The sequence below is a fragment of the Plebeiibacterium marinum genome (assembly GCF_026013615.1).
Taxonomy (GTDB): Bacteria; Bacteroidota; Bacteroidia; order Bacteroidales; family Marinilabiliaceae; genus Saccharicrinis; species Saccharicrinis marinus_A.
Window position 1 is genome coordinate 1 of the sequence record NZ_JAPDPI010000002.1, and the last position, 230,686, is coordinate 230,686.

General features: G+C 37.4%; 208 protein-coding genes (1 of these 208 cut by a window edge). 88 read left to right on the forward strand and 120 right to left on the reverse strand.

Annotation, left to right across the window (positions count from 1 at the left end; all coding sequences use genetic code 11):
* Positions 1 to 391 precede the first annotated feature (391 nt).
* The 4 genes from OM074_RS01230 (at position 392) to OM074_RS01245 (ending at position 3,733) form a co-directional block, all read left to right on the forward strand.
* Entirely contained in the window at positions 392 to 1,120 is a 729-nt protein-coding gene (locus OM074_RS01230; protein WP_301197448.1) for a polyprenol monophosphomannose synthase, read from the forward strand.
* A gap of 67 nt (positions 1,121 to 1,187) precedes the next feature.
* Positions 1,188 to 2,537, forward strand: a complete 1,350-nt coding sequence (locus OM074_RS01235; RefSeq protein ID WP_301197449.1) for a dihydroorotase — start codon at positions 1,188 to 1,190, stop codon at positions 2,535 to 2,537.
* Between the two features lie 82 nt (positions 2,538 to 2,619).
* Positions 2,620 to 3,114 (forward strand): hypothetical protein, encoded by a 495-nt coding sequence (locus tag OM074_RS01240; protein WP_301197450.1) that lies wholly within the window; start codon positions 2,620 to 2,622, stop codon positions 3,112 to 3,114.
* A 121-nt stretch (positions 3,115 to 3,235) separates the two neighbouring features.
* Positions 3,236 to 3,733 carry a PepSY domain-containing protein gene (locus tag OM074_RS01245; RefSeq protein ID WP_301197451.1) on the forward strand — a complete coding sequence of 166 codons (498 nt, stop codon included), beginning with the start codon at positions 3,236 to 3,238 and terminating at the stop codon, positions 3,731 to 3,733.
* Between the two features lie 8 nt (positions 3,734 to 3,741).
* On the opposite strand, the gene OM074_RS01250 is transcribed toward OM074_RS01245, so the two are convergent.
* Positions 3,742 to 5,019: an aspartate kinase gene (locus tag OM074_RS01250; protein WP_301197452.1), complete on the reverse strand. Its 1,278-nt coding sequence runs from the start codon at positions 5,017 to 5,019 to the stop codon at positions 3,742 to 3,744.
* A gap of 528 nt (positions 5,020 to 5,547) precedes the next feature.
* On the opposite strand from OM074_RS01250, the gene fbp reads away from it, so the two are divergent.
* The 3 genes from fbp (at position 5,548) to mfd (ending at position 11,640) form a co-directional block, all read left to right on the forward strand.
* Positions 5,548 to 6,561 carry a class 1 fructose-bisphosphatase gene (fbp, locus tag OM074_RS01255; protein ID WP_301197453.1) on the forward strand — a complete coding sequence of 338 codons (1,014 nt, stop codon included), beginning with the start codon at positions 5,548 to 5,550 and terminating at the stop codon, positions 6,559 to 6,561.
* Positions 6,562 to 6,780: 219 nt separating this feature from the next.
* Positions 6,781 to 8,154 (forward strand): sensor histidine kinase, encoded by a 1,374-nt coding sequence (locus OM074_RS01260; RefSeq protein ID WP_301197454.1) that lies wholly within the window; start codon positions 6,781 to 6,783, stop codon positions 8,152 to 8,154.
* Between the two features lie 123 nt (positions 8,155 to 8,277).
* On the forward strand, positions 8,278 to 11,640 hold the full coding sequence (gene mfd / locus OM074_RS01265) for a transcription-repair coupling factor (protein ID WP_301197455.1): 3,363 nt from the start codon (positions 8,278 to 8,280) through the stop codon (positions 11,638 to 11,640).
* 14 nt (positions 11,641 to 11,654) lie between these two features.
* Here mfd and OM074_RS01270 read toward each other — a convergent pair whose 3' ends face one another.
* Positions 11,655 to 12,731: a response regulator gene (locus tag OM074_RS01270; RefSeq protein ID WP_301197456.1), complete on the reverse strand. Its 1,077-nt coding sequence runs from the start codon at positions 12,729 to 12,731 to the stop codon at positions 11,655 to 11,657.
* Positions 12,732 to 12,860: 129 nt separating this feature from the next.
* On the opposite strand from OM074_RS01270, the gene OM074_RS01275 reads away from it, so the two are divergent.
* The 5 genes from OM074_RS01275 (at position 12,861) to OM074_RS01295 (ending at position 19,308) form a co-directional block, all read left to right on the forward strand.
* The gene (locus OM074_RS01275) at positions 12,861 to 13,595 is read left to right on the forward strand and encodes a type III pantothenate kinase (RefSeq protein WP_301197457.1); all 735 of its coding nucleotides are present in this window, start codon (positions 12,861 to 12,863) and stop codon (positions 13,593 to 13,595) included.
* Positions 13,596 to 13,820: 225 nt separating this feature from the next.
* Complete coding sequence (locus tag OM074_RS01280; RefSeq protein WP_301197458.1) at positions 13,821 to 15,191, forward strand: tetratricopeptide repeat protein; 1,371 nt, start codon at positions 13,821 to 13,823, stop codon at positions 15,189 to 15,191.
* Between the two features lie 3 nt (positions 15,192 to 15,194).
* Positions 15,195 to 15,782: an LPS export ABC transporter periplasmic protein LptC gene (lptC, locus tag OM074_RS01285; RefSeq protein ID WP_301197459.1), complete on the forward strand. Its 588-nt coding sequence runs from the start codon at positions 15,195 to 15,197 to the stop codon at positions 15,780 to 15,782.
* Positions 15,783 to 15,841: 59 nt separating this feature from the next.
* Positions 15,842 to 17,107, forward strand: coding sequence for a hemolysin family protein (locus OM074_RS01290; RefSeq protein ID WP_301197460.1), 1,266 nt, complete (start codon positions 15,842 to 15,844; stop codon positions 17,105 to 17,107).
* Positions 17,108 to 17,217: 110 nt separating this feature from the next.
* Positions 17,218 to 19,308 carry a peptidylprolyl isomerase gene (locus OM074_RS01295; protein ID WP_301197461.1) on the forward strand — a complete coding sequence of 697 codons (2,091 nt, stop codon included), beginning with the start codon at positions 17,218 to 17,220 and terminating at the stop codon, positions 19,306 to 19,308.
* 164 nt (positions 19,309 to 19,472) lie between these two features.
* On the opposite strand, the gene OM074_RS01300 is transcribed toward OM074_RS01295, so the two are convergent.
* The 14 genes from OM074_RS01300 to OM074_RS01365 form a co-directional block, all read right to left on the reverse strand.
* Positions 19,473 to 19,925, reverse strand: a complete 453-nt coding sequence (locus OM074_RS01300; protein ID WP_301197462.1) for a GatB/YqeY domain-containing protein — start codon at positions 19,923 to 19,925, stop codon at positions 19,473 to 19,475.
* 25 nt (positions 19,926 to 19,950) lie between these two features.
* Positions 19,951 to 21,447 carry a cell division protein FtsZ gene (ftsZ, locus tag OM074_RS01305; protein ID WP_301197463.1) on the reverse strand — a complete coding sequence of 499 codons (1,497 nt, stop codon included), beginning with the start codon at positions 21,445 to 21,447 and terminating at the stop codon, positions 19,951 to 19,953.
* 43 nt (positions 21,448 to 21,490) lie between these two features.
* Positions 21,491 to 22,831 carry a cell division protein FtsA gene (gene ftsA, locus OM074_RS01310; RefSeq protein WP_301197464.1) on the reverse strand — a complete coding sequence of 447 codons (1,341 nt, stop codon included), beginning with the start codon at positions 22,829 to 22,831 and terminating at the stop codon, positions 21,491 to 21,493.
* Between the two features lie 4 nt (positions 22,832 to 22,835).
* On the reverse strand, positions 22,836 to 23,570 hold the full coding sequence (locus OM074_RS01315) for a cell division protein FtsQ/DivIB (protein ID WP_301197465.1): 735 nt from the start codon (positions 23,568 to 23,570) through the stop codon (positions 22,836 to 22,838).
* 141 nt (positions 23,571 to 23,711) lie between these two features.
* The gene (gene murC, locus OM074_RS01320) at positions 23,712 to 25,100 is read right to left on the reverse strand and encodes a UDP-N-acetylmuramate--L-alanine ligase (RefSeq protein WP_301197466.1); all 1,389 of its coding nucleotides are present in this window, start codon (positions 25,098 to 25,100) and stop codon (positions 23,712 to 23,714) included.
* On the reverse strand, positions 25,101 to 26,180 hold the full coding sequence (gene murG / locus OM074_RS01325) for an undecaprenyldiphospho-muramoylpentapeptide beta-N-acetylglucosaminyltransferase (RefSeq protein ID WP_301197467.1): 1,080 nt from the start codon (positions 26,178 to 26,180) through the stop codon (positions 25,101 to 25,103). It lies immediately after the preceding gene.
* A 72-nt stretch (positions 26,181 to 26,252) separates the two neighbouring features.
* Complete coding sequence (locus tag OM074_RS01330; RefSeq protein ID WP_301197468.1) at positions 26,253 to 27,434, reverse strand: FtsW/RodA/SpoVE family cell cycle protein; 1,182 nt, start codon at positions 27,432 to 27,434, stop codon at positions 26,253 to 26,255.
* A gap of 1 nt (position 27,435) precedes the next feature.
* Positions 27,436 to 28,776: a UDP-N-acetylmuramoyl-L-alanine--D-glutamate ligase gene (murD, locus tag OM074_RS01335; RefSeq protein ID WP_301197469.1), complete on the reverse strand. Its 1,341-nt coding sequence runs from the start codon at positions 28,774 to 28,776 to the stop codon at positions 27,436 to 27,438.
* Between the two features lie 16 nt (positions 28,777 to 28,792).
* A complete protein-coding gene (gene mraY / locus OM074_RS01340) occupies positions 28,793 to 30,025 on the reverse strand; it encodes a phospho-N-acetylmuramoyl-pentapeptide-transferase (protein ID WP_301197470.1) in 1,233 nt (410 codons plus the stop codon).
* Between the two features lie 19 nt (positions 30,026 to 30,044).
* Positions 30,045 to 31,502 carry a UDP-N-acetylmuramoyl-L-alanyl-D-glutamate--2,6-diaminopimelate ligase gene (locus OM074_RS01345; protein ID WP_301197471.1) on the reverse strand — a complete coding sequence of 486 codons (1,458 nt, stop codon included), beginning with the start codon at positions 31,500 to 31,502 and terminating at the stop codon, positions 30,045 to 30,047.
* Positions 31,503 to 31,504: 2 nt separating this feature from the next.
* Positions 31,505 to 33,616: a penicillin-binding protein gene (locus OM074_RS01350; protein WP_301197472.1), complete on the reverse strand. Its 2,112-nt coding sequence runs from the start codon at positions 33,614 to 33,616 to the stop codon at positions 31,505 to 31,507.
* A 25-nt stretch (positions 33,617 to 33,641) separates the two neighbouring features.
* Positions 33,642 to 34,013, reverse strand: coding sequence for an FtsL-like putative cell division protein (locus OM074_RS01355; RefSeq protein ID WP_301197473.1), 372 nt, complete (start codon positions 34,011 to 34,013; stop codon positions 33,642 to 33,644).
* A gap of 2 nt (positions 34,014 to 34,015) precedes the next feature.
* The gene (rsmH, locus tag OM074_RS01360) at positions 34,016 to 34,921 is read right to left on the reverse strand and encodes a 16S rRNA (cytosine(1402)-N(4))-methyltransferase RsmH (RefSeq protein ID WP_301197474.1); all 906 of its coding nucleotides are present in this window, start codon (positions 34,919 to 34,921) and stop codon (positions 34,016 to 34,018) included.
* A complete protein-coding gene (locus tag OM074_RS01365; protein ID WP_301197475.1) occupies positions 34,921 to 35,394 on the reverse strand; it encodes a division/cell wall cluster transcriptional repressor MraZ in 474 nt (157 codons plus the stop codon). Before OM074_RS01365 ends, rsmH begins: the two co-directional genes overlap by 1 nt.
* A gap of 367 nt (positions 35,395 to 35,761) precedes the next feature.
* Between OM074_RS01365 and glsA the strand changes: the two genes are divergently transcribed.
* The 9 genes from glsA (at position 35,762) to OM074_RS01410 (ending at position 47,279) form a co-directional block, all read left to right on the forward strand.
* On the forward strand, positions 35,762 to 36,589 hold the full coding sequence (glsA, locus tag OM074_RS01370) for a lyso-glycine lipid O-acyltransferase GlsA (RefSeq protein WP_301197476.1): 828 nt from the start codon (positions 35,762 to 35,764) through the stop codon (positions 36,587 to 36,589).
* A gap of 35 nt (positions 36,590 to 36,624) precedes the next feature.
* Entirely contained in the window at positions 36,625 to 37,581 is a 957-nt protein-coding gene (gene glsB / locus OM074_RS01375; RefSeq protein ID WP_301197477.1) for a glycine N(alpha)-acyltransferase GlsB, read from the forward strand.
* Positions 37,582 to 37,800: 219 nt separating this feature from the next.
* Entirely contained in the window at positions 37,801 to 40,449 is a 2,649-nt protein-coding gene (locus OM074_RS01380; RefSeq protein WP_301197478.1) for a hypothetical protein, read from the forward strand.
* Between the two features lie 208 nt (positions 40,450 to 40,657).
* Positions 40,658 to 43,081: a DUF5916 domain-containing protein gene (locus tag OM074_RS01385; protein ID WP_301197479.1), complete on the forward strand. Its 2,424-nt coding sequence runs from the start codon at positions 40,658 to 40,660 to the stop codon at positions 43,079 to 43,081.
* 85 nt (positions 43,082 to 43,166) lie between these two features.
* Positions 43,167 to 43,562: a bacteriohemerythrin gene (locus tag OM074_RS01390; protein ID WP_301197480.1), complete on the forward strand. Its 396-nt coding sequence runs from the start codon at positions 43,167 to 43,169 to the stop codon at positions 43,560 to 43,562.
* A gap of 102 nt (positions 43,563 to 43,664) precedes the next feature.
* On the forward strand, positions 43,665 to 43,868 hold the full coding sequence (locus OM074_RS01395) for a hypothetical protein (protein ID WP_301197481.1): 204 nt from the start codon (positions 43,665 to 43,667) through the stop codon (positions 43,866 to 43,868).
* Between the two features lie 5 nt (positions 43,869 to 43,873).
* Entirely contained in the window at positions 43,874 to 44,443 is a 570-nt protein-coding gene (locus OM074_RS01400) for a hypothetical protein (protein WP_301197482.1), read from the forward strand.
* Positions 44,444 to 44,635: 192 nt separating this feature from the next.
* Positions 44,636 to 46,126 (forward strand): dihydrolipoyl dehydrogenase family protein, encoded by a 1,491-nt coding sequence (locus OM074_RS01405; RefSeq protein WP_301197483.1) that lies wholly within the window; start codon positions 44,636 to 44,638, stop codon positions 46,124 to 46,126.
* Positions 46,127 to 46,139: 13 nt separating this feature from the next.
* Positions 46,140 to 47,279, forward strand: a complete 1,140-nt coding sequence (locus OM074_RS01410) for a serine hydrolase domain-containing protein (RefSeq protein WP_301197484.1) — start codon at positions 46,140 to 46,142, stop codon at positions 47,277 to 47,279.
* A 55-nt stretch (positions 47,280 to 47,334) separates the two neighbouring features.
* On the opposite strand, the gene OM074_RS01415 is transcribed toward OM074_RS01410, so the two are convergent.
* The 4 genes from OM074_RS01415 to OM074_RS01430 all read right to left on the reverse strand — a co-directional run bounded on the left by OM074_RS01415 (position 47,335) and on the right by OM074_RS01430 (position 51,483).
* A complete protein-coding gene (locus tag OM074_RS01415; protein ID WP_301197485.1) occupies positions 47,335 to 49,236 on the reverse strand; it encodes an amidophosphoribosyltransferase in 1,902 nt (633 codons plus the stop codon).
* A 130-nt stretch (positions 49,237 to 49,366) separates the two neighbouring features.
* Positions 49,367 to 49,822: an SPOR domain-containing protein gene (locus OM074_RS01420; protein WP_301197486.1), complete on the reverse strand. Its 456-nt coding sequence runs from the start codon at positions 49,820 to 49,822 to the stop codon at positions 49,367 to 49,369.
* Between the two features lie 9 nt (positions 49,823 to 49,831).
* Positions 49,832 to 50,692: a universal stress protein gene (locus OM074_RS01425; protein ID WP_301197487.1), complete on the reverse strand. Its 861-nt coding sequence runs from the start codon at positions 50,690 to 50,692 to the stop codon at positions 49,832 to 49,834.
* Positions 50,693 to 51,138: 446 nt separating this feature from the next.
* Positions 51,139 to 51,483: an STAS domain-containing protein gene (locus OM074_RS01430; RefSeq protein WP_301197488.1), complete on the reverse strand. Its 345-nt coding sequence runs from the start codon at positions 51,481 to 51,483 to the stop codon at positions 51,139 to 51,141.
* 276 nt (positions 51,484 to 51,759) lie between these two features.
* Here OM074_RS01430 and OM074_RS01435 point away from each other — a divergent pair, with 276 nt between their 5' ends.
* A complete protein-coding gene (locus OM074_RS01435) occupies positions 51,760 to 52,911 on the forward strand; it encodes a 1-acyl-sn-glycerol-3-phosphate acyltransferase (RefSeq protein ID WP_301197489.1) in 1,152 nt (383 codons plus the stop codon).
* A 75-nt stretch (positions 52,912 to 52,986) separates the two neighbouring features.
* Here the strand turns inward: OM074_RS01435 and aspS are convergent, their stop codons facing one another.
* Positions 52,987 to 54,744: an aspartate--tRNA ligase gene (gene aspS, locus OM074_RS01440; RefSeq protein WP_301197490.1), complete on the reverse strand. Its 1,758-nt coding sequence runs from the start codon at positions 54,742 to 54,744 to the stop codon at positions 52,987 to 52,989.
* A gap of 150 nt (positions 54,745 to 54,894) precedes the next feature.
* Here aspS and OM074_RS01445 point away from each other — a divergent pair, with 150 nt between their 5' ends.
* From OM074_RS01445 to OM074_RS01460, 4 genes are all read left to right on the forward strand, one after another.
* Positions 54,895 to 55,341: a nucleoside deaminase gene (locus OM074_RS01445; RefSeq protein WP_301197491.1), complete on the forward strand. Its 447-nt coding sequence runs from the start codon at positions 54,895 to 54,897 to the stop codon at positions 55,339 to 55,341.
* Positions 55,342 to 55,378: 37 nt separating this feature from the next.
* Positions 55,379 to 56,077: a DNA alkylation repair protein gene (locus tag OM074_RS01450; RefSeq protein ID WP_301197492.1), complete on the forward strand. Its 699-nt coding sequence runs from the start codon at positions 55,379 to 55,381 to the stop codon at positions 56,075 to 56,077.
* Between the two features lie 367 nt (positions 56,078 to 56,444).
* On the forward strand, positions 56,445 to 57,776 hold the full coding sequence (locus tag OM074_RS01455) for a DEAD/DEAH box helicase (protein WP_301197493.1): 1,332 nt from the start codon (positions 56,445 to 56,447) through the stop codon (positions 57,774 to 57,776).
* A 99-nt stretch (positions 57,777 to 57,875) separates the two neighbouring features.
* Positions 57,876 to 60,578 (forward strand): MGH1-like glycoside hydrolase domain-containing protein, encoded by a 2,703-nt coding sequence (locus tag OM074_RS01460; protein WP_301197494.1) that lies wholly within the window; start codon positions 57,876 to 57,878, stop codon positions 60,576 to 60,578.
* 43 nt (positions 60,579 to 60,621) lie between these two features.
* Here OM074_RS01460 and hrpB read toward each other — a convergent pair whose 3' ends face one another.
* Positions 60,622 to 63,090, reverse strand: coding sequence for an ATP-dependent helicase HrpB (gene hrpB, locus OM074_RS01465; RefSeq protein ID WP_301197495.1), 2,469 nt, complete (start codon positions 63,088 to 63,090; stop codon positions 60,622 to 60,624).
* A gap of 378 nt (positions 63,091 to 63,468) precedes the next feature.
* Here hrpB and kdsA point away from each other — a divergent pair, with 378 nt between their 5' ends.
* The 12 genes from kdsA (at position 63,469) to OM074_RS01525 (ending at position 78,537) form a co-directional block, all read left to right on the forward strand.
* Complete coding sequence (kdsA, locus tag OM074_RS01470; protein ID WP_301197496.1) at positions 63,469 to 64,296, forward strand: 3-deoxy-8-phosphooctulonate synthase; 828 nt, start codon at positions 63,469 to 63,471, stop codon at positions 64,294 to 64,296.
* 26 nt (positions 64,297 to 64,322) lie between these two features.
* Positions 64,323 to 65,345 (forward strand): transaldolase family protein, encoded by a 1,023-nt coding sequence (locus tag OM074_RS01475; RefSeq protein ID WP_301197497.1) that lies wholly within the window; start codon positions 64,323 to 64,325, stop codon positions 65,343 to 65,345.
* Positions 65,346 to 65,480: 135 nt separating this feature from the next.
* Complete coding sequence (locus OM074_RS01480; RefSeq protein WP_301197498.1) at positions 65,481 to 66,662, forward strand: DegT/DnrJ/EryC1/StrS family aminotransferase; 1,182 nt, start codon at positions 65,481 to 65,483, stop codon at positions 66,660 to 66,662.
* Between the two features lie 144 nt (positions 66,663 to 66,806).
* Complete coding sequence (locus OM074_RS01485; RefSeq protein ID WP_301197499.1) at positions 66,807 to 67,895, forward strand: iron-containing alcohol dehydrogenase family protein; 1,089 nt, start codon at positions 66,807 to 66,809, stop codon at positions 67,893 to 67,895.
* Between the two features lie 76 nt (positions 67,896 to 67,971).
* Positions 67,972 to 68,727 carry a 3-deoxy-manno-octulosonate cytidylyltransferase gene (gene kdsB, locus OM074_RS01490; RefSeq protein ID WP_301197500.1) on the forward strand — a complete coding sequence of 252 codons (756 nt, stop codon included), beginning with the start codon at positions 67,972 to 67,974 and terminating at the stop codon, positions 68,725 to 68,727.
* Between the two features lie 81 nt (positions 68,728 to 68,808).
* Complete coding sequence (locus OM074_RS01495) at positions 68,809 to 69,513, forward strand: hypothetical protein (RefSeq protein ID WP_301197501.1); 705 nt, start codon at positions 68,809 to 68,811, stop codon at positions 69,511 to 69,513.
* Positions 69,514 to 69,799: 286 nt separating this feature from the next.
* A complete protein-coding gene (locus OM074_RS01500) occupies positions 69,800 to 70,396 on the forward strand; it encodes a LicD family protein (protein WP_301197502.1) in 597 nt (198 codons plus the stop codon).
* A gap of 197 nt (positions 70,397 to 70,593) precedes the next feature.
* Positions 70,594 to 70,959, forward strand: coding sequence for a DUF6686 family protein (locus OM074_RS01505; RefSeq protein WP_301197503.1), 366 nt, complete (start codon positions 70,594 to 70,596; stop codon positions 70,957 to 70,959).
* A gap of 183 nt (positions 70,960 to 71,142) precedes the next feature.
* Positions 71,143 to 73,371, forward strand: a complete 2,229-nt coding sequence (gene pflB / locus OM074_RS01510; RefSeq protein WP_301197504.1) for a formate C-acetyltransferase — start codon at positions 71,143 to 71,145, stop codon at positions 73,369 to 73,371.
* A 187-nt stretch (positions 73,372 to 73,558) separates the two neighbouring features.
* On the forward strand, positions 73,559 to 74,299 hold the full coding sequence (pflA, locus tag OM074_RS01515; protein WP_301197505.1) for a pyruvate formate-lyase-activating protein: 741 nt from the start codon (positions 73,559 to 73,561) through the stop codon (positions 74,297 to 74,299).
* A 206-nt stretch (positions 74,300 to 74,505) separates the two neighbouring features.
* Positions 74,506 to 75,300 (forward strand): formate/nitrite transporter family protein, encoded by a 795-nt coding sequence (locus OM074_RS01520; RefSeq protein ID WP_301197506.1) that lies wholly within the window; start codon positions 74,506 to 74,508, stop codon positions 75,298 to 75,300.
* 303 nt (positions 75,301 to 75,603) lie between these two features.
* Positions 75,604 to 78,537 carry an FAD-binding and (Fe-S)-binding domain-containing protein gene (locus tag OM074_RS01525; protein ID WP_301197507.1) on the forward strand — a complete coding sequence of 978 codons (2,934 nt, stop codon included), beginning with the start codon at positions 75,604 to 75,606 and terminating at the stop codon, positions 78,535 to 78,537.
* On the opposite strand, the gene OM074_RS01530 is transcribed toward OM074_RS01525, so the two are convergent.
* The 4 genes from OM074_RS01530 to OM074_RS01545 all read right to left on the reverse strand — a co-directional run bounded on the left by OM074_RS01530 (position 78,534) and on the right by OM074_RS01545 (position 87,121).
* Positions 78,534 to 81,905, reverse strand: coding sequence for a ligand-binding sensor domain-containing protein (locus OM074_RS01530; RefSeq protein ID WP_301197508.1), 3,372 nt, complete (start codon positions 81,903 to 81,905; stop codon positions 78,534 to 78,536). The genes OM074_RS01525 and OM074_RS01530 overlap by 4 nt on opposite strands.
* A gap of 158 nt (positions 81,906 to 82,063) precedes the next feature.
* A complete protein-coding gene (locus OM074_RS01535) occupies positions 82,064 to 83,371 on the reverse strand; it encodes a citrate (Si)-synthase (RefSeq protein ID WP_301197509.1) in 1,308 nt (435 codons plus the stop codon).
* Positions 83,372 to 83,566: 195 nt separating this feature from the next.
* Positions 83,567 to 86,356, reverse strand: a complete 2,790-nt coding sequence (locus OM074_RS01540; protein ID WP_301197510.1) for a TonB-dependent receptor — start codon at positions 86,354 to 86,356, stop codon at positions 83,567 to 83,569.
* Positions 86,357 to 86,362: 6 nt separating this feature from the next.
* Positions 86,363 to 87,121, reverse strand: a complete 759-nt coding sequence (locus OM074_RS01545; protein WP_301197511.1) for a hypothetical protein — start codon at positions 87,119 to 87,121, stop codon at positions 86,363 to 86,365.
* 138 nt (positions 87,122 to 87,259) lie between these two features.
* Here OM074_RS01545 and OM074_RS01550 point away from each other — a divergent pair, with 138 nt between their 5' ends.
* Positions 87,260 to 88,462, forward strand: a complete 1,203-nt coding sequence (locus OM074_RS01550; RefSeq protein WP_301197512.1) for a DUF4249 domain-containing protein — start codon at positions 87,260 to 87,262, stop codon at positions 88,460 to 88,462.
* 17 nt (positions 88,463 to 88,479) lie between these two features.
* Positions 88,480 to 90,729, forward strand: a complete 2,250-nt coding sequence (locus OM074_RS01555) for a hypothetical protein (protein WP_301197513.1) — start codon at positions 88,480 to 88,482, stop codon at positions 90,727 to 90,729.
* Between the two features lie 97 nt (positions 90,730 to 90,826).
* Here the strand turns inward: OM074_RS01555 and eno are convergent, their stop codons facing one another.
* From eno to rpsL, 34 genes are all read right to left on the reverse strand, one after another.
* A complete protein-coding gene (gene eno, locus OM074_RS01560; RefSeq protein ID WP_301197514.1) occupies positions 90,827 to 92,128 on the reverse strand; it encodes a phosphopyruvate hydratase in 1,302 nt (433 codons plus the stop codon).
* A 108-nt stretch (positions 92,129 to 92,236) separates the two neighbouring features.
* Entirely contained in the window at positions 92,237 to 92,752 is a 516-nt protein-coding gene (gene rplQ, locus OM074_RS01565) for a 50S ribosomal protein L17 (protein WP_435873437.1), read from the reverse strand.
* Positions 92,753 to 92,758: 6 nt separating this feature from the next.
* The gene (locus OM074_RS01570) at positions 92,759 to 93,751 is read right to left on the reverse strand and encodes a DNA-directed RNA polymerase subunit alpha (RefSeq protein WP_301197515.1); all 993 of its coding nucleotides are present in this window, start codon (positions 93,749 to 93,751) and stop codon (positions 92,759 to 92,761) included.
* Positions 93,752 to 93,760: 9 nt separating this feature from the next.
* Positions 93,761 to 94,366, reverse strand: coding sequence for a 30S ribosomal protein S4 (rpsD, locus tag OM074_RS01575; RefSeq protein WP_301197516.1), 606 nt, complete (start codon positions 94,364 to 94,366; stop codon positions 93,761 to 93,763).
* Between the two features lie 140 nt (positions 94,367 to 94,506).
* Positions 94,507 to 94,896, reverse strand: a complete 390-nt coding sequence (rpsK, locus tag OM074_RS01580; RefSeq protein WP_301189742.1) for a 30S ribosomal protein S11 — start codon at positions 94,894 to 94,896, stop codon at positions 94,507 to 94,509.
* A 10-nt stretch (positions 94,897 to 94,906) separates the two neighbouring features.
* Positions 94,907 to 95,284 carry a 30S ribosomal protein S13 gene (rpsM, locus tag OM074_RS01585; RefSeq protein WP_301197517.1) on the reverse strand — a complete coding sequence of 126 codons (378 nt, stop codon included), beginning with the start codon at positions 95,282 to 95,284 and terminating at the stop codon, positions 94,907 to 94,909.
* 12 nt (positions 95,285 to 95,296) lie between these two features.
* A complete protein-coding gene (gene ykgO / locus OM074_RS01590) occupies positions 95,297 to 95,413 on the reverse strand; it encodes a type B 50S ribosomal protein L36 (protein WP_071792536.1) in 117 nt (38 codons plus the stop codon).
* Positions 95,414 to 95,425: 12 nt separating this feature from the next.
* On the reverse strand, positions 95,426 to 95,647 hold the full coding sequence (gene infA / locus OM074_RS01595; RefSeq protein ID WP_138528501.1) for a translation initiation factor IF-1: 222 nt from the start codon (positions 95,645 to 95,647) through the stop codon (positions 95,426 to 95,428).
* A gap of 14 nt (positions 95,648 to 95,661) precedes the next feature.
* Positions 95,662 to 96,447: a type I methionyl aminopeptidase gene (gene map / locus OM074_RS01600; protein WP_301197518.1), complete on the reverse strand. Its 786-nt coding sequence runs from the start codon at positions 96,445 to 96,447 to the stop codon at positions 95,662 to 95,664.
* A 17-nt stretch (positions 96,448 to 96,464) separates the two neighbouring features.
* Positions 96,465 to 97,793, reverse strand: coding sequence for a preprotein translocase subunit SecY (gene secY / locus OM074_RS01605; RefSeq protein WP_301197519.1), 1,329 nt, complete (start codon positions 97,791 to 97,793; stop codon positions 96,465 to 96,467).
* A gap of 4 nt (positions 97,794 to 97,797) precedes the next feature.
* The gene (gene rplO, locus OM074_RS01610) at positions 97,798 to 98,244 is read right to left on the reverse strand and encodes a 50S ribosomal protein L15 (protein WP_301197520.1); all 447 of its coding nucleotides are present in this window, start codon (positions 98,242 to 98,244) and stop codon (positions 97,798 to 97,800) included.
* Between the two features lie 27 nt (positions 98,245 to 98,271).
* Positions 98,272 to 98,448 carry a 50S ribosomal protein L30 gene (rpmD, locus tag OM074_RS01615; protein WP_301197521.1) on the reverse strand — a complete coding sequence of 59 codons (177 nt, stop codon included), beginning with the start codon at positions 98,446 to 98,448 and terminating at the stop codon, positions 98,272 to 98,274.
* A gap of 11 nt (positions 98,449 to 98,459) precedes the next feature.
* Complete coding sequence (gene rpsE / locus OM074_RS01620) at positions 98,460 to 98,978, reverse strand: 30S ribosomal protein S5 (protein ID WP_301197522.1); 519 nt, start codon at positions 98,976 to 98,978, stop codon at positions 98,460 to 98,462.
* A gap of 5 nt (positions 98,979 to 98,983) precedes the next feature.
* Entirely contained in the window at positions 98,984 to 99,340 is a 357-nt protein-coding gene (gene rplR / locus OM074_RS01625; RefSeq protein WP_301197523.1) for a 50S ribosomal protein L18, read from the reverse strand.
* A 20-nt stretch (positions 99,341 to 99,360) separates the two neighbouring features.
* Positions 99,361 to 99,912 carry a 50S ribosomal protein L6 gene (gene rplF, locus OM074_RS01630; RefSeq protein WP_301197524.1) on the reverse strand — a complete coding sequence of 184 codons (552 nt, stop codon included), beginning with the start codon at positions 99,910 to 99,912 and terminating at the stop codon, positions 99,361 to 99,363.
* Between the two features lie 16 nt (positions 99,913 to 99,928).
* Positions 99,929 to 100,324, reverse strand: coding sequence for a 30S ribosomal protein S8 (rpsH, locus tag OM074_RS01635; RefSeq protein ID WP_301197525.1), 396 nt, complete (start codon positions 100,322 to 100,324; stop codon positions 99,929 to 99,931).
* Positions 100,325 to 100,384: 60 nt separating this feature from the next.
* A complete protein-coding gene (gene rpsN, locus OM074_RS01640; protein WP_301197526.1) occupies positions 100,385 to 100,654 on the reverse strand; it encodes a 30S ribosomal protein S14 in 270 nt (89 codons plus the stop codon).
* A 14-nt stretch (positions 100,655 to 100,668) separates the two neighbouring features.
* On the reverse strand, positions 100,669 to 101,214 hold the full coding sequence (gene rplE / locus OM074_RS01645; protein ID WP_301197527.1) for a 50S ribosomal protein L5: 546 nt from the start codon (positions 101,212 to 101,214) through the stop codon (positions 100,669 to 100,671).
* Positions 101,214 to 101,534: a 50S ribosomal protein L24 gene (gene rplX, locus OM074_RS01650; protein WP_301197528.1), complete on the reverse strand. Its 321-nt coding sequence runs from the start codon at positions 101,532 to 101,534 to the stop codon at positions 101,214 to 101,216. Before rplX ends, rplE begins: the two co-directional genes overlap by 1 nt.
* Before the next feature lie 19 nt (positions 101,535 to 101,553).
* Positions 101,554 to 101,919 (reverse strand): 50S ribosomal protein L14, encoded by a 366-nt coding sequence (gene rplN / locus OM074_RS01655; protein ID WP_301189729.1) that lies wholly within the window; start codon positions 101,917 to 101,919, stop codon positions 101,554 to 101,556.
* A 2-nt stretch (positions 101,920 to 101,921) separates the two neighbouring features.
* Positions 101,922 to 102,179: a 30S ribosomal protein S17 gene (gene rpsQ / locus OM074_RS01660; RefSeq protein WP_301197529.1), complete on the reverse strand. Its 258-nt coding sequence runs from the start codon at positions 102,177 to 102,179 to the stop codon at positions 101,922 to 101,924.
* Positions 102,180 to 102,186: 7 nt separating this feature from the next.
* A complete protein-coding gene (gene rpmC / locus OM074_RS01665; protein ID WP_301197530.1) occupies positions 102,187 to 102,384 on the reverse strand; it encodes a 50S ribosomal protein L29 in 198 nt (65 codons plus the stop codon).
* A 9-nt stretch (positions 102,385 to 102,393) separates the two neighbouring features.
* Positions 102,394 to 102,819, reverse strand: a complete 426-nt coding sequence (rplP, locus tag OM074_RS01670) for a 50S ribosomal protein L16 (RefSeq protein WP_301197531.1) — start codon at positions 102,817 to 102,819, stop codon at positions 102,394 to 102,396.
* 29 nt (positions 102,820 to 102,848) lie between these two features.
* The gene (gene rpsC, locus OM074_RS01675; RefSeq protein WP_301197532.1) at positions 102,849 to 103,550 is read right to left on the reverse strand and encodes a 30S ribosomal protein S3; all 702 of its coding nucleotides are present in this window, start codon (positions 103,548 to 103,550) and stop codon (positions 102,849 to 102,851) included.
* A 4-nt stretch (positions 103,551 to 103,554) separates the two neighbouring features.
* Positions 103,555 to 103,974: a 50S ribosomal protein L22 gene (gene rplV, locus OM074_RS01680; RefSeq protein ID WP_301197533.1), complete on the reverse strand. Its 420-nt coding sequence runs from the start codon at positions 103,972 to 103,974 to the stop codon at positions 103,555 to 103,557.
* Between the two features lie 37 nt (positions 103,975 to 104,011).
* Positions 104,012 to 104,281, reverse strand: coding sequence for a 30S ribosomal protein S19 (gene rpsS / locus OM074_RS01685; protein WP_301197534.1), 270 nt, complete (start codon positions 104,279 to 104,281; stop codon positions 104,012 to 104,014).
* A gap of 19 nt (positions 104,282 to 104,300) precedes the next feature.
* Positions 104,301 to 105,125, reverse strand: coding sequence for a 50S ribosomal protein L2 (gene rplB / locus OM074_RS01690; protein WP_301197535.1), 825 nt, complete (start codon positions 105,123 to 105,125; stop codon positions 104,301 to 104,303).
* A gap of 5 nt (positions 105,126 to 105,130) precedes the next feature.
* On the reverse strand, positions 105,131 to 105,421 hold the full coding sequence (gene rplW, locus OM074_RS01695) for a 50S ribosomal protein L23 (RefSeq protein WP_301197536.1): 291 nt from the start codon (positions 105,419 to 105,421) through the stop codon (positions 105,131 to 105,133).
* Between the two features lie 24 nt (positions 105,422 to 105,445).
* Entirely contained in the window at positions 105,446 to 106,066 is a 621-nt protein-coding gene (gene rplD / locus OM074_RS01700) for a 50S ribosomal protein L4 (RefSeq protein WP_301197537.1), read from the reverse strand.
* Positions 106,066 to 106,683 carry a 50S ribosomal protein L3 gene (gene rplC, locus OM074_RS01705; RefSeq protein WP_301197538.1) on the reverse strand — a complete coding sequence of 206 codons (618 nt, stop codon included), beginning with the start codon at positions 106,681 to 106,683 and terminating at the stop codon, positions 106,066 to 106,068. The genes rplD and rplC overlap by 1 nt, the downstream gene beginning before the upstream one ends.
* 90 nt (positions 106,684 to 106,773) lie before the next feature.
* A complete protein-coding gene (gene rpsJ / locus OM074_RS01710) occupies positions 106,774 to 107,079 on the reverse strand; it encodes a 30S ribosomal protein S10 (protein WP_301197539.1) in 306 nt (101 codons plus the stop codon).
* A gap of 12 nt (positions 107,080 to 107,091) precedes the next feature.
* A complete protein-coding gene (gene fusA, locus OM074_RS01715; RefSeq protein WP_301197540.1) occupies positions 107,092 to 109,203 on the reverse strand; it encodes an elongation factor G in 2,112 nt (703 codons plus the stop codon).
* Positions 109,204 to 109,232: 29 nt separating this feature from the next.
* The gene (rpsG, locus tag OM074_RS01720; RefSeq protein ID WP_301197541.1) at positions 109,233 to 109,709 is read right to left on the reverse strand and encodes a 30S ribosomal protein S7; all 477 of its coding nucleotides are present in this window, start codon (positions 109,707 to 109,709) and stop codon (positions 109,233 to 109,235) included.
* A 131-nt stretch (positions 109,710 to 109,840) separates the two neighbouring features.
* Positions 109,841 to 110,215 (reverse strand): 30S ribosomal protein S12, encoded by a 375-nt coding sequence (gene rpsL / locus OM074_RS01725; RefSeq protein ID WP_301197542.1) that lies wholly within the window; start codon positions 110,213 to 110,215, stop codon positions 109,841 to 109,843.
* 513 nt (positions 110,216 to 110,728) lie between these two features.
* Here rpsL and fabD point away from each other — a divergent pair.
* The 6 genes from fabD to OM074_RS01755 all read left to right on the forward strand — a co-directional run bounded on the left by fabD (position 110,729) and on the right by OM074_RS01755 (position 116,104).
* Positions 110,729 to 111,613 (forward strand): ACP S-malonyltransferase, encoded by an 885-nt coding sequence (gene fabD, locus OM074_RS01730; protein ID WP_301197543.1) that lies wholly within the window; start codon positions 110,729 to 110,731, stop codon positions 111,611 to 111,613.
* Positions 111,614 to 111,941: 328 nt separating this feature from the next.
* Entirely contained in the window at positions 111,942 to 112,685 is a 744-nt protein-coding gene (locus OM074_RS01735; protein WP_301197544.1) for a 5-oxoprolinase subunit PxpA, read from the forward strand.
* Complete coding sequence (gene pxpB / locus OM074_RS01740; RefSeq protein WP_301197545.1) at positions 112,682 to 113,350, forward strand: 5-oxoprolinase subunit PxpB; 669 nt, start codon at positions 112,682 to 112,684, stop codon at positions 113,348 to 113,350. Before OM074_RS01735 ends, pxpB begins: the two co-directional genes overlap by 4 nt.
* A complete protein-coding gene (locus tag OM074_RS01745) occupies positions 113,334 to 114,269 on the forward strand; it encodes a 5-oxoprolinase subunit C family protein (protein WP_301197546.1) in 936 nt (311 codons plus the stop codon). The genes pxpB and OM074_RS01745 overlap by 17 nt, the downstream gene beginning before the upstream one ends.
* Positions 114,270 to 114,337: 68 nt before the next feature.
* Complete coding sequence (locus tag OM074_RS01750) at positions 114,338 to 115,735, forward strand: aminopeptidase P family protein (protein WP_301197547.1); 1,398 nt, start codon at positions 114,338 to 114,340, stop codon at positions 115,733 to 115,735.
* A 150-nt stretch (positions 115,736 to 115,885) separates the two neighbouring features.
* Positions 115,886 to 116,104, forward strand: a complete 219-nt coding sequence (locus OM074_RS01755) for a hypothetical protein (RefSeq protein WP_301197548.1) — start codon at positions 115,886 to 115,888, stop codon at positions 116,102 to 116,104.
* A 231-nt stretch (positions 116,105 to 116,335) separates the two neighbouring features.
* On the opposite strand, the gene OM074_RS01760 is transcribed toward OM074_RS01755, so the two are convergent.
* The 14 genes from OM074_RS01760 to OM074_RS01820 form a co-directional block, all read right to left on the reverse strand.
* A complete protein-coding gene (locus OM074_RS01760; protein WP_301197549.1) occupies positions 116,336 to 116,662 on the reverse strand; it encodes a type II toxin-antitoxin system PemK/MazF family toxin in 327 nt (108 codons plus the stop codon).
* Positions 116,650 to 116,910 (reverse strand): AbrB/MazE/SpoVT family DNA-binding domain-containing protein, encoded by a 261-nt coding sequence (locus tag OM074_RS01765; RefSeq protein ID WP_301197550.1) that lies wholly within the window; start codon positions 116,908 to 116,910, stop codon positions 116,650 to 116,652. The genes OM074_RS01760 and OM074_RS01765 overlap by 13 nt, the downstream gene beginning before the upstream one ends.
* 276 nt (positions 116,911 to 117,186) lie before the next feature.
* On the reverse strand, positions 117,187 to 117,426 hold the full coding sequence (locus OM074_RS01770) for a hypothetical protein (protein WP_301197551.1): 240 nt from the start codon (positions 117,424 to 117,426) through the stop codon (positions 117,187 to 117,189).
* 228 nt (positions 117,427 to 117,654) lie between these two features.
* A complete protein-coding gene (locus OM074_RS01775) occupies positions 117,655 to 118,119 on the reverse strand; it encodes an RES family NAD+ phosphorylase (RefSeq protein WP_301197552.1) in 465 nt (154 codons plus the stop codon).
* The gene (locus OM074_RS01780) at positions 118,119 to 118,637 is read right to left on the reverse strand and encodes an Xre family toxin-antitoxin system antitoxin (protein ID WP_301197553.1); all 519 of its coding nucleotides are present in this window, start codon (positions 118,635 to 118,637) and stop codon (positions 118,119 to 118,121) included. The genes OM074_RS01775 and OM074_RS01780 overlap by 1 nt, the downstream gene beginning before the upstream one ends.
* A gap of 58 nt (positions 118,638 to 118,695) precedes the next feature.
* A complete protein-coding gene (locus OM074_RS01785) occupies positions 118,696 to 118,950 on the reverse strand; it encodes a Txe/YoeB family addiction module toxin (protein ID WP_301197554.1) in 255 nt (84 codons plus the stop codon).
* A 95-nt stretch (positions 118,951 to 119,045) separates the two neighbouring features.
* A complete protein-coding gene (locus OM074_RS01790) occupies positions 119,046 to 119,300 on the reverse strand; it encodes a type II toxin-antitoxin system Phd/YefM family antitoxin (RefSeq protein ID WP_301197555.1) in 255 nt (84 codons plus the stop codon).
* 212 nt (positions 119,301 to 119,512) lie between these two features.
* Positions 119,513 to 120,019 carry a hypothetical protein gene (locus OM074_RS01795; protein WP_301197556.1) on the reverse strand — a complete coding sequence of 169 codons (507 nt, stop codon included), beginning with the start codon at positions 120,017 to 120,019 and terminating at the stop codon, positions 119,513 to 119,515.
* Positions 120,020 to 120,080: 61 nt separating this feature from the next.
* Positions 120,081 to 120,383 carry a DUF1016 N-terminal domain-containing protein gene (locus OM074_RS21440; RefSeq protein ID WP_363320197.1) on the reverse strand — a complete coding sequence of 101 codons (303 nt, stop codon included), beginning with the start codon at positions 120,381 to 120,383 and terminating at the stop codon, positions 120,081 to 120,083.
* Positions 120,384 to 120,587: 204 nt separating this feature from the next.
* A complete protein-coding gene (locus OM074_RS01800; RefSeq protein ID WP_301197557.1) occupies positions 120,588 to 121,268 on the reverse strand; it encodes an Abi family protein in 681 nt (226 codons plus the stop codon).
* A gap of 338 nt (positions 121,269 to 121,606) precedes the next feature.
* Entirely contained in the window at positions 121,607 to 121,786 is a 180-nt protein-coding gene (locus OM074_RS01805; RefSeq protein ID WP_301197558.1) for a hypothetical protein, read from the reverse strand.
* A 190-nt stretch (positions 121,787 to 121,976) separates the two neighbouring features.
* Positions 121,977 to 122,555: a hypothetical protein gene (locus OM074_RS01810; RefSeq protein ID WP_301197559.1), complete on the reverse strand. Its 579-nt coding sequence runs from the start codon at positions 122,553 to 122,555 to the stop codon at positions 121,977 to 121,979.
* A 47-nt stretch (positions 122,556 to 122,602) separates the two neighbouring features.
* The gene (locus OM074_RS01815; RefSeq protein ID WP_301197560.1) at positions 122,603 to 123,457 is read right to left on the reverse strand and encodes a DUF6794 domain-containing protein; all 855 of its coding nucleotides are present in this window, start codon (positions 123,455 to 123,457) and stop codon (positions 122,603 to 122,605) included.
* Positions 123,458 to 123,741: 284 nt separating this feature from the next.
* Positions 123,742 to 124,029 (reverse strand): T9SS type A sorting domain-containing protein, encoded by a 288-nt coding sequence (locus tag OM074_RS01820; protein WP_301197561.1) that lies wholly within the window; start codon positions 124,027 to 124,029, stop codon positions 123,742 to 123,744.
* A gap of 583 nt (positions 124,030 to 124,612) precedes the next feature.
* On the opposite strand from OM074_RS01820, the gene OM074_RS01825 reads away from it, so the two are divergent.
* Complete coding sequence (locus tag OM074_RS01825; protein ID WP_301197562.1) at positions 124,613 to 125,233, forward strand: DUF6266 family protein; 621 nt, start codon at positions 124,613 to 124,615, stop codon at positions 125,231 to 125,233.
* 309 nt (positions 125,234 to 125,542) lie between these two features.
* On the opposite strand, the gene OM074_RS01830 is transcribed toward OM074_RS01825, so the two are convergent.
* The 4 genes from OM074_RS01830 to carB form a co-directional block, all read right to left on the reverse strand.
* A complete protein-coding gene (locus OM074_RS01830; RefSeq protein WP_301197563.1) occupies positions 125,543 to 127,951 on the reverse strand; it encodes a penicillin-binding protein 1A in 2,409 nt (802 codons plus the stop codon).
* A 49-nt stretch (positions 127,952 to 128,000) separates the two neighbouring features.
* The gene (locus OM074_RS01835) at positions 128,001 to 128,657 is read right to left on the reverse strand and encodes an HD domain-containing protein (RefSeq protein ID WP_301197564.1); all 657 of its coding nucleotides are present in this window, start codon (positions 128,655 to 128,657) and stop codon (positions 128,001 to 128,003) included.
* Between the two features lie 87 nt (positions 128,658 to 128,744).
* Positions 128,745 to 129,872, reverse strand: coding sequence for a C1 family peptidase (locus tag OM074_RS01840; RefSeq protein ID WP_301197565.1), 1,128 nt, complete (start codon positions 129,870 to 129,872; stop codon positions 128,745 to 128,747).
* A gap of 133 nt (positions 129,873 to 130,005) precedes the next feature.
* Positions 130,006 to 133,230: a carbamoyl-phosphate synthase (glutamine-hydrolyzing) large subunit gene (gene carB / locus OM074_RS01845; protein WP_301197566.1), complete on the reverse strand. Its 3,225-nt coding sequence runs from the start codon at positions 133,228 to 133,230 to the stop codon at positions 130,006 to 130,008.
* A 279-nt stretch (positions 133,231 to 133,509) separates the two neighbouring features.
* Here carB and argR point away from each other — a divergent pair, with 279 nt between their 5' ends.
* The 14 genes from argR (at position 133,510) to OM074_RS01915 (ending at position 147,866) form a co-directional block, all read left to right on the forward strand.
* Positions 133,510 to 133,986, forward strand: coding sequence for an arginine repressor (gene argR, locus OM074_RS01850; protein ID WP_301197567.1), 477 nt, complete (start codon positions 133,510 to 133,512; stop codon positions 133,984 to 133,986).
* A gap of 24 nt (positions 133,987 to 134,010) precedes the next feature.
* Positions 134,011 to 134,691 carry a GNAT family N-acetyltransferase gene (locus tag OM074_RS01855; RefSeq protein ID WP_301197568.1) on the forward strand — a complete coding sequence of 227 codons (681 nt, stop codon included), beginning with the start codon at positions 134,011 to 134,013 and terminating at the stop codon, positions 134,689 to 134,691.
* 41 nt (positions 134,692 to 134,732) lie between these two features.
* The gene (locus OM074_RS01860) at positions 134,733 to 135,935 is read left to right on the forward strand and encodes an argininosuccinate synthase (protein WP_301197569.1); all 1,203 of its coding nucleotides are present in this window, start codon (positions 134,733 to 134,735) and stop codon (positions 135,933 to 135,935) included.
* 19 nt (positions 135,936 to 135,954) lie between these two features.
* Positions 135,955 to 136,920: an N-acetyl-gamma-glutamyl-phosphate reductase gene (argC, locus tag OM074_RS01865; protein ID WP_301197570.1), complete on the forward strand. Its 966-nt coding sequence runs from the start codon at positions 135,955 to 135,957 to the stop codon at positions 136,918 to 136,920.
* A 183-nt stretch (positions 136,921 to 137,103) separates the two neighbouring features.
* Positions 137,104 to 138,225, forward strand: coding sequence for an aspartate aminotransferase family protein (locus OM074_RS01870; protein WP_301197571.1), 1,122 nt, complete (start codon positions 137,104 to 137,106; stop codon positions 138,223 to 138,225).
* A 48-nt stretch (positions 138,226 to 138,273) separates the two neighbouring features.
* Entirely contained in the window at positions 138,274 to 138,861 is a 588-nt protein-coding gene (locus OM074_RS01875; protein ID WP_301197572.1) for an NUMOD4 domain-containing protein, read from the forward strand.
* Between the two features lie 60 nt (positions 138,862 to 138,921).
* Positions 138,922 to 139,722, forward strand: coding sequence for a pyrroline-5-carboxylate reductase (proC, locus tag OM074_RS01880; RefSeq protein WP_301197573.1), 801 nt, complete (start codon positions 138,922 to 138,924; stop codon positions 139,720 to 139,722).
* Positions 139,723 to 139,731: 9 nt separating this feature from the next.
* Complete coding sequence (gene proB, locus OM074_RS01885; RefSeq protein WP_301197574.1) at positions 139,732 to 140,805, forward strand: glutamate 5-kinase; 1,074 nt, start codon at positions 139,732 to 139,734, stop codon at positions 140,803 to 140,805.
* Positions 140,806 to 140,827: 22 nt separating this feature from the next.
* Positions 140,828 to 142,078 (forward strand): glutamate-5-semialdehyde dehydrogenase, encoded by a 1,251-nt coding sequence (locus tag OM074_RS01890; protein WP_301197575.1) that lies wholly within the window; start codon positions 140,828 to 140,830, stop codon positions 142,076 to 142,078.
* 48 nt (positions 142,079 to 142,126) lie between these two features.
* The gene (locus OM074_RS01895; protein WP_301197576.1) at positions 142,127 to 143,080 is read left to right on the forward strand and encodes an N-acetylornithine carbamoyltransferase; all 954 of its coding nucleotides are present in this window, start codon (positions 142,127 to 142,129) and stop codon (positions 143,078 to 143,080) included.
* 86 nt (positions 143,081 to 143,166) lie between these two features.
* A complete protein-coding gene (argB, locus tag OM074_RS01900; RefSeq protein WP_301197577.1) occupies positions 143,167 to 143,946 on the forward strand; it encodes an acetylglutamate kinase in 780 nt (259 codons plus the stop codon).
* Positions 143,947 to 145,017 (forward strand): M20 family metallo-hydrolase, encoded by a 1,071-nt coding sequence (locus OM074_RS01905; RefSeq protein WP_301197578.1) that lies wholly within the window; start codon positions 143,947 to 143,949, stop codon positions 145,015 to 145,017.
* A gap of 164 nt (positions 145,018 to 145,181) precedes the next feature.
* Positions 145,182 to 146,519 (forward strand): argininosuccinate lyase, encoded by a 1,338-nt coding sequence (gene argH, locus OM074_RS01910; RefSeq protein ID WP_301197579.1) that lies wholly within the window; start codon positions 145,182 to 145,184, stop codon positions 146,517 to 146,519.
* A 6-nt stretch (positions 146,520 to 146,525) separates the two neighbouring features.
* Positions 146,526 to 147,866 carry a citrate/2-methylcitrate synthase gene (locus OM074_RS01915; protein WP_301197580.1) on the forward strand — a complete coding sequence of 447 codons (1,341 nt, stop codon included), beginning with the start codon at positions 146,526 to 146,528 and terminating at the stop codon, positions 147,864 to 147,866.
* Positions 147,867 to 147,942: 76 nt separating this feature from the next.
* Here the strand turns inward: OM074_RS01915 and OM074_RS01920 are convergent, their stop codons facing one another.
* On the reverse strand, positions 147,943 to 149,043 hold the full coding sequence (locus tag OM074_RS01920) for an acyloxyacyl hydrolase (RefSeq protein WP_301197581.1): 1,101 nt from the start codon (positions 149,041 to 149,043) through the stop codon (positions 147,943 to 147,945).
* Positions 149,044 to 149,337: 294 nt separating this feature from the next.
* Between OM074_RS01920 and carA the strand changes: the two genes are divergently transcribed.
* The 8 genes from carA to OM074_RS01960 all read left to right on the forward strand — a co-directional run bounded on the left by carA (position 149,338) and on the right by OM074_RS01960 (position 157,495).
* Positions 149,338 to 150,423, forward strand: coding sequence for a glutamine-hydrolyzing carbamoyl-phosphate synthase small subunit (carA, locus tag OM074_RS01925; RefSeq protein WP_301197582.1), 1,086 nt, complete (start codon positions 149,338 to 149,340; stop codon positions 150,421 to 150,423).
* A 158-nt stretch (positions 150,424 to 150,581) separates the two neighbouring features.
* The gene (locus OM074_RS01930; RefSeq protein ID WP_301197583.1) at positions 150,582 to 150,995 is read left to right on the forward strand and encodes a DUF6146 family protein; all 414 of its coding nucleotides are present in this window, start codon (positions 150,582 to 150,584) and stop codon (positions 150,993 to 150,995) included.
* Between the two features lie 52 nt (positions 150,996 to 151,047).
* Positions 151,048 to 151,974: an ABC transporter ATP-binding protein gene (locus tag OM074_RS01935; RefSeq protein ID WP_301197584.1), complete on the forward strand. Its 927-nt coding sequence runs from the start codon at positions 151,048 to 151,050 to the stop codon at positions 151,972 to 151,974.
* Between the two features lie 17 nt (positions 151,975 to 151,991).
* A complete protein-coding gene (locus OM074_RS01940) occupies positions 151,992 to 153,329 on the forward strand; it encodes an ABC transporter permease (protein WP_301197585.1) in 1,338 nt (445 codons plus the stop codon).
* Between the two features lie 10 nt (positions 153,330 to 153,339).
* Positions 153,340 to 154,272: a Ppx/GppA phosphatase family protein gene (locus tag OM074_RS01945; protein ID WP_301197586.1), complete on the forward strand. Its 933-nt coding sequence runs from the start codon at positions 153,340 to 153,342 to the stop codon at positions 154,270 to 154,272.
* A gap of 3 nt (positions 154,273 to 154,275) precedes the next feature.
* The gene (locus OM074_RS01950; RefSeq protein WP_301197587.1) at positions 154,276 to 155,439 is read left to right on the forward strand and encodes a sigma-54-dependent transcriptional regulator; all 1,164 of its coding nucleotides are present in this window, start codon (positions 154,276 to 154,278) and stop codon (positions 155,437 to 155,439) included.
* Positions 155,440 to 155,458: 19 nt separating this feature from the next.
* Positions 155,459 to 156,901, forward strand: coding sequence for a lyase family protein (locus OM074_RS01955; RefSeq protein ID WP_301197588.1), 1,443 nt, complete (start codon positions 155,459 to 155,461; stop codon positions 156,899 to 156,901).
* Positions 156,902 to 156,949: 48 nt separating this feature from the next.
* Positions 156,950 to 157,495, forward strand: a complete 546-nt coding sequence (locus tag OM074_RS01960; RefSeq protein WP_301197589.1) for a hypothetical protein — start codon at positions 156,950 to 156,952, stop codon at positions 157,493 to 157,495.
* Positions 157,496 to 157,500: 5 nt separating this feature from the next.
* On the opposite strand, the gene hydF is transcribed toward OM074_RS01960, so the two are convergent.
* Positions 157,501 to 158,718 (reverse strand): [FeFe] hydrogenase H-cluster maturation GTPase HydF, encoded by a 1,218-nt coding sequence (gene hydF / locus OM074_RS01965; RefSeq protein WP_301197590.1) that lies wholly within the window; start codon positions 158,716 to 158,718, stop codon positions 157,501 to 157,503.
* Positions 158,719 to 158,859: 141 nt separating this feature from the next.
* Here hydF and OM074_RS01970 point away from each other — a divergent pair, with 141 nt between their 5' ends.
* Positions 158,860 to 161,067 (forward strand): PAS domain-containing sensor histidine kinase, encoded by a 2,208-nt coding sequence (locus OM074_RS01970; RefSeq protein WP_301197591.1) that lies wholly within the window; start codon positions 158,860 to 158,862, stop codon positions 161,065 to 161,067.
* Between the two features lie 42 nt (positions 161,068 to 161,109).
* Here the strand turns inward: OM074_RS01970 and hisIE are convergent, their stop codons facing one another.
* The 15 genes from hisIE to OM074_RS02045 all read right to left on the reverse strand — a co-directional run bounded on the left by hisIE (position 161,110) and on the right by OM074_RS02045 (position 173,072).
* Positions 161,110 to 161,706: a bifunctional phosphoribosyl-AMP cyclohydrolase/phosphoribosyl-ATP diphosphatase HisIE gene (hisIE, locus tag OM074_RS01975; RefSeq protein ID WP_301197592.1), complete on the reverse strand. Its 597-nt coding sequence runs from the start codon at positions 161,704 to 161,706 to the stop codon at positions 161,110 to 161,112.
* Positions 161,707 to 161,775: 69 nt separating this feature from the next.
* Positions 161,776 to 162,534 (reverse strand): imidazole glycerol phosphate synthase subunit HisF, encoded by a 759-nt coding sequence (gene hisF, locus OM074_RS01980; protein WP_301197593.1) that lies wholly within the window; start codon positions 162,532 to 162,534, stop codon positions 161,776 to 161,778.
* Positions 162,534 to 163,259 (reverse strand): 1-(5-phosphoribosyl)-5-[(5-phosphoribosylamino)methylideneamino]imidazole-4-carboxamide isomerase, encoded by a 726-nt coding sequence (gene hisA / locus OM074_RS01985; RefSeq protein ID WP_301197594.1) that lies wholly within the window; start codon positions 163,257 to 163,259, stop codon positions 162,534 to 162,536. The genes hisF and hisA overlap by 1 nt, the downstream gene beginning before the upstream one ends.
* A gap of 1 nt (position 163,260) precedes the next feature.
* Positions 163,261 to 163,860 (reverse strand): imidazole glycerol phosphate synthase subunit HisH, encoded by a 600-nt coding sequence (gene hisH / locus OM074_RS01990; RefSeq protein ID WP_301197595.1) that lies wholly within the window; start codon positions 163,858 to 163,860, stop codon positions 163,261 to 163,263.
* A gap of 52 nt (positions 163,861 to 163,912) precedes the next feature.
* Complete coding sequence (locus tag OM074_RS01995) at positions 163,913 to 164,443, reverse strand: TlpA family protein disulfide reductase (RefSeq protein ID WP_301197596.1); 531 nt, start codon at positions 164,441 to 164,443, stop codon at positions 163,913 to 163,915.
* A 5-nt stretch (positions 164,444 to 164,448) separates the two neighbouring features.
* A complete protein-coding gene (gene purU, locus OM074_RS02000) occupies positions 164,449 to 165,315 on the reverse strand; it encodes a formyltetrahydrofolate deformylase (RefSeq protein ID WP_301197597.1) in 867 nt (288 codons plus the stop codon).
* Between the two features lie 75 nt (positions 165,316 to 165,390).
* Positions 165,391 to 166,164 carry a tryptophan synthase subunit alpha gene (gene trpA / locus OM074_RS02005; RefSeq protein ID WP_301197598.1) on the reverse strand — a complete coding sequence of 258 codons (774 nt, stop codon included), beginning with the start codon at positions 166,162 to 166,164 and terminating at the stop codon, positions 165,391 to 165,393.
* Between the two features lie 28 nt (positions 166,165 to 166,192).
* Entirely contained in the window at positions 166,193 to 166,819 is a 627-nt protein-coding gene (locus tag OM074_RS02010) for a LysE family translocator (RefSeq protein WP_301197599.1), read from the reverse strand.
* A 1-nt stretch (position 166,820) separates the two neighbouring features.
* Positions 166,821 to 168,011 carry a tryptophan synthase subunit beta gene (gene trpB, locus OM074_RS02015; RefSeq protein ID WP_301197600.1) on the reverse strand — a complete coding sequence of 397 codons (1,191 nt, stop codon included), beginning with the start codon at positions 168,009 to 168,011 and terminating at the stop codon, positions 166,821 to 166,823.
* Complete coding sequence (locus OM074_RS02020; protein WP_301197601.1) at positions 167,995 to 168,618, reverse strand: phosphoribosylanthranilate isomerase; 624 nt, start codon at positions 168,616 to 168,618, stop codon at positions 167,995 to 167,997. The genes trpB and OM074_RS02020 overlap by 17 nt, the downstream gene beginning before the upstream one ends.
* 45 nt (positions 168,619 to 168,663) lie before the next feature.
* Positions 168,664 to 169,446 carry an indole-3-glycerol phosphate synthase TrpC gene (gene trpC, locus OM074_RS02025; RefSeq protein ID WP_301197602.1) on the reverse strand — a complete coding sequence of 261 codons (783 nt, stop codon included), beginning with the start codon at positions 169,444 to 169,446 and terminating at the stop codon, positions 168,664 to 168,666.
* A gap of 59 nt (positions 169,447 to 169,505) precedes the next feature.
* Positions 169,506 to 170,501 (reverse strand): anthranilate phosphoribosyltransferase, encoded by a 996-nt coding sequence (gene trpD, locus OM074_RS02030; RefSeq protein ID WP_301197603.1) that lies wholly within the window; start codon positions 170,499 to 170,501, stop codon positions 169,506 to 169,508.
* Between the two features lie 45 nt (positions 170,502 to 170,546).
* Complete coding sequence (locus OM074_RS02035; RefSeq protein ID WP_301197604.1) at positions 170,547 to 171,125, reverse strand: anthranilate synthase component II; 579 nt, start codon at positions 171,123 to 171,125, stop codon at positions 170,547 to 170,549.
* Positions 171,126 to 171,196: 71 nt separating this feature from the next.
* The gene (locus tag OM074_RS02040) at positions 171,197 to 172,612 is read right to left on the reverse strand and encodes an anthranilate synthase component I family protein (RefSeq protein WP_301197605.1); all 1,416 of its coding nucleotides are present in this window, start codon (positions 172,610 to 172,612) and stop codon (positions 171,197 to 171,199) included.
* A 268-nt stretch (positions 172,613 to 172,880) separates the two neighbouring features.
* A complete protein-coding gene (locus tag OM074_RS02045) occupies positions 172,881 to 173,072 on the reverse strand; it encodes a hypothetical protein (protein ID WP_301197606.1) in 192 nt (63 codons plus the stop codon).
* Positions 173,073 to 173,411: 339 nt separating this feature from the next.
* Here OM074_RS02045 and OM074_RS02050 point away from each other — a divergent pair, with 339 nt between their 5' ends.
* Positions 173,412 to 174,200 carry a PhzF family phenazine biosynthesis protein gene (locus OM074_RS02050; protein WP_301197607.1) on the forward strand — a complete coding sequence of 263 codons (789 nt, stop codon included), beginning with the start codon at positions 173,412 to 173,414 and terminating at the stop codon, positions 174,198 to 174,200.
* A 136-nt stretch (positions 174,201 to 174,336) separates the two neighbouring features.
* Here the strand turns inward: OM074_RS02050 and OM074_RS02055 are convergent, their stop codons facing one another.
* From OM074_RS02055 to OM074_RS02065, 3 genes are all read right to left on the reverse strand, one after another.
* Positions 174,337 to 175,191, reverse strand: a complete 855-nt coding sequence (locus OM074_RS02055; RefSeq protein ID WP_301197608.1) for a porin family protein — start codon at positions 175,189 to 175,191, stop codon at positions 174,337 to 174,339.
* A 30-nt stretch (positions 175,192 to 175,221) separates the two neighbouring features.
* Positions 175,222 to 179,076 carry a YDG domain-containing protein gene (locus OM074_RS02060; protein ID WP_301197609.1) on the reverse strand — a complete coding sequence of 1,285 codons (3,855 nt, stop codon included), beginning with the start codon at positions 179,074 to 179,076 and terminating at the stop codon, positions 175,222 to 175,224.
* 169 nt (positions 179,077 to 179,245) lie between these two features.
* Positions 179,246 to 179,650 carry a thiol-disulfide oxidoreductase DCC family protein gene (locus tag OM074_RS02065; RefSeq protein ID WP_301197610.1) on the reverse strand — a complete coding sequence of 135 codons (405 nt, stop codon included), beginning with the start codon at positions 179,648 to 179,650 and terminating at the stop codon, positions 179,246 to 179,248.
* A 123-nt stretch (positions 179,651 to 179,773) separates the two neighbouring features.
* On the opposite strand from OM074_RS02065, the gene OM074_RS02070 reads away from it, so the two are divergent.
* Positions 179,774 to 182,749 (forward strand): PEP/pyruvate-binding domain-containing protein, encoded by a 2,976-nt coding sequence (locus OM074_RS02070; protein WP_301197611.1) that lies wholly within the window; start codon positions 179,774 to 179,776, stop codon positions 182,747 to 182,749.
* 237 nt (positions 182,750 to 182,986) lie between these two features.
* Here OM074_RS02070 and OM074_RS02075 read toward each other — a convergent pair whose 3' ends face one another.
* On the reverse strand, positions 182,987 to 183,856 hold the full coding sequence (locus OM074_RS02075; protein ID WP_301197612.1) for a DMT family transporter: 870 nt from the start codon (positions 183,854 to 183,856) through the stop codon (positions 182,987 to 182,989).
* A 103-nt stretch (positions 183,857 to 183,959) separates the two neighbouring features.
* Between OM074_RS02075 and OM074_RS02080 the strand changes: the two genes are divergently transcribed.
* Positions 183,960 to 184,778 (forward strand): prohibitin family protein, encoded by an 819-nt coding sequence (locus tag OM074_RS02080; RefSeq protein WP_301197613.1) that lies wholly within the window; start codon positions 183,960 to 183,962, stop codon positions 184,776 to 184,778.
* Between the two features lie 60 nt (positions 184,779 to 184,838).
* Here the strand turns inward: OM074_RS02080 and OM074_RS02085 are convergent, their stop codons facing one another.
* Positions 184,839 to 185,855 carry a DUF4097 family beta strand repeat-containing protein gene (locus OM074_RS02085; protein ID WP_301197614.1) on the reverse strand — a complete coding sequence of 339 codons (1,017 nt, stop codon included), beginning with the start codon at positions 185,853 to 185,855 and terminating at the stop codon, positions 184,839 to 184,841.
* Between the two features lie 192 nt (positions 185,856 to 186,047).
* On the opposite strand from OM074_RS02085, the gene OM074_RS02090 reads away from it, so the two are divergent.
* From OM074_RS02090 to OM074_RS02110, 5 genes are all read left to right on the forward strand, one after another.
* Complete coding sequence (locus OM074_RS02090; protein WP_301197615.1) at positions 186,048 to 186,989, forward strand: glycosyltransferase family 4 protein; 942 nt, start codon at positions 186,048 to 186,050, stop codon at positions 186,987 to 186,989.
* 160 nt (positions 186,990 to 187,149) lie between these two features.
* Positions 187,150 to 188,439 (forward strand): nucleotide sugar dehydrogenase, encoded by a 1,290-nt coding sequence (locus OM074_RS02095; protein ID WP_301197616.1) that lies wholly within the window; start codon positions 187,150 to 187,152, stop codon positions 188,437 to 188,439.
* 271 nt (positions 188,440 to 188,710) lie between these two features.
* Positions 188,711 to 189,883, forward strand: a complete 1,173-nt coding sequence (locus OM074_RS02100) for a hypothetical protein (RefSeq protein WP_301197617.1) — start codon at positions 188,711 to 188,713, stop codon at positions 189,881 to 189,883.
* Positions 189,884 to 189,972: 89 nt separating this feature from the next.
* A complete protein-coding gene (locus tag OM074_RS02105) occupies positions 189,973 to 190,509 on the forward strand; it encodes an FMN-binding protein (RefSeq protein WP_301197618.1) in 537 nt (178 codons plus the stop codon).
* Between the two features lie 177 nt (positions 190,510 to 190,686).
* A complete protein-coding gene (locus OM074_RS02110; protein WP_301197619.1) occupies positions 190,687 to 190,884 on the forward strand; it encodes a hypothetical protein in 198 nt (65 codons plus the stop codon).
* A gap of 143 nt (positions 190,885 to 191,027) precedes the next feature.
* Here OM074_RS02110 and OM074_RS02115 read toward each other — a convergent pair whose 3' ends face one another.
* The 9 genes from OM074_RS02115 to OM074_RS02155 all read right to left on the reverse strand — a co-directional run bounded on the left by OM074_RS02115 (position 191,028) and on the right by OM074_RS02155 (position 203,950).
* The gene (locus OM074_RS02115) at positions 191,028 to 191,723 is read right to left on the reverse strand and encodes a zinc metallopeptidase (protein ID WP_301197620.1); all 696 of its coding nucleotides are present in this window, start codon (positions 191,721 to 191,723) and stop codon (positions 191,028 to 191,030) included.
* Between the two features lie 142 nt (positions 191,724 to 191,865).
* Positions 191,866 to 195,648 (reverse strand): sensor histidine kinase, encoded by a 3,783-nt coding sequence (locus OM074_RS02120; RefSeq protein WP_301197621.1) that lies wholly within the window; start codon positions 195,646 to 195,648, stop codon positions 191,866 to 191,868.
* Positions 195,649 to 195,685: 37 nt separating this feature from the next.
* On the reverse strand, positions 195,686 to 197,194 hold the full coding sequence (locus OM074_RS02125) for an MBOAT family O-acyltransferase (RefSeq protein WP_301197622.1): 1,509 nt from the start codon (positions 197,192 to 197,194) through the stop codon (positions 195,686 to 195,688).
* A gap of 9 nt (positions 197,195 to 197,203) precedes the next feature.
* Complete coding sequence (locus tag OM074_RS02130) at positions 197,204 to 198,667, reverse strand: SGNH/GDSL hydrolase family protein (RefSeq protein ID WP_301197623.1); 1,464 nt, start codon at positions 198,665 to 198,667, stop codon at positions 197,204 to 197,206.
* A 31-nt stretch (positions 198,668 to 198,698) separates the two neighbouring features.
* Positions 198,699 to 200,255, reverse strand: a complete 1,557-nt coding sequence (locus OM074_RS02135) for a lytic transglycosylase domain-containing protein (protein ID WP_301197624.1) — start codon at positions 200,253 to 200,255, stop codon at positions 198,699 to 198,701.
* 17 nt (positions 200,256 to 200,272) lie between these two features.
* Entirely contained in the window at positions 200,273 to 200,935 is a 663-nt protein-coding gene (locus tag OM074_RS02140) for a DUF5683 domain-containing protein (protein ID WP_301197625.1), read from the reverse strand.
* A gap of 42 nt (positions 200,936 to 200,977) precedes the next feature.
* On the reverse strand, positions 200,978 to 201,856 hold the full coding sequence (locus OM074_RS02145; RefSeq protein WP_301197626.1) for a ParB/RepB/Spo0J family partition protein: 879 nt from the start codon (positions 201,854 to 201,856) through the stop codon (positions 200,978 to 200,980).
* An 83-nt stretch (positions 201,857 to 201,939) separates the two neighbouring features.
* Positions 201,940 to 202,743 (reverse strand): ParA family protein, encoded by an 804-nt coding sequence (locus OM074_RS02150; protein ID WP_301197627.1) that lies wholly within the window; start codon positions 202,741 to 202,743, stop codon positions 201,940 to 201,942.
* A gap of 205 nt (positions 202,744 to 202,948) precedes the next feature.
* A complete protein-coding gene (locus OM074_RS02155) occupies positions 202,949 to 203,950 on the reverse strand; it encodes a bifunctional heptose 7-phosphate kinase/heptose 1-phosphate adenyltransferase (protein ID WP_301197628.1) in 1,002 nt (333 codons plus the stop codon).
* A 214-nt stretch (positions 203,951 to 204,164) separates the two neighbouring features.
* Here OM074_RS02155 and metH point away from each other — a divergent pair, with 214 nt between their 5' ends.
* Genes metH through metF form a run of 4 tightly spaced genes read left to right on the forward strand, consistent with a single transcriptional unit; the run spans position 204,165 to position 210,656 of the window.
* Positions 204,165 to 207,902, forward strand: coding sequence for a methionine synthase (gene metH, locus OM074_RS02160; protein ID WP_301197629.1), 3,738 nt, complete (start codon positions 204,165 to 204,167; stop codon positions 207,900 to 207,902).
* 49 nt (positions 207,903 to 207,951) lie between these two features.
* Positions 207,952 to 209,190: an AAA family ATPase gene (locus tag OM074_RS02165; RefSeq protein ID WP_301197630.1), complete on the forward strand. Its 1,239-nt coding sequence runs from the start codon at positions 207,952 to 207,954 to the stop codon at positions 209,188 to 209,190.
* 4 nt (positions 209,191 to 209,194) lie between these two features.
* Entirely contained in the window at positions 209,195 to 209,680 is a 486-nt protein-coding gene (locus tag OM074_RS02170) for a hypothetical protein (RefSeq protein ID WP_301197631.1), read from the forward strand.
* 22 nt (positions 209,681 to 209,702) lie between these two features.
* The gene (gene metF, locus OM074_RS02175) at positions 209,703 to 210,656 is read left to right on the forward strand and encodes a methylenetetrahydrofolate reductase [NAD(P)H] (protein ID WP_301197632.1); all 954 of its coding nucleotides are present in this window, start codon (positions 209,703 to 209,705) and stop codon (positions 210,654 to 210,656) included.
* A gap of 129 nt (positions 210,657 to 210,785) precedes the next feature.
* Here the strand turns inward: metF and OM074_RS02180 are convergent, their stop codons facing one another.
* From OM074_RS02180 to OM074_RS02190, 3 genes are all read right to left on the reverse strand, one after another.
* Positions 210,786 to 211,376: a hypothetical protein gene (locus OM074_RS02180; protein ID WP_301197633.1), complete on the reverse strand. Its 591-nt coding sequence runs from the start codon at positions 211,374 to 211,376 to the stop codon at positions 210,786 to 210,788.
* Between the two features lie 9 nt (positions 211,377 to 211,385).
* Positions 211,386 to 212,156: a hypothetical protein gene (locus OM074_RS02185; RefSeq protein ID WP_301197634.1), complete on the reverse strand. Its 771-nt coding sequence runs from the start codon at positions 212,154 to 212,156 to the stop codon at positions 211,386 to 211,388.
* A gap of 114 nt (positions 212,157 to 212,270) precedes the next feature.
* Positions 212,271 to 214,658 carry an ABC transporter permease gene (locus OM074_RS02190; RefSeq protein ID WP_301197635.1) on the reverse strand — a complete coding sequence of 796 codons (2,388 nt, stop codon included), beginning with the start codon at positions 214,656 to 214,658 and terminating at the stop codon, positions 212,271 to 212,273.
* 930 nt (positions 214,659 to 215,588) lie between these two features.
* Between OM074_RS02190 and OM074_RS02195 the strand changes: the two genes are divergently transcribed.
* Entirely contained in the window at positions 215,589 to 216,311 is a 723-nt protein-coding gene (locus tag OM074_RS02195; RefSeq protein WP_301197636.1) for a DUF6261 family protein, read from the forward strand.
* 854 nt (positions 216,312 to 217,165) lie between these two features.
* Here OM074_RS02195 and OM074_RS02200 read toward each other — a convergent pair.
* The 5 genes from OM074_RS02200 to OM074_RS02220 all read right to left on the reverse strand — a co-directional run bounded on the left by OM074_RS02200 (position 217,166) and on the right by OM074_RS02220 (position 221,913).
* Positions 217,166 to 217,567: a GxxExxY protein gene (locus OM074_RS02200; protein WP_301197637.1), complete on the reverse strand. Its 402-nt coding sequence runs from the start codon at positions 217,565 to 217,567 to the stop codon at positions 217,166 to 217,168.
* Between the two features lie 235 nt (positions 217,568 to 217,802).
* Positions 217,803 to 218,504 (reverse strand): ABC transporter ATP-binding protein, encoded by a 702-nt coding sequence (locus tag OM074_RS02205; RefSeq protein ID WP_301197638.1) that lies wholly within the window; start codon positions 218,502 to 218,504, stop codon positions 217,803 to 217,805.
* A 47-nt stretch (positions 218,505 to 218,551) separates the two neighbouring features.
* Positions 218,552 to 218,923 (reverse strand): four helix bundle protein, encoded by a 372-nt coding sequence (locus OM074_RS02210; RefSeq protein ID WP_301197639.1) that lies wholly within the window; start codon positions 218,921 to 218,923, stop codon positions 218,552 to 218,554.
* A gap of 66 nt (positions 218,924 to 218,989) precedes the next feature.
* Complete coding sequence (locus OM074_RS02215; RefSeq protein WP_301197640.1) at positions 218,990 to 220,240, reverse strand: efflux RND transporter periplasmic adaptor subunit; 1,251 nt, start codon at positions 220,238 to 220,240, stop codon at positions 218,990 to 218,992.
* Between the two features lie 329 nt (positions 220,241 to 220,569).
* Entirely contained in the window at positions 220,570 to 221,913 is a 1,344-nt protein-coding gene (locus OM074_RS02220) for a TolC family protein (protein WP_301197641.1), read from the reverse strand.
* Positions 221,914 to 222,062: 149 nt separating this feature from the next.
* Here OM074_RS02220 and OM074_RS02225 point away from each other — a divergent pair, with 149 nt between their 5' ends.
* The 5 genes from OM074_RS02225 (at position 222,063) to OM074_RS02245 (ending at position 227,284) form a co-directional block, all read left to right on the forward strand.
* The gene (locus OM074_RS02225) at positions 222,063 to 222,290 is read left to right on the forward strand and encodes a hypothetical protein (protein ID WP_301197642.1); all 228 of its coding nucleotides are present in this window, start codon (positions 222,063 to 222,065) and stop codon (positions 222,288 to 222,290) included.
* Complete coding sequence (locus OM074_RS02230; RefSeq protein ID WP_301197643.1) at positions 222,268 to 222,627, forward strand: four helix bundle protein; 360 nt, start codon at positions 222,268 to 222,270, stop codon at positions 222,625 to 222,627. The genes OM074_RS02225 and OM074_RS02230 overlap by 23 nt, the downstream gene beginning before the upstream one ends.
* A 144-nt stretch (positions 222,628 to 222,771) precedes the next feature.
* Positions 222,772 to 224,139 carry a sigma-54-dependent transcriptional regulator gene (locus OM074_RS02235; protein ID WP_301197644.1) on the forward strand — a complete coding sequence of 456 codons (1,368 nt, stop codon included), beginning with the start codon at positions 222,772 to 222,774 and terminating at the stop codon, positions 224,137 to 224,139.
* Positions 224,136 to 225,482 (forward strand): sensor histidine kinase, encoded by a 1,347-nt coding sequence (locus tag OM074_RS02240; protein WP_301197645.1) that lies wholly within the window; start codon positions 224,136 to 224,138, stop codon positions 225,480 to 225,482. Before OM074_RS02235 ends, OM074_RS02240 begins: the two co-directional genes overlap by 4 nt.
* A 113-nt stretch (positions 225,483 to 225,595) precedes the next feature.
* The gene (locus OM074_RS02245) at positions 225,596 to 227,284 is read left to right on the forward strand and encodes a Na/Pi cotransporter family protein (RefSeq protein ID WP_301197646.1); all 1,689 of its coding nucleotides are present in this window, start codon (positions 225,596 to 225,598) and stop codon (positions 227,282 to 227,284) included.
* Between the two features lie 190 nt (positions 227,285 to 227,474).
* On the opposite strand, the gene OM074_RS02250 is transcribed toward OM074_RS02245, so the two are convergent.
* From OM074_RS02250 to gltB, 3 genes are all read right to left on the reverse strand, one after another.
* A complete protein-coding gene (locus OM074_RS02250; RefSeq protein WP_301197647.1) occupies positions 227,475 to 228,362 on the reverse strand; it encodes a hypothetical protein in 888 nt (295 codons plus the stop codon).
* Between the two features lie 286 nt (positions 228,363 to 228,648).
* The gene (locus OM074_RS02255; RefSeq protein WP_301197648.1) at positions 228,649 to 230,073 is read right to left on the reverse strand and encodes a glutamate synthase subunit beta; all 1,425 of its coding nucleotides are present in this window, start codon (positions 230,071 to 230,073) and stop codon (positions 228,649 to 228,651) included.
* 100 nt (positions 230,074 to 230,173) lie between these two features.
* Positions 230,174 to 230,686: the 3' portion of a glutamate synthase large subunit gene (gene gltB / locus OM074_RS02260; RefSeq protein ID WP_301197649.1), read on the reverse strand. It continues 4,005 nt past the right edge of the window; the window shows 513 of its 4,518 coding nt (coding positions 4,006–4,518); the start codon falls outside the window, past its right edge; the stop codon is at positions 230,174 to 230,176.

Genomic DNA, 230,686 nt, shown 5'->3' on the forward strand with positions numbered 1-230,686 from the left:
GCTATCTTTTAAAGAACCGTTTTTCTCTAAAGCGGGTGCAAAGAAAGAGGTTTTATTTTTACCCGCCAAACTTTTTTGCAAAGTTTTTTCACACGGAATTCAAAGATATAAGATAACTGGCATCTTGTCAAGGGGTTGTGATGAGGATTTTTTTTACCGGGCAATAGCTATTAGCAATTAGTCATTAGTCAATGGACATTGGTTACTGCTCATTGCTCATTGGTGATTGATCATTGATAATTGGTGATTGGTCATTGGTTATTGCCATTACAAAGATCCTCTTCTTGTTTTTGTTTCAGGCTAAGAAATGATAGATTTTTAACTACAAAAAACCATTTGTTTTACAGTTGTTATTATATTCGTGCATTATTTATAATAAAAACATGGTATTGTGAGCAATAGATTAGTTGTAATTCCTACATATAACGAAAAAGAGAATATTGAAGCCATTATTAATGTAGTTTTTGAGTTACCCAAAAAATTTGAAATATTAATTATTGAAGACAATTCTCCTGATGGAACTGCCGACATTGTAAGGAAATTACAGGAAAAACATCCTGAAACACTTCATATGATTGAACGCAAAGGCAAACTGGGTTTAGGAACGGCATATATTACAGGTTTCAAATGGGCGGTAGAAAAGGGATATGACTATATATTTGAAATGGATGCAGACTTCTCGCACCCTCCTGAGAAGCTACTGGAACTTTATGCGGCATGTAAAAACGGAGCTGACCTTGCCATCGGATCCAGATATAAATCTGGCGTAAATGTTGTAAACTGGCCAATGGGAAGGGTTCTAATGTCGTATTTTGCTTCGGTTTATGTAAGAATGATAACCGGAATGAAGATCATGGATACTACTGCCGGTTTTAAATGTTACAAAAAAACCACATTAGAAACTATCCCATTAGATAATATTAAACTAAAGGGCTACGGCTTTCAAATTGAAATGAAATTTACCACCTGGAAATATGGATTCAACATTATTGAGGTACCAATTGTTTTTACAGACAGACAAAAAGGAACTTCGAAAATGAGCGGTGGTATTTTTAACGAAGCGGTATGGGGTGTTATCAAAATGAAAATAGCCAGTTGGTTTAAAAAATATGAAAGATAAATTTGACATTCATACCTGCTTAACTGAAATTTGATTACTAAAAGAATAATACATTAATATACCCAAAATGGCAACTACATTAATAAAGAACATAACAATAATAAATGACGGAAAAGCATTTGTTAGTAGCGTTTTGATTGAGGATGATAAAATTGCAACTATTTACAAAAGCAATGATGAGTTAGAGAATGCGGACCTTGTGATTGACGGAGAAGGAAAAATGTTGTTGCCCGGCGTGATTGACGACCAGGTACATTTTAGAGAGCCAGGTTTAACCCATAAGGCTGAAATAATGACCGAGGCCAAAGCGGCTGTAGCCGGAGGTGTTACTTCTTACATGGAAATGCCCAACACCAAACCACAGGCCACCACACATGAAATTTTGGAAGACAAGTATAAGATAGCTTCTGAAAAATCGATTGCTAATTACTCATTTTATATAGGAGCCACTAACAACAACCTGGAAGAACTATTAAAAACAGATCCCCAAAAAGTATGTGGCACCAAAGTTTTTATGGGCAGCTCTACCGGGAATATGTTGGTTGACAACGAAGAAACCCTCGCCGCCATTTTCTCAAAAGTACCTACATTAATTGCAACCCATTGTGAAGATGAAGAAACAATAAATGCAAATTTAAAAGCCTTTAGAGAAAAATACGGCGAAGATGTTCCTTTCGAGATGCACCATTTGATTCGTTCTGAAGAAGCTTGTTACAAATCATCGTCAAAAGCTGCTGAATTAGCCAGAAAACATGGTGCCAGATTGCATATTTTGCATTTGACCACAGCCAAAGAAATGGATTTATTAGACAAAGACATGCCCATTGAAGATCGAAAAATAACAGGTGAGGTTTGTGTTCATCATCTTTGGTTTAGCAATGAGGACTATAAAAAATATGGCGCCAACATCAAATGGAATCCGGCTATTAAAACAGCAAACGACAGAGAAGCCTTACGAAATGCGTTAAAAAACGACACCCTTGCAGTTGTTGCCACGGACCACGCCCCTCATACCAGGGAAGAAAAACAAGGAACATATTTCAGCGCACCATCTGGAGGCCCTTTGGTACAACACTCACTGGTTGCCATGCTGGAAATGGTTTATCAAGGTATCTTCTCATACGAACAAGTGGTTGAAAAAATGTGCCATGCTCCGGCAAAACTCTTCAGAATTGAGGAACGAGGTTATATCAGGGAAGGATACAAAGCAGACCTGGTAATTGTTGATCCTAATGCAAACTGGAAAGTCGCAGCAGAAAACATCTATTCAAAGTGCGGGTGGAGCCCTTTTGAAGGCGAAACTTTTAAACATAGCGTGAGCCATACTTTTGTTAACGGACACCTTGCATACCACAACGGGATCTTTGATAACAGCAAAATGGGAGAACGCTTAACTTTTAAAAAACAGATCCGTTAAAAGAGGTTACATGAAACAACCTCTCAATTCGAAAAAAATCCCTAGTGGTGCATACAATATATAATAATGTAATACCAATATCGTGATAAAATCAATTCTGCCTGCAATACTAATGTTTCTGCTTATTTCCGTCTCGTGCCAAGACAACAATAGTAATAACACTGACAAGGAAAACAATCCTGTTAAGAAAAATCTGGAATTGTGGGCCGATACAATTATTTATGATGTCCTTATCCAAAATCCTGACCCAACAGATGAATGGCAGGATCAAAAAATTAAGCACGTCAACCATAAAAAATTAGTTGACGACATTTTCAGCAGCATTTATACCGAAAAAAAAATAGCATATGACTATTACTCCAACCAGCCATATACTATTGATGAAATCAGGGAATTTGAAGAAGGATACCCGAGAACAGATATTGGAAAACTGCAATTTGAAGAATGTTGGAAATATGATCAGAATACAGGAAATATTGAAAAACAGGTATATTCTATTCTTGTGGCCTACACCCTATATGACTCTTCTCAAAACATCAGGGGATATAAAGCCGGTTTTTATCTAAAAAATGAGTGATGCTTATATAAGCACTGGTTTATTTACAACCAAAATAATTTCAGGTTGAAATAATAAATTTACTTTTTTCGAAGGCTATCGTTTTCCTTATCGTCAAAAAACGACAAACAAAACAATTAAAATGAAAACTATTCGAATTTTACACCGCTATGTCGGTTTTTTCCTTGTGGGAATTATGTCTATGTATGCCATAAGTGGCATTGTTTTAACTTATCGAAACACAGACATCTTTAAAGTAAAAAAACATATTGAAGCTACGTTAGATCAAAACCTATCGGGAGATGAACTAGCCCGAGCTCTTAGAATCAGACATTTTAAAATTGACAAAGAAGATTCTACTACCATACATTTCAGAGAAGGATCGTATAATAAACAAACCGGAATTGCAACATACGATCAATCTGGTTATCCCGAATTTATTTCAAAACTGGTTAAGCTTCACATGACAGCTTCGGGTGGTGCGATGTCGTGGCTAACAACCATATTCGGAATCGCTTTGTTATTTCTCGCAATCTCTTCATTCTGGATGTTTAAACCTCAAACCAAAATCTTTAAGAACGGAATTATTGTTGCTATTGCCGGCATTATCTTTACTATAATATTAGCACTCCTCTCATAGTCGCAAGACTATGAGAATTTCCATTCGCTTTCTTTAACCACAAACCGGGCTGTATTGCGGCTGAGTTGAGAATCAACAATTTCCTTTTTGCCAATAATCTCATCCATAGCATCCTGTGTATAGTTACGGATCGTTACCAACTCAACATTTTCGTTATACTTTACAATAAAGTCTTTCTTTAAGTCCTCTATCAACTTATAGGGATTCCTTTTGGTATCAATACATACAGAAAAATTCAGTGCCGAATTCTGCATCAGGTTAATCTTAATTTTATTTTTCCCAAATATTGAAAAGATATCACTGAGGTTATCTTCTACAATAAAAGAAAAATCCTTTGGTGAAATAGTAATAAACAATTGATTTTGCTTTAATATAAACACAGGCATTTTATTACCCGAATGCTCCACTGTTTGAATTTTTGTTCCAACCAGGCTGGTATCCACAAAAGACTTCACATAAAGTGGAATTTCTTTATTTTGTAATGGCTTCAATGTTTTGGGATGGATTACCTGCGCTCCGTAATAGGCTAATTCAATTGCTTCCGGATATGAAATATCTTCCAGTTTTTTTGCTTGGGGATACCATCTTGGATCAGCATTTAAAACTCCGGGCACGTCTTTCCATATGGTTAAACTTTCGGCATTAAGCACATGGGCAAATATAGACCCGGAATAATCAGACCCTTCCCTGCCTAAAGTAGTTGTTTTATTATTTATGGTAGAACCAATAAATCCCTGGGTTATATAAACAGAGGCATTTTCAAAACTGCATTCCTTTTTTATAAACTGAGTTGTCAGTCCCCAATTTACTTTTGAATCCCTGTAATCATCATCGGTTTTGACCAAAACCCTGGCATCAACCCAAGTATTTTCAAATCCGATTTGATCCGCGTAACGACTTACTATCTTGGTCGACATAATTTCGCCAAAGGATACGAGCTGATCATATTCAAAATCGTAATCCCTGGATGGCGGAACACATAAGCGATCCCATAAAGCATCCGCAATCTCATCAAATGTTTTGTAAAAGAGGTGTCCTTCTCCAAACAGATCCCCTATAATATTATGGTGATAATTAATTACAAAATCGAATTTGCTCTTCATAAGCAGTGTATCTTGCAACATGTATGCCTCAACAAGCTCTTCCATAGCATTTGTTGTTTTGCCCATGGCCGAAATTACCACAACCATTGGATTGACATTTTGCTTAATGATACTACAAACGTTACGAACTCCGGAAGCATCTTTTACTGACGCCCCACCAAATTTATATACTTGAATATTCATCTGTTTAAATTTATTTTCAACGGACAGATGGAACTCCCAAATAAATTTAATCACCCTCCTGTGTGCCAATTTAGATAATCAAATGTACATGGTCGTTCCATTTGTCTGAAATTATTTATTTTTCATGCATTATTAAAACACATCAATACAGCCAATCTCCTGGTTGAAAAAGAAATACTACTGATTTGTTTTACCTGCCAAATTTTAAAATCCATTTATCCAAAATTAACAAAATACATTATGTGTTTTGTGTGAAACGTCATATCTTTTAGTTGATTTTAATCATTCATTATTAGCAACAATAGTAATAACTAGCAGTATCCGGGGCCTGATAGTTTTTTTTCATCAGGCTCAGATCATTAATTCGTTAAGTTTTTGTAAGTGTTTAATCTTTAGAGTTTTAATGTCAATAAAGAATTTTATATAAGATATTGGAATCCAAGCTATTGACAAATAAACTAATGACCAATGACTAAAAACTAACGAACTATTGTCAGATAGAACGTTAATAAAAATTTACATAATCTTATGAATCAGTTTGAAGTTACTACGCTAAATGAGTTTATCCTTGAACAACAAGCCCAGTTTCCAAATGCAGAAGGAGATCTGTCGCACCTGTTACACCATGTTGGAACCGCAGCAAAAATTGTAAACCGCGAAGTAAACAAAGCCGGCCTGGTTGATATACTTGGAAATGCAGGCAACACAAATGTGCAAGGTGAAGAGCAAAAGAAACTCGACATTTTTGCCAACGACCACTTTATTAATGCACTACACTCATGCGGGGAGGTATGTGCTATTGCTTCAGAAGAAAATGAAAGCTTTATATTATTTGATGATGACATGGCCCGAAATGGCAAATATGTTTTTTTAATGGATCCACTGGATGGCTCTTCAAATATAGATGTGAATGTTTCTATTGGTACTATCTTTTCTATTTACAAAAGAAAATCTGCCATCGGCGAGCAAGCTACCATGGATGATTTTTTACAACCGGGAACCCAACAAGTTGCTGCAGGTTATATCCTTTATGGCTCATCAACCATGTTGGTATATACTACCGGACAAGGCAATTACGGATTTACCCTGGATCCATCCATTGGTGAATTTTGTTTATCGCACCGACAGATCCAAACGCCTGAAAACGGAAATATTTATTCCATTAACGAAGGAAATTACCTGAAATTCCCTGCCGGTGTTAAGCAATATATTAAATACTGCCAGGAAAAAGATGCATCAACAAACCGCCCTTATTCATCAAGATATATCGGATCGTTGGTAGCGGATGTACACCGCAATCTGTTAAAAGGTGGAATCTTTATATACCCGGAAACAGAAAGTGCCCCTAAAGGAAAACTGCGCCTGCTATATGAATGCAATCCCATAGCTTTTATTATTGAGCAGGCCGAAGGACAGGCAACATGCGGGCCACAAAGGATAATGGAGGTTGAACCGACTTCGCTACACCAAAGAACCCCATTTTATGCAGGTTCATCAAATATGGTAAATAAAGTGGAAGAATTTTTAAGCGTTTTTGGATAGAATGCCATAAATTGTTACTTTCGTGCGTTTTTTATGAAACTCAGGCTGTTGGTTGATGGTAAAAATCACTTTTTAAGCCTGGAGTTTTTCGTTCTTTTCTTCATACCCATACTCTAAACCGAGTACTTGACTGAACATAACACCAGCTATTGGGTTTATAGACAACACAAAAGTCAAAACATAATTCTGTGGTAATAACATCACAAAATTGTACGGTTTATGGAATGGCAAGAAGACAAATATAAGGAGGATAAGGATTACGTTTTATGGCTTTTTTACTCAAACAAGCAGTACATAAGAAGCTTATTTGTGATTCTTTTGGTAGTTTTCCCCGCATTTTCAATGCTTGATTACTACAGCAACCCTATATCATTCAACAATCTGCTTTACATCCGCATTTTTATTGGCATTCCGATATTGGCTATTCCAATTATTCTATCCTACACTGAAAAAATACAGGTATATCTACGAATAATCAATGCTACAGCCCTGTTTATAATTAACCTCAGCATATCTCTAATGTACTTTTTTATAAAACCGGAAGAGTATGCTTTCAACACCTTTTATTCGGGCTTAATGATTACTACTGCTAGTTTATCATTATCCATGAGCAGGGTAAACTTAACAAACTGGTATATTATATTGTCGACCATTGTTTTTATCCTTGTTTCCGTTTTTAAGCACGACCTTATTTATGAAAACAAGTTATTATTTATCAAATCATCTACTTTCCTTGTTGCATCTTCAGCCTTTTGGATATTTGCCAACACTGTTATCAACCGGTTTGCCAGAAAATTGTATGATGCCCAAAAAAAAATCAGCCAGGAAAAGGACCTCATTCATTTCCAAAAAGACAAATTTGAAAGGCTGAATACAACAAAGGACCAGTTTTTAAGTATTATTTCGCATGACTTAAGAAGTCCGTTTAATACATTAATTGGGTATTTCAGCATCATGCTGCAAAACAAGCAAGAACAGTTTACTGTTAAAAGAGAAGAAATCCAACGGATTTATTTTCATATCAGACGCACTTATAACCTACTCAACAATATACTCATCTGGTCAAGATCGCAATTGCGCAACAACTATTTTCAACCACAAACCTATGTAATCAAAGATATTATATTTGAGAACAAAGAACTTTATATGGAAATTGCATCAGCAAAAAATATATCTCTCACATATATTGTTGATGATTATGAATTTGTTTATTGTGACAGAGATATGATTTCCACTATAATCAGAAACCTGATTCTCAACTCTATTAAATTCTCTAACTATGGAGGTGAAATCACCATAAGGGCCCAAAAAGAAAGCAATTTCACCATTGAATTTGCAATAATTGACAACGGAATTGGCATGTCTCCCCAAGTACGAAAAAAGCTTTTAAAAGCAGAAGAACAGTATTCTACCCCTGGCACAGAAAGAGAGGAAGGATCGGGAATAGGACTGATGATATGCAAAGAGTTTTTAAATGTTCATGGAACAGACCTTAAAATTGACAGCAAGCAAGGTATTGGCAGCAAATTCTATTTTATCCTGCCTGCAAATGAAAATACTTTTAAAAGCCAGCAAAACCAAAACACAGACTAACTACATCCGTCAACAACATTGCAGAAGAAACCAACTCCAATACACTCCTTTACCAGGAGTTTCACAAACAATCCGGCTTAATTCGACAGAATCATTACATTTGCATCAAAAAATTATTGCAACGTGAGTCCTTCAAACATCATTAATCAGTATCAAAACAATCCTCTTATCAACCAGCTCAACGAGGCTATAAACCAACACAAAAACATCTTTGCGTCAGGAACCACCGGATCTTTTAAAAGTGTGGTATTGGCTTCATGCTATCCTAATGGTGCACACCTGGCCATTATGTCCGACAAAGAAGAGGCTGCCTACTATTACAATGACCTGGCACAGCTGATAGGTGAAGATCAGGTGTACTTTTTACCTTCAACATATAAACGGTCGCCAGAGTATGGCAACCTTGAACCATCAAACATTATTTTGCGCACAGAGGCATTAAACTATCTGGCCAATACAAAAAAACCGGGTATTGTAGTCACCTATCCCCTTGCTCTGTTTGAAAAAGTACCCTCCAACGAACTATTGCACGACTCAACGCTGAACATTAAAACCGGCGAGCAACTAGACATTGCTTTTGTAACAGAGGTTTTAAACGAATATAAATTTCAACGGGTAGATTTCGTTTACGAACCGGGGCAGTTTTCTGTTCGCGGAAGCATTATCGATATCTATTCCTTTGCCAACGAAGAACCATACCGTGTGGATTTTTGGGGTGATGAAGTCGATTCCATCAGAACTTTTGATCTGGAAAACCAGTTGTCAATTGCCAAACTTGATGAAATCGCCATTATACCAAAATTAAACTCCAACCAGGAAAACCATGTTTCGCTATTGGAATTTATCAAGCCCGAAACAAAAATATGGGCCTATGATATTGATTTTATCCTCTCAAAAATAAAAGAAGCTTACTCAAAAGTAATCCATCGCCAAAGTCAACGATCTGAAGATCCAACTATCCCCTCACCCGAAATATTTGTTGATGCTGTAATCTTACAAACACAAATTAACGGGCATACTACAATCGAAATGGGCAAACGCAGTGTTTACACGGATGCATTTGAAGTAAAATTTAAAACCACTCCACAACCAGTCTTCAATAAAAACTTCGATTTGCTGGAAGAAGACCTGGTGAGCAAAGATGAACAAGGGTACAACTGTGTTATTTTGGCCGACAACCCCAAGCAACACGAACGTTTAAAAGCTATTTTTGAGGACAAAGAAAGTACTGTAAAATACACAGCCCAGGACAAAACCCTGCACGAGGGCTTTATTGATCACAACATAAAGGTGTGTTACTACACCGACCATCAAATATTTGAACGCTACCATAAGTTCAGCCTGCGTACCGACAAAGCCCGCATTGCCAAACAAGCCATCTCCTTAAAAGAACTAAGCAGGCTAAACCCGGGTGATTATGTGGTTCATGTAGACCATGGGATTGGTCGTTTTGGAGGATTGGTAACCAGTGAGGTGAACGGTAAAAAGCAAGAAGCCATCCGATTGGTTTTCCGCGATAATGACGTTCTTTTGGTTAGCATCCATTCGCTCCACCGCATAAGTAAATACAAAAGCAAAGAAGGCGAACCCCCAAAAATAAACAAACTGGGCACTGCGGCATGGCAAAAGATTAAGGACAAAACAAAGAAAAAAGTCAAGGATATTGCCCGCGAGCTAATATCCCTATATGCCCAACGTAAGCAAGAGCCCGGCTTTTCCTATTCGCCCGACAGTTACTTACAAACGGAATTAGAGGCATCGTTTATATATGAAGACACACCCGATCAGGAAAAATCGACACGCATGGTAAAAGAGGCCATGGAAAAACCTACCCCTATGGACATGTTGGTTTGCGGCGACGTTGGTTTTGGGAAAACAGAGATTGCCATCAGGGCAGCCTTTAAAGCTGTTACCGACAACAAGCAAGTCGCCATACTTGTACCAACAACCATCCTGGCCATGCAACACTACAATACCTTCAGGGAGCGTTTAAAAGATTTTCCTTGCGAAATAGATTACATCAGTCGCCTGAGAAAGCCCAAAGAAATTAAAAACGCCCTGACAAAACTAAAAACAGGTGAAATCAATGTTATTATTGGAACCCACAGGTTAATTGGGAAAGACGTTGAATTTAAAGACATGGGACTGCTTATTATTGATGAAGAGCAACGTTTTGGGGTGAGTATAAAAGAAAAACTTAAAAAACTAAAGGTAAATGTAGACACGCTGACCTTAACAGCCACTCCCATCCCCCGTACATTGCAGTTCTCGTTAATGGGCGCCAGGGATCTATCCATATTAAACACACCACCGCCAAACCGCCACCCAATATTAACAGAGCTCCACACCATAAATGATGAGATAATAAAGGAAGCCATCTCATACGAAATAGACAGAAACGGCCAGGTATTTTTTATACACAACCGGGTACAAAATATATTTGAAATAGAAGCGATGGTCAACCGCATCCTCCCCCAGGTAAAGACCATTGTTGCTCACGGACAAATGGACGGGCCACAGCTTGAAAAGATTATGCTGGGCTTTATCAATGGCGATTACGATGTATTAATTGCCACCACCATTATCGAATCAGGATTAGATATTCCCAATGCCAATACCATAATTATTAACAACGCTAACCATTTTGGACTTAGCGAGCTACACCAGTTGCGAGGAAGAGTTGGTCGCTCAAACAAAAAGGCATTCTGCTATTTAATGGCACCCCCATTAACTTCGGTAACACAGGAAGCCAGAAGAAGACTTAAAATCATTGAGGAGTTTTCAGATTTGGGAAGTGGCTTTAACATAGCGATGCAGGACTTGGATATACGCGGAGCGGGTAATCTATTGGGTGGCGAACAAAGTGGGTTTATCGCCGACATAGGTTTTGAAACCTATCACCGCATCCTTAACGAAGCGATTCTGGAATTAAAAGAAACTGAATTTAAAGAACTATACCAGGAAGAAATAAACCAGGCAGCCGACAAGAACATCAAATTTGTTTCCGACTGCACCATAGAAACAGATGCCCGACTTTTATTGCCGGAAGAATATGTTGAAAACGTAGCTGAAAGGATGCAATTATACCGCAAACTGGATGGACTAAAAGATCAAATGGAGCTAACAGCATTTGAAAACGAGCTAAACGACAGGTTCGGAAACATTCCGGAAACCACCCAAGAGCTTATTAAAGTAGTTCAAATAAGATGGTTGGCCATTGACTTGGGGGTTGAAAAAATTGTATATAAGAACAACAAGCTGATCATTTACTTTGTAAGTAATCAGGAGTCCCCTTATTACCAATCACCTGTTTTTACAAAAATATTAGCCTACTTACAACACAACGCCAAGGAGGCAAAAATGAAAGAAAAGGCAGGAAAGCTAAGCCTGGTTTTTAACAAAGCCGACGGAATTTCGTTTATAAAGGATTTGTTTGATAAAATGTACAGATTTGTTTTTGACACTTCTGAAAAAGAAGCTCAATAATGCAGAACATGAGGTCAGTCAGAGATACACTCTATGAGCAGTATCTCTGAAACACTTCCATCTACAGCAATAGTAACAAAGGCTCTCAGGCAAATCTCTTTTTCATCCTGTCCCTGCACCATCACTCGAATCTTATCTGTATTTTTTGAACTGAATTCACTTATACATATTGTATCACTACCTACTGTCCTAATAAAGTCAGTTACCTCCTTTCCAATAATATTACATTCTGCTAACATGCCCTTTGTATAATCATTCGACTTAATAATTTCCCCCTTCCCATTTAATATCATACAAAACTTCTTTGCATCATCCATCATCTTTTCATACGCAATAACTTTCCCCTCATAATACATCTGGTCACTAACATCTTTAATAATAAGCTGTATCGACTTCTTGTTATTAAACTTCACAATAGATCCGGTAACTTCTGCCCAATAAAGATCTCCATGCACATCTTTCATTTTTAACAAACAGGGATCAATCCTCTTACCGGCATCCAAAGGCATGGCCATAATATTATCATATTGGTCAAAACAATCTTCATGAATAAACTCTTTAATATCAGACCCGATTACATCTTCTATATAATGAGTTTTAAAAATATCCAGACCCAAACAATTCAAATATGCAAGTTTTCCATTATTCAAGACTATTATAGGCAAAGGGGAAGCAGAAATAAACTCACGATAACTCTGTTCCCTTTCTTTTTGCTCCATATCAACCTTATGCTTATAAAAAGCCAGATCAATACTAATGCCCAGCTCCTTTTTATTAATAGGTTTTACCAGGTAACCATACGAATTAGATACAATAGCCCTTTCAATTACCTGCGATGAGGTATCACTTGAAACATAAATAACAGGAATATGAAGCTCTCTGTTAAGCATCTCTGCAGTCTGTATACCATCCAAATCCCCATCCAGATGAATATCCATCAAAACCACATCGGGCTGCAACTCCCTGCACATTTCAATCGCCTTGCTCCCACTTGCCGTTTTCCCAACCAAATCGTGCCCCAAATCCCGAAGAAACATGGTAAAAATGGCAGTAATAAACTTATCATCCTCAACAATAAATACTTTTCTCATAATAATCCGCGTGCCTTTATACAATTAAATAGTCTCTGCACTAAATAGCCATCAATTAGACTAAATATTAACTCTATAATTTTAATCGAACTCAGGATATTATATCTTTGCGATAAAAACTATATAAAAGTGAATTTAGTTATTGATCAGGGAAATACATTTATAAAAATTGGAGTTTTTGACAAGGGTAAGCTGATTTATTTTAATTCATACCAATTTTTTGACGAAAATATAACTCAGTGCATTGAAAATCCTGACAAGATTAGCAAAGTCATTATTTCTTCAGTAAAAAGCGCATATCCTTCGGCCGCCGAAATACATCAACTACTAGCCATCAAGGCCAGCACACCAATATTATTTCTGAACAACAACACGCCCGTTCCAATTAAAAACAACTATGAAACCCCAAAAACATTAGGTAAAGATAGAATTGCAGCCCTAGTTGGCGCATCTTTGTCGAACCCGGGGTTTCCAAAATTAGTTATTGATGCCGGCACAGCAATAACAATTGATTACCTTGATGAGCACAACACCTTTTTAGGAGGAAACATTTCTCCAGGTATCCAAACACGCTTTAACGCATTACATCAAAATACAGGACAATTACCTCAATTAAAATTAAATACTGAGACTTCATTTTTAGGAAGAAATACAGCAAATGCAATCCACTCTGGTGTTCAAAATGGGGTAATTTTTGAAATAGATCAGTACATAAACCACTTTAACACACTAAATATCAATACAAAAACAATTTTAACAGGAGGAGATGCATATTTTTTTGCCAAAAATTTAAAAAATCCCATCTTTGTAAATCCAAATTTAGTATTAACAGGATTAAACACCATACTAGAATACAATGCTTAAAATAAACAGTTTAGCAAACGGTTCGCTAACAACAAGTTCAAATACAAAATCCTACCACCACATAAACAAATACCAAAGTTATAAAGGAATCTTTTTCACTTATGGCATAACTTTTGGTGTACTAGCAGCTAAATACTCTGGAAGTATAAAATAATAAAAAGGGAATATTACACATCACTAAACAAAATTAATTTGATTAACAATTATTTAAAACTTATAAACACCATGCCAAGAATTTTTACAAAGATTTTTATCACGGGAATGATTACTCTTTTTGCAGTGCAAGCAAGTGCTCAAAAAGGAGTTGAGGACGGCTCAAAATATGGGCACGGAGAAGACAGCTTAAGATGTTTAAAAAACTTGTCTCTATTTGTTGAATACGTAAAACAAAAAAGTTACGCAGATGCAGTTGCCTCATGGGAAATCTGTTTCAACGAGTGCCCGTTAGCAAGCACTAAAATTTACACAGACGGTGTAAAAATAATGGACTTCCGCATTAAAGTAGAAAAAGACAAAGCAAAAAAAGAAGAACTATTTCAGCAACTGATGGGCGTTTATGACCAAAGAATAAAATACTTTGGAGACGACAAGAAATATGGAGAAGACTATATTTTAGGCCGTAAAGCAGTTAAGCTTCTTCAATACAAAAAAACCGATACTGAAGCAAGAGCTCAGGCTCAGGAATGGTTTAACAAATCAATTGCAGGACGAAAAACCAAAAGTGAAGGTGCAGTATTAGCTACATACATGACCAACACAGTTGCCATGTACAAAGCTGATCAGGTTGGTGCTGAAGAAGTAGTAAACAGCTATATCAAAGTAAACGACATCCTTGCCAAAGTTATTGAACTAACTGCAAGCAAGCCGAAAGCACAAGCAAAATACCAAGGCTTAAAAGACAACGTTGAAAAACTATTTGCCACCAGTGGTGCTGCCGACTGCGAAACAATTGAAAAAATATTTGGCCCTCAACTAGAGGAAAACAAAGCAAATAAGGAATGGCTTCAATTGGTTAACAAATTATTGGCGCGCGCAAACTGTGAAGATGCCCAGCTATCGTACGATGTTGCTGTAAGACTTTATGAAATTGAACCATCATCTTCTGCAGCATACCTTATTGCTGTAAGAAACCTTAAAACTGGCGACCTGGATCAAGCCACTCAATATTATACTGAGGCAATTTCGTTAGAAGAAGATCCGGAACCAAAAGGAAAATACAATTACCAGCTTGGATTAGTAAAACAAAGCCAGGGAAAACTATCTGAAGCAAGAACTTTGGCCCAGGAAGCCATTAAACTAAGACCAAACTGGGGAGAGCCTTATATTTTAGTTGGAAACCTTTATGCTACTTCAGCTAAAAACTTCGGAAAAGATGAATTTGAGCACAAAACAGCATATTGGGCCGCAGTAGATCAGTTTATCAAAGCAAAAAGCGTGGATGCTGAAGTTGCTGCTAAAGCAAACGAACTAATCGGAATCTATTCAAAACACTTCCCGGGAACAGAAGAAATTTTCTTCCAGGGGCATCAGGTTGGTGCTTCATATACCGTAGGTGGATGGATTGGTGTAACAACAAAAGTCAGGGCTAAACAATAACAGATGAAATCTGAATTATCTAGCAAAAAAAATATAATTAAAACTGCAAGTGGCATTTTGCTGCTTGCAGTTTTAATTTTCACCTATGCCTGTTCTTCAAACAAACCGGAAGAAATAAAAGCTATAGAGAAAATACAAGAAATACCTTCATTGGAATTGGAAGATTACGAGACATTCGTTACTGATTCCGGGAAAGTAAAATACCATATTACTACCCCGCACCTTCTACAATACGACAAAGTAGAAGATCCATACAAGGAATTCCCAAAAGGGGGACACATTATTACATATGATTCAATTAATGTTATAAAATCAGAGATCAAATGCCAGTATGCTATAAACCATGACAAAGAAAAGCTATGGGATCTCAGAAACAATGTTGAAGCCATAAATGAAGAAGGTGTCATATTTAACACAGAACAATTATTCTGGAACGAAAAAGAAAAACGTATTTATACGGATAAATTCATTAAAATCACCACTGAAGACAAAATCATAACCGGCTATGGATTAGAAGCTGATCAAAGCTTAAACAACTATGAGATTAAAAATGTAAGTGCAGTATTAGGCGTTGATGAGGAAATGCAATAACCTTTTTATTTATAAGCAAATTTATTATTTTCAACATTCTATTTTGCAATAAACACCCAATGGATAATATTACCATAATTATAACTGCGCTACTCTTTTCAGCATTTTTCTCAGGATGTGAAATGGCCTTTATATCCTCCAATAAGTTACTCATCGAGTTAAACAAAAAGAAATATCCTCGGCTCGGAAAAATACTTGACATTTTTATCAACAATGGAGGCTTATTTATTTCTACGCTTTTAGTAGGCAACAATATTGCTTTAGTAGTTTATGGTTTAGAAATGGGACAATTACTCAAACCCATACTTGAAGAGTACTTAATTTCTCCCATGGCCATATTGTTAACACAAACAGCCCTCTCTACCATACTAATTTTAGTAACAGCAGAATTTCTTCCCAAAATACTATTTCGGATTAATCCCATCCTAATATTAAACCTTACTGCTCTGCCCTTACTCCTGTTTTACACCATATTTTTCCCCATTTCAAGACTGACGGTACAGTTTTCTGAGTTTCTAATGTCGAAAGTCCTTAAAACACCAGCTCAAAACAGCAATAACGAAATGGTATTAGGCAGGATTGACCTGGACAACCTGATTACACAACATCATGAAAAACTTGAAATAGACGATGACAATGCCAAGGAGGTTAAAATGCTCAAAAACGCATTGGATTTTTCGAAAATTAAAATCAGGGAATGTATTATACCAAGAACAGAAATCACAGCTATTGAGGTTCATGAATCGCTGGATATATTAAAAAAACGCTTTATAGAAACGGGGCACTCCAAAATCCTTATTTACAAAAAATCCATAGACAACATCATTGGTTACGTTCACGTTTCTGAACTATTTAAAAAGCCAAAACAACTAAAAAACGCCATAAACCCACTCTCCATAGTACCAGAAACCATGACTGCAAACAAACTGCTTGAAGTCTTCACCAAAGAACACAGGAGTATAGCTTTGGTTGTAGATGAATTTGGTGGAACAGCAGGCATTGTAACCATGGAGGATATTTTAGAGGAAATTTTTGGTGAGATCGACGATGAGCATGACGTATCTGACTTGATTGAAAGAGTAATATCAGATGAGGAATACCAATTCTCCGGAAGGTTAGAGATTGATTACATCAATGAAAAATACAATTTGGGCATTAAACAGTCTGAAAACTACGAAACATTAGCTGGTTTTATTCTCCACCATAATGAATCCATACCTAAAAATGATGAAATTGTTATCATCGGAGAATTCAAATTCAAAATACAACTCGCATCCGACAACCGAATCGAATTGGTTAACGTAATCACTCCAAAGCCATTATAATATTTTTTTAGGGTTTTTAGGTATTCATAAGCTATCTAATTACCGTGTTACCCATTTTTTTGTATATTCGTAACCTATTTTTTGAAGAATTAAAATAAACAAATAAAAGAATGGCAACATTAGAGAGAATTAGAAACAAAGGTGGTATTCTAGTAGCTGTTGTTATTGGCCTTGCCCTGTTTGCCTTTATCATAGGTGACTTTTTAAAAAACAATGGGGGTGGGAATCAAGCAAGCAGCATTGAAGTAGGAGACATTAACGGCACCACCATTTCGTACGCAGCTTACCAGAATGAAATAAACAAATCGGAAGATTTTAGAAAACTTCAAACTGGACAAAGCAGCCTTGATGCAAATACGCAACACCAAATAATGAATCAGGTATGGGAACAAATGATTCAGGATGTATTGATGGGTGAAAAGTATGAAGAAGCAGGAATAGCCGTAAGTACTGAAGAAATATTAGAAATGGCAACCGGCAAGAATGCACACCCTGCGATTCGCCAAATGTTCTCAGATCCTCAAACCGGAGTATTTAATCAGGCAGCTGTAATCAATTTCCTTAGAAACAGAAAAAGAGACAGGAACGCCAATATATACTGGGAGTATATTGAAAATGCTATAGTTAAGGAAAAACTTAACTCAAAATACAGCAACCTTTTTTCTAAAGGCATATATACTACACAAAACATGGTTAACAGTGAAGCAAAAGCGGCTTTGAGATCAGTAGATTTTGACTTTGTTGCGGTAAACTACACTACGATTCCAGATAGCACAGTTGAAGTGTCAAACAGTGAGATCAAAGACTACTTCACCAACCATATGGAAGACTTCAAACAAGATGCAGAAAGAAGCATACAATATGTTTCTTTCACAGTTAATCCTTCTAAAGAAGACGAGCAACTTGCTGAAAAATGGATCACTGATACAAAAGATGAGTTCTCTAACACAGAACTGGACGCTGGCCAGTTTGTTACCATGAATTCAGACCTTCCATATGAAGACAAAAACATCAAAGCTGATGACTTGAGAATTTCAATCAAAGAGTTTGTTGAAAACGGAAAAGAAGGAGATGTTTTTGGCCCTTACCTTGAAGACAACGCATACAAATTAAGTCGCATTGTTAGCATCAAGCAATTACCTGACTCTGTTCGTGCCCGTCACATATTAATTCAGGAACAAAACCCAGCTACTGCAAATTCAATAGCGGATAGTTTAATGAACCTGATTAAAAAAGGAGAAGACTTTGCTGAACTTGCCCGCAAACACTCAAAAGATAATGGTTCGGCCATTAACGGAGGTGATTTAAACTGGTTTAAGGAAGGTATGATGGTTAAACCATTTAACGACGCCTGCTTCAATGCAAAAAAAGGAGATGTTGTTAAAGTAGAAACTCAGTTTGGAGTACATATCATCAACATTCAAAACGTTGGAGAAAAGGTTACAAAGTACAACGTAGCTACACTTGCAAGAGAAATAAAATACAGCTCAAAAACATACCAACAGGTTTATTCAGAAGCTAACAGATTTGCCGCAAACAACAATTCCGCTGACAAATTTAAAGAGGCAATTAAAACAGAAAATAAAACTCCACGTTATGCCACTTTAAAAGCAAACGACAGGGAAGTAAGAGGTTTAGAAAGTTCTCGCAGACTTGTTCAGTGGGCTTTTGAAGGCGAAATTAACGACATGTCACCGACAATATACGAATTTGGAAACCAATTTGTAATTGCTGTAATTACCGATGCCAAAGAAAAAGGCTATCAAGACATCAATGATGTTGCCGTTAGAATCCGTGCAATTTTAGCCAAGGACAAAAAGGCTGAGATCATCATGAAGAAGTTTATTACCAATACAGCTTCTAGCCAGAGTTTATCATCTGTGGCTCAAAAGATGGAAAGCACAGTTCAAACTGCAAACAACATCAATTTTGCTTCTTATCAAGTTCCTGGCGCAGGTTTTGAGCCAGCTCTTGTTGGATTGGCAACTTCTTCTGATATAAACAAAATATCAGCTCCTGTAAAAGGAAACAGAGGTGTATACGTAGTTAAAGTTACATCAGAGACTGTTGCTGAGGAAGCAAATACTGAAATGGCTAAAAGAACATTAGATCAAGCCACAAGCAGTAAAATCAATTACTCTTTAAGCAGATCTATTCGTGATGAAGCAGAAATTATTGACGAAAGAGCAAAATATTTCTAAAAAGAGAATACAAAAGATAATGAAAGCAGTCCGGGTTTCGGGCTGCTTTTTTTTATTCCGTTAACCGAAGTCACCTCTTCGTATGGAAATCCTCAAGTTTATATACAAAAAAAGGGAAGCCAATACGACTCCCCCTTGTTGCTAACTCTAAATACCTTTAGTTGCTAGGCACTTAATATCTTTTTTACCAAATCTGCAATTTCTTTGCCATCTGCTTTACCTCCCAATTCCTTCGATGCCATCCCCATTGCCTTACCCATTTCCTTCATAGATTGGGCTCCTGATTTTTCAACAATAGCAGCAACCATCTTTTCCAATTCTGCTCCTGTTACCTGTTCTGGCATATATTTAGCAATTACTTCAGCTTCTGCATTTTCTTTTTCTGCAAGATCTTCCCGCCCTTGCTCAACAAAAATAGCAGCAGCATCCTTACGTTGCTTTACCATTTTTTGTAGAATTTTCAAACCGGCATCCTCAGCTAATTCCTCACTTGCCCCTTTTGCTGTATTAGCTTCAATAAGCTCTTTTTTAATACCTCTCAAAGCCTCCAATGCAACTCTATCTTTGGCTTTCATTGCTGTCTTTATGTCCTGCGTAATCTGATCTATTAAACTCATTATTCAATACTATTAATACATTAATTTAATCAACGTTATCATGCAAATAAGGATTATCACGAACAATTTTTGTTCTCCCATCCTTACCCTCTGAAATAGTAAACCTGGATACTTTATAATCCCCTTCATCCTCCTGAACAGGATTTATTTTAACCCTTTTTCTTTTATAAGCAGGTATATTCTCCAGGCGCTCAATATACCTATCATCCTCCATATCTTCCGGAGTGATACTAAACCGTTCTCCTATACCTGTAGCAATTTGACTACGCTGGTATTGGTCTCCTGTATATGACTCTGGTTCTTTAACTTCCTTCTTGCGTGGTGTTGACTTATAGAACATATTTATACGCTCATCTTTGGCCTTTTCTATCTCATCAAAATCAATCACCCGGCTTTGCCCCTCATCCATTGCTTCATCGCCTATGCCCAAATCCAGCTCCAAAGGCTCCTCATCAACTGTACTAACGAAATCACTTGTAATTTCTGATTCCCCATCCAATGAAAACTTTTGGACTTTGGGCTCATTCCTTGCCGAAAACTCGGCAATATTACGCGTATTAAAACCCGTGGCAATAATGGTTACATTAACCATATCTTTTAAGTGTTCATCAGAACCCGTACCCCAAATAATCGATGCGCTGGCACCAACTGTATCCTGAACAAAGTCAGTCACTTCACCCACCTCATCCATAGTAATCTCATCAACTCCGGATGTGATATTCAGAAGAATATTTTTTGCTCCCCGGATATCGTTACTATTCAACAATGGTGATTCTAAAGCTTGCTGTATAGCCATAAGCGCCCGATTTTCTCCTGAAGCAGAAGAACTACCCATAATAGCCACACCACTATCCTTCATCACAGTTTCAACATCGGCAAAATCAACGTTTATATATCCATGCACCGTAATTATCTCAGCAATCCCTTTAGCCGCAGTAGACAATACATCATCCGCTTTGGAGAAGGCATTTGACAACTTAAGGTCTCCATACATTTCCCGTAACTTTTCATTATTGATCACCAAAAGGGAATCAACATTTTTCTCCATTTCGGCAATCCCGTCAAGGGCCTGATTTATCCTTAATTTTCCCTCAAACTTAAACGGAATGGTAACAATACCTACTGTTAGGATTCCCAAATCACGTGCAGCTTTTGCAATTATAGGCGCTGCACCGGTTCCGGTTCCTCCTCCCATACCTGCAGTAATAAAAACCATCCGGGTATTATCCTTCAGAACATTCTCAATATCTGTAAGATTCTCTATAGCTGACTGCTTTCCCTTTTCGGGCTTATTACCAGCTCCCCTCCCCTCTGTCAGTGATTCTCCCAATTGAATCTTTACAGGAACCGGACTATTTTCCAATGCCTGGGCATCAGTATTGCACACCAGGAAATTAACATCCTTGATACCCTGACTGAACATGTGATTTACCGCATTACTACCACCTCCGCCAACTCCAATTACTTTTATGATGCAGTCGTTGTTTTGAGGCAACTCAAAACTCATCAAATCCTCGTTCATATTGAATTACTTTTCTCTGTTAAAAAAAACAATGCCAAAACCTTTACATTTCAACATCTTTCTCATCAAAAATTCCTGCAAAAGTTTTCTTAAGGTTTCCAAACAGATCACCTGTCATTTCTGTTCTTTCCTTTCTCTTCTTCTCCTTTTTCACAGAAGGGGATTTCTTTGGTCTTTCAAAATCCTCCTCAAACTCATCAGGGAAAAGTTCTTGCTCAACCACTTGCTTAACAGGACTCTCCATCGCGGTAAGCAGCAAACCTATACTGGTTGCATACATTGATTTATCAGCTTCCTCAACACTATTAGAGTTGATATATTTATTTGGTAAACCTAAACGAACTTCAAGACCTGTTCTATATTTAACTAATTGAGGAAGATGCTTTAACAAGGCTCCACCACCGGTAACAACGATACCGGCACCAAGTTTATCATATAGCTTTGACGCTTCAATTTGATATATCACATAATCCACAATTTCTTCCATCCTGGCCTGAATAATGTATGCCAATGACTTAAAAGAAATCTCCTTTGACTCCCAACCTTCTATTCCAGGGATTGTAACCACCATATCTTCCCTTTCAAGATCCCCCAATGCAGAACCAAACTGCTTTTTCAAAGACTCGGCCTGTTTATATAATACAGAACAACCTTCTTTAACATCTGAAGTAACCACATTTCCACCTAATGGTATTACAGCAGTATGCTGAATAACTCCATCATAAAACACAGCCACATCTGTTGTTCCGCCACCAATATCCACCAGCACAACACCGGCTTCCTTCTCTTCTTCGGTTAAAACCGCACGTGCCGAGGCCATTGGTTCAAGAATCAGCTGATTAAGCTTTAAACCAACCCGATTAATGCATTTTTCTATGTTATTTACAGACGCAATCCTTCCTAAAACAATATGATAATTGCCTTCTAACCTTCTACCTGACATCCCAATAGGATTTTTAACACCTGCTTCGTTATCCACAACATAATCCTGAGGAAAGACATGCAAGATATTTTCACCTGCCTCCAAAGGAATTTTGTAATTGTCTTTAAAAAGGTGATCTACATCAAACTGTGTAATTTCAAGATTAGTTTCTATATAGCGATAGCCACGGTTCTGCAGGCTCTTTATATGTTGACCTGCTATACCTACATATACATCATATAGCTTTATACCGTATTTTGACTCAAGATTAAAAACGACATCTTTAATCGCATTAACGGTTTCTTCGATATTTAATACTACACCACGTTTTACACCTGTTGAAGGAACTTTTTCTATTCCAACAACATTCAATCTTCCACTGTCATCCTTTTGTCCAACAACAGCTACAATTTTGGTGGTTCCAATATCGATAGCAGCAATTAAATTGGATTGGTTGCTCATCTTATTACTTTTTTGTACAAATTATCTGATCCTTATACTTCAAATTAATTTCTCTGTAATTATTCCATTCACGAGGGTGAAGCCCATGTGTATAAAACGCATAGAGATTCCTCATTTTTACGGCATAATTTTCAAGCGAACCCAGATAAACAATCTGGTCGCCCACTCTGGGAGCCAAAGAAAACTCCCCATTATTTTCAACATATATTTGTTCAATCTGCGAATTCCAAAAAGGATCACCTTCAATGAAACGGGCAAATTCAATAATTTCATTTAAACTATCCAGTGTATTAACATGACCACTTAACACAAGAGTATGGGCAGCAAACTGATTTGATAATGGCATTTTTTCACCTTCCTCATCAATATAGTATGAGTCGTAGCCAGAAAACACTCTTAACAAAGGTTTTCTTTGTCCAATAAAAACGTTCAGATTTCCACCAACAGTACAATAAGCCTCACACTCATTGATGGCATCATGCTTTTTCAGAAACGTCTCAATTTCTTCACAGTTTATATTTTCAACTTCACCTCCCAACAAGCGAGGATATTTATTTAATAAAACACTGCGTATCTGCGTCGAAGTCACGAACTGTGCATTAACACTATCTTTAACTTCTACAAGAACATGCGAGCAGACAACTTCACTTTTCCCTTTTGAAACAAATGCAAAAACAACAGGAAAAAATGCAATCAAAAGCATCCAAAGACTAATATTTCGTATTTTCTTAAAATTCATTTTACAAGGCCTGTATAAACCCTTTTAAATATAAACTTAATAACACACACCAGATAATCACTCATCCCTTATTTATAAACATTTACCAAAAATTTATTAACGTTTTGGCAAAAATCAATTCCAATATTTGTAAAACTCACTCTACAAATTGAACTTTTCTTTATAACTCTGTGTGATTTTGTCAATTTCCTTATCAATATCTCCTGCCCCCATCATCAATAAAACCTCAGGCTTCAATTGCTCCAAATTCTCAAACAATCCTTCTTTCGACGACAGTTTTTTCACAGGCAGATCAACCAATCCCAAAATCATATCAGAATTCACCCCTTCCATAGGCAACTCCCTTGCCGGATAAATATCCAACATCACCAACTCATTGAGCAGGCTTAAGCTCTGGGCAAATTCTTTATGGAAGTCATTTGTTCTTGAAAACAAATGAGGTTGAAAAACCCCGGTGATTTTTTTTTCAGGATACAATGCCCTTACTGAATTTACAGTTGCTTTTATTTCTTCCGGATGATGGGCATAATCGTCTATCAACACAAAACCTTCTGTTTTAATCCTGTAATCAAACCGCCTCCTGATACCCTTAAACTGCGGCAATGCAGTTCGCAACTCCTCAGATGTTGCTCCACACAACAACGCTGCGGCACAGGCTCCTACAGCATTTTCAACATTTACTAAAGCAGGAATACCCAACTTTAAACCACAACACTTTTCTTCAGGAGCATATAAATCAAAAACATATAAACCTCCTTCAAGCCTTATATTGTCGGCATAAAAATCAGCTGACGCATCACTTAAAGAATAAGTAAAAACAGAAACGCCCTCTCTTTTTGGAAACTCAAGATCAATTTCTTTTTTTGTCAACAAAATTCCTCCTGCCTGAACCAAGGAAGCAAATTCCTTAAACGACTCCTTAACTGAGGCATCTGTTCCATAAATATCTAAATGGTCAGCATCTGCAGATGACACCAACGCCAAAAAAGGCGTTAACTGCAGAAACGACCGATCGAACTCATCAGCTTCTAAAACAACATAATCTGATTTTGCAGAAGTCAATAAGTTGGTTTTATAATTTTGAGAAACCCCTCCCAAAAACGCACTACAATCAACACTGGACTGTTTCAACAAATGCGAGACCATAGTTGATATGGTTGTTTTTCCATGCGTTCCGGCTACACATACACCTTTATGCTCCCGGGTTAACATTCCCAACACCTGAGAACGCTTCTTTACCTCAAATCCATTATTAATAAAAAAACACAACTCACCATGATCCCTCGGAATAGCCGGAGTATATACAACAAGTGTTTTTTCGACATTCTTATATTCTTCGCTTACACTGGCTATATTATCTTCAAAATGTATTTCAATCCCCTCTTTTTCCAATTCGCCAGTAAGAATGGTAGGCGTACGATCATATCCTGCCACACAAAAGCCATTAGCTTTAAAATAGCGGGCCAGGGCACTCATTCCAATTCCCCCAATCCCTACAAAATAAACATTCCGAATCTTCTGTAAATCCATTTATACTAACTTCAATATTTCATCAACAATTTCATTTGCAGCATCAGGCTTGGCAAACTTAACTATATTCATTTGACAAGTGCTCATCCTGTCATCATCCTGTACCAACTCCAAAACCTCGCCAATTAACCTTTCCCGCACCTCACTATCTTTAACCAAGATTGCGGCACTTTCTTTAACCAAAGCTATCGCATTTTTAGTTTGATGATCTTCAGAAACATTTGGCGAAGGAACAAAAACCACTGCTTTTTGCAACAATGCCATTTCTGAGATAGATGATGCCCCTGCCCTGGAAACAACTACATCAGCCAATGCAAAGGCAGCTTCCATCTTATCGACGAATGCCATAATTTTTACATTTTTATTTTCCGGGACTGCCTTTTTTATATCTTCATAATAAAACTTGCCTGTCTGCCATATCAACTGAATATTCTGATCCAATAGTTTTTGATAACCGGCAAGAACACCTTCATTTACAGATCTAGCCCCCAAACTACCTCCTGTAACAAAAACAACTCTCTTATCCGGATCTAAATCAAAATACTTTGCAGCATCCCTCTTTTCAATCTTCTTTAATAAATTCTGTCTGACAGGGTTTCCTGTCAGAATTATTTTATCCTTTGGAAAAAACCTTTCCATATCGGGATAAGCCACACAAATCCTGCTTACTTTTTTGGATAATATTTTATTGGTAACACCCGGATACGAATTCTGCTCCTGGATAACACAGGGGATATTTCTATTGGATGCTACTCTTAAAACAGGACCACTGGCATACCCTCCAACCCCAACAACTACATCAGGATTAAAATCTTTCACCACCTTTCTGGCCTTTAACATACTTGATGCCAGCTTAAAAAAGAAAGTAATATTCTTAAACGTCAACCTACGCTGAAACCCAGCCACAGGAAGACCCACTATTTTATATCCGGCTGCCGGCACTTTTTCCATTTCCATCTTACCTTCGGCTCCAACGAAAAGAATGTCTATATTTTTATCTCTTTGTATAAGCGCATTGGCAATAGAAACTGCCGGAAAAATATGTCCCCCGGTTCCTCCGCCACTAATTATTACTCTCATATCCCTTTTAAGTTTGAAGTTGGAAGTATAAAATCTGAAGAGCGAAACTCCTTAATCCATACTTCTATAATTTTATATTTGCTGAGCTTCTTCCTTTAACCTCTGGGCTTCCTCCATATTAAACCTGCTTACACTCAAAATTGCGCCCATAGCCACACAGGTAAACAATATTGATGTACCTCCCATACTAACCAAAGGCAAAGGCTGACCCGTTACCGGGAAAATACCTACAGCAACACCCATATTGAAAAATCCCTGAAAAACGAGCAAATAGGATAGTCCAATAGCTAAAAATGCAGGGAATGTACGCGTACTTCCCCGAACAATAACACCTGCCCTGAACAAAAATACCACATAGCACATAATAATCAACAGTGCACCCATAGCCCCCCATTCCTCAACAATTATTGCAAAAATAAAATCACTATACGGATGTGGCAAGAAATTTCTTTGTTTACTGTTTCCGGGTCCCTTCCCCAAAATACCTCCTGTGGCCACAGCCATTTGGGCCTGGCGCGATTGATAGTTTCCATCTGAATCTGCCTCAACCTCATCTCCCCCCACAAAATTTTCGATTCTGGTTTTCCACGTTTCTGCCCTATGTAAAAAAGGCAAATATGGCGAAGCCAGGAAAACAATAACCACAAAACCAACAACAGCTCCTACTGTTGTAAACAAATATCTAAATGGCACTCGCCCAATAAACATCATCAAAAAGGCAATAAATCCAATTAAAAATGCTGTAGAAAAATCCTCTGTAAAAATCAGTCCACATACAACTCCCACATAAATCAATATGGGACGAAAAGCATCCCTTGCACCGTAATCTGCATCCTGATGGCGCGCCAATGTCCTGGCTATATACATGATCAATGCCAACTTAGCAATTTCGGAGGGTTGAAAGGACAGTCCCAAACCTGGCACGGTTAACCACCGCGATGCCTGGTTCAAACTCACCCCTGTTACCAGAGTAATAAACAACAGAACTATAGACACCCACAACAACAAGGTAGAATATTTAGCAAATATCCTGTAATCCATTTGATGAATACCCCAAATAAGTGCAATACCCACACATAAAAACGCAAAATGCTTAAACATGTAATAATAAGTATTTCCACCCTGATACTTATATGCCAAAGACCCTGTTGAGCTATAAACAGCAAGCAGTGAAACCGCTGCCAACACAGCAATCACTCCCCATAAGATTGGATCTCCCTTAAAATATTTTTGAAGACTGGCCTTTATTCCCATACTACAAATTCCTTACACACTCTTTAAACAACCGCCCTCGATGCTCATAATTTTCAAACAAATCAAAACTGGCACATGCCGGAGACAAAAGCACCGTATCCCCCTTATCTCCAAGATAGTAAGCCGATTTAACAGCCTCCTGCATCGAATTTGTCTCAACAATAGTAGGCACAATCCCCTTAAAGCTTTCCAGCAATTTGGCATTATCAACCCCTACACAAACTAAAGCTTTAACCTTTTGTGCGGCCAACTCTTTCAACTCACCATAATCATTCCCTTTGTCAACTCCACCAGCAATCCACACTACTTTTGTTTTCATGCTCTCCAGTGCATACCATGTTGAGTTTACATTTGTAGCCTTTGAGTCATTAATAAATTCCATACCCCGTACAGAAAGCACCCTTTCAAGACGATGCTCTACACCCTTAAAACTCAGCAAGCTTTCCCTGATCACAGGTTTGCGGATCTGAAACAAACGCGCTACTATACCCGCAGCCATCGTATTATATCGATTATGCTGCCCCTGAATGGCCAATTGTTCTACAAATACACTCATAACATCCTCCCTTTCTTTAAATTGGATTTCGTCATTTATACAAAAGGCTCCCTCACTAACTTCCTTAAAATTTGAAAAAGGAAACTGGCGAGCCTTTATATCTCTCTTTGCCAGTTCCTTTGTTATATTTTCATCATCCAGACAATAGATGAAACAATCATCATTTTTTTGATTTTGGACAACCCTAAACTTACTCTGGATATAGTTCTCCATCTTATAATCGTACCTATCCAAATGATCAGGTGTAATATTCATCAACACTGCTATATCTGCCCTAAACTGATACATCCCATCAAGCTGAAAACTGCTTAATTCCAAAACATACCATTCTTTATCATCTCCCAAAGCAATCTGACGGGCAAGGCTTTGTCCAATATTGCCAGCAAGACCTACATTCACCCCTGCTGTTTTTAAAATATGATAGGTAAGCAAGGTTGTAGTAGTTTTTCCATTACTTCCAGTAATGCATACATATTTAGCCTTACTAAACCTGGATGCAAACTCAATCTCAGAAATAACCTCAATGCCCTTTTCCCTTAATTCTCCAATCATAAGAACTGTATCCGGAATCCCAGGACTTTTAACTACAACATCAGCGTTAAATATTTTCTCTCTGGTATGCTGCTTTGATTCATATAAAACCCCTGCATTATCCAATTCATCCTTAAATATATCCTTTAGCTCCCCCAAGTCAGACACAAAAACATCAAAACCCTGCTTTTGCGCCAACAAGGCAGCACCAACACCACTTTCTCCAGCTCCTAATATGACAACGCGCTTACTCATTTACAACCTTTTGCTCTTATCTGATTTTTAACGTAACAACAGCCAAAACAGCCAATAAAATCCCAACAATCCAGAATCGGGTAACAATTTTTGATTCGGTATATCCCTTTTTTTGGTAATGGTGATGAAGCGGTGCCATTTTAAACACTCTTCGCCCTTCTCCATATTTCTTTTTTGTATACTTAAACCAGGAAACCTGGATCATCACAGATATATTTTCCACCAGAAAGATTCCACATAGAATTGGAATCAATAATTCTGTTTTAATGATGATAGCAAAAACTGCAATAATTCCTCCAAGCGTCAAACTACCGGTATCTCCCATAAACACTTGCGCAGGAAAAGAATTGTACCATAAAAAGCCAATAGTTGCTCCAATAAAAGCCGCCATAAAAATCACCAGCTCTTCTGATTGAGGGATATACATAATATTCAAATAATCGGCCCAAACTGTATTACTGGATACATATGCCAGAATACCAAGCGTTGTTCCTATTATGGCCGAAGTTCCAGTAGCCAGACCATCGAGCCCATCTGTCATATTGGCTCCATTTGAAACTGCTGTAATAATAAAGATGACTGCCAATACAAACACCACCCATCCCCATTTAGCAGCACTTTCGCCCATAAAGGAAACGAACCATGCATAATCAAAACGGTTATTTTTCATAAATGGGATAGTAGTCTTGGTACTTTTTATATCAACTGTTGCGGGACGTACTTCTGTTGTGCCATCTTCCAACTGCACCTCTATGGTTTCTCCCGGAACCTTTTCTCTAACAACCACAGAATCATTAAAATACAAAGTTAATCCTACAATTAAACCAAGTCCTATTTGTCCTACAATTTTAAATCTCCCGGCTAAACCTTCCTTATTCTTTTTAAATACCTTGATATAATCATCCAAAAAACCAATAGTCCCTAACCAAACAGTTGACACAAGCATTAAAATGATATAAACATTATCAAGCTTTCCGAACAATAAAACAGGGATAATAATCGAAGTAATGATAATGATCCCTCCCATGGTTGGAGTTCCCTTTTTCTCATACTGTCCTTCCAGGTTTAAATCGCGCACTACTTCACCAATTTGCTTTTTCTGAAGCAGTTTAATAACCCTTTTCCCATAAATTGTACCGATCAACAAAGAAAAGATCACGGCCATCCCTGAACGGAATGATATATATTGAAACATCCCTGCTCCGGGAATATCCATTTGCTCGAGTAATTCGAAAATATAGTATAGCATTTATATAATTATTTAAATGTTATTGCATATCAAAAATTTCTTTTATCACTTCACGATCATCAAAATGATGTTTTACACCATTTATTTCCTGATAATCTTCGTGCCCTTTTCCTGCCACCAGGATAATATCTCCACGCTTCGATATAAGTATGGCTGTTTTGATCGCCTCTTTACGGTCGGTAATCGAAACAACCTTAATGCGGTTTTTAAAATCAATCCCTTCCATCATTTCTTCAATTATGGTTTGCGGATTCTCTGAACGGGGATTGTCAGATGTCAAAATAACCTTTGAACTTCCGTCAACCGACACTTTTGCCATCTCAGGTCTTTTGGTTTTATCCCGGTCGCCACCAGCACCCACAACAGTAATTAAATCCTGTCCCGGCTGACGAATTTGATTAATGGTTTCTATTACATTTTTCAAAGCATCAGGCGTATGCGCATAATCCACAATGGCCGTTACCCCATTAGAAGACCTGATAGTCTGGAACCTACCATCTACAGAATGCAATTTGCTCAACGAAAGCAAAACCTCATCCGCAGGTCGTCCCAACTTGATTGCAGCACCATAAACCGCAAGCAGGTTTTGGGCATTAAACTTTCCTATAAAAGGTGTCCATACCTCCTGATTGTTTATCAACAGCTGCATCCCCTCAAACATACTCTCAATAATCTTGGCTTTAAAATCGCCCATACTTCTTATTGAATAGGTATTGATATCAGCCTTACAATTCTGCACCATCACCATCCCATTCTTATCATCCACATTAACCAGTGCAAAAGCCTCTTTCGAAAGACTATCAAAAAACTGCTTTTTTGCTTTTATGTAGGCATCAAATGTTTTGTGGTAATCGAGGTGGTCATGCGACAAGTTGGTAAAAATACCCCCCATATATTTCAAGCCCGCAATACGTTTTTGATCAATGGCATGTGAGCTTACTTCCATAAAGCAATACTGACACCCCGCATCAACCATTTCGCGCATTATTTTATTCAACGCAACAGGATCTGGCGTGGTATGAGTAGAATCAAGCCTCCTGGCACCTATATAATTAGCCACTGTACTAAACAAACCTGCCTCAAATCCCATATTACGAAACAACTCATAAAGAAGAGTAGCTATTGTTGTTTTCCCGTTAGTACCGGTTACTCCTACCAACTCCAACTCTTGCGATGGATTGCCATAAAACCCAGAAGCAATTTCTCCAAGAGCCAACGCCGAGTCCTCAACAACAACAAAAGGTATGTTCTCATATTTTTCCTGTGGCACATTTTCACAAAGCACAGCACTACAGCCATTAGCTACAGCTTTAGCTATATAATCATGCCCATCAACATGCACACCCTTTACTGCCACAAACAATGTTGACTCAACTGCTTTTCTGGAATCAAAAGTAATCTCATTAAACAGAACCTGATTGTTACCTATCAGCTCTTTTACCTTTGTCCATTCATATATTTTATTTACACCAACCATGCCTATCCTAGCTTTATAAATATCCTTTCACCATTCTTCAACCTACTCCCAGCCCTCACGGACTGCTCCACAACCTTGCCCCTTCCGGAAACAATTACCTTTAGTCCAAGATTTTCCAAAAGCGAAACAGCATCTTTAGCCCCCATTCCTTTCACATTTGGCACCAATCCTTTGGCAAACACTTTTCTATCAAAATCCACTTTGTGCTCCTGAGCCGTTGTCGAAATCCAGTCCGACTCCACATCCTCACCTTCTATGGCAACATTCAACCTCTCAAAAACAGTTAGCAAATCATCCTTTTTACCACCCTTTGAATATGGCAGAATTCCTGAATCCGGCACTTTACCTACGCGCTCATCCATCATAGCAAAGCTTGTTGCATATACGCGGTCTGCAATATCCTTAAATACTTTCCCGGCAACTACATTACCATAAAATCCATTACTAGTAGGCCCATTAACAACAACAATACACGAATACTTAGGCCTGTCAGCCGGAAAATAACCACAAAAAGAAGCCTGATATTCAACCCCACTCCCACCTTTATAACCCTTTGAACCTTTAGCAATCTGTGCAGTTCCTGTTTTACCGGCGATCTTGTAATTATCATTCTTAATATTTTTTGCCGTACCCCTTTCAACCACACCAATCAACAATTCATGCACTTTTTCAATAGTAGACAATGAACATATAGACGGATTCAACACAACAGGATCATAAGATTCCACAAGTTCGCCATGTCTATAAATACCTTTTACAAAATGGGGCTTTACCATTTTTCCATTATTGGCAACGGCATTATAAAAATTAAGTGTTTGAAGAGGCGTTAACTTTGATTCATACCCAATAGAAATCCAAGGTAAAGAAACCCCTGACCATGTTTCTGATCCTGGATATTTGATAAAAGGATCCCCTTCACCTTTTATTTCAAGGCCAATCTTTTCATTGAGACCCATAGAATAAATCCTGTCTATATATTTTTTAGGATCAGATTTATAATTGGCTACAATCATTTTCGAAATCCCCACATTAGAAGAATATTCAAAAACCTGACGGTTTGTAATCGTGCCATAGCCTCCATGATGGCTATCCCGCATTACCCGATCATAAAACTTACAATAGCCTTTACCCGTATCTATAGAATCTTCCAGGTTCAGCAAACCATCCTCCAAAGCCACCATAACACTGGCCAACTTAAAGGTTGATCCGGGCTCTGTAGCCTCCCCAATGGCATAATTAAAATAATCCTCAACATAATTACCAGGACTTTTACGATGTAAGTTTACAATAGCTTTTATTTCTCCTGTCTGAACCTCCATTAAAATTGCACACCCATGATGGGCATTATGCTTAATCAGTTGCTGACGAAGTGAACTTTCTGCTACATCCTGGATTTCAATATCAATGGAAGTTAGGATATCATTTCCATTTTGAGGAGGCATCACCTCTTCTGGTACCCAGTGCCCTGAAATTCGGGTAAAAGTACTCACCCCATTTTTACCTTTCAGCTCATGGTCATAAGCCCTTTCCAGTCCAACCATCCCTCCTTTTTCCTTCTCCCCGTAAAGCTTTCCTATAGTACGAGAGGCTAAAACACCAAATGGAAGCTTGCGCTGATCAAGCATTTCCGGCAGGAATCCACCCTTATTTTTCCCTAATCTGAAAATAGGAAACTGTTTTACCTGTTTTAAATCCGTAAAAGATATCCTTTTATGATGTATTCGGTAATACCGCCGTCCCTTTTGGCGAGCTACAGAAAGCTCTTTTTTGTATGCCTGAGAAGACTTATCACCGAAAAACCTTGACAAACAGATACTCAGGCTATCCACATCCCGATTAAAAATCTCATCGGTAAGACCATGCGCCATCATATCCATATACAAGCGATAACTTGGAACCGAACAGGCCAGCTTGCGACCATCAGAAGCCAGTATATTTCCTCTATTTGCTTCTATTTCCCGTTCTTTACTAGTCAACACCTGCTCCATGGAACGCCACTTTTCACCCTCAACTACCTGAAGGTAAACCACCCTGACAAAAACAATAACAGCCAGCACCACCAAACTTAGGTATATTACCCCAACACGCCATGTTATGTCTCTCTTAATTGTCATCTATATATTTTGTACTCAATTAGGTTTACTTTTTAATCACAATTCTCCTGGGAGGTTCTGTCAGCTCATCCAACTCAACCCCTGCTGCATTTACCTTTTCCCGGATTACCGATTGCTTACTGATATACATCAAATCAGAAGAAGTGGTAATAGCCTCAATCCTTAACTCCTGGATTTCTTTATTTAATGTAGCCGCTTCCTTTAACAGTTTTTCAACTTTAAAATGGTTTGAGATATAAGAAAACGCCAGTACAATCAGAAACAAAAAATAAGGCAACTGCTTTACAACAACCTCCTTTGTAAAAATCCTCCCTGACACAAAGTCGCGCAGGGTAATTTTTTTAAAAGCCTCATCCCCGGAACCAACAAACTCCTTATCTCTCTTTTTTCTGGTCATGACTACAACTTTTCTGAGATCCGCAATTTTGCACTTCTTGAACGCGTATTTTCCTCTAGCTCTTTTGCTGTAGGTAAAATTGGCTTTCTGCTTATGGCTTTAAACGGAACCAGGCTTTTGCCAAAAAAATCCTGATCTGCCTGAGCTTTATCGCAATCACCACTTTTCATGAAGTTTTTTACCAACCTATCTTCAAGTGAATGATACGAAATAACCACCAAACGACCACCTGGAGCCAACACCTCTTTGGTCTGCATCAGCATCTCTTTCAAGGCCTCCATCTCACGGTTCACTTCTATTCTTAAAGCCTGAAAAACTTTAGCTAAAAACTTATTCTTTTCCCGGGAAGGCACACAAGGCTCTGCAACCTCGAGCAAGTCTGATATCATTTTAAACGGAGATGATTGCCGACGTGCCAAAATACCACGAACCAGCTTACCTGCATTTTTTATTTCGCCGTAGTTTTTAAAAATCCTGAACAGATCATCCTCTTCATATTCGTTCAATACCTCATCAGCTTTTAATGTAGCCTGCTTGTTCATGCGCATATCCAACTCCCCCTCAAAACGGAACGAGAATCCACGCTCTGGCGTATCAAAGTGATGAGATGACACACCCAAATCTGCCAGTATACCATCTACATGATCAATATCCAGATATTGTAAAAAATGCTTTAGGTAACGAAAATTATGGCGAACAAAGATCAGTCGCTCGTCATCGGGACGGTTTGCATAGGCATCCTCATCCTGATCGAACACAATCATTTTGCCCCCCTTTAGATGTTTTAAAATCTCTTTGGTATGCCCACCCCCTCCAAAAGTAAGGTCAACATAAACTCCATTTTCTTTTAGGTTTAAGCCATCAATACATTCTTGCAGCAAAACCGGTATGTGATATACATCTCCCATTATTCAGTCTCCTTTTCCCGGTTATCATAACTTCCTAATATTTTCTCAGCCATCAATGCCAACTCCCCTTCTCCAAGCTCATCACTTTCGTAAACAGATTTACTCCACAATTCAATCTTCCTGTCTACACCCACCAACACCATCTCTTTGGGCACATTAATTTTCTCCATCAACCGCTTGGGCAAAAGCATCCTTCCGTTTGAATCAAAAGTAACTTCAGCAGCCCCTCTAAAATACTGACGATAGAATTTATTCTCTGCACGGTTGTACATGTTCACGCGAGACCTGATTTCATTCATTTCCTCCTCCCATTCCGGATAGGGAGATAAAACCAAACACTCTTCAAACAGATCTTTTCTCACCACAAAACGGTTCTCTTCCATGGCGTTCATTGCCTTTTTAAAAAGAGAAGGCAACACGATCCGTCCTTTAGCATCAGCTTTACAAACAAAATCTCCTATAAATGTGGCCATTACGATTGTGGTTTATTCGGCGTAAAAATAAAACATTTTTAAACCACTATCAACCACTTTAATCCACTTTCTTACACTTTGTTGATAAGTTTTTTCAATAACAGATCACCAGATCAAAAACAAAACACACTACACCTAATGTCAAAATACACAATATCAACAACTTAACACCATTCAAGACATTCCTTTAACACTATCATTGTCAATACAATAAATACCAATAAAGAATTGATGTCTGAGGATAAAAAAAATCACAACCACATAAAAATTCACCAATCTAAACTGACAAAACTCATTTTTCTACCGTTTTCATCATGATGTTTACTTTTTTTTTTCTAAAATTGAGCTCTTATTGAGAATTGGTACGATGGAGAACAAGAATACTGCAATTACCAAAATTGATATTGACAAGGTATTTAAGGATAAAAACCCTGGATTATATAAAGTTTTACCAGGCTTTATCTTACGATATCTTAAAAAGGTAATTCACCAGGATGATCTAAATGGAATTCTAAAAAAATTCCCGGATAGCTACAATGTTGATTTTGGTAACAGGTGCAAAGAATTATTTGGAGTTACCAGCTCCTCTGAAGGATTAGACAAGATCCCCAAAGATGGCCGTTATTTATTTGTTTCGAACCACCCCCTTGGCGGTCTGGATGGAATAATATTTTTAACTGAAGTTGGAGCCATTTTTGAAAATATAAAATTTCCGGTTAACGACATCTTGTTGCAAATTGGACGGTACAATGACATTTTTGTACCCATTAACAAACACGGAGGACAGGCAAAGGAAGCTGCCAGAATGATTGAAAACGCCTTCAAATCAGAAGCTCAAATGCTATACTTCCCAGCAGGATTAGTATCCAGGAAACAAGGCAACCAAATTAAGGATCTGGAATGGAAACCAGCTTTTATTAAAAAAGCCATTCAGCACAAACGCGATGTTGTTCCTGTTCATATCAGCGGAAACAATTCAAAGTTCTTCTACAACTTATCCTATATAAGGAAAAAACTGGGCATCAAAGCTAACATTGAGATGCTTTACCTGGTTGACGAAATGTTTAAGTTTAAAAACAAGAATGTAAAACTAACTTTTGGTAATCCTATACCGTGGGAAACCTTTGCAAAAGAAGGTACCCCCAAAACATGGGCCGAAAAAATAAAGGAAACCGTCTACAGCTTACCAAAATAAGTTTAATTTTGTAGCTCAATTTATCTATATAATACATGGATTCTATTAAACCAATTATTGAACCGGTTGAAAAATCAAAACTGGAAGCAGAGTTAACTAAAGAAAGATTTGTTCGCAACACCAACAAGGGAGGCAACAAAATATATGATTTCGCAGGAAACGAAGCTCCCAACTTAATGAGAGAAGTGGGTCGCTTGCGTGAAGAATCATTTCGTCAGGCAGGTGGGGGAACAGGAAAAGAAGCCGACATTGACGACTATGACTTGGCCGAAGTCCCTTACAGACAATTGATAGTGTGGGATCCAGAAGAAAAAGAAATTTTAGGAGGATACCGCTATATCATGGGCAACACCATCCCTCGTGACGAAAACGGCAATGTAAAACTGGCAACCTCACGTCTTTTCCATTTTTCGCAAAAGTTTTTGGATGAGTTTTTCCCCCACACCATTGAACTGGGAAGATCATTCGTTCAACCTCAATACCAAAGCAGTAAGCATGGGGCCAAAAGCCTGTTTGCCCTGGACAACCTTTGGGATGGATTGGGATCCCTGATTGTTAACAATCCCGAAATGAAATACTTCTTCGGTAAAGTAACAATGTATACACATTTCAACCAGGAAGCCAGGGATCTCATCCTGAGCTTTATGAACAAATACTTCAGAGATAAAGACAAACTGGTATATCCTTTGGATGAATTCAAGGTGAAAATCGGTTTATCTGACGAAAAAGTTAAGGAGATATTCAAAGGTCCTACCTTTGTTGAAGACTATAAAATTTTGAACAGGATGGTTAGAGAACTGGGAGAATCAATCCCTCCGTTGGTAAATGCCTACATGAACCTCTCACCATCAATGCGCTCATTCGGAACTGCCGTGAACGACCGCTTTGGCGATGTTGAAGAAACCGGTATCATCATCACTATCAATGAGTTTAACAAGGCAAAAACAGAACGCCATGTAGAAACTTACAACCCTAACGACACACACGAATAAGGGATCGTTTATAATTTAAAGCAGAGAGCTTTTAGCCTGTAACATATAGTTCATAGCCAATAGCTTTTAATGCAACCTCATAAAAATATTATAATCAAAAAAAACGCTGTTTCAGAAATGGAACAGCGTTTTTTATTAAAAAAGACAGCATCACTTTTTGCTTAGTCAAAAATCTGAAATATATTTACTTATAAAAACTTACATTCAACTTATCATACTATGAAAACTAAACAATTTCTTCTGGTATTAACTACTCTTTTCATTACATTTTGCAATGTACTTGCCCAGATAGACGAAAAAGACCCATTTGAGGAGATGAACCGCAGATACGAGGCTAAAATGGACAAGATGCATCAGGATTACGAAAACAAGATGAAGCAAATGGAAGCCGAGTATGCTGCCCACATCAAAGAAATGAACGAAGCTTTTGAAAAATACCTGGGACAAAACTTCACTGAAGTGGAGCAAAAAAAAGAAGTTGAAAAACCCAAAGAGGCACCAAAACCAATAGACCAACCAGTTTATAAACCCATAAAAATATCTGACCCCAAAAAAGACCTTGCACCCATCCCGGCCCCCATTACCCCAAAAATTGCATTAAGTGAAGCTCCCGCATACTCTATTGCCCCCATAGTTCAACAACCCGAAGAATCAGACAACTTCAAACAAAACATTAGCGTTGACTTTTTTGAAACAGAAGTTTCCCTGAATATTGATTCCAGAATGAAATCGTTAAGCCTGGCCTCGGTATCTCCAGATAACTTTGCCAATTACTGGAAAGAGTTTACCAAAACCTATTATCAGGTTTATATTGAGTCGATGATGGATTTTGCAGCCCAGGCCAACCTAAACGACTGGGGCATCTATCAACTAATAAACAAAACATCAAAAACACTTTATACATCGTCCAACAACCAGGAACTTTGGAAATGGGCTATGTTGAACCAGGCTGGATACCAGGCAAAAATTGGATATAATGGAAATACCGTATGCCTGATGCTCCCGTTCATTCAGGAAGTTTATGAAAAACCATACTATTATATTAACGGATACAACTACTATTTAATCGACAATAAGTTAGGCAAAAAAAACCTCTATACTTACGAAGAAAACTTTGGCGGAGCCACAAAAGCCATCGACCTGCACCTTCCTTACGCATTGAACCTGAGCAACAGCAAAACTATTGTTAAAAAAACAACCCTTCCAAACGAAAGCTCTCCTCTTGAGCTACATATGAACAAGTCGAACATGTTGTTCCTGGCAAGCTTCCCACAAACCAATAACAAGGTATATCTGGAAGCAGCCATGTCAGGAACAGTGAAGGATGAGCTATACGATTACATCCGTCCCCGAATAAAAGACATGAGCGAAACAGAAGCCGTTTCCTATTTACTAAAGTATTTACACAACTCATTCCAATACAAAACCGACCGCGACCAGTTTGGCAAAGAAAAGATGTTTTTTCCGGATGAAATTTTCTATTATCCATACTCCGATTGCGAAGACAGAACTGTATTATTTACCAGATTAGTAGGCGATTTAATTGGTTTAGATGCCGTAGCCCTTACTTACTTCAGCCACATGGCCGCGGCTGTTTCATTTTCACAACCGGTAGAAGGATACAACTTTGTTGTTGGCGATAAAAATTACACTATTTGCGACCCTACATACATTAATGCACCCATTGGATCGGTAATGCCTGAGTACAAAGATTACACTCCAATAGCCATTAAAATAAACAACAATAGCCAGATGAATAACATTTGGCAAATGATTGCCCAAAGCATAGAAGCCAACAACAAAGGAAATATATTCATCAACAACCGAACAATTGCCGAAAATGGCAAGTACATTGTTTCCGGATGGTATGATAGTGACATTCAGATAGGCGACAAAAACTTCTCGTCGCACAATGGTACCCGCGATTTATGGTTTGCAACCTTTGATAACAAAGGGGACATGGAATGGTTTTTACCTGTAAATTGCTCTAATTTTGGATTTACACAAGCTTTCAATGTAGGCAAAAAAGGAAACGTATACGCTCTTATTAACTATGCCGGAGCAATAAGTATCAGTAACCGCAGAATTTGCCAGAGCGAACAATCTGCCCATTTAATTTTAGGAATATCCAACAGAGCACAGACCATTTTACATGAAAATATTGACTTTGAAGCTCCTGAAGGTAAGAAACTGGCTTTTTACGGCAAGTTCAGGCCTGATGGCACAAAAGTAGATTTAGTTTCCTTCCCAACCGACAAGGTTCGCTTTGATTCTAAAATCACTGTCGATTCGCAAAACGACATCGTTGTAAGAGGAATTGTTGGAGAAATTGAGGGGCTTACCAAAGATGTGCCCATTACATTAACCACAAGCACTTACAGCACCGAAGATCAACTCGAATCCTTTATCGACGATTATAAAACACAATCATTCAACAAACATATGGTTCCGTTATTTGCAGCTTTAAAAATACTATCTCAAAACGGAGGTAGCTTTAGCGGCATCAATGTTCGTAATCTCATCAATAAAAACAACCCAAGCTTCCCAAAAAACAATCCAGGCATTTACGAAAGTTTGTTACGAATGCAGTTTGTTGTAAACAAAGGTGGCGTAGTAAAAATCGAAACCTACAAAGGCAAAAAGATCTCTCTTGATGCCATGAACATTGAAAACAATGCCAACATGCAAATTGTAAATACTTCGGCAACCAGCTATAAGCTTAATTTTTTAAATGGAGTCCAGGTTGGAAAAGCTTTTATATGGTTTGATTTAAATTCAATTTCGTTAGATAAAACCGGCGATATGGTTTTTGATTACGACGATGACCATACTAAGAAAAATTTCAAGATTGAGGATATTTTAGACTAAAGCATATCTAATAAAAAATGCCGAAAAGCAATTTTACCAACTAAAATGCTTTTCGGCAAAAGCTTTTTTTGAAACGCTTGCTCAATATCCCATTTTTCTTGAACAAAATTTAATATCCTCAAACGTAGATCCGAACAATTTTAACTATTCAACTCAATTTCTGACTAAAAATGATTAATTTACGAGAAACATAACTAACAAACCTTTCATGAAAATATCCCTGTTCATTACAGCAATATTTATTACAACCTATAGTATAGCTCAAAACAAAAAAAGCATTGAAGCACTAAAAATATCCAAACCACTATCTATAGACGGCATTCTCGATGAAGACGTCTACTCAATTTCAATTCCTGCAAAAGACTTTGTGCAGCTACAACCAAACAATGGCAAGCCTGCACTTCAAAATTCGGAGGTATATATTTTTTATGACCAAACAGCGATCTATGTAGGAGCCATGTTATACGATGAACACCCGGATAGTATTTTTAATTATTTAAGCAGCAGAGACAACATTGGGTTATCCGACTACTTTGGGATATATTTTGACCCCTACAACCAAGGACAGCTCGCCTATGGTTTTTTCATCAATCCGGCAGGTGTACAAACCGATATAAAAGCTATTAAAACAGACCATGATTATGAAGACGAAAGCTGGGATGCTGTTTGGCACAGTGAAACAAAAGTCACCGATAAAGGTTGGGTAATTGAAATGAAAATACCCTATTCGAACCTACGTTTCCCCGACCGGAACATTCACACCTGGGGTTTAAACATGTTTCGTAATATCAGAAGGTACAACTCCAATAACTCCTGGAGTTTTATAAACAAGCAAATATCCGGTTTCATTCACCAACAAGGCGAATTAACCGGCATTAAAAACATAAAGCCCCCATTACGGCTATCATTCACCCCCTATGCCGCCACTTATATAGAAGCATCTGGTGACAAAACCAACCCGGAGGTGATTTACCGTGGCGGGCTAGATGTGAAATACGGGTTTAACGAAAGCTTCACACTCGATATGATGCTGATCCCGGACTTTGGCCAAATCCAATCTGACGATAAACAATTAAACCTGTCTCCATACGAATTATATTATGACGAACGACGACAATTTTTCACAGAAGGAACAGAACTTTTTAACCGGGGCGATATATTTTACTCGAGAAGAATTGGAGCAAAGCCAAAATTTGCAGACAAAGCTGAAGATAGCTTAAACGAAAATGAAATTATAGTTTACAACCCTAGTTCAACCAGATTAGCTAATGCCACTAAAATTTCGGGTAGAACCACTAATGGGTGGGGCTTCGGATTCCTAAATGCCATGTCGTTAGCGGCCGAATCTGAAATAAAAGACACTATTACCGGCATCAAAAGACACCTCGAAGTCCAGCCATTTACAAACTACAATACAATTGTCATTGACAAAACTTTAGAAAACAACTCATACATAAGTCTCATCAACAACAATATGACTATGGCAAACACCCCCTTCCGGGCCAACGTTACTGCTACAGAATTTGCACTACGCGACAAAAAGAAAAGATACTCTCTCAACGGAAAAGGAGGAATAAGCAACCGCAAGAATGAAAGTCATTTGGTAGAAAACGGAGGCTTTGCCAATATTGAAATAAAGAAAGATAAGGGAAATTTCATCTATGGCATTGAACAGGAATTTCTCTCAAAAAACTACAATCCTAACGATATGGGATATTTGAAAAGAAATAACAGGTTAAATACTGAAATTTCAACGGAATATGCAATCAGGGAACCCTTTGGGATAATCAGAGAAATTTACACCGGTTTTGATGCTGAATACAACAGAATTGTAGACCCCGGGGACAAAATCAATCATGAATTAGGACTCTGGACTTTCATCAGATTCAAAAACAACAGTGTTATCAATCCCAACATTAGTTATTCATCAAAAACCAATGATTATGACGAAACACGCGTAGAAGGAAGGTATTATTCAAAATCCTATCATATCTCCTACAACTTTTATTATCAATCAGATTTCAGGAAGAAGTTTTACTATAACTTCTTCATAGGTGGATTTAACCATCCCAACACCGACGAAAACAGCAGCTGGATAGGCTTAGGCCTGGATACCCGTCCCAACCAACACCTACGGCTTGAATACGATATTAATTTCAGGTTTGATAATAACGACAATGGCTTTGCAGACCTTTCCGATGACGAAGCAGTGATATACTTTGGAAAGAGAAATGTAGAAACCATTGAAAACGAACTTGAGATTGACTACACCTTCAACAACAAGCTAAGCCTGGCTTTTAGGGCTCGCCACTATTGGTCGGCAGTCGCCTACAAACAGTTTTTTCAACTTCAGGACGATGGATCACTAAAAAACAATGTAGATTACAATGAAAACAACGACAGCAATTATAATATTTTTAACATAGACACTACGTTAAAATGGCACTTTGCTCCCGGATCGGAACTATCTTTGGCATGGAAAAACGAAATATTCAATGAAGAATCCAACCCAATTTATGGTCTGGAGAATAATTTTAAAAACACTTTCGAATCTTCTGCTACCAACACATTCTCTATTAAAATATTATACTACATAGATTTTCAACACATTAAAAACCTATCAAAAAATTAACTATTTTTAATAGCAATAATGTTGAACATGTCCGTGTCCGTATTGTTTCTTTCCAAATAATTCAGACAAAAAAAAACAAAACATTATGGCTATTATTAAATGGAACGAATCTTACAACCTAAACATTAAAATCATCGACGAACAACACAAAAAACTCGTTGACATGATAAACGAATTTTACCTGGAAATTCAAAACAAGTCAAGCAATGAGCTTATTGGTGACCTCATTAAAAAAATGAAGGAATACATCAGTTTTCATTTTAAAACAGAAGAAGAACTTCTTGAAAGGTCGGGATATAAAAACCTTTTGGAACACAAAGTAAAACACAAGGAATTTACTGACAAAGTGGCCAATTTGGAGGAACGGTTTTTAAACGGAAGGATGGTCCTGTCTTTTGAGATTACAAACTTCCTGAAGGATTGGCTGATCACCCACATACAGAAATCAGACAAGGATTATGTTAGTTCGGTTTTAAATTAATAAACAGTACCATTTACCGGTTAAACAACTCCATAAAATTCACATTTAGGTTTTATTTATTTAAATTAGGATCACATTAAGAACAACTTAAACATCCAAAAAATGAAAAAACTAATCGTACCTGCATTGCTCCTGGGCCTATTTACTGTAGGCTGTGGAGGCAAAAAAGAACAAAAAACTGAGGACTCCGAAACTAAACAAGCAATTGAAAAAATTGAAGCAGAAGCAAAAAAGATTGAAGCAGAAGCCATCAAAATAGAAGAATCGGCAGAGAAATTAGATGATTTATTAAATGACTTAGAATAGAAACTATGAAAAACATTATAATTCGCTCCGTATTTTTTTTATTGGCATTTTCTCTAATTTCAGGAGCAGCAGTTGCCCAGCAAGAAAAAGGCAAAGGGAAAGAAAAAATTGAAAAGGCATTAAAAAAAGGAAAAGATAAAACAGAAGAGAACTTTAACAAAGCAAAAGATAAAGTAAAAAAAGAGAAGGAAGAACACCATGATGATGTAGAAAAAGCTTCTGAAAAAGCTAAAGAGGTAAAAGAAAAGGCAGGTGAAAAATTAAAAGAAGGTCATGCTTATGGAAAAAACAAAGCAGAATTGACAGGAAAAGAGTTTGGCCAGGAAAGAGCAAGACAAGCAAAAATACTAAAAGAAGAAAAGAAAGAAGAACTTAAAAACTCCATTAGCAAGGGTGAAACAAAAGCAATAGAAGCCAAAGAAAAAATCAAAAAAGCAAAAGACAAATTAGAAAAGGAAAAGAAAGACTTATCTGAAGAAGAATACAAAACGCGGAAGGAAAAAATTGAGAAGGCAGAAAAAGGTCTAAAAGATCTTGAAGAAGATCTTAAAAAAGCGAGCACTTCAAATATTTAATTCTCTTTGATATAAAAACTGCCCCCAAAAGGCAGTTTTTTTTTATTACAGATTCTTTGATATTGACCCACAATCCCCTATTTTAGATTAAACAAATACCGTTAAAACAAGCCATAATAAAAACTTTATCATAAAGGTAAATGTTAAAATATGGCGAGTCCCAAATTTCCATAATTATCAAAACACAAACAGATGAAAGATTATGATTTAATAATAATTGGCTCAGGCCCTGCCGGTTTTTCTTCAGCCATAAGAGCCCTCGATTTTGGTTTAAACATCTGTATTGTGGAAGGATCGCATATAGGGGGAGCAGGAATCATGAACGGGGCTTTAACCTCCAAAACCATGTACGAACTTAGCATGGACTACTCTGTAGCAGCCAGAACTGACAGGGGGTATAGATCGGGAAGTTTAAGCGTAGATTTTAAGGAAGTAATCAAAACAGTTATTCATGCTGCAAAAGAAAAACAATACCAGATCCTTAGCCAGATAGAAACCTTTTCAGAAGAAAAAAACGGCAAAGGGTCGCTGACACTTGAAAAAGGATGGGCTAAATTTATTGATACCCATACCATATCAATAACAAACAAAGACTCCTCTAAAAGACTAACCGCAAAAAACTTTATCATAGCCACCGGTGCCAAGCCAAGAAAAGCCCCGGGACTGGAAATTGATCACAAAAGGATAATCAATTCTGAGGACATACTTAACCTGAAAAAATTTCCGGAACGAATGCTTATTATCGGATCCGGAATTATTGGTTGTGAATTTGCCACCATCTTCAGCAACTTTAAACAAACAGAAGTCCACCTGTTAGACAGGGCAAAAAGGGTATTGCCATACGAAGATAATGATGTAAGCGAATTTGTTTCTAAAAACCTGGAAAATAATGGTGTAATCATCCATCAAACCGCAAATCTAAGAACCATAAAAAAACATCCGGAACACCTTGAGGTTATTTTGGATTACGAAGCAGGGAACAGCATGGTTATAGAAGTTGACGTTGCCCTGGTTGCCATAGGAAGGGTTGCCAACACAGATAAACTGGGACTAGAAAATGCAGGGTTAAAAACAACAGAAAGAGGCACCCTGGAAATTGCCGACCATTGCTGCATTAAAGAAACTGAACACCAACCCCATATTTATGCAGCCGGAGATGTAACAGGTCACACCCAACTCTATAGCGTGGCAGAATTTCAGGGCAGGTTAGCGGCTGAACAAATTGCCGATACGCCATGCTACCCTCTCGATTACAGCCACATGTCTACGCTCATGTTCTTCAAACCAGAATTGGCATCAGTGGGACTAAACGAAAAGCAGTTGCGTGCCCACAAAGTTCCGCATAAAGTTGCTTATTACTCAAACAAGCTAGTAAATCGCGCAATTGCCATGCGAAACACCAATGGATTTGTAAAAATAATAGTAAGTAACGATGATCAGCGCAAAATACTAGGCATGAGAGCAGGCGGCCCGCAAGCTTCGGCTTATATTGTTTCAGTTGCCCATCTGATTAACCAGGGCAACTCACTGCAGGAAGTGTTAAAAATATTCTATCCTCACCCAAGTTTAGCTGAGGGCATCCAGGAATGCCTGAGAACTTTGAGCGGAAAATCAATCTATAAACCCGAAGCATTTCCTGACCTGATTACTTTTAAAGAATGGAATCCTGAAGAACCTGAATAAAAAACATCAGAATATGCTTAAACAATTCAGAATTATATTGATAATATTGCTTTTGGGCTTTATATATTTCTCTACGCCCAATTATGTAAAAAAATCAATCATATATCTATTCCCCGGGATTGAGGATTATACAATATTTGCAAACAGGGAGGTAGAAGCAGGCAAATACAAACCCTGGTATATTGCCAAAGATTATATGCAACACACACTACAACCAAACGAAAGAGACACCCTGGAGCTCTACGAATCGGTGGCATATATTATTATTCAAAACGACTCTATTATTTACGAAGAGTATTGGGATGATTATAACGAAAATTCACTTTCAAACTCCTTTTCTGCCTCTAAGAGTATTGTGTCATTATTAATTGGTGCAGCAATTCAGGATGGGCTTATTAAAGACGTGAACGAGCCGGTCACCAATTATATACCGGAATTTAACAATACAGCCTATAATAAATTATGCATCAAGGATCTTTTAACCATGAGTTCCGGACTAAACTGGAAAGAAAGCTACAGCAACCCATTTTCAATGACAACAGAAGCCTACTATGGGGATCATATAAATGAATTAGCATTAAGTCTTAAACCAATAGAAGTCCCCGGAGTTGAGTTTAAATATTTAAGCGGAAACACTCAGTTACTGGCTATTATTGTAGAAAATGCAACAAAAAAAACACTTTCAGAATATTGCTCTGAAAAAATATGGAAACCCTTAGGAGCAAAACACACAGCCCTTTGGAGCCTGGATAAAGAAAACGGAAACGAGAAAGCATACTGTTGCCTGAACAGCAACGCCCGTGACTTTGCCCGTATTGGCAAAATAATTATGAACAAAGGGAAAATTAATGGTGTTCAAATATTTCCCGAATCCTTTATTTCAGAATCTATTACCCCAGCCCACTATCTTATTGATTCACAAACAAAACAGCCTGTTGATTTTTATGGCTACCAATGGTGGCTTATCCAATCAGGCAGAGATACCATACCATACGCACGGGGAATTTATGGGCAATATATCTTTGTATTAGAAAAAGAAAACGCCATTGTTGTTCGCCTGGGGCACAAGCGCAGTTCTCAAAAAGTAAACCATCACCCTTCTGAAACCTATACATACATCAATACAGCAAAGCGTATTTTAGCCGACAGATAACAAAAACGGCCGTTCATTTATTGAACAGCCGTTAAAATATATCTTACTTTAATCTTTAGTACGCCCTGGCATTACGCCCTTCAACAAAGTTGATAAAAGATGTATTAACCACCTTGTTACCTCCTGCTGTTGGATATCTACCTGTAAAGTACCAATCTCCGTTATCATTTGGACAAGCCTTATGAAGATTTTCAATAGTTTGATACACCACCTCTACTTCAGCATCAATATTGTGGGGTGTTAACATCTCTGCAATCTTGGCAGAAACCTCCTCTACTGTAAATGGCTTATAAATCTCCCTAACGTAGTTTACAATTTCTTCTTTAGGCAAGAATTGCTGTTCTTTACATTTTTTATAAACATCATCAATTACCGATTGCATACCCCTTTCCTTCAACAACGCTATGGCAGCCTGAAAAGCACAGAAATCCCCTAACTTGGCCATATCTATCCCATAACAGTCCGGATATCGAATTTGAGGAGCCGAAGATACAATAATAATCTTTTTAGGATGTAGCCTGTCTAAGATCCTCAGGATACTTTTCTTTAAGGTTGTCCCCCTAACAATAGAATCATCAATAACAACCAATGTATCCTCATTATTTTTAACAACGCCATAAGTAACGTCATATACATGGGCAACCAAATCATCCCTGCTTTCGTCATCGGCAATAAAGGTCCTCATCTTAACGTCCTTTATGGCCATTTTTTCAACCCTCGGTTGAGTATGTAAAATTTCTGAAAGCTGTTCCTCTTTTGCATCCGGCCCCAGTTCCAGAATCTGCTGAACTTTTCTCTGGTTCACCTCGTTCCGAACACCTTCCACCATACCATAAAAAGCAGTTTCTGCAGTATTTGGAATATAAGAGAAAACGGTTTGCTCAATATTGTAGTTTACTTTTTCTAAAAGAATTGGAGCCAGTAACCTTCCCAACTCTTTCCTTTCTTCGTAAATAACTTTATCATTTCCCCTGGAAAAATAGATTCTCTCAAAAGAACACGAACGACGTTCCTGCGGAACCCTTATCAGCTCTTCTTTAACATCACCATTTTTCTTCACTATCAATGCATGACCCGGCTTCAGTTCCTGAACATCATTAAAACCAACATTCATAGCTGTTTGGATCACTGCCCTTTCAGATGCAATAACCACCACCTCATCATCATAATAATAAGATGCCGGACGAATCCCCCATGGGTCGCGTGTAACAAACGCATCTCCATGACCAAACATACCTGCAATCACATAGCCTCCGTCCCATCGTTTGCTGGATCTTTCCAGAACTTTTCTCACATCAAGATTTTCTTCAATCTGGTGAGAGATATCCCTGTTGGCGTAACCTTCATTTTTGTATTGACGGAACAGGTACTGATTTTCTTCATCAAGGAAATGCCCTACATTTTCAAGGATAGTAACCGTATCTGTAAAATCTTTAGGGTGCTGCCCCAGATCTTCAAGATTTCTAAAAATCTCATCCACATTAGTGAGGTTGAAATTACCTGCCAAAACAAGGTTTCTTGAACGCCAGTTATTTTCCCTCATCACAGGATGCACATAATCAATACTATGCCTGCCAAAAGTTCCATAACGAAGATGCCCCAGGTACAGTTCACCACAAAAAGGCATATGCTCTTTTGCCCATTCCGGGTTTTTCACCAATTCAGGCTTAGCCCCTTCAACCTTATCCAGGCGAGCGTGAATATCATTAAACACTTGTTGAATTGGGTTTGCCTTGTTTGACCTGGATCGGGAAAGATATCTGCTCCCTGAGTGCTGATCAATTTTTAAGCTTACAACTCCTGCACCATCCTGCCCTCTATTGTGTTGCTTCTCCATTAATAAATAGAGCTTGTTCAGTCCATACATCCATGAACCATACTTCTCTTTATAATACTCTAATGGTTTGCGTAATCTTATCAACACAAAACCACATTCATGCTTAATCTGATCGCTCATAATATTTTTAAGAGACTAACTATTTTAAGAAAGCGCAAATTTATTCTATTTTTTTGGCTTACCCAACACTCATAAGGTAAAAAGGGTTAAAATAAAAAACGCCCCCTAAAACAGGAAGCGTTCATATATTCTATTTCAAATTCGACATTTGTATATTATCCACAGGAACCGGGTAGCAGCTTGGAAACTCTTTTTTAAGCTCCCTGTACAATTGCAAAGATTCACTTTTACTCCTGAAATCACCTACCTGAATCCGCCAGAAGGGTGCTTCATACATAAGGTAAATCTTTTCTTCGGGAAATAACTCCAACACTTTAGCCTTTACCTCTCCTGCTTGTTTTTTAGCATCTTTCCCCGATCCAAGAAAAAGCTGAATCCTGAAACCATCCACACCTCCGGCTCTCTTATTGCAATCAAGGTGAATTCCTACTAAATCCTGAATATCCTCTGGTTGCGAAATACTTAAAAACCCCTCTCCTTCTTTCTGTTCTGACAGGTTACTAAAAAACTCTTGCCCCGACTTGTTTTGTGCTACCGCAAAAGAACAAACAAAACCTACTATAATCACAAAAACAATCCTGATCATTTTCTCATTTTAATATTTAGCCTGCAAATATAATGATTCTTTTGTTGGGACAGCCAATACCGGACAAGCAGACTCATTAATCAATTGATTTGCAAAAGGCTTTATTAAGTTTTCAAACGGATTTGATGAATGCCATACATTAGTAGCAATAATGTCTCCATCAACCTCTTTTGTGTAATTCATTAACATCTCTGCTTTTGACCTGCCACTTAACACTGTTGATTCAACCTTTAAATCAGTTTTTTTCTGAATATATCTCACAGTTTGTTTTACGATAGCATTTATCCTTGGAAGCAAAAGGTTATACCCACTATCTTTTAAACCCACCACATATATTTTGGCATTAAATAGTTTTGCCATTGCAACTGTTGCCGGTATTTTTTGGCGACTGGACCCATTGATACCAACCGGCAATACTACTTTATCAATACCATTCCATTTTTTGTTTGGCTGGATGGTTAAAACAGGAACTGTACAACTATGAACCATCCGATAGGCATTACTTCCTATCCACTTATCCTCAAAGCCGGAAGCACCATGCGTTCCCATAACTATCAGGGCAGCATCATCATATTTGGCCTGGTTTGAAACCTCCATAATCACATTTCCTTCCCTAACCTTATAATCAAAAACACCTCCGGGTACATTATATTTATCCTTTCGCTTTTTAATAATATCTTCTAACCAATCAGCTACATTATCATTCAAAATATCGTCCGTGCTCTTATCCGAATATTTATAATATACCTTTTTTGTTTTTACATGCAGAATTCGGAGATTGGCATTTAATTTATTTGCAATCTGTATTCCGTATTCCAATGCATTTAATGAATTATCAGAAAAATCAATAGGAACTAAAATTTTGGTCATGATTAAGTCTTTTTTATTTAATGATACCCAACTTTGTGCTCATAAGATACGGATAGTTTTATAAAATTGTTGTCTTCTGCTCCCAAAAAAATTTTATGTTCATCATGTCCCAAAAATGAAAAATACCGGAAAAACAAAGTCTGACGACTTATATTTCCCGGCATCAATCAACACAACACAATCTTTAATATTTTAATTTGAAAAACACCGAGAGTTACATTTGTGGGGACAAATATTCGCAACTCCCGGCATCAATCAACACAACACTCTAAAATTTTCCGCTAAAATAGTTTTTTAAAATTATCATTGATAATAAATCAAACAATAATATCTAAAAATCCAGATACTTTATTACTATACTATACTTGTGAAGGCTTAATTTGCCGGAAGCTGCTTCTGTGGGGACATAACGCGAGCTTCCGGCTTTATCAACACAACACTATTTTTTACGCCATCAACAAATCAGATGAAAATGGCTTAGGAATATCACAAAAGAAAAACAGATGGTCAACCTTGGCAGAACGAAGCATCTTAAACACTTTTTCCTTGACATTAAATAAACTAACCTGCCCCTTATTCATTTCCGACAATCTTTGTCCGGCTATAAGAGCATCAATGGTAGCTGCACTAATTTCATTTACCTGAGCAAAATCAACCATTATATTAGAAAACGGATGGGTTAACTTTTGAATAAGTTCATTTTTGAACTCCACAGAATCTATTGACTCTTTATTTCTGGCCTCATCGAAAGACACCAATACTGTATTTTGGTAAGTTTTAATCTTAATCATAAACTTGCGTGTTTGTGTTTCGAACCACAAATACCAAAGCCCATGCCACTTTTTCACACACACTGATTTTCAACACATTAACTTCACAACACTTTAAATTATTGCTGTTTTTTGGAATTTATTCCATAATATGGATTTTGTTCATTATATGTAATTACTATAAACAATACGCTATTTTTAGCACAAAAAAACGCGCAACAACGCCTTAAAAACACCAAAGAATTTCTTATATCGAATGATTGTAATAATTTTGTAACAAATTTTTAAAAGCATAAAATGGTAACAGACCAAAAATTCGATTCCATACGTCCATACAGGGACCATGAAATGAAAGAGGTATTTGAGCAGTTGATGAAAGAAGAATCGTTTAAAAGATTACTCCTGTATTTATTTCCACAAATTCCCATAGATAGCTTTACAAACAAACTATTGTCTTTAAAAACAATAAAGGAATTTCAGATTGAAATTATCTATCCCTTTATTAAGGACATTATTAAAAAAACCACCCATGGCTTATCTTGTGAAGGACTGGACAAATTAGATCCCTCAAAAAGCTATATCTTTATCTCCAACCACAGAGACATAGTTTTAGACTCTGCCTTTTTAAACATATTGCTCCACGACCACAGCCACGACACTTGCGAAATTGCCATAGGTGACAATTTACTAATATACCCATGGATTACCAAACTGGTAAAACTAAACAAATCGTTTATTGTAAAAAGGAATTTACCAGCCAGGCAGATGCTGATGAGTTCAAAGCTTTTATCAGAATATATTCGTTACGATATAACAGAACGCAACTCAAGCATTTGGATTGCACAAAGAGAAGGACGATCAAAAGACGGTGACGACAGAACCCAGTCAAGCCTCTTAAAAATGCTTGACTTGAGTGGGAACAGGAATTTCGAGGAAAGCTTTAAAGAATTACAGATTGTTCCTATAGCCATTTCATACGAATACGACCCCTGCGATTACCTTAAAGCTCACGAAGCCTTACTAAAAAAAGAAAATCCCGATTACAAAAAAACCCAGGAGGACGACCTGAAACACATGGGCGCCGGCATTAAGGGAAGAAAAGGAAGAGTACATTTTAAAGTTGGAACTCCAATTAAAAACGAACTAAAGCCACTTGCAGCTCTTGATAAAAACGAACAAATTAGTGGACTTGCGGAGTTAATTGATGAACAAATCCATAACAACTATAAACTATGGCCAGGCAATTTTATAGCCGCAGATATCATCAATGCTAACAACAACTTCAAGAACAAATACACAAAGGAGGACGTAGTTACCTTCCACGAGTACATCGACGAACACATCTCCAGACTAGACAAAAGCGCAGATGCCGTTTTTATTAAAAACACTTTAATGGAAATGTATGCAAATCCTGTTAAAAACTTTTATAAAGAACTATCCAGGATTTAATTTATCATAGAAATTCAAATCAAAAAAGGCGATTTCCAAAATATGGAAATCGCCTTTTTTCATATCCAGTATTTCTTATTTCCTAATTTCTTTAAGAGAAATACTTAATTCATCCAATTGATCTTTAGCGATTGGCGAAGGAGAATCAATCATCACATCCCTTCCTGAATTATTTTTTGGGAACGCAATAACATCCCTAATAGAATCAATTCCTGCAAATAGCGAAACCAACCTATCAAACCCAAAGGCAACACCTCCATGAGGCGGCGCACCATATTTAAAGGCATTCATCAGGAATCCAAACTGACTCTCTGCCTCTTCTTCTGTAAAGCCTAACAACTGAAACATTTTATGCTGCAATTCATCATCATGAATTCTGATAGAACCTCCCCCTATTTCAACACCGTTTATAACAAGGTCGTATGCATTTGCCCTAACTTTCCCCGGCTCAGCATCAAGCATTTCAAAATCTTCTTTTTTGGGCGACGTAAACGGGTGATGCATGGCATGATACCTTTCTGATTCTTCATCCCATTCCAACAGCGGAAAATCAACCACCCACAAAGGAGCAAATTTATTCTTATCACGAAGCCCCAATCGCGCGCCCATCTCCAAACGAAGTTCACAAAGAGCATTTTGGGTCTTAGCCTTTGCTCCGGCTAAAATCAATAACAGATCTCCAGGTTTGGCATCAAATTTTTCTGCCCAATTCATAAGTGCAGCCTCATCAAAAAACTTATCAACTGACGATTTAAATGTACCATCCGTGTTATACTTTACATATACCAGCCCCTGGGCCCCAATTTGAGGCTTACGAACAAAATCAGTCAGTTTATCAAGCTCTTTTCTTGTATATGATGCACATCCTTCCGCACAAATTCCACCAACATACTCCGCGTCTTCAAACACCTTAAAACCACAACCTTCCATCATTTCTTTCATCTCAACAAACTTCATGTCAAAACGAATATCAGGCTTATCCGAACCGTAATACTTCATGGCCTCATCAAAAGGCATCTGAGGAAAATCATAATCAAACTCAACATCTTTAATCACCTTAAACAAATGCTTGGTCATACCTTCAAAAGTCGACAACACATCCTGCTGCTCTACAAATGCCATTTCGCAGTCAATTTGTGTAAACTCCGGCTGACGATCTGCTCTTAAATCCTCATCCCTAAAACATTTAACTATTTGAAAATAGCGATCAAAGCCTGCTACCATCAACAATTGCTTAAACACCTGCGGAGATTGTGGTAAAGCATAAAACTCTCCTTGATTCATCCTTGAAGGTACGATAAAATCACGAGCTCCTTCCGGAGTTGACTTAATTAAGACAGGCGTTTCTGTTTCAATAAAATTTTGTTGATTTAAAAAGTTACGCACTTCAAAACCCAACTTATGTCGCAACTCAAGATTTTTTCTGACAGGGTTACGGCGTAAATCCAGGTAACGATATTTCATCCTCAATTCATCACCCCCATCAGTTTCGTCTTCTATTGTAAACGGAGGCAACTCCGAAACATTTAGCAACTCAAAAGCATCAACCAGAATCTCAATATCCCCGGTTGGAATTTTTGTATTTTTATTACTTCTTTCGGCAACCTTACCGGTCACCTGAATTACATACTCCCTTCCTAACTTACGCGCCTTTTCACTCAAATCCTTTCTTGATTCAACATCCAATACCAACTGGGTAATTCCATATCGGTCTCTTAAATCAATAAAAGTCATTCCTCCAAGGTTTCGAACTTTTTGCACCCATCCACTAAGGGTCACTTCTTTATTTACATCTTCAAGCCTAAGCTCTCCACAAGTATGCGATCTGTACATTATAGTTGTTATTTTATTATCTCAAAATTATTTTTTAACCCGCTTATTATTTAATTATTTTCGAAAAATAAACTACTGGTTATTTTAACATGCGAAAATATAAAGAAATTAAATAAATCAAGTCTATTTACACTAATATAAAATCAAAAGATGACGAAAATCAATTTCTCAGACGAATATTTTATGCAACAAGCACTTAACGAGGCTAAAAACGCACTTCACAAAGATGAAATCCCGGTTGGCGCAGTGGTGGTTTGCAACAAACAAATCATTTCAAGGGCACACAATCTTACCGAAACACTGAATGACGTAACAGCTCATGCCGAAATGCTGGCAATAACAGCTGCTGCCGAATTCTTAGGTGGAAAATACCTTAACGAATGCACACTGTACGTCACCCTTGAACCCTGTACCATGTGCGCTGGCGCTTTAAGCTGGTCGCAAATTGGAAGAATCGTTTTTGGAGCTTCCGACACAAAAAGAGGTTTTTCAAGACACACACCCCCCGTTTTACATCCAAAAACAAACGTAATTAGTGGTATTTTAGAAAAAGACTGCTCTTTTTTAATAACAAACTTCTTTAAAAATAAAAGATAAACTTTTTATACTCCTCAACTTTTCTTATTTTTACCTTATGAATTTTGAGAATATTTATACTGAATTAGAAAAGTGCGGGACGGATCAAAACAGAAAAGTTTATGCACAGCATGGAGCTAAAGGTGAACTATTCGGAGCAAGCCTTGAAGACTTAAAAAACATCAAAAGTAAAATTGTTTCATCTGAAGGAGAAAAAGGCATCAACCAGCCATTGGCAAAAAAACTCTGGAATACAAGAAACATTGATGCCAGAATACTGGCATGTATGATTGCTGACCCCACAAGAATAACCCGCAACGAAGCAAACAAATGGATCGCTGAAATAAACTACTTTGTTATTGCTGATCATTTTGCGGAGCTAATTGCCAAAACCAGATATGGACAGGACATCATGTATCTATGGATTCAATCTCCTGACGAATATATAAAAAGGGTTGGCTTTGACATTTTAAGCTATTTTGCCAGAGAGGATAGTTCTAAAAGCGATTTATTCTTTAAAGCCTTTATCTCAAAAATAAAACAAGAAATACAATTCTCACCAAACAAAGCAAAAGAGGCCATGAACAATTGCCTGATTGCCATAGGTGGAAGATCAGAAAAATTAAAAGATGAAGTAATCAGAGCTGCACGGATAATAGGTCCGGTAAAAATTGATCAGGACCTAACCTCTTGCAAAACATTTATTATAGAAGAGTACCTGGAAAATATCTGGAGTAAAAAAACATCAAAGGTTTAATATATCAACTCATCTACCCCAAACAAACCAACCAATTCATCACTCACAGAACAAAACCTACTGACCTTTACCGTAACCATGCATTATTATAGTTTAAACAGTTTGATTATTAGAGATAATTTTCAAACTGTTTTTTTTTAGGATTCCGACTATTCAATAGATTGTTAGATTTTAGATAATAGACATTAGACTGATTTACAATTCGCTCAAAATCAATAAGATAATAATCCTGCATAAATTATTCAATATATTTAGAATCAGCACATTATAAAAATTTAACGAACTAATGACTATTACATTTTATAGTTTATTAGCCCTTTTGCAATTATCATCTTATCTTTGCCCCAAACATTAAAATATCACGGTTTTGAAATTTTCAGATTTAAATTTAAACACACCCCTTTTAAATGCCATTAGCGAAACGGGACTTACCGACACAACCCCTATTCAGGAAGAAGTATATCCTGTAGCCATGTCGGGAAGAGACATTGTGGGGATTGCGCAAACCGGAACAGGAAAAACAATATCATACATACTTCCTATTTTAAGAAACTTAAAATTCAGCAAACAGCGTCATCCCAGGATCCTGGTACTTGTACCAACCCGCGAACTTGTTGAACAGGTTGTGGGTGAGTTTGAAAAATTAACCGAATATATGACCGTGCGAATCGCCGGCGTTTATGGAGGAACAAACATCAACACCCAAAAACAAGCTGTTTACGATGGCCTGGATATACTGGTAGGCACTCCCGGACGACTTATAGACCTGGCTCTTACCGGAACCCTCCGATTCAAGTCCATCCAAAAGTTAGTAATCGATGAAGTTGACGAAATGTTAAACCTGGGTTTTAAACCCCAGATTGAAAGAATCGTTGACCTGTTGCCGGAAAAAAGGCAGAACCTGATGTTTTCTGCAACGCTAACTTATGATGTTGAAGAGCTAATAAACCACTTCTTTTACAACCCTGTAAAAATAGAAGTAGCCCCTGCCGGAAAACCAGTAGAAAAAATATTCCAGTCAGCCTACCAGGCACCTAATTTTTACACAAAGATCAACCTTTTGCTTTACCTGCTTGACGTAAACCATGGAATGGACAAGGCATTAATCTTTGTAAAGAGCCGACAAATAGCCGACATATTATACAACAATCTGGAAGAAATATTTGAAGAAGAAGTTGGAGTTATCCATTCCAACAAATCGCAAAATTTCAGATTCAGAATGGTAAATGAATTTACCGAGGGCAACCTGAAATTACTGATTGCAACTGACTTGATTGCCAGAGGTCTTGACATCAGCAACGTTACACACGTTATTAACTTTGACTTACCTGATGAAGCTGAAGCCTATGTACACAGGATTGGCCGTACAGGTAGAGCTGAAGCAGAAGGGAATGCGATAGCCTTTATCAACGATAAAGAACAGGAAATGTGGCATAAGATTGAAAAATTGACAGGCTCCAAAGTTACAATCGACAAACTGCCACCCGATGTGGAGATTTCAGAACTTGCTTTAGATACTGAAACACCAGAAATTGCAGGAAAGACTTTAATAAAAACACCTAAAATAGATGCAACTAAAGGCTCGGCATATCATGAAAAAAAGGAAAAAAACAAAAAAGTAAACCTTGGTGGATCGTACAGAAGAAAACTAGCCGCAAAATACAAGAAACCGAAAACAAGAGGACAAAAAAGAAAATAAACAAATTAATAAAATTTGTTAATCTCGGCCCAATATGGGTTTCTTCATGAAATATGTTGTATTTTTCGGTGGCATCAAAAACAATTGTAAGCAACAAATATGAACACTGAAAGAAAACGTCTAGAAGATTGTTCAACCCAGAATATAGAATGGAAGAAATGGGGACCATATCTTAGCGAAAGACAGTGGGGAACCGTTAGAGAGGACGATGGATCAACAAACAATCCCTGGCTATCGTTTACCCATGATCAATCCAGATCAAGAGTATACCGATACGGGGAAGACGGAATTGCCGGGATTAGCGACGACAAGCAACACTTATGCTTTGCACTGTCGCTATGGAATAAAAAAGATCCTATTTTAAAAGAGCGCCTTTTTGGGCTCTCCGGCCCCAAAGGAAACCACGGCGAAGATGTTAAGGAGTATTATTTCTACCTTGACTCTACGCCCACGCACTCATACATGAAATATTTGTATAAATATCCATTGAGTGAATTCCCTTACCTGGAACTGGTAGACACCAACGGGAGCAGAACAAAGAACGACTTTGAGTTCGAGCTCCTTGACACCAAAGCTTTCAACAACAGCAACTACCTTGATGTTTATATTGAATATGCAAAAAAAAGCACCGAAAACATCCATATAAAGATCACTGCATACAACAGATCTAAAGAAGATGCCAATGTAGTTTTTCTCCCTACCCTCTGGTACAGAAACACCTGGTGGAATTACAAAACTACAGAACCAAGCATCAAGCTTTTGGACGACAATTCAATAATTGCCCAGGATGATAACTTAGGCAGTTATGTGCTTAGCACAGAATTAACACCATTATGGCTGTTTACCAACAACGAAACCAATTATAAGCGACTTTACGACACCCCCAACCCTTCACCATTTGTAAAAGATGCTTTTAACGAATTTATTGTAAACCACGATACAGAAGCCATAAACCCGGAGCAACACGGAACAAAGGCTGGAGCCATGTTCGATATTACTATTCCCGCCGGCGACAAAATTGAACTTCGAATGGCTTTAAAGTCCACATCCACTCCAAAACACTCATTTAATACTTTTGAGGAAAGGATGGGGATCCGCAGAAAAGAAGCAGATGAGTTTTACGAAGACATCTACCCGCCAAATACATCAGAGGATGAAAAAAGGGTTATACGACAAGCCTTTGCAGGAATGCTATGGACCAAACAATATTACGAATTTGATGTTTCAGAATGGCTTAACGAATACAAAGGAGGCCCACGCCACTCCCTGCGCAATCACGACTGGGAACATTTAAAAAACAGCGACATTATAAGCATGCCAGACAAATGGGAATATCCATGGTATGCCGTTTGGGATCTGGCGTTCCACACCATACCCATAACAATGGTAGATCCGTATTTTGCTAAAGAACAGTTAACACTCTTCTTAAAAAAGAACTATCAGCATCCTAACGGACAAATCCCGGCTTACGAATGGAGCTTCAATGATGTTAACCCCCCGGTACATGCTTACGCCGTAATTACTCTATACAAAAACCTGAAACAAATGCTCAACATTGTTGACAAAGAGTTTTTGAAGGAGTGTTTTGATGGTCTCGATAGAAATTTTCAATGGTGGATCAACCACAAAGACCCAACATCCAAAAATGCGTTCCAGGGAGGATTTCTTGGGCTTGACAACATTGGTGTCTTTGACAGGAGTCAATCATTACCCACAGGCGGACACATTGAACAGTCGGATGGCAATGCATGGATGGCTCTGTACGCACAAAACATGCTTGAAATAAGTCTGGAGTTAATCATACAGGGGTATGACGAATACAAGGAAAAGGCAGTAGATTACTACAACCACTTTCTTGAAATTGCTTCGGCAATGGACAGAATAGGAGATAATGAAGACGAAATGTGGGATGAAGAAGACCAGTTTTTCTACGATGTACTTCGCTTCCCAGATGGTAGCGCCACAAGACTTAAAGTTCGGTCGTTGGTTGGGTTACTTCCCATGTGCGCCTCTACAGTTTTGGAGCCTGAGCACTTAAAACTGCTTCCTAATTTTGCAAAGCAATATCAGTTTATGATAACGCGCACCAAGCGATTATCAAAAACAATTGCCAACCCTATGGAGCCCGGAAAAAACAAAAGAAGGTTGCTCGGTATACTAAATGAAAACAAACTCAGATCCGTTTTAAAGGTAATGCTCGATGAAAATGAATTTTTAAGCGCATACGGCATCCGTTCCCTTTCTAAACATCATGAAGAAAATCCTTATGTTTTCAAATGGAACGATGAGGAATTTACAGTAAAATATATTCCCGGGGAATCTGACAGCTCCATGTTTGGGGGCAATTCCAATTGGAGAGGACCCATCTGGTTCCCGGCTAACACAGTAATCATAAGGGCTCTTTACCAGAACTACGCTTATTACGGGGATGACTTTAAAATCGAATGTCCAACAGGCTCCGGCAACATGATGACATTAATAGAGGTTGCTCAGGAAATTATCCACCGCCTGGAAAAGATATTTTTAAAAGACGAAAATGGTTACAGGCCGGTTTACGGTTGGTATGAAGAGTTCCAAAAAGACAAACATTGGGAAAATAACCTACTTTTTTATGAATATTTCCATGGAGATAACGGAGCTGGCATCGGAGCCAGTCACCAAACCGGTTGGACCGGCATGATTGCTTACCTGATGGTAATGTTCCGCACCTATAACTTCCAAAAGTTAATGGAAAAAGCACACTGGGACAAGGACACTCAACTTAACAAAACAGAAAAAGAGGACAACAACCTCAACGAATAAAATTTAACAAATAAGGGGGCATATAAAAAACGCCCCCTTCACATTACTTCCTGTTTGGTTCTGCCACCAAAGGATCATCAGGCCATTTATGCCTGGGATATCTTGCCTTTAATTCCTTTTTTACTTCAAAATAGGCATTATCCCAAAAACTCCTGAGGTCGCCAGTAATCTGAACCGGCTTAAAACCCGGCGATAACAAATGCATCAACAAACTAACTTTACCCTTATTTACAGCAGGTGTTTCCTGCCATCCAAAAATCTCTTGCAATCTCACAGACAAAACAGGAACGTCACCATTGGCATGGTACTGTATTACAATTTTTGATCCTGTCGGCACCTGTATCCTATCCGGAGCCAATTCATCTAAAACCTGCTGTTTCTCATAACTTAAATGATGCTGCAACACCTCTTTCAACTTAATTTTCTTAAGATCCTCAGGCCTTTTAACCTGCGATAGATAAGGAGCCAACCATTCTTTAGCATCACCAAGTAAAGTTGCTTTACTAACATCCGGCCATCCTTCTTCCGGATTCCATTTTCTTAAGCTTAAAACCCGGTTTTGCCACTGAGTAACCTCTTTATTCCAATCAAGCAACCATCCCCCTTCTTTTTCTATGGCCTTTAAAATAGCAGCAACCTTCTGCCCCTCATCACACTGATGCAGTGGCTTTGATTGCAGAATAATATGTCCGATACAAAGGTTTCGCTCTGCTTTAAAACCACCTTTTTTCGTATCCCATTCCACCATTTCCTTTTCCTTGACCATGGGAGCCAGATCACGAGGATTTAAAGGTGAGGCCATAAAAATCTTCCCAAGTCCTTCACGCATACTAACCTGAGCTACGGCAAGCCACTCTTCGTGAGCCAGGTCATCCTTATGTCCGGCAGCAGCAACAGCTCCATTGGCCATACGGAACTGGGCATTATTTCCAGGTTTTGCATGGGCAATCCTTTCCGGATAAGCATAAACCAATAGCAATCCGGTTTCAAATGGATCCACTGGCCCATTATCTACTTTAACTCCCAACATTTTACGATACTGATTCGCCACCTTTTCTATCCGCGACAAAACTTTATTACTCACCAACCCTTTCCTGCTTTTTCGCAGGGCTTCTATCCGGAGATTTACATCAATGCCTGACTCCCTTTCCAGTGGATCTCGCTCTTCCATCACTGCTGCTATATCCGTTGCCAGCTCTGCCAATCCTTCCTCCTGTGCCATTAACAACATATGGGCAATACGGGGATGACAAGGGAGTTTATCTATCTCTTTCCCAAGATCAGTAATTTTCCCATCCTCCAAGGCTTCCAGCTGATGCAAAAGATCTGAAGCCTGAGCCACAGAACCCGACGGTGGCGGTGTTAACCAAATAAGACTGTCCGGCTTTGAAATTCCCCAAACAGCCAAATCCAATACCAGAGAAGCCAAATCCGCTTCCTGAATCTCGGGAGTACGATGCTCCTTCAAACGAGATTGTGTAGCTTTAGTCCACATCCTGTAACAAACCCCAGGAGCCAAACGACCAGCCCTTCCGGCTCTCTGATCAGCAGCATCCCTGGTAATCTCAATAGTTTCCAATCGACTCAAAGCTGAAGACGGATCAAAACGCATTGTTCTTGAAAAGCCACAATCCACCACTACTTTTATGCCTTCTATGGTCAAACTGGTTTCGGCAATTGAGGTTGCCAGCACAACTTTCCGCTTCCCATTTTTATCAGGCATGATAGCCGCGAACTGCCTTGAGGGCGGCAACTGGCCATATAATGGATGAACAGCTATTTCATTCAGTGTTTTCCTTAAAATAGCTTCACATTTACGAATCTCCCCTTCTCCCGGCAAAAAAACCAACACATCCCCCTCTTCCTTTGCCATAACTTTTTTTACCAACCTGGCAGTCAATTCCGGAAGCATTCTCACATCACTCTCTCCTTCATACTTTATCTCTACGGGAAATTGGCGCCCCTGACTCTGAACCACTTTTGCCTTTAACAACGACGACAATTGCGGGAGGTTTAAGGTAGCCGACATAATCATTATCCGTAAATCAGGACGAAGTACTTGCTGAGACTCCCTGGACAAGGCCAGGGCTACATCTGCAAAAAGGCTTCGTTCATGGAACTCATCAAAAATAACCATCCCCACGTTTTCAATTGCATTATCCGACTGCAGCATCCGCGTAAGAATACCTTCCGTAACAACCTCTATTTTAGTTTTTTCAGAAACACAATTATCAAAACGGATACGATACCCCACCGATTCTCCTACTTTTTCGCCTAGCAAATCCGCCATACGCATGGCAATTGTTTTTGCAGCCAACCGCCTTGGCTCAAGCATGATAATCTTTCTTCCCTCCAACCATTCTTCCTTCATTAACGCCAGGGGTAATACCGTGCTTTTTCCTGCACCCGCCGGGGCATTAACTATAATAGTATTCTCTTCTCCCAATGCCCCTCTTACTTCCTCAACTATTTCAACTACGGGCAAATCAATCTTTGCAATATCTAATTTCAATCTTTCCTGTATTAATTTTAATAAAATACAAAGTTAGGGAAAAGACTCCAGTACCAGGCAACAACACTTTATTTCAAATACCCTGATCCCTTTTTCCTGCAACTTTATACATTTCAGAATTCGGTTCATTCATCTTTTTTCAGATATTAACCATATTAGTCCTTTATCTAATAAGTATTTATTAATTTAGCCGCGATTTTGTGAAGTTTTTTTACGTGTTCAACCAAAACGAATTGTCTTTAAAGGGTAGTTTTTATTGGGAAACAGAAAACATCACAATACAAAACAATTTAGGATGACAAAATACATATCAATTCGTTGTGTTTTATTCATTTATCCTAAGTAATTTCGTTGAGAACAATAAGGCAAATACAACGCATGAAGAATATCAAAGTAGGCCAAAAAGAATTTGGCAAGGACAAACTTTTTATCATCGCAGGCCCTTGTGTGGTAGAAGAGGAGTCTATAATGATGAAAACTGCTGAAAGACTCAAGCAGATAGCTGACAACCTGGATCTCCCTTTTATTTTCAAATCATCTTATGTAAAGGACAACAGAAGTTCTGTTGATTTTTACCATGGCCCGGGATTGGAAGAAGGATTAAAGATATTGGAAAAAGTAAAAAACACTTTTGATGTACCTGTAATTTCAGATGTACACCAGGCTTCTGAAGTTAAGCCGGCAGCTGAGGTATTGGACGTTATTCAGATACCTGCATATTTGTGCATGCAAACATCATTGGTTACAGAGGCAGCAAAAACAGGAAAGGCTATCAACATAAAGCACGGACAATTTTTGGCTCCGGAAAACATGATTAAACCAGTTCAAAAGGTAGAGGCTTTTGGCAACAAAAACATCATGGTTACAGAACGGGGATATACATTCGGCTACAACGACCTAATTGTGGATCCAAGAAGTTTTTACGAACTGCAGCAAACAGGTTACCCTGTAGTATTTGACATTACGCATTGCATCAGAAGGTATGGTATTCCAAGTTCCGACCCTAACGGAGGAACTCGTCAATACCTTGGCCCTATTGCCCGCGCCGGAGTAGCAGCCGGAATCGACGGCATCTTCATCGAATCGCACCCGGTTCCTTGCGAAGCGCTTTGTGATGCTGCCAGTCAATATCCGTTGGATGAATTAGAAGAGTTCTTAAAACCTCTTATCGAAATTCACAACATTGAAAAACAAACAAGAAAATAAAACTAAAATCACCAAAATATTATATCATGGAATTATATCTTGATTCTGCAGACATTAACGAAATTGAAGAAGCATTTAAGTTAGGTTTTATAGATGGATTAACCACCACCCCAACTTTTATGCACCGACACGGTATTACCGACATTGACGGAGCTATTGTAAAGCTTTCGAAAATGGTACCTGTTCTAATGATTGAAGCATTAGGCGACACTGCAGAAGAAATTGTTGCAGAAGCAAAACGCTTACTGTCCCTTGGGTTAGACAAAAAGAAAACTGTTTTTAAAATCCCGGCTTCTTTAATTGCAGCTCAGGCATGTAAAATGCTTCGCGAAGAAGGTATGATGGTAAATATCCACCTGGTATACAACATTCAACAAGCTTATATGGCTATGGCAGCTGGCGCTACTTATGTTTGCGTGTTGGTGGGCCGTATGCAGGATCAGGGATATGACGCATTAAAATTAGTTGATGACTGTGTTAAGCTGGTTAATAAATACAACTACGATACTAAAATCATGTTCTCTTCTGTGCGCCATCCGGAACACGTTAAAAATGCCATTGAATTAGGTGCTCAAAACATCACTATTCCCTGGAATATAATGAAGAACCTGAACAACAATAACTTTACAGAAATTGGCACGCAGCAATTCGTAAACCATACGCGTCAAATGACTTTAAAAGTAGGTGAAGTAATTGGAAGCAAAAACCCAACTATTGGCCTGGATGCAAAGGTTACTGATGCAACTGTTGAAATGACTAAATATGGCACAGGTGCTGTTTCTGTTATTGATGCAGACGGAAATCTTGTTGGCATATTCACCGATGGTGATTTGCGTCGCCACATGAATTCTGATGGTGAAAAAATCCTTACCATGAAAATGAGCGATCTTGACATGAAAATGCCAATTAACGTTGATATTGATGCAAAACTATACGAAGCGGTTTCTATTTTCAAAGATAAGCAAGTAGATAACATTATTGCTGTTAGCAACGGAAAGCCTGTTGGGATGCTTGATGTTCAGGATTTGGTAAAATTAGAGATTCTTTAATAGCCGACTATAAAAGAAACATATCCCTTTGGTGGATAACATACATATTATAAAGGGGTGATTTTAAAAATCACCCTTATTACGTTTAGGGCATAAGTCTTATGTCTTTTGTCTAACTTCTAAAAATCTAAAAAAATGCCGGGTACAGAATTATTTGGTAAAGAAGAAAAAGAACAAGTAATGGAAGTCCTTGAAACAGGAATTCTATTCAGATATAACCACGATGAACAAAGGAAAGGCATATGGAAAGCAAAAACCTTTGAAAAGGAATTTGCTGAATATCATAGTGCCAAGTATTGCCACATGGTAACAAGCGGTACTGCTGCAGATGCTGTTTCTTTAGCTTCGGTCGGTGTGGGTGCCGGCGATGAAGTTATCGTTCCCCCATTTACTTTTATTGCGCCAATTGAAGCAGTGGTGAATTGCGGTGCAGTTCCTGTATTTGCAGAAATTGACGAGACGCTTTGTTTATCTGCAGCATCTATTGAAGCAGCCATTACACCTAAAACCAAAGCGGTAATGTTGGTACATATGGTTGGTGCCATGGCACAAATTGATGAAATTGTTGAAGTCTGCAACAAACATAACATCATATTGATTGAAGATACAGCACAGGCCCTGGGCGGATCTTACAAAGGGAAAATGTTAGGTACTTTTGGAAAAGTAGCCTGTTATTCTTTCGACTTCTTTAAGTTAATTACTGCAGGTGAAGGTGGTGCTGTTTTAACCAATGATGAAGAAGTTTATACAACAGCCCACACATGGAGCGACCACGGACACAGCCACCTTGGCAACAACCGCGGTGCCGAAGACCACCCAATTTTGGGCACAAACTATCGTATCAGTGAACTTCATGCTGCCGTTGGTTTGGCGCAGTTCCGCAAAATTGATTATATCCTGGAACGTCTTCGTTCAAACAAAAAAGTTCTGAAGGATTACTTAAAGAAATTCCCACAAGTGGTATTTAGGAATGTTCCTGATGAATCAGGGGATTCGGCTACTGTATTGAATTTCTTTTTACCTACACAGGAAGAAGCTAAAAAAGCTTGTGCTGATTTAGCTGCCGAAGGTGTTGCTGCTGCTTACTGGTTTAACAACAACTATCACTTTATTAAAAACTGGGATCACTTAACAGAGTGTAAAGTTGCCGGTCCGGTAGGAATGCAATTCCTTGACAAGCCACAAGATTACAAAAACCTTGACTTGCCAAAATCATATGACATCATTGGCCGCTTGGTTTCTATTAATATGAATATTACAAGTACACCTGAGCAATTGGAAGCTATATGCAAAGCTTTTGATAAAGTATTAGGATAATAAAATATTAAAGGCCATAAGTTAGGCAATGCAGAATGTCAGACTTATGGCTTTTGTTTAATTAGAAATTGAGAAAAGAAGTTTGATTTATGAATGTAGTAAGTCAACTTTCAACTTTCAACTTTCAACTTTCAACTAATTACCATGCTATACGATTTTAGAAGTTTTGTTAATCCGGGCCATTATGCTTTTGGCAAAGGAACTTTCAATCACTTGGGAGAATTAATCGACCGTAGAAAAACACCAACCAACGACTGGACTGTTTTTATGATTGATCACTTTTTCCAGGATAAAGAAAATATATTGAATCGCATCCCTAAATCAGATAAAGATTTAGTGATTTTTATTGATTCAACAGAAGAACCTAAAACCACTTTAGTAAATAAATATCGTGATCAGATCCTGGCACATCAGGATACCTTACCAGCTGTAATGGTTGGTATGGGTGGCGGAACTGCCATGGACTATGCAAAATCTACTGGTTTAATGGTTACAAACCCTGGTGATTCAAAAGACTATCAAGGATTAGACCTAATAAAAAACGAAGGGATATACACCATCTGTATTCCCACCATTACAGGAACAGGTGCAGAGGTTTCAATGACTGCCGTACTAAGTGGGCCGGAAAAGAAATTAGGAATCAAATGCGATTACACTATTCCAAACGAAGTGATTTTTGATCCTGAATTATTAGCAACTGTTCCTAATGAAGATCGATTCTTTACAGGAATGGACAACTTCATTCACAATGTTGAATCAATGAATGGAAGCTGGATTAATTCAATGGGACTAGCATTTGCTGAGAAATCAAACGACATTACTGTTGAGGTATTTATGAATAAATACAGGGACCAGTTAGAAGCTGATGAAAAAATGATGGTAGCTTCTATTATGGGAGGCAACAGTACTACTTATGGTCAGGTTGGTGTTTGCCATGCTTTGTCTTATGGCTTAGCTGTTGTTTTAGGAACTCACCACGGAGTTGGCAACTGCATTGTTTTCAACCAACTTGAAAAGTACTATCCGGAAGGATACAAAACCTTTAAAGAAATGCAAGCCGCTCAGGGCGTTGAAATCCCGGCTAATATCACAGCAGGATGCACCGAAGAACAATTTGACCAAATGGTTGAAATAAGCTGGGCTCTTGAACATATGTGGGACAACGCTTTTGGCCATGACTGGAAAAACAAAATCTCAAAAGAAGAAATTAAGGATCTTTTCAAAAGAATGTAGTATAAGACATTAGACTTATAGATAAGAGATAATGGACAATCTCTTATCTTTTGTCTATTATCTAAAAGTCTAAAATATGAACATAGTAGGAATAATTCCAAGCAGATACAGTTCTACACGCCTGCCGGGAAAGCCGCTTGCCATGATTGGTGATAAACCAATGGTGCAATGGGTTTACGAAAATTGCTTAAAAGGACTGGAGCATGTTTTTGTGGCAACCGATGACCAGCGAATCATTGATGCAGTTGAAGCATTTGGTGGCAAGGCAGTAATGACAAGAGAAGACCATACCAGTGGAACGGACAGATGTGCTGAGGCTGCAGAAAAAATCAAAGAAAAATACGGATTAGACTCTGATGTTATTATAAATATTCAGGGAGACGAACCTTTTTTTAATGCCGACATTCTTAAAGAAGTAAAAAAGAGCTTTGATAATCCTGAAACACAAATTGCAACCATGATTCAGGAAGCTACAGAAGCTGACCACATTTTTAATCCTGGTGAAGCAAAAGTAGTATTAAACCATAAAAACGAAGCCATTTATTTTAGCCGTTCCCCAATTCCATATTTAAGAAATATCGAACAATCAGATTGGCTAAAACACCATACTTACTATCGCCATCTTGGAATCTATGCCTACAGGATTGATACTCTAAACAAGATTGTTGGATTGGAACCATCCTCTCTTGAAAAAGCTGAGTCGTTAGAACAGTTAAGATGGATTGAAAACGGAATTCCGGTGACTTGTGTTATTACGGACATGGATGAAACCATGTGCATCGACACTCCGGAGGATTTGGAAAGGGCAAATCAATTTATTAAAAACAGATAAATGCCCCTCCCAGCTTCCCCAAAGGGGAGGAGAATAGCAGAGGGAAGTTCTGATTTAGTAACAATGAGATAAGTAAAAAACATGAGCACATTATACGTTACTCCCCATCCGGGGGAGATAGAGGGGGCTTTTAGCACTATCGGAGGAACCTTTATAACACCGGTATCTGATTTAAAACAAAAACTATCAAAAATAAAAGCATACATTTTTGATTGGGATGGAGTATTTAACAATGGCTCAAAAGTAGGAAATGAAGGCAGCAGCTTTGCAGAACCCGATGCCATGGGACTAAACATGCTTAAGCTTGATTACTGGTTACGCAATGGAAAATTACCACATACTTTTATTGTAACCGGTGAAGAAAACAAAAGTGCCCAGTTTTTAGCAAAACGAGAACATATGAATGCAGCCTTTTATCGTTGCAAATTTAAAGTCCGCGCACTGGAACGCATCTGTAAAGAAAATAATTTGCAACCCGATGAAATTGCATTTTTCTTTGACGATATCTTAGACGTTGAATTGGCGCGTTCTGTTGGTGCCAGTTTCCAGATTAACCGAAATGCCAACCCTCTTTTCAATCAATATTTAGAAGACAACAAGAGCTGTGATTACAGAACTGGCCACCAGGGAGGAAACGGTGGTGTTCGCGAAGCCTGCGAATTAATCATTGGCTTAACCGGGAGCTTACCCCAAGCTATAGAAACCCGGATTGAGTTTACCGGTGATTACACCAGGTATCTTAACGACAGGGACCATATCGAAACAGTTTGTGAGCCGGTGGAGTAAGACATAAAGGAGGTATGCCCAAATGGTACTTTGGGCAACCCCCAACAGCATAATTATAACTTCCTACACAATAAAATACAAAGCTGCATTAATGTGAAAAAGACACACCACCCTGTCTCTTACAATTTCAAAGCTCATACCCGGTAGGTGTTATATCACAAAAAGTAAAACTTTATACAAAAACTTCCGTATAGGAATACAAAATCAAGCATTACAACCATTATAGTTTTTCATAATCTAAAGAAAAACATAATTTTGTAAGCCATTACACAAAAGGATTATTGGGATGAAGCTAACTGGGAGAAAACTTGTAAAGGCTAGAAATTTACTTTTCTATATCACTCAACTTTTAGACAAAAACAACATAGAATACCACCTGGAAGGAGGCACTCTTTTGGGCCTGGTCAGGGACGGCGACCTTCTGCCTTGGGATCATGACATTGATCTTTCGATTGACATCTCCCATGCCAATAAACTAAAGTCATTAAAAGCTGTTTTTTGGATAAAAGGTTTAAAACTCAGTGAAAGAAAATCGAAGCAGTCGTACAAAGCCATTCAAGAAGGGCAGCCAAGAATATTCAAAGTAAAACCCATTGCTTTTTCATTATGGAACCTGTTTGACAGGAAATATGACCAAAAAGCAATGATTGGGGATATTTTTGTAAAGGTAAACGATAACAAACACACTTATTGGCAAGCTAAAGAAAAAATACTAAGAGTCTGCAAGTCTCATTACAAAGGACATGAAACCATTCAATACAGGGGCTATAAATTTAAAGTCCCGGTAAATTACAAAGACTATCTAACAGCAAAATATGGAGATTGGTCGATTGCTGTTAAAGAATGGGATTGCAAAAATGACGAAAAAACCATCTGCGCATAATTCAATACAAAAACCAGATTAGTCTCAAACGCAACCTACACATATCAACTCTACACACATTCTGCAATCTGAACATTGCAATTTACCCACTTTTAGGGATTGTACTGTCAAATTGTAATTCACACCTTTGTATGCATAATTAATCTAAATTAAAACAATTAGCTCAATAGATTGTTATGATGTGTAAAGGAGAAACAATGGAAAAGGTTGATATAAAAACACTGCACGGACATCTGTTTACTTGCGAAAGCTGTAATAAATTTCACTTTGAATATAATCAGTTTGGCATTGATTTTCCATCCCTAAACAGTATCGAAAATTTCAGGGACTATCTAAGCAGGATAAATCCTGATGATTTTGAACGGGCAAACAAAGAAACCCGGTATAAAAGAAAAATCCATATTCCCTTTCCAAATACAGCTATCAAAATGCTATTAGCTGCAATTGAAATTAAAGAACTCAAGGTTCTTTTATCAACTTTTATTGAGGAATACAAAATAGCAGAGGAAGAAAACAAAGCCATCAAATACCTTTCAAAACTATCCAACAACCAACTAAACTAAACCATTTACAATTATTTAACAAAGATTTGCATTTATGTTATACAACACATTTTCTGCTTGAATCTTAGATAGATACATATGTTTTATAACATGTAACTTTCGTTAACTTCCACATTTATAACATTTAGCAATTTTTTATTTAAACAATAAGCAATACTTTTGCGCAAAATTATAAGCACGACTATGGAAATTAAAGAATTTGAAAGTGGCAATTGGAACAATGCCATTGACGTTAGAGACTTTGTCAGAAAAAACATCACCCCTTATACAGGAGATTATAGTTTTTTAACCGGAGCATCTGATAAAACAAAAAAACTTTGGGATGCTTGTCTTGAGGCATTAAAAGAGGAAAGAGCTAACAATGGCTTAAGGAGCGTAGACACAGAAATCGTCTCTACTATCAATTCTTTTGCAGCAGGTTATATAGATAAAGAAAACGAAACTATTGTCGGTTTACAAACAGATCAATTATTAAAAAGAGCGATGAAACCTTACGGTGGGTTTAAGGTGGTTCAGAAAGCACTTTCTGAACATGGCTTAAAACCATCAGATATGGTTACCGAAGCTTTTGGGAAATATACAAAAACCCACAACGATGGGGTTTTTGATGCCTATACTGAAGAAATCAGAAAATTCCGTTCCCTTGGATTTTTAACCGGTTTACCAGACAACTACGCACGCGGACGTATCATTGGAGATTACCGCCGCGTGGCATTATATGGTATCGACAAGTTGATCGAAACCAAGAAAGAAGATTTAAAAGATATTAAAGGACCTATGACCGATGCTACTATTCGCCTACGTGAGGAAGTAGCAGAGCAAATCAAGGCCTTATATCAAATGATTGACATGGGTAATGCTTATGGTTTGGACCTTGCCCGCCCTGCACAAAACGGGAAAGAGGCTGTTCAATGGACCTATATGGCTTACCTGGCAGCTGTTAAAGAGCAGGATGGGGCAGCAATGTCCTTAGGAAGTGTTTCTTCATTCCTTGATATTTTTATTGAAAGAGACTTACAGGCAGGTGTTATTACTGAAAATGAGGCTCAAGAATATATCGACCAGTTTGTAATGAAGCTTCGCATGGTACGCCACCTGCGGATGGAGGCTTACGAACAAATTTTTGCAGGAGATCCAACCTGGGTGACTGAATCAATTGGAGGTATGTTGGTTGATGGAAGAAGTAAAGTTACTAAAACTTCATTCCGATTCTTAAATACACTATACAACCTGGGACCATCCCCTGAGCCAAACATCACTATTCTTTGGAGTAATAACTTACCACAAGGATTTAAAGAATACTGTGCTAAAGTATCCATCGATACCTCATCAATTCAATATGAAAATGATGACTTGATGCGTTGCCATAGAGACAGTGATGACTATGGCATTGCTTGCTGTGTATCATTCCAGGAGTTGGGTAAGCACATCCAGTTTTTTGGAGCTCGTACAAACCTTGCAAAAACACTATTATTAGCATTAAACGCCGGCCGCTGTGAAAACACGGGAACGCAAATGGTAGATGGCATCCCTTCCATAGCAAATGACGAGTATCTTGATTACGACAAGGTAATGGAGAACTTTAAAATAGCCATGAAGGAAGTAGCCCGTGTATACAACGAATCGATGAACATCATTCACTACATGCACGATAAATACTACTACGAAAAAGGCCAGATGGCATTAATCGATACCAACCCAAGAATCAATTTGGCATATGGTATCGCAGGTTTATCTATTGTTGCCGATTCGCTTTCTGCTATCAAACATGCAAAGGTAAAACCGATCCGTAATGAGGATGGATTAACCGTTGACTTTGAAATTGAAGGAGATTTTCCAAAATACGGAAACGATGATGACCGTGTAGATTTAATTGCCCGTAGTTTAGTGAAACACTTCAGCAATGAATTAGATGGTCTTCAGGTATATAAAAATGCAAATCCAACCCTGTCTGTACTTACCATTACATCAAACGTTGTTTACGGTAAAAAAACAGGGGCTACACCAGATGGCAGGGCTAAAGGAATTCCGTTTGCGCCGGGAGCAAACCCAATGCACGGACGTGATACGCATGGAGCCATTGCTTCATTAAACTCTGTAGCAAAAATTGATTATAAAGATTCGCAGGATGGAATCTCCAACACATTCTCAATCGTACCTAAATCACTGGGATCAAACGAAGAAGAAAGGGTTGGCAACCTGGTCGCTGCACTGGATGGATATTTTATGAAAAATGCACAACACTTAAATGTGAATGTCCTTAACAGGGAAGTTCTTGAAGATGCCATGGAGCGTCCGGAGGAATACCCTCAGTTAACCATCAGGGTTTCAGGATATGCAGTTAACTTTATCAGGTTAAGCAGAGAACAGCAACAGGAAGTATTGTCGCGTTCTTTCCACGACTCAATGTAAAACTAAAGATTATTAGATTACAGACATGAGATAAGAGACTATTTACATGATCTTTATTCTAGTAATCTCAATGATATTTTATTAAACAACAAAAGTAGAACTCTCTACTTTTGTTGTTGTCTCTTATCTATAATCTATTGTCTCTTATCTATTATCTCTTATCTATTGTCTATTGTCTATTATCCCAATGTCAGAAAAACTTAAAGTTCACTCTATAGAATCATTCGGCACACACGATGGCCCGGGCATAAGGATGGTTGTATTTTTGCAAGGATGCAACTTAAAATGCCTGTATTGCCACAATCCGGATACGATTGATTTAAAAGGCGGGGGATTATATGACATTGATGAGCTGGTAAAAAGAGCTGTAAATATGAAACCCTACTTCGGAAAGTTAGGTGGAGTAACTGTATCGGGAGGAGAACCGCTGTTGCAAAATAAAGTACTGATCCCCTTCTTCAGCAAGTTAAAACAGGAGGGAATACATACAAACATTGATACAAATGGAACCGTTTTCAGCGAATCAGTAAAATTACTTCTGGATGAATTTGCAGATTTGATAATGGTAGATATCAAACACACCAACGAAGATGGTTTTTGTAAGATTACTGGTTCTTCCGGATTAGCCAACAATATGCAGATTATCAACCACAGGGAAAAATCAGGCAAACCCTTTTGGCTACGCTATGTATTAATTCCGGGACATACAGACAATCCTGATGAACTTGTAAGATTGGGCGAGACCTTTAAAAACTACAAACATCTTGAAAAAATTGAGCTCCAACCTTACCATAAGCTTGGCATTCATAAATGGGAGGCTTTGGGAGAAGAGTACATGCTAAAGGATGCTGTTGAAAATTCACCAGAGCAACTTGAGCGGGCAAAAGAAATCCTCACCCCATATTTTAAAGAAGTAAAAATAAACTAACCATGCAGCTGCCACTATTTTTATTAAGTTACGATATTTTGCCACCGCTCACCCTTTGTTTCCCTAAAGGGACCCACGCACAAAGGCCTACCTTACAAGACATTGATAAGTATGTATAAATAAACCAAATATCACTTTCTTAATATAATATCATCAGGCCAGCACCAGCAGCTAATTTTAAATCACATTTAAACAATTCGAAAAAAATGAGTCTATTCACACCTCCTGAAATCATAAAAATTGCAGGTCAGTCTGCAATGCAAAAAGATAAATATTCAACAAAAAAAATATTGACTTTAGCTTTTATGGCAGGAGCCTATATTGCATTCGGAGGCCTTCTTTCTATTCTATTGGCAGGAGGTATGCCTGAAATTACAGCTAAAAACCCAGGTATCACAAAATTTGTTTTTGGAGCAGCCTTTCCGGTTGGACTTATGATGGTTGTTATGGCAGGTGCAGAACTTTTTACTGGCAACAATGCTTATTTTATGCCAAATGTATTAAGTAAAAAACAAAAGTGGACTGCTCCATTACGAAACTGGAGCCTGGTTTATATCGGAAATTTCTTTGGAGCCGTTTTTGTGGCCTATTTTTTAACCCACTTAACTGAAGTTGTAAGTTCTGAGCCATGGACCAAAACGATATTCAGCATTGCAGAAGCAAAAACATCCAATCCTTTTTATAAAACATTTTTAAAAGGAATTGGCGCCAACTGGCTTGTTTGTTTAGCTCTTTGGATGGGAATGTCGGCACAACATACCAGCGGTAAAATATTAGGTATTTGGTGGCCGGTAATGACTTTTGTTGCATTAGGGTTTGAACACTCCATTGCCAATATGTTCTTTATTCCGCTAGCCATCTTTGAAGGAGCCAGTATTACATGGAGTTCTTTTATTGTTGATAATTTAATTCCAGCGACTCTTGGTAATATTGTAGGTGGAGCCTTTTTTGTGGGAACACTTTATTGGTATGCCTATGAAAAGCCTTCTAACCAAATTTAAGAATCTCCCTACATGTAACTGTAACATTTCTAAAAAAGAAAAATAAGAGATTAAAGATAAACACACTTTTTTCCCACTTACATCTCAGATTAAACTCAGACCAAACTCACTAATCAGTGAGTTTGGTCTGAGTTTAGTCTGAGTATAATGTGACTTTTAACTGAGTTTCAACCGTCATTTCCTATACCCCTTCTCTCAAATCTCCTGACACATCCATCGCAACCTATCATTAACCTTAAATATCCGCAACTACATGTTTAAAACTCTGCTTTTTTCCTATTTTTACAGGAAAATTAATTTTCGATGGACAATTCTGATATTAAGTCAAAGCTTAACCAACTATCTCAATTATTAAAAGGCGAAGTCTCTGACGAAAATATTTATAAAGCACAATATGCCACAGATGCATCAGCTTATAGAGAAAAACCTGCCGGTATCATTTGGCCAAGGGATCATGCCGACTTATTTCTCACTATTGAATTTGCTCATAAAAACAAGCTGCCAATTATACCCAGGGGAGCAGGAACATCCCTTGCCGGACAGGTAGTAGGAGATGGACTGGTGGTTAACACCTCCAGATACATGAACAGGATCATTGAGCTGAATACTGAAGAAAACTGGGTTATTGTTGAACCAGGAGTTGTCCTTGACGAATTAAACAAATACCTGGAACCCCATGGATTATTCTTTGGCCCGGAAACATCTACCTCAAGCCGCTGTACTATCGGTGGTATGGTGGGCAATAACTCATGCGGTTCCCACTCTTTAATCTATGGAAGTACAAGAGAACACCTGCTCGAAGTACATGGATTTTTATCCAATAGCGAAGAGGTTATTTTTAAAGACATTACCCAGCAGGAGCTAGAAAAAAAATGCAAACAGGATACCCTTGAAGGAAAAATTTATCAGGAGATATATGATATTCTTTCTGATCAGGAGAATATAAAAGAAATTCACAAAGAATATCCACATAAAGATATCACCAGGCGAAATACAGGTTATGCTTTAGACATTTTGGCTAATATGTTTCCATTTGTTGAAGGCGGCGAATCTCTTAACATAAGTAAGCTAATAGCCGGATCGGAAGGCACCTTGATGACTATCAGCAAAATTAAGCTAAACCTTGTCCCCACACCCCCAAGGCACAAGGCCTTGTTATGTGCCCATTTCAAAAGCCTCAGCGAATCATTACATGCCAATATATTATCACTAAAACATGCACCTCGGGCTGTAGAATTAATAGATGACAAAATTATTGATTTGGCAGGAAAAAGCGCAGCACAACAAAGCAACCGTTTTTTTATAACCGGCAAACCTGCTGCACTTTTGGTAATTGAATTCGCGGAAGACAACAAGGACCTCCTGTCTAAAAAAATAAATGCCCTGATCGCTGATTTTAAACAACACAACATGGGATTTGCATACCCTGTTGTTGAGGAGCAGAATATTAACAGGGTATGGGCCTTGCGAAAAGCCGGCCTGGGCGTTTTATCAAATATGAAGGGCGACAATCTTCCTGTGGCTGTTATTGAAGATACGGCCTTGCATCCCAAAGACCTACCGGCATATGCAAACGACATAAACGAGCTATTGGCCTCATACGGAAAGGATTGTGTATTTTATGCTCATGTTGGAACCGGCGAATTACACTTGCGTCCGGTATTAAACCTAAAAGACCCCCAGGATGTTATCCTTTTCCGGAAAATAGCCAAAGAAACAGCTCTGCTGGTAAAAAAATATAATGGCTCATTAAGCGGAGAACATGGTGATGGAAGATTAAGGGGGGAATTTATCCCCTTAATGATCGGGGACACCAATTACAAGCTCATATTAAGGGTTAAAAAGACTTTTGACCCGGAGAACATACTTAACCCGGATAAGATTGTCAACACCCCTCCAATGAATACATCCCTCAGATACAGAAAACAGGAGGATTCAAAGGTATTTAAAACGGTTTTCGACTGGGAAGATACTGAAGGGATAGTAAGGGCTACCGAAAAATGTTCCGGTTCGGGCGACTGCCTTAAATCGGAACTAATAGGCGGCACTATGTGTCCGAGTTATATGGCAACCCGCGACGAAAAACATTCTACCAGAGGACGGGCGAATATTCTAAGGGAATATTTTACCGGCACCCTTAAAGTAGACGATTTATACCTGGATGAAGTATATGAAGTATTAAGCTACTGTCTTTCATGCAAGGCCTGTAAATCAGAATGCCCTTCAGGAGTTGACATCCCAAAACTAAAGGCTGAATTTTTACAACACTATTACAACCAAAAGGGAACTCCTACCCGGGCAATTACAGTAGGCTACCTCCCTGTTATAAACAAGGTATTTTCTTTTGTCCCCTGGTTGTATAATGCAGTAGTCAAATTCCCTTTAAGCAAAAATATCATCCAAAGCTTTACAGGCTTTACCCACCATAGGAACATCCCTGCCATGTCGTCAAAAACATTAAAAACATGGGCTAAATGGCATAAAAAAACTCCGGCCAGGCATAAAACTATTTACCTGTTTGCCGATGAGTTTACCAATTATCTGGAAAGCGATCTGGGCATCAAAGCGATTATCTTACTTGAAAAACTTGGCTATAGGGTGGTTGTACCCCAACACACCCACAGCGGACGGACCCTTATATCGAAAGGACTGATCAAAAAAGCTAAAAAAACAGCTAATAGAAACATTGAGCTATTGGCGCCTATGGTTTCTTCACATAGTCCGTTAATTGGAATTGAGCCCTCGGCCGTTTTAACATTCAGGGACGAATACATCTCGCTGGTAAAAGACGAATTAAAAGACGAAGCCATACGTATTAAAAAAAACACGTTTACTATTGATGAATTCCTGTCCAACGAAATGAATATTGGAAGGATATCGAAAGAAGCCTTTACCAAAGAAAAAAGAGACATCAAGTTTCACGGGCACTGTTATCAAAAGGCTCTGTCATCGACCAAGCATACCCAACAAATACTATCATTCCCTGAGAATTATACAGCCACTGAAATAGAGTCTGGATGTTGTGGCATGGCGGGTTCCTTTGGATACGAAAAACTATCCTATAACCTTTCGATGAAAATAGCAGAACTAAAGCTCCTGCCGGAAATCAGGAAAACAAGTGAAGACACCTTAATTGCAGCTGCCGGAACTTCGTGCCGCCAACAGATTGCTGATGGATCCGGCAGAACAGCCCATCATCCAATCGAGATATTGTATGAAGCATTAATTAAGGATTAAACCAGTTCTACAATCGGTTTAATTCCCATAACAATAATATCATCCACCTGCTCATGGTCACCTTTCCATTCTTCAAATTTTTGATGTATAATGGCTTTTTGATCATCAGCAGGCAACTTATGGATATTTAAAAGCAGATGCCTGAACCTCCTGTATTTAAATTTTTTGCCATCATCTCCACCAAACTGATCCACATAACCGTCGGAGAAGATATAAAAAGTATCGTTGGGTTCGATCTGTATCTCATGCTTTGAATAATGAGGTTCTTCTTCCGACAGGTAACCTATAGCAAACCGGTCACCTTTATAAACAAATATTTCATTATTTCGCACCAGGTAAAGAGGATTGTATGCGCCAGCAAAAGTTAATTTCCTTTGAGCCTTATCAATAACACACAAGGCAATATCCATACTATCGTTCACAGCCTGTTTCCGTTCTGATAGATCTTTATTATCCTTTTTAAAGGTGGCAATAACTTCCTTACTCAATTTATCAAGAATCTTTGCAGGACATGATATTTCACTTGAAGTAATAATACCTTTTAGCATATCGTAGGCAATGATAGACATAAAAGCGCCAGGAACACCATGCCCCGTACAATCCACGGCTGCTACAAAGAGCTTGTCATCACTTTCGTGCAGCCAATAAAAATCGCCACTTACCAAATCTTTAGGCCGATAGTACACAAAGGAGTCGGGCAAAGCTGATTTAATCTTCTTTTCATCAGGCAAAATAGACTCCTGAATTCTCTTGGCATAATAAATACTATCGGTAAGGCTTTGGTTAATCTTTGACAACATCTCTTTTTGAGCCTCTAACTTTTTCTTGTCAACCGCTTTTTCCTGTAGTGATTTATACTCATTTTTATAATGCCGGATCCGATAATTAATGATGGATTGGATCAAAAACACTAAAGCAATAAAATAAAATGCATAAGCATAGTTGGACATCCAAATTGGAGGGATAATTTTTATCGGGATATAAATTGGATCCTGGGTCCATACAAAATCGCTGTTTGAGCCCTTGATATGAAGAACATACTCTCCTGACGGCAGATCAGAGAAATTGACCTCGTTTTCAGTTGTTATTTCACGCCAATCATCATCAAATCCTTCCAGATATACCTGAAATTTATTTTCTAATGGTTCAGTATATTCTAAAGCAGCATATTTTACTTTCAGGTTTAAACTTTTCCTGTACTTTAAAGAAATATTTTTCTCATCCCCCCTGAAACGCTGTATTAATTTCCCTTTATGATACAACTCCATTGAAGTGATCAGCACTTTAGGTTTATGACGGTTAAACACTATGGAATCCGGATTCAAATAAGCAACGCCCCCAACACCTCCGAAATAAATATTACCATTAGCATCAACAGCCGTTGCGTTCTTATTGTACACATATCCAGGTAATCCGTCCTTCAAATCAAAATTAAACACGGCTCCATTCTCATCTATCAAAGACACACCCTTATTGGTGCACAACCATATTCTTGACTGCTTGTCGCAAACAATACTATTTATCATATCATTGGCCACACCTTCCAGATGGGAATAATAACCAAAACCATCCTTTGTTTTATCATAAAAGGTTACACCGGAACGAGAACCAAACCACATCCTGTTATTATTGTCCTCTGCAATAGATAATATATGATCATTGCTCAACAATGAGGTAGAATCATTAAAGTTTTTCAAATGACCAAAGCCAATATCCGCATCCTGCTTCCTGTCTATAAAATTAATCCCTCGTTTTGTACCAATCCAAAGTACGCCTTCTGAATCCTGAAACAACGCATGTACTTCATCGTCACATATAGAGGTTTCGTCCTTACCGTCAGAAAAATAACTTTCTATTTGATATCCATCATAACGATATAAACCAAACCTTGTAGCAAGCCATATATTGCCTTTAAGGTCTTCTTCAATGGCATTGATTTCATTTTGTTGCAACAAAGATTTAAACTCCGCATTGTCTGCATACGAAAATTCTGAAATTACACCCCTCTCTTTATAATAGATATAAACACCATTTCCGGTTCCGATCCACAAGCGTTTTTTCGAATCCTGGCACATGCACAACACTTTATCTTTTTGCGACCTGTACAATGAATAATTTACAGGAAAGTTATATACATCAGAAGACTCCGGATCCACTATTTTAATCCCTTTATCGAAGGTTCCGATCCATATTTTCCCACTTTCATCAATATGGATACTTCTTACGTCACACTCCAAAAGATCCTGGAGCTCTCCTAATTTTCCTTCGAGCAATTTAAATCTCCGGGGTTTAAAATCAACTTTGATTATCCCGTCATACTTTGTACCAACCCAAAGTAATCCGGAACCATCTTCAATTATTGAAGTTACTTCTTTATTAACAAGTACATTCTCATCCGAACCCAACTCAAACACCAACTTATTCTCCACATAATCATATGTTAACAACATCAATCCCAATGAAGAACCAACAAACACTCCCCCCTGGGAATGAACAATGGCAGCATTTATCCCAACAGGCACCTTACTTCCCAAATCTATTTCACTGAAAGAATATGAACCTTGGCCTGTTTCGCGCAAAACCCCTAATCCTTTAGTTCCACCAACCATTATTGTGCCTTCCGACAATGGCAACATTGTGGTAATTTGTCCAATAGCCCTTACCCCGGGAATATCTTTCCCTTTGGTTTCAATCCTCTCATATAATCTCTCCGTTTTATTGAACTGAGAAATCCCTTCGTTGGTACCTATCCACAAATAAGAAATTGATTTATGAAGAAGTGAAGCGGTAGAGTATTCATTGTTATGGAATATATTACTATATAACCCATATTTGTTCACACTGTGTTCTTTTATATCGATATTTAGTAAATAATTGTCGGTTTTCACCCACAACGTGCTATCAATATCAAACGAAAGACCTAAAATATTATCTTCAGGCAGAGTAAGAACCTTGGTACTTTTAGTCGAATAAGAAGAAAACCTGCCTGTTTTCCGATTCCATTTATTCAGTCCGTCCCCTATGGTACCAATCCACAGGTCACCGTTCAGGTCTTCAGCTATGCATTTTATATGATTCCCTGAAATTGAAAAATCATCGCCTATTTCGTGCCTGAATACTTCAAAAGAATAGCCATCATAACAGTTTAAGCCATCTTGGGTACCCACCCATATATAACCTTTACTATCCTGTAATACAGCAGTAACTGAATTTCCGGAAAGTCCATCTTTTACAGATAACCAGGTAGTAGTGGTTTCATTATAAACATTGGAGGCCAGGAGCCTGGAAGTAAGTCCATCACACCATATCCCGGCCAACAATAGTGTCCAGAACAAATTTCTATACCAGGTTAAAAAAACAGCTCCCATATTAGTTGCTAAAAATAATAATTCAAAATTACTTTTAAAGCGTTTATATTAAAAACAACTGTATTTATATGCAAAATAACACATACAGAAGCTGCTTGCGGTTTCCGTTTGGAATACTGGCAACATATAGGGTTATCTGACTTGAACAATCATACCCCCTACTCTTCAGCTTTATCAATAAACCATCTTAAATTTTGCGACTTAGGACGTTCGATCTGCAATCCATACAGCCTGTCCCAAATCAGTTGGGTCAACACTCCCAATGCTCTTGATACGCCGAACAAAACGGTATATATTGGAAATTCTTTGATACCATAACTAGTTAACAACGACCCGGAAATGGCATCAACGTTAGGCCAGGGGTTTTTCACTTTACCTGTTGCCCCAAGCACATCCGGCACAACGTTATATATCTTATTAACAAGTTTTATATATGGCGCATCCGGTATGTATTTATTGGCAAATTCCAGCTGCACTGTAAACCTTGGATCCGTTTTTCGCAACACGGCATGACCATAGCCGGGTATAACCCTTCCATTGGCCAGGGTTTCTTCAGCATATTTTTTGATTTGTTCTTCGGTAGGATCTTCACAACCTATCTCCCGCTTCATTTTGTTGAGCCAGTGCATAACATCCTGGTTTGCCATACCATGCAAAGGCCCGGCAAGACCGTTCATGCCTGCAGAAAAACTATAATATGGGTTCGACAAGGCAGATCCGACAAGATGGGTAGCATGGGCTGAAACATTTCCTCCTTCATGGTCGGAGTGGATAAGCATATACAATCGCATCAGTCGCTTTGCTTCCTCTGAGTCATGCCCCATCATATGAGCTAAATTACCTGCCCAATCCAGCGATGGATCAGGTTCTATATGGTCTCCGTTGTAAAAAACCCTACGGTAAATATAAGCCGCTATAGCAGGGAGCCTTGAAATCAGATCCATGACACCCTCATAAGTTGGATCCCAATAATCTTTTTTATCCATCCCAACAAGGTATGCTTTACGAAATTGTGATTCCGTAGACATTGCCAAAATTGCGGTGTTAAACTGAATCATGGGGTGGGCATCTTTAGGCAAAGCTTCTATCACATCATACACATGGGCAGGAATACCCTGCGCCCTCTGAGCCCATTGCTCACTAATATACCTTACATCTTCGGGCGTTGGTAGTTCTCCTGTTAACATCAGATAAAAAATACCTTCGGGCAAAGGCTCTCCCTCGTCATGAATTTTTGGCAATAGGTTTTTCAGCTCGGGAATTGAATACCCCCTGAAGCGGATACCTTCTTCAGGATCAAGCTTTGAAGTACAGGTAAGCAGGCTCACCACCCCTTTCATCCCTGTCAGAACCTGCCCCATAGTAACATTTTGAATTACCTTTTCACCATGCTCCTTAACTAGTTTTTTTACTATTTGGGATTTAGGTTGGGCTATTTCAAGTAATTTGCTTTTTATATAATCCATAGATATTAAATTTGAAGGTCATAACAATATAACAAATTTAAAACAGGAATAAGAATGTTTTGTTCTTGCATAAAGCAAAAAAGACATCTTGCCTGATTGATATAATATAAAATAATTCAGACAAAAAATAAGTACGAGGTTAAAGGCTTTGACATTTACAAACTGTACATTGAAGCCTTTGACAATTTGACGAAACTAAAAATCATCTTTAGCATTACCTTTAAATTTAAAATTATAGGTAACGGTAAAAACAGGTTTTCCATATATCGACATTTTATACCCCTTTACTTCTTCTCCTTCGGTTCTGAAGAACACTGAATATGGATTCATCCTGCCTAAAACATTATAAATAGCAAAAGTCCAAGAACTATGATTAAGTTTTTTCTTTATAAGATTCCCATTTAAGGTAGCTGCCAAATCAACACGCATGTAATCATCCATCCTAACAGCATTTCTATCAGTATACAGTGGTCGGTATGAATCATTCATTTCATAATACGCCACTGGTGCAGTAAAGGGCCTGCCGGTGCTATAAAAAAAGTTGGCTGAAACATTAAGTCTTCGGGACATTTTATAATTTGTTACTACCTTAAAATCATGTGGCTTATCATAGTTTGCAGGAAAAAAATCTCCATCATTCACACGGTCTTCAGCAAATTCACCGTCTATTTTATGTAAAACTCTTGAATAAGTGTAGTTAATCCATCCGGTTAGTTTGCCCTTATTTTTTTCAAACATAAACTCAGCGCCATAGGCCTTTCCTATACCATTTAACACATCTGTTTCTAAATGATCATTCATAATAAGCTGAGCTCCGCCTTTATAATCTATTATATTATTTAACTGCTTGTAATACATTTCTGTTGAGAAATTATACTTTTTACCTAGTTTTTGATAAAAGCCAACGGAATACTGATCACTACGCTGCGGTTTTATATAAGTATCACTAAGTTTCCATATATCGGTAGGCGACATTGAGGCCGTATTGGAAATCATTTGAATATACTGATACATACGGCTTACTCCCAGTTTTATGGAGCTTAGACTACTCAAGGTAATATTCGATGAAAATCTGAATTCCGGTCCGGAATAGAACTGAATCAACTGACCCGAACCATAATTCAGCGTATCAATTACATTATCTATATTTCTGGATTGGCCGCTAATATATTTATACTGTGTTTTAGGTCCCCAATCCCCATATAAAGAATAACGCAACCCGGCCGATACAGAAACCCGGGGCAACAAGTTAAACTCATCGCCTATATAAACAGCCAACTCTACCGCCTTCTCCTTTTCAAGTTTTTTGGCTTGTATTAACGAGATTTCCCCTATCGGTTTTCTATCCCCTGGTGACAAATCGTACAAAGTACCACTCAACCCAAAATCAATTTTATGGTTTTGAACTGTACTGTAAGAAAAATCAGTCTTTACACCATATTGGTTTAATTTATATTGAACACTATGCAGTGAAGCTGAATCTTTTCTTGACTTTAGTGTATAATCATACTGGCTAACAAAAAGCGTGGAAGTTGAAAATAATTTAGGGTTAAATATTCTTTTCCATTTTAATGAAGATGCCAGGCTATTGAATTTATAAGCATCTTCTGAATAATAACTAAAATTATCATGACTATAATATGCAGTCCAGTACAAACTATTTTTATCATCAAGATCAAATGAAAAATTCCCCTGCACATCATAAAAACCAGCTTTACTCTTCTTTAATTTTACATCATCCAACAATCGCAAAACCCAGTTTGAATATGTAGAACGAGCACCAATAATGAAAGAACTTTTATCTTTTTTGATAGGTGAATCCACAGTCAACCTTCCTGACACCGGGCTCAATCCCCCACTAATCTTTGTTTCCTTTCTGTTTCCATCCTTTAAAACAATATCCAATACTGACGATACCCTCCCTCCGTATTTAGCAGGAACCCCACTTTTATACAGAGTAACATCTTTAACCAAATCGGCATTAAAACCAGAAAAGAAACCGAAGAAATGAGCTGTGTTCATAATCGGAGCTCCACTCAACAAAATAAGGTTCTGATCAACAGCCCCTCCCCTAACATTAAAACCGGCAGAAGCCTCGCCAACGGTTTGAACCCCTGGCAACAACAATGTACCTTTTATAATATCAGCTTCGCCAAAACCGCCTGGCAATTGTTTTAAGGATTTCAAAGTTATTTTTTCCATCCCCATCCTGAGGTTCTTCACCTTATCGTCAGCCTGGGCCTTTACAGTAACTTCATTTATTGAAGTTGGCTTACTCTTTAGTTCCACATCCAAAGCCCCATCTGATTGAAGAACAATATTGCGATACGTAGTCCTCATTCCCATGGATCTATATTCCACTTTATACTGTCCCTTTGGAACAGTTATGGAGTAAAAACCATAAGTATTGGTCACATTCCCCTCCTTCAATTCATCAATATAAACGACTGTTCCAATCAATGGCTCGCCAGTTTCCATATCCCGTACAACACCTTGCAGGGTAGCATTTTTATTGAAGGGTTTAATTGAAGGGCTCCCAATTTTAAAGGTTTGATACTCCAAATTAACCAATTTCTCTTCTTCCTGATCCCTTTCAGGTCGAACATAAGTAACTGTGTCTTTTAACGCAATTTCCTTTTGCTGTAAAAAATCAACATATTCTTCGGCATAATTGGTTTTAATTTTATAATCAGTAGTAAACACAACACTGTTATCATCAATAAAATTATAAACCAGCTTAGCTTTGCTGCAAATAACATCAAGTGCCTGTGTAAGATTTTTTTTATTGATATCCAACTGAAGCGTCTTACCTTCTACCCATTCAGCTTTATAATAAAAACGCCTGCCGGTTTGTAGCTCAAGACATTTAACAACTTCATGAAACGAAACGGAATCTGCTTTTATAGATACATCACCAACACCCTGTGCTTCAACTCCCTGAATACTCAAAACAAACAAACAAGTGTACAATACTATTCTACTCATCCTCTTTTATTGATAATATAGATTCTCTGCATATTGAACTAATTTCGCCATCTGAATCTGATTTAAACTAGAATAATAAGCTTTAAACGTCCTGAATTTCTTTTTCAACAACCTTTTTTGATCTGGGAAAAGCTTCAAAAATTGACTTTTCCTATCAACTTTATAGCAAACGCCATCTTTCTGTAATATGTATCGATGAAGAAAATTAAACTCTTGCTGTGTTTGTTCACATTTAGAATACGCCTTATGCTTCAACAAAAGCTTAAACTTCCCGCTATAAGGTATTTCGTAATAGCCATCTTGGGCAAAAGTTGGCTGCTGCTTTTTAAACCTGACATGATGGAAGCGGTATTTAACATCATCAAAGGCAATATCAAAGGAATCCACAGCAACTTTCTTGATCTGAAAATATTGAATTGACAAACCGAAATCTTTGGGGGTAGCTACCAGTTCGTCTTCAAGAACATCATACATCAAAATTAAATTACCGTAATCATATCCACTTGAATATACCGCGCCTTTCCCGGGTCTGTAATTCAAATAAGGAGCCGATTTCCCAAATAAATATTTTACTTTATATTCTCTACCGTAAACATACCCCAATCGGTTATAAAATGTTTTCTTGTACAAATCCAACACAGTTGCACTATCCAAAGCATAATACCGGTTATCTATATTTTTAACATTTTCGTCTAAACTTTGCGAAAAAACAGACGCACTAAAAGACACAAACAAGAAAAAGAGCGAAAAGAACTTAACAAACATGACACTGGGATAAATAATAGTGATAGCTAAAGGGTTAAAACTTTTAAATATTTAATGTGAATGTAATAAAATATTCGTCTCATAGTACATTTTATTAAAAACTGTTTATATTTTTATAGCAAATTCATACAAATCGCAATGAAAAATTTCATTTTACTTGCAATTCTAGCAAGTATTTTAAACTCTTGCCTTGAGCCTCTAGACTCATCAACATATGGAAATCACAGCAAGTTGCTTGTAGTTGATGGAAGTATATCTAACCAGCCGGGACCATATACTGTTAAACTCACATATTCAAAAGAGAACATACTTGACACAGTTGAATATATTAATGACGCCTCGGTATACATTATTGATGAAACATCCAATGAAATTGGCTTTACATTAACGGATGATGGCACCTACTCTTCCCCTGTCGATTTTCAGGCTCAGATAGGTAAATCATATAAATTAAAGATAATTACACATAATCCTGATAACAATTATGAATCCTCCTTCTGTACTATAAAAGAACCCTCTTGCATTGAAAACATCGGATTAAAAGCAGGAATGGCCATTGATGAAATTAACAACAAAGAAGAAAAGGCAGTAGTCATTAGTATAGATGCTTCTGTATGCTCCAACGACGAGACCTTTTTAAGATGGACAATAGATGAGGATTGGGTATTTGATTTGCCAACCCCCTTATATTACAAAATGATTGGAGAAAGTGAATTTGATTACAATACAGATGTCATCAAGAGCTGTTATCAACACGACCGAATGCAGGGCATCACACTATACTCCTTTAAAAACCAAGCTTCTAATCAAATCATCGGCAACAACATCTACGCTGTACCAATCAGTTCACGCCGCTTTTCAAGAAGATACAGAGCAACTATTAAACAACACTCCATTTCGGAAGAAGAATTTGACTACTGGCGAAAGCTGAAAGACTCAAGTGAAGACACTGGTGATTTATTTGGAAAACAGCCTATTGGTATTGAAAGCAATATTACATGTACAACTAATAAAGATGAAAAAGTGTTGGGATATTTTCAGACTTCAGGAATTACACAACAAGAAATATATGTTACCACAAACAAATTAAAGGATCTTGGTTTAGAAAGATATATCCGCAGAGATTGTATCCCTGACACAATAAGTCCAAGCGCCACAAGAACATTATACGAGCAATATTTATTTCTTGAAACTCATTCGAGTATGATTTTTTATCGCCCGCTATACGATAAAATGGGTATGGGTGTAATAGGTTTATTATACACAACTCCTCGATGTTCATCCTGCGATGCCAACCAAGCCAGTGCATTTCCTCCAGAAAACTGGATAGAAAAGGACTAACAAACTAACTATTCATTATGAAACTATATTTTTATCAAATCATACTGGTCACTCTAGTGGCGATAGCATCCATAACTCCGGTAACAGCTCAGGAAACGATACATATTACAACAGATCGCTCTCTATATATTTCAGGAGAACCCATGTGGATTTATGCCCATTGTTCGGCTTCTTCCGGCAACAAACATTCTAACATTAGCAAAGTTGGGTATATTGAAATACTGAATAAGGAAAACACCCCTGTTTTTCAATCAAAAATTCATTTAACCCCGGGGAATAATACGGTCGGAGTATATGTTCCGGACACTATTAGCACAGGCAATTATATACTAAGGGCATATACTCAATGGATGAGAAACTATCATTACGATCTATTTAAATACAAACCTATCTCTGTCATCAATCCATTTTCTGCAGATAAATTTCCAACATCAGAATCATTGTTTAAAAAAGATACTGTTTTAACATTTGCAGAAAGCGACAAGCTATTGGCTGACAAAGAAAATTTGCTGATGGTTCAGGTTTTGGATCCTTATGGCAAAGGGCGACAGGTAAAAGCATTTATAACCAACTCCAACCATGATACCATTTCAAACTTTAACACAAACAAACAAGGCTTTGCCAAAACTACCCTTAGTCCCTCATTTGGGGATTCGTACTACATAAAGTATTCTGTTGACGGCTCCTCTAATGTTCACAAACTTACATCAGCTTCAAAAGAAGGATTTGTTTTATCCTTAAAATTTACTAATAACAATACTCACCTTACTGTTATAACCAACCAGAAAAACACAACGGGATACAAATTACATTTAAGCAGTTTAAAAGGAGATTTCATTCAAAACTATATAATCAAAGATAATTTTATTGAGATATCAAACGACAAACTCCCCCAAGGATATATTTGCGCACAACTCTTAAATCATAAAGGCGAACTACTGGCTTCCAGATACTTCTTAGCACATGTACCAAATGCGATTACCCCCTCCCAGATAAAACTAGACAAATCAATATACAAACCACGGGAACAAGTAAATATGCAACTAACAGGATTTACCCATTTAAAAAACAAAACAGTTTCTGTTTGCAAAGCCTGTTTAACACAAAGTACAGACTATATAAATAATCAAAACACGTTAGGCAGCTACTCCTATAACAATCTAAAAAAATGGGTTACTGAAAACATAGAAATAAATGATATACTTTTATGCTTTTCGGCACCCAACGGCATATGGCAAACTATCCCGAAAATTAATTACATACCGGAATATAAAGGCAAGATAATAACCGGCACCCTTTTAAACAAAACAAACCACCAACCCATAGCGCACGAAAAAGTGATGCTAAATATCGTTGGTTCTAAATCTATCATCGACATTGCATCAACGGACTCATTAGGCAGATTTAAGTTTACCATCAATCAATTTGGAAACTTCGAACTCGTAATACAACCATTTCAAAGCAAAGAGGGTTTACTTGACTACAAAGTGGATATCGATTACGCATATTGTAATATTTTCCCTCACCACGCAATTCCTGAGTTCAGCCTTACAAAAAACGAAGCCCATAACGTAAATAAGGCTATTATAAACATGCAGATTAACACAGTTTATAATCAAAACAGATACGATACAAAAAAAGAGATTAATTCAGACACTATTTCATTTTATGGTAGCCCAAACTATTCTATACAATTATCAAAATTCATCGAATTAACTACTGCCGCAGAAATCATTAAGGAACTGGTACCACATACAGTAATATCAAAGAAAAAAGGAAAACCTCATATTACTATCTATGAAGAATCTTCCATGAACACATCTGTAGGGGAATCATTTACTCTTGTAGATGGTATTTACATAAATGATGTTGACAGAATACTTGAAATAGAGGGCAATGAGATAAAAAAAATAGATTTAATCAATTCAAACTACTTTGTTAAGGGTATAGAATTGGGGCGTATCCTCGCCTTTTACACTCAAAATGGCAACCTGGAGGCAGTTGATTTTGATGAACGAATTTTCCGTCAATCACACACTGGATATAGTACGCCATACATATTTCATGCGACAGATTATGACAGTACTTCAATAAGCAAATCTAGTGAGCCGGACTATAGAAACCTATTATATTGGAAAACAGATTTCACAAACAACAAACATTCCTTTTTTACCTCTGATGAAAAATCAAAATTCACAATAACAATTAACGGAATAAACCAATTCGGAGAGCTTGAGCAATATCAGAAAGAATTTGAGGTAAAATAATTTCATTACAACCCGTTTTTTGAACTCAAGTATTCATTCTTAGACTAAAAAAGGCTACCCAAACGGATAGCCTTTCTCATATATTATGAACTATAAATTAAGCTTTCTTTACTTTCTTATATCCATAAACAGCTGAAGCACCTAATTCTTCTTCAATACGAAGCAATTGGTTGTACTTAGCCATACGGTCAGAACGGCTTAATGAACCAGTTTTAATCTGACCTGAGTTAGTAGCTACAGCAATATCTGCAATTGTAGCATCTTCAGTTTCACCTGAACGGTGAGATGTTACTGAAGTATATCCAGCTCTGTGAGCCATTTCAATTGCATTTAAAGTCTCTGTTAAAGTACCAATTTGGTTAACTTTAATCAAAATAGAGTTAGCAGCTCCTAATTCGATACCTTTTTTCAAGTAATCTACGTTAGTTACGAATAAATCGTCGCCAACCAACTGACACTTATCGCCAACTTTATTATTTAGGGCAACCCATCCGTCCCAGTCGTTCTCATCCATACCATCTTCGATAGAATCGATAGGGTATTTAGCAACAAGATCAGCTAAATAAGCAGCTTGCTCTTCTGAGTTACGCTTAGCACCATTAGGCTCGAAAATACTATAATCATAAACGCCATCCTTAAAAAATTCAGATGAAGCACAGTCCATAGCGATAGAAACATCACCACCATCTTCTGCACGACCTGGCTTATATCCAGCGTTTTTAATAGCAGTAAGGATACAATCGATAGCCTCTTCTGTACCACCTAACATAGGAGCGAAACCACCTTCGTCACCTACAGCAGTAGAAAGACCTTTACCTTTAAGAACTTTAGCTAAAGCATGGAATACCTCAGCACCCATTCTTAAACCTTCCTTAAAAGTAGGAGCACCAATTGGACGAATCATAAACTCCTGGAATGCAATAGTAGCATCTGAGTGAGATCCTCCATTGATAATGTTCATCATAGGTACAGGAAGCGTACAAGCATTTGTACCACCAATGTAACGATATAATGGCATTTCAAGATACTCAGCAGCAGCTCTGGCAGTTGCTAAAGACACACCTAAAATAGCATTAGCACCTAACTTACTTTTAGTTTTAGTACCATCCATTTCAAGCATTTTAGTATCAACACCAACTTGATCAAGAACGCTGAATCCAACTAATTCAGGAGCGATAACATCGTTTACGTTAGCAACAGCCTTTTGAACACCTTTACCTAAATAACGACCTTTATCACCATCTCTTAATTCAAGAGCTTCGTGCTCACCAGTAGATGCACCAGAAGGCACAGCAGCACGTCCAACAACACCACAATCTAAAGTTACCTCTACTTCAACAGTAGGGTTTCCGCGAGAGTCAAGAATCTCACGAGCATGAACATTTGAAATTTGTCCCATAATATGACTTATTTAAAAATTGAGTTTTCTATTTGAAAAAAAAGGATAAAAGCACAGGGCAATTATCCTTTTATATTTTAAGATAGTGTACAAAACGTATTTATATCACTACTCTTTTGATTCACCTTCAGTAGGTTTTTCTGTTGTTTCTTCAGCTTCTTTAACTTCAGTGGCAACTTCAGCTGTAGCCTCAGCAGTAGCTTTTTTACGTCTGGTACGACGTGTTTTCTTCTCTGCTTTAGACTTGCTTTCTGACAACATGTTTTCATTATAGTCAACCAACTCGATATAACACATTTCTGCATTATCACCAATACGGTTTCCTAATTTTAGGATACGGGTATACCCACCTGGTCTGTCACCTACTTTACCTGCTATTTCTCTGAATAATTCAGAAACTGCATATTTATTATTTAGGTAGCTAAATACAACTCTTCTTTGTGCTGTAGAATCTTCTTTAGACTTAGTAATAAGTGGCTCAACGTACATACGCAATGCTTTGGCCTTGGCAACTGTAGTTTTAATTCTTTTATGAAGAATTAACGAAGCAGCCATATTAGATAACATTGCCTTACGGTGAGAGCTCTTTCTTCCTAAATGATTGAACTTTTTTCTATGTCTCATCGCAATTTATTCCTTGTCTAATTTATACTTAGTAATATCCATACCAAAATTCAAGTTCATCACCTGCAATAAATCATCAAGTTCTGTTAATGATTTTTTTCCAAAGTTACGGAACTTCAATAAATCATTTCTGTTAAATTGAACAAGCTCTCCTAATGTTTCCACATCAGCAGCTTTTAAACAATTCAATGCCCTAACAGAAAGATCCATGTCAACTAATTTAGTTTTCAACAGCTGACGCATATGTAATACTTCCTCATCAAACTCTTCGTTGCCAAACTTCTCATCAGAATCAAGAGTGATTCTTTCATCAGAGAACAACATAAAGTGATAAATAAGTATCTTAGCTGCCTCTTTCAAGGCATCTTTTGGATGGATAGAACCGTCTGTTTCTATTTCAATAATTAATTTCTCGTAGTCAGTCTTTTGTTCTACACGATAATTTTCAATCGCATACTTAACATTCCTGACCGGAGTATATATAGAGTCAATCGCAATAACACCGATTTCGGATTCTGCTGAACGGTTTTCTTCAGAAGGAACATACCCTCTTCCCTTATTAATGGTCAATTCCATTTTAAGGTTTACATCAGGATTCATTAAACAAATACGCTGATCAGGATTTAAAACCTCAAAACCAGTCATGAAATTATTCAATTCACCAGCTTTTAATTCTTCCTTACCCGACACGTTGATAGTGATCTTCTCACTATCTACTTCTTCTACAATTTGTTTAAATCTAATTTGCTTAAGATTAAGAATTATGTCGGTTGTATCGTTAATTACTCCAGGAATTGTTGAAAACTCATGATCAACTCCTTCAATCTTAACAGATGTAATTGCGAAACCTTCTAATGAGGATAACAAAATTCTTCTTAAGGCATTTCCAACTGTAATACCATATCCTGGCTCTAACGGACGAAATTCGAAGCGACCGAATTGGTTGTCCGCTTCAAGCATGATTACTTTATCAGGTTTTTGGAATGCTAATATTGCCATAAGAATTAATTATTTAGAATACAATTCAACAATCAATTGTTCTTTAATGTTTTCAGGAATATCTTCTCTTGCCGGTACGTTAAGGAACTTACCTGTTTTTGAATCATTATCAAACTCTAACCATGAGAAGTTATGTACTGAAGATGCTGCCAAAGAATTAGTGATTGCTTCAAGAGATTTTGATTTCTCACGAACACCAATAATCTGGTCAGCTTTTACTGTATAAGATGGGATATTTACCACCTTACCATCAACAGTAATATGCTTATGAGATACAAGCTGACGTGCTGCAGCTCTTGTAGGAGCAATACCCAAACGATAAACAACGTTATCTAAACGGCACTCCAACAAACCAAGTAATACCTCACCAGTAATACCTTTAGCACGAGATGCTTTTTTAAACAAGTTACTAAATTGCTTTTCTAATACACCATAAGTGTATTTAGCTTTTTGTTTTTCTTTTAATTGAAGACCATATTCTGATGTCTTCTTTCTACGGTTGTTACCGTGTTGTCCGGGAGGATAATTCTTTCTTTCGAAGCTTTTATCCGAACCATATATTGCCTCACCAAATTTACGGGCAATTTTTGTTTTAGGACCAATGTATCTAGCCATTCTTCTAAATTTCTGTTTTTAAATTTTTGTTTTCAAATTATGAATATGAAGGCCGCGAGATTATAGAGAGGAGGTTCTATTATAATCATTCATAATTCAAAATCCAAAAACTCAATTTATGGTTAATAACTAGTAATTAATTATACTCTTCGTCTTTTTGGAGGACGACATCCATTATGGGGCATTGGAGTTATGTCAACAATTTCTGTTACCTCAATACCAGCAGCGTGGATTGAACGAATTGCCGACTCACGACCATTTCCTGGTCCTTTCACATACACCTTTACTTTTCTTAAACCTAAGTCAAAAGCTACTTTTCCACAGTCAGTAGCTGCCATTTGAGCTGCATAAGGAGTATTCTTTTTTGAACCCCTAAAACCCATTTTACCAGCACTTGACCAAGAAATAACCTGACCATTCTTGTTAGTCAAAGAAACAATAATGTTATTGAAAGATGAGTGAATATGAGCTTCTCCTTGAGCCTCAACTTTAACGACTCTTTTCTTTTGACTCGCTGTCTTCTTTGCCATATCTCAATTATTATTTAGTTGCCTTTTTCTTGTTTGCAACAGTTTTCTTCTTCCCTTTACGTGTACGAGCATTGTTCTTAGTTTTCTGACCACGTAACGGTAAACCAATACGATGACGAATTCCCCGGTAACAACCGATATCCATCAATCGTTTAATATTTAACTGAATCTCAGAACGAAGTTCTCCTTCGATCTTATACTCTTCAGAAATAATTTCACGAACTTTAGCAGTTTGTTCGTCTGTCCATTCGCTAACTTTTAAGTTAGCATCAACCCCTGCTTTGCCAAGGATTGTTTGAGCTGCGCTGCGCCCAATTCCGTAAATATAAGTTAATGATACCTCTCCTCTTTTATTAGTAGGTATATCAACTCCAGCAATTCTAGCCATAATTATTAATTATTATCCTTGACGTTGTTTAAACTTGGGATTCTTCTTGTTAATCACGTATAAGCGCCCTTTGCGTTTTACGATTTTGCAATCAGCACTTCTCTTCTTAACAGATGCTCTAACCTTCATTTTATTATAGAATTAATTTTTGTATCTATACGAAATCCTACCCTTAGTAAGATCATAGGGAGACATCTCCACTTTAACCTTATCTCCCGGCAAAATTTTAATATAGTGCATTCTCATTTTACCTGAGATATGCGCTGTTATTACATGGCCATTTTCTAACTCTACCCTAAACATAGCATTAGAAAGGGCTTCTATTATCGTTCCGTCTTGTTCTATCGAGGCTTGTTTAGCCATAATTAATTACCTTTTTAATTTTCAGACTGCAAAGTTAATACTTCTTCTACAAATTTAAAACTAGAAAGTATATCTGCTTCGTTTTTTCTTACTGCAACAGTGTGCTCAAAGTGAGCAGATACCTTTTTATCGATAGTTCGTATAGTCCAACCATCATTTTCTTGAACAATATTTCGCTTACCCAAATTAATCATTGGCTCAATAGCGAGTACCATTCCTGGTTTTAATAATGTACCAGACCCCTTCCTACCATAATTGGGTACTTCAGGGGATTCATGAAGATGTCTTCCTACACCATGACCTACCATTTCACGAACAACAGTATAACCATTTGCTTCATTATACTTTTGTATGGCATTCCCAATATCCCCCAAGCGTTTTCCTGCAATAGCGTTTTCGATCCCTTTATATAAAGATTCTTTGGTAGATTGAAGTAACATAGCTACTTCCTTACTTATTTCACCCACACCAAACGTATAGGCTGAATCCCCATAAAATTCGTTCAAAAGCACTCCACAGTCAACCGAAACAACATCACCTTCTTTCAAAGGAATATCGTTAGGGATACCATGTACCACCTGTTCGTTAACTGAAGTACAAAGAGTATTAGGAAAACCCTGGTATCCTAAGAAACCAGGGATTCCTCCATTATCTCGTATAAATTCTTCAGCAATTTTATCTAATTTCTTTGTAGTAACTCCAGGTTTAACCGCTTTTGCAATTTCCCCAAGAGTTTTTGCTACAAGTATATTACTTGCCCGAAGCAACTCAATCTCTTCGTCTGTTTTAAGATATATCATTATACGAACGATTCTCTTTAGTAAACAGCAGGACCTCCACCAGTTCTTCCTTTAATACGACCTGACTTCATCAATCCGTCATAATGTCTCATTAAAAGGTGGCTTTCTATTTGTTGAAGTGTATCAAGTACAACTCCAACTAAAATCAATAATGAAGTACCACCATAGAACTGTGCAAACATTCTATCAACTCCAGCCATAGAGGCAAAAGCTGGTAAAATAGCTACAATAGCAAGAAAAAATGAACCCGGTAATGTAATTTTAGACATTACAGAATCAAGAAACTCCACAGTTTTTTTACCAGGTTTAATTCCCGGGATAAAACCACCGTTACGTTTCATATCTTCAGCCATTTGCGTTGGATTAATAGTAATAGCAGTATAAAAATAGGTAAATGCAATAATCAAGAATGCAAATACACCATTATACCCCCATCCGGTATAATCCGAAAACATAGCAGTAAACCAGTTATTCGCATTATCACCACCAACATATCCAGCTAATGTTAATGGCACAAACATAATTGCCTGGGCAAAAATGATTGGCATTACACCTGCAGCATTTACTTTTAAAGGTATGTATTGACGAACACCGCCATATTGTTTATTACCTACAATACGCTTAGCATACTGAACAGGAATACGACGTGTTCCTTGCACTAACAAAATTGTACCTGCAAATACAAAGAATAGAACTACGATCTCAATCAACAACATCACTAAACCACCACCTTCTTCAAAGCGTGAAACAAATTCAGCAACCACGGCAAAAGGAAGACGTGCAATGATACCAATCATGATGATTAATGAAATACCATTTCCGATCCCTTTTTCAGTAATTCTTTCCCCTAACCACATTACAAACATAGTTCCTGCAGTAAGGATAATGATAGAAGTTATCTTAAACATTAATCCAGGAGAAGAAATTGCTGCATCTGGTAAATTTGCTAAATAAGCTGGCGATTGAAACAATAAGATGATTACAGTAAGATATCTGGTAATCTGGTTGATCTTACGTCTGCCGCTTTCACCTTCCCTTTGCAACCTTTGAAAATAAGGCACTGCAATTCCAAGAAGTTGAATTACGATAGATGCAGAAATATAAGGCATAATACCTAAACCAAATATAGAGGCATTAGAAAATGCACCTCCAGAAAACATATCTAATAGTCCCATAACCCCTTGCGAAGTTTGGTCTTTTAGTTCTGCTAATTTTGTAGGATCAATCCCTGGCAATACTATAAACGAACCTAAACGATAAACTAATACCAAAAGTATCGTTTCAAATATCCGGGACTTTAATTCCTCAATCTTAAAAATGTTGCGAATTGTTTCGATCAGTTTCATTGATTTACAGTTTAACAACGGTACCTTGAGCTGCTTCAATAGCGCTCACCGCTGATTTAGAAAAGGCATGAGCTTTCACTTCAATTTTGGTAGTAATATTTCCATTACCAAGAATTTTAACCCGGTCATTCTTATTGATGAAACCAGCTTCAAGAAGTGCTTCAATATCAATTACAGTAAGGTTCTTCTTTTCGGCCAACCCTTGTAATAGGTCAAGGTTAATTGCCTTGTACTCTACACGGTTGATGTTTTTGAATCCGAATTTAGGAACACGTCTCTGTAATGGCATCTGACCACCTTCGAAACCGATTTTCTTAGAATAACCAGATCTGGACTTGGCACCCTTGTGACCACGAGTAGATGTACCCCCACGGCCAGAACCCTGTCCACGACCAATTCGTTTTTTGTTTTTGGTCGAACCTTCAGCAGGTTTTAAATTACTTAAGTCCATATCTAAGTTTCTTAAAATCGTTAAAAATTATTTTTCTATGCTAACAAGGTGTCTCACCTTTTCAACCATACCAAGAATTTGAGGGGTAGCCTCAAATTCTTTGGTTGCATTTATTTTTGTTAGACCAAGAGCCGCCAAAGTTCTTTTTTGACGTTCTGTTGAGCCAATTTTGCTCTTAACTTGTGTTACTTTTATCTTAGCCATTTTTGTTCTTCTTATCCGTTAAATACTTTGTCTAACGTAACACCTCTTTGTTTTGCAACAGTCTGTGCATCTCTTAATTCTTTAAGCGCATTGATTGTAGCTTTTACAAGGTTGTGAGGGTTCGATGAACCTTTTGATTTAGCCAAAACGTCAGTTACACCAACACTTTCAAGTACTGCACGCATCGCACCACCAGCCTTAACTCCGGTACCGTGTGAAGCTGGCTTCATAAAAACGCTTGCACCACCAAACTTGCAATATTGCTCGTGAGGGATAGTACCATTGATTACAGGTACTTTAACAAGGTTTTTCTTAGCAGCTTCAACTCCTTTAGCGATTGCGGTTGTTACTTCGTTAGCTTTACCTAATCCCCAACCTACGATGCCATTCTCGTTACCAACTACAACTATAGCAGAAAAACTAAAAGTTCTACCACCCTTTGTAACTTTAGTTACACGATTAATGGCAACCAACCTGTCTTTTAACTCAAGGTCGTTATTACTTCTTACTTTTTGATTATCTCCTGCCATAGTTACTATAATTTAAGACCTGCTTCACGTGCAGCGTCTGCTAATTGTTTAACTCTACCATGGTACAAGTATCCGTTACGGTCGAATACCACAGTTTCAATTCCAGCACCTTTTGCTTTTTCAGCGATTAATGCACCTACTTTAGCAGCTTGCTCACTTTTAGTTCCCTGTTGAGAGGTAACGTCTTTTTCAAGAGATGAGGCAGCTAGAAGCGTTTTTCCGTTAACGTCGTCAATAAGTTGAACAGAAATTTGTTTGTTGCTTCTGAAAACCGACATTCTTGGCCTCTCAGGAGTACCCGAAATCTTACCTCGGATACTTCTTTTTATTCTAACTCTTCTTTCTAATTTAGAAAAAGCCATAATTTTAAATTTTAACCAGATTAAACTTTTGCAGATTTACCAGCCTTACGTCTGATTTGCTCTCCAACAAACTTGATACCTTTACCTTTATATGGCTCAGGCTTACGAAGTGAACGGATTTTTGCACAAACCTGACCAAGCAATTGCTTGTCTGCAGATTCTAACGTAATAATCGGATTACTCTTTCTGTCGGTAACAGCTTCAACTTTAATTTCAGTTGGCAACTCCAGATGAATTGGGTGAGAGTATCCTAAAGTTAGCTCAAGAAGCTGTCCCTGGTTGGTAGCTCTGTAACCTACACCAACAAGTTCCATTTTCTTAACAAAACCTTGTGAAACTCCTTCAACCATATTATTAATTAGCGAACGATATAAACCGTGCTGAGAACGATGTTCTTTTGAATCAGATGGTCGTTTAACTTCCACCTGACCTTCAGAAACTTCAACATTCATTTCAGGATTTACTTGTTGTACAAGTTCTCCCTTTGGCCCTTTTACGGTAACAAGGTTATCTTTAACTGTTACTGTAACTCCGGCCGGTACTGAGATGGGTTGTTTTCCTATCCTTGACATACTAATTCCTCCTTTATTAACTTACGTAACATAAAACCTCACCACCTATTTGAGCATTTCTGGCTTCTTTATCGGTCATAACACCTTTAGAAGTAGAAAGGATTGCAACTCCCAATCCATTTAATACTCTAGGCATGCTTTTGTAACCAGCATACTGACGTAAACCTGGTGTACTTACTCGCTTAAGCTCTTTAATAGCCGGAACTTTAGTTTCAGCATCATACTTAAGAGCGATTTTGATAATTCCCTGCTTGTTGTCATCAACAAACTTGAAGTTTAAGATATACCCTTTTTCATAAAGAACACGAGTCATCTCTTTCTTCAGATTTGATGCAGGAATTTCAACAACTTTGTGTTTTGCCATAATGGCATTTCTGATACGTGTCAGAAAATCTGCTATTGGATCTGTCATTTTAAAAAGTTTAAATTAATCCCGCAACCGGGACAATATTTATACTTGAAACCTAATTTTCTACCAACTGGCTTTTTTAACTCCAGGAATTAATCCTGCAGAAGCCATTTCACGGAACTGAATCCTGGATAGTCCGAATTGTCTCATATATCCTTTTGGACGACCGGTAATTTTGCAACGGTTGTGCATACGTACCGGAGAAGCATTTTTTGGTAATTTCTGTAATCCTTCGTAATCACCTGCTTCTTTAAGTGCCGCTCTTTTTTCAGCATATTTGGCAACAAGCTTGGCTCTTTTTACTTCACGAGCCTTCATTGATTCCTTGGCCATATCTAACTCTTTAATTATTTTTTAAATGGTAAACCAAAAGCCTTTAACAAAGCAAAAGCTTCTTCATCGGTATCCCCAGAGGTCACAAAGGTAATATTCATACCCAAAATCTTATTAACATTGTCAATATTTATTTCAGGAAAAATAATTTGTTCCTCAATACCTAAGGTATAGTTTCCACGTCCATCAAGCTTACTGTTGATTCCTTTGAAGTCACGAATCCTTGGTAAAGACACGCGAATTAACCTTTCAAGGAATTCGTACATGTTGTCTTTTCTAAGAGTAACCCTAACTCCAATTGGCATTTTTTTACGCAATTTAAAGTTAGAAACGTCTTTTTTAGAAAGACAAGGAACAGCTTTTTGACCGGTAATAGCGGTAAGCTCATTAATTGCTACATCAACCATTTTTTTATCGGCCACTGCCTGACCGATACCCTGGTTGATTACAATTTTCTCTAATTTTGGAACCTGCATTACAGTTTTGTATTCAAATTCCTTCATCAATGCAGGAACAACTTGCTCCCTGTACATTGTTTTCAAACTAGGTGTATAGCTCATTACTTGATCTCCTCCCCTGATTTTTTAGCAAACCTTACTAATTTTCCATCATCACCAGCACGTCTACCAATACGGGTAGCCTCACCAGTGGAAGGATCTTTAAGGTTTAAGTTAGAGATGTGGATAGGAGCCTCTTGCTTAACGATTCCACCTTGTGGATTATCAGCATTTGGCTTAGCATGCTTAGATACCATGTTAATTCCTTCCACGATAGCTCTATTCTTACTTACAAGAACTTCAAGAACTTTACCTTCTTGTCCTTTATATTCTCCAGCGTTTACAACAACTGTATCGCCTTTTTTAATATGTAATTTACCCATTGCTATCTTCTTTTAAAAATTATAGCACCTCAGGAGCCAAAGATACGATTTTCATATAACCGTCGCGTAATTCTCTGGCAACTGGGCCAAAGATACGTGTACCACGCATTTCACCTGCTTGATTTAAAAGCACACATGCATTTTCATCAAAACGGATATAAGAACCGTCGGCTCTTCTGATCTCTTTTTTTGTACGAACAACTACTGCCTTTGTAACAGTACCTTTCTTCATATCTGTTGAAGGAATGGCACTCTTAACAGTTACAACGATACGGTCTCCAATGGTTGCGTATCTCTTTTTTGTACCTCCAAGTACTCTGATGCAGAGTACTTCTTTGGCACCACTATTATCGGCAACAGCCAATCTGGATTCTTGTTGTATCATGATTACTTAGCTCTTTCGATAATTTCTACTAATCGCCAACGCTTCGTTTTACTTAGCGGACGAGTTTCCATAATTTTTACTGTATCTCCAGGATTGCAGTCGTTTTTCTCGTCGTGAGCGTGAAATTTCTTAGTCTTTTTCACGAACTTACCATAAATAGGGTGCTTCTCACGAGTCTCAACAGCAACAACGATAGACTTGTCCATTTTGTTGCTGGCAACGACTCCGATACGTTCTTTTCTTAAATTTCTGTTTTCCATCACCTAACTATTTTTCGGTTAATTGCTTCTGACGCAAAATAGTTTGCAACCTTGCAACATTTCTACGTAAGCTTCTTATCTGCAATGGATTTTCCAATGGAGATATGCTATGATTGAGTTCTAAACGAATAAGTTCAGCTCGTTCGGTCTCAATTCTTTCGATGATCTCATTGATCGCCATTTCTTTAATTTCCGAAGTCTTCATCCTTACTTATTATTTAGATTCAACATAGTCTCGTCTTACAACGAATTTAGTAGTAACAGGCAACTTTTGAGCCGCTAAACGCAACGCTTCTTTTGCTGTTTCGTATGGTACTCCATCACATTCAATAATGATTCTACCTGGAGTAACTGGAGCTACAAATCCTTCAGGGCTACCTTTACCTTTACCCATACGAACCTCTGCAGGCTTCTTGGTAATAGGCTTATCAGGAAATACTCTAATCCAAATTTGTCCTTGACGCTGCATGTAACGTGTTACAGCGATACGAGCCGCCTCAATCTGACGACCAGTAAGCCATTTTGTTTGCAACGACTTTATACCGAAAGATCCGAATGCTAGTTGGGCACCACGCTGGGCGTTGCCTTTCATTCTACCTTTCTGAATTCTTCTGAATTTTACTTTCTTTGGTTGTAACATCTTTCTAACTCATTTACATTAGCTGATGACTACTTTCTTCTCTTCTTGAAATTCCCACCTTTACGACGGCCTTCGTTAGCTGCAAAGTTTGGTGAAAGATCTGGCTTACCATAAATCTCTCCTTTACAAATCCAAACTTTAATACCTAACAAACCTGTTTTGGTAAGAGCTTCAGCTTGAGCGTAATCAATATTTGCACGGAAAGTATGTAAAGGAGTTCTTCCTTCTTTGTACATTTCCGCTCTGGCCATTTCTGCACCGTTTAAACGACCTGAAATTTGAATTTTGATACCTTCAGCTCCCATTCTCATGGTAGAAGCAATCGCCATTTTCACTGCACGACGGAAAGCGATACGGCCTTCTAACTGACGCGCGATGTTGTTGGCTACGATAATAGCATCTAATTCTGGTCTCTTAACTTCAAAAATGTTGATTTGAACCTCTTTATCAGTGATTTTCTTCAACTCTTCTTTTAGTTTATCAACCTCTTGGCCACCTTTACCAATAATGATTCCCGGACGAGCTGTGTGAACAGTAATCGTTATCAGTTTTAGTGTACGTTCAATAACAATTCTCGAAATACTGGCTTTAGCTAAACGAGCATTAAGATATTCACGGATTTTAGTATCTTCTAAGATTTTATCTCCGTAATTCTTTCCGCCAAACCAATTAGAATCCCATCCTCTGATGATTCCTAATCTGTTACTTATTGGATTTACTTTTTGTCCCATTTAACTAACTTTTTATTTCTTGTTGGTTATCAACGTTGCTATCAATATAAATGGTTACATGGTTCGATCTTTTTCTGATACGGTGAGCACGTCCTTGCGGAGCTGGTCTCAACCTTTTCAAAATTCTCGCTGAATCTACATTGATTGATTTAACATACAGATTAGCATCTTCCATGCGTACCCCTTCATTCTTCTCCTTCCAGTTGGCAATAGCAGAAAGAAGTAATTTCTCTACCCTGCGTGAAGCTTCTTTTGAAGAAAACTTCAACATATCCAAGGCAGTGTTCACTTCTTTACCTCTGATCATATCAGCAACCAGGCGCATTTTACGTGGAGAAGTAGGCACATTGCGAAGTGAAGCAAAGCTTACTTGCTTCTTTGCCTCCTTATTATTTTCTGCTCTGAGTCTTTTTCTTGCACCCATTTTTTAATTCTCTTTTAAAAATTAATTTTTAGTCAGGTTACCTTTTCTTGTTACCTCCGTGACCTCTGTAGGTACGTGTTGGAGAAAACTCACCTAACTTGTGACCTACCATATTTTCGGTCACATAAACAGGAATAAATTTATTTCCGTTGTGCACTGCGATGGTATGTCCTACAAAATCCGGAGATATCATCGATGCTCTTGCCCAAGTTTTGATGACAGATTTTTTACCTGATTCGTTCTGTGCTAGCACTTTTCTTTCCAGGTTAAAATCTATAAATGGGCCTTTTTTTAATGATCTGCTCATAAGTTCTTCTGATTAAACGTTATTTTTTACGTCTTTCAATTATGTACTTACTTGAAGCTTTCTTCTTATCACGAGTTTTGAAACCTTTAGCAAGTACTCCTGTACGTGATCTTGGATGACCTCCAGACTGACGTCCTTCACCACCACCCATTGGGTGATCAACCGGGTTCATAGCTACACCACGAACTCTTGGACGACGTCCTAACCAACGCGAACGACCAGCTTTTCCTGATCTTTCCAACGCATGGTCAGAGTTACCTACCGCACCAATAGTAGCACGACAAGTTGTAAGGATCATTCTAGTTTCACCAGAAGGCAATTTAATCACTGCGTACTTACCTTCACGAGCAGCCAATTGAGCAAATGTTCCCGCACTACGGGCCATAATTCCACCCTGTCCTGGGCGCAACTCAATGTTGTGGATGATTGTTCCTAGTGGAATCTCTTTAAGAGTCAAGGTATTTCCTAAATCCGGGCTAACGCCTGAACCTGACTGTACAGTTTGACCTACTTGTAATCCATTAGGAGCGAGAATGTAACGTTTTTCACCATCAGCATAAACTAATAGTGCAATACGTGCACTACGGTTTGGGTCATATTGAATTGACTCAACTGTAGCTGCAACACCGTCTTTATTTCTCTTGAAATCGATTACCCTGTATCGTCTCTTATGTCCGCCACCAATGTAGCGCATGGTCATTTTACCTGTATTGTTACGACCACCCGATTTTTTGATAGGTTCCAGTAAGGACTTCTCTGGTGTACTTGATGTAATCGTATCAAATGCACCAATAACTTTGTGTCTCTGCCCCGGTGTTGTGGGCTTTAGCTTTCTTACTGCCATTTTAATTAAATATTGCTATAAAAATCAATCTTATCTCCTTCTGCCAAAGTAACAATTGCTTTTTTGTAAGAAGCAGTTTTACCTACCTGCACACCACTCTTTGTATAACGGGTTTTTACTTTACCTGCATAATTAGTGGTATTTACTCTTTCAACAGTTACATTGTACATTTCCTCAACCGCTTTTTTAATCTGTAGTTTATTAGCGTTTTTGTTCACTACAAATCCAAAGCTATTTAGTTTTTCACTTTGCTCGTTGAGTTTTTCAGTAACTAATGGCTTAATTAATATTTGCATTTTAAAATCTCCTTAAGCTTTAAATTAAAGATTACCTAATCCTTCAACTGAACTCTCAACTAGAACTAAAGCTCCGGCTTTCATAATACTATATGTATTCAATTCAGCTAATGTTACTACTTCCGATTTAGGAATATTCCTTGAAGCAAGATAAACATTCTTGTCAGCCTCGTTTAATACAACTAACGAACGTTTTTCATCTACTTTAAGGTTCTTACGGATTTGAGCGAACTCTTTTGTTTTTGGAGCTTCCATGTTGAAGTCTTCCACTACAATGATGCTACCAGTTTTTGCTTTATAAGCTAAAGCTGATTTACGGGCAAGCTCTTTTAACTTTTTATTCAATTTGAATCCGTAATTACGCGGACGAGGACCAAAAATACGACCACCACCTCTGAATACAGGAGACTTGATGCTACCTGCACGAGCTGTACCGGTTCCTTTTTGTTTTTTGATCTTACGTGTACTACCAGCGATTTCTGCTCTTTCCTTTGACTTGTGAGTTCCTTGACGTTGATTTGCTAGGAACTGTTTTACATCAAGATAAATAGCATGATCGTTGGGCTCAATACCGAAAACAGAATCTGCTAACTCAACAGTCTTTCCGGTTTCTTCTCCTTTTATGCTTAATACTTTTAGTTCCATTACATTTCAACAATTACATATGAACCTTTAGCTCCTGGAATAGAACCTTTAACAATTAAAAGGTTGTTTTCAGGAATCACTTTTAATACTTTAAGGCTTTCTACCATAACTCTTTCGCCTCCGGTACGACCAGCCATACGCATACCTTTGAATACACGAGCAGGATAAGATGCAGCACCAATAGAACCCGGAGCTCTGTCGCGGTTATGCTGACCGTGAGTACGACCACCAACACCACCAAACCCGTGACGCTTAACTACACCTTGAAATCCCTTACCTTTAGAAACACCTGTAACATCAACAAATGAATTTTCTTCAATGATGTCTACAGTTACTGTATCCCCTAAGTTAAATTCTTGTTCGAACCCTTTGAATTCAACCACGCTTCTTTTTGGAGTTACACCTGCCTTTTTAAAGTGGCCTAACTCTGGCTTAGTAGCGTTTTTTTCCTTCTTGTCGTCGAACGCCAGCTGAACAGCCTCATATCCGTCAGTTTCTACAGTTTTCACCTGAGTAACTACGCATGGGCCAGCCTCGATAACAGTGCATGGAATATTTTTTCCATCGGCACTGAAAACGGAAGTCATTCCGATTTTTTTTCCAATTAATCCTGGCATTGTTACAAAAATTAAATATTAAATAATCGATTCATACAGCCTGTGGTTTCGGCGCACAGGCCGCATGAACTTATTTGCTTTTGTTCTTTCTCAGACTTTGATTTCTACCTCAACTCCACTAGGTAACTCTAACTTCATCAAAGCATCGATAGTTTTAGCTGTTGAGCTATAGATATCGATTAAACGCTTGTAGTTAGATAACTGGAATTGCTCTCTCGACTTTTTGTTTACGAATGTTGAACGCAACACTGTAAATACTCTTTTGTGAGTAGGAAGTGGAATTGGACCGCTAACTACAGCACCAGTCGTTTTAACTGTCTTAACGATTTTCTCAGCTGACTTGTCAACCAAGTTGTGATCGTAAGATTTTAATTTGATTCTTATCTTTTGACTCATCTTGAGATCTTATTATAATAATTCTACTTTTCCTTCAGCTTCTTTTACTACTTCAATTGCAATGGCTTTTGAAACCTCTTCGAAGTGTGAGAACACCATTGATGAAGTTGCACGACCAGAAGAAATAGTACGTAAAACTGTTACATATCCGAACATTTCGGCAAGAGGCACCTTAGCTTTTACAACACGGGCACCGGCTTTAGACTCCATTCCTTCTACCTGACCACGACGCTTGTTAAAGTCACCAATAATATCTCCCATATATTCTTCAGGAGTAACAACTTCAACTTTCATGATAGGCTCAAGAAGAACAGGCTGTGCTTTCATCGCAGCATTTTTAAATGCCTGACGACCTGCGATCTCAAATGACAACTGATCTGAATCCACAGGGTGGAAAGATCCATCAGATAGAGTTACTTTAAGGCTATCTACAACGAAACCGGCTAAAACACCATTTGCCATTGCATCCTTAAATCCTTTTTCAACTGAAGGAATATATTCTTTAGGTACGTTACCACCTTTTACCTCGTTGATGAACTCTAAACCTTCTTTACCATCTTCTCTAGGTCCTACAGTAACGATAATATCAGCAAACTTACCACGACCACCAGACTGCTTTTTAAACACTTCACGGTGTTCAACAGATTGTTTGATAGCTTCTTTGTAAGTTACCTGAGGACGTCCCTGGTTACACTCAACCTTAAATTCACGCTTTAAACGGTCAATGATAATTTCAAGGTGAAGTTCACCCATACCACTAATTACTGTTTGGCCGCTATCCTCGTCTGTTTGTACACGGAAAGTAGGATCCTCTTCAGCTAATTTAGCCAAAGCAACCCCCATCTTGTCCATATCCTTTTGCGACTTAGGCTCTACAGCAACACCAATCACCGGATCAGGGAAATCCATAGATTCTAAAGTAATTGGGTTTTTCTCGTCACAAAGAGTATCACCAGTACGAATATCTTTAAAACCTACTCCTGCACAGATGTCACCTGCTTCGATTACATCCTGAGGAATCTGCTTGTTAGATTTCATTTGGTATAAACGTGAAATACGTTCTTTTTTACCAGTACGGGTATTTAATGCATATGAACCTGCTTCAATTTTACCTGAGTACACACGCATAAACGCCAAACGACCAACAAATGGGTCAGTAGCAATTTTAAATGCCAATGCCGCCAAAGGAGCATTTACATCATGAGGTCTTGAATCTGCATCACCAGTATCCGGATTAGTACCAGTAATTTCAGGAATATCACTTGGTGATGGTAAGAAAGCTACAACAGCATCCAATAAACGCTGAACTCCTTTGTTTTTGAAAGCTGATCCACACATCATAGGAGTAATTGTTTGATTAATTGTTGCTATACGAATAGCATTAATCATCTCCTCTTTTGTGATTGATTCAGGATCTTCAAAATAACGTTCCATCAACTCTTCGTCAGATTCAGCAACTGCTTCCACTAACTTGTCTCTCCACTCCTGAGCTTCATCTTTCAACTCATCACGGATTTCTCTTAACTCGTAACGAGAACCCATTTGAGCGTCATCAAACCAAACAACCTCTTTATTTTCGATAAGGTCGATAACTCCTTCAAAGCTTTCTTCAGCGCCGATAGGAATTTGAAGAGGAATAGGATTAGCTCCCAACATCTCTCTAACCTGGCGAACTACTTCGAAAAAGTTAGCACCTGAACGGTCCATTTTATTTACGAAACCAATACGAGGCACACCGTATTTATCAGCTTGTCTCCATACAGTTTCAGACTGTGGCTCAACACCACTAACAGCACAGAACAAGGCAACAGTACCATCCAACACCCTTAAAGAACGCTCTACCTCAACAGTAAAGTCAACGTGTCCCGGGGTATCGATGATGTTAATCTTATACGATTCGCTATTGTAGTTCCAGTTGGTTGTAACAGCTGCCGAAGTAATAGTAATACCTCTCTCCTGCTCCTGCTCCATCCAGTCCATGGTAGCAGCACCATCGTGAACCTCACCAATTTTATGAGTAATACCAGTATAAAACAGAATACGCTCTGTTGTTGTGGTTTTACCGGCATCGATATGCGCCATGATACCGATATTTCTGGTGTATTTTAAATCTGTATTTCCCATTTTATTTATTTCCTTAAAAGATTAGATGTTTAGAATCTAAAGTGAGCAAATGCTCGGTTAGCCTCTGCCATCCTGTGCATATCTTCTTTTTTCTTGAAGGCACCGCCTTCGTTGTTATAAGCCGCAACAATTTCAGCAGATAGTTTTTCTGCCATTGATCTACCACTTCTTTTGCGAGCGAAAAGAATCAAGTTCTTCATTGCGATAGAAACTTTTCTTGATGGACGAATTTCCATTGGAACCTGGAAAGTTGCACCCCCAACCCTACGACTCTTCACCTCTACAGAAGGAGTAATGTTTTCTAAACCTTTTTTCCACATTTCAAGAGCTGATTTTCCTTCTTTCTCAGCTTTGTCTCCCATGCGGTCTAATGCATCGTAAAAAATACCGTAAGCAGTTGATTTTTTACCGTCAAGCATCAGGTTGTTAATGAATTGTGTCACCAAAGTATCATTAAACTTTGGATCCGGAAGCAATATTCGCTTCTTTGGTTTACCTTTTCTCATCTCTTCTTGTTTATTAGTTTTTTATTGGCTGTCAATGTTTCTGTGTCTTCAAAAGCAACTCATTGCTTTTTACTCAACCTCTTGTTTTAACTCACCAATAAACAAAACCACTCGTTAAACACTAATTAAAATTACTTCTTAGGACGTTTTGTTCCATACTTAGAACGACGTTGAGTACGTCCCTCAACTCCTGAAGCATCTAAGGCTCCACGAACAAGGTGATAACGAACACCTGGAAGATCTTTTACCCTACCTCCACGTACTAATACAATAGAGTGCTCTTGTAAATTATGACCTTCTCCAGGAATGTAGGCATTCACCTCTTTCCCATTAGTCAAACGAACCCTGGCAACCTTTCTCATGGCCGAATTCGGCTTCTTTGGTGTAGTAGTGTACACCCTCACACAAACACCTCTTCGTTGCGGACAAGCATCTAGCGCTCTAGATTTACTTTTCTCAACTAATGATGTGCGTCCTTTACGAACTAACTGTTGAATCGTTGGCATATAACTAAATTTGTTTAAATAAAATTTCTATTTAAAATGCTTATAACATAAGCCTTTCCGTCCATAAAACACATTGATTTACAGTGCGTTTTCATAATTTTAGACAAAAAAGCGATGCAAAAGTACTAATTTTCAATGAATAAACACCTAATTCTATTCTATTTTTTTTCAAAAAAGTATGTTAAAGAAAATTAATCTAAAAACAATTGAGTGAATAAGATATGGCAATTTGAACAATTAGAATCCATACTCGTTCACAACATCAAAAAACATCCGCCCCAAACAACACCATATCGAAAAGATAAGCGACAAGTTCGATTTAAATGAATAATTCAGGTTAATGATTCATTTTTAGTATATTTGCCGCGTTTTTATTCTTAACCAATTTAATCATAGAATAATAACAAAAACAAAACGTGTATTTATGATGTTATTTTAATTCCCCTGTATTTTAAGAAATACCAGGGTTAAGTAATTAAACTTTCGTCTACATACTAATTTATATTGAATAAAATGAAAGCATTCGTATTTCCTGGGCAAGGAGCCCAATTTGTTGGTATGGGAAAAGACCTGTACGAAAATTCAGCTGAAGCTAAAGATCTTTTTGAAAAAGCAAACGAAATTTTAGGCTTCAGAATTACAGACTTAATGTTTGAAGGAACTGACGAGGACTTAAAGCAAACTAAAGTTACTCAACCTGCTATATTTTTACACTCTGTTTTATTGGCTAAAACTATGGGTGAAGATTTTAAACCTGAAATGGTAGCTGGTCATTCACTTGGTGAATTCAGTGCTTTAGTTGCTGCAGGAGCCATGACTTTTGAAGATGGTTTAAAACTGGTATCTCAACGTGCTATGGCTATGCAAAAAGCTTGTGAAGCAGAGCCATCAACCATGGCTGCCATCATTGGCCTTGAAGATGCTGTTGTAGAAGAAGTTTGCGAAAGCATTGATGAAGTAGTTGTTGCTGCAAACTACAACTGTCCGGGACAGTTAGTTATCTCTGGCTCATTTGCAGGAATTGACAAAGCTTGTGAAATCTTAACCGAAAAGGGTGCTAAAAGAGCATTGAAGCTTCCGGTAGGTGGAGCATTCCACTCTCCTTTAATGGAGCCTGCAAGAGTTGAATTAGCTGCTGCTATTGAGGCTACTGAAATTAAAAACCCAGTTTGTCCGGTATATCAAAATGTAAATGCAAAACCTTTTACTGAAGCCGCTCAAATTAAAGAAAACCTGGTTGCCCAGTTAACCGGCGCTGTAAAATGGACACAGACTGTTCAGAACATGATTGCCGACGGAGCCACTTCATTTACAGAAGTAGGTCCTGGAAAAGCACTACAGGGAATGATTAAAAAAGTAGACAGAAAAATGGAAGTTGACGGAGTGAGCAGCTTATAAAATATTTATAGTCAAATTTTAAAGGAGGGTTTAAACACCCTCCTTTTTTTTATTAAAAAATATTATCCCAACGATAGTTCCAATCTCATTCTAGTAAGAATCCCCACCCATAGGATGGAGCATTGAAATAATCCCTTGAAGGCCTCTCGCCACCCCCGGCTCGGACTCTTGCTCTGGCCTGCCCACCTTGATTTACAGCTCCAAATATCAATATTCTATAAGTTAAAGGCAGAGCCATGGCATCCTATCCACGCCATTAAGACTTGCTTTTAGTTGTTGAAATAAAAATTTGAATGCTTATTTTTGCAGCATACTTAGGAATTTTACAATGGTTTCAATTGACATAAATTGCGATTTAGGAGAAGGCGGCGGCAATGATGAAAAAATCATGCGCTATATAAGTTCTGCAAACATTGCATGCGGCTTTCATGCCGGCAATATAAATACAATTGAAAAAACAATATTACTGGCCTCCAGATACAATGTTTCCATAGGCGCCCACCCGGGATATCCTGACAAAGAAAATTTCGGAAGAAAAAAAATGTCTCTCTCTCCAAAAGAGATAACGGCTTTGGTAAAGAAGCAGGTATCTTTACTAAAATTAAAAACAGAAGAAAATCACCAAATATTACAACACGTAAAACCCCACGGGGCACTTTACAATCAGGCAGCTACCGATATTGGTATCGCCAGGGCCATTTGTAAAGCCATAATAGAAGTTGATCCCAGACTGTTTTTTATGGGAATGCCCAATTCTGCTATGCAAACAGCCTCAACAGAAGCCGGACTGAACTTTTGCGCAGAGGGCTTTGTTGACAGGGCATATACAAACCAGGGACTATTGGTTCCTAGATCAACTCCGGGGGCAGTAATTACTGACATAGAAACGTGCAAAACAAGAGCACTCCAAATTGCACAAACAAACACAACAACAAGCATTGACAATAAAAAAATTGACCTTATTGTAAACACCATTTGCATCCATGGAGATACAGGAAATGCAATAGAAATTGCCAGGTCAATTAACGAATACCTTACAACAAATAACATCAACATTAAAGCAGCACTATGAAAATACTACCCTCCGGTGATTCTGCATTTTTATTAAAATTAGGCGATGTTATTTCTCACGAAATCCACATCCGGGTTCAAGGGTTATATCACCTCATTACAAATGCAGAAATTGAGGCTATAACAGATATCGTTCCCTCCTATTGCGACATCCTTGTCCACTATAACCCATCCATAATTAATTACAAGGATCTATTAAAAGAAATCAAACTATTATACACCAGGATTTCAGACACCAAACTCCCTCCGGCACAAACCATTACCATTCCTGTTTTATATGGAGGAGCACATGGCTTTGATATGGAGACAGTACAAAAGCACACTTCTTTTTCTGAAAAGGAAATTATCAAACTACATAGCAGTGAAAAATACCTGGTATACATGCTGGGTTTTACCCCCGGCTTCTGTTACCTGGGTGGGATGAACCCAGAGCTTTCAACCCCACGAAAAAAAATCCCCTCCCAGATGATCCCTGCCGGATCGGTGGGTATTGCCGCCGGGCAAACAGGCATATACCCCATCGACAGTCCCGGAGGCTGGCAGATTATTGGCAGAACTCCTTTAAAACTATTTGATCCATCTAACGAACACCCTTTTCTTCTTAAAGCAGGCAATTACATTAAATTTGAACCCATAACCAAAAATGAATATGAGGCCTACTTTTAAAATCATTACCCCCGGACTCTTCACAACAGTGCAGGATTTAGGCAGATATGGTTTCCAGCAATATGGCATGCCCGTTTCCGGTGCCATGGATACCTTTTCGCATAAAGTAGCCAACCTATTGGTTGACAACCCTGTTGATTTTGCAACAATAGAATGCACCTTCAACGGACCCGAGATCGAAATCCTATCTGATACTTACATAGCTGTTGCCGGAGGAGAAACTTCCTTATTGATCAACAACCAGGAAGCCGATAGCTACCGCAACCACAAACTCCATAAAGGCGACATGGTAAAAGTAGGCAACATTACAACTGGCTGTCGTGTATATATGGCATTTGCAGGAGGTATTGATGTACCTGTTGTAATGAACAGCCGCTCAACCTACACCCGGGCAAAAGTTGGAGGATACCACGGAAGACCTCTCAAACCAGGCGACATACTATCTATCGGACCTCATTCAAAACCATTTCGAAAACTACAGATAAGAAAAGAATTATTACCCCAATTAACCCAAAATCAAACCATCAGGGTAATTGGAGGAACCGAAGTAAACAGCTTCCTTTTTGAAGGTGTCAAAACCATTCTCACCTCATCATATACCATAACCAACAAAAGCGACAGGATGGGCTACCGACTGGAAGGCCCTGCAATTTCCCATACCGAAGGCCCTGATATTATCTCATCAGGAATCTGCAATGGAGCCATCCAGATTCCCGGCGACGGAAAACCTATTATTATGCTGGCCGATCGCCAAACGGTGGGCGGATATACCAAAATTGCCAACGTAATTACCGCAGACTTACCATTGATAGGGCAAATGAAACCGGGAGACACAATCCAATTCGAACAGATTCATTTAGAAGAGGCCCATAAAGTTTTATTGGATCAGACGAAAACACTTCATGCTATTATCAAATAAAAAACACCACCTGACCGATCACATATTTTCACTCGATTGAATTCAATATCTTGCTGAAAAAAATTATCATGTTTAAAACTGAAGTATACATCAACCGGAGAACCAACCTAAAAAACAAACTGAATAAAGGTATTGCCCTGATCATGGGTAATGTTGAAGCCAGCATGAACTACCCCCACAACACCTATCATTTCAGGCAAGACAGTACTTTCCTTTATTTTTTTGGACTTGACTATCCTGGTCTGGCTGCTGTAATTGATTTTGAAAGTGGTGAAGAAATATTATTTGGAGATGACTTTACCGTTGATGATATTATCTGGATGGGACCACAGCCCAAGCTGGCCGACAATGCACAAAAAGCCGGCATAAACAAAACATTTCCTTTTGCCAGACTACAGGAAGTTGTAAAAAAAGCACAGGAACAAGGACGACCAGTACATTTTACACCCCCATACCGTGGAAAAAACATGATGACAATGGGGAACACCTTAGGCGTTCATCCTGGCAAAGTAAAAGAAATGGCTTCTGTTGAATTCATAAAGGCCTGTATTGAGTTAAGATCCACAAAAGAACTATGCGAGCTTGAGGAGATGGAACGCCATATGGGCACAGCATATAACATGCATACAACAGCCATGAAATTAGCCCATCCCGGAAGAACAGAACAAGAAATTACAGGAATTATCGAAGGCATCTCCATGTCGGGAGGTGGCATTGTATCATTTCCCGTGATCTGCTCTGTAAGGGGCGAAACCCTGCACAACCACTACCATGGAAACACTTTAAAACAGGGCGATTTACTTTTGGTAGACGCAGGCAGCGAATCACCACTCCATTACGCTACCGACCATACCAGAACCTCTCCTGTGGGTGGCAGGTTCACATCACAGCAAAAAGATATTTATCAAATTGTTGTGGATACCAACAACGCCGCACTAGCCGCAACAAAACCAGGCATCACCTACAAGGAGTGCCACATGATTGCTGCCAGAACCATTGCCTGCGGCCTTAAAGAATTGGGACTGATGAAGGGCGATGTTGACGAAGCAGTTGCTGAAGGTGCTCATGCCTTATTTATGCCCCATGGACTGGGCCATATGATTGGACTTGATGTGCATGACATGGAAGATTACGATCAAAAACTGGTAGGATACGATGATGAAGTACAGCCCAGCTCACAATTTGGACTCAACGCCCTGAGGATGGGAAGAAGACTACACCCCAACTTTGTAGTAACCAACGAACCGGGCATTTATTTTATCCCTGCACTGATTGACAAGTTCAGGTCGGAAAATAAATTTACCGATTTTATCAACTATGAGAAAGTGGAGAAATACAAGGGATTTGGAGGTATCAGGCTTGAAGATGATGTATTAGTTACAGAAACAGGAAGCAGGATTCTTGGAGAAAGGATTCCTATTAACCCTGAAGATGTGGAAAAAATGGTATTATCAGGTACTAAATAAACGATCTGCACCACCAAAGAGATACAAAAGAGGAGCCTGCAACACCAAACAGGTTCCTCTTTTTTTATATTTTTGCATTCAAAAAACCTAATCACGAATATTCCGTAAACAACATTACCAGGTAAGCGTTTGATATTTTAAGCCATTAGAATGCGAATAAAAAGCAAAGCAAAAAATCCATACTCAAAGCCAATGGTGAATACTATTTGTATTGACTGTAATATATCTTTGATTATGATGACTGCATGGCAACCTGGCGATGGAAAACCTCCCGGCCCACCCGGGCAAGACAAGAAAAACTCAGCACAAATACTGGATGACACCAGCGTTAGCAACTATTCTTCATTCGAGGACAATCCTTTTGAATAGACATCTCTTATTATACCAACTTGCGTTTTATGAGACTTTTATTTGGGAAAGAATTCCATATATACTTTTCAAAATAATTAATTTATATAAAAGCATACAAATGGAGGTATTTTAGTCAAATTGTCTGTTTTTGTTTGTTAAATCTGAATTTCGTTAATTAACGAAATCGTTATTTCTTTACCTGAAGTAGAGTAACTCATACTCTATTTTCCTTCGTTTAATTGAAACAAATTATTGAATCAACATTTCTTCAAGAACCGCTTTTAGTTCTTTGATTTCTTTATATGTAAGACTTCCTCCTTTTTTCAGCAACCTTGATTTATCTGTACATCTCATTTGGTCTATTGCAATAGAACCTCTTTTTTCGTCAAACATACATGATGAACGAAAAGGGTAATCCTTAATACTGCTTGTCATTGGAGCAACCAACACTGTTCCTAGCCATTTATTTAGTTCATCAGGAGAAACAACCACACACGGTCTTGTTTTCTTAATTTCGTACCCAATTGTAGGATCTAGATTAACCCAATATATATCATACTGGTTTACCATTTCCATTCCTCCTTGTCAAATTCATTGTTAAAGTCCATCATTATTTTATCATCCTCATTTTGGTGGGCTTCTATAGCTGCTTGTTCCCAACCTTCACGTATTTTCTTCAGTTGTGGCTTAAGGATTATTTTTCCTTCCTCACTAACAATATCTATTTTGCTTCCCTCTACCAGATGATTCTCATCTAGTATAGATTTAGGTAATCTTAGTGCCATGCTATTACCCCATTTACTAATACTAACTGTTGTTCTCATCGCTATTCTTTCAAGTATCTACTATGTATATACAAATATAATACATTTAAATGTATATACAATGTGTAAACAATTATTATTTAGAAATAATTTCTTTCTGTAATCTTTTATGAGCAAAATAATAGAAGAAGAAGATAGGTTCCATATGTTTGTTATAAATGAATGAAGAAAATAAGACTAAAGATGCCTAATAAATAAATTACTTGTCTTTGTTTCTAAGGCTATTCAATGTTTTTTTATCATAGGCTTGTCCTCTCGAAACGAGGTATTCAATATTCATACACCTAACCAGTTTTCAAAGTCTTCTTTTTCCTGACTAGAGACTATTTGTTTTCCTTCTGGAACTATTTTAACTAAGTGAACATACAGTTCAGATTCTTCAATATCTTCAGCTAATCTGTCAAGTGACTTTTCAATTAAATCCTTCAGGTTAGTACCTTTTTCAGCCGCCTTTATAGAAAGAACTTTGAATGTATTCTCATCGATATCTATCAACTTTCTTTTTCTAACTCCCATATCAATAGTAATTTACATACAATTTAGCTAAAGCTCTATCTTTTGCCCGTTTCCTCCTATTGTTTTGTAAATCTACAATGCAAGTAAGTCTACACTGACCTATTTAGCATGCAAGTCTCGACCTTTCTATTTTCCTGTGCGTTTTGTAAGACTTTATCCGCTTAATATATAGATGATGAGAATCTACATGTTTATGCACTATTCTATCTGCGTTTTGTGAGACTAAATTTAAGTTTTTAATCTAGGATCAAAATTAAAAGGATAAGATCTAATTACTTTTATATTATAGGCATCTGGATGATTTGGATTAATCAAATAATTAAATTCAGGTGGGATAATAGAACTTGGAACTTTAAGGACTGCTGTTTCTCTTTGTTTAACAAAAGCATCTCCAATATTAGAGGTTTCTTCTATCGGAGGCTTTGAATCCCATCCTTCCGGTAGATCTTCATTGCTTATTTCTGCTATTTGAATATCATCAGGTATTTCAATTTCTACATAAAATCTATCTATAGGTAAATCTTCGCTAAGATCCAAATGCATTGCCACTTCTAAACTTGCAAGTGCTCTTGAATCGGAAGTATATACTAATGCTGTACGTTCATTGTTCCATCTTCCTCCCGTTATTGATACTCCTATTCCATTTAAAGAATCTTCCAGGTATTTTTCTCTTTCTATTCTAAAAACTACCATTATGCCATATTTCCGTATTCCATTCTGGTTAAAGCTTTTCGTACCTCGTTAATTCCTGTTAAAGAATCAAACAAGCTTTCGGGAGTTACATTTCCTAATGATTGGTTAGGTTTCTTTAACCAACGGAGAAATTTTTCCTTCTCATTATTAAATACATCAACTCCAAAATCATAAATTTCCTGTAGTTCTAATATAGATTCACTAAATCTAGGGTCTAAAATAGCATCCTCTTTTTTCTTTTTATTATAAGTTCTTTGCGCTATACTTAAGTGGTCTAACATTTTTCCAGTAGCAACCCCTAAGTTTACAGATACATTCTCTATTGCGCCATAAGGAACTCCTTGCCTAATGATATTTATTCTTTCCTCACTAGTTTTCCATTCTATATTTCCTTGAGTAGAGGCTATCACATGAACTCTTCCACTTCTGTGGGGATCCAAAGGTTTTGATATAAGAAATTTTTTAACAGCCGCCATAATATATACATTTATACCATAAATATATGGCAAATATGCCATTTTACAAAATTATTTTCATAAAATCTTAAAGTTAAATTTTGGGTTTGCTGAGACTTTTTTAATAGTGGTAACGACATTGAAGTATAAATAAAGTATCATTCTCAACTTTATACACTAACCTATCAGAATGATTAATTCTTCTCGACAACCAACCAGTAAGATTATTCTTTAAAGCTTCTGGCTTACCGGTACCAACAAAAGGCGTTCGTTGACATTCTTTTATAAGAAGATTGACTTTTTTGAGTATTTTTTTGTCTTTTGTTTGCCAATAAAGATAATCCTCCCAAGCTTCGGGCATCCAAACTATTTTCATCTCATTATAATTTTTATTTCCAGAGGAATTCGATGGAACTCGCCTTTAATACCTTCACTGTGAGAGATTTTTTTTCATGGCTCGTTTCATAGGATTTAATCTTCAATTAATTCATGTTCCTCCCCTTTACCTTCACTGTAGGATTTAAGAGCTGAGTTGATACGGGCTGCATTATTAGGGCTAGATAATAGGTGTAATGTTTCTTGCATTCCTTCATAATCAGACATTGACATAACAACAACATCTTCTCCTTTTGAACGTTTAACAAATAAAGGTGCATGAGTTTTTAGAATTGAATCCAAATGACTCTTTAGGTTTTGTCTAAAATTTGAATAGGTTGTTATTTCCATTTCTTATTGGTTTAATTTATATAACAAATATACAAATCAAAATCATATTGTACAATTAGTTGTACAACAATATAGAGCATTATATTTTTCTATAGTTCAATTGTGCTATTTCGAGATTGTTTATAATGTAAGTATGCACACTTATGCTTCGTTAATTAAGGAATTCTTTAATTCTTTATTTTATTCAATTCGTGTTGTGCGTTTGTGCTGTTCTATAATAATTGCATTCGTCCTTCATGAAATGCTTTCTCTATTTTAATCAGTTCGTTTTTCTTTAATTCCGAATTAAATTTAGCACTTTCCACTTCAAACTTAAATGGAAGATAAAAAACAACTTCATCATCTGTTGGTGTCGCTTTAAATAGATGTAATGAACTTTTATATACTGCATCAATTACTGCCCTCCCTAACAGTCTTTCTCTTGCCATTTCAATAGTACATACAATACTTAAATTTTTCCTATTTAAACTTATTTTGGCAATCACAAGTCCACCAATTCTATTTTCATAACATTTTTTTGGGTAGTCAATGTTTTCATATATCTGATGAAATACATTCTCATTCTCATAAATCGTAATATATTTAAGATAATCAGTTTTGATTTTATAAGTCGGATTAATTTTTAAGGCTCCTGTAGAAGTATACAACGATGTACTTTGTCCTTTAACAAAGGTTACAAAGAATATCACTATTGACATTAATACAATTAATTTTCTCATAATTAGTTCTTTTATTTGCATTTTGTGATGATATCTAGCGTAGGATAGAAAAATATCATCTTTATAAATCTAAACATTCCTTACAACTTCTAATTGAAAACAAGCCCAACTTACACACAGTTTCTATTTCTTTTACTTTTGAAATAACCAGCCTATTATGTCCCCACGGAATTTGTGCCACACACTGTGGCACAAATTGATATTTTGCAGAATAAAATTTATACCATTGCCTGATTGCATAAAGATTTCTTCTAGGAAAGCCTTTCATATCAGGAAATTCATGTTTTAATTCAGATGCTGTTTTTTCAATAAAACTACTTCCCCAATTGACCTGATCTTGCCTTTCAACGATATCTTTTCCAATTTCCTAGTAAAGTTCCAGCAATTGAGAATTAATTGAAAATGCAACTTTTCTCCTTGCTACATGAATTTTAGATTTCAGTTCTTTTATCCAATCTCCATATTCTGATATATCTATTTTTTCACTCATATCACAAAGATATAATATTTTATACGTGATTCTTGACCTGTTTGGAAGTGCGTTTTGTGCGACTATTTTATTAAAAAATCATATGCGTTTAACAGCATTTATTCTTTTTTCAAGGCGGTCGTAATACCAAACATATTTAAATAAATCATAATCAATCCATCTTAAAAGAGAATAAATATTTCGTCTAACATTAATTGCATCCGATAGGTTTATGTGACCGTCATCAAAACATATTGGTTCGTTATGATAGACGCGATTTCTAAATTCTCGTATTTCCTTAAGGATATCTCTAATTGCACTTCGATCTGTAGATTCAGGACGAAAAGGAAAAACATTTAAGATGGACGCTTTTAATAAGCCAAATGGTTTAGCCTCAAAGAAACTTGTCCAAAAACCAAATTCTTGCTCTGCCATAATCGCAGATGGAGTTAGTGGACGTCTCTTTCTATTTAAACGTTTTTCAGCACTAATTACAGACTTTTTAATATAAAAATCCGTTTTTCTCAATGAAGGATGACTCATAAAACCATCTTTTTCATTAATAATCCATTTAGGATCATCAAAATGTTTTATTAACTCCCGGTTTACTGCATTTCTAAATAAAACCTCAAAATTATTCAATATAGGATAGAAAGCCTCCGACAAAAGTATATTGGCTTTATATAGCTCTAAAGCTCTTGTTTTTGAGTTATTACAGGCAAATAGATATTTTCTAATTCGAGATGTAGAGACAAACAACTCAAGCTTATCATAGTTCAAATTAATTAATTTTAGTGTTTGAATAATTTTATAAAAATATTGTTTTTTTAAAATTAAATGTGATTTTTTTGATATTTATATAGCTACTGGTTTAAAATTAAACTACCTTTGTAAGGTAAAGCGAGTAAAGCCTCTGTCATTTTATGATACGTAACTACGCAAAAGATATTTAAGCCTCCTAGGATTAGGAGGCTTTTTATATTTAATGCATATTAAAATAATTATCACCTATTCTTTCTTTGTATACTAATTCTTACGTTCAAGACAGTAAAATATATTTTCATAAAGACTCTACATAGTTCTTTTTCAAACCTTTGATACAATCTCGTTTGCATTATCTAATTACAAGAATCAGGTGTTAATCTATATTTTTCAGTATACCACAACATAAATGATTCTGTACGTATTGCTCCTTCAAAATTTCTTGACATCGCAAATTCTTTATTTATTGCTTTTTTGGGTTCAGAATCAAGCCACTCCATATAATCATCAAATGTCACTTCCCCTTTAGTACTCATATTGATTTAAGTTTTTATTCCTAGCTAATATTTGCTTTGCGTATTCTGTTACTCTTTTTTAAATCGTTATTTAACGAATTCGTTAATTCATTACTATTTGAAAAAATAGTTATTCCTGATTTCGTTCGGTCTGCATTTAGTGTAACTAAGTCTCGACCTTCACTAATTATGGTTGTGTTTTGTAGAACTGTTAGAATAATCCTGACTCTATAAAACTATGAACTTTATCGGATTCTACACCCACATATTTAATTTCACAACTTGTTTTGTTTTTGATGATTCTGCAATGTGCATTTGCAACTTTTACATTGCAAGTCTTAGCAATATATTTTGCAACTTCAGTAATAAATGAATTGCTTCGATAAATTATTTTGACTCCATAATTCCTACTTTCTTTTTCCTCGAAATAACTAGCTTTACCTTTAAGGAATCCCTGAATAAATCTTCTAGTATGGACTGAGCTCATTCTGGGAATAGTCAAATCAGTTCTGTCTTTTTGGAATCCATATGATTCTACACTATCTACAAAATGAGGATTAGCAAATCGCAGAAAGTAAACAGTTGTAGTTTTATTTACTTGTTTACCTACTTTATAAGGTATTACAAAGTGATATTTGATTTCTTCTAAAAGACCTTGGTCAATATTAAAAATACGAATTACGTTCTGGCCGTTAATTTTACTAATAGTAGCATCTGCAAAAATAAAGCCCAATAGCCAGGCTTTATCATTGTTTAAAGTATAAAAATCAAATGGTATATAAAAACTCATTACTTAATTAGTATTCAATATGTATTCTGGGTTTGATGAGACTATCTTCACCTTAGTTCTTTGTTAAACTCAATTAGAGCTTTTTCAAGCAAGTCTTCAAATGCTTTATTAACGTCAATACCAGTATAAACAGTTTTGGGTTCATAAAACTCTATTAAATTGTAGCTCCTCGTAATTTCAAATGACGATATATTCATAGATAAATAAACTGCCATTTCACTGCCCCAAGTTCTTGCAGCAATCTCTGAGTAAAAGTCTCTAATTGTGATTGTGACATCTAAGTTAGTGGACTTAGAAAATTTTTGAATCAACCACTCATCTAAATATGCTTTTAAAGGTTTCTTTACTACCAAATCACCAACTTTTTTCCCTGTTGGATATAAGGTTCCTAAACTAGTATTAAGGTGATCTTTGATAAATATCTGAGTGATTCTAAATTTAGCGTTTGGAACATTGACACCATCTCTAATCTTAAATCGCATCAGGTACTTCTTTCGTCTCGGAGCTGATTCAATTACTTGTTGAGATACTTGAGTCTCTAGTTTGTCACCATAAAAAGTTCGATAAAATGAACTGAGTACTAAATGAGTAAGAAACCTGGGGCTATGGATAGAATCTTGAGAAATTTTCTTGAATAAAGAAGGCCCTCCAAGAACTCCCCACTTTCTTCGAATATATCTACCTACTTCAAATTCATGCTGTTCAATGAACTCACTTTCATTAACGGGATTTAGCTCTTCTGATTGCTTTTGAAAATAAACACTATCTAGGTCATTAATAGCTTCTTCCATAGAGTTTGGCCCCAAGGGATCTGAGCCCCATATGATTATTACAACCTGTGAATAACAATAATTTGTTACAGTTAAGCTTAAGAATATAAAAAGTATTTTCAGAGTTTTCATGCATGAGTTTTAATCTGATCCATAACTGCTATTATGTTTCCACACAAGATATCACATATAAAGTCTATTTATCATATGACGATAAACGTCTGGCACTATAAAAGTAACTAATAGTTCTTTCAATCCTTCTAGATAATTTAGTTATCTCTCATATGCTTTTAGTGAGACTATTTTTTATCTATACAAATATTGAATTAAATTCTATTAATAATTCCAAGTAAAGCAATCGTAAATAAGTGCATAACTATATTATATTGTACATCAGTGCTTTGTAAGACTGAGCTTCACTCATTTATAACTTTAAGAGTCTTTTTTGTACCATCTATACAATTTAACTGACATAAATACATACCAGAAGGCTCTTTGCTTAAATCAATATCTACTTCATCACATAATCCATTCAATTTGATTTGTTCTACTGAATGCCCTTGAATATTACTGATAAAAATATAACCTTTTACATTAGGTGAAAGATAAGCAGTATAATGTCCATTACTCTTTTGCATTCCAATGTTAAAGGTTACATTTGAGCTATTTAAGTTTGCAGATTTTGTAGATTTAAAAACGTTCATTTAAACGGCAAATTCTGAAACTTATTAATGATCCGAGTTTCTGAGACTACATCAAAATAAAGGAGAAACATTTAGGAGGGCTTCATCAAACCCGTGCTTAAAAAGACTATATCATAAAATTAGGTGGGACAGAATCTGCTCACGTAAATAAATTTAATTAAATGTTCGTTTTATGTTTGTGTCTATATTACTCCCCACACATAACTAGTTTAACAACAACAAAGCGCCTGCCCATTGCACAAGTATTCAGGGATGAATATTACAAAGGTGATTTTCCTGCGTAGTGAATTGGAGGAAGGTGTGAATATGAAATTAAGCGATATGTTGAGGGTACTGTTCGTATATGCTTAGGGACAGGTAGGGGATGTAGTCGTGTTATGTAGGGTTTTTGTTCGCTCTTTGTTCGGACTTCGTTCGGTTTTCCTTCGGTTATTAGCGAATGAAATCCATTTTAGGTACGGTTATTGTGTATGTAAAAAGTATGGAAAACTACTAGACTTCCCGACTAAGACCCCTTTCAGTCCCGAAGCAAGGTTATACCATATTGATCTTTAAATAAATGTTTAACTTAAATTTAATTGTTATGGGTAAGGTAGAAAATGGAATTAATGGCGCTATAACAGGTACTGTAGGACCATCGGTATTTTATAAAATGTATGGAAAAAACTATGTGCGTGCTTTACCTGATGAAAAAAAAGTAAAAGTAAAAGCTACTCCTGCACGTTTAAGACAACAACAGCGCTTAAGCCTGGTTACTGCATTTTTAAAACCATTTAAAGATTTGGTTAAAATTACTTTTGCAAGTGTTACTAAAGGCAGGGCTCCTTATCACACCGCACAATCCTTAAATATGAAGAATTGCATTATTGGTGATACATACCCCGATCAGGAGATAGATTATTCAAAGACTTTGTTAAGTGCTGGAAATCTTGAATTGCCAAAGCAATGTTCAGTAAAAAGAAAAGGTACAGGATTATTATTTGAATGGGATGATTTTGATGATATTGGAACTGATACCTTAGTGGTGGCCTATTTAGATCACACACAATCCTGGAGTAAATATCACTTTACAGGAATAGCCAAATATGAAAAAAGTTTTTATTGGGAAGCTCATATCAACGAAGAACCAATTCGTGTGTGGATGGCCTTTAGAAGTCACAACCAACAGGATATGAGTAACAGTGTATATTTGGGCAAGGTATGAACCAGTTCTAAAATGATCTTACCGGCAGTATCGGTCTACCTTTTGTCCCTTCGGGCACAGAAGTGCATTGTTATATTGCCTGTGCCGCAAACGACAACAGCACCAGTGTTAGCAACTCAGTTTATGTTGGGTTGGTAAATGTACCTTAAATGATTTCATAAAAATACCTGTCTGTGAATTTGCCAGACAGGTATTTTACAATATTTTAAATTAATACATATAACTCCTCTGTACCCTTTTTTTTTGCAATGACCATTGACTAATATCTAATGACTAACAACCAATGTCTAATATCTAATAACCAATTCACTAATCCTTTTTCCTAAAAAGATCCCTCATCCTGTTAAGCAAGCCTTTGCTTTTCTCTTTACGTTCTTCTTTTTCCATCTCCCTGGCCGCCCTTCTTTCTTCGGGCGACATTTTAAGTTTTGTAGAATCTACACGCGACCTTTTACCGATACGGAATACATCAAAAATAGACTTATCAGGATCCGTTTCAGAAAAATCGGCACAATCAACCATTGATGCCAAATCCCTGTTTAAAATAGGAAAATGGGCCCTTGAATATTTGCGATACTTAGGGTTTTGCTCAACCTGCTGCATAAACAAACCAAAAATAGGCAATGCCATATGGGCACCCTGCCCCAGGGTTGTTGTACGGAAGTGAACCGCAGGACTTTCTGCACCAACCCATGCTCCAGCCAACAGCCCTGGAGTAAACCCTATAAACCAGCCATCAGCATTATCCTGGGTGGTTCCGGTTTTTCCGGCAAGCTGGCTTTTTAAACCATAAACACTCCTTAACCCACTACCTGTACCATTCTCCACAACCCCCTGAAGCATATAATTCATCAAATCGGCCACATCTTTGCTCAACACCTCATCACTTTCTACCTCATCTTCATACTCAAACAGCACATTCCCTTCTTTATCTTCAATTTTCAACAGTCCAACAGGAGCCCTTTTCTCGCCCCTATTGGCAAAGCAGGTATATACAGTCAGCATTTCCTGCAGAGAAATTTCACCAGCCCCCAGACTCATAGAAGGAACTGCCGGCAACTTAGACCGGACACCCATCTCCTCTGCCAGGTTTAAAACCTTATCTATGCCGGTTTCCACCATCACCTCAGCCGTTATGGTGTTCACCGAGTTGGAAAGCCCCCCCTTCATGGAGTAATACCCTTCATGGTTTCCATCCGAATTAGAAGGCGACCAATCCTGGTACTTTTCATACACCCTTCTTTCGTTAGAAATAAATTCACAGGGACTCATCCCATCAATCAAGGCGGCTGTATACACAATGGGTTTAAAAGTAGAACCTACCTGTCGCCTGGAAGTAACATGGTCGTACTGGAAGTATTTATGGTTTACACCACCAACCCAGGCCATAATTTTTCCAGAACCCGGCTCCATAACCATAAAGCCGGTATTAAGTATTTTAAGATAATGCCTTACCGAATCGATGGGCGATAAGTTCACTTCCTTTTCATCCGGATATGCAAAAACAGTCATTTTGGTAAGCTTTTGCATCTCCTTTAAAATCTCTTCCTCTGATTTTCCACTAGCTTTTAAAGCCTTGTATCTGGTTGATGACTTAAGTGCATTTTCATATACCGATGGTTTCGTACGCCACGGATCCTTATTGCTCCAATGGTTTTTAAACTCTCTTTGTAAAGATGCCATGTGTTTTTGGACTGCAGCATCCGCATACTTTTGCAAGGTGGGATCAATGGTGGTATAAATCTTCAGCCCATCCTTGTAAATATCGTAGTGGTCGCCATATCTGTCTTCAAGTATCTGTACCGCCTTTTTCCTTATAATTTCACGAAAATAGGGCGCTATCCCGGTATTGTGATCTATCTTTTGATACTGCAACTGTATATCCTGGCTCTGCAACTTTTGGGTTTCCTTATCCGACAGGAACCCAAATTCATTCATCCGGGTTAAAACAACATTCCTCCGGGTTTTTGAGCGCTCCGGATGTAATCTGGGATTATAGGCAGTATTTGCGGCCAACATCCCTATCAACACAGCCGCCTCGTCGGCCTTTAAATCTGACGAATGCTTACTGAAAAAACGCATTGCTGCGGCTTCAATTCCATAAACATCCTCTCCAAAAGGCACGGTATTCAGGTAAAGCGTCAATATTTCATCCTTGGTATACACCTCTTCCAACCGGGAAGCAACAAATATTTCGCGCGACTTGTTTACAATCATCGAAAAGGGACCATATTTCTTTCTTGGAAATAAGTTTTTAGCCAGCTGCTGACTAATGGTACTTCCTCCACCCTGAGATTTGTCCATGAGGATAATAGTTCTGAAAAGAACCCGCCCCAAGCTAACCACATCAAAACCTTTATGCTGAAAAAAACGTTTATCCTCGGTTGCTACAAGAGCATTACGTGCATGTTCCGAAATCACCTTATTTTCAATACTCATGCGATTTTGATGATAGTATTTCCCCATAAGGGCACCATCAGCAGCATACACCTCCGAAGCCACGGCATTCTCTATCTGGGTCAGTTCCTCATGCGCAGGCAAATGCCCAAATACCCCCAGATATACAAACAACAAAAAAATAGCACCAGCCAAAACAAGGCCTCCCAATCCTTTAATGGCAAGCATCAGGGCCTTTTTATATAAGGATGTATTTTTCTTTTTTGAGGTTGTATTTTTCTTTGACTTGGATTTGCGTGTTGATTGTTTTTTTGCAGTCATTCAGAGGTTTTTAGTTTCATATATACCGACAAAAGTAATCATTCAAATGCTAAAAACCATCATGCCCTATTTCTGAATAGAATTGCTTAAGAAAACCTTCCATAAAAAGGTGCCTTTCTTTAGCCAGTTCCTTACCCATTTCCGTTTCCATGCGATCTTTTAACAACAGGAGTTTTTCATAAAAATGATTGATGGTAGGCGAAGTACTATTTCTATATTCTTGTGTAGATTGATATGCCATGGGAGGGATTTCAGGATTAAATAACTCACGATCCTTACTTCCCCCATAATGAAATGTTCGTGCTATGCCAATCGCCCCAAGGGCATCCAGCCTGTCGGCATCACGGACTACCTTTTGCTCAGGAGTCAGCACCCGGTCTTTATCAAACTCAGACCCAAACGAAACAGCATTGATGATTTCAAAAATCTGCAAAACCTCTTTGTCTTTTAACCCTATTTCATGTAAAAAACAATGAAGCTCATGCTCTGCTTTGCTTTTATCGAACAACTTTTCGTCCGTAATATCATGCAACAGGGCTCCGGCCTCAACAAGAAAACCATTTGCTTTTTCAACTCCGTTAATATGTATGGCATTATGCAAAACCCGCAATACATGGCTTAGATCATGTCCAGCGTCAACATGTTTCAGTTTATCAGAAACATAGTCGTAAATATGCTTTAAGAGTTCTTCTTGATGACTATTCATGCTGTTGTTTTTTGTAAAAACAGGACTGTAGTAAAAGTCAAAGCTCTATTTCTCAAGCCGACGAGTTTTATTGCAAGCGCTATATATCTACTGATTATTGGCAGCTACCTTTCCAAACAGTTTCTTGTTTATATCCTTACCAAGCGCTTGTTTATGAAGCATGATGGCAACGGTATTCATCCTGACATAGGCCTCCGACATATACCAATACCCCTGATATTTTGAATTAGTTCCCCAGCTGTTTTTTGTTTTAAAATAAACCGTTCCATTTTGATCCTTTGCCATACCCACAATATGCATCAAATGGTCGTCAGTAGTCTGCCACGAATAAAATGCTTTTTGCCTGGTATCCGGAGTAACCATCATTTCGTCCTGGGGCAACAATGCAGAGTTACGATCTTTGGGAAGTATGGCCACTCCTTCGTGACGGGAGAAATATTGATCAGAAACATCACCATCCCAAACAAAACTATAACCATCTTCCAGCGCCTTTTTCATCACATCAATCAATTCATCCAAAGGCAGGTTATAATACCTGTCATGCGACCAATTATCCGGCACTTCCAGATCAAAAGCTTTATAAAAGGGGTGATGGGTATAAGAAGTCAGTTCAATATAATTATCCTTATCAATACCTAACCCTTCAGCAAACTGAACCGGAGTATATATTCTTTTATTGAATTTTGTTTCCTTTGGATCCTCACCCAGATAATTTGTTAAAACCGAATTTATATTCCTGAACCAGACATCAGACGGGCTTGCTGTTTTTTGCTCCACATAATTATCGATCATGCCTTTCAGGGTCATTTCCATTTCGGTATGGTTGTGCACCTGACCGGAATCAGCAAAGCCCGGATAGTCTTCCTCCTGAACAAAACCAAAGTCTCCAACAACATTCATCACATCATGAGCCTGTCCGCCCTGACTAAAATTCCCTAGTCCATGTAAAAACACATATTGTCTGGCTTTATTTTGATAGGCATGCTTAACCATATACATTTCCGACAAGTCAAACTCCTGTCCCCCCATTCTCATTATTTCGCTTTCGATAAACGAAACTGTACTATATGCCCAACAAGTACCTGTTCTATCCTGACTTTTAACCGGTGAAGTTTTTACATCCACCAAGGGTTCAAAAACAAACTTTTCCTGAGCATAGGAATTAAACACAAAAAAACATGCCCACACTAAAAATACAATACGCGATAACTTCATAGACTATTATTTTATGCAACGAAAATATAAATTCTTTATGATTTTTTCACAATCCGCATCCTCTTAACAAAAATAAAGCCACAGAGAAAAATATCCCTGTGGCTTTAAAGCGTTAATATCTAATATCAATACTCTACTTATACTCTTCCCAGCTCTTGATTTTAATATCCTCCTTACCCATTTTACAGAATGCCTGAATAAACGCACTTGCCAAACGGGCATTGGTAATCAAAGGTATATTAAAGTCGATTGCACTACGACGGATGGTATACCCATTCCTCAACTCACTTGTACTAAGGTTTTTTGGGATGTTAACAACCAGGTCAATTTCCTTTTCCCGAATCATTTCCAACGAATTAGGATGCTGATCCGGTTCACTTGGCCAGTAAATATGTGTTGTTTCAACTCCATTTTCAGCAAAGAACTTGTGTGTTCCGCCGGTAGCATAAATGTTGAAACCATGTTCTTTCAATAACTTTGCACTCTTTAGCAGTTCCATTTTTGAACGAAGCGGACCTGAAGAGATCAATATATTTTTCTTTGGAATTTCGTAACCCACCGAAAGCATGGAATTAAGAATAGCCTCATCAAAATTATCTCCGATACATCCTACCTCACCTGTTGACGACATATCAACGCCCAATACCGGGTCGGCTTTTGCCAAACGGGCAAATGAAAACTGAGGAGCCTTAATCCCTACACAATCCAGATCAAATAAGTTCTTATTTGGTTTCTGAACATCCATTCCCAGCATCACCTGTGTAGCTAGGTCGATCAAGTTCACTTTAAGGATTTTAGAAACAAACGGGAAACTACGTGACGCCCTTAGGTTACACTCAATAACTTTAAGCTCATTGTTTTTACCCAACAACTGCATATTGAAAGGCCCGGAAATATTTAATGCTTTTGCAATCTCCCTGGCAATTTTCTTTACACGGCGCATCGTTTCAATATAAAGCTTTTGCGGAGGGAATACTATGGTAGCATCACCTGAGTGCACCCCGGCAAACTCCACGTGCTCAGAAATTGCATAAGCAATCACCTCACCGTTCTTAGCCACAGCATCCACTTCAATCTCTTTGGCTTCTTCAATAAACTCTGAAACCACTACCGGATACTCTTTAGACACATTGGCTGCAAGTGTTAAGAAATGCTCCAATTCGTCTTTATTACTCACCACGTTCATTGCCGCACCCGAAAGCACGTAACTTGGACGAACCAATACCGGGAATCCAACCTCATCAACAAAAGTGAAAATATCTTCAATTGAAGTAAGCTCACTCCATCGTGGCTGGTCAATATTTAAGCTATCAAGCATTGATGAGAACTTCTGACGGTTCTCTGCGTTATCAATATTTTCCGGAGAAGTTCCTAAAATAGGCACCTGTTGTTTGTTCAGCTTCATGGCCAGGTTATTCGGAATCTGACCTCCCACTGAAACAATAACCCCTTTAGGTGTTTCCAGGTCAATCACATCCATCACCCTTTCAAAGGTAAGCTCATCAAAGTATAAACGATCACAAACATCATAATCTGTACTAACCGTTTCCGGGTTGTAGTTGATCATGATGGAGCGATACTTCTGCTCGCGGATGGTATTCAGTGCATTTACACTACACCAGTCGAACTCAACAGAACTACCAATCCGGTATGCCCCACTACCTAACACAATAACCGACTTACCATCATCTGTGTAATCAATATCGTGTTCGGTACCGCTGTAAGTCAGATACAGATAATTGATTTGAGCAGGAAACTCACCTGCCATGGTATCAATCTGCTTAACTACCGGTAATATATTACGTTTTTTACGTTCAGCCCTAACTTTCAACAGGTCGTCTCCAATTACCTCACTGGTGCTTTTAAATACACACCTGGCAACCTGAAAATCGGAATACCCGGCTCTTTTTGCCAATCGCAACAAATCATCAGGCAGATCCTCAAGTTTAGAATAAGTCTTCAACTCATTCTCTATGTCGCTGATATTTTTTAGTTTTTCAAGGAACCAGTGATCAATTTTACTTAATTCATGGATCTCCTCTACCGACATTCCATCTTCAAAAGCCTGGGCAATGGCATATATACGCTGATCTGTAGGTTCTGCCAATTCTGTTTTTACATCAATCCCTTTTAATGGCTGGTTGGCAACAAAACCATGCATTCCCTGACCAATCATACGAAGACCCTTTTGTATAGCCTCTTCAAAAGTACGACCTATAGACATGATTTCACCAACAGATTTCATACTACTTCCAATCTGCTTGCTAACACCGTTAAACTTGTTCAAATCCCAACGAGGAATTTTACAAACCACGTAATCCAAAGCAGGCTCAAAGAAAGTAGAAGTAACCTTAGTAACTGAGTTTTTAAGTTCATGCAACCCATAACCCAAACCTAATTTTGCAGCTACAAATGCCAATGGATAACCAGTAGCTTTAGAAGCCAGTGCACTGGAACGGGATAAACGGGCGTTTACCTCAATTACCCTGTAATCCTCCGATTTTGGGTCTAAGGCATATTGCACATTACACTCACCAACCACACCAATGTGGCGAATAATTTTAATGGCAAGCTCTCTTAACTTATGATATTCTGAATTTGATAGCGTTTGAGAAGGAGCAACTACAATACTTTCTCCTGTATGGATTCCAAGCGGATCAAAGTTTTCCATATTACAAACCGTAATACAGTTATTGTACTTATCACGCACCACCTCATACTCAACCTCTTTCCATCCTTTAAGAGACTCTTCAACCAATATCTGATTAGAATAAGAAAAAGCATTTTCTGCACGGGCAATCAACTCCTCTTTATTATAACAGAAACCACTACCCATACCTCCAAGGGTATAAGCAGCCCTTACAATAATTGGGAATCCTATTTTATCAGATGCTTTTACTGCTTCCTCAACCGAAGTAACAGCCAAACTAATTGGCGTTTTAACATCAATTTCCTTTAGTTTGTTTGCAAAAATCTCCCTGTCCTCAGTATTAATAATTGCCTGAACAGGAGTTCCTAATACCTGAAGGTTGTATTTCTCCAACACCCCACTCAGGTATAACTTAGTTCCACAATTCAATGCTGTTTGACCACCAAAAGCCAGCAAAATACCGTCAGGCTTTTCCTTTTTAATAACCTCCTCAACAAAATAAGGCGTCACAGGCAAAAAATAAATCTTATCAGCAATTTTATCTGATGTCTGTACAGTAGCAATATTAGGATTTACCAATACGGTTTCAATACCTTCTTCTTTAAGTGCTTTAAGAGCCTGAGATCCGGAATAATCAAATTCTCCTGCTTCCCCAATCTTTAGCGCACCCGATCCTAGTACCACTACTTTTTTAATGTCTTTATTCATGTTTTACTGGCTTATTATGAAATTGATGTAATGTATTCTTATACAAAAATAAATCAGAAAAAATTTTAAAACTGACTTTGCTTATTTTACTTTTTATATGCGTTCTTATCGTTTATTCAAGCATCTTACCTGGTACAAAAAGCCGCTAACGCTTGTAGCTGGTATCTTTTATGCTTTTTCACGATTCATTTCGGCTGCAAAAATACAAATATTTTGCAAATTTCTTTTGATTTTTTTAAAATAGTGAATATTTTTGCATTGTAATTGAATATTTATACAATGAAGGTCAAAGCACAAAGATTAGCTACGATTAAAAATATCATCAACTCGCAAAATGTAAGCAGTCAGGAAGAGTTGTTATCCCTTCTGGAAAAAGAAGGTTTTATGACAACCCAAGCTACTTTGTCACGCGATTTAAAGTTTTTAAAAGTTGCGAAAATACCTCATTCCGATTTAGGATATGTATATGAAATGCCCCAATCGGCAGCAAAAGCACCTGAAGAGATTCATGAAGACTTCCCTGTATCAGGAATTGAATCAATTGACTTTTCGGGTAATTTAGCAGTTATTAAAACGAGACCCGGATTTGCCAACAGTATTGCATCGGTTATTGACAGCCATGATCCTTATGAAATTTTGGGAACCATTGCCGGCGACGACACAATACTATTAATAAACAGAGAAGGAGTTTCGAAAAATCACATAGTAGAAGTTTTATCGATTTATATACCAGGTTTAAAAGAAAAAATATTGTAGTTGACATAGAGCAGTCGAAAGCAAATGATTAAAGATTTTTACATAGATATAGCCAAAGAGGAGCATTTGAAATATGTTGATGAAATACTCGACACTATTGCAGAGGCAGCAAAGATCAGAGGTACGGGGATCGCAAAGCGCAGTCCCGGTTATATCATACAGAAAATAAACGAAGGCAAAGCCATCATCGCATTAGACAATGGTAAATTTGCCGGGTTTTGTTATATCGAATCCTGGGGACACAACAAATTTGTTGCAAACTCCGGGCTTATTGTATCGGATGCATACAGGGGAAAGGGCCTGGCAAAGGCTATTAAGTCAAGAGCTTTTCAGCTTTCCAGGGTAAGGTTTCCGGATGCAAAACTTTTTGGGCTCACTACAGGGCTGGCAGTAATGAAGATCAACTCAGAGCTTGGCTACAAACCTGTTACATTTTCGGAACTCACAGACGATGAGATGTTTTGGAAGGGATGCCAGAGCTGTGTAAACTATGACATACTGGTCAGAACCAACAGGAGACATTGTCTTTGCACAGGTATGTTATACGATCCGGACAAGTCAAACAAAGACTCTGAGGAAGATAAGAGCCTGAAAGTTTATAGCAGATGGCTGAAATTCAAGCAATCTGTATTTTTAAAAGTGAAGAAAAAGGATGCAAATAAAAATTCCTTTTTAAAACGCTTACATGTTAAATTGATATCGTAAATTGATTAGGTTTTTTTAACCTGCATAATAATATTATAAAAATGGAAAAAGTTGTTTTAGCCTTTAGCGGCGGATTAGATACTTCATTTTGTGTAAAGTATTTAAAACATGAAAAAGGATTGGATATTTACTCTGCAATAGCCAACACCGGAGGTTTTTCAGACGAAGAGCTTAAAAACATTGAAGCAGGTGCTTATAACCTGGGCGTTACCAAGCACACAACCCTTGATGTTACTGATGTGTACTATCGCAACTGTATCCGCTACATGATTTACGGAAACATCCTTAAAAACAACACATATCCACTTTCTGTTAGTTCAGAAAGAATTTTTCAGGCCTATGCCATTGTAGACTATGCCAGAAAAATTGGAGCCAAATACATTGCCCATGGAAGTACCGGAGCAGGAAACGACCAGATCAGGTTCGACCTGACTTTCCAAATCATCGCTCCCGAGATAGAAATCATTACACCAATCAGGGACTTAACACTTTCGAGAGAGGCTGAAATTGATTACCTGAAAAAACATGGCGTTGAAAAAGACTGGAAAAAAATGGAGTATTCCATTAACAAAGGCCTTTGGGGAACCAGTGTTGGAGGCAAAGAAACCTTAACTTCCAACAAATCACTCCCTCAAGAAGCTTACCCTAGCCAGCCAACCAATGAAGAACCAACAGAATTAACCATTGAATTCAACAAAGGGGAAATCGCTTCTGTTAATGGCGAAACATTCGCAACCCCGGTTGATGCCATCAGGAAAATTGAAGCCATTGGAGCATCCTATGCTATTGGTCGCGACACCCATGTAGGCGATACCATTATCGGAATAAAAGGTAGAGTTGGTTTTGAAGCAGCTGCACCAATGCTGATCATCAAGGCACACCACCTACTTGAAAAACATACGCTTACCAAATGGCAGATGTATTGGAAAGAGCAATTAAGCAACTGGTATGGTATGCTACTCCATGAAGCGCAATATGTTGAGCCAGTGATGAGAGATATTGAAAAATTCCTTGACAATTCACAAGAGAATGTTACAGGAAAGGTAATTTTAAAACTATACCCATACAGATTTGAACTGGTAGGTATTGAATCAGACAAAGACTTGATGAACTCAGGCTTTGGAGACTATGGCGAAGTGAACAAAGGATGGAGCGGCGATGACGTTAAAGGGTTTACCACTATTTTGGGAAATCAGTTGAAAATATTCAATAAAGTCAACGAGGGATCTTTAGATATTAAATAAAACACTATCTGTAAAAGAAATGATTAAAGTAGGAATAGTAGGCGGAGCCGGATACACAGCCGGAGAATTATTACGAATTTTGATTTGCCATCCCGAGGTAGAAATCACATGCATCCAAAGTACCAGCAACGGAGGAAACCCCATTAGTTCTGTACACACAGATCTGATAGGCGAAACGGAACTTGTATTCTCATCTGAATTGGACACATCAGTGGTGGATGTGATCTTTTTGTGTATGGGACATGGAAAATCAAAGGAGTTTCTAACCGAGAATAACATTCCTGCCAGCATTAAAATCATCGACCTAAGTCACGATTACAGATTAAAAGCAGATGGCAATGATTTTATCTACGGGCTGCCTGAACTAAACAAAGAACAGATCAAGTCGGCAGATAAAATTGCCAACCCTGGCTGTTTCGCCACTGCTATCCAGCTGGCATTACTGCCATTGGCAGCAGCAGGCAAGCTAAACGAGGTACATGTAAATGCGATTACCGGTTCCACAGGTGCCGGACAAAAACCCACATCAACCTCGCATTTTAGCTGGAGAAACAACAACATTTCAGTATACAAGGCATTTGGACACCAACACCTTGGCGAAATCAAACAATCATTGAAGCAGCTACAGGATGGCTTCCAGGAAGCTGTAAACTTTATTCCTGTAAGAGGCAACTTTAGCAGGGGAATAATGGCTACAGCTTATACTGAAACAGATTTAACAGAAGAAGAAGCAATTAAGTTATACAAAGATTATTACAAAGATCACCCATTTACAATTGTTTCGGACAGCAACCCTCACCTAAAACAAGTGGTAAACACCAATAAGGGAGTGGTTTTTATTGAGAAACACGATGGAAAATTATTAATAATCAGCATGATCGACAACCTGATCAAAGGAGCATCCGGCCAGGCTGTGCATAACATGAACCTAATGTTCGGGCTCGAAGAAACAACCGGTCTTCGCCTTAAATCGGTAGCATTTTAAAAAGCACAACATTTCCAATATATTTTTTGAAACGCATTATACTGATTTAAGTTCTATTATAATTGATGGTTTAAATTAGATGTTAACAAAAAAGAAGACCGGCAACACTCCTGCAGAGAGGCCAAGACTCAGCAGGAGTGTTTATTTCATTTAAAACACAAAACAACAAAATTGCAAACGAACATGAATTTATTCGACGTATACCCACTTTTTGATATTGAACCAACAAAGGCAGAGGGATGCTATATATGGGACAAAGAAGGCAATAAATACCTCGACCTGTACGGAGGCCATGCAGTAATCTCAATTGGCCACTCCCATCCTCATTATATCAAACGAATTTCGGAGCAACTTAACAATATTGGGTTTTACTCAAATTCTGTTCAGAATCCATTACAAAAGGAGCTTGCAAATAAATTAGGTCAGATATCCCAGCTTGAAGATTATGACCTGTTCCTATGCAACTCCGGTGCCGAGGCTAATGAAAACGCTTTGAAACTGGCATCTTTTGAAACAGGTAAAAAAAGGGTTATATCATTTAAAAAAGGGTTTCACGGAAGAACATCGGCAGCAGTAGCCATTACCGACAACCCCAAAATAGTTGCTCCAATAAACAGCAACCACGAATCAACAATACTAGAGTTAAACGATCTTGATGCCGTAGAAAAAGAACTTAAAGAAGGTGACGTTTGTGCAGTAATTATCGAAGGCATCATGGGAATTGGTGGTATTATTGTACTGGAAAACGACTTTTTGGAAGGCCTTGAGAGTTTATGCAAAAAGTACAAAGCAAAATTAATCCTTGACGAAGTGCAATCTGGTTACGGCCGTTCAGGAAAATTCTTTGCATTCCAATACAGCAGCATCCAACCCGACATTATCACTACCGCGAAGGGCATGGGGAACGGGTTCCCTGTTGGAGCAGTTCTTATATCCAGAGAGTTTAAACCCTGGTATGGCATGTTAGGAACAACCTTTGGTGGCAATTACCTTGCCTGTGCTGCATCGTTAGCTGTTTTGGAGGTAATTGAAAATGAAAAACTCATTGAAAATTCACAGAAAACAGGCGACCATATTTTAAAAAGGCTGAATCAAGATATTAAAAAATGTGAAATTCGCGGCAAGGGATTGATGATTGGTATAGAATTTGAAGAGCCAATTGCCGATTTAAGAAAAAAGCTTCTTTTTGAAGACAAAATTTTTACAGGAGTATCAGGCGCTAATACCATTAGGATTTTACCTCCGTTATGCTTAAATCAGGAGCAATCAGATTTATTTATTGACAAATTAACTGATTCGCTATAACTTAAAGTGCCTGGTACATTTGATATAACATACAACAAAACAGGCAATATGATTAAGTCATTCTGGAACGAAGAGTGGAAAGAAATTAATTTTGAAGAAGGGGCATTACAAAAGAAATATTCCATCTCAAATTATGGCAGAGTAGTAAGCTACAAAAGCGACATTAAAGAAGGAGAACTGATTAAAGGTGGTAAGTTAAGAAATTACGCCACTTTACCAGTCCGTCCTTTTGGAAAATCAAAGACTTTCTACATCCATAAATTAGTTGCCCAATATTTTATTGAAAATAGCCGGGAGGATGCTACTTTTGTAATACACCTGGATCATAACAAGAGCAATAACTATATTGAGAACTTAAAATGGTGCACCAAAGAAGAAGTTTTTGCGCACCAAAAAGACAACCCAATAGTTATTGAAGCCAGGAAGAGGCAAAAGGAAAACAGGTCGGACGAAGGCCACAAACTTACTTCTACAGAAGTAATCAGGTTAAAAAAGAAAATATTTGACCCCAAGCGAAAATCCAGATTGAAGATTATCGCAAAACAGTTTGGAATAAGCGAAATGCAATTATACCGGATTAAATCCGGAGAAAACTGGGGACACATTAAAGTTGAAATAAACGGCGTGGAACACTAGCACACAATAACACTTTCAGGTTATTTGGTGCGATTCCAAATGCCTGAAAAAAGTTGTGCTATGAAAAACAAAAAAATTACCATCATCGGTGGAGGAAATCTAGGGCAGGCCATTGCCAAGGGAATAGTAAACTCCAACGTAATTGAGGCAACCAACTTAACTGTAACACGCAGAAGAATAGAACTTTTAAAAAACCTGGCTGATTTAGGCATTCAGACCATTTCAGACAACATTGAAGCATCTAAAAATGCCGACATCATTTTTCTTGGTGTAAAACCCTACCAGATAGAACAGATTATTACCGAAATAAAAGATTCGGTTACAGAAAATACGATTATTGTTTCATTGGCTACAGGGATCGACTCCCATACAATTGAAAATTACTTTGGAAAAAAGCTTCCGGTTTTCAGGGCAATGCCCAATACTGCAGTGGCTATAGGACAATCCATGACCTGTATTTCTGCACATAATGCAGATAAAGATCAGGAAGAGGCAGTTCTAACCTTATTTGAGCAAGTTGGGCAAGCCTTAATCATCCCTGAAGAACTGATGGCTTCGGCAACAGTATTGGCAGCATGTGGAATTGCCTTTGCCCTAAGGTTTATCAGGGCTGCTACCCAGGGCGGTATTGAAATTGGGTTTGGAGCCGACTTAGCTCTGAAAATCGCCTCTCAAACAGTAAAAGGAGCAGCTGATTTGCTCATCAATTCAGAAACACACCCCGAACACGAAATTGACAAGGTGACAACCCCACGGGGGGTTACCATTTCCGGATTGAACGAAATGGAACACCAAGGCTTCAGCTCTTCCTTAATAAAGGGCTTGCTCACTTCCTTTAATAAAATTGAAAACGGAAAATAGATCAATATCGTGTTTAAATCAATCACTATAAAAATAGGCTCAAATGTATTAACCAATACAGATGGAACCCTTCATCAGGAAAGGGTTTCTCACCTGGTTGACCAAATTGCCTCTCTACATAAAAAAAATAAAAAGATCATCCTCGTTTCATCCGGGGCAGTAGCTGCCGGAAGAACCATGGTGAAATTAAACAAAAAAACAGATACTGTTTCATCACGCCAGCTATTATCATCTGTAGGCCAGGTAAAGTTGCTAAACACCTATTCGGCTTTATTTGAGAAACATGGCATTCAGTGTGCCCAGGTTCTGGTTACAAAACAAGACTTCAGATCAAGAGAGCACTACCTGAATATGAAGAATTGCCTATCCACATTGATTGAAAATGGCATCGTCCCCATTATCAATGAAAACGATGCCGTTTCGGTAACTGCATTAATGTTTACCGACAATGACGAGCTGGCAGGCTTGCTTTCATCAATGATGAACAGTGAAGCCTTGATTATTTTGAGCAATGTGAATGGCATTTACGATGGGGACCCCAAAGACAAAGGGGCCAAAGTAATCAGGACCGTAGACAGCACAAATGCGGACTTATCCGCTTTTATCTCTACAACCAAATCAAACTTTGGCCGTGGAGGTATGCTAACCAAATGCCATATTGCACAAAAAACAGCTATTTCAGGTACTTCTGTTCATATTGCCAACGGAACAATCCCTAATATACTGGTTGATTTAAACAACAGTGCCGATACAGTTGAGCACACCCGTTTTTTACCAGGAGAAAAATATCCTGCCATAAAAAAATGGATTGCTTATTCCGAATCATTTACCAATGCTGAAGTCATCATTAACAAGGGAGCTTTCGAAGCCCTTAATTCTTCGAAAGCCACTAGTTTGTTATTGGCCGGTGTTATAAAAATCAATGGCAATTTTAAAAAGGGCGATTTAATAAAAATCATATCCGAAGATGGTAAGGATGTTGGTATCGGGAAAGCCCAATACGACAAAACAAAAGCTATTGAACACCTTAGCGATTCAAAATACCAGGCACTAATTCATTACGATTACTTATATATAAGATAATAAATACCTTAATCTTTATACAATGCAGTGTTTAGCGCAATTTCAAAAAGTTAAAGAAGCTTCCCGTGGATTAGCAAAAATCAAGCAGGCTGACATCATAAAGATGCTCAACAAACTTGCTGATGAAGCGGAAAAAAACATACCGGAACTTCTTGAGGCCAATCAAAAAGATTTAGACCGCATGGATCCCAACGATCCTAAATTTGATCGGTTAAAACTCACTAAGGAAAGGATTGAAGCCATCGCCAACGACATCAGGAATGTATCGAAACTTCCTTATCCAATTGGTGAAATACTTGAAGAAAAACAACTGGACAACGGATTGGAATTAAAAAAAGTAAGGGTGCCCCTAGGCGTTATCGGCGTAATTTATGAAGCGCGCCCTAACGTAACTTTCGATGTATTCTCACTTTGCATCCAATCGGGGAATGCGTGCGTTTTAAAAGGAGGAAGCGATGCTGAATACTCAAACAAGGCTATTACAGGAGTAATCCATAAGGTATTACAAAGCGAAGGCTTTAATCCTGATTTGCTTCAGCTATTGCCGGCCGACAGATCTGCTGCAACAGAATTAATGAATGCCATTGGTTATGTCGACATCCTGATCCCTCGGGGTTCGCAAAACCTGATTAATTCAGTTAGGGAAAATGCAAATATCCCCGTGATTGAAACCGGCGCTGGCATTGTCCATACTTATGTAGACAAATCTGCCAACATACAGAAAGCAGCAGATGTTGTGGTTAATGCAAAAACCAGGCGGGTAAGCGTTTGCAACGCACTGGACTGCATGATTATTCACGAAGAGCAATTATCTAATATAGTTGAAATTGTTAAAGGAATGATCCCATACAAGGTTGAGGTGTATGCAGATTCAAAATCTTTTGAAAAATTGCAAGGACAATATCCGGAAGAATTGTTGCATCAGGCCACAAACGAATCATTTGGCACTGAATTTTTGTCACATAAAATGTCGATAAAGACTGTTGCAAATATTGACCAGGCATTGGATCACATCTATAAATACAGCTCAAAACACAGCGAAGCCATCATTGCCGAAGATGCCGATGCCATTTCCCGTTTTTACAATGAAGTAGATGCTGCTGCCGTATACGCAAACACATCAACCGCTTTTACCGATGGTGCGCAATTCGGGCTTGGAGCAGAGATTGGGATCAGCACTCAAAAGCTACATGCAAGAGGTCCAATGGCTTTAAAGGAGCTAACCAGTTATAAATGGTTGGTTTCCGGAAACGGCCACACAAGACCAGCTTAGGCACTTTAGTATCTTTACCAATAGGTTAAACGCATAAAAAAATAAACAATGAAAAGATTTTTAAAAGTTTCAGATATAGGAGATTTAAAACAGGCTTTAAAAGATGCCTTTGAGGTTAAAAACAACCCGTACGCATTCACTGATCTTGGGAAAAACAAAACCATTATTCTGGTTTTCTTTAACTCTAGTTTAAGAACCCGTTTAAGCACTCAAAAAGCAGCCATGAACCTGGGCATGAACGTTATGGTATTGGACATCAACAAGGATGGATGGAAACTGGAAACAGAAATGGGTGTGGTAATGGATAGCGACAAGCCGGAACATATTAAAGAGGCCGTTCCTGTAATAGGCCAATACTGCGACATGATCGGGGTACGCTCATTTGCAACCTTTGAAAACAAAGAAGACGACTATTCAGAGAAAGTAATCAACCAGTTTATTGAATATTCCGGCGTTCCGGTTATCAGTCTGGAATCAGCAACAGTACACCCATTGCAATCGTTCGCCGATTTAATCACCATTGAAGAATACAAACAAAAAGAAAAACCAAAGGTGGTTTTAACCTGGGCCCCTCACCCAAGAGCCCTACCCCAGGCGGTAGCCAACTCTTTTACTGAATGGATGAAGGAAGCCGATGTTGAATTCGTCATCACCCATCCTGAGGGATATGAACTGGCAGATGAATTTACCCAGGGGGTAACAGTTGAATACGATCAGAGAAAAGCGTTTGAGGGTGCCGACTTTATATACGCTAAAAACTGGTCATCATACAAAGATTACGGACAGGTAAAATGTGAGGACAGAGACTGGACTGTTGATGAAGAAAAAATGGCACTTACCAACAACGCAAAATTTATGCACTGCCTGCCTGTACGAAGGAATATGATTGTTACCGATGGAGTTATTGAAAGCGACAATTCATTGGTAGTACAAGAAGCTGCAAACAGGGTAGTTTCTGCGCAAACAGTAATTAAAAGGATGTTAGAATCTCTTGAAAAATAACAACAAATCTATTTACACAAATAATAATCTTCAATCAGGTACTGTTGCTTAGATAACAATCAGTCTTGATGCTTGATACTTAAGATATGCAAGAAATCACCATAGTAAAAGTAGGCGGAAAAGTTGTTGAAACACCTGAATCGTTAAATGAATTATTAAACGATTTTGTAACCTTACCCGGCCTCAAAGTACTGGTTCACGGAGGTGGAAGATCGGCCACAAAAGTTGCTGCCCAACTCGGAGTAGAAACAAAAATGGTTGACGGCAGGAGAATTACAGACCTCGAAACCTTAAAGGTAGTTACTATGGTTTACGCCGGGTTGGTTAATAAAAATATTGTAGCCTCCCTGCAAGCCCGCAATGCCAATTCAGTAGGACTAACCGGAGCTGACTTAAACTTGATTAAAGCTGTAAAACGCCCGGTTAAGGAAATAGACTATGGTTATGTTGGCGATGTGGAATCAGTTCAGGTTAACGAGCTAATGGATCTGATCAACAAAGGAGTTATTCCTGTAGTGGCTCCTTTAACACACGATGGCAAAGGAAATATGCTAAATACCAATGCAGACACTATGGCTTCTGCCCTGGCTTCTGCCCTGGCAAAACATTATAAAGTAAACCTGGTTTACTGTTTTGAAAAAAAAGGAGTTCTCAGTAATCCCGATGATGACGAATCGGTAATAAAAGAACTTAGCCATAAGCTATTTAAAGAACACCAGGAAACCGGTGTTATAACAGAAGGTATGATTCCAAAACTGGACAATGGATTTAACGCATTAAATGCCGGAGTTATAAAAGTTAGCATCACAAACACACAAGGACTAAAAGGAGGATTGGATAAAGGAACATTACTAAAAAAAGATTAAATGGACAATATTCAACCTTATGCCACCGAGGCAATTGAGTTATTAAAAAAACTGATTTCAACAGAATCGTTAAGCAGACAAGAACAGGCTGCTGGGGATATAATGGAATCATTTCTCAATGAAAAAGGCTTACGCACTAACAGAAAAGGCAACAATGTATGGGTTAAAAGCAGCAACTGGGACACAAACAAACCTGTGATCCTGTTAAACTCACATATTGACACAGTAAAACCTTCTTCAAAGTGGACTTACAATCCTTTTGAACCCACCCTGCAGGGAGAGGTTCTATATGGTTTAGGAAGTAACGATGCGGGTGGACCTTTAGTTTCCCTATTAGCAACATTTTTGTTACTAACAAAAAAAGAACAACCATACAATTTGATTTATGCTGCCACCGCCGAAGAAGAAGTGTCCGGAAAGAATGGTGTTGAATCAATACTTAACGAACTGGGCACAATCAACCTGGGCATTGTTGGCGAACCCACACAAATGAATATGGCTATAGCCGAAAAAGGGCTGCTTGTATTAGATTGTGAAGCAGTTGGCAAATCAGGACATGCAGCAAGAAACGAAGGAATCAATGCCATTTACAAGGCAATTGAAGATATAGAATGGTTTAAAACCTTCCAATTTCCTGAAGTTTCAGAATTATTTGGGCCTGTTAAAATGAGTGTTACCCAAATTGAAGCCGGATCACAACACAATGTAGTTCCCGACCTATGCAAATTTGTGGTTGACGTAAGGGTCAATGAAAAATACACAAACATACAGGCTTCTGAGATCATAAAACAACACGTTAATTGTACTGTTACACCAAGAAGCACAAGGCTCAACAGCTCTAATATATCACTTGACCACCCTGTTGTTAAAAGAGGTTTGTCATTGGGGAGAACATATTATGGTTCTCCCACCACATCCGACCAGGCTTTAATGAATTTTACAACACTCAAAATTGGCCCCGGAGACTCAGCAAGATCACACACTGCCGATGAATATATCAAAATCAGCGAAATTGAAGAAGGAATTGGCATTTACTATCAGTTACTGAATAATTTAGACCTCAGTAATTGATAAGTTAAAAAATGTGACAAATGTCATATTTGAGAATAGTTAATTTGAATTTGTAAGTTTAATAAATTATATTTGCGTCGATTATAAGGTAGGTAAGTAAGGAAATTAACAATTTATAACATCTTCTCTTAATCGGGGCATTAAATCAACAGAAAATCATTACGATGAAACTTTGGGATAAAGGGATAAAAGTGAATGATAAAGTAGAAAGTTTTACGGTAGGCAAAGACCGTGAAATGGATCTATATTTAGCTCCTTTTGACGTACTTGGAACCATGGCCCACATAACCATGCTCGAAAGCGTTGGATTACTTGAGAAAGACGAATTGGAGAAACTCCTTATAGAATTACGAAATATTTATAACGAAACCTTATCAGGGAACTTTATTATTGAAGACGGGATCGAGGATGTTCACTCTCAGGTAGAGATGATGTTAACCCAGCGTCTGGGCGATATAGGCAAAAAAGTTCACAGTGGCCGATCCAGAAACGATCAGGTTTTGCTTGACTTGAAATTGTTTATCCGTTCTAAAATAGAAGAAGTAGCCAACAGCGTTGTCGAATTCTTTAACGCCTTACAATCTCAAAGCGAAAAATATAAGGATTATTTAATACCAGGATATACTCACCTTCAGGTTGCTATGCCATCTTCGTTTGGTTTATGGTTTGGAGCTTATGCTGAAAGCCTTACTGACGATATGTATATGTTAAATGCAGCCTGGAAAATATCTAATCAGAACCCACTGGGTGCTGCTGCAGGTTACGGAAGCAGCTTCCCGTTAAACCGTCAGCTTACAACTGACATACTGGGTTTTGACAACATGAACTACAATGTAGTTTATGCACAAATGGGAAGAGGCAAAACGGAAAAAAATGTAGCCATGGCACTTAGCTCCATAGCTCAGACTGTTGGAAAATTTGCCATGGACGCCTGCTTATACATGAGTCAAAACTTTGGTTTTCTGACTCTGCCCGGAGAACTAACAACCGGTTCAAGCATCATGCCTCATAAAAAGAACCCGGACGTTTTTGAGTTAATCAGGGCAAAATGCAATCAGATACAAGCGCTTCCTGAAACAATTGCAATGATTATCGGAAACCTTCCATCTGGTTATTTCCGCGACCTGCAGTTAATCAAGGAAACATTTTTACCTGCTTTTGACGATTTAATCAGTTGTTTAGACCTGGCTACTTTTGCTGTAAATAACATTACAGTTAAAGATGACATCTTAAACAATGATATATACAAGTATGCCTTTAGTGTAGAAGAAGTAAACAAACTGGTTTTACAGGGTGTTCCTTTTAGAGATGCATACAAACAAATTGGCGGTTTAATAGAAGAAGGCAAGTTTGAGCCTGAATTAAATGTTAAACACACACATGAAGGCACAATAGGCAACCTTTGTAACGAAGCAATCAATACAAAGATGAACAACCTTCTAAAAACCTTTAATTTTGAAAAGGTGGCCAATGCAATACAGTTATTAATAAAAAATAAATAAAAGAATATGGTATTATTGGAAAACTTGGCTAAACTGGCCGTACAATCCTGCGAAATCGAAAAAGAACTCTTTGACCAATATGGCGTTAAAAGAGGTCTTAGAAATGCCGATTTTTCAGGGGTACTGGTAGGTTTAACCCATATTGGTAATGTTGTTGGTTACGATAACGTTGATGGTAATCTGATTCCCAGAGAAGGGGAATTGTACTATCGCGGCTACGAGCTAAAAGATCTTGCCAAAGGTTTCCTTTCTACCGGTCGTCATGGTTTTGAAGAAACTGCCTATTTGTTGTTAACAGGTCAGCTTCCAAACCAGACAGAACTTACAGATTTTACGGAATATCTTGCTGAGCAAAGCGAATTGCCTCCTTTCTTTTCTAAGAACATGATTCTTTCGTTAAGAGGCCGTGATGTAATGAACATGCTTGCACGTTCGGTACTTGGGTTATATGCGGCAGATGAAGATGCTGAAGATTTCAGCCACGAAAACTTAATGAAGCAGGCTATTAGCTTAATTGCAAAATTTCCTGTTATTGTGGCCTATGCATATTATGGTATGCGCCATTCATTCCAGCGCAAATCATTAATCATACGTCACCCACAAAAAGATTTAAGCTTAGCTGAAAACTTTTTATATATGCTCAAAGGCAATGATTACACTAAGCTTGAAGCTGATTTGCTTGATTTATCATTAGTGATCCATGCTGAGCACGGTGGTGGTAACAACTCCACCTTTACAACAAGGGTAGTAAGTTCAGCCCAAACAGATACCTATTCAGCAATTGCGGCTGCATTGGGTTCGCTAAAAGGAGGTTTACATGGTGGCGCCAACCTTAAAGTGATTGATATGATGAAAAATATCAAACAAAACGTTAAGGACTGGACCAACAAAAAAGAGGTTTCAGATTATCTGCTTAAGCTATTAAATAAACAAGCATTTGACCACACCGGTAAGATTTACGGTATTGGTCACGCAATTTATACGCTTTCAGATCCAAGAGCAGTATTACTTAAGGAAAAGGCCAGAGAGCTGGCAGAAGAAAAAGGAAGGATGGACGAGTTCAACCTTTACGCCTTAATTGAAGAATTAGCTCCAGAAGTGTTCTACCAGTTTAAAGGCGAAAACGCCAAGATTATTTGTGCCAACGTTGATTTTTATTCCGGATTTGTATACGAATGTATTAAAATCCCTAAAGAAATATACACTCCAATATTTGCTGTTGCCCGAATTGCAGGATGGGCAGCGCATCGTATAGAGGAGGTTACATTCTCGAGCCGTAGGATTATTCGCCCGGCTTACAAGTGTGTAATTGATCGATCTACTTATCTTCCATTGGAATCTAGATAAGTGTTTTTGTTGATTGGGTAATGAAAAGGCTGTCTGTGGGGGAAATATCAGACAGCCTTTTTTATTCTATTACTAATCACAGAATCAAACCAACCTGAAAAGCCATATAATCAGCAACTCTGCCATGAGCTTTGAGATTAGCCCCTACTGTCATTTTATTTGCTACCAAATACCGTAAATAATATATCTGAAAAAGGCTATTGGGCGCTTTTTTACCGCGCAAAACATAAACCCCTATCTGTTGACCAAATCTTAATTTACCAATTAAAAACTCATTCCCGGCCAAAGGACCAACACTCCATGGATCTATTGAAGAATCATCATCACCAACCTGCTGGTATTCGATTATTGTGGAATAGCAAAAGGCATTTAATCTACTACCTCCAGAACACCTGTTAAAGCCCAACAGCATCACATTACTCTTTTCATCTGTATCAAGATCCGATTTTAAAGAATAAGCAGCTAATACTTCAGTCCTGTTATTACGTCTTACCTTACCCATTTTAGTCAACCCTGGAATGCAATAACTCTTGGTGGCATATTCAAGTGTCAGGCCTAAAACCGGATAGTTTATCCCCAAATTAGGCTGCCGGATTCCACCATTGGAAATATGACGGTATGAGGCAGATATTTTTAGTGCCCAATGATCATTATAACCGTAATAAACATTAACCCCTCCAACTAGCGGGAAAGCAACTTTAGTACTATTTGTAAGATTTAAAGGATTGCCGCTACCGTAAGGATTACTAAGATACGCCAGGCCGGCACCAACTTTCCCGGAGATCCGGAACTTATCACCCGATACAAGAAAAGGCTCTAAAAATGCTATGCCATTTATTGAATAACCTAAACTACTATGCCCAAAATCAACAAAATTTAAAGACAAACCCCATTTAGGATAAAACCCAAAGGAGTACCTTGCCTCCTCAGTAAGCATCCATTTACTATACTCCAACTCCAATCCTCTAATTTTCACACCTTCAAAGTGCGAAAGCTTGTCCGTATGAACCTGAAGATTACCACAATAAAAACCGCAGCTCCAAAAATTCGGCAATGTGGAAACATTCTCCTGTGAAGACAGCTCGTGCTGTAAAGAACAAAACATCAGCAACACAAAAACTACAATACGTCCCATCCTATTACTTAACGCAATATTTTCATTTAACAATGAACCCATAATATAAAGTTAAGACTACATTGGACTCAAAACCTAATTTACATGCAAAAATCAACCAATCAGAACCCGAGCTCAAACTCCATCACGATGAACATCCATATTCCAAAACTCAATCAATACATTGTATATTTATTCACAACAGTGAATGTTACACTTATATTTATACAAAGAACATCTTTTATTAGTTGAAAAAGTATTTATTTACTACCTTTGCGCCCGGAATAAAATTCGGAATTTTGGCTGGTAACCTATACTATCAAAATTTCATATTAAATAACGGATTATCTAAATGTTATGCCTGAAGTAAAAGGAATTAAATTAGTACTTGAAGACGGTACCGTATTTGAAGGAAAGTCGTTTGGTTATCACAAATCAGTTGCCGGTGAAGTTGTTTTCAACACAGCAATGACAGGTTATCCTGAAAGTTTGACTGACCCATCATATAAAGGTCAGATATTGGTTTCTACTTATCCATTAATTGGTAACTACGGAGTTCCGAAAGATGATAAAGACGAAAATGGGATTCCTCTTTTCTACGAATCTGACCAAATACATATTTCAGGACTCATTATTTCTGATTATTCCTTTGAATACAGCCATTGGAATGCTAAAAATTCATTGAGGGAATGGTTAATCCAAAATCAGGTACCGGGTATTTTTGATATTGACACCAGAGCATTAACAAAAATCCTTCGTGAGAAAGGGTCGATGTTAGGCAAGATACTTATCGACGATGAGGATATTGAGCAATACAATCCAAATACCGACAATCTTGTTGCACAAGTGAGCACCAAAGAAAAAAAGGTATATGGCAATGGCAAGCACAAAGTGGTATTGGTTGATACTGGTGCAAAGTACAACATTTTACGTTGTTTACTAAAACGAGACACAACTGTTGTTCAGGTACCCTGGGATTATGACTTTACACAGGAAGATTATGATGGCATCATGCTTTCAAACGGTCCTGGAAACCCGGAAATGTGTACCAAGACGGTAGAGAATATCAAAAAAGCTATTGAAATTGGCAAGCCGATCTTTGGAATTTGTTTGGGCAACCAGTTATTGGGTATTGCATCCGGAGGTTCTACATATAAATTAAAGTATGGCCACAGGGCACATAACCACCCGGTAATAAAATTAGGAACAGACAGTTGTCATATCACCTCTCAAAACCATGGTTTTGCATTAGATAACGACTCTCTTAAAAATGACTGGGCTCCTTTATTTGTGAATGTAAACGATAAGAGTAACGAAGGAATCTACCATAAAACAAAACCATTTTTCTCTACTCAGTTTCACCCTGAAGCATCTAGTGGGCCAACTGACACAGAATTTCTTTTTGATGACTTCATTAATTTAATTGAAAAATCAAAACAATAATATATTAGCCTCGGTTTTACCGGGGCTTTTTTTTACTCCCTCCTCATACTGTCTTAGACATATAATACCATAATGCAAAATTTATAAATAGATTGGGCTGGCCATCCCCTTACTTTTTTTGTAACTTTAGGGTATTGGTATCTTAGTACAGTTGAAAGATGAAAACTTCAGTTATAATTATTGCCCTGACCGCTTTATTGCTCTCTTGTCAAACAAAGCAATTCGTTTCTGATAAAAACAATACATTACCACAAATCAACCAGGCAAAAGAAGACTCGGTTCAATACGAACTAATAATCTACGATATAAAATTTGACACATATCTGGCTACCAGGCCACCAATGGAATTCTTTTCTCAACAATATTATGAAACCTGGAATTATCAATACGTTACGGAATGGAATATCCGACACCTTAACCCCACTAGATATGGTGACTTTTTTGAAACCCACATTGAGTATTATCAACACATGGACTATGGATTAGAACTAAACTACAAATTGTATTACTATTTTCTTTTTATTGAAAAAGAATATGGTATAAAACTGATAAGAAGGGCAAAAAACCAATAATTAATTATAAAATCTTATTTTTGAGTAGAAAATTTAATTATAATCTACTTTAATGGATCTATTACAAGCTAATGGGGTGGTTAAAAAATATGCCAACCACCTTGCCCTCGACCACGTTGACATAACTATTCCCGAGAAACAAATTACAGGACTTTTAGGCCCCAATGGAGCTGGAAAAACCACGTTTATACGTATTATCAACCATATCACAATGCCTGATGAAGGCACCATCCTTTTCAAAGGAAAACCTTTAAATGCTTCCGACATATACCATATTGGATATCTGCCAGAAGAAAGAGGATTATACAAAAAAATGAAAGTTGGTGAGCAAGCTTTATATCTGGCTCAATTAAAAGGTCTTTCAAAAAGAGACGCCTACCAAAAACTTAAATACTGGTTCGAAAAATTTGAAATAGGTGCCTGGTGGAATAAGAAAGTTGAGGAACTTTCAAAAGGTATGCAGCAAAAAGTGCAGTTTATTGTAACCGTTTTACACGAACCCGAACTTCTGATTTTTGATGAGCCATTTAGCGGCTTCGACCCCATCAATGCCAACTTGCTTAAACAGGAGATCCTTGCCCTGAAGGAAAAAGGGGCAACAATTATCTTCTCTACTCACAATATGAGTTCTGTAGAGGAAATTTGCGACAACATCTGCCTGATTAATAAAGCGAAGACCATCCTCAAAGGAAACATCGACGACCTGAAACAACAATTCAAAAATAATGAGGTTGCCATTGAATTCAATGGGGATCCAGCAGCATTCAGGAACAAGCTAAATGGTAATTATATCATAAAAGAACTTATTGAGCAGCACCACAAGCATACTGCAAAAATTCAGTTAAAAACAGACAAAAATATCAACAACCTGATTTCATTGCTAATAAATGACTTTCAGATATCAGGCATCAATGAAATACTCCCCAAAATGGATGAAGTATTTATTAAAGCTGTTGAAACATCAAACTCAAATCAATAATCCTTAGAAACAAAATCATGAATAAGATATTACTTATTATAAACCGTGAATATTTAACTCGTGTCCGCAAAAAAAGCTTCATCATAATGACACTGTTAAGCCCTTTGATTTTTGCAGGTATGATCGTTGTTCCCGGCTGGCTCAACACACAAAAAGACACAAAGGAAAAAATCATTGCCATTGAAGACATGACCGGTTTGTATCAGGATGTTTTTGAAAATACAGACTATATAAAATACCAATACCAGCACAAAAAGGAAGCAATAGAAAAAAAAGAAGCCCTGCAAAAGGGTTTTGAAGCGCTTCTTGTAATAAACAGCAACCTGTTACAAAACCCATCTGACGTTCAATTGATATCAGAAGGACAGATTACCATGAACGTACAGAACAACATCAAACACCAGTTAAATACTTACTTACGAAATGAAAAGTTAAGCAGCTATAAAATTGATGGTCTGGATGAAAAAATTAAAGAAGTAAATAATTTAAGAGTCGACCTTCAGACCATCAGGCTGGATGAGGATGGCAAGGAAAAACAAAGCAGCGCCATGTTTGCCATGATAATTGGGATGGTTTCAGCCCTATTGATATACATGTTTATGCTCATGTACGGAACACAAGTTATGAGAGGTGTAATAGAAGAAAAAACCAATAGAATTGTTGAAGTCATGATTTCTTCTGTAAAACCTTTTCAGTTAATGATGGGGAAAATAATTGGAATAGGCCTGGTTGCCTTAACCCAATTCGGGCTATGGGTAATCCTGACTTTAGCCGTGATTTTCACACTGCAAAATTTTGTATTCAATCCTGAGCCTCAACAAATACAACAAACAATGGAGATGGCGCAAAACAACCAAATATCCCAGGCATCACAAACCCAGGAGGCCGCTGCAAAGTTTAATGAGGTAATGACAATAATTGAAGATGCCAACATTGCAGGAATCATCGCTCTTTTCCTTTTCTATTTTATAGGCGGGTATTTAATTTATTCAGCCCTTTTTGCAGCAATAGGCTCCGCTATTGATAATGAAACGGAAACCCAGCAATTTGTAATGCCAATTCTACTACCCCTGATTTTGTCGATATATGTTGCCATGGCAGCATTTAACAATCCACATGGCGATATTGCATTCTGGTTCTCGGTAATACCATTTACCTCGCCGGTTGTGATGATGTCGCGCATCCCATTTGATGTACCCACATGGGAATTGGTTTTATCGATGGCAATATTAGCCTGTTCTTTTTTAATACTTACCTGGTTTGCAGGAAGGGTATACAGAACAGGAATCCTGATGTACGGGAAAAAAGTGAGTTATAAAGAAATTTGGAAGTGGTTTATACAAGCAGGTAAATAATATAAGAATAATGCAGATAGCTATCATTGATTTAGGAACCAACACCTTTAATCTATTAATTACAGAAGTTAACGAGAATAATCAGTATACCATCATACTTGAAGACAAATACCCTTCAAAAATAGGGAAGGGTGGCATCAATAAAAACACCATAACTCCCGAAGCCTTTGAAAGAGGTTTTAAAGCTTTGGAAACACACCTCAGCACCATAGCAAAATATAATGTTGAGCAAATTTCCTGTTTTGCCACAGCAGCTGTCCGTTCAGCTTCGAATGGCAAGACTTTTGTTACCCAGGTCAAGGAAAAATTTAACCTGGATATTAACGTAATTCAAGGTGATAAAGAAGCTGAATTAATTTTTGATGGAGTAAAACAAGTAGTTCCTATTGGTCGGGAGAAGGTTTTAATAATGGATATTGGTGGAGGCAGCACCGAATTTATTATAGCTAATAAAGATGGTATTATTTGGAAATACAGCTTCAATGTTGGAGCAGCCAGAATGCTTGATTTGGTTAAGCCTTCAGAACCAATTAAACCAGAGGAAATAAAAACATTAGAAGAATATATCAATAATGAACTGCAATTACTTTTTACTGAAATACAGAAACATGATGTAAAAAGGTTAATCGGCTCTTCCGGTTCGTTTGACACAATTGCAGCAATGATAGCAGCAGAGGAACACCCTCACCTGGACCTATCTAAAACAACCAGCTACAAAATAGATCTGGATTTATTCGACACACTCCATCAGAGATATTTGAACAGCACTATTGAAGAAAGGCTAAAAATGAAAAAAATGGAACCGCACAGGGTAGAGATGATCGTTTTGGCATCTGCCTTTATACAGTTTACCATTAACAAATTAAGCCTTACAGAAGTTTATCAATGTAATTATGCTTTAAAGGAAGGGGCAATCTATCAGATTTTAAACAAAAAAATTTAAAGTATGGCAAAAATATTAGTTGTTGATGACCAAAAAAGCATACGAAATACCTTAAAAGATATTCTTGAATATGAAGACCATGAAGTGGCTCTTGCTGAAAACGGAGAAGAAGCCATAGAATTGTTTGACAAGAGTAAGTACGACCTGATTCTTTGTGATATTAAAATGCCCAACATGGATGGTATGGAGGTTCTCGACATCATCATTGGGAAAAATCCTGATATCCCCGTTATTATGATCTCTGGCCATGGCAATATTGATACCGCTGTTGAAGCTATCAAAAAGGGAGCCTATGATTTCATAGAAAAACCTTTAGATCTGAACCGCCTTTTGGTTACAGTAAAAAATGCACAAGAACGTAAGGATCTGGTTGTTGAAACCAAGGTTTTAAAAAGAAAAGTCAGCAAGACTTATGATATGATTGGAGAGTCGGAACCAATAAAAATGGTTCAGGACATGATTGACAAAGTGGCTCCAACCGATGCAAGGGTACTGATCACCGGTCAGAACGGAACAGGCAAAGAACTGGTTGCCCGATGGTTACACGAAAAAAGCAACAGATCTTCAAAACCATTTATTGAAGTAAACTGTGCTGCAATACCGTCTGAGCTTATTGAAAGCGAACTATTTGGCCACGAAAAAGGAGCATTCACTTCAGCACACAAACAACGTAAAGGAAAATTTGAACAAGCCAACGGGGGAACCATATTTTTGGATGAAATAGGCGACATGAGCCTGAATGCACAAGCAAAGGTGCTTCGTGCCCTTCAGGAAAATGTTATCAGCAGAGTGGGTAGCGACAAGGATATTAAAGTAGATGTGAGGGTACTTGCTGCCACAAACAAAAACCTGAAAGAAGAAATTAAAGAAAATAACTTCCGGGAGGATTTATACCATAGGCTTAGCGTGATTTTGATACACGTGCCATCGCTCAACGACCGCAAGGAAGATATACCTATTTTAGCAGAGCACTTTAATAAAATAATATGCGGAGAACTAGGGGTAACAGAAAAAACAATTGACGAATCAGCCATTAAAGAGTTACAAAAATACAACTGGACAGGAAATATCCGGGAATTCAGAAATGTAATTGAAAGGCTTATTATCCTTTGTCCAGAAAACATTATGGCTTCTGACGTAAAACTATATGCCGGCCCCCAGGAATAACGTTATCAAAAACAATTCAATGCGTACAGAAAAAGACTTTATAGGTTCAGTTGACATACCAGAAGATGCATTATATGGAATCCACTCTGTCAGAGCGAAAAATAATTTTCCGGATGATACTCCATTCCTAATAGAATGGTATAAATCTGTAGGCATTGTAAAACAAGCCTGTTATGAAACCTATTTAAAGTTTAAGCAGGCTGCACAATATAAATACAGGGATAAAAACCTTGCATTCATAAGTGATGAAATTCTTGACAAAATGATTGAAGCTGCCATTGAAGTTTCCCAGGGTAAACACTTCAATCATTTTATCGTACCTGCCATACAGGGAGGCGCCGGAACCAGTATAAACCTAAATATCAACGAAATTATTGCCAATGTTTCCTTAGGCAAACTTGGGAAAAAAAATGGGGATTACAGCACCATAGACCCATTTGAACATGCCAATATTTTCCAATCAACTAACGATGTCATTCCTACTGCTCTAAAAGTAACCGTTATTGCATTATTCAAGGATCTTGATAATAATATTAACGAAGTTTTACTCGCTCTTGAAAACATAGAAGGCAAAACCAGGAATCATTTGCGGCAGGCATACACCCAAATGCAGGCAGCGGTACCATCTTCATACGATAAACTTTTCAGCACATATAACAATGCGCTGTCAAGAGACTGGTGGAGGGTTAGCAAATGCTTTGAACGCATAAAAGAAGTGAACTTAGGAGGAGGTGCTATCGGAACTGGCATTTCAATACCCTCGTACTTTATTATGGAAGTTGTAAATCAACTTCAAAGGCTAACAGGTCTCCCCATAACCCGCTCCGAAAACCTGTCGGACACAACAGCAAACCTCGACTCCTTTGTAGAGGTTCATGCCACGCTTAAGGCCCATGCTGTAAACCTTGAAAAAATGGTATCCGACCTCCGGCTATTGAGCTCCGATTTATTTTACCACAGAGAATTATACATCCCTAAAAAACAAGTTGGTAGTTCTATCATGCCTGGAAAAGTTAATCCGGTAATCCCTGAATTTGTAATTTCGGCAGTTCATAAAATATATGCCAACGACCAGCTGATTTCTTCTTTGTGCGCCCAGGGATGTTTAGAGCTGAATGCCTATTTACCTGCAATTGGGAATGCCCTAATCGACAGCATTAAACTTTTAATTAACTGTAACAAAACAATTAAAGAAAACCTTTTAACAGACATTACGTTTAAAAAACTAAATAATGAAGATACCATATTCATGAATCCTTCCATAACCACAGCACTATCGCCTTATATAGGTTATCACAAGGCTTCTGAATTGGCACACTTAATGAACAAAAAAAAATGCAGTATCATTGAGGCGAACAGGGAATTAGAATTAGTTGACAACAACTTATTAAAAGATCTCCTGCAACCAGAACAAGTGCTGAGATTAGGATATAAATTAAAAGATATTGGTGAAGATTTGTAATTTCTTGAACAACTTTCTTATTTTTAACCAATAATACAATAACGTTTAATGCAAAAAGAGGTACAATTCAAGTATGAAATCCCATCTCCTGGTATGGCCAGGGGGGAATTAACTGTACACAACACCAAAGTACCCTTTGAAGTTGCTAATGTAAGCAACCCTCTTTTTGATCTTTTGAAAGGCATGACAAGCCTTGTTCTTGAACCATCGCACCTTTGGGACGAGGAGAACATTTGTTGGGTAGATTGGTACAGTGATTTAAACGGGTATAAATGGACATTAAGTACCAATGATGGAAAAAATCTCCAAATAAAACTTGTCTTTTTAGAAGATATCTTTAACGAAGACGAAGCTCAAACAATTATTAACACCCACTGTAACTTCCATTCCTTTTACCAGGAAATAATACAAGAGCTTGATCGCTTTATCAAAAACATAGGGCTTTTAAATTACCAACAACTTTGGCAAAAGGACGAATTCCCTCTAACCTATTTTTTAATCTTAAAAAAACACTTACTCGAGCAAGATAAATGGGAACCAATCATCCCAGACAACACCACATTCCTTGATGAGCTTAACCTCCTTCAATTATAGAACAACTATAAATAGTCCAGAGAACTGTCATCAATACTTGCAAAAGGAGCCACTGCGCGCTGATAGATACCTAATACATACGCAATTGCCATCCCATAGTTTGTTACAGGAATTCCAGCATCAACAGCAGGCTTTAGCCTATTTACCAATTGCTTTCTTGAAACAACACATCCACCACATTGAATTACCAAAGAATAACTTTCAATGGGATGCGGCAAACTATCAAAACCTGCAACAACATCAAAAGAATGCTTCTTTCCTGTGAAATTTGATATCCACCTTGGAATCTTGGAACGCCCAATATCATTACAGGACACATGGTGCGTGCATGATTCAAGCAACAACACCCTATCTCCTTCTTTTAGGTTGGAAATTTCAGGAGTCCCATTCAGATAACGGGCAAAATCCCCCTTAAAACGGGCAAGCATAATACTAAAACTGGTCAGTGGGATATTCTTAGGAATAGAAGCATCTGCTTTCAGGAACACCTGGCTGTCAGTAATAGCCAAGGCAGGCTTTATTCCTGTTTTCATTAAAAAAGCATCCACCTCCCTTTCCTTTAGCACCACGCATACTGCATCATTATCAATGATATCCCTTATGGCCTGAACCTGCGGCAAAATAAGCCTGCCTTCCGGAGCCTCAATATCTATTGGCGTAATAAGCAGAACTATATCACCATGCTTAACAACATCACCCAATAACGAAGGATTTGAATAGGCTGATTCGGGTATATTCTTCTTTATAGACTTTACAATAGAAGACACATCAGAATCTTTGTTAAAGATGATAAAGTCGCAACACCCTTGTTCCCAAACCTGTGCCTCCATCATTTGATCGGGTGACGACAGGTCACTTTTACTATAAATTACGATAAACGGCACTTCGTGATCTTGAAAACTTTTAATCACAGCCAATTCCTTTTCGTCGAAAAGCTGATTGCTAACCAAAAGAATAGCCAGATCCACAAGCTTTACAGCTTTATTAGTTTTTTCTATCCTTTTTTGCCCTAAATCACCCTCATCATCAAACCCTGCAGTATCAATTAAAACAACAGGTCCAAAACCAGTAATCTCAAAAGACTTTTTAACCGGATCTGTAGTTGTTCCGGCCACATTGGAGACAATAGCAACTTCCTGTCCTGCCAGCAAATTGATTAAGGTACTCTTACCATAGTTCCGTCTTCCAAAAATCCCAATATGTGGTTGCCTGTCTTTAGCCATTTTTTTTTACAAAGTAAACAAATTACTATTTAACAAGTTTAAAATATAGCATTACCTCCCCAATATTTAGATATTTATTGCACATAATCCAATATTTCACGTTATTGTAATTAATTAGGAATAAAATCAGAGAACGGGATTATGATAGGGGATAACGAGTTGCTTATTGCTTTAAATAAATTAGAGACAATAGTTGTTGTAACTGATACAGAAGGAAATATCAACTATGTCAATGATGCTTTTGAAGAAAAATACGGATATTCAAGGGAAGAGGCCCTTGGAAAGAACCCCCGTATCCTGAAATCAGGAGAACATGATTCTTATTTCTACAAAGACCTTTGGAACACCATAAGCAATGGGGAGAACTGGGAAGGTGATTTTTTAAACAAGACAAAATCCGGCAGACTGATTTGGGAAAATGCCAAAATATCACCCATCATCACTGATGGTAAAATAAAGGGATATATTGCAGTAAAGGAAGATATTACATACAAAAAAGACCTTGAAGAACAGTTTCACAAAGAAAAATTTTTACTGGATGAATTATTTGACAATGCCCCTGTTGGTGTATTGTTGGTAAAGCCACTATATTCAAACGAGAAATTTGAAGATCTGATTGTAATAAAAGCAAATCCTATAGCGGCAGGTGTTTTTAACAAACTCGGAATTGTAGGATTAACAATGAACAGTTTTCTCCCTGAATATCAACAAATCTACTCTCGCATCAATGAACTTACATCTTCAAAACAAATATTTGAGCTATCCTGTCCGAGCATAGAAAAATATTTAAAAATAAGGACATTCCCCCTCGGTAATGACCGTTTCTGTATGTATTTACATGATATTACAGACTATAAAAACAGCATTATAGCCCTACAAGAAAGCGAACATAGATATTATTCTCTGATTGAAGACTCACCCGCCTTAATCAGAAGGTTTAACAAGGATGGGTTAATTAACTACATTAACAGTTACTATGCAGATTATTACAACAAAACACCACAACAAGTATTAGGAAAAAATATTTTTAATCTCTTCAGTGATAAAAACAAAGCAACTTTCATTGAAAACTTAAATAAGCTTACCATTGACAATCCAATAGTTGAATACCAACAAAAAATTGAGCTCCCCAATGGAGAAGTAAGATGGCAAAAATGGATTGACAGGGCACTGTTTGATATAACCGGAAATATTGTTGAGTACCAATCGGTAGGAATGGACTTCACCAAGCTAAAAAAGGCGGAAGGACAACTTGAAAGCCAAAAGAATCAACTCAATGCAATTTTCAACAATTCACTTATCGGCATAGGAGTAGTTAACAAAAATGGTAATTTTGAATTAATTAACTCCAAACTATTAGAACTCCTGAAAGCCAACTCAGCCCATGAGGATATAAATTACTTTAATCTAATATCAGAGACTTCACATAAAGAAGCCCATGCAAATTTAAAAAAAATATTTAGTGGAGAAATTACAACCCTAAATGTTCAACGAGAAATTATCAAAAAGGATGGCTCATACTTTTGGGGCGATATTTATGTTTCACCCATTTCTATAAAGGAAGGTAAGGTTACCCAAATGCTTGGCTTGATTATGGACATTACTGAGCGCCACAGGATGGAGGAGGAACTAAAAGCCAGTGAAGCAAAACTCAAAAAACTAAATAACACAAAAGATAAGCTATTTTCGATTATTGCCCATGACATACGAAATCCATTTAATGCAATCCTGGGTTTTAGCAACATATTAGATAGAAATATAAACGATTTCACAAACTCAGAAATAAAAGGTTTTGTATCAAAAATTGTGGAAGCCAGTGAGCAAACCTATAAACTGTTAGAAGATTTATTAACCTGGGCAAAATCTCAATTAGGTCAGTTACAACCTAATCCCCAAAAGGTAAATCCGGAAACAACAATTAATGAGTGCATTAATTCCCTTACTTCCTTAGCAAAAAACAAGAATATAAAAATACAACCATCTTTTGCATCAGAGAGTACAATTTATGCCGATGCTGAAATGTTCAAATTTGTACTAAGGAACCTATTGCATAACGCAATAAAATTTTCCCATCCCAATGCTACTATTGATTGCAAAACAGAAGATATAGACGACAATTATGTTTGTATTACAGTAAAAGATTATGGAATTGGTATCAGAAAAGAAAAAGTAGATGTATTATTTAACTTAGAACAATTTTTATCCACCAGTGGTACGGCCCATGAGAAAGGTACCGGTTTAGGTTTGTCGTTATCCAAAGAGATGATTGAACTTAACGGGGGTTCTATTAAAGTATCCAGTGAGGTTAATAAAGGATCTGAATTTAGATTAAAGCTTCCCCGTTTTTAAAAAACAAGGGTAAAAACCCTTGTTTCATTATATACTACACCACTATTTGTGTCTCTTCTTTAGTTCGTTAGCCAAATCCTCTATTCTATACCCCTTGTGCGTTAACAGCACAATCAGGTGATACAATAAATCAGCCCCTTCATACAAAAAGTTTTCGTCATCGTTGGCCATAGCCCCAATAATAGTCTCCACAGCCTCCTCACCAACTTTCTGAGTAATTTTACGCGTTCCTTTCTGGAACAAAGATGTTGTATAAGATCCTTCAGGCATCTCCTCTTTTCGCTTGTCAATAAAATCCTGTAAATGGCCTAAGAAATTTACATCTGCTTTATTCTCCTCATTCCAACAAGTATCAGTACCGGTATGACAAACTGGCCCAACAGGATTTACTTTAATAAGCAAAGTATCTTTATCACAATCGTTTAATATTGAAACAACATTTAAGAAATTACCAGACTCTTCACCCTTTGTCCACAACCTATCTTTGGTACGGCTGTAAAATGTAACCTTGCCCTCTTTTTCAGTTTTCTCGTAGGCTTCCTTATTCATAAAACCTAACATTAACACTTTATTGGTTACATCATCCTGTATAATAGCAGGAACAAGACCATTACCTAATTTATCGAAATTAATATCCATATTAATATATTGTATATCTTCTAAAATTCTGAGACAAAAATAGTTGTTTTAATCAAAAGCGCAACCCATCTACAACCGAACATTAATACCTTCATTATGCAAATACTGCTTTAGGTCAGGAATTGCTATCTCTTTATAATGAAAAATACTTGCAGCTAAACCAGCATCAGCCTTTCCTGAAGTAAACACATCTTTAAAATGCTCCATGCTGCCGGCACCCCCACTGGCAATTATGGGAATTGACAAATCTGTAGACATCTTTGCCAAAGCATCATTGGCAAAGCCTTGTTTTACACCATCATGATCCATTGAAGTAAAAAGGATTTCTCCGGCACCTCTGTCCTCAGCTTCTTTTGCCCAGGGAAACAACCTTTTTTCAGTAGGAATACGCCCCCCGTTCACTGTTACAATCCATTCATCACCATCAAAATGCTTGGCATCAATAGCCACCACAACAAACTGGCTACCAAAATTCCGGGCCATATCGTTTATCAGCTGTGGATTTTTTACTGCCGATGAATTAATACTGATCTTGTCAGCTCCGGCATTCAACAAAGCTTCAGCATCTTTCAATTCACTAATCCCACCTCCAACAGTAAATGGGATATTGATATGCTGCGCTATCCGCTTAACTAAATCAACAAATGTTTTACGACCCTCATGGCTTGCGGTAATATCCAAAAAAACCAATTCATCAGCCCCTTGCTGAGCATACAATGCCCCTAATTCAACTGGATCTCCCACTTCTTTGATGCCTACAAATTTGACACCCTTCACTGTCATTCCGTTTTTAATATCCAAGCAAGGAATTATTCTTTTTGCCAGCATTATGCGTATTTTTCAAGTTGTTTTAAATCTATCTTTCCTTCGTAAATGGCCTTACCAGTAATAACCGCAGGGACACCAGCCTCAACCAGGCTATCAATATCTTCCATACTGCTCAATCCGCCACTGGCCACCAAATACAGATCCGGGAATTCACCTAACATTTTTTTATACAAGGCAACTGATGGCCCTTGTAGCATCCCATCCTTACTAATATCGGTACATATTACTTTGGTTATCCCCTTTTCTCTATATCCATTTACAAAAGGCATTAAATCAAGGTCTGACGTTTCTATCCAACCTCCAACTGCAATCTTCTCATCTTTTACATCTGCGCCAAGAATAATCTTTTCAGCTCCGTATTTCTCTATCCACCCACCAAACACTTCAGGGTTTTTAACTGCAATACTTCCCCCTGTAATCATTTGCGCTCCACTCTCAAAAGCAATTCTTAAATCTTCATTAGACTTAAGCCCTCCTCCAAAATCAATTACAAGACTTGTTTTTGAAGCGATAGTCTCCAGCACTTTGTAATTTACAATATTTCCAGCCTTGGCTCCATCAAGATCAACCAAATGTAGCCTTTTGATACCGTGATCTTCAAACATCTGTGCTACCTCAAGTGGATTTTCATTATATACCTTTTTTTGGTTATAATCACCCTGGCTCAAACGCACACACTTACCATCTATAATATCAATTGCAGGAATTATATCAATTAACGCCATTTTATAATTTTATAAAGTTTTCTAGAATTTTCGATCCCACATCACCACTCTTTTCCGGATGAAACTGAGTTGCATAAAAGTTATCCTTATGTAATGCAGAACTAAACGGGTGAATATAATGTGTAGTTGCCGCAGTATCGCCTCCCAGTGCAACATAGTAGCTATGTACAAAATATACGAACTTGTTTTCCAAACTAATATCAAACAAATCACTATTTACGTTTGTAATGGCATTCCAACCCATATGAGGTACTTTAATCAACTGAGGGTTGGGGTTTGGCAGCACAAACTTTTTTACCTTTTCCTTAAAAATCCCGAGACAATCCACGTCTCCCTCTTCGGAATAACTGCACATTAATTGCATTCCCAAACAGATACCCAAAACCGGTTGCTTCAAACTCAGGATTAGTTCATCCAATTTATTATCCTTCAAATATTTCATGGTAGAACTAGCCTCTCCAACGCCTGGAAATATCACCTTATCCGCACCTCTGATTTCATCAGGATCGGCGGTAATAACATGCTCAACCCCCAGTCTATCCAACGCAAAGCTTACCGAACGGATATTGCCCGCATTATATTTTATAATTGCAACTTTCATTGTCTAAATATTATTGTCAAGATTCAATTCACTATCATTATGAATCCTTTGGTTACTCTGCAAGAAGCTCCTCAATTTTTTCTTTCATCGCATCAAACTCTTCCCTGTTAAACAATCGGGTCAGATACTTAATATTACCATCTTTTCCAATGATTACATTTCTGGTAACCCCTGCTTCTTTCAATGCATACTGTCCAAAAACATCTGCTCCAGGGTCCAATGCCAAAGGGTAGGTAATTCCAGTTTTCTCCCTAAGTTTATTTAACTTTTCAACAGGTTCGTCCCTATCCACCCCGATCACTACAAAATCCTTATCCTTATTTACCTGCCAAATCTCCGATTCAATAAAAGGCATTTCTTTAATACAAACCCCACACCAACTGGCAGTAAACTGCAGCATCACAACTTTCCCCTTGTAATCAGACAGTTTAAAATCCTGCCCATCATCAAGCTTAAGAGAGAATTCAGGAGCTTTATCGCCTACTTTTACTATATACCCTCTATCATCTTCTTTTGTTTTTGAGGAGCATGAAACAAAAAAGAAGGCGGATAACAATACCAAATACAAGATTTGTTTAATCATAACTACTAATTAAATATGATAGTTCTGTTTTTATAAACCAATGTTTTTCTTTCAATATGTGCTTTTACAGCCCTGGCCAACACAATCTTTTCAATGTCCTTTCCTTTTTGTATCAAGGTTTTTATTGAATCATGGTGAGAAATCCTGTTTATATCCTGCTCAATAATAGGCCCGGCATCCAGATCGGACGTTACATAATGGCTGGTTGCACCAATAATTTTCACTCCTCTTTTATGCGCTGCATGATAAGGCTTTGCCCCTGCAAAGGCTGGCAAAAAGGAATGATGTATATTGATAATCCTTTCGGGATAATGATTGATAAAATTTTGAGAAACCACCTGCATATAACGCGCAAGTACAACAAAATCAATTTTATATTTCTTTAAAATTTCAAGTTCCTTTTTTTCTTGTTCTGCTTTCGATTCAGCTGTAATCGGAATATGAACAAAATCAATCCCAAATTGCTTGGCCACAGGCTCTAATGTAGTATGATTACCAATAATTACAGGCACTTCCACCCTGAATTCTCCTCCCTGATAACGTGCCAATAAATCGTACAAACAGTGCGAAGCCTTTGAAACAAAGATAGCCATCCTAGGCACTTCATCTGTGAAATTCAGGGTCCATTTCATTTGATATGGTTCCCCCAAAAACTTTTCAAACATAGGGGCAATTTCTTCCCTTTTCAAATCAAATTCAGAAAGATCCCATGAAACCCTCATGGAGAAAAGATTCTCTTCGTGATCAACATGCTGATCCACACTAATAATATTTCCATGGTGAAGATTGATAAAATCTGTCACCCTGGCAACGATTCCACTTTGGTCAGGACAATGTATCTTTAAAATAGCAGTGTTTCCGTTATTTTCCATTTATGATATTTTTTAAGCCCGTAAAAATAACCATTATAACTCAGTTGAAAAACAAATAGCTGACAAATATCAGCTCTATATCCCTTTCACTTCTTTGATAAACGACTTGATTTCTCCATGCAAATCTTTTGCCTGTCCCAGCAATTTAACAAAGGCACTTCCCACAATGGCACCATCTGCATATTTACAGGTTTCTTTATATGATTCATGATCCCCGATACCAAATCCAATTAAGGCTGGATTTTGCAGGTTCAGTTTATTTACTCGATCAAAATAAGCCAATTGGGCTTCTGACAATCCTTTTTTCGCACCGGTTACGGCAGCTGACGAAACCATATAAATAAAACCATTGGTTTTTTCATCAATCAATTTAATACGCTCCTCAGGAGTTTGAGGCGTAATCAGAAAAATATTGCTCACCCCGTACTGATCAAAAGTATCCTTATAATTATCCAAATACTCCTGAAATGGCAAATCAGGAAGGATAACTCCATCAACACCAACCTCATTACATTTTTTTGCAAAGGTTTCTATGCCAAATTTATGAACCGTATTTATATAGCCCATCAAAATTAATGGCATTTTTACTTTTGACCGTACATCCTTCAATTGATCAAAGAGTACATTCAGGCTCATTCCATTTTTAAGGGCAGTTTCACCACTGTGCTGAATGGTTGGCCCATCAGCTAAGGGATCAGAAAAAGGAATTCCGATTTCCACGATATCGGCACCCGCATCCTCAAGCGTTTCAAGAATGGGCACGGTATCATTTAAATTTGGATACCCTGCAGTATAATAAATGGATAAAATATCTTTCTTATCCCTAAATAATTGTTTTATTCGATTCATTTCAGTACTTATTTTTCAATATCAAAATTTACTTTCGGGATAAAGCCAGGGCCAATCCTAAAACTGATAACACAGCTACTTTACTTTTATGGGTAATATTCCAAAATCGGGGACTATTTAAATAACCCGACAACCTACCTGACAAGATGGCAACCAGGCTAAATATAACCAAGGTCTGCAACATAAAAGTTGCCCCTAAAACAATCATCTGCCAGACATATGGAACTTCACTCTCTCTAACAAATTGCGGTAACAAAGCAATAAAGAACAATGACACCTTCGGATTCAACACATTCATCAGTAACCCTTTGCGAAACAACTTCCAAAAACCTGATTGAACCTCGTCTACTTGTTCAAACTTTACAATTTGTCTTTTTTCTTTATAAGATTTATAGGCCAGAAAAAACAAATATCCAGCACCCAAATATTTTATAACAGAAAAGACCAACGCTGATTTCTGGATGATTATTGAGATTCCAGTTGCTGCGGCAATAGTATGAACCATTACTCCGGCACACAAACCAACCGATACAGCAATCCCTGTTTTGTGACCTTTAGTAACGCTTTCTGTTAATACGAATATATTATCAGGACCTGGCATAATTGTCAGCAAAACTGCTGCGCCTAAAAAAGAAAGTATTACCTGAGCCTCCATCCTATTTCAAATTAAAACGATCCATATAAGTACCCATGTCCTTATCGCCCCTTCCCGACATGGTGATCACAACAGAGTCATCCTTTGTCAGTTTAAGTTTATTCAGAGCAACAAAAGCATGGGCAGACTCCAATGCGGGAATAATACCTTCCAACCTTGTTACTTCAAGCGCAAAATCCAGCGCTTCCTGATCAGTAGCATCTAAAAAGATTGCCCTGTCGGTATCCTTTAAATGGGCATGTTGAGGACCAATTCCCGGATAATCCAAGCCTGCAGAAATAGAATAAGGCTCCACAATCTGCCCATCGTCATCCTGCATTAAAAACGTTTTACTTCCGTGGATAATACCCACATCGCCCAATGCAATAGTAGCAGCTGTTTCTCCGGAATCAACACCTAAACCTGAAGCTTCAACAGCCACCAACTTCACTTTTTCATCATCTAAGAAGTGATAAAAAGTACCTGATGCGTTACTACCCCCACCTACACAAGCCACAACATAATCAGGATACTCACTTCCTGTTTTCTCTTTGAACTGCTCTTTGATTTCCTTACTGATAACACTTTGGAAACGCGCCACCATATCCGGATATGGATGCGGGCCAACCACCGAGCCAATAATATAAAAAGTATCCTCAGGATTACATATCCAGTCCCTTAAAGCTTCGTTGGTAGCATCTTTCAAAGTTTGATTCCCTGACTTTGCAGCAACCACTTCTGCACCCAACATTTTCATCCTTGCCACATTAGGCGCCTGACGTTCAATATCCAAAGCCCCCATATACACTACACATTTCAATCCCATCAAGGCACAAGCGGTAGCCGTAGCCACACCATGCTGACCGGCACCTGTTTCGGCAATGATACGTTCTTTGCCCATTTCTTTAGCCAATAAAATCTGACCTAAAGTATTGTTGATTTTATGGGCTCCGGTATGATTCAGATCTTCGCGTTTTAAATAAACATTGGTATTGTACTTCTCCGATAGCCTCTTGGCATAGTAAAGTGGAGAAGGCCTTCCAACATAATCCTTCAAAAGCTGAAGATATTCCTTCTGAAACTTTTCGGTATTGATAATATCAAGATATACCTTCTTCAGGTTATCAATATTAGGCTGTAACATTTCCGGTATCCAGGCTCCACCAAAGCGCCCATACATCCCTTTTTCGTCTGCATTATATTTTTGGCTCATTGCTATAACTTTTTATTTCATTAATAAAGGCCGAAACCTTATCCACATCTTTCAGGGCAGGCTCAATCTCAAACCTGCTGTTTATGTCAACAGCATATATATTCAGGTTGGTTAATCCCATAATATCTTTAACATCATCTTTTGAAATACCCCCACTTAAAAAAATGGGTTTATTATTATCGTAACGACTAAGTATAGTCCAGTCAAATTTATGCCCACTACCCCCAAAGGCCTTTGTTTTTGTATCAAACAAATAAAAATCACACACTTCTGTATAGGGCCTCAAAACCGAAAAATCAAATTCCTCATCTACCTGAAATGCCTTGATCACTTCAACACCCATTTGCTTTACCATCAGACACAACTCAAACGATTCGTTCCCATGCAACTGAACTGCATCCAGCTCAAACCTGGCAACTGCATTGGATATTTCCTGCTCAGAAGCATTAACAAAAACACCTGTTTTTTTTACCTTATCGCTCAGGTGATAAATATTATCAGGAGAATAAGATTCTCCAATATATCTTGGAGACTTCCCGTAGAAAATAAACCCCATATAATCAGGATGCAAAGCCGCAACATCATCAATATTATTGCGATCTCGCATACCACAGACTTTTATTTTTGGAGGGATCAACATATTATATCCTTGTTACTTGATGGCATTTGAAAATTCGATACATGCTTCGCCCGGATTCTTAGTCCGCATAAAATTTTCTCCAATCAGGAATCCTTGAAATCCGTTCTCCCTTAGTAAAAATATATCCTCAGGAGTATAAATTCCACTCTCCGAAATCTTCACCACATCATTAGGCATTGCTGCGGCCAAATCAATACTTTGCTGCAAACTAACCTCAAAAGTTTTAAGGTTGCGATTGTTAACACCAACCACATCAACTAAAGGATTAACAATTTCCAGTTCCTCCTTGCTATGAACTTCCATTAAAATATCCAAACCCAAATCTTTGGCAAGCTTTGATAGCTCATGAGCTTCATCATATGACAGTATTGCTGCAATTAACAAAATAGCACTCCCTCCAATTGCTTTTGCCTCATGAACCTGGTATGAAGAAATCATAAAATCCTTCCTTAAAATAGGAACAGTTGTAACCTTTCGGGCAGCGATTAAATCACTTTTATTTCCTCCAAAAAACTCTGAATCAGTCAGAACAGAAATTCCACTAACACCTGCTTTTTCATACAAAGGTACAACATTCTCTACAGTAGAAATATTATTGATGATACCTTTAGAAGGTGATTTTCTTTTATACTCCGAAATAATACCGTTATGCTTACCATCTGTCAGGTGTTTTTTTAAGGATGGCACTTCAATATTATAAGCATCATATTTTCTTAGCTTATCAATAGTCACAAATTCCTGTTGCCTTGCAACCTCTGTTTTCTTCTGAGCAACAATTTTATCTAAAATATTCATTATCAAAAAGGATCAAGATTTTACCTGAATAAGGTGTTTCTGATTTTACACCATTTATGTTATTTAATATCAATTAAAGCTTTAAGCACGTTTTTTGCTTTGCCTTCTAACAAAGAATCCTTTGCCTGTTCAATACAATCTTCAATAGGCTTACTCCTGTCAAAACATTGAATACCATATGCCGCATTGGCAATAATAGCCGAATTCTGTGCTTCAGTCCCTTTCCCATCCAAAACAGTGGTAAAAATCTTTGCTGCCTCAGGAACGGTATCCCCACCAAAAATATCCTCTTGTTTTATCCTTGGCAATCCCAATTGTTCTGGTGCTACAAGTTGCTCACCTTCATTGGTAATGACTTTAAAATCGGAAGTCAAGGAAATTTCGTCGTACCCATCCAGGCTATGTATAATGGAATAGCTTTTATCTGTGGCTTGATACAAATACTGATATAACCTCAAAACCTCAAGGCTATAAACACCCAACAATTGATTTTGGGGGAATGATGGATTTACCAAAGGCCCAATCATATTAAAGAAGGTTTTCAAACCCAGCTCTTTTCTATAAGGAGCCACTGCTTTCATTGCCGGATGAAACAACGGAGCATGTAAAAAACAAATTCCTGCTTTATCTACCTGTTTCTTTAAAACATCTTCCTCATTTGTAAAGGCATACCCCAGATATTCCATTACATTTGAAGAACCACATGAAGAAGAAACCCCATAATTTCCATGTTTAGTCACCTTATAACCAGCACCAGCAACAACAAAGGATGCAAGCGTTGAAATATTAAAAGTATTTTTCCCGTCGCCCCCTGTTCCTACAATATCAATGGCATCAAAATCCGAGAAATCGATTTTTTTACACAATTCCAATAAGGCATCCCTAAATCCAGATAATTCTTCCACACTAACAGGACGAATCATAAATACGGTAAGAAAAGCAACCACATGCGATCCATTATACTTTTCAGCGGCTATATTGATCAGTATTTCTTTAGCTTCGGAGCGAGACAACCTCTTATGTTCCAAAAGCTTTTTAAGCGTTTCTTTTATCATGACATTTAAATAATAAACATTAGAAGACAGGCAATATAAACAAGACTAAATTGAATCTTGCAACCAGTTCTCCATCATTTTTTTTCCATGTTCAGTTAATATTGATTCAGGATGAAACTGAACTCCCCTAACATCAAAATCTTTATGGTGAACCCCCATTATTTTACCTTCCTCATCACGAGAGGTAATTACAAAGCAATCAGGCAAATCTTCTTCATTAACAACCCAGGAATGATACCTGCCCACATTCACGGTTTTAGGAACATCCTTAAACAGGATTTCAGAATCGGTGGTGATCTCAATAGGAGTAGCAACACCATGATACACCTTTGACAAATTAGATATAGATCCTCCAAAAGCCTCTACTATGGCCTGGTGACCTAAACACACACCCATAATACTTTTAGTTGCCCCATATTTCTGAATCAAAGGAATAAGCACACCTGCATCTTTGGGAATACCGGGCCCCGGCGACAATAATATTTTATCATACTTATCAATTTCCTCTAAAGGAATCTGATCATTCCTGAATACATCTACTTTATATCCAACAATTTCCTCAATGTAATGAACCAGGTTATATGTAAATGAATCGTAATTATCGAATACTAATATTTTTTTCATCTCTTCTTTTTTAATTTTATGATGAATACAGAGATTATTAACCAACTGTTTCTACCTCTTTAAACCTTAACTTAAAATTCGGCGGCCAATTCAACTGCCTTTTTTAAAGCTCCCAATTTATTGTTTACCTCTGCCAATTCACTTTCAGGAACAGACTCTGAAACAACACCGGCGCCAGCCTGGTAGAAAAGGGTATTGTTTTTACATAAGAAAGACCTAATCATAATAGCCTGGTTAAAAGAACCATCAAGACCAAGCATCCCTATACATCCACCATAATAACCTCTATTCTGATTCTCGTACTTATCAATAAGCTCCATGGCCATAAATTTTGGTGCTCCCGATAAAGTACCTGCAGGAAATGTATCCGCCATAACCCGGCATGTATTTGAGCTCTCAAGCAGCTGTCCCCGTACATCGGAAACCAAATGGAGCACATGTGAATAATACTGTACTTCCTTATAAGTTTTTACTTTTACCTTATCACAGTTTCTGCTTAAATCGTTGCGGGCCAAATCTACCAACATTACATGCTCTGCATTCTCCTTTGGATCGTTACTCAACTTTTCGGCCAACTCACGGTCCTTAATATCATCACCTGTTCTTTTAAAAGTTCCTGCTATAGGATTTATGGTTGCTTCTCCTTTTTCAATCACTAACTGAGCCTCAGGTGACGAACCTAATATTTTATAACTTCCATAATCAAAAAAGAACAAATAGGGTGATGGATTAATATTTCGTAAAGCCCTGTATACATTGAACTCATCTCCTGAATATTTTCTCTTAAATTGACGTGCCAGCACAATTTGAAAAACATCACCCTTAAAACAATGCTCCTTGCCTTTTTTCACCATCTCAACAAACTCATCATCTGTTATATTTGACGACTCCTCACTATCAGGTTGAAATTTAAATGCAGGAACAGTTCTGTTATAAAGAAGATTTAAGATTTCATCCATCTTACTTTCCTCTCCCTCAGGGCGGTTTTCGATAAGATTAAGCTGGTTACTAAAATGGTTAAAAGCCAGAATATACCTATAATAGTTATACCTCATTTCAGGTATCTCATATTCTTCTGATACTTTATTCTCAAATTTTATTGATTCAAAATGCTGAACTGCATCATAAGATGAATACCCAAACAATCCATTTACATTTACCAAGGGATCAGACTCAACCACGTCAAAGCTTTTGATATAACCATCCAACTGAGCTGGAACATCTAAAACCGAAGTTTCTTTTCCCGGAATTATCTCTCCTCCCGGAAACACCATGCTTACCTGTCCCTTATTTACTTTAAACTCCGATAAGGGCTCAAAACAAATAAACGATTGCGAATTGTTATTACCGTGGTAATCTGAACTTTCCAGCAAAATACTATTAGGATATAAATCCCTAATTTTCAAATAAATACTTACCGGAGTGATAATATCAGCAATATTGGCCGGTACTCTTTTTGCTGAACTTACTATTTTTATCTTATCCATGCTCTATGGTATATTTGAATGCTTTAAACTTAGACATAAAAAAAATGGCTTGCCGAGGTTTTCGGCAAGCCATTTTAAATTAAAATATTTTATAATAGCGTAGCGTTAACCTCTTCTAGTTAAGAAAAAGCCAATGCCACCACCATGTATTTTTCATTAATCTTGTCATTTTGCTTATGATTTATTAGCAGTTGCAAATTTTAGGATATTTTTTGAAATATCAAAATTTATTCTGCTTACAAATTCATTTTTTAATAATTCGACAAAATTAAGCAGAGATACTACAGAAAATTTCACCAATAAGATGATCGTAGTATGATCCAAATTCCTTTTTTACCCATTTGTGGAGCGCTTCTAACTCTTCAACGCTTAACCAGGTAAAAGATTTTACTAACTCTTTTCTAAATAAATGAGGGTTTTTCGCTACCCCCAAAAGCATTTTCTTCTGGTGTTCCAACATGATACTGAGTTTTGGTTTTATGGTTTAAATTTCCCGCTACAAAGGTGAGGTTATTGTGTTAACCTTGTAAAACATGAATATTAAATATGCATTAATCTACAAAAGCACAAGACAGCAACCTACCAATCTGTAATACTGAATATTACCCACTTCAAATCTCTTTTACTAATACGGTAAATTTTAAGTTTAAGTTACCAAAACAAAGGCATTTTTCAATGAAAAAGCACCTAATTTCCATCCATTTTTGACGGATGAAAAAAAATCAATGATGTAAGGCAAAAAACTTGTTTTTATTGTATATTACCGAAACTTTTGGTCCAATTTTTAAATTTTCGAAACATGACATACCCGATATATCAAATTGATGCTTTCACCTCAATACTTTTTAAAGGAAATCCCGCTGCTGTTGTTTTATTAGACAAATGGCTCCCGAATGAGCGCCTACAACTAATTGCCATGGAAAACAACCTGTCAGAAACAGCTTTTATATGCCCGCAAAACGCTGAGTTACACATCAGGTGGTTTACCCCTACTACTGAGGTTGAACTCTGCGGACACGCTACTCTGGCTAGTGCCCATGTGCTATTTAACCATGAAGAAATTGAAGGCGATGAGATAACTTTTCATTCTCAAAGTGGCCTGTTGAGGGTGCTAAAAGACGACAACAAATTAACCCTCGACTTTCCTTTGGACGATTTCTATAAGGTTAATGAACTGCCAGAGCTAATGAGAATGAACATCAGGACACAGGTTAACGAAATATATAGAGGAAAAACAGATTATATGTTTGTCTTCTCTAACCAAAAAGAAATTGAAAACTTTATCCCTTCGCTTGATATAATTGCCCAACTTGATTCGAGAGGTTTAATCATTACTGCCCCTGGTGATGAAGTTGATTTTGTTTCACGGTATTTTGGCCCTCAAACCGGAATTCCTGAAGATCCTGTAACCGGATCAGCCCATACCACCTTAACGCCCTTCTGGAGCAAAAGGTTAGGAAAACAAAAAATGAATGCCCGCCAAATTAGCCAACGGGGAGGCTGTTTAACCTGCGAACTAAGAGGATCACGGGTTTTGATTGGAGGAGGCTGCAGGACTTTCTTTAAAGGGGAGCTATATATTGATTAGACTTTATTAATACTTTACAAAATAATTGAAGCCATTACTTAGTTGAAAACAACATCGTGATGGCTTCTTTAATTGACATATTAGGTTAATCTTATCTTATACAAAAACCTAAGCCAAACAATACATTCAACACCCCTTACCTAATACTCTTAACCCCGGCTTTTTCAGGAGGTGTAAGGTCGAAAACCAAGCCTAGTTTTATGCCTGCTTTCGATAGTTTTATATTATCGGCTCCCATAATTGTTCCATTAAAAACCCCGGGTTCCGGCATAATATCTGTGCTTACATCTGAGCCTGATATATTTCCAAATGCCGGTTGAAAATAAGCAGACAAAAACACATTCATTCTTTTATTCAGATAATACTCTGCCCCAAGCTCAAAACTCCAGGCCAATGTTGATTTCACATCCAAATCCGGAGCATCTCCTTTCATATTCAATCCCGGATAAAACCCATATTCCGCAAGATCGTCAATGGTCAGGTTCCATTGCTCATAATACCCTGACGTTGTCAATGTTCCAGAAGTAAATTCACTTTTCATACTTCCCGTCATCATAAAAACAGGACCTGTAGTTCCTGTTAGCAAAATATCGGCACTTACCCAACGCTGGTATTTAAACAAAATTGGAATTTCAACAACCGATAGCTTATGCTCCTCCTCTATTCCATTAGCTATCGCGGTATATAAATAACTATCATTATCCCCATCAATCCTCTGCTCGCTTATTTCAAAATCATCAACCTTTGCAGATGCTCCATACTGACTCAATCTAAGCCCAAGACCAACAGCCATATCTTCATTCAGATAATAAAAGGCATCTACCCCAAGATTTAATCCTGATAATCCATCAACGGTAGCATAATCAGAATCATAACTAATTTTATTACTTCCAAAACCTATGGAAGGTTGAATTCTTATCTGAGAGGTAACAGAAAGGCTCATCAGCAATAAAGCTGAAAGGACTGTTATATTTTTATATATCGTTTTCACAATGAAATGTATTTTCTATTAACAATGAGCTTATTTTACAATTAGTTTCTTACAGGTTTGAACAGCCCCTTCTGTTTTAATAATATATATACCCGGCTGATCAATAGTAATCTGATTCACATCCACAATATCATTAAGCTGTATAATCATTTTACCTGTTAGGGAATACACTTTCAAAACACTTTTTTCAATATCTTCATGTTCATACCCTTCAAGTTTTACATTGATCTCTGCTCCTTTTAATGCCGGCGAAGGATAGACCAAAATTGCTGAAAGCGAACTAATATTAATTATATTACTATCAAAGTCATCTCCTTTAATTGTAGACACAACACAATGATAATCGCCTTGCAATTCAGAAGATGAGTAATAATACTGCTTTGTTGCACCATCAATTAAACTCCCGTTTCGATACCACTGATATGATGCAAAAAAGTTATCACTATTATCGATGATCAACATATTTGATCCTTTGCGCAATGCTTTCACTTCCGGAATAACTTCAAATTCATAAGTAATAGAAGAAGCTGCTTCATAATTATTATTTCCATTATCTTCGGCTGTTATGGTTACTATGCCATAATCTCTAATGGTGATAATATTTCCATCAACAGAAACTATATCCTGGTCAGAACTTAAATACGAAACCTCGTTGGGTGAATCTGAAGTAGCATCTAAAGTAATTGTCACCCCTTCTTCATAAGTCACCGGTGAATTCAACACGAAACTTATTGCATTAAGTGCTTTATTAATAGTAAACACCCCTGCAGCAAAGGTTAAATCATAATTAGCCGATAATGCTAAAGATCCTTGATTGATGTCATAAATTCCGGCGTTATCTCCAGATTCCCGAGATAAAGAACCACTAAAACCATCTCCGGCAACCAAAGCTCCTGATGTTAATGCATAGGTTAGCTCAGGATCTGCCTCTCCAAAAGTTTTTGATTTATCATCTGCCTTAACACTAAGCGCAATTTTATTAATTGTTGCAGTTATTCCTGGTGCCTCAAGTGTATAATTTGTTTTATCCACACCCTGCAATTCATACCCAGTCAGATTAACTTCCTTATTATCGCCAGCATTGGCATTTACAAAAGCAGCCGTCAATGACGCGGAGTTTAACGTTACATCATCGCCTGTTTCTACTCCATTTAAAACAGCATTTCCAGACAAAGTTGCATCTGTAGTCCCGTCATAGTCTTTATCCTGGATACTAATTCCTGAAATAGCAAGTCCCTTAGCTGTAATATCAGCTTGGTCTGACACTGGCTGACTAAGAGCATAGTTACCCGCATCTGCCCCTATTAACTCATAACCAGAAAACTCTACCGATTTATTAGCTCCCACATTTTTATTATCAAACGTGGCAGAAGCTGTATTTGCATTAAGCGTTACGTCATCGCCAGATATGATACCATTAACAGAGGCAATGCCCTCAATGGTTGCATTTGTATTTGCATCATACACTTTATCTGCTGCAATCACTCCCTCCACCGTAACCGCTAATTTTGAAATTGTTGCCTGAGAATTTGAAGGCTGAGTCAATATATAATTTAATGCATCGGTTCCTGTTAAGGCAAATCCTTCAAATGTTACCGTTTTGTTACCTCCTTCTGTTTTACTGTCGAAACTTGCAGTACCTGAATTTACATCTATAGAAACATCATCACCTGCAATTTCGCCAATTACCTCAGGAGTTTCTACATAAGTCGCAACTGTTGTTCCATCATATATTTTATCCTCAGCAGTTAAAACCGTCATAGAAACAGGCTTCTGAAATATCGTAGCAGTTGCTCCAGCAAGAGACAATTCATAATTTCCCTTATCTACCCCGCTAAGCTCATAACCCGAAAAGATTACATTTTTATCTACATCTGCATGTTTATCTTCAAAAGCAGCCGAAATATCTGATGTTAATAAGGTAACATCATCTGTTCCAACAACCCCTTCCAAAATGGCAGAACCCGAAAAACTAACTGTTGAAGTTCCATCATACACTTTATCTTCAGCCGTTAAACCAGAAAGTGTAAGTTCTTTTTTAGAAATGGTAACAAATAAACTATCGTACACAACAGTATAAGTAACGTTATCCACAGGGGTAAATACAACTCTATACTTTGTTGCCACTCCACCATTATAAGCAGGTCTTGTACCTGAGTCTGTAAAAGAATACGATCCTGCAACAGACTCACTATTGCGCAAATCAACAGCACTACCACCTGTCAGCGTAATTTCGCCCAGTGTTTTTCCATACTCCATTTCAATTGGAGCAGGCAATGTAAGATCCACAAAAGCAGGTTCAAAAGCACCTATATCCACATTTTTATTGAATAAGCGCATTTCATTGGCATAATCAGCAAAATGATCAATGGTTTCATTTTTATCTCCATCTCCATTTAGATCTGTACCAACAGCTGAATGCGCCTCAGTAAATGCAACATTATTTCCTTTTTCTATCAGGTCTGAAACCATAGATATATTCCAGTCTGTAGCAGCCAGTTCTGTTTCCTTTGCTGCATCACCATTGGTATTGCCTACAAATGTACTTGGAGAAATAAACCGGCAATAAAACAGACCATCTTCAGATCCATCATTATTTGTTGACACCAACATGCCATTAGTTCCCTGGGTACTTCCTTCAAACGCACAATTAACTATATCCGCACCTGTTACTACCCTCAACTGTGCAGAAATACTCGCCTGATTACCTTTAAAAACCGTATTATAAAAACTAGTTTCCGAATCTCCATAGCCACCTCCACCATATTTATTAGTATCGTTTGTTTTATTATTAACGACAACTCCATTGGTGAAAAATGAAGATGTAAGATTAATCCCACCTCCATTTGAAGAAGATTCATTATTAAAAATGACAGTATTGATATAAGTAGAGAAACTTCCATAAACGCCTCCTCCAACACCTTCATTTCCCTCAATTTTATTATCAAAAACCTGACAAGAAATTACGTTTGAGCCAGAATTATACATACCTCCACCAAATGCTTTTTCAGTAATTTCGGAATTTGCAGAATTTGACCTTATAAAACTTGAATCAATAACACAATTAACAGAATACAATCCGCCCCCTCCTGCTTTTGAAGACAACATACTTGATCCTATTGAAACAACATCACAGTTCGACACCCATGTACCCTGTACATTGGACTGGTTAACATATACTCCTCCACCATAAACCCCATCTCCTTTAAGAGAACATCCTTCAACAACACAACTTTCAATTTTGGCATTTACAGCAACTACACCACCCCCATATCCATTTAATACAGAATTACTCTCACAATTTTGTATGATACAACCTGACACTTTCCCTCCGGAAGCAATAACTCCGGAAGCAAACATATAAGTCCCAATTCCAGTAACAGTAGATAAAGCATCCGAATACCCATCTTCAATAGTAAATCCATTTACAAGAGTTGTAACATCAGATCCATCAGGTATTATTAAAATATGTTGAGAGTTATTGGTTTTATCTCCATCATTCTGGATTTCTCCACTCAGGGTTGTGGGACTTGAAAATTCCCATGGCTCTATAATTCCATCACTATCCAAATCTAACATCGGCCTGTCATCTACTGTTGCTTCATCAGCAGTAAACCCTCCATATAATCTTACGCCGGATTTTAAAGTTATAGCAATGGTTCTGTCTGCATCATTTGGAAAGTATTTTCCTTCTTTAACCCAAATATCATCACCACTTAGGGCGGCATCAATGGCTGTTTGAACATTGGTATAGGCAGTAGCCCAGGAACTTCCACTTGATCCATCCCCATCCGTTGCTACATATATCGTTTTGGAATATGCATTGTGAAAAGAAAACACAACAATCAAAAACAAGATTGCTTTGAAAAGGCTAGTAATTTTCATTATTTATATCAGTTAGTCACAGGTCTTCGTGTTTTATGAGGCCTTAAATTTAAACATACTTACATGGATACGTAAATAGTATAGAACAGTTACAGAAAATCCAATAAGGGCTCAAACAATTATAAACATTGCAACAAATTGAGCATTTCACATAACTAACAGATCCTGATCAATATATAAAACGGGGTCTTTCTAATTCCGAAGGAAAGTAACAATCATTCCTTTTCCCAAATAATATATATCGGTTATTCGCAACCCGATCATAAATAAAATCAGTTAAAAATGCAGGAATATATCGTAGGTAAGAAAAGATTGTAAATGGCATTTTAAGATAAGCTGCCAATCGAAAAACTGCTTTACTTTTTAAATATACTACACCATCTTCAATTAAAATAATGGTATTTAAGTTCTCTGACTTATACCCCAATTTATCCAACATCTCTTTCGTCATATCTGAGTGCAGCAAAGCAAAGTAAAGATCATGATGACGTTCATGTCTCAATATAAACTGTATGGACGCACTGCACAACACACAACATCCATCAAAAATCAAAATGGGATGAGATGATTTCATGAGGATAAAACAAATATTCCACAGGAAGGTTGAATGTATAATCAGTAATTCATCCCAACCGTGGCATAAATCATTTTTATTCCTGTTCTATTTAGTACCTTAGTTTTCCGAAAACAATACGCCATGACAGAGAATAACCATTTTGAATTAAGCCAGATATATAAACGCAAAAAGAGCGACCAGGATATTTTTACCGAACTAATGGAGTTTAAAGTAAAAGAAGTACTCCTGATTGCAAACTACTACGATGCCTATTCCATTGTGAGGGAGGGAAGATTTTTTGACAGGATTTATGGCGAATTTTTACAGTTAAACCTGTTTACTGCCCCACGCATTACTTCTGCATCCAACATTGACGAAGCCATGGATCTTATGGGCAAAAGGCATTTTGACATGGTTATTCTAATGGCAGGATTGGACAAAAAAACACCCATAAAATACAGCAAAATCATTAAGGAGCACGCCCCAAACATGCCATTACTTGTAATGGTTAACAACAATAGCGACCTAAAATTCTTTGACGAATCCGGTCCCAATGTCGAATATATTGACAGGGTTTTTGTTTGGAATGGAGATTCAAAGGTGTTTTTGGCCATGATTAAGCATGTAGAAGACAGCCAAAATGCGGCTAACGACACTAAGATTGGAGAAGTTAGAGTGATACTGTTGGTTGAAGATTCCCAAAAATATTACACCCGATACCTACCGATGCTTTATTCTATTATTATGAAGCAAACGCAGAACATTTTGGCCGAGGAAGGTCACGACCAGCTTCATAAAATCCTGAAGATGCGTGCCCGTCCAAAAATTCTACTGGCAAGCAATTATGAAGATGCCGTTAAAATAATTGAGCAATTCAAAGATTATCTTATTTGCGTTATCTCTGACATGAAATACATGCGAAACGGCATTACGGATGAAAATGCAGGGGTTGAACTGATTAAGTATGTGCAATCCAATTTAAACATCCCCACCTTAATCCAGTCATCCGATGCCGGCAATGCATTTAAAGCAAAACAGGCAGGTGCTGATTTTATTGATAAAAATTCAGAGACTCTGTCACAAGACATTTCTGATTTTATTCATCAGAAGCTGGGGTTTGGAGATTTTATTTTTAAAAATTCAAGAGGCAGAAAAGTCGCAACCGCCAGAAACCTGCGAGAGTTTAACAAGTGTATAAAAGACATTGAGGCAGAATCCCTTTTGTACCATGCCCGCAGAAATGGCATCAGCACGTGGCTTATGGCCCGTGGCGAAATTAATATGGCAAAAAAATTACGCCCTTATAGCATTGAAGATTTTGAAAGCTCCAATATGCTCCGCAAAGTTATTTTGGATGTATTTGAAGATGTAAAGATTGAGCGGATAAAAGGTAAAGTTGTCAGGTTCGATTCTTCATTGATTGATTGCAACAAATATATTACACGCATTGGCGAAGGCAGCTTTGGCGGAAAAGGAAGGGGAATGGCTTTTTTAAGTCATTTTGTTGAAAATGTGGATTTCGAAAAAATTCTTCCCAAAATAAACATCGAAATACCTACAACCGCTATTATAGGAGCAGATGAATTTTCTGATTTTATCCAGCGGAACGATTTATACAATAAGATCTATGAGCAAAAACAGTTTGAAAAGGCAAAGGATTTGTTTTTGAAAGCTTCATTTTCTGAAAAACTAAAGAATAAACTACGAAAATACGTTGAAATCATCACAGAACCATTGGCAGTAAGGTCTTCTGGACTTTTTGAAGATTCCTTGCTACAACCTTTTGCCGGGGTATACGGTACTTTTATGCTCCCAAACAACCATCCTGATATTGAAGTCAGGTACCAACAGCTAATTATGGCTGTAAAAATGGTGTATGCCTCCATATATTCTTCGTCGGCAAGGGCATATTTTGATGCTGTAAACTACAAAGTTGAAGAGGAAAAAATGGCGGTAATCATTCAAAAAATGATAGGCGACAAGGCACACAACCGTTTCTATCCTCATATCAGCGGCATTGCGCAAAGCTACAATTACTATCCATTTTCATATATGAAACCGGAAGATGGCTTTGCGGTTATTGGGGTTGGATTAGGAAAATATGTTGTTGGAGGAGAAAAGGCCTGGCGTTTTTGTCCTAAATACCCTAATCTGGAACTCAATTCAATCCAGGATCAGATAAAGGATTCCCAAACCCACTTTTATGCCATCGACCTGAAGAAGAGCAACTGCGACATTTCAAATGCTGAGGAAGACACTTTTATTCAAAAACTGTTAATAAGGGAAGCTGAAGAAGATGGAAACCTTCGCTTGTGTGCTTCGGTTTACGATTATAATTACGACCGTATAGTAAATAACCTAAACAAAAGAGGCCCCCGAATTTTAAACTTTGCAAACATCTTAAAATATGAATATACCCCCCTGGCAAAAAGTCTGGAATTACTTCTCAAATATTTTAAACAAGCCATGGGTGCGCCGGTTGAGATTGAGTTTGCAGTAGACCTTAATCCCGGAAAAAACGATTTACCCACTTTATACTTATTGCAGATTAAACCACTAATACGGATTGAAAACCATGTTAAAATAAATTTTGACGAAGTAAATGAAGAACGCATTGTATTAACTTCGGACAAAGGTATGGGGAATGGTAAAATTGAATATATCAAAGATGTTATCTTCATGAATTCAGAGCGGTTTAAACGAACTGAGACCGATGCCATGGCTCAGGAAATGGCTGACCTGAATAAAAAAATGGAAGCGAGCGATAAGGAATACCTTTTAATTGGCCCGGGACGTTGGGGAACTCGCGACAAATTTACCGGAATACCTGTTTTATGGTCGCAGATATCCTATGCCAAAGTAATTGTAGAGATGGGACTGGCTGACTTCCCTTTAGATGCCTCATTGGGATCACATTTCTTCCACAATGTTACCTCTATGAATGTAGGATATTTTTCGGTGCACCATAACAAAACAAATGAATACGTAAACTACGAAATTCTTAAAAAACAAAAGATAGTAAACAAATCACATTACTTTACACATGTTGAATTCAACAACCCGCTTAAAATATTAATGGATGGCAAACACCAAAAGGCTGTTGTGGAATGGCAGTAAAACAGGTAACAACAAATAACTGAGCTATTAAAACTTATAGAAAAGAAACATTGGTAATTATAAGTTACAGAAAGTCTGAAATAAAAAAAGGGTTCTCACCATAATGACCTGTTATCCTTCCAGTGGGATAACCTACGAATCATTGGGTAAAAACCTCTTGCCTTACACATGTAAAAGTATAGCTATCATATTAACTTAAAATAATCTAAATGTTAACAAACAGTTATTTGTCATTTTTTATCGCGGACCAAAAAACTTAAATCTTAATCCTTTGGTCCCAATAACCCCAACACACCCTGCAATTACCATAATAGCACCAATCCATTCCTTTAGGGTAAGCACTTCGTTAAAAACATAATATCCAAGAACGATATTAAATACAGGAACCATCATCTGCATAGTTGAGCCACGCGACACCTCAACATACTTATAACCCTCTGTCATAATAAGCTGCCCAATGGCTGAGATAATTCCAATTGAAACCAATATGAGTGTTGTGTGAAGGTTTCCGTTCGCAGAAGCCATGTTTGATGGAAGTAAAAACAGCCAAAATCCTATCAGACTTTGAGAAAAGAATATGGATGTGGACGAATCGGTACTATGCAATTTCTTTACAAGCATAACAGAAATGGCCGACAAAAGAGACCCGGCTATAGCTAACAACTCATAGATAGAGATTTGATTCACACTAAAACCATTTTTGACAGAAAGCAGCACAATACCTCCAAAAGCCATAATAACAAATAGCCATTGAATCACTTTTACTTTTTCCTTATAAAATACAACACTGAAAAGCGTGGCAAATATTGGATAGGAGTATACAAAAACGGTTGCCTTGCCAACCCCTATCTTTACAATAGAAAAGTAAAGTAAAAACACTGCAAGTCCACCAGTAAATCCCCTAAGCACAAGAAGTGGGCTGCGATAAAAGTCAAGTTGGATTTTTTTTGTTATAGCCAACAATCCAAGTATCCCAACACCAACTGCAAAACGAACAAATGTGGTTATTGTGGAGTTAATTTGTGGTATTGACTTAACTAATGCCGACATAATAGCAAAGGAAACAACAGACCCTGCCATTAATAAATATCCTTTAGTTGACCTCATTGCGTTTTTGTTTAGGACACAAAGATATTAATGATTTAAAGTTTTATTTAGTAGATTTAAGTTCTCGTTCAGAAAATATTTAAAAACAGATAATTTTATAGTTATGAAAAACAAAGTATCACCTATTATTTTAAGTGTTTTATTACTTGGTGTTGTAATGCTTTTTGTATTTAGCAGCAGGGTATTTCACATCATTCAGCCAGGAGAAAGGGCTGTAGTTTTTAAACCTTACACAATTGGCTTAGACGTGGACAATATCAAATCAGAAGGTCTGGCCATCATTGCTCCCTGGAACCAATTGATTACATATGGAGTAAAAGAACAAACTCAGGAAGAAACAATGGATGTACTTGACAAGAACAGTATGTCAATTAACATGGATATTACCGTACGATTTAATCCCGTTTACGATAAAGTAGGTCAGATCCACCAACGATTTGGCAAAAACTATGTTCATGTATTAGTTATCCCTGAAGTGCGTTCAGTAGTGAGGAGCATTACAGGCAGATACACCGCAGAAGAATTGTTCTCAACCAAAAGAACCGAAGTAGAAACCTTAATTGAGGAGGAAACTTCAGAAGTACTAAAAGCCAACTACATAGAATGCAAAGCTTTATTGATTCGTTCAATTAAACTACCCGAACAAATTAAGATGGCTATTGAAAACAAGCTAAAACAAGAGCAGGAAGCATTGGCCTATCAGTTTAAGCTGGATAAAGAACGAAGCGAAGCGGAGCGTAAAAAGATTGAAGCGGAAGGTATAGCAAACTACAACAAGATTATCAATGCCAGTTTAACACCAAATATCATTAAACAAAAAGGAATTGATGCCACTTTAGAATTGGCTCAATCACAAAATTCCAAAGTGGTTGTTGTTGGCTCGGGCAAAGATGGTTTACCCCTGATTTTAGGAGGAAACTAAACAACAAAATATTTTTGAGGTGAGTATCATGCGCTCACCTCAAAATTCCTTTTTCACCTGCTAATAATAAGCCTGACTACCGGTAGTACTTGTTCCTGTTATCACAATACTGCCTTTCCCTACTTTAAGCGATTTCTTTTTTGATTTGCCCATAGCCCGCAAAAATGAGTTATCTGACTTCAGTACAAAAGCAAGGTCTGATTTCGTGTTCATCTGCACTTTTATATTCCCTTCTGAAGTAGTGAATGTGGATGATCCTGTAAATTTAATTCTTGTACCGGTGATAGAACCGCTTGAGGCATGCAGATTATATACTGCTTCGGACTGAAATACCTTTTGGTTTCCTTCAAATGTGCGGGTTTCAATATTTCCTTTTACCAACGATATTTTAATGTCGCCATTGGTTGTTTTAGCAGATATATTGCCTTCTACATTCTCAATCTCCTGAAATCCGGAACCTCCATCTGTTTTTAAATTTCCTTTGAGCTGAGAAATAGAAAAATCACCTTTGTTTGAACTCACGCAAAAATCACCTTTTACATTGCGTAAAATTACTTTCCCGGATTTTGATTTTGATCTCAAATCGCCTTCATAGTTATCCACTACAATATCGCCTGCAGGCGAACTGCTTTGAACATTTCCTTTAACACCTGTCATATTAACATGTCCTGATTTAGAGTCGATATTAATATTTTGTACAGAAAGTGACTCCACTTCCACCTTTCCTGATTTTGAAACCACCACAACATTGAGTCCCTCCGGGAGTTTAACCACAATCTCTCCCCAATGCGATTTCCAGCTAGCTGGTTTAACAACAGACACACTCAACTTACTTTGAGCCACTTCTGTGTCTATTTTGTATTGATCCTGGTTTTCATCTGTTTTAATAACAGCACTGAGTTTTATATCATTGCCTTCATGTCCCGATATTTTTACTGCACAAAAATCAGCATCAATCATAATAGTATCAACACGAGCAAAAGTATCTTGTTTCTGAATAGCCACATTTTGTGCAACAATAGTAAATGCAGCACTAAATATTAAAAAAGAGGTAATAAAACGTAAACGAAAGTTCATATTCAATAATAATTTCAGATTAATAAACTAAAAAGTAATGTTCATCAAGTTTATTACGTCATGTATTTTTTTTGGTTTCAACATTTAGTTTATTTGTAATTGTAAGTCAAAAGTGATTGTAGTTATCTGCATTTTATATAAAGACTACAATTAAAATGCTTACTTTTACGACACATCAAATTTTTACGCATAGTGAATAAGAGCAAACTCAAAGTTTTATTTGTTTACAGTAGTCATAATATTTTTGCACGTAAGCACTTAGTTACTACACAGGGCGCATCTCTCCAAAAAAGAGGCGTAAGCGTTGAATATTATGATATTTCAGGAAATAAATGGTACACTTATCTTAAACACATAAAGTCTCTTCGGCATTTTATTAAGGAGCATGATTTTGATTTGGTCCATGCTCAGTTTGGGTATTCCGGATTTACCTGTGCCTTTGCTCACTTCAGGCCTTTAATTGTTTCCCTGATGGGAACTGACTTCAGGTTAGAGGTTGCCAGTTCTTTATTAACACGATTATTTGCAAAACTTTTTTGGGATTATACCATAGTAAAATCTCCAAAGATGTTCAATAGCCTAAAAATCAAAAAATCAGAAGTAATTCCTAATGGGATAGATTTTGCAAGATTTAATCCCATTGACAGAGAAATTGCCCGAAGGCAGGTTGGTTTTAGTTCATCTGCTCATGTGCTTTGGGTTTCTGACCCGGAGCGTAAAGAAAAAAACTTTGATTTGGCCAGGGAGGCGTTAGGACATCTGGATACTGATGATGTAGAGTTAACCGTTGTTAATAATGTAGAACTTGACCAGGTTCCATTTTATTATTATGCTGCAGATGTATTGTTGGTAACTTCAAAGTGGGAAGGATCGCCCAATGTTGTTAAAGAGGCCATGGCATGTTCGCTGCCTATTGTATCAACCGATGTTGGAGATGTAATTGACATTACAAAAAACACTAACGGATGTTATATAACCAGTGCAGATCCGGAATCGGTGGCCAAAGCACTCGAATTAGCCTTGTCCTTTGGAAAAAGAACAAACGGTCGTGAAAAAGTTAAGTATCTTGATGTTGATTACATCTCTGAGAGATTGCTAAACACTTACCAAAAAGTACTTTCAGGAAAAAAATAACTATCAATACCACCTTTTTACATGCACTGTTTTTCGATTCATAGGTTATTGGATCCTATTTATCAATACACTAACTATGCTTGTCAAAAAAAAATATTTTAGTAGAATAAATTGATAGCTTTATATTTAATTTTCTAGAAATCTGATAAATTAAATATTGATGTTACAAGCACTTTTAGCCAAAGAAACAAAACTTTCTGTAATAGGTTTAGGATATGTAGGACTTCCAATTGCACTGGAATTTGCCCGCAAAATGAAGGTTGTTGGATTTGACATTAAACCTGAACGAGTAGAATTAATGAAAAAGAGTATTGATCCGAGTAATGAACTTGAATCAAAAGATTTTGAAGGGTGCGATATAGAGTTTACTTATAATATAGATGATTTAAAAGATGCCACTTTTCATGTGGTCGCTGTTCCAACCCCAATTAACGAACATAACTTACCCGATTTAAAACCTCTTTTGGGAGCAACCCAAACAGTTGGAAAAGTACTGAAAAAAGGTGACGTCGTTGTATTCGAATCAACTGTATACCCTGGCTGTACAGAAGATGACTGTGTCCCAATCCTCGAAAAAGAATCGGGACTAAAGTTTGGAGAAGATTTTAAGGTTGGGTATTCCCCTGAGCGCATTAACCCAGGCGACAAGGAACATACTTTAACTAAGATTTTGAAAATAGTATCAGGCAACGACCAGGAGGCGTTGGATTTGGTAGCCAATGTTTATGAATCAATCATTAAAGCAGGAATTCATAAAGCCAGCTCCATTAAAGTGGCTGAAGCGGCCAAAATTATTGAAAACACGCAACGCGATGTAAATATTGCATTAATGAACGAGCTGTCACTAATTTTCGACAGACTGGACATCAACACCTTTGAGGTATTGGAAGCAGCAGGCACCAAATGGAATTTCCTAAAATTTTTCCCTGGATTGGTGGGTGGTCATTGTATTGGTGTGGATCCATATTACCTTACATACAAAGCAAATGCACTTGGCTATCACACAAAAATTATTGATGGCGGAAGGGTGATCAACGACTCCATGGGCGCATATGTGGCCCAAACCACCATTAAAAAACTGATAAAAGCAGGATATAAAGTTAATGGCGCAAAGATACTTATCATGGGCACAACCTTCAAAGAAAATGTGAGTGATATCAGAAACTCCAAGGTTGCAGATGTGTACAACGAGTTAGTTTCTTTTAGTGCAGATGTTGATGTAATGGATCCGTATGCCAGTTCTGAAGAGTTAAAAGAGGAATACGGTTATGGACTGATAACTGAGATAACTAAACAATATGAAGCTGTTATATTAGCGGTTAACCATAAAGAATACCTTAGTCTGGATGAAAGTTATTTTAAGAGCATAACAAATGGGAATGCCATTTTTATTGATATAAAAGGGATCTTTAGAGGCAAAATAAAGGATCTTAATTATTGGAGTTTGTAAGTATATTTTACAGGCTAAAGAAAGTCCTTCCAATGGTTGGGCTTTTTTTTATTGCAATACCTAAATATTGGGATAACCAATGCCAGCCCCATATACACCTGTATATCTTCCACTTAACACATTTAAAACCATAAAACCCAACAACATTTCTGAAGTTTTCTCCTACTACAACCGCATTGAGGTATACTTTTACCTAATTGTAGGCATTTCAAAAATTATGGCAGGAGAATATTTTTGTATCAGAAATAGAAAAGGAAAAAACAGGTTAAAAATGAAAAGAACATTATTATTTTTATCGTTATGTGCCATATATTCTTTGAGCTTTGCTCAACCAGCAGGCACAAACAATCAATATGACAATTCCGCACAAAGGTTATTGAACAATAACGAAAAGCTTTCCATTGGAGGATATGCCGAGGTTCATTATAATCAACCCATAGGTAATAGCACAAAGAAAAATGCTACGCTAGATGTGCACAGGGTAGTTATGCTTTTTGGATATCAGTTTAACGAGCGCACAAAATTTGTATCTGAAATAGAGTACGAACATGTGAGTGAAGTATACATAGAACAAGCCTTTCTGCAGTATAAGTTAAATAACTCCATTAATCTTAGAGCAGGATTACTTTTGGCTCCCATGGGAATCATCAACGAATACCACGAACCAAATACATTTAATGGAGTAGAACGACCATTAATAGATAAATACATCGCTCCTACAACATGGCGAGAAATCGGAATTGGTTTTTCCGGCACCTATCTGCCTGCCAAAATGAGATATCAAGCCTATTTAATGAACGGTTTCAATGGTTATGATGGCACAGGAAATTTTAGCGGAAAAAATGGTTTGCGCAAAGGTCGACAAAAGGGAGCAGAATCATACATGAGCAGTCCAAACCTTGCCATTAAAGTAGAGTACTTTGGTATTAAAAACCTGAATGTAGGCTTGTCGGGCTACTTTGGAAAATCACAAAGCACATTGTACGATGCAGGAATTGAAGATGCAATAGCCGATTCTTCTGTAGTTAACATAGCCATGGTAGGTGCTGACTTCAGATATTCAAATAAGGGATTCATGGCAAAAGGTCAGTTTTATTATAACAGCTTAAGCAATACCGACGAATATAACACCTACGCTTCTTCAGACTTGGGTAAATCAATGCTGGGATACTATGCAGAAATAGGGTACAATATTTTTAATTTATGTAGCAATACAAAATCAGAACTTATCCCATTTGTCCGCTATGAAAAATACGACACACAAAACACAATGGCAAAGGGCTTTTCAAGAAACGGATCGAATGCAGCGACTGTAGTAACATCTGGCTTAACCTGGAAAATTACGCCCAAAGTAGCTTTTAAAACAGATGTTCAGTTTATTACAAAAGATTCTGACAGCAGGGCACACGCTACATTTAATGGCGGATTTGGACTGATGTTTTAAACCTTTAGCACAAAGCATTATTAGTATTACAAAATACCTTTTATCCGACTGTAGATTCAGTTGGGTAAAAGGATTTAATATTTTAAGCAATGAAATATTTTTTAACCATAGTGATTTTTGGAATAAACCTATCAGCCAGCATGGCCCAAAACATCAATTATGAGCATAAGAGCATAAAAAAAGAACTAACTAAAACCTGGGGAATACCGGAAAATAATATTGAGTTGAAAGAGTTAAAAGGAATAAAAAATATCCTGGGAAAATTTTTCATCCTTCCGGAGGCCAAATTTATTTACGTTGGAAGAGTAAATAGCTGCAGGGCTGGCGGGTGTTCTACAGAACGTAGTAATAATGGAGAAAGTGAATTTTTTGATTATTTCATTCTATTTGATAAAAACGCAAACGTAAAAGCAGTAAAAGTTTTTAACTACGCAGCTACACATGGTTACGAGGTTAGTTCAAAAGGTTGGTTGAAACAATTTGTTGGATATACAACAGGACAAAATCTGGATGTGGGAAAAGATGTTGATACCATATCCGGAGCTACAATCTCGGTATATGCAATAACTCATGATATAAAAGAAAAAACAAACTTGCTTTATGAGTACCTGAAAGTGCAAAACTAAGCCAAACGAGCATAATAAAATAAGTTCATAAAATAATACTTCTTCTTTATCAAAGATTTTCATTTATTCCTCAATCCGTTTCGGATTTATGAAACAAATCATTGCTGATTGCTGTTAATTAATATAAATTCAATAAAGATTTTTAAGTTTATTATTAACATCTAAAAGCAATTCAAAATGACAGAAAAAAAAGACAAAGCAAAAGGCGGAATTGAAGAGAAAATCATTTCTTTCGTAAACGACCACCAACCAGTGCACATTGGAGAAATCTTCAAGGATCTAAAAATCTCACAAACCAAAGGAATGAATTACGTGATATCGTTGATTAACCAAGGTAAATTAAGTTATGCATCCCACAACCAGGTTCATTTGTAGAAAAAAGAGATTTCAGGAGAGGAGAATATTTCTTTTTATTAGCAACTAGCTTCCCAATTAAGATAATCACTTATGGGAAGCTTTTTTTGTATAAAAAACCCCTTTCCAAATTTTGAAAAGAGGTTCGTACATTATTGCATCTTCTAATCTCGCGAACCAAGATACATCATAATATAATACACCAGGGTAACCAAAGAGGATAGTGCTGCCACCACATAAGTATATGCAGCCCAACGCAAGGCGTCATTTGCCTTATCATGAATAACCCCTGTAGCAACCCCACTATTATTCAACCATGACAACGCCCTGTTTGTTGCATTTAACTCAACCGGCAAAGTAATAAAAGCAAATAGTGTAAAAATGGCATAACAGGCTATTACAATCTGCAATCCAAGAGTATAGGGCAATATATTAGGAAGAAGAAAACCTCCAAAAATCATTATTGTAAAAATAATATTAAGAACTCTTGAACTTACATTTTGTATAGGCACTAAAGCAGAACGCATTTCCAAAGGGGCATATCCAACTGCGTGTTGCACTGCATGACCGCATTCATGAGCCGCAACCGCTGCGGATGCAACACTCTGTCCACTATAAACTTCCGGACTCAGATTCACCGTCCTGTTCGATGGGTTGTAATGATCCGAAAGCTGTCCGGGCACCGATACCACCCTCACATCATGAATTCCATGATCTCGCAACATTCTTTCCGCCACTTCTCGCCCAGTCATCCCATAATTCAGAGGAATTTTAGAATATTCCCTGAATTTAGATTTTAACCTTGAACTAACACTCCAGCTTAAAATCATGAATCCTATAAAAATCACAAGTAATGTCATCTCCTTTTTATTTATTGATTATTTATTGCTGTGGCAGTCAAAAACTTTGCCATTTACTATTTATGTTCATTTCATTTGCACCAGTACATATTTACAAAGTGCAACATTGCCATGATATACATTTTTTCAATTCGAAGATTGTTTACTTCAAGGGAAATTCCAAGACAAATGAAGCACCAAAACCTGCAATACTCTCACATTTAATTGTACCATTCATCTTATCAACATATTTTTTAACAATATATAAGCCCAAGCCAGAGGACGCCAATTCTTGTTCTCCGGATTTATTAAGCTTACTGTATTTTTTAAACACCTTACTTTGTTCTTCGTTTGTTAATCCAGGACCCTGATCATGCACTTCAATATGTACCATACCATTGAGTTCTGACAATATTACCCTAACCTGCTTATTTTTAGGAGAAAATTTTATGGCGTTTGAAATCAGGTTATCCATAATCTTAACAAAAAGAACCTTATCCAAGGTGGTTTCTAACGCCTTACCACTCGTAACAATCTCTATATTTTTTTCATTGGCATTATTAGCTAACTTCTCCACAACTCCATTTATAACATGTTTTAGCTCAAATTTAAGTGGCGTAAATTCATATCTGCCACTTTCAATATGGTGAACTTCAAGAACCTTGTTTACAATATCATTCTGTTGCTGCAAAGATTGAAGTAAATTATTTAGGAATACTTGCTGCTCAGTGGAGCAATTTTTAGAGGCACTTAAAAAACCCTCCAGCTCACAAATAGAATTACTTAGCGGTTCCTGCACTCCGTTAGCAAATAAATTAAGTAACTGCATCTTTTCATAATTTGCATCTTCTAACAGTTGTTTCTCTGTAGTCAGGAGGTTCTTTTCTCCCAAAACACTTTCGTGCTCATTTTTAAGTAATTTCTGCTGATCAACAAGCTTTTGAAACTTTAACGCATTCCCTATAGCTACAGAAGCATAGTTGGCAATATTTTGCATAAAGTTTAGATGATAGGGTGTGTAGGCATTTTTTTTAAGACTTTGAACTGAAATTACCCCTATATTTTTTTTAGCTGTCCTAAGCGGAACATATATAACAGATTCAGTTTCTGCACCGGATGGAACAGGCCTAATCTCTGACAAGTATTTTTTATAATCATCAGAAAAATTATTTAAGAAAACCTCCTTATTATGAATGAAACTATAAACAGCAAGTCTCTCTTTATCATCAACCTGATAACGGATAAATGGCTGTTGTTCTCCATGCATTGAGGAATATACAAAATCAATAGATTTGAGCTCCTCGTTGTAGATACCTACGGTATAAACATCACAACTCATAACTTTTGACACTGACTGATATACCAATTGGGCAATTTTACTCACTGTCAAGTTGGCAGTAATTAATTGACCTATTTCAGTTAATCGCTCAAGGTTATTATTAGAAGCCTGAAGGGATGCTGCCTGAAGCTGAAGCTGGCTTTTCTGTTCTTTTAATTCTTTATTCCTTTTTTCAATTTCTGATTGCTGTTTCCTTATTTCAACCTTTTTAATTGCAATACGAGCTTCTAGTTCTTGTTTAATAGCCTTTTCCTTTATGATTCTTTGCCTCACAATTATTACAACCAGGCAAAGCAACATTAAAATTCCTGCCAGCTTAACAATATTATACTGATACCACGCAGGAATTATCTCAAAAGAAAATGTGGCTCCCTCATTATTCCATACATCATTGTTATTGCAGGCAATTACCCTAAAAGTATATTTACCTGGAGACAATGATGGATAGAAGGCTCGGTTTACAGAGTTTTGGGGAGACCATTCCTCTTCAATTGGATCTAACTTCCATTTATATCTGGTTTTTTCAGAGGCTGTGTAGCATAATGCATCAAAAACAAAACCTACATGATTATTAGTATGCCTAAGCTGCAATCCTTCCGGCATAGAAAACCAAGGACTTAATGAGTCTATTTTGTATTCATTTGATTTCTGATGCCACTCTTGATTCTTAAAGTTGAGCAAAACCTTTTGAATATATACCGGAGGTTCCAGATAATTCACCTTTTCTTCTTCAGGGTTATATCGCATGGCTCCTCTAATTGTACCAAACCAAATATGTCCTTTACTATCTAAAAGATTACAACCTCCATTATTTTCAATACCAATAAAACCATCATTTTTGTCGAAGTTTTGTATAGTAGGGATATTGCCATCTGCTGTAATAGTAATTTTATCAACACCATTTTGCGTACCTGCCCATATATTGCCTTCCTCGTCTGCAATTACTGAATATATATTATCAGAAGTAATGCCGTTTGAAGTATCAAATACTGAAAAACCCTCGCCGTCATACCTATTTAATCCACCTGTAAATGTCGCAAACCAAATATTTCCTATTTTATCTTCAGCAGATTGCAATACCCATGAAGCATTGAGTTCATCTTTATCTGAATAATGTTGAAAAGCATTATCCTGGAACAAAAAAACTCCTTTTGTAGTGCTAATCCACATCCTGTCTTTGGAGTCGATCAAAATATGGTTAATATAACCAGATTTCAGATCAGAATTCTTCGGAGTATACCATTTCTTTTGACCATTGGAAACTTTTAAAAGCCCGGTACCATATACACCAAACCACAATTCGTTCTTGTGTTGAACTATATCTATAACAGGGGCCTGGCATGTAATACCATATTTATTAGCTGCTTCTGAAATAATATTCCCATCATATTGAAATAATCCCCCGGTAGTGGCAATCAACATATTTCCATCCTGCAATTCTACCATTCGCCTGGCCTGACCCATCTGGCATTTAGCAGAAACTTTCAACTGCATTATTTTTTTTCCATCATATTTTGAAATAGTGTTATTGTCATCACCAAAGTATACATTCCCCTGACTATCTTCAAAAAGCATCCTGATTATATCCCCACTTAAACCGCTCTCCTTATTAAAAGCCACAAACTTATCCCCACCATACTTTAATAAGCCTGAACCACTGGTACCAAACCATAAATTACCTTCCCTGTCTTCACAAAAACTGGTAATAAGTGTGGCCTTTAGTCCGTTTTGCTTGTTAAATACCTTAATATCTCCACCTTTAATTCGAACAACCCCACTGGAAGCAATAGAAATCCAAACATTGCCCTGACGATCTTCAAAAGCTCTGAATATTTTCTGTAACGGAATGGTCTTTGGCCAGTTAATAATTTCAACATCCCCATTAAACTTGATCTTCTTAAGGAGCATGTTTTCATTCTTGTCAAAACCAAGTGCCCAAACATTTCTATACTTATCCTGGAGAACAGGAATAAGGGTTTCTTTTTGCGTGTTAACACTTCCTATTTTTTCAACCTTATTAATACCTTCAGCGTTTATTGAAAAAAGACCATTCCTTGTTGAAACAAATAAGGAATGTGGATCACCTTTGCATAGAAAAAATATCTTGTTATTTGAAAAGTAGTCGGGATATTCCAAATGAAAATCCTCAATCGTATTATCCTTGAATCTTAAAATTTTCCTTAAACCTGAAACTTCCCTTACCAAAGCCCATACAGACCCATCTATTGTTTCAAGAAATTCAACCCTATCCTGAAAAAGAGCCGTATCTGATTTAATAACATATTCAAAAGTTTTTCCATTGTATTTTGTAATCCCCTTTTGACTGGCAATCCAAAGGTTAAAGTTGTTATCACTATGAAGTCCCATAATAAGATCTTCAACAAGTCCGTTTTTTTTAGTCAGCACCTCAAAATCAGAACCATTGAATCTACACAAACCGCCTCCATTAGTACCAAGCCAAAGATATCCATATTCATCTTCAGCAATATCATTAACTTCAGATTGGGGCAACCCTTCTTCGAGAGAGTATTGTTTAAAAAAATGATGTTGAGCTACAGCAGATGTAGTTACAAACAACAACAATATGTAGTAAAAAACCTTTTGCATAATTAATATTCAAATCAACACAATGTACAAAATACATTTAAAACCTAAAATAAATGAACGGTTTAGCATCAAACAAGCTAAACTGGTATATTATGATACAAAAGGTTATTAGTATTAACAATTTAATCAACAAATGTGTTTTAATCAAGTATATTTTTATCATTCTTCTAAGTTCTACAGGTATCCAGTGCAAAGTATACCCAATAGCCAGAACAATAAGTATATTAAAGTAGGATTTTATTAATTGTACGGGATCGTAAATAAAAAATCCGGTTCTTATCCGCATTAAAAAAAGATTGAAAGTATCTAAATCAGGTGAACGAAAGATAATCCATGAAAATACCACTAAATGAAAGGTGAGAAGAAACCCAAGGAACTTAGGAATTTTGAGGTTATATCTTTTCAATACGTCCACAATCGTTTTCTCAACAAGCAATGCCACTCCATGCAAACCTCCCCATATAACAAACAACCACCCTGCTCCATGCCACAATCCTCCCAGCAGCATGGTTATAATAAGGTTTATTTTTTGTCTGGTTCGGCCTCTTCTGTTTCCTCCCAACGGGATATACAAGTAATCCCTAAGCCAGGATGAAAGTGAAATATGCCACCTCCTCCAAAACGAAGTGATAGAAGTGGCCAAATACGGGCGGTTAAAATTTTCAGGTAACCTAAACCCAAGTATTAAAGCTATACCGATAGCTATATCAGTATAGCCTGAAAAATCACAATATATTTGAAGGGCATAGGCATAAGCGCCAAATAAAAGTTCAACCCCACTATACATCATCGGTGCATCAAATACCCGATCCACAAAGTTTACCGACAGATAATCAGAAATAACAATCTTTTTAAATAAGCCCCCCACAACAAGCCAGGTTGCAGTCCAAAACCATTTTTCTGAAAGACAATACTTTTTATGTAACTGAGGAATAAATTCCCAGGCCCTGACGATGGGGCCGGCAACCAACTGCGGGAAGAAGGATACATAGAAGCCAAAGTCTATAATATTTTTTACAGGTTGAATCCGGCCTCTATAAACATCTATGGAATAGGAAATGGTTTGAAATGTAAAGAATGAAATACCAACAGGTAAGATAATTTTCCCAATATCAAAACCGGAATTGAATACGGTGTTGGTTATAACTGAAAAGTAATTTGTAACAGCAAAATTTTCTCCGGTAATTTGACTTATGGCATCTGCAAAAAAGTAACTGTATTTAAAATAGGAAAGCAAACCTAAGTTCACCATAAGGCTGGTTACAAGAAGCATCCTTTTTATATATCGCGATTTAGCTATACCAATTCCAAGACCAATTGAATAATCAACAATAGTCGAAAAAACAAGTAAAGTAAAATAATAGCCTCCTGATTTATAATAAAAGAACAAACTGGCAATAAACAAGAAACAGTTTCTTAGAATACTCTTTTGATATAGAATGGCATTGCCCAGCAATACTATTCCAAAGAAAACCCAAAACAGGAAATGAGTAAAAACAAAATCAGTATTGGGATTATACTTTATTAAATCAATTAAATGTTCCAAGGCCAACTATTAATTCTTTTGCTGGATAAAAGTAGTGCTTTTCTTCCATTTATTATAGTCGTGCAAAATGGCATTGTATAACCAATCGGCAACTTTTTTTCCACCAACCTTATTAAAATGGGTATAATCAGACATGGCCATTCTAGGATCTCTATCAACCCATTGAAGCATAGAGCCTTTACCTCCCATTGCTTTATATAGATCAAAGAACGCAAATCCGGCTTTAAATGCCGCTTCTTTTTGGGCTTCCTTTATCTTTTCCACATGACTATACGATTCTGCCTTACCATCCTTTTGCGTAGCCACATCACCAACTCCCACTATTAAAACTGGAACATTTGGCATTGTCTTCTTTAAAATTTTTAGTTGCCTATAAAAAGAATGGGTATAAAAAGCATAATTATCAGAAATAGTTGGAACCATATTGGTTCCATATTGCAATATCACCATACCAATATTCATATAATTGGCCATGGAGGCAAACAATTCCTGATTGGTTTTATCAAGCCGGGGAGTGGATTGTCCTCTCATTGAAATATTATCGACAGAGATGCCAGAGACACTATCCAGACTAAGGCCTAAAAAAACCGGGCTCTCATCTGAGCTAAAATCAATTGAAAACTCTTTAGGACATTGTTCAAAAGTCCAGTTTATTTCAGTAATGCCAGATTCTTTCAACAAGGAATCCTTACTAATCAGATCTTTTTCCCAATAGGCTGCAACACTAAGAGGTGTGCTAATATTTTTCAGATACAGCCTGGCTTTGTAAAAATTACTTGCCTTAGGTTGCGCCAGACGCGATTTGGCTATTTTTAGAACAGAAGTCCCGGCTGAATCAATCTTTGCCACTTTACCAATAATACCATAGTCATTCCCTTCAATGGTTCTGGGAATTTGGTAGACTTTATGCTCGCTCCATTTACCTTTATTAGTGATCCAAACAGAAGGAAATTGTTTTTGTGGATCGTAAACAGGAATAAGGCCTGGCCCAGAGCCTTGAAACCTCTCCTGAAAAGATTCCCTTAGAAATTTAGTGATTCGATCCCCTTCAATCTGTGAATCGCCCATATGAAGGATTCGCACAATTTTTCCTGAATCAACAGCTGAGGATATATTACTATAAAATTGGTATAACAGGTTTCTAAACGATTCCGGATATTCAATATTTGGAATGGTATCTTTTGTTAATTCGGACAGCGAAACCAATGTATCTTCTTTTTCATACAGCTTTGTATGCATCGTATCTATCAACAAGGCATCCAAACTATCTGTGATGAAAATGCTATCTGCTGAAAGTTCAGCGACAGCAGGTACCTCTTGAGGCAACTGCAAAAAACGACTGAGGTCAATCCATTTTATAACATATGGAAAACCTTTAATCTTGATACCTTCCCGGGGAATAATAAAACCTAAGCCCACAAAAACACATGCTATTACAATGTAATACAAAAATATTTTTGGAGGCTTAATCATATTTCAATTATTGTGTATCAATAAGCAAAGCTTAACTCTTAGGCTTAATTTTTAATCTTTGCCCCGGATTGATCTTTGATGAACTGGTTAGTTTGTTTAGCTTCATAATATCAGAATTTGAAACTCCGGGATATTTTTTAGCAATAGACCATAGGTTATCTCCGCTCCTCACTGTATAATATACATAATCTGAAGATTCAGGCACAGATGTTGGTTGAGGTTTAGGAGAAGCAGCAACTGTCCTGCCATTCATAGCTTGCTTTTCAGCATAGCTCATTGAATTGATCCTTTTATAATGCTCAACTTTATTTTTTGGAACATAAATAACCAATTTTTGTCCTACCCTGATAATATTCCTGCGAATATTGTTCCAGTACCTTAAATCGGAAGTGTAAACATCATACCAATCTGCAATTAAGCCTACAGCATCGCCCGACTTTACAGTATAATATACCTTAGCTTTATTCTTGGGTACAGAGGGAGCATTATATGAGTCTGATGGATTAACTACTAACCTGTTCGATGCAAAATATTTATCTCTCTGATACGAAAAAATAGAATCTTCAAGTGTAATAAATGATTCCGTTACAGCTTGTGGAATAGTTAATGCATAGGCCTTTTTCCGGGCGGGAACAACATCCCTCCTGTACTGCGGATTCAACCTGCGGAGCTGCTCTAACGAAATACCGGTTACTTTTGAAACCTGATTAAAGTGTAATAGGTCAGATATCATAATAGTATCAGTAGCCATCGACAAATCAGACGGCTGTGGCGCCAAAAGATGCTCCTGATGATAAGTCATTGTATAAGCGGCAGCAATAAAAGCAGGCACATATCCCCTGGTTTCCCGGGGTAAGCGATAGTATATTTGCCAAAAATCCCTTTTCCCACCAGAGCGGTAAATCGCTTTATCGACATTGCCTGGACCACAATTATAGGCAGCTATCACGAGATACCAATCGTGGTATTTTGAATACAAATCTTTCAGAAAATTTACTGCAGCCTGTGTTGCTTTTACCGGATCCCTTCTTTCATCAACATAGGAATCAACCTTTAACCCGTACATTTTACCTGTACCATACATAAATTGCCAAAGCCCCGAAGCTCCTGCCCTTGAAAACGCCCTGGGGTTTAATGCAGATTCAATAATTGGAAGATATTTAAGCTCCAATGGAAGGTTTGCGGCATCCAGAGCTTGTTCAAACATAGGGAAATAATACTCAGATAGACCAAGCATTACCCTTACCTGGTCTCTTCTTTTTTGGGTATATAGTTCAATATACGCTTTTACCTTGCTGTTAAATGGAAATTCCAAAGGCGACTCTATACCTTGCAAGCGCTGGATATAAAGAGAATCTGTAACAATTTTAGGAAAGGATACTGTTTGGGCAACTACTGCACTATCTTGCGAAGTACTTTCTGATTTAACTGTATCTAAATTCTCCGTAAAAAAGCCTTGTTCTACTTTGTTATCAAGTTTTACGGAATCTGTTTCTACAATTGTTGTATCCGATTGTAGTTCGGTTTGACTGTATATATTAATAGCAGAGGCTACCAAAAAGCCGGCTAATAACTTAAACTTTAGCATTGTGTTAATTTTTTGTTTTAAAAAGTAAGTCTCAATTGTAAACCTACACTGTTACCCCCAATTCCTGGTTGCACAACCGGATCAATACGCATACTCAGATCATCACTAACATCGAAAGTTTTAAAATGGGCATCAACAGTGGCATCAACAATGTTAATTATATACACCAGGGCAAAACCAACATAACTAAGGTTGCGCCATCTTTCATAATAATCCTTCCCATTTTCTAATGTAGTCCTAACCCAATCAGAACGGCTTCCACCAGGTTCTATTTCTTCAATTGTTAATCGTTTGTTGTCAATTAGTTTTTGGAAAACCTTTACATAACTGGTGTTATTGGGATCCTGAAGCAAATAGTCTCTATACCCTCTTCTGTATTTGCTGTAATTTGACGAATTAAAATCTATAGCATAGATGATTCCGGCAAAACCTGCATAAAGAATTGGAATTTTCCAGTACTTTTTATTGTAGGCCTGCCCCAACCCCGGAAGGACAGCCGAGTAAAGACTTGCCTTATGCGGTGAGTGTGGTTTAATCACCACTGACTTATCTACATCCTTCTTTATAACAACAGTAGCCGAATCAACCTGCGCATTTATATAATGACTCGACACCATCAATAAAACGAACAAAATGATCAGGCTACGTAGTCCTTTTTTATTCTTTAATAGTAAGTTCAAAACAAAAATTTCTAAGTAATTACATCAAATACCTGAAGTACCTTACTTGTTGTTTACTTTATCAAGGATAGAAACAATACGTTCCAAATCCTCATCAGAGTTAAAAGGAATTACAATCTTTCCATTTCCTTTGTCGCCTCTGGTAAACTGCACCTTTGTATCAAAAACATTTGATATCTGGCTGCTTAACATTTGGTACTCCTCAGGCAAAGTGCTTTTCTTTTTAGCAGGTTGTTTTGTGGGTTTGTCACTGTTTAATTCACGAACTACTTCTTCAACTTTCCTTACTGAATAATCATATTCAACAATTTCTTCGTAAATATTTAGCTGTACTTGTTCATCTTCAATTCCAATGATTGCACGGGCATGCCCCATACCCAGCTTTTTATCACGTAAACCTAACTGGATTTCAGCAGGTAGTTTTAACAAACGAAGGTAGTTGGTAACTGTAGCTCTTTTTTTTCCAACTCTTTCCGACATGCTTTCCTGAGTCAGTTGGCATTCGTCCATTAAGCGTTGGTAACTAATTGCGATCTCAATAGGGTCCAGGTCTTCACGCTGAATATTTTCCACCAAAGCCATTTCAAGCATGGTTTCGTCGTCAGCAGTACGCACATAAGCTGGTACTTTTTCCAAACCAACTTTTTTAGAGGCCCTAAAACGGCGTTCTCCTGCAATAAGTTGATATTGGTTTCCGTTTTTGCGGACTGTAAGTGGCTGAATTACTCCAATTTCTTTAATTGAAGCTGCGAGTTCCTCTAGTTTCTCTTCATCAAAGCGGGTACGTGGCTGCCATGGATTGGCAACAATCTTACTAACTTCTATTTCGTCCATTCCCGATAGAGGTTTACTTCTGGTTACCTCATCGGCATTATCAATAAGAGCACCCAGCCCTCTCCCTAACGCATTCTTTTTTGCCATTCTTTATTCTGATTATCAGGGCCAATATATTTCGCCCTAATTTATTTGCTTATTATAATAATTGACTTCAAGGTAAACAACACTTATTTCGTTGCCGCTTTTCTCTTGCTGTCAGATTTTTTCATATTATTTTTTTGTAACAACTCGCGAGCCAGGTTCAGATAATTGATTGCCCCCTTTGATGTGGCATCATATTCAACAACTGCCTTACCATAACTAGGCGCTTCACTCAATTTAATATTACGTGTTATTAAAGTTTCAAATACCATATCCTGGAAATGACGCTGCACCTCTTCAACAACTTGATTCGAGAGCCTTAAACGAGAATCATACATAGTCAAAAGGAATCCTTCAATGGCTAATGTTGTATTTAATCTGCTCTGGATTATCTTGATGGTATTTAACAGCTTACCCAATCCCTCCAAAGCAAAATATTCACATTGAACAGGAATAATAACCGAATCGGCAGCTGTAAGTGAATTAACCGTGATCAATCCCAACGAAGGAGAACAATCTATAAGTATAAAATCATAATTGTCTCTTATTTTGCCTAAAACATCTTTTAATACATTTTCCCTGTTAGAACGGTTGAGCATTTCGATCTCTGCTCCAACCAAATCAATATGCGAAGGTAAAATATCAAGGCCTTCGATGTCTGATTTAAGTAATGCCTCAGAAGGCTCTATGCCATCAACGATACATTCATAAATACTAGCCTCAATTTCTTTCAAATCAAAACCCAATCCTGAAGTGGCATTGGCCTGTGGGTCGGCATCAACTACCAAAACCTTGTATTCCAGCACTGCCAAACTTGCAGCAAGGTTAATTGCAGTTGTTGTTTTTCCAACACCTCCCTTTTGATTCGCTAATGCAATAATTTTTCCCATATTGTGGCAATTAATATATTATGCAATAAAATTATTTTCAAGTCTATATTTTCCCGATCCCCCAACCATCTATTGCGAAGTTGTCAGGATCAGGTATCAAAAACGACTGTCAAAGTTAAACTTTTAATTAAAACTTCATACACCAAAACCCATATAAAAGTTTCAACAATTGAACGAAGTTTTATTGCAGGTGACACTGCTGGCTCTATAGCTCAATTTTCCGGATACATTCTTTTAACAGCAACTCTTTATTTACAGGAACAACCCCCGATTCTTCACAAACCAATCCTCCTGCCATATTAGCAATACGGGCAATTAAATGCGGCTCTATCTCTTCTATCAAACACAATGCGCTTACACTGATTACCGTATCTCCCGCTCCCGAAACATCGGCAATATTCCTGATTTCAGCAGGAACAATACTTGCCCCAAGCGAATCCTGGTTAATAAATACCCCATGCTCGGAAAGCGTAATCATCAAGGTATTGATATTTTGTTGTTTCTGAAATTTCAGACCGGCTTCTATCAACTTGTCTTTTTCTCCTTTTTTTAGCTCAAGCTTACAGCCTTCATTAAACTCCTTAAAGTTTGGCTTAAAAAAAGTAACTCCTTTATAGTCGAGAAAATTTCTTTTTTTAGGATCAACCAGGGTAGGTATCCCTTTACCCCGGGCTACACTTACTACCTTTTCAATCACAGAAGGTGTAATTACGCCTTTGTCGTAGTCCTCAAAAATTATGGCATCTATACGATGTGTTTCCACCAAGGCATTTAGCCGGGCCATTAATTTCTCTTCCGTATCCTCCGGTATAGGGGTGCATATTTCTTCATCAACCCTTAAAAGATGTTGATGCTGACTGATCACACGGGTTTTTACAGTAGTCATCCGGTTGTGACAGGTAACAATACCATCCGGCGTTAACTTTTGCTTTTTCAGGAGCTTGAAAAAATCATGATTCATGATGTCGTCGCCAATTACAGAACAAAGTATAGGGGTTGCTCCAAGTGATTGGATATTCAATGCAACATTGGCTGCCCCTCCCAACCGGTTTTCCCTCCCAATACCCGAAAGGATAGGAACGGGGGCTTCTGGTGAAATCCTGGTAACATCTCCCCACAAATAGGAATCTATCATTACATCTCCAATTACAAGAATGTTTTTGTGATTGAAAGATTCAAAAAGTTGTTCAAAATATGTTTGCGACATCTGCTTAAAATTTGCCACAAATATAAGAAAAATGCGAAAGTTGGGATGGCCCGCATAATACCATAACTTTAGTTTATACAAACTCAATTAAATCAGTATTATTTGTTATTTTTGCAGCTCTTTTAAAATATATTAAACTGACAATTATCATATCGGTCAATTGCCGTTAAACATTTAACTGGTTTTATAGTTGATATGATACAGGTAAACGCATATGGGCAGAACAAAAAAATTACATAAAGCAATAGAGGAAAGGATATTGCTTCTTGATGGAGCAATGGGTAGTTTAATTCAAACCTATAAACTTGAAGAAGAGGATTACAGGGGAGAAAGGTTTAAAGATTATCATATGCCCATAAAAGGCAATAATGACATACTTTCGATTACACAACCTCAGGTAATTAAGGAAATTCATGCCAAGTACCTAGAAGCTGGTTCTGATATTATTGAAACAAACACTTTTAACGCAACGTCTATTTCTCAGGCTGATTATGATATGCAATCGGCTGTTTGGGATATCAATTACGAATCGGCAAAAATTGCCCGTGAAGTTGCGGATGAATACAGCCTGAAAACTCCCGAAAAGCCCCGTTTTGTATGTGGCTCAATCGGACCATTGAACAAGGCCTTATCCTTGTCGCCCGATGTAAACAACCCGGGTTTTAGGGCAACCAATTTCGATGAAGTTAAGGAGGCCTACAAGGAACAAGTGGAAGCCTTAATTGCAGGAGGTTCTGATCTGTTAATGATCGAAACAGTATTTGACACCTTAAATGCCAAGGCTGCCTTAATGGCCATTGATGAGATTTTTGTAAAATTAGATAAAAAGATTCCGGTGATGGTTTCCGGCACCATTACGGATGCCAGCGGAAGAACATTATCGGGACAAACATTACAGGCTTTTGTTGATTCTGTTTCGCATATGGACATCCTGAGCATCGGCTTAAACTGCTCATTGGGAGCACAGGAGCTGGAGCCATACGTTACTGAATTATCGAAAAAATCGCCTTTTTACGTCAGTGCACATCCCAATGCCGGACTGCCAAACCAGTTTGGGGAATATGATCAAACGCCCGACCAGATGTCGGAGCTGGTTGGAAAATGGCTGGCCGATGGCAAGGTAAATATTTTGGGCGGCTGTTGCGGAACAACCCCTGAACATATTGCTGCCATGGCAAAGGTGGCCGACAAGCACCATGCCCATATCAAAAACGAGCCTTCTTCAATCACGCATCTGAGCGGACTGGAATCCTTACAAATGCGCCAGGATACCAACTTTGTGAATATTGGCGAACGTTGTAACGTGGCCGGATCCCGCAAATTCCTTCGCCTGATCAAGGAGAAGAAATATGAGGAAGCCGTAGACATTGCCCGTCACCAGGTAGAAAACGGGGCACAGATAGTTGACGTAAATATGGATGATGCCATGCTCGATGCAAAAGAAGAGATGGTAACCTTCTTAAATATGTTAATGTCAGATCCCGATGTATCCAAAGTTCCGGTAATGGTCGATTCTTCAAAATTTGAAGTAATTGAGGCCGGACTTAAATGCCTGCAAGGAAAATCGGTTGTAAACAGCATTAGCTTAAAAGAAGGAGAGGGACCATTCCTTGAACATGCACGCACCATTAAAAAGTATGGCGCTGCAGTTGTGGTAATGGCTTTTGATGAAAAGGGCCAGGCTGATAATTTTGAACGCCGAAAAGAAATTTGTGGAAGGGCTTACAAATTATTAACAGAAAAAGTAAACTTCCCTCCACAGGACATTATATTCGACCCCAACGTGCTTGCTATTGCAACAGGTATTGAAGAGCACAATAATTATGCGGTAGATTTTATTAAAGCCTGCAAGTGGATTAAAGAAAACCTTCCGCATGCACATATTAGCGGAGGCATCAGCAACCTTTCATTCTCTTTTAGAGGAAACAATGCTGTGCGCGAAGCAATCCATAGTGTATTTTTATATTATGCCATCAAAGAAGGCCTGGATATGGGAATTGTTAATCCTGCCATGCTCCAGGTTTATGATGACATACCAAAAGAATTGTTAGGATACGTTGAAGACGTAGTACTAAACAAGCGTCCGGATGCTACTGACAGGATGGTTGAGTATGCCGAGACCGTAAAAAACACCCAACAAGCAGGGGGTGAAACGCAGCAGGCTGCATGGAGAGAGGGAAACCTGGAAGAAAGATTGACACACTGTCTGGTAAAAGGGATCAGCGATTACCTGGAAGTAGATTTAAAAGAAGCCCTTGAGAAATACCCAACTGCTTTGGGGATTATTGAACAACCGTTGATGGACGGGATGAATGTGGTGGGTGATTTGTTTGGCAACGGAAAAATGTTTTTGCCCCAGGTAGTAAAAACCGCTCGCGTCATGAAAAAGGCTGTTGCCATCCTTCAGCCAATAATCGAAAAGGAAAAAGAAGCTACCGGTGCTTCCTCAAGCAACGGAAAAATTCTGATGGCCACAGTAAAAGGAGATGTTCATGACATTGGGAAAAACATTGTAAGCGTAATATTGGGCTGTAACAACTACGAGGTTATTGACCTGGGAGTTATGGTTCCTACAGAGGAAATATTAAAGAAAGCCATAGAACATGGCGTAGATATTATAGGACTAAGTGGCTTGATCACCCCTTCGCTTGAAGAGATGGTTAATGTAGCCAAAGAGATGAAACGCAATGGATTTAACATTCCATTGATGCTGGGAGGGGCAACCACTTCAAAAGTTCATACAGCGGTAAAGATTGAGCCGGAATATGACCAGCCAGTGGTTCATGTAAAGGATGCATCAAAAAGTGCCCAGGTAGTAAGTGCATTGCTATCAAAAACGGGCAAGGAAGCATTCTCGAAGAAAATAAAAGAAGAGTATGCCGAACTACGCGAACGCAATGCCAATAAACGCCCTGTGGTAATTAAGCCAATTGAAAGTGCCCGGGAAAATAGTTTTAAAATTGATTGGAACCAGCAGGAAGTGTATACTCCACACATGACAGGAGTAAAAGTTTTTAACGATTATTCGATAAGTGAAATAAGAAAATATATCGACTGGACTTTCTTCTATCAGGCTTGGAACCTTACAGGAAATTATGACGGCATAGAAAACGTTGTTACCAAAGAGCAGGAAGAGGAGTGGCTTAAAAAATTCAATTCAGAGCAAGGCTTGGCCAAAGCCAAAGAGGCATTAAAACTCTGGAGAGATGCCCAAAGCATGCTTAACAATATTGAGCAGGATAAGATGCTTACCGCAAAAGCTGTGTTTGGAATATTCCCGGCCAACAGCCAGGGCGACGACATTATTGTATATACCAACGAAACAAGAACCATAGAGAAAACAAGGTTTAACCAGATGCGCGAGCAACAAGACAAACCGGGAAAGGAAGCTTTCCATTCTCTGGCTGATTTTATTGCCCCTGCAGAAACGCAGGTAGAAGATTACATTGGTGGTTTTGCGGTTACAGCAGGCGTTGGAATAGAAAAGTGGATCAAAGAGTACGAAGACAATAACGACGATTACTCTGCTATTTTATTAAAAGCCTTAGCCGACAGGTTGGCTGAAGCTTTTGCCGAACTATTGCACTTTAGGTTACGCAAAGAATTTTGGGGATACGCTCCGGAAGAGGAATTTAATACAGAAAATTTCATTCGTGAACGCTACAGGGGCATCCGTCCAGCATTAGGTTATCCTGCTTGTCCCGACCACAGTGAAAAGCGCCTGCTGTTTGATTTGATGGAAGTGGAAAAGAATGTGGGTATTACCTTAACTGAGCATTTTAGCATGTATCCAAATGCATCAGTAAGTGGTTTGTATTTTGCCCATCCCAAGGCCATGTATTTCGGAATAGGAAAAGTAGGCAAAGATCAGGTAGAAGATTTAGCTCAGCGAAAAGGAATTACAACAGAAGAAATGGAGAAGTGGATTCCGGTAAATTTAAGTTATAAGTAGTATTTAGGTTCCACCAATATTATTGTTATTGCAATAGTTTTCACAGAAAATGAGTAGAATAAGAATAAAGAATTTTGGCCCAATTAAATCTGGCTATAACCAACAGGAAGGATGGCTGGATATAAATAAAGTAACTGTTTTCATTGGGAATCAGGGCTCTGGCAAAAGTACTGTTGCCAAGCTTATTTCTACATTTTCATGGATTGAAAAAGTATTGGTTAGGGGCGATTATAATAAGAGCAGGTTCGAAAACGATAATGCTTTAAAAGATCAATATATAAGCTATCACAGATTAGAAAATTATTTTACTGATGAAACCTGCCTGGAGTATGAGGGGGATGCTTATTGTATTGTATATGATAAAGGTGATGTTAAGATCTATGAAAACAGTAATGCAAAAACTTATACACTTCCTCAAATAATGTATGTTCCTGCAGAGAGGAACTTTATATCATATGTTAAAACACCAAAAGAGCTAAAGCTATCATCCAAATCATTAAGTGAATTTCTTACTGAATTTGACAATGCAAGAAAGAGTATCAAGGATGATATTGATTTGCCTGTAAATAATACCAAACTTGATTATGATCAGTTAAATGATTCTTTAAATGTTTTAGGAAGTAATTATAGTGTAGGCTTAACAGAGGCATCAAGTGGTTTTCAGTCCCTCGTTCCATTATTCCTGGTATCAGACTATCTTTCAAAAAATGTTTCAAGGCAAAGCAAGGATAATGCTTCGCACATGAGTGTTGATGAAAAAGAGCGATTTAAAACAAAGGTTCAGGAAATTTTGCAAAATGATAGTCTTACAGAGGAACAACAGAGGTTAGCAATATCTGTATTGTCATCCAAGTTCAACAAATCATCATTGATTAATATAGTTGAAGAACCGGAACAGAACCTCTTTCCTTCTTCGCAATGGAATATACTACAGAGTCTTCTTGGATTCAACAATATAAATGTTGGAAATAAGTTGATCCTTACAACTCATAGCCCTTATATGGTTAATTTCCTTAGTATCGCTATCCAGGCAGAAACTCTGAAAAATGAGGTACTAAAGAATGATAATAAAGATGAGTTGTTGAAAAAACTGGATGCTGTTATTGAAGCGAATGCTATAGTTTCGGGAGATGAAGTGGCGATTTATCAATTAAATGAGCTGGATGGAAGCATTGGAAAATTACAAAGCTTTGAAGGAATTCCTTCTAGCAATAATTATTTAAATAATTCTTTAATCCAAGGGAATAGTATGTTTGATTCTTTATTGGAAATTGAGGAGGAGCTTTAGTACTATGAATTTTTATGATGTAGCATGTACAGAACCTCCAATTGATCTGGAATTATTCGGCATTTGTGACGACAAGAATGCAGAAAGGGCATACACTGATACGGGCAAACCTGAAAATTGGATTGCCAAGGTAGAAAATAAGAAGAAGTACACATTAACATTTACGGCAATTGATAAATGCGTAATAAAAGATAAAGAAGAAGAAGGCCGGGGTAGATGTGATGGGATGATTACTTCAGATGATCATATTTTTTTTATTGAGCTAAAGGACGAGAAAAAGGATTGGATACAAGATGCCATAAGTCAGCTGGAGTCAACAATAACATTCTTTAAAGATCATCACGACATTGAAATATTCAAGTATAAAAAAGCCTATGCCTGCAATAAAAGAAAAAAGATTTTTAAAGTAATTGATAACGAAGAAAATTTAAGATTTTTCAGGAAACATAAAGTGAGACTTGATGTACAGGCTGAAATAATTGTAGTCTAAAAATATAATAAAACCAATATAAATGACAGCTGCAGAGTTAGTTTTAAAAGACAAAGAAACCAAGTTTTCTTTTGAGCTTTTACCCCCTTTAAAGGGAAACAATATTGATAAGGTTTACAGAACCATTGATACATTAAAGGAGTTTAATCCACAATTTATTAATATTACTTCTCACCGCGAAGAGTACCAGTTTGAGACCAATACTCAGGGATTTGTTGAGAAGAAGGTAATACGTAAACGCCCGGGAACAGTTGCCGTTGCGGCTTCAATCCAAAATAAATACGGGATCAAAGTGATCCCCCATATTATTTCAAGAGGGTTTACCCGTAGCGAAACAGAATATGCCTTGATCGACCTTAATTTTTTGGGGATAAACGACATTCTTGTTTTAAGGGGAGATGATACGCATAAGGAAAAATATCCGCCACGGGAAGAGCGATGCAACCAATACGCCATTGAATTGGCAGAACAGGTTAACAACCTGAACAAAGGCATTTTCCTTGATGGAACGGAAGGAGAAAAGTTTGACACCCCTTTTGCCTATGGTGTTGCCGGATATCCTGAAAAGCACGAAGAAGCTCCTAATATGGAATCGGATTTGGCCTACTTAAAAGCCAAAGTGGATGCTGGTGCCGAGTACGTTATGACCCAGATGTTTTTCGACAATCAAAAATACTATGATTTTGTGGACAGGTGCCGTGCTGTTGGGATTAATGTACCCATTATCCCGGGTATTAAGCCAGTAACCGTTGCAAATCAGCTTTCTGTTTTACCAAAAATATTCAGCTGTGAGATCCCTGAGGATTTTGCTAAGGAATTGCGCAGGTGCAAAAACAATGATGAAGTAAAACAGGTAGGTATTGAGTGGTGTACACAACAAGCCCTTGACCTTAAAAAGAACGGAGTGCCAATTATTCATTTCTATACTATGATGGCAACAAAAAGCGTTCAAAAAATATGTGAGGCAGTATATTAGTAAAGAAGCCTAAGGCTTATTGTGAAAATATAAAAGGGAGTTTTCAGATAGAATCATCTATCTTAAAACTCCCTTATTTTTTTACTAATAAAACAACAATTGAAAATGATCAACTGCTATATATCTTCTCTAATCCAGATTATAAAAATTTGAGTAACCAATAACCACATCAAACCTTCCATATGAAAACGAAGCCGGCTCTCCATCAACCTTTGCCTGGAATTGAAAAACACCCGACAGGATTACACCTTTCTCTTCATCATCCACAAGCATCTTTTGTGCGTTCTTTATTTCAAATTCACCACTGATAATTTCCAATGATTTCTCTTCATTATTTTCAACTAAACTTACAGCAATATTATCTGAGTCCAAATTGTATTTTTTACCTCCAAGCGTCAATAACGCTTCCCGCGAAGCCATGGCCTCTGAAAGTTTAAAAGTAAAGGTAAACTTATTGCTATAGGATTGCGATCCTTTAAAGATCAACGAAGTTGCACCATTTTCAACCATTACGGTTAATGGGTAATCGTAGGAGTTTCCTGTAATGGATTCCCTGTTATAACGAACCCCAAAAGTATTGTAGCCAAGCTCTGAATAAATGGGCAATGACGGGATTTCAGGATCTGAAATAACTATTGAATCTTCCAGGTATAGTTCATCGGTAGTGCAAGCTATTACAAACAATGTAAGTAGTGCAATTAATATTCTTTGATATAACATAGCCTAATTTTAAAGTGGTAATAAAAAGTTAAGTTTAAACGTAAAGCCTACATTGGCCTGCGTTAAGCTACTGGGATCACCCGACAATAAAAAGCTTGGCCCAACATCTAACGTTACCCTTGGTTGATTCTTTTTACCCAGTTTAATTCCTCCAGCCACATTTAGGGTACTGAACACGCTTGCAGGGTCTCCGAAAAGGTCTTCCACTTTATTGTTGTACTTTTCCATGGATGGGTTAATAAATTTGGTATCCACTTTATGTGCAACCAAAATATTTACATCAACCGCTGCTTTTACATAAAAATTAAAGAAATGATCCGATATCGGATAAAACTTCAATCCAACAGGAACCCCAACATAATGTGCCTTTTGCTCAAACGACGATGCACGAAGAAATTCAATTTGTTGGGAGGCATTTGAAACATTAATCAGCATAAATGAAGATGCCCCATAATCGTCTGCATCCAGACCTGTAACCACGTTATTGTAATTTAAACCTGTTGTAAATACCAGGTGATCACCAACAATTCCCTTCTCTAAAGTCAAACCAACATCCCATGTATAAAAAGTACCATCTACATAATCATAATAATAATCATCATAGGTATCAATATCTTTCCGGATAAAACTGAGTGTTTTCACATCGGTATCCACATAGGGAGTAATACTTGAATGGATTCCCCAGTCCCATCCACCTGTTTTCTTTTCTTCCTGGCCATGGGCCGGGATGCAAAAAACACCCAGCATTACGCAGGCAAACAGCATTTTAATTTTCTTCATTTAAGTTTATTTGTTTGTTAAAAAAATTACAACCGCATTCAACAACAAGACGATTTTGTTACATAACGGTTGCTTATTAGAAAACTAATTAGACTGTTACACGTAAATATTTTTTTATTCATACCTTAAAGCCTCTACCGGATTCTTTGTTGAAGCTTTCCAGCTTTGCCAGGTTACTATTAAAACTACAATACCCAGGGTAAATACTCCTGATGAAATAAATATCCACCAACTTAATTCGGTTTTATACGCAAAGTTTTTTAACCAATTATCCATTAAAAAATAAGCAATTGGACTACCTATCACAAAAGCAAGCAATACCCATTTTACGAAACTCTGGTTAAGCAAAATCAATATTTCAGAAACTGTTGCACCATTTACTTTTCGCACCCCAATTTCTTTAGTGCGTTTTCTTATATCATATAGTGAAATGGTAAACATCCCTAATGAGGAGATTAATAATGCTATGATGGTAAAAATCACATAAATCTTACTCAACCTTTTTTCTTTATGGTAAAGGTGCCCTACCTCATCTGATAAAAAAGAGTAGTTAAACTCCTGACCTGGATTATTCTTTACAAAAAGTTCCCGCACTTTTTCAATACCGGCATTCAATGCACCTTTATCCAGATGAATAAAATAATCGGCTTCAATATCATCAAAATAAACCATTACCAAAGGCTGTGGCTTAACCGAGAGATGCTCGAAATTGAAATCCCTCACCACGCCAATTATTTGAAATCCCCCGCTTTTATTCCGCGACCAATATTTATTGAGCAACCGTTCCCGGGTGATATCCTGAATATTCCAGAACTTTTTTGCCGCTTCGTTTATCACTACTTTATCCCCCCGTTGCTGGTCTCTGCCTTTTTCAAAAAAACGACCTTCCACCAGCTGTAACCCAAACAGATTACTATATTCGGTGTTGACTGACAAACCATTTTGTGTGGTGTAATCCAACTGCCCCTCTGCTTTCTTCCATGGCATTGAAAATGGTTCAATAGGTGAATTGCCTTGTGTAAATCCTTTGATGGCACAATGCGCTTGCAACTCATTGTTAACATACTGAGAGTTTTCCTTAGCTTTTTTAATTTGCTTCATGGCCTCTTCCCTGCTTTCAATAAGCAATGGTTCCTGAATCATTTTTACCCTCAATATATGATCAGAATAAAACCCCAGGTCTTTATCCATCATTAAATTCAACTGCTTAATAACCACTACCGATGCTATTAACAACACAAAAGACAGGGCAAATTGTGCTGTTACAATAATTTTACGCCCTACAATCTGGTTTACTTCTGAAATTTGATTTTTTAAAGTGGTAATGATGGGAATACGCAAATAAACAAAGGCCGGATATATAATTGAAGTAGCAACTAAAGAAACCAAAATTGCCAGATTTATTACAAATATTTTCCATATGGCCGGGTTTAAAGTCACCTCTGTCAGTTCATTGAAAAAAGGCAGGGCAACCATAAACAACACGGTTAAAATAATTACAGACACAAAAACAAGCAGTTCTAATTCAATAGTTTTTTGAAAGAATATTTGCCTTCGCCCGGCGCCAACTATTTTGTTTACCCCAATAGTTTTTAAAGAATCATTTATATTGATGATTTGGAGGTTTGAAAAGTTGAGTAAGGATATAATAAAAATAACGGCGGCTATTAAAAACAAAACCTTTATATTTTTACGATCCCCTTTTTTACTGAAAAACCGGTCCTTTACCAGATTGCTCTCATCCCAGTATATCTCTTTAAATGGCATAACACCGGTAATACTTTCCTTAAACTGAAAATGAGAATCGCCAATGTTTTTTATGGCTTCACAAAAGGTATCCTTATCAAACCCATCATTTACTAAAATAAAGTCAGCACCAGATCGATGAAACTCACCCGATTGGGTTGATATAATATAGTCGAACTCAAAGGAACTGTTGGAAGGAGGATTATGAGCAATTGCTTTTACCGTATAAATTTTTTCGGACCGGGAGGTAACTTTTACCTGTTGCCCTATCGGGTTTTTATCTTTAAATATTTTATTGGCAAATCTTTCTGTCAGGATCAAAGCTTCCGGGTCGCTCAAAATGGTTTTCTCATTACCAATGGTAAGTTTAAAATCAAAAACATTAAAAAATGAAGTATCAACAACCAATCCTCCTGAAGTATAGGTATGGTTTTGGTAAGCAAATTTCATATCTCCCTGATGGTATTTCATCACTGAAGTTATTTCATCAATTTCCGGATAGTTATCAGAATTGAATTTAAAGAATTTCCTTACCTCAATTAACCTTGTTTGGCTATTGTTGGATGACTTGTTAGTCATTACATATATATCATCTCCTCTTTTATGAAAGCCATCCATTGTAAACTCATTATGAACATAGGTAAACAATAATGAGATACAAAGGGTACATAGAATAACGGTAATCAGGCTACCAAAGAAAATCAGTTTATTATGCTTAAAATTTCTTAGGGCTAGTTTAAAATAGTGTTTAATCATTACTTTATACTTTTTGATGTCAGATATCAGATTAAAAACATATAATATACCAATCCGATTATTACACTATAAATGTGGCAATTATATTTGTATTGCATTTTACGTGTGTAAAATATATTTACATAAGATGGGTGATAATTTTACAATTCTCAAACATAAAATAAGATAATTTACAATCGCACTGAAAATTATTTTGAATAAAAAACAAAATCTCATCGGTAAACGCCGAAACCACTATTTCAACATTTTGGGTTTCGGCACGTGCCGAAAGGCGTCTTTTCAACAATTTGAGGTTTCGGCATATGCCGAAAGGTCATTTTCTTCAAAAAATCAGGTTTCGGTACATGCCGAAAGGACAAAATCTTGAAAAAATGGTGTTTCGGTACGTACCGAAAGGCCATTTTGTTGAAAAGTTGGCTTTCGGCATATGCCGATGAGCCATTTTTTCAAAAAGATGGGCTTTGGCATCTGCCGAAAGCATATTTTAGGATCAAAATGATAATAACATAAACACCAATGGCTCATCCTGAATCCATAATATTTAGTATCAGCAAGAAAACTCCTAAAAAATTAAAGCTCCAATCACTCACCGCTCAATCCTCCCGAATACAAGTTCGGGACAGGCTCTAAAGGAGAAATCCCTCGCTTTATTCGGGTTGACGGTTCTCCTTTTAGAAAGTCAGAGGGTGTGAGGAAGGAAGAAATGGGACTTTTCTTGCCAACTCTATTTTAACTTTCGCTTTTTTGAACTTTTTTGTATTTATTTTATCATCCCCACACCTTATTATTGTTGATCTGTGAAAAAGTCAATAGTAATTTTATTGTTATATAACATTTTGAGGTATTGGATTTTGTAAAAAATAATATAGTAAACTTGCCGCACATTTATTGTTAACCAATATTTAATTAAATTTTAAACAACTTATAACTATGATTGAGAAAATCAATTCAAAAAGCAGAAACTCAGAATTTGATACGCTAAACACAAGAATAACCAAAGTATATCAGGATTCTAACCTTAAAGACGACCCTTATCTACCAAGCATCTTTAAATTACTAAAACCAATATCCATACAATTTGCCGAGGCTGTTGACCGCCAAAAAGAAGAATCGGAACTGAGCGAAAAAGATGAAATCCGCGATAATGCAGGACGAAAATTTTATTACCTGGTATCAGGCTACATACACCATCCTGATAAAGAAATTAGCGAAGCGGCTAAAAAGGTAATGAACGTGTTTGACCATTATGGATTGGAAATTTTTTCGATGAGCTATGCCATTGAATCTTCAAAAATAAACTCACTGTTACTACACCTTGAAGAACCTGAAATTAAAGATTCAATAGCTAAACTTTCGGGGATCACTGAAGTTTTAACTGAGCTTAAACAGTCGCAAAAGGAATTTGAGAATGTTTACCTCCACCACCAAAAGGCTAAATCGCAGAGTAATAATGAAGATAATGCCACCGAACTTCGCAAAGAGCTTATCAACATATTAAATGGGAAATTAATTCCTTACTTAAATGGTGTTTATGGCGTTGATCCTGAAAAATACGGGAGTTTTGTTCATGAAATTTCGGCCCATATATCTTCGAACAACAGTAATGTAAAAACCCGGGCTAAACGCCTTAAAGCTGAGGCTCCGGTTCAATAATAACAATTAGGGTTAACATATATAAATGTACCCCCGGGGCTTAGGCTCCGGGGGTTTTGTTTTGCTATTTATATTGTCTTAAACTATGATTTTATTGATTGAATGAGGACTATGAGTAATTTCGAAAACTTCATTTTTGATTCATCATAGTCATCATATAATCATTCCTTTCATGGCTTATTTTACTCATACCTCAACGCCTCAACCTGATTTCTGGTTGCAGCCCTCCAGCTTTGCCAGCAACTGTCTTAAACTATGATTTTATTGATTGAATGAGGACTATGAGTAATTTCCAAAACTTCATTACTGATTCATCATAGTTATCATTTAATCATTCCTTTTATGCCTTAGACTACTCATACCTCAACGTCTCCACCGGATTCCGGGTAGCCGCCCTCCAGCTTTGCCAGCAATTGTCTTAAAATATGATTTTATTGATTGAATGAGGACTATGAGTAATTTCCAAAACTTCATTTTTGATTCATCATAGTCATCATATAATCATTCCTTTTATGCCTTAAACTACTCATACCTCAACGCCTCAACCTGATTTCTGGTTGCAGCCCTCCAGCTTTGCCAGCAATTGTCTTAAACTATGATTTTATTGATTGAATGAAGACTATGAGTAATTTCCAAAACTTCATTATTGATTCATCATAGTCATCATATAATCATTCCTTTCATGGCTTATTTTACTCATACCTCAACGTTTCCACCGGATTCCGTGTAGCTGCCCTCCTTTGCCTGCAACTGTCTTAAACTATGATTTTATTGATTGAATGAGGACTATGAGTAATTTCCAAAACTTCATTATTGATTCATCATAGTCATCATATAATCATTCCTTTCATAGTTTAAGACAATGAGGTTTTTTTCATAACCCTTTTAAAATCTAGCTTTTTACTCCCAAAATTGATAAGCAAACCTACTTCCTTACTATAAGCCTCCAGGTAATTTATTGCCTGTGCCAAATGGACATCCTCCAACTGAATGACTGCCTTTAATTCAACCATTACCTCTTCCTCCACAAAAAAATCAACTCGCCTGGTTCCTATTTGTTGTCCTTTATAATACAATGCCATCTCAAATTCTCTCTGAAACTCAACTCCCTGATTTGCAAACTCAATAGCTAGCGCTCTTTGATAAATTACTTCCTGAAATCCATTTCCTAAATGCTTATGTACCTCAATAGCACATTTTATTATTTTACCTGTTATTTCTGACAACGGGTATTTCTCATTTGTATAATTATTCATAATCTAAGGTTATGTTCTTTTTATTTCATAGTCATCATTTAATCATTCCTTTCACTAGTATAGACTTACTCATACCTCAACGCCTCAACCGGATTCCGAGTAGCCGCCCTCCTTTGCCAGCAACTGTCTTAAAATATGATTTTATTGATTGAATGAGGACTATGAGTAATTTCCAAAACTTCATTACTGATTCATCATAGTTATCATTTAATCATTCCTTTCATAGTTTAGACAGTTACATCATCGACATTTCACCGATCTCTTTCTTTTTCTCTTCAGTAATTATCTCCCCATCAAATAAATTTATTACCCTATGGGCGTATTCTGCATCGCGATGCGAGTGTGTTACCATTACAATGGTGGTTCCCTCACGGTTTAACTCTGTAAGCAAATTCATCACTTCCAATCCATTTTTAGAATCCAGGTTACCGGTTGGCTCATCGGCAAGTATTAATTTTGGATTGGCTACCACTGCACGGGCAATAGCTACACGTTGTTGCTGTCCGCCGGATAGTTGCTGAGGAAAGTGCTTACACCGGTGACCAATCTTCATCCTTTCAAGCACTTTTTCTACCATTGCCTTACGCTCTTTGGCTTTATATTTTAAATAAATAAGAGGCAGCTCAACATTTTCGAAAACATTTAGCTCGTCAATCAGGTTAAAACTCTGAAAAACGAACCCAATATTACCTTTACGCAACTGAGTCCGGTTCTTTTCTTTCATACTACCTACCTCAACACTATCAAAATGATAAGTGCCCTCTGTAGGATTATCCAATAGCCCAATTATATTCATCAAGGTAGATTTACCACACCCGGATGGTCCCATAATGGCTACAAACTCGCCCTTTTCAATATGCAGGCTAACACTATTCAACGCACTGGTTTCAATTTCTTCAGTACGGAATACTTTTTTTAGTTTTTCTGTTTTTATCATTTTTTTATTTTTTGGTAATAGGGGAAAAAGGTATGAAGGTAAAAAGGTTAGGACTTATTCTCCTTACGAATTTTCTCTCTATATGAAATCAACTTTTGTATTTTAGATGACAACGTCCTTGTTTTATCAATTAATTCATCTCCATTTGTAATCAATCTTATTTTATTACTTATTATTAATTGTGTTCGGAGTTCTCCACATGATCCTTTTGCAATTTTTAAAAATCGCAAGAATTCATTGTTTGTTTGACGTTCAAATCCTTCTGCTATATTTGAAGGAATCGACACAGCCGCACGCTGCATTTGATCTCTCATACCATAATCTTTACAGCCCGACAATGTTCCATAAATTTCACTTGCCAAATCAACTCCTTCCTGCCAAATACTTAAATCTTCAAACTTTTCTATTCTCTGCTTCATTTTTTTTACTTACAAGATAAAAAATTATGAAATCATACCATTCTACCCGTAAACCTTATAACCATTCTACCTTAGAACAATCCTATCGTTCTCCCCAAACAACTCATAACTCGAAGTAATTACCTTCTCACCGGGTTTCAGACCTTCAATTACTTCGTAGTATTTAGGATTTTGCTTTCCTATTTTAATATTTCGTTTTGCGGCTTCGGTGCCAGATTCGTTCAGTACGTAAACCCATTGCCCACCTGTACTTTGAAAGAATCCTCCGCGGGGTATTAAAACGCTTTGCTCCGGGGCACCTAATTCGAGTTTAATATGGTATGTCTGTCCGGTCCTGATGTTTTCCGGCTTCTGAGATTCAAATACTAAATCCACTTCAAACTGTCCTTCTCTTACTTCGGGATATACTTTTTTAATTGACAAACTATAATCACAATCGTTTCTTTCAAAAGTACCATTTAGCTTCCTTTTTACCCTGTCGATATAATGCTCATCAATACTTGCATTAATCTTAAAGTCGGTAAGCACATGGACCAAACCTAACCTTTGACCACGGTTAATAGACTGGCCAATTTCGGCATCCAGCAAACCCAGCTGACCGTTAACCGGGGCTTTTACATTAAGGTTATCCAATCGCTGGCGAGCCATAAACAGACTAGCCCTGGTATTTGCCAAACTTTCATCCATCCTTATCTTTTGGTTTGACCTGAATATAGAATCCTGCACCATTTTTTGATAAGTAAGTTCCTGTTCCTTAACAGCAAGATCATATTCTTCCTTAGCCTGTATATAATCTTCGCGTGCAACCAACTCCTCTTTAAACAAACGCTCATACTGACTGTATTTACGTTTCGCCCTAACAACCTGTAAATCGATCTGAAGCTTCTGACGCTTATTCGAAATTTGCTGCTGCTCCATTTGAATTTGAGTATTCCTCATTTCGTTTTCATGATACGCCAATTGAGATTCGCTGTTCATGATAGAAGTATTCAAATCCGTATTCCTAAGCTTTAAAATAATATCACCTTGCGATACCATTTCCCCTTCCTCAATATAGATTTCCTCCACTTTTCCACCTTCTTCCACATCGAGATAAATAGTTGAGATTGGCTCTACCTGACCAATAATGGTGATATAATCATTAAACTGGCCATCAGTAATAGTGCTAATAGTTAATTTATCTTTCTCTGTACGATAAACAGATTGGTGACTGCTCAGGGAAATATTTAAAACCAATGCAACAAACAGTATTATCCCGATTCCCCAAAACACATGTTTCTTTTTCAACCCTTTTTTCTTTTCTATAACTTTATCCATTGACATGATAGTGTTTTTCTGAAAGCCCCCTCTAACTCCCCCAAAAGGGGAGAACCATGAAGCATATATAAGCTACTTTCTATTGTTTTTGTATTTAATGCAAATTCACTTCATTATCTCATTAGTTCGTTAAATTTTTATAATGTGCAGATTCTAAACACATTGAATAATTTATGGCAAAATTATTATCTTATTGATTTTAGGCGAATTGCAAATCAGTCTAATGTCTATTATCTAAAATCTAACGATCTATTGTTATTTACCACATGACATAATTGAAACACCACGCAAACCAACTCCTCCCCTTTGAGGAAGCTGGGAGGAGCCTTTCACTTCCAAAACCTATTGCCTTTATAAAACTCAATAGTTTTACTTTTAATTTCGTACTGAATCTTCGCCAATAACAATTGGCTTTTCGATTCTGTCAATTGCTCCTTTACACTGAGCATTTCAATAATATTGATCAATCCTTCGTTATATTTTTGATTTGCCACCTCAAACGCCTGAGCATCTGCCTCCACTTGTTTTTGAGCCTGAATACAGGTTTTATATAAAGCATTTAATTCACGGGTGTTATTGGCTAACTCAAAAAACAACATTTGTTTTCTTTCCTCATAGGTATTTCTGGCATCATCCCTATCCAATTTGGCTTGTCGCACACGGGTTCTTTGATTGTTTTTGTTAAAAATGGGAATGGATACAGATGCGCCTACATATTTATTTAAGTTCTTATCCAACTGATCGTTTAAATCATATGTTTTTGCAACACCATCCTGAAAATATATATCAGTCTCACTATACCTTGAACCCAGGTTAGCATTTACACTCACCGAGGGCAGGTAAGCTCCTCTGGCAATGGCAACGTTCTTTTCAGCCGCATTTAAGTCTGCTTCGCTTTTTTTTATAAATGGGGAAAACTCAACATATTGCTCAAAAGGCGAATCGGGCATAACTAAATGCTGATCAAACTTCATATCCAAACTCATATCAATCTGGAAATCATCAATATTTACAAACTCATAATTCATGGTTTGCCACAGCTTAAACCATTCCTCATCTAACCTGTTTTTTGCAAGTATGATGTCTAACTTTTCCTTTTCTAATCCTGCATAAATCTGAAGGAGATCAGATTTTGCCTTTAGTCCGGTTTCAACCTGTGCCTGGGTTTTTCTCAAATTAATATCAGATATCTCTAACTGGTCATTAGCAATCTGAAGCATCCCTTTATAATAAATGATATTATAGTAATTACTTAAAACATCAAAAGCCATATCATCTTCGTGGTTTAGTTTACTCCAACCAGCAGCTTCCAATTTGTAACGTGTATAAGCAATCTTATTTAACTTACTGAATCCTTGAAACAATACGATATTTGCCCCAACACTTCCGCTTGTGCTAAAATGCTCACTCTCGGTAATATCATTAGTTGTTTGGTCTATACTCCGCCCATAGCTCATCCCCCCTGAGGATGATGCTGATATTGATGGCAACAAATCCATTTTTGACTGAACTGCATTCAATTTGCTACTCCTTTCATTAAGATTATAGCTTTTATGGGCATAATTATTTTCAAGAGCATATTGAATACATTCTTTTAAAGACCATACATCCTGAGCGGATGCATGATCTATTATGAAAAACACGCTTAATAAGAGAACTATTTTAATATTCATTTTATTTCTGCTTTGATTGCCTACCTATAAACCAACACAATGCCAAAAACATAATCCTCTAACAGTCTACACTTTACAAAACACACTCCATAACACTTTGTTAATATTTTTTACATTGTTGTGTAAATATTTTTTACACTCTATTGATAATGATAAAGTCTAGGTTTACATTTGGAGGGAGAAGGGAAACCGGAGACCGGAGACCGGAGAAAGGAAAACGCAGACTGGAAACCGGAGAAGGGAAACCGGAGAAGGGAGACTGGAGAAGGGAGACTGGAGAAAGGAAACCGCAGAAGGAAAACCGGAGAAGGGAGACTGGTAATTATAATAACAAAAACCAAAATAGATTAAGCTATGAACAAGATTATGAAATTTGAAGATTTAAATGTTTGGCAAAATGCGATAGAATTAACAACAGAAGTTTATACAGAACTAAAAAATTGTAAAGATTATGGATTTAAAGACCAGGTTTGTAGAGCTTCTGTGTCTGTACCGTCAAATATTGCAGAAGGGTATGAGAGGCAGTATAACAAGGAATATATACAGTTTTTGTACATAGCTAAAGCTTCTATTGGAGAAGTTAGAACACAACTTATCATTGCCCATAAACTAAATTATATTACTGAAATAAAATGTGATATTATGATTGAAAAAACCCGAAAAATATCAGCGCAATTAGCTAAATTAATTAAAAGTAGAAAAGATAATTTTTAAATATCCCAACCTTGGGGTCATTGGACTCCGATTTTCAAGGTTACAAGTTCCGACCTTCCGAATTCCGGTTCTTCGTTTTCCGCGCTCCGGTTTTCCAAGTTCCTGTTTCCGGTCTTCGTTAACAAATCTCCAAAAATTTGAAATATGCAAAAAGGAAACATACTTATAGTTGACGATAATAAAAGCATCTTAAGTGCATTGGATATACTATTATCCTCGCAATACAATCATGTAAAATGCTTATCCACTCCAAACCAAATTGTATCAGAACTCCGAAAAATAGAATACCACCTGGTTTTATTAGACATGAACTTTAAATCCGGGGCCAACACAGGTAACGAAGGTTTGTTTTGGCTCAAAGAAATTAAAGAAAAATCACCGGCAACATCGGTAGTTCACATCACCGCATATGGCGATGTGGAGCTTGCTGTAAATGCCTTAAAACAGGGAGCAACCGATTTTGTTTTAAAGCCATGGGATAACGCCAAACTATTAGCAACAGTTCAAGCAGCAATTCAGTTAAGCCTGTCAAAAGTTGAAGTTGATGATTTAAAACAAAAACAAAAAGAATTAAAACGAGTGATCAATAAAGAGGAGAAGTTCATAATTGGTTCATCTCCTGAATTGATGAAGGTTTTAAAAATGGTTCAAAAAGTAGCCCAAACCGATACCAACATTTTAATAACCGGAGAAAACGGTACCGGAAAAGAACTGATTGCCCGCGAAATCCATCGCCTTTCAAAAAGAAATAACGAAGTATTGGTATCGGTTGACATGGGGGCAATAACGGAAACCTTATTCGAAAGTGAACTTTTTGGCCATATGAAAGGCGCCTTTACTGATGCAAAAGAATCTCGTTCAGGGAAGTTTGAAGTTGCCAACAAAGGAACATTATTCCTGGATGAAATAGGTAACCTCTCTTTTAACTTGCAAGCCAAGTTGCTTGCGGCACTTCAAAACCGGGAAATCAGCCGTTTAGGTTCTACAAAACCTACCCCTATTGATATCCGGTTGATTTGTGCAACAAATAAAAACCTTCCTCAAATGGTAGAGGATGAGCTATTCCGGGAAGACTTACTTTACCGGATCAATACCATCCAGGTTGAAGTTCCTCCTTTAAGAGAAAGAGGAAATGACATTTTAATACTTGCTGATTTTTTCCTGAAAAAATATGCTTACAAATACGATAAACCAACTCCAAAGCTAAACAAGCAAGCTCAGGACAAACTGCTCAAATATCAATGGCCCGGAAACATTAGGGAGTTGGAACATAGCTGCGAGAAAGCGGTAATACTTAGCGACCAACAAATACTAGGGGCAAATGATTTTTACCTAAAACCGGTATCTTCAAAACTTAAAGACAATGCATCCTTAAATATAGAAGAGATGGAAAAAAAGCTAATCAATGAAGCCCTGAATAAAAATCCGGGTAATATTTCTGCTGCAGCAAATGAACTAGGCATTACAAGACAAACACTCTATAACAAAATGAAAAAATTTGGTTTGTCATGAAAAGCTCTTTCAATGTTCAATTAATCCTTAGGCTTATTGGTATTGCCCTTACATCAGCAATATTTACAGTTAGCATTTACAGTCAATTTAATATCGCTATTCCCATTATTGCATGCCTTGTGTTAGTTTGGCAAATCAATAAGTTTATCAGTTATCTGAATAAAACAAATAAACAAATCAACTTCTTTTTTGAGGCTATTTTAAACGACGATTTTAGTTCTATTTACCCTTTAAAAAGAAAATCAAAAATTTTGGAAGACCTGAATAGTAAGTTGAAAAAAGTAAACGAAAAGATGAAAGATGCTTTTGTTACCAATGCACAACAAGAGCAGTACTTTCAAGCTTTAATAGAACACATCGGAACAGGGATATTAACGTTCAACGAAAACGGTTTTATAATACATGCCAATAGCAGTTTTAAACAATTGTTAGGTTATAAACATCTTAGTCATATCAAACAATTGAAAACAAAAAACGAACTCCTCTACCAAACCATTGCACACATCCAGCATAAAGAACAAAAAATCATTAAACTGCACTCAATAAAAGAAGATAAAACCAAGTTACTGTTAAAGGCAATTGACTTTCATAATGGCAAGGAGAAATTAAAACTTATTACTGTCCAGGACATTAACAAAGAGCTAAATGAGAACGAGCTGGATTCATGGATGAAATTAATCCGGGTACTTACCCATGAAATCATGAATTCCATTGCACCTATCACTTCGCTGTCAGAAACACTAAGTACATTCTATAGTAAAAACGGATTACCCATTCCTAAATCCGAAATCAGCGATAAGACCATTGAAACAACAATCAGGGGTTTGGACGTTATTCAGGAACAAGGCATTGGGTTAATGCACTTTGTAGAATCATACCGTAGTTTGATGCGACTTCCAAAACCAAAAAAGGAAGAGTTTGAAATTTTAGCATTCCTAAAAAACTGTCCCATTATTTCGCAAAACGACAACACTACCATAAAAATAGAATGCAACAATGAAAACAAACAACTTAGCCTAAACGCAGATAAAGAACAACTAACTCAAATTTTAAACAACCTGATAAAAAATGCATTGCAGGCAACTGAAGCCTGTATAGTCCCTTCAATCAATATCAACTATGGAATAAACCAGGAAGAACAGAAATATATCTCTATAAAAGATAACGGGCAGGGCATTCCCGAAGAACTCCTTGAGGAAATATTTATCCCCTTCTATACTACAAAAGAAGGAGGGAGTGGTATAGGATTAAGCCTTTCCCGTCAGATCATGCGTTTGCACGGAGGCGTTATAGATGTAAAAAACAACCCGGATTCCGGAGTTACTTTTACTTTAAGGTTCTAAACCTTATAAAAAAGTATACATATTTAAAATGGAGAATCATTTTTGAATCAAAATGTTGTTATTTTTACACTTTCTAATTTCTGAAGGTTAATAATCATAACAATTACTGGTTTATGGATTACTCATTGGTTGACTTGTTAAAATTAGTTGGGGCAGTTGGATTGTTCTTATATGGAATGAAACTGATGAGTGAAGCCCTGCAAAAAGTTGCCGGATCAAAAATGCGCAGTATTTTTGCAGCAATGACCAAGAACAGGTTTTTGGGGGTATTAACCGGCTTACTAATCTCTGCAACAATACAATCATCCAGCGCCACCATATTAATGGTTGTAAGTTTTGTAAATGCCGGGTTAGTGTCTTTAGCTGAGTCTATCGGGGTTATCATGGGTGCAAACGTGGGTACAACCATTACTGGATGGCTGATTTCATTATTTGGCTTTCGGTTTAACTTTACAGAATATGCCCTACCATTAATGGCAGTGGGTTTCCCATTGGTATTTTCAAAGGTACAGCGCCATAAATCATGGGGTGAAGCCATAATTGGATTCTCCATTTTGTTTGTCAGCCTCGACTTTATTAAAACAACCTTCCCGGATATCAATACCAATCCTGAGATACTCAGGTTTTTATCTGATTATACCAACCTGGGTTTTACTTCAGTGCTGCTATTTGTGTTTATCGGTAGTTTTTTAACGCTCATAGTACAGTCAAGCGGCGCCACCATGGCCATTACTTTTGTGATGTGCAACCAGGGATGGATCCCATACGAACTGGGTGCCGCTATGATTTTAGGAGAAAACCTGGGAACTACTATCACACCTAATATTGCAGCCACCATTGGCAATATTTCGGCAAAAAGAACAGCCCGGGCACATTTGTTTTTCAATATTCTGGGGGTTATCTGGATGTTGATATTCTTTAAACCTTACACGGCGTTCATAGAGCAATTTATTGCAAATTTCAATGCCGTATCGGTAAAAAACCCACAAGCACTGATCCCATTTGCCTTAGCCCTCTTCCATACATCTTTCAATATAATTAACCTGTTGCTTTTTATTGGCTTTGTACCTTTAATGCATAGGGCAATTATCGAACTGGTTCCTCATAAGGGAGAAGAAGGAGAAGAGTTTAAGCTTAGGTATATAACCACGGGCAGGCTATCAACATCGGAGCTTTCTATAATACAGGCAAAGAAAGAATTGCAGAGCTTTGCCCGCCACACGAACAAAATGCTTGGCTTTAACCAAACGCTATTGCACGAGAGCAATGAGAAAAAATTCAGCCGTCTGTATGCTAACATCGAAAAATATGAATCGATTAGCGATGATGTAGAGGTTGAAATCGCAAACTACCTGGCTATGGTATCGCAAGGGAAACTCAGCGAACTAAGCAGAAGGAGGATCAGGGCTATGCTTAAACTGGTTAGCGACCTTGAAAGCATTGGCGACAGCAGTTATACACTAGCCCGCATTATAAACCGAATGCACAAAACCAAAATTAAATTCCCTCCAACAGTACTCGATAAACTTGACTTGATGTTTAGCCTGGTTGAAAATGCACTCAATACCATGAAACATAACCTCAATACCGAAGAAAAAAAGATTAGCATTGAAAAAGCTAACGAAATAGAAAATCAGATTAATCAATATTGTGAACAGCTGAGATCGGAACACCTTGAAAGCATCAAAAACAACGAATACTCTTATGATACAGGCATTATTTTTACTGACATATTTTCTGAATGCGAGAAAATAGGAAATTATGCTATCAATGTTTCGGAAGCATTATTTGAAAGCAGATGATACCCGGTATTTTATCGAATGATAATCTATAAATAAACCAGGACTTTCAATGCACAAAGCAGGGTACTGCTCTATACCAAATATGCCATTACAACAATGCAAACCAATAAGCATTCCTTGCCAAAATAGAAAAGGGCATCCCTCGTTTGAGATACCCTTTTTGATTGTATTACTGACTCGATTGAGATCCTTAATTATTTCTTTTAGCAAACCTTTTTCCTAAATAAATAGTCTCTTCATTTCCTTCTTCATCTGTTACCGTTGCTTCAAAATCACATTCTCCATCACCATAGTTAAGCCAGGTTTTAGTAGCTTCCTCTCCTTTTGTTTTTACAATCTCAATAATGCCCTCCACTGGGAAACGGCAGGTTCTTTTCCTATGTAAAGGAGAAACAATTTCACGCTCAACAGAATACCCCTCTGAGCAAGTACCGGAAGAAGATCCTGTAATCAAGAATTCATCATCCCATGCATATCTTGGAGTATCTGCCCCCGCAACCATAGTCCGTATTCTGTTGGCTGTGCGTGTCCAGCTAATGCCCTCAGTTGTTTCAATGGTAACATCAATAGCAATACTAAATTCCCAGAATCCATCCTCATTTATACCTTCATTTTTATAATTCCGTGAACCTGTAACTGCATTATCATTCACATAAAAGTCTTCAAAGGTTACAATACGTTCCGAACCTGCTTCCCAAAAAGGACCGGTTTTAGTAACAATCACTTTGCCACTCTTCACCCTGCCAAACCTGTCTTCACAGTTTTCAGTTCCATAATCAAAAGTAATTACCTTAGGGTATCTGGCATCATCAGGAGTTTCAAAAGTAACCGTTAAGCAAGTACTGCTTTCTACAGACGATTTTAACGTTGCTGTACCAGCCAACTCCTGATCGGTAGCCAATTCGGCATCCAGTTCATCAAATACACTTTCAACAATATCATCAATCGCAGCTGATTGTTCCACAGCTTCTGTATCTACATCCGTATCTATTTTATCACCATCATTGTTATCACAAGAGGAAAACATGATAACTCCTAATATCACCGCACCACTTAAAATTAAATTTCTTGTTTTCATAATTACTGATTTTAAATTGTTTTCAATTTCTTATTCAAAAATGTGTTTGTGTTTCCGTTTACATATGCTTTGATACAAGCAATTGAAAAAGGTTTAAAACATGGGTGAATATCTTTTTACTTTTTTCACCACACACATCCTAAAACCCTATATTAAAAAGAATTATGAAATATATTTTTTTCAAAAAAAAGTAAAAACAGCGGCTGTGGTTCACTATACTTCACAACAAAAAAAGGGAGACACTATGGTCTCCCTTTTTTTATATCTAAAAGATTAAATTTAAATCTTACTTAGCCATTAAAAACTTATTAACGTTATCAGCAGCCTCTCTACCTTTAGCAATAGCTGTTACAACCAAACTAGCTCCATTATGAGCATCTCCGGCAGCAAACACCTTATTATTACTTGTAGTGAAAGCATTATCAATTTTTAGGTTCCCTCTCTGATCCAATTCAAGTCCCAGTTCCTGAACCAAACCTTCATGAACACAATGAACAAACCCCATTGACAAGAATACCAAATCAACATCAATTATCCTTTCAGAACCTTCTTTCTCGTTCATCTTCCAGGCTCCTTTATCATCTTTGGTCCATTCAACGTCCACAAGCTCTACTTGCTTTAGTTTTCCACCTGAACCAATAAATTTCCTGGTTGAAACACTCCAGAAACGTTCACATCCTTCTTCATGCGAAGTAGACGTTTTCAAAACGTTTGGCCAGTAAGGCCATGGATTTCCTGCCGCTCTGTCAACCGGTGGCTTTGGAAGGATTTCAATCTGCGTTACACTTTTGGCTTTCTGACGGTTTGAAGTACCAACACAGTCACTACCTGTATCACCACCACCAATAACTAAAACATTCTTACCAGTAGCCTCTATACGCTCAACGCCATTAAGCTTGTTTCCACGATTTACCCTATTCTGCTGTGTCAGGAATTCCATTGCAAAATGTACTCCTTTTAGATCTCTGCCTTCAACAGGTAAATCACGGGGCTTCATAGCTCCTATTGCAAGAACAACAGCATCAAAATCTTTAAGTATCTGTTCCCCTTTTACATCAAATCCAACATAAGTGTTGTACTTAAATGTAATACCTTCCTGCTCAAAAATATCAACCCTACGGTCAATTACTTTTTTGTTCAATTTAAAATCAGGAATACCAAAGCGCAACAAGCCACCTACCGCTTCATCTTTTTCAAAAACAGTAACAGAATGCCCCATTTGGTTTAACAAATCAGCAGCTGACAAACCTGCTGGTCCACCACCAATTACGGCTACTTTTTTCCCTGTCCTGTTTTGAGGGATACGTGGTTGAACATACCCTTCTGCAAAAGCTTTTTCAACAACTGAACACTCATTCTCACGAATGGTTACAGCTTCCTTATGAATAGCTAACACACACGATTTTTCACATGGGTTTGGACAAATCCTTCCTGTAAATTCAGGAAAACTATTTGTTGAATGCAAAATATCGCTGGCCAATTTCCAATCTCCTTTATACACTGCATCCTGCCATTCAGGAATTTTACTTCCTACAGGACAAGCCCAGTGACAAAATGGGATACCGCAATCCATGCATCGTGATGCCTGCAGGACGCGATCCTCTTCGTTGAGCGTTTGTTCAACTTCACCATAATCATCAATACGCTCATTAATGGGACGGTTTCCACTATCTTTTCTTGAAACCTCTAAAAAACCTCTTGGATTACCCATAATTATATTTTTTATTGAAGTTCGCCCAAAAACCCGATACTCACGTTGAGTATCGCAGCGTTCTTGGACTTCCTTCTTTATTCAAAGACTTGATAATTAATTACTCGTTTACAAATGGGGTATCTTCAGTTTCCTTAAGCTTTTGCTCAAGTTCCTTAATCTTTTGTTCCTGAAGTACTTTTTTGTATTCCCAAGGAATTACTTTAATAAACTTAGGAAGATACTTATCCCAGTTCACTAAAATATCCTGGGCTTTTTCACTATTTGTATGTAACAAGTGTTTATTCAACAGGTATTGTAGTTCCTGAACATCTACAGCATCTTCAACTGGCGACAATTCAACCAATCCTTTGTTGCAGTAGTAATCAAAGTTACCCTCTTCATCAAGAACATAAGCGATACCTCCACTCATACCTGCAGCAAAGTTTCTTCCGGTTTTACCGATTACAACAACTCTACCTCCGGTCATATATTCGCAACAGTGGTCACCTACACCTTCAACAACTGCAGAAGCTCCTGAATTACGAACACAGAAACGTTCCCCGGCAACACCACGAACATAAACATTTCCTTGCGTTGCACCATAAAGAACAGTATTACCTATGATAATATT

Excerpts from the sequence above, each read along its gene's own strand:
- OM074_RS01235 (WP_301197449.1), top strand. The coding sequence starts at position 1,188 with ATGGCAACTACATTAATAAAGAACATAACAATAATAAATGACGGAAAA.
- OM074_RS01245 (WP_301197451.1), top strand. The coding sequence starts at position 3,236 with ATGAAAACTATTCGAATTTTACACCGCTATGTCGGTTTTTTCCTTGTG.
- OM074_RS01250 (WP_301197452.1), bottom strand. The coding sequence starts at position 5,019 with ATGAATATTCAAGTATATAAATTTGGTGGGGCGTCAGTAAAAGATGCT.
- fbp (WP_301197453.1), top strand. The coding sequence starts at position 5,548 with ATGAATCAGTTTGAAGTTACTACGCTAAATGAGTTTATCCTTGAACAA.
- OM074_RS01260 (WP_301197454.1), top strand. The coding sequence starts at position 6,781 with ATGGAATGGCAAGAAGACAAATATAAGGAGGATAAGGATTACGTTTTA.
- OM074_RS01270 (WP_301197456.1), bottom strand. The coding sequence starts at position 12,731 with ATGAGAAAAGTATTTATTGTTGAGGATGATAAGTTTATTACTGCCATT.
- OM074_RS01280 (WP_301197458.1), top strand. The coding sequence starts at position 13,821 with ATGCCAAGAATTTTTACAAAGATTTTTATCACGGGAATGATTACTCTT.
- lptC (WP_301197459.1), top strand. The coding sequence starts at position 15,195 with ATGAAATCTGAATTATCTAGCAAAAAAAATATAATTAAAACTGCAAGT.
- OM074_RS01290 (WP_301197460.1), top strand. The coding sequence starts at position 15,842 with ATGGATAATATTACCATAATTATAACTGCGCTACTCTTTTCAGCATTT.
- OM074_RS01295 (WP_301197461.1), top strand. The coding sequence starts at position 17,218 with ATGGCAACATTAGAGAGAATTAGAAACAAAGGTGGTATTCTAGTAGCT.
- OM074_RS01300 (WP_301197462.1), bottom strand. The coding sequence starts at position 19,925 with ATGAGTTTAATAGATCAGATTACGCAGGACATAAAGACAGCAATGAAA.
- ftsZ (WP_301197463.1), bottom strand. The coding sequence starts at position 21,447 with ATGAACGAGGATTTGATGAGTTTTGAGTTGCCTCAAAACAACGACTGC.
- ftsA (WP_301197464.1), bottom strand. The coding sequence starts at position 22,831 with ATGAGCAACCAATCCAATTTAATTGCTGCTATCGATATTGGAACCACC.
- OM074_RS01315 (WP_301197465.1), bottom strand. The coding sequence starts at position 23,570 with ATGAATTTTAAGAAAATACGAAATATTAGTCTTTGGATGCTTTTGATT.
- murC (WP_301197466.1), bottom strand. The coding sequence starts at position 25,100 with ATGGATTTACAGAAGATTCGGAATGTTTATTTTGTAGGGATTGGGGGA.
- murG (WP_301197467.1), bottom strand. The coding sequence starts at position 26,180 with ATGAGAGTAATAATTAGTGGCGGAGGAACCGGGGGACATATTTTTCCG.
- OM074_RS01330 (WP_301197468.1), bottom strand. The coding sequence starts at position 27,434 with ATGGGAATAAAGGCCAGTCTTCAAAAATATTTTAAGGGAGATCCAATC.
- murD (WP_301197469.1), bottom strand. The coding sequence starts at position 28,776 with ATGAGTAAGCGCGTTGTCATATTAGGAGCTGGAGAAAGTGGTGTTGGT.
- mraY (WP_301197470.1), bottom strand. The coding sequence starts at position 30,025 with ATGCTATACTATATTTTCGAATTACTCGAGCAAATGGATATTCCCGGA.
- OM074_RS01345 (WP_301197471.1), bottom strand. The coding sequence starts at position 31,502 with ATGGTTGGTGTAAATAAAATATATGAATGGACAAAGGTAAAAGAGCTG.
- OM074_RS01350 (WP_301197472.1), bottom strand. The coding sequence starts at position 33,616 with ATGACAATTAAGAGAGACATAACATGGCGTGTTGGGGTAATATACCTA.
- OM074_RS01355 (WP_301197473.1), bottom strand. The coding sequence starts at position 34,013 with ATGACCAGAAAAAAGAGAGATAAGGAGTTTGTTGGTTCCGGGGATGAG.
- rsmH (WP_301197474.1), bottom strand. The coding sequence starts at position 34,921 with ATGGGAGATGTATATCACATACCGGTTTTGCTGCAAGAATGTATTGAT.
- OM074_RS01365 (WP_301197475.1), bottom strand. The coding sequence starts at position 35,394 with ATGGCCACATTTATAGGAGATTTTGTTTGTAAAGCTGATGCTAAAGGA.
- glsA (WP_301197476.1), top strand. The coding sequence starts at position 35,762 with ATGGAGAACAAGAATACTGCAATTACCAAAATTGATATTGACAAGGTA.
- glsB (WP_301197477.1), top strand. The coding sequence starts at position 36,625 with ATGGATTCTATTAAACCAATTATTGAACCGGTTGAAAAATCAAAACTG.
- OM074_RS01380 (WP_301197478.1), top strand. The coding sequence starts at position 37,801 with ATGAAAACTAAACAATTTCTTCTGGTATTAACTACTCTTTTCATTACA.
- OM074_RS01385 (WP_301197479.1), top strand. The coding sequence starts at position 40,658 with ATGAAAATATCCCTGTTCATTACAGCAATATTTATTACAACCTATAGT.
- OM074_RS01390 (WP_301197480.1), top strand. The coding sequence starts at position 43,167 with ATGGCTATTATTAAATGGAACGAATCTTACAACCTAAACATTAAAATC.
- OM074_RS01395 (WP_301197481.1), top strand. The coding sequence starts at position 43,665 with ATGAAAAAACTAATCGTACCTGCATTGCTCCTGGGCCTATTTACTGTA.
- OM074_RS01400 (WP_301197482.1), top strand. The coding sequence starts at position 43,874 with ATGAAAAACATTATAATTCGCTCCGTATTTTTTTTATTGGCATTTTCT.
- OM074_RS01405 (WP_301197483.1), top strand. The coding sequence starts at position 44,636 with ATGAAAGATTATGATTTAATAATAATTGGCTCAGGCCCTGCCGGTTTT.
- OM074_RS01410 (WP_301197484.1), top strand. The coding sequence starts at position 46,140 with ATGCTTAAACAATTCAGAATTATATTGATAATATTGCTTTTGGGCTTT.
- OM074_RS01415 (WP_301197485.1), bottom strand. The coding sequence starts at position 49,236 with ATGAGCGATCAGATTAAGCATGAATGTGGTTTTGTGTTGATAAGATTA.
- OM074_RS01420 (WP_301197486.1), bottom strand. The coding sequence starts at position 49,822 with ATGATCAGGATTGTTTTTGTGATTATAGTAGGTTTTGTTTGTTCTTTT.
- OM074_RS01425 (WP_301197487.1), bottom strand. The coding sequence starts at position 50,692 with ATGACCAAAATTTTAGTTCCTATTGATTTTTCTGATAATTCATTAAAT.
- OM074_RS01430 (WP_301197488.1), bottom strand. The coding sequence starts at position 51,483 with ATGATTAAGATTAAAACTTACCAAAATACAGTATTGGTGTCTTTCGAT.
- OM074_RS01435 (WP_301197489.1), top strand. The coding sequence starts at position 51,760 with ATGGTAACAGACCAAAAATTCGATTCCATACGTCCATACAGGGACCAT.
- aspS (WP_301197490.1), bottom strand. The coding sequence starts at position 54,744 with ATGTACAGATCGCATACTTGTGGAGAGCTTAGGCTTGAAGATGTAAAT.
- OM074_RS01445 (WP_301197491.1), top strand. The coding sequence starts at position 54,895 with ATGACGAAAATCAATTTCTCAGACGAATATTTTATGCAACAAGCACTT.
- OM074_RS01450 (WP_301197492.1), top strand. The coding sequence starts at position 55,379 with ATGAATTTTGAGAATATTTATACTGAATTAGAAAAGTGCGGGACGGAT.
- OM074_RS01460 (WP_301197494.1), top strand. The coding sequence starts at position 57,876 with ATGAACACTGAAAGAAAACGTCTAGAAGATTGTTCAACCCAGAATATA.
- kdsA (WP_301197496.1), top strand. The coding sequence starts at position 63,469 with ATGAAGAATATCAAAGTAGGCCAAAAAGAATTTGGCAAGGACAAACTT.
- OM074_RS01475 (WP_301197497.1), top strand. The coding sequence starts at position 64,323 with ATGGAATTATATCTTGATTCTGCAGACATTAACGAAATTGAAGAAGCA.
- OM074_RS01480 (WP_301197498.1), top strand. The coding sequence starts at position 65,481 with ATGCCGGGTACAGAATTATTTGGTAAAGAAGAAAAAGAACAAGTAATG.
- OM074_RS01485 (WP_301197499.1), top strand. The coding sequence starts at position 66,807 with ATGCTATACGATTTTAGAAGTTTTGTTAATCCGGGCCATTATGCTTTT.
- kdsB (WP_301197500.1), top strand. The coding sequence starts at position 67,972 with ATGAACATAGTAGGAATAATTCCAAGCAGATACAGTTCTACACGCCTG.
- OM074_RS01495 (WP_301197501.1), top strand. The coding sequence starts at position 68,809 with ATGAGCACATTATACGTTACTCCCCATCCGGGGGAGATAGAGGGGGCT.
- OM074_RS01500 (WP_301197502.1), top strand. The coding sequence starts at position 69,800 with ATGAAGCTAACTGGGAGAAAACTTGTAAAGGCTAGAAATTTACTTTTC.
- OM074_RS01505 (WP_301197503.1), top strand. The coding sequence starts at position 70,594 with ATGGAAAAGGTTGATATAAAAACACTGCACGGACATCTGTTTACTTGC.
- pflB (WP_301197504.1), top strand. The coding sequence starts at position 71,143 with ATGGAAATTAAAGAATTTGAAAGTGGCAATTGGAACAATGCCATTGAC.
- pflA (WP_301197505.1), top strand. The coding sequence starts at position 73,559 with ATGTCAGAAAAACTTAAAGTTCACTCTATAGAATCATTCGGCACACAC.
- OM074_RS01520 (WP_301197506.1), top strand. The coding sequence starts at position 74,506 with ATGAGTCTATTCACACCTCCTGAAATCATAAAAATTGCAGGTCAGTCT.
- OM074_RS01525 (WP_301197507.1), top strand. The coding sequence starts at position 75,604 with ATGGACAATTCTGATATTAAGTCAAAGCTTAACCAACTATCTCAATTA.
- OM074_RS01530 (WP_301197508.1), bottom strand. The coding sequence starts at position 81,905 with ATGGGAGCTGTTTTTTTAACCTGGTATAGAAATTTGTTCTGGACACTA.
- OM074_RS01535 (WP_301197509.1), bottom strand. The coding sequence starts at position 83,371 with ATGGATTATATAAAAAGCAAATTACTTGAAATAGCCCAACCTAAATCC.
- OM074_RS01540 (WP_301197510.1), bottom strand. The coding sequence starts at position 86,356 with ATGAGTAGAATAGTATTGTACACTTGTTTGTTTGTTTTGAGTATTCAG.
- OM074_RS01545 (WP_301197511.1), bottom strand. The coding sequence starts at position 87,121 with ATGTTTGTTAAGTTCTTTTCGCTCTTTTTCTTGTTTGTGTCTTTTAGT.
- OM074_RS01550 (WP_301197512.1), top strand. The coding sequence starts at position 87,260 with ATGAAAAATTTCATTTTACTTGCAATTCTAGCAAGTATTTTAAACTCT.
- OM074_RS01555 (WP_301197513.1), top strand. The coding sequence starts at position 88,480 with ATGAAACTATATTTTTATCAAATCATACTGGTCACTCTAGTGGCGATA.
- eno (WP_301197514.1), bottom strand. The coding sequence starts at position 92,128 with ATGGGACAAATTTCAAATGTTCATGCTCGTGAGATTCTTGACTCTCGC.
- rplQ (WP_435873437.1), bottom strand. The coding sequence starts at position 92,752 with ATGAGACATAGAAAAAAGTTCAATCATTTAGGAAGAAAGAGCTCTCAC.
- OM074_RS01570 (WP_301197515.1), bottom strand. The coding sequence starts at position 93,751 with ATGGCAATATTAGCATTCCAAAAACCTGATAAAGTAATCATGCTTGAA.
- rpsD (WP_301197516.1), bottom strand. The coding sequence starts at position 94,366 with ATGGCTAGATACATTGGTCCTAAAACAAAAATTGCCCGTAAATTTGGT.
- rpsK (WP_301189742.1), bottom strand. The coding sequence starts at position 94,896 with ATGGCAAAGAAGACAGCGAGTCAAAAGAAAAGAGTCGTTAAAGTTGAG.
- rpsM (WP_301197517.1), bottom strand. The coding sequence starts at position 95,284 with ATGGCTAGAATTGCTGGAGTTGATATACCTACTAATAAAAGAGGAGAG.
- ykgO (WP_071792536.1), bottom strand. The coding sequence starts at position 95,413 with ATGAAGGTTAGAGCATCTGTTAAGAAGAGAAGTGCTGATTGCAAAATC.
- infA (WP_138528501.1), bottom strand. The coding sequence starts at position 95,647 with ATGGCTAAACAAGCCTCGATAGAACAAGACGGAACGATAATAGAAGCC.
- map (WP_301197518.1), bottom strand. The coding sequence starts at position 96,447 with ATGATATATCTTAAAACAGACGAAGAGATTGAGTTGCTTCGGGCAAGT.
- secY (WP_301197519.1), bottom strand. The coding sequence starts at position 97,793 with ATGAAACTGATCGAAACAATTCGCAACATTTTTAAGATTGAGGAATTA.
- rplO (WP_301197520.1), bottom strand. The coding sequence starts at position 98,244 with ATGGACTTAAGTAATTTAAAACCTGCTGAAGGTTCGACCAAAAACAAA.
- rpmD (WP_301197521.1), bottom strand. The coding sequence starts at position 98,448 with ATGGCTAAGATAAAAGTAACACAAGTTAAGAGCAAAATTGGCTCAACA.
- rpsE (WP_301197522.1), bottom strand. The coding sequence starts at position 98,978 with ATGGCAGGAGATAATCAAAAAGTAAGAAGTAATAACGACCTTGAGTTA.
- rplR (WP_301197523.1), bottom strand. The coding sequence starts at position 99,340 with ATGGCTTTTTCTAAATTAGAAAGAAGAGTTAGAATAAAAAGAAGTATC.
- rplF (WP_301197524.1), bottom strand. The coding sequence starts at position 99,912 with ATGTCAAGGATAGGAAAACAACCCATCTCAGTACCGGCCGGAGTTACA.
- rpsH (WP_301197525.1), bottom strand. The coding sequence starts at position 100,324 with ATGACAGATCCAATAGCAGATTTTCTGACACGTATCAGAAATGCCATT.
- rpsN (WP_301197526.1), bottom strand. The coding sequence starts at position 100,654 with ATGGCCAAGGAATCAATGAAGGCTCGTGAAGTAAAAAGAGCCAAGCTT.
- rplE (WP_301197527.1), bottom strand. The coding sequence starts at position 101,214 with ATGAGCTATACACCTAGTTTGAAAACAATGTACAGGGAGCAAGTTGTT.
- rplX (WP_301197528.1), bottom strand. The coding sequence starts at position 101,534 with ATGGGTAAATTACATATTAAAAAAGGCGATACAGTTGTTGTAAACGCT.
- rplN (WP_301189729.1), bottom strand. The coding sequence starts at position 101,919 with ATGATACAACAAGAATCCAGATTGGCTGTTGCCGATAATAGTGGTGCC.
- rpsQ (WP_301197529.1), bottom strand. The coding sequence starts at position 102,179 with ATGGAAAACAGAAATTTAAGAAAAGAACGTATCGGAGTCGTTGCCAGC.
- rpmC (WP_301197530.1), bottom strand. The coding sequence starts at position 102,384 with ATGAAGACTTCGGAAATTAAAGAAATGGCGATCAATGAGATCATCGAA.
- rplP (WP_301197531.1), bottom strand. The coding sequence starts at position 102,819 with ATGTTACAACCAAAGAAAGTAAAATTCAGAAGAATTCAGAAAGGTAGA.
- rpsC (WP_301197532.1), bottom strand. The coding sequence starts at position 103,550 with ATGGGACAAAAAGTAAATCCAATAAGTAACAGATTAGGAATCATCAGA.
- rplV (WP_301197533.1), bottom strand. The coding sequence starts at position 103,974 with ATGGGTGCAAGAAAAAGACTCAGAGCAGAAAATAATAAGGAGGCAAAG.
- rpsS (WP_301197534.1), bottom strand. The coding sequence starts at position 104,281 with ATGAGCAGATCATTAAAAAAAGGCCCATTTATAGATTTTAACCTGGAA.
- rplB (WP_301197535.1), bottom strand. The coding sequence starts at position 105,125 with ATGGCAGTAAGAAAGCTAAAGCCCACAACACCGGGGCAGAGACACAAA.
- rplW (WP_301197536.1), bottom strand. The coding sequence starts at position 105,421 with ATGCAAATATTAATTAAGCCATTAGTTACTGAAAAACTCAACGAGCAA.
- rplD (WP_301197537.1), bottom strand. The coding sequence starts at position 106,066 with ATGGAACTAAAAGTATTAAGCATAAAAGGAGAAGAAACCGGAAAGACT.
- rplC (WP_301197538.1), bottom strand. The coding sequence starts at position 106,683 with ATGCCAGGATTAATTGGAAAAAAAATCGGAATGACTTCCGTTTTCAGT.
- rpsJ (WP_301197539.1), bottom strand. The coding sequence starts at position 107,079 with ATGAGTCAAAAGATAAGAATCAAATTAAAATCTTACGATCACAACTTG.
- fusA (WP_301197540.1), bottom strand. The coding sequence starts at position 109,203 with ATGGGAAATACAGATTTAAAATACACCAGAAATATCGGTATCATGGCG.
- rpsG (WP_301197541.1), bottom strand. The coding sequence starts at position 109,709 with ATGAGAAAAGGTAAACCAAAGAAGCGAATATTGCTTCCGGATCCAAAG.
- rpsL (WP_301197542.1), bottom strand. The coding sequence starts at position 110,215 with ATGCCAACGATTCAACAGTTAGTTCGTAAAGGACGCACATCATTAGTT.
- fabD (WP_301197543.1), top strand. The coding sequence starts at position 110,729 with ATGAAAGCATTCGTATTTCCTGGGCAAGGAGCCCAATTTGTTGGTATG.
- OM074_RS01735 (WP_301197544.1), top strand. The coding sequence starts at position 111,942 with ATGGTTTCAATTGACATAAATTGCGATTTAGGAGAAGGCGGCGGCAAT.
- pxpB (WP_301197545.1), top strand. The coding sequence starts at position 112,682 with ATGAAAATACTACCCTCCGGTGATTCTGCATTTTTATTAAAATTAGGC.
- OM074_RS01745 (WP_301197546.1), top strand. The coding sequence starts at position 113,334 with ATGAGGCCTACTTTTAAAATCATTACCCCCGGACTCTTCACAACAGTG.
- OM074_RS01750 (WP_301197547.1), top strand. The coding sequence starts at position 114,338 with ATGTTTAAAACTGAAGTATACATCAACCGGAGAACCAACCTAAAAAAC.
- OM074_RS01755 (WP_301197548.1), top strand. The coding sequence starts at position 115,886 with ATGCGAATAAAAAGCAAAGCAAAAAATCCATACTCAAAGCCAATGGTG.
- OM074_RS01760 (WP_301197549.1), bottom strand. The coding sequence starts at position 116,662 with ATGGAAATGGTAAACCAGTATGATATATATTGGGTTAATCTAGATCCT.
- OM074_RS01765 (WP_301197550.1), bottom strand. The coding sequence starts at position 116,910 with ATGAGAACAACAGTTAGTATTAGTAAATGGGGTAATAGCATGGCACTA.
- OM074_RS01770 (WP_301197551.1), bottom strand. The coding sequence starts at position 117,426 with ATGGGAGTTAGAAAAAGAAAGTTGATAGATATCGATGAGAATACATTC.
- OM074_RS01775 (WP_301197552.1), bottom strand. The coding sequence starts at position 118,119 with ATGGTAGTTTTTAGAATAGAAAGAGAAAAATACCTGGAAGATTCTTTA.
- OM074_RS01780 (WP_301197553.1), bottom strand. The coding sequence starts at position 118,637 with ATGGCATATTTGCCATATATTTATGGTATAAATGTATATATTATGGCG.
- OM074_RS01785 (WP_301197554.1), bottom strand. The coding sequence starts at position 118,950 with ATGAAAATAGTTTGGATGCCCGAAGCTTGGGAGGATTATCTTTATTGG.
- OM074_RS01790 (WP_301197555.1), bottom strand. The coding sequence starts at position 119,300 with ATGGAAATAACAACCTATTCAAATTTTAGACAAAACCTAAAGAGTCAT.
- OM074_RS01795 (WP_301197556.1), bottom strand. The coding sequence starts at position 120,019 with ATGAGAAAATTAATTGTATTAATGTCAATAGTGATATTCTTTGTAACC.
- OM074_RS01805 (WP_301197558.1), bottom strand. The coding sequence starts at position 121,786 with ATGAGTACTAAAGGGGAAGTGACATTTGATGATTATATGGAGTGGCTT.
- OM074_RS01810 (WP_301197559.1), bottom strand. The coding sequence starts at position 122,555 with ATGAGTTTTTATATACCATTTGATTTTTATACTTTAAACAATGATAAA.
- OM074_RS01815 (WP_301197560.1), bottom strand. The coding sequence starts at position 123,457 with ATGAAAACTCTGAAAATACTTTTTATATTCTTAAGCTTAACTGTAACA.
- OM074_RS01820 (WP_301197561.1), bottom strand. The coding sequence starts at position 124,029 with ATGAACGTTTTTAAATCTACAAAATCTGCAAACTTAAATAGCTCAAAT.
- OM074_RS01825 (WP_301197562.1), top strand. The coding sequence starts at position 124,613 with ATGGGTAAGGTAGAAAATGGAATTAATGGCGCTATAACAGGTACTGTA.
- OM074_RS01830 (WP_301197563.1), bottom strand. The coding sequence starts at position 127,951 with ATGACTGCAAAAAAACAATCAACACGCAAATCCAAGTCAAAGAAAAAT.
- OM074_RS01835 (WP_301197564.1), bottom strand. The coding sequence starts at position 128,657 with ATGAATAGTCATCAAGAAGAACTCTTAAAGCATATTTACGACTATGTT.
- OM074_RS01840 (WP_301197565.1), bottom strand. The coding sequence starts at position 129,872 with ATGAAGTTATCGCGTATTGTATTTTTAGTGTGGGCATGTTTTTTTGTG.
- carB (WP_301197566.1), bottom strand. The coding sequence starts at position 133,230 with ATGAATAAAGACATTAAAAAAGTAGTGGTACTAGGATCGGGTGCGCTA.
- argR (WP_301197567.1), top strand. The coding sequence starts at position 133,510 with ATGAAGGTCAAAGCACAAAGATTAGCTACGATTAAAAATATCATCAAC.
- OM074_RS01855 (WP_301197568.1), top strand. The coding sequence starts at position 134,011 with ATGATTAAAGATTTTTACATAGATATAGCCAAAGAGGAGCATTTGAAA.
- OM074_RS01860 (WP_301197569.1), top strand. The coding sequence starts at position 134,733 with ATGGAAAAAGTTGTTTTAGCCTTTAGCGGCGGATTAGATACTTCATTT.
- argC (WP_301197570.1), top strand. The coding sequence starts at position 135,955 with ATGATTAAAGTAGGAATAGTAGGCGGAGCCGGATACACAGCCGGAGAA.
- OM074_RS01870 (WP_301197571.1), top strand. The coding sequence starts at position 137,104 with ATGAATTTATTCGACGTATACCCACTTTTTGATATTGAACCAACAAAG.
- OM074_RS01875 (WP_301197572.1), top strand. The coding sequence starts at position 138,274 with ATGATTAAGTCATTCTGGAACGAAGAGTGGAAAGAAATTAATTTTGAA.
- proC (WP_301197573.1), top strand. The coding sequence starts at position 138,922 with ATGAAAAACAAAAAAATTACCATCATCGGTGGAGGAAATCTAGGGCAG.
- OM074_RS01890 (WP_301197575.1), top strand. The coding sequence starts at position 140,828 with ATGCAGTGTTTAGCGCAATTTCAAAAAGTTAAAGAAGCTTCCCGTGGA.
- OM074_RS01895 (WP_301197576.1), top strand. The coding sequence starts at position 142,127 with ATGAAAAGATTTTTAAAAGTTTCAGATATAGGAGATTTAAAACAGGCT.
- argB (WP_301197577.1), top strand. The coding sequence starts at position 143,167 with ATGCAAGAAATCACCATAGTAAAAGTAGGCGGAAAAGTTGTTGAAACA.
- OM074_RS01905 (WP_301197578.1), top strand. The coding sequence starts at position 143,947 with ATGGACAATATTCAACCTTATGCCACCGAGGCAATTGAGTTATTAAAA.
- argH (WP_301197579.1), top strand. The coding sequence starts at position 145,182 with ATGAAACTTTGGGATAAAGGGATAAAAGTGAATGATAAAGTAGAAAGT.
- OM074_RS01915 (WP_301197580.1), top strand. The coding sequence starts at position 146,526 with ATGGTATTATTGGAAAACTTGGCTAAACTGGCCGTACAATCCTGCGAA.
- OM074_RS01920 (WP_301197581.1), bottom strand. The coding sequence starts at position 149,043 with ATGGGTTCATTGTTAAATGAAAATATTGCGTTAAGTAATAGGATGGGA.
- carA (WP_301197582.1), top strand. The coding sequence starts at position 149,338 with ATGCCTGAAGTAAAAGGAATTAAATTAGTACTTGAAGACGGTACCGTA.
- OM074_RS01930 (WP_301197583.1), top strand. The coding sequence starts at position 150,582 with ATGAAAACTTCAGTTATAATTATTGCCCTGACCGCTTTATTGCTCTCT.
- OM074_RS01935 (WP_301197584.1), top strand. The coding sequence starts at position 151,048 with ATGGATCTATTACAAGCTAATGGGGTGGTTAAAAAATATGCCAACCAC.
- OM074_RS01940 (WP_301197585.1), top strand. The coding sequence starts at position 151,992 with ATGAATAAGATATTACTTATTATAAACCGTGAATATTTAACTCGTGTC.
- OM074_RS01945 (WP_301197586.1), top strand. The coding sequence starts at position 153,340 with ATGCAGATAGCTATCATTGATTTAGGAACCAACACCTTTAATCTATTA.
- OM074_RS01950 (WP_301197587.1), top strand. The coding sequence starts at position 154,276 with ATGGCAAAAATATTAGTTGTTGATGACCAAAAAAGCATACGAAATACC.
- OM074_RS01955 (WP_301197588.1), top strand. The coding sequence starts at position 155,459 with ATGCGTACAGAAAAAGACTTTATAGGTTCAGTTGACATACCAGAAGAT.
- OM074_RS01960 (WP_301197589.1), top strand. The coding sequence starts at position 156,950 with ATGCAAAAAGAGGTACAATTCAAGTATGAAATCCCATCTCCTGGTATG.
- hydF (WP_301197590.1), bottom strand. The coding sequence starts at position 158,718 with ATGGCTAAAGACAGGCAACCACATATTGGGATTTTTGGAAGACGGAAC.
- OM074_RS01970 (WP_301197591.1), top strand. The coding sequence starts at position 158,860 with ATGATAGGGGATAACGAGTTGCTTATTGCTTTAAATAAATTAGAGACA.
- hisIE (WP_301197592.1), bottom strand. The coding sequence starts at position 161,706 with ATGGATATTAATTTCGATAAATTAGGTAATGGTCTTGTTCCTGCTATT.
- hisF (WP_301197593.1), bottom strand. The coding sequence starts at position 162,534 with ATGCTGGCAAAAAGAATAATTCCTTGCTTGGATATTAAAAACGGAATG.
- hisA (WP_301197594.1), bottom strand. The coding sequence starts at position 163,259 with ATGGCGTTAATTGATATAATTCCTGCAATTGATATTATAGATGGTAAG.
- hisH (WP_301197595.1), bottom strand. The coding sequence starts at position 163,860 with ATGAAAGTTGCAATTATAAAATATAATGCGGGCAATATCCGTTCGGTA.
- OM074_RS01995 (WP_301197596.1), bottom strand. The coding sequence starts at position 164,443 with ATGATTAAACAAATCTTGTATTTGGTATTGTTATCCGCCTTCTTTTTT.
- purU (WP_301197597.1), bottom strand. The coding sequence starts at position 165,315 with ATGGAAAATAACGGAAACACTGCTATTTTAAAGATACATTGTCCTGAC.
- trpA (WP_301197598.1), bottom strand. The coding sequence starts at position 166,164 with ATGAATCGAATAAAACAATTATTTAGGGATAAGAAAGATATTTTATCC.
- OM074_RS02010 (WP_301197599.1), bottom strand. The coding sequence starts at position 166,819 with ATGGAGGCTCAGGTAATACTTTCTTTTTTAGGCGCAGCAGTTTTGCTG.
- trpB (WP_301197600.1), bottom strand. The coding sequence starts at position 168,011 with ATGAGCCAAAAATATAATGCAGACGAAAAAGGGATGTATGGGCGCTTT.
- OM074_RS02020 (WP_301197601.1), bottom strand. The coding sequence starts at position 168,618 with ATGCGAGATCGCAATAATATTGATGATGTTGCGGCTTTGCATCCTGAT.
- trpC (WP_301197602.1), bottom strand. The coding sequence starts at position 169,446 with ATGAATATTTTAGATAAAATTGTTGCTCAGAAGAAAACAGAGGTTGCA.
- trpD (WP_301197603.1), bottom strand. The coding sequence starts at position 170,501 with ATGATAAAAGAAACGCTTAAAAAGCTTTTGGAACATAAGAGGTTGTCT.
- OM074_RS02035 (WP_301197604.1), bottom strand. The coding sequence starts at position 171,125 with ATGAAAAAAATATTAGTATTCGATAATTACGATTCATTTACATATAAC.
- OM074_RS02040 (WP_301197605.1), bottom strand. The coding sequence starts at position 172,612 with ATGGATAAGATAAAAATAGTAAGTTCAGCAAAAAGAGTACCGGCCAAT.
- OM074_RS02045 (WP_301197606.1), bottom strand. The coding sequence starts at position 173,072 with ATGTTGGAACACCAGAAGAAAATGCTTTTGGGGGTAGCGAAAAACCCT.
- OM074_RS02050 (WP_301197607.1), top strand. The coding sequence starts at position 173,412 with ATGACATACCCGATATATCAAATTGATGCTTTCACCTCAATACTTTTT.
- OM074_RS02060 (WP_301197609.1), bottom strand. The coding sequence starts at position 179,076 with ATGAAAATTACTAGCCTTTTCAAAGCAATCTTGTTTTTGATTGTTGTG.
- OM074_RS02065 (WP_301197610.1), bottom strand. The coding sequence starts at position 179,650 with ATGAAATCATCTCATCCCATTTTGATTTTTGATGGATGTTGTGTGTTG.
- OM074_RS02070 (WP_301197611.1), top strand. The coding sequence starts at position 179,774 with ATGACAGAGAATAACCATTTTGAATTAAGCCAGATATATAAACGCAAA.
- OM074_RS02075 (WP_301197612.1), bottom strand. The coding sequence starts at position 183,856 with ATGAGGTCAACTAAAGGATATTTATTAATGGCAGGGTCTGTTGTTTCC.
- OM074_RS02080 (WP_301197613.1), top strand. The coding sequence starts at position 183,960 with ATGAAAAACAAAGTATCACCTATTATTTTAAGTGTTTTATTACTTGGT.
- OM074_RS02085 (WP_301197614.1), bottom strand. The coding sequence starts at position 185,855 with ATGAACTTTCGTTTACGTTTTATTACCTCTTTTTTAATATTTAGTGCT.
- OM074_RS02095 (WP_301197616.1), top strand. The coding sequence starts at position 187,150 with ATGTTACAAGCACTTTTAGCCAAAGAAACAAAACTTTCTGTAATAGGT.
- OM074_RS02100 (WP_301197617.1), top strand. The coding sequence starts at position 188,711 with ATGAAAAGAACATTATTATTTTTATCGTTATGTGCCATATATTCTTTG.
- OM074_RS02105 (WP_301197618.1), top strand. The coding sequence starts at position 189,973 with ATGAAATATTTTTTAACCATAGTGATTTTTGGAATAAACCTATCAGCC.
- OM074_RS02110 (WP_301197619.1), top strand. The coding sequence starts at position 190,687 with ATGACAGAAAAAAAAGACAAAGCAAAAGGCGGAATTGAAGAGAAAATC.
- OM074_RS02115 (WP_301197620.1), bottom strand. The coding sequence starts at position 191,723 with ATGACATTACTTGTGATTTTTATAGGATTCATGATTTTAAGCTGGAGT.
- OM074_RS02120 (WP_301197621.1), bottom strand. The coding sequence starts at position 195,648 with ATGCAAAAGGTTTTTTACTACATATTGTTGTTGTTTGTAACTACATCT.
- OM074_RS02130 (WP_301197623.1), bottom strand. The coding sequence starts at position 198,667 with ATGATTAAGCCTCCAAAAATATTTTTGTATTACATTGTAATAGCATGT.
- OM074_RS02135 (WP_301197624.1), bottom strand. The coding sequence starts at position 200,255 with ATGCTAAAGTTTAAGTTATTAGCCGGCTTTTTGGTAGCCTCTGCTATT.
- OM074_RS02145 (WP_301197626.1), bottom strand. The coding sequence starts at position 201,856 with ATGGCAAAAAAGAATGCGTTAGGGAGAGGGCTGGGTGCTCTTATTGAT.
- OM074_RS02150 (WP_301197627.1), bottom strand. The coding sequence starts at position 202,743 with ATGGGAAAAATTATTGCATTAGCGAATCAAAAGGGAGGTGTTGGAAAA.
- OM074_RS02155 (WP_301197628.1), bottom strand. The coding sequence starts at position 203,950 with ATGTCGCAAACATATTTTGAACAACTTTTTGAATCTTTCAATCACAAA.
- metH (WP_301197629.1), top strand. The coding sequence starts at position 204,165 with ATGGGCAGAACAAAAAAATTACATAAAGCAATAGAGGAAAGGATATTG.
- OM074_RS02165 (WP_301197630.1), top strand. The coding sequence starts at position 207,952 with ATGAGTAGAATAAGAATAAAGAATTTTGGCCCAATTAAATCTGGCTAT.
- OM074_RS02170 (WP_301197631.1), top strand. The coding sequence starts at position 209,195 with ATGAATTTTTATGATGTAGCATGTACAGAACCTCCAATTGATCTGGAA.
- metF (WP_301197632.1), top strand. The coding sequence starts at position 209,703 with ATGACAGCTGCAGAGTTAGTTTTAAAAGACAAAGAAACCAAGTTTTCT.
- OM074_RS02180 (WP_301197633.1), bottom strand. The coding sequence starts at position 211,376 with ATGTTATATCAAAGAATATTAATTGCACTACTTACATTGTTTGTAATA.
- OM074_RS02185 (WP_301197634.1), bottom strand. The coding sequence starts at position 212,156 with ATGAAGAAAATTAAAATGCTGTTTGCCTGCGTAATGCTGGGTGTTTTT.
- OM074_RS02190 (WP_301197635.1), bottom strand. The coding sequence starts at position 214,658 with ATGATTAAACACTATTTTAAACTAGCCCTAAGAAATTTTAAGCATAAT.
- OM074_RS02195 (WP_301197636.1), top strand. The coding sequence starts at position 215,589 with ATGATTGAGAAAATCAATTCAAAAAGCAGAAACTCAGAATTTGATACG.
- OM074_RS02200 (WP_301197637.1), bottom strand. The coding sequence starts at position 217,567 with ATGAATAATTATACAAATGAGAAATACCCGTTGTCAGAAATAACAGGT.
- OM074_RS02205 (WP_301197638.1), bottom strand. The coding sequence starts at position 218,504 with ATGATAAAAACAGAAAAACTAAAAAAAGTATTCCGTACTGAAGAAATT.
- OM074_RS02210 (WP_301197639.1), bottom strand. The coding sequence starts at position 218,923 with ATGAAGCAGAGAATAGAAAAGTTTGAAGATTTAAGTATTTGGCAGGAA.
- OM074_RS02215 (WP_301197640.1), bottom strand. The coding sequence starts at position 220,240 with ATGGATAAAGTTATAGAAAAGAAAAAAGGGTTGAAAAAGAAACATGTG.
- OM074_RS02220 (WP_301197641.1), bottom strand. The coding sequence starts at position 221,913 with ATGAATATTAAAATAGTTCTCTTATTAAGCGTGTTTTTCATAATAGAT.
- OM074_RS02225 (WP_301197642.1), top strand. The coding sequence starts at position 222,063 with ATGATAAAGTCTAGGTTTACATTTGGAGGGAGAAGGGAAACCGGAGAC.
- OM074_RS02230 (WP_301197643.1), top strand. The coding sequence starts at position 222,268 with ATGAACAAGATTATGAAATTTGAAGATTTAAATGTTTGGCAAAATGCG.
- OM074_RS02235 (WP_301197644.1), top strand. The coding sequence starts at position 222,772 with ATGCAAAAAGGAAACATACTTATAGTTGACGATAATAAAAGCATCTTA.
- OM074_RS02240 (WP_301197645.1), top strand. The coding sequence starts at position 224,136 with ATGAAAAGCTCTTTCAATGTTCAATTAATCCTTAGGCTTATTGGTATT.
- OM074_RS02245 (WP_301197646.1), top strand. The coding sequence starts at position 225,596 with ATGGATTACTCATTGGTTGACTTGTTAAAATTAGTTGGGGCAGTTGGA.
- OM074_RS02250 (WP_301197647.1), bottom strand. The coding sequence starts at position 228,362 with ATGAAAACAAGAAATTTAATTTTAAGTGGTGCGGTGATATTAGGAGTT.
- OM074_RS02255 (WP_301197648.1), bottom strand. The coding sequence starts at position 230,073 with ATGGGTAATCCAAGAGGTTTTTTAGAGGTTTCAAGAAAAGATAGTGGA.